The sequence below is a fragment of the Streptomyces sp. NBC_00104 genome (assembly GCF_045160825.1).
Classification (GTDB): Bacteria; Actinomycetota; Actinomycetes; order Streptomycetales; family Streptomycetaceae; genus Streptomyces.
Genome location: NZ_CP108215.1, coordinates 2,936,641 through 3,164,100 on the forward strand (window position 1 = coordinate 2,936,641; position 227,460 = coordinate 3,164,100).

At 71.2% G+C, this 227,460-nt stretch carries 200 protein-coding genes, 9 pseudogenes and 2 riboswitches (2 of these 211 cut by a window edge); of the genes and pseudogenes, 103 read left to right on the top strand and 106 right to left on the bottom strand.

Annotated elements, in window-relative coordinates; all coding sequences use genetic code 11:
- Positions 1-15: the beginning of a methyltransferase gene (locus OG272_RS12685; protein WP_326583431.1), read on the bottom strand. 756 nt of this gene lie to the left of the window's left edge; the window shows 15 of its 771 coding nt (coding positions 1-15); the start codon lies at positions 13-15; the stop codon falls past the left edge of the window.
- A 131-nt stretch (positions 16-146) separates the two neighbouring features.
- Positions 147-686, bottom strand: a complete 540-nt coding sequence (locus OG272_RS12690; RefSeq protein WP_326583430.1) for an SAV_6107 family HEPN domain-containing protein — start codon at positions 684-686, stop codon at positions 147-149.
- A 176-nt stretch (positions 687-862) separates the two neighbouring features.
- Between OG272_RS12690 and OG272_RS12695 the strand changes: the two genes are divergently transcribed.
- The 4 genes from OG272_RS12695 to OG272_RS12710 all read left to right on the top strand — a co-directional run bounded on the left by OG272_RS12695 (position 863) and on the right by OG272_RS12710 (position 6,434).
- Entirely contained in the window at positions 863-1,768 is a 906-nt protein-coding gene (locus tag OG272_RS12695; RefSeq protein WP_405893307.1) for an ATP-binding cassette domain-containing protein, read from the top strand.
- Positions 1,740-3,824, top strand: a complete 2,085-nt coding sequence (locus OG272_RS12700) for a YhgE/Pip family protein (protein WP_405893309.1) — start codon at positions 1,740-1,742, stop codon at positions 3,822-3,824. Before OG272_RS12695 ends, OG272_RS12700 begins: the two co-directional genes overlap by 29 nt.
- A 35-nt stretch (positions 3,825-3,859) precedes the next feature.
- Entirely contained in the window at positions 3,860-4,492 is a 633-nt protein-coding gene (locus OG272_RS12705; protein WP_326583427.1) for a TetR/AcrR family transcriptional regulator, read from the top strand.
- Positions 4,493-4,919: 427 nt separating this feature from the next.
- Complete coding sequence (locus OG272_RS12710; RefSeq protein WP_405893311.1) at positions 4,920-6,434, top strand: phytoene desaturase family protein; 1,515 nt, start codon at positions 4,920-4,922, stop codon at positions 6,432-6,434.
- Between the two features lie 25 nt (positions 6,435-6,459).
- Here the strand turns inward: OG272_RS12710 and OG272_RS12715 are convergent, their stop codons facing one another.
- The 6 genes from OG272_RS12715 to OG272_RS12740 all read right to left on the bottom strand — a co-directional run bounded on the left by OG272_RS12715 (position 6,460) and on the right by OG272_RS12740 (position 11,387).
- Positions 6,460-7,422 carry a hypothetical protein gene (locus tag OG272_RS12715; protein WP_405893313.1) on the bottom strand — a complete coding sequence of 321 codons (963 nt, stop codon included), beginning with the start codon at positions 7,420-7,422 and terminating at the stop codon, positions 6,460-6,462.
- A 56-nt stretch (positions 7,423-7,478) separates the two neighbouring features.
- Positions 7,479-8,402: a methylenetetrahydrofolate reductase [NAD(P)H] gene (gene metF / locus OG272_RS12720; RefSeq protein ID WP_326583424.1), complete on the bottom strand. Its 924-nt coding sequence runs from the start codon at positions 8,400-8,402 to the stop codon at positions 7,479-7,481.
- Positions 8,403-8,502: 100 nt separating this feature from the next.
- Complete coding sequence (thiE, locus tag OG272_RS12725; RefSeq protein WP_405893316.1) at positions 8,503-9,147, bottom strand: thiamine phosphate synthase; 645 nt, start codon at positions 9,145-9,147, stop codon at positions 8,503-8,505.
- Between the two features lie 125 nt (positions 9,148-9,272).
- Complete coding sequence (locus tag OG272_RS12730; RefSeq protein ID WP_149822629.1) at positions 9,273-9,638, bottom strand: helix-turn-helix domain-containing protein; 366 nt, start codon at positions 9,636-9,638, stop codon at positions 9,273-9,275.
- 106 nt (positions 9,639-9,744) lie between these two features.
- Positions 9,745-10,971 (bottom strand): FAD-dependent oxidoreductase, encoded by a 1,227-nt coding sequence (locus OG272_RS12735; RefSeq protein ID WP_327730148.1) that lies wholly within the window; start codon positions 10,969-10,971, stop codon positions 9,745-9,747.
- A 32-nt stretch (positions 10,972-11,003) separates the two neighbouring features.
- Positions 11,004-11,387, bottom strand: coding sequence for a hypothetical protein (locus tag OG272_RS12740; RefSeq protein WP_326583421.1), 384 nt, complete (start codon positions 11,385-11,387; stop codon positions 11,004-11,006).
- Between the two features lie 52 nt (positions 11,388-11,439).
- Positions 11,440-11,551: riboswitch (TPP riboswitch) on the top strand.
- Here OG272_RS12740 and thiO point away from each other — a divergent pair.
- The 5 genes from thiO (at position 11,549) to OG272_RS12765 (ending at position 16,983) form a co-directional block, all read left to right on the top strand.
- On the top strand, positions 11,549-12,724 hold the full coding sequence (gene thiO, locus OG272_RS12745) for a glycine oxidase ThiO (RefSeq protein WP_327730147.1): 1,176 nt from the start codon (positions 11,549-11,551) through the stop codon (positions 12,722-12,724). It overlaps the preceding riboswitch by 3 nt.
- Complete coding sequence (gene thiS / locus OG272_RS12750) at positions 12,721-12,939, top strand: sulfur carrier protein ThiS (RefSeq protein ID WP_327730146.1); 219 nt, start codon at positions 12,721-12,723, stop codon at positions 12,937-12,939. The genes thiO and thiS overlap by 4 nt, the downstream gene beginning before the upstream one ends.
- 4 nt (positions 12,940-12,943) lie before the next feature.
- The gene (locus tag OG272_RS12755; RefSeq protein WP_326583418.1) at positions 12,944-13,738 is read left to right on the top strand and encodes a thiazole synthase; all 795 of its coding nucleotides are present in this window, start codon (positions 12,944-12,946) and stop codon (positions 13,736-13,738) included.
- Between the two features lie 163 nt (positions 13,739-13,901).
- Positions 13,902-15,818 (top strand): Stk1 family PASTA domain-containing Ser/Thr kinase, encoded by a 1,917-nt coding sequence (gene pknB / locus OG272_RS12760; protein WP_327730145.1) that lies wholly within the window; start codon positions 13,902-13,904, stop codon positions 15,816-15,818.
- Between the two features lie 274 nt (positions 15,819-16,092).
- Complete coding sequence (locus tag OG272_RS12765) at positions 16,093-16,983, top strand: deoxyribonuclease IV (protein WP_326583416.1); 891 nt, start codon at positions 16,093-16,095, stop codon at positions 16,981-16,983.
- A 42-nt stretch (positions 16,984-17,025) separates the two neighbouring features.
- Here OG272_RS12765 and OG272_RS12770 read toward each other — a convergent pair whose 3' ends face one another.
- Positions 17,026-17,673: a sulfite oxidase-like oxidoreductase gene (locus OG272_RS12770; protein ID WP_326583415.1), complete on the bottom strand. Its 648-nt coding sequence runs from the start codon at positions 17,671-17,673 to the stop codon at positions 17,026-17,028.
- Between the two features lie 175 nt (positions 17,674-17,848).
- Between OG272_RS12770 and bfr the strand changes: the two genes are divergently transcribed.
- The gene (gene bfr / locus OG272_RS12775; protein ID WP_326583414.1) at positions 17,849-18,328 is read left to right on the top strand and encodes a bacterioferritin; all 480 of its coding nucleotides are present in this window, start codon (positions 17,849-17,851) and stop codon (positions 18,326-18,328) included.
- Between the two features lie 46 nt (positions 18,329-18,374).
- On the opposite strand, the gene OG272_RS12780 is transcribed toward bfr, so the two are convergent.
- The 4 genes from OG272_RS12780 to OG272_RS12795 form a co-directional block, all read right to left on the bottom strand.
- Positions 18,375-18,617 carry a (2Fe-2S)-binding protein gene (locus OG272_RS12780; RefSeq protein ID WP_326583413.1) on the bottom strand — a complete coding sequence of 81 codons (243 nt, stop codon included), beginning with the start codon at positions 18,615-18,617 and terminating at the stop codon, positions 18,375-18,377.
- Positions 18,618-18,766: 149 nt separating this feature from the next.
- On the bottom strand, positions 18,767-20,116 hold the full coding sequence (locus OG272_RS12785; protein WP_326583412.1) for a class II 3-deoxy-7-phosphoheptulonate synthase: 1,350 nt from the start codon (positions 20,114-20,116) through the stop codon (positions 18,767-18,769).
- A 123-nt stretch (positions 20,117-20,239) separates the two neighbouring features.
- Positions 20,240-20,797, bottom strand: a complete 558-nt coding sequence (locus OG272_RS12790; RefSeq protein WP_327730143.1) for a hypothetical protein — start codon at positions 20,795-20,797, stop codon at positions 20,240-20,242.
- A 141-nt stretch (positions 20,798-20,938) separates the two neighbouring features.
- Entirely contained in the window at positions 20,939-21,709 is a 771-nt protein-coding gene (locus tag OG272_RS12795) for a hypothetical protein (RefSeq protein WP_405893322.1), read from the bottom strand.
- Positions 21,710-21,938: 229 nt separating this feature from the next.
- Here OG272_RS12795 and OG272_RS12800 point away from each other — a divergent pair, with 229 nt between their 5' ends.
- Together OG272_RS12800 and OG272_RS12805 are read left to right on the top strand one after the other, a co-directional pair.
- Positions 21,939-21,995 (top strand): trp operon leader peptide, encoded by a 57-nt coding sequence (locus OG272_RS12800; RefSeq protein WP_076973970.1) that lies wholly within the window; start codon positions 21,939-21,941, stop codon positions 21,993-21,995.
- Between the two features lie 118 nt (positions 21,996-22,113).
- A complete protein-coding gene (locus OG272_RS12805) occupies positions 22,114-24,030 on the top strand; it encodes an anthranilate synthase family protein (protein ID WP_327730141.1) in 1,917 nt (638 codons plus the stop codon).
- Between the two features lie 149 nt (positions 24,031-24,179).
- Here OG272_RS12805 and OG272_RS12810 read toward each other — a convergent pair whose 3' ends face one another.
- The 4 genes from OG272_RS12810 to OG272_RS12825 form a co-directional block, all read right to left on the bottom strand.
- Entirely contained in the window at positions 24,180-25,208 is a 1,029-nt protein-coding gene (locus OG272_RS12810; protein ID WP_326583408.1) for a 6-phosphofructokinase, read from the bottom strand.
- A 164-nt stretch (positions 25,209-25,372) separates the two neighbouring features.
- Positions 25,373-26,020: a response regulator transcription factor gene (locus tag OG272_RS12815; RefSeq protein WP_326585864.1), complete on the bottom strand. Its 648-nt coding sequence runs from the start codon at positions 26,018-26,020 to the stop codon at positions 25,373-25,375.
- An 80-nt stretch (positions 26,021-26,100) separates the two neighbouring features.
- A complete protein-coding gene (gene macS, locus OG272_RS12820) occupies positions 26,101-27,342 on the bottom strand; it encodes a MacS family sensor histidine kinase (RefSeq protein ID WP_326583407.1) in 1,242 nt (413 codons plus the stop codon).
- A gap of 188 nt (positions 27,343-27,530) precedes the next feature.
- Positions 27,531-28,376 carry a lysophospholipid acyltransferase family protein gene (locus tag OG272_RS12825; RefSeq protein ID WP_405893325.1) on the bottom strand — a complete coding sequence of 282 codons (846 nt, stop codon included), beginning with the start codon at positions 28,374-28,376 and terminating at the stop codon, positions 27,531-27,533.
- A 244-nt stretch (positions 28,377-28,620) separates the two neighbouring features.
- Between OG272_RS12825 and OG272_RS12830 the strand changes: the two genes are divergently transcribed.
- The 4 genes from OG272_RS12830 to OG272_RS12845 all read left to right on the top strand — a co-directional run bounded on the left by OG272_RS12830 (position 28,621) and on the right by OG272_RS12845 (position 32,166).
- Entirely contained in the window at positions 28,621-29,514 is an 894-nt protein-coding gene (locus OG272_RS12830; protein ID WP_326583405.1) for an alpha/beta fold hydrolase, read from the top strand.
- On the top strand, positions 29,507-30,226 hold the full coding sequence (locus tag OG272_RS12835) for a hypothetical protein (RefSeq protein ID WP_405893327.1): 720 nt from the start codon (positions 29,507-29,509) through the stop codon (positions 30,224-30,226). The genes OG272_RS12830 and OG272_RS12835 overlap by 8 nt, the downstream gene beginning before the upstream one ends.
- 247 nt (positions 30,227-30,473) lie before the next feature.
- Positions 30,474-31,097 carry an RNA polymerase sigma factor gene (locus OG272_RS12840; RefSeq protein WP_327730139.1) on the top strand — a complete coding sequence of 208 codons (624 nt, stop codon included), beginning with the start codon at positions 30,474-30,476 and terminating at the stop codon, positions 31,095-31,097.
- On the top strand, positions 31,090-32,166 hold the full coding sequence (locus tag OG272_RS12845) for a CU044_5270 family protein (protein WP_327730138.1): 1,077 nt from the start codon (positions 31,090-31,092) through the stop codon (positions 32,164-32,166). The genes OG272_RS12840 and OG272_RS12845 overlap by 8 nt, the downstream gene beginning before the upstream one ends.
- Here the strand turns inward: OG272_RS12845 and OG272_RS12850 are convergent.
- From OG272_RS12850 to OG272_RS12875, 6 genes are all read right to left on the bottom strand, one after another.
- A complete protein-coding gene (locus OG272_RS12850; RefSeq protein ID WP_326583404.1) occupies positions 32,163-32,918 on the bottom strand; it encodes an endonuclease/exonuclease/phosphatase family protein in 756 nt (251 codons plus the stop codon). The genes OG272_RS12845 and OG272_RS12850 overlap by 4 nt on opposite strands.
- A gap of 147 nt (positions 32,919-33,065) precedes the next feature.
- Positions 33,066-34,019 (bottom strand): ROK family glucokinase, encoded by a 954-nt coding sequence (locus tag OG272_RS12855; protein ID WP_326583403.1) that lies wholly within the window; start codon positions 34,017-34,019, stop codon positions 33,066-33,068.
- A gap of 95 nt (positions 34,020-34,114) precedes the next feature.
- Positions 34,115-34,654: a DUF5304 domain-containing protein gene (locus tag OG272_RS12860; RefSeq protein ID WP_327730136.1), complete on the bottom strand. Its 540-nt coding sequence runs from the start codon at positions 34,652-34,654 to the stop codon at positions 34,115-34,117.
- Between the two features lie 57 nt (positions 34,655-34,711).
- Positions 34,712-35,899, bottom strand: coding sequence for an ArsA-related P-loop ATPase (locus tag OG272_RS12865; RefSeq protein ID WP_327730135.1), 1,188 nt, complete (start codon positions 35,897-35,899; stop codon positions 34,712-34,714).
- A 117-nt stretch (positions 35,900-36,016) separates the two neighbouring features.
- On the bottom strand, positions 36,017-36,457 hold the full coding sequence (locus tag OG272_RS12870; RefSeq protein ID WP_326583400.1) for an SRPBCC family protein: 441 nt from the start codon (positions 36,455-36,457) through the stop codon (positions 36,017-36,019).
- 159 nt (positions 36,458-36,616) lie between these two features.
- Entirely contained in the window at positions 36,617-37,372 is a 756-nt protein-coding gene (locus OG272_RS12875; protein ID WP_326585862.1) for a metallophosphoesterase, read from the bottom strand.
- A 356-nt stretch (positions 37,373-37,728) separates the two neighbouring features.
- On the opposite strand from OG272_RS12875, the gene OG272_RS12880 reads away from it, so the two are divergent.
- Positions 37,729-39,525, top strand: coding sequence for an AMP-dependent synthetase/ligase (locus tag OG272_RS12880; protein WP_326583398.1), 1,797 nt, complete (start codon positions 37,729-37,731; stop codon positions 39,523-39,525).
- Between the two features lie 34 nt (positions 39,526-39,559).
- Here OG272_RS12880 and OG272_RS12885 read toward each other — a convergent pair whose 3' ends face one another.
- Together OG272_RS12885 and OG272_RS12890 are read right to left on the bottom strand one after the other, a co-directional pair.
- The gene (locus OG272_RS12885; protein ID WP_326583397.1) at positions 39,560-41,146 is read right to left on the bottom strand and encodes a GMC oxidoreductase; all 1,587 of its coding nucleotides are present in this window, start codon (positions 41,144-41,146) and stop codon (positions 39,560-39,562) included.
- A gap of 191 nt (positions 41,147-41,337) precedes the next feature.
- A complete protein-coding gene (locus tag OG272_RS12890; protein ID WP_327730134.1) occupies positions 41,338-42,480 on the bottom strand; it encodes a glycosyltransferase family 4 protein in 1,143 nt (380 codons plus the stop codon).
- A gap of 182 nt (positions 42,481-42,662) precedes the next feature.
- On the opposite strand from OG272_RS12890, the gene OG272_RS12895 reads away from it, so the two are divergent.
- Positions 42,663-43,895: a glycosyltransferase family 87 protein gene (locus tag OG272_RS12895; protein ID WP_327732276.1), complete on the top strand. Its 1,233-nt coding sequence runs from the start codon at positions 42,663-42,665 to the stop codon at positions 43,893-43,895.
- Here OG272_RS12895 and OG272_RS12900 read toward each other — a convergent pair.
- Positions 43,859-44,287 (bottom strand): annotated as a pseudogene (locus OG272_RS12900) (MATE family efflux transporter); the annotation flags it as partial. The gene OG272_RS12895 and the pseudogene OG272_RS12900 sit on opposite strands and share 37 nt — an antisense overlap.
- Positions 44,288-44,291: 4 nt before the next feature.
- Between OG272_RS12900 and OG272_RS12905 the strand changes: the two are divergent.
- Positions 44,292-44,663, top strand: a pseudogene (locus OG272_RS12905) (PadR family transcriptional regulator); the annotation flags it as partial.
- 21 nt (positions 44,664-44,684) lie between these two features.
- Here the strand turns inward: OG272_RS12905 and OG272_RS12910 are convergent.
- The 5 genes from OG272_RS12910 to OG272_RS12930 all read right to left on the bottom strand — a co-directional run bounded on the left by OG272_RS12910 (position 44,685) and on the right by OG272_RS12930 (position 50,283).
- Complete coding sequence (locus OG272_RS12910) at positions 44,685-45,956, bottom strand: hypothetical protein (protein ID WP_327730133.1); 1,272 nt, start codon at positions 45,954-45,956, stop codon at positions 44,685-44,687.
- 84 nt (positions 45,957-46,040) lie between these two features.
- On the bottom strand, positions 46,041-47,063 hold the full coding sequence (locus OG272_RS12915) for an NlpC/P60 family protein (RefSeq protein WP_326583394.1): 1,023 nt from the start codon (positions 47,061-47,063) through the stop codon (positions 46,041-46,043).
- Between the two features lie 311 nt (positions 47,064-47,374).
- The gene (locus OG272_RS12920) at positions 47,375-48,406 is read right to left on the bottom strand and encodes an NlpC/P60 family protein (RefSeq protein ID WP_326583393.1); all 1,032 of its coding nucleotides are present in this window, start codon (positions 48,404-48,406) and stop codon (positions 47,375-47,377) included.
- A 259-nt stretch (positions 48,407-48,665) separates the two neighbouring features.
- The gene (locus OG272_RS12925; RefSeq protein WP_326583392.1) at positions 48,666-50,009 is read right to left on the bottom strand and encodes an NYN domain-containing protein; all 1,344 of its coding nucleotides are present in this window, start codon (positions 50,007-50,009) and stop codon (positions 48,666-48,668) included.
- A gap of 34 nt (positions 50,010-50,043) precedes the next feature.
- Positions 50,044-50,283: a hypothetical protein gene (locus OG272_RS12930; protein ID WP_326583391.1), complete on the bottom strand. Its 240-nt coding sequence runs from the start codon at positions 50,281-50,283 to the stop codon at positions 50,044-50,046.
- Between the two features lie 198 nt (positions 50,284-50,481).
- On the opposite strand from OG272_RS12930, the gene OG272_RS12935 reads away from it, so the two are divergent.
- Together OG272_RS12935 and OG272_RS12940 are read left to right on the top strand one after the other, a co-directional pair.
- On the top strand, positions 50,482-51,219 hold the full coding sequence (locus tag OG272_RS12935) for a rhomboid family intramembrane serine protease (protein WP_405893335.1): 738 nt from the start codon (positions 50,482-50,484) through the stop codon (positions 51,217-51,219).
- The gene (locus tag OG272_RS12940) at positions 51,216-51,497 is read left to right on the top strand and encodes an Lrp/AsnC ligand binding domain-containing protein (RefSeq protein WP_326583389.1); all 282 of its coding nucleotides are present in this window, start codon (positions 51,216-51,218) and stop codon (positions 51,495-51,497) included. The genes OG272_RS12935 and OG272_RS12940 overlap by 4 nt, the downstream gene beginning before the upstream one ends.
- A gap of 64 nt (positions 51,498-51,561) precedes the next feature.
- On the opposite strand, the gene OG272_RS12945 is transcribed toward OG272_RS12940, so the two are convergent.
- The 6 genes from OG272_RS12945 to OG272_RS12970 all read right to left on the bottom strand — a co-directional run bounded on the left by OG272_RS12945 (position 51,562) and on the right by OG272_RS12970 (position 58,913).
- Positions 51,562-52,923 (bottom strand): aminotransferase class V-fold PLP-dependent enzyme, encoded by a 1,362-nt coding sequence (locus OG272_RS12945; RefSeq protein ID WP_327730132.1) that lies wholly within the window; start codon positions 52,921-52,923, stop codon positions 51,562-51,564.
- A gap of 163 nt (positions 52,924-53,086) precedes the next feature.
- A riboswitch (SAM riboswitch) is annotated at positions 53,087-53,203 on the bottom strand.
- Positions 53,204-53,460: 257 nt separating this feature from the next.
- Complete coding sequence (gene trpD / locus OG272_RS12950; protein ID WP_405893338.1) at positions 53,461-54,525, bottom strand: anthranilate phosphoribosyltransferase; 1,065 nt, start codon at positions 54,523-54,525, stop codon at positions 53,461-53,463.
- Between the two features lie 155 nt (positions 54,526-54,680).
- Positions 54,681-56,321, bottom strand: coding sequence for a cytochrome bc complex cytochrome b subunit (locus OG272_RS12955; RefSeq protein WP_326583386.1), 1,641 nt, complete (start codon positions 56,319-56,321; stop codon positions 54,681-54,683).
- Positions 56,318-57,388, bottom strand: a complete 1,071-nt coding sequence (locus tag OG272_RS12960) for a Rieske 2Fe-2S domain-containing protein (protein ID WP_326583385.1) — start codon at positions 57,386-57,388, stop codon at positions 56,318-56,320. Before OG272_RS12960 ends, OG272_RS12955 begins: the two co-directional genes overlap by 4 nt.
- Entirely contained in the window at positions 57,385-58,194 is an 810-nt protein-coding gene (locus OG272_RS12965) for a c-type cytochrome (RefSeq protein ID WP_326583384.1), read from the bottom strand. Before OG272_RS12965 ends, OG272_RS12960 begins: the two co-directional genes overlap by 4 nt.
- Positions 58,195-58,292: 98 nt before the next feature.
- On the bottom strand, positions 58,293-58,913 hold the full coding sequence (locus OG272_RS12970) for a heme-copper oxidase subunit III (protein WP_257546342.1): 621 nt from the start codon (positions 58,911-58,913) through the stop codon (positions 58,293-58,295).
- Between the two features lie 165 nt (positions 58,914-59,078).
- Here OG272_RS12970 and OG272_RS12975 point away from each other — a divergent pair, with 165 nt between their 5' ends.
- Positions 59,079-59,480 carry a hypothetical protein gene (locus OG272_RS12975; protein ID WP_327730131.1) on the top strand — a complete coding sequence of 134 codons (402 nt, stop codon included), beginning with the start codon at positions 59,079-59,081 and terminating at the stop codon, positions 59,478-59,480.
- Between the two features lie 108 nt (positions 59,481-59,588).
- Here the strand turns inward: OG272_RS12975 and OG272_RS12980 are convergent, their stop codons facing one another.
- The 4 genes from OG272_RS12980 to coxB all read right to left on the bottom strand — a co-directional run bounded on the left by OG272_RS12980 (position 59,589) and on the right by coxB (position 64,070).
- Positions 59,589-60,836: an Ig-like domain-containing protein gene (locus OG272_RS12980; protein WP_405893342.1), complete on the bottom strand. Its 1,248-nt coding sequence runs from the start codon at positions 60,834-60,836 to the stop codon at positions 59,589-59,591.
- 143 nt (positions 60,837-60,979) lie between these two features.
- A complete protein-coding gene (locus tag OG272_RS12985) occupies positions 60,980-61,378 on the bottom strand; it encodes a cytochrome c oxidase subunit 4 (protein WP_326583380.1) in 399 nt (132 codons plus the stop codon).
- On the bottom strand, positions 61,375-63,114 hold the full coding sequence (gene ctaD, locus OG272_RS12990; RefSeq protein WP_326583379.1) for a cytochrome c oxidase subunit I: 1,740 nt from the start codon (positions 63,112-63,114) through the stop codon (positions 61,375-61,377). The genes OG272_RS12985 and ctaD overlap by 4 nt, the downstream gene beginning before the upstream one ends.
- Entirely contained in the window at positions 63,111-64,070 is a 960-nt protein-coding gene (gene coxB, locus OG272_RS12995; RefSeq protein ID WP_326583378.1) for a cytochrome c oxidase subunit II, read from the bottom strand. Before coxB ends, ctaD begins: the two co-directional genes overlap by 4 nt.
- 313 nt (positions 64,071-64,383) lie before the next feature.
- Between coxB and OG272_RS13000 the strand changes: the two genes are divergently transcribed.
- The gene (locus OG272_RS13000; RefSeq protein ID WP_327730129.1) at positions 64,384-65,760 is read left to right on the top strand and encodes an aminotransferase class V-fold PLP-dependent enzyme; all 1,377 of its coding nucleotides are present in this window, start codon (positions 64,384-64,386) and stop codon (positions 65,758-65,760) included.
- 132 nt (positions 65,761-65,892) lie between these two features.
- On the opposite strand, the gene OG272_RS13005 is transcribed toward OG272_RS13000, so the two are convergent.
- On the bottom strand, positions 65,893-66,867 hold the full coding sequence (locus OG272_RS13005) for a carbohydrate kinase family protein (protein WP_326583376.1): 975 nt from the start codon (positions 66,865-66,867) through the stop codon (positions 65,893-65,895).
- Between the two features lie 135 nt (positions 66,868-67,002).
- On the opposite strand from OG272_RS13005, the gene OG272_RS13010 reads away from it, so the two are divergent.
- Positions 67,003-67,212, top strand: coding sequence for a hypothetical protein (locus OG272_RS13010; RefSeq protein ID WP_326583375.1), 210 nt, complete (start codon positions 67,003-67,005; stop codon positions 67,210-67,212).
- A gap of 84 nt (positions 67,213-67,296) precedes the next feature.
- Positions 67,297-69,147: a hypothetical protein gene (locus OG272_RS13015; protein ID WP_328222816.1), complete on the top strand. Its 1,851-nt coding sequence runs from the start codon at positions 67,297-67,299 to the stop codon at positions 69,145-69,147.
- 216 nt (positions 69,148-69,363) lie between these two features.
- Here OG272_RS13015 and OG272_RS13020 read toward each other — a convergent pair whose 3' ends face one another.
- On the bottom strand, positions 69,364-69,720 hold the full coding sequence (locus OG272_RS13020) for an iron-sulfur cluster assembly accessory protein (protein ID WP_005478347.1): 357 nt from the start codon (positions 69,718-69,720) through the stop codon (positions 69,364-69,366).
- Positions 69,721-70,034: 314 nt separating this feature from the next.
- Here OG272_RS13020 and nadA point away from each other — a divergent pair, with 314 nt between their 5' ends.
- Positions 70,035-71,219 carry a quinolinate synthase NadA gene (nadA, locus tag OG272_RS13025; protein WP_327730127.1) on the top strand — a complete coding sequence of 395 codons (1,185 nt, stop codon included), beginning with the start codon at positions 70,035-70,037 and terminating at the stop codon, positions 71,217-71,219.
- A 31-nt stretch (positions 71,220-71,250) separates the two neighbouring features.
- Here nadA and OG272_RS13030 read toward each other — a convergent pair whose 3' ends face one another.
- The 6 genes from OG272_RS13030 to OG272_RS13055 all read right to left on the bottom strand — a co-directional run bounded on the left by OG272_RS13030 (position 71,251) and on the right by OG272_RS13055 (position 80,289).
- A complete protein-coding gene (locus OG272_RS13030; RefSeq protein ID WP_405893346.1) occupies positions 71,251-73,506 on the bottom strand; it encodes a protein kinase domain-containing protein in 2,256 nt (751 codons plus the stop codon).
- Between the two features lie 121 nt (positions 73,507-73,627).
- Positions 73,628-76,762 (bottom strand): efflux RND transporter permease subunit, encoded by a 3,135-nt coding sequence (locus tag OG272_RS13035; protein ID WP_405893348.1) that lies wholly within the window; start codon positions 76,760-76,762, stop codon positions 73,628-73,630.
- Positions 76,763-76,967: 205 nt separating this feature from the next.
- Positions 76,968-77,657 (bottom strand): response regulator transcription factor, encoded by a 690-nt coding sequence (locus OG272_RS13040; protein ID WP_326583370.1) that lies wholly within the window; start codon positions 77,655-77,657, stop codon positions 76,968-76,970.
- A gap of 97 nt (positions 77,658-77,754) precedes the next feature.
- Positions 77,755-78,990, bottom strand: coding sequence for a histidine kinase (locus tag OG272_RS13045; protein WP_326583369.1), 1,236 nt, complete (start codon positions 78,988-78,990; stop codon positions 77,755-77,757).
- 133 nt (positions 78,991-79,123) lie between these two features.
- On the bottom strand, positions 79,124-79,402 hold the full coding sequence (locus OG272_RS13050; RefSeq protein WP_326583368.1) for a PspA-associated protein PspAA: 279 nt from the start codon (positions 79,400-79,402) through the stop codon (positions 79,124-79,126).
- An 83-nt stretch (positions 79,403-79,485) separates the two neighbouring features.
- Positions 79,486-80,289, bottom strand: coding sequence for a PspA/IM30 family protein (locus OG272_RS13055; RefSeq protein WP_326583367.1), 804 nt, complete (start codon positions 80,287-80,289; stop codon positions 79,486-79,488).
- A gap of 333 nt (positions 80,290-80,622) precedes the next feature.
- On the opposite strand from OG272_RS13055, the gene OG272_RS13060 reads away from it, so the two are divergent.
- Both OG272_RS13060 and OG272_RS13065 read left to right on the top strand, forming a co-directional pair.
- The gene (locus OG272_RS13060) at positions 80,623-81,252 is read left to right on the top strand and encodes a DUF3043 domain-containing protein (RefSeq protein WP_326583366.1); all 630 of its coding nucleotides are present in this window, start codon (positions 80,623-80,625) and stop codon (positions 81,250-81,252) included.
- An 80-nt stretch (positions 81,253-81,332) separates the two neighbouring features.
- Positions 81,333-82,046 (top strand): methyltransferase domain-containing protein, encoded by a 714-nt coding sequence (locus tag OG272_RS13065; RefSeq protein WP_326585860.1) that lies wholly within the window; start codon positions 81,333-81,335, stop codon positions 82,044-82,046.
- A gap of 293 nt (positions 82,047-82,339) precedes the next feature.
- Here OG272_RS13065 and OG272_RS13070 read toward each other — a convergent pair whose 3' ends face one another.
- The gene (locus tag OG272_RS13070; RefSeq protein ID WP_326583365.1) at positions 82,340-82,543 is read right to left on the bottom strand and encodes a hypothetical protein; all 204 of its coding nucleotides are present in this window, start codon (positions 82,541-82,543) and stop codon (positions 82,340-82,342) included.
- Between the two features lie 126 nt (positions 82,544-82,669).
- On the opposite strand from OG272_RS13070, the gene OG272_RS13075 reads away from it, so the two are divergent.
- Entirely contained in the window at positions 82,670-83,875 is a 1,206-nt protein-coding gene (locus OG272_RS13075; RefSeq protein WP_328222819.1) for a bifunctional adenosylcobinamide kinase/adenosylcobinamide-phosphate guanylyltransferase, read from the top strand.
- Here the strand turns inward: OG272_RS13075 and OG272_RS13080 are convergent.
- The gene (locus tag OG272_RS13080; RefSeq protein WP_405893353.1) at positions 83,872-84,858 is read right to left on the bottom strand and encodes a class I SAM-dependent methyltransferase; all 987 of its coding nucleotides are present in this window, start codon (positions 84,856-84,858) and stop codon (positions 83,872-83,874) included. The genes OG272_RS13075 and OG272_RS13080 overlap by 4 nt on opposite strands.
- Before the next feature lie 190 nt (positions 84,859-85,048).
- On the opposite strand from OG272_RS13080, the gene cobT reads away from it, so the two are divergent.
- Genes cobT through OG272_RS13095 form a run of 3 tightly spaced genes read left to right on the top strand, consistent with a single transcriptional unit; the run spans position 85,049 to position 87,612 of the window.
- A complete protein-coding gene (gene cobT / locus OG272_RS13085) occupies positions 85,049-86,158 on the top strand; it encodes a nicotinate-nucleotide--dimethylbenzimidazole phosphoribosyltransferase (protein WP_326583362.1) in 1,110 nt (369 codons plus the stop codon).
- Positions 86,159-86,209: 51 nt separating this feature from the next.
- Entirely contained in the window at positions 86,210-86,773 is a 564-nt protein-coding gene (locus OG272_RS13090; protein ID WP_405896014.1) for a phosphatidylglycerol lysyltransferase domain-containing protein, read from the top strand.
- Positions 86,770-87,612 carry a hypothetical protein gene (locus OG272_RS13095; RefSeq protein ID WP_328222820.1) on the top strand — a complete coding sequence of 281 codons (843 nt, stop codon included), beginning with the start codon at positions 86,770-86,772 and terminating at the stop codon, positions 87,610-87,612. The genes OG272_RS13090 and OG272_RS13095 overlap by 4 nt, the downstream gene beginning before the upstream one ends.
- Here OG272_RS13095 and OG272_RS13100 read toward each other — a convergent pair.
- Positions 87,567-88,319, bottom strand: a pseudogene (locus OG272_RS13100) (hypothetical protein); the annotation flags it as partial. The gene OG272_RS13095 and the pseudogene OG272_RS13100 sit on opposite strands and share 46 nt — an antisense overlap.
- Before the next feature lie 70 nt (positions 88,320-88,389).
- On the opposite strand from OG272_RS13100, the gene OG272_RS13105 reads away from it, so the two are divergent.
- On the top strand, positions 88,390-89,223 hold the full coding sequence (locus OG272_RS13105) for an adenosylcobinamide-GDP ribazoletransferase (RefSeq protein ID WP_405893356.1): 834 nt from the start codon (positions 88,390-88,392) through the stop codon (positions 89,221-89,223).
- A gap of 24 nt (positions 89,224-89,247) precedes the next feature.
- On the opposite strand, the gene OG272_RS13110 is transcribed toward OG272_RS13105, so the two are convergent.
- The 4 genes and pseudogenes from OG272_RS13110 to OG272_RS13125 all read right to left on the bottom strand — a co-directional run bounded on the left by OG272_RS13110 (position 89,248) and on the right by OG272_RS13125 (position 92,556).
- Positions 89,248-90,057, bottom strand: a complete 810-nt coding sequence (locus OG272_RS13110; protein WP_405893358.1) for an endo alpha-1,4 polygalactosaminidase — start codon at positions 90,055-90,057, stop codon at positions 89,248-89,250.
- A gap of 36 nt (positions 90,058-90,093) precedes the next feature.
- Positions 90,094-91,707, bottom strand: a pseudogene (locus tag OG272_RS13115) (IS200/IS605 family accessory protein TnpB-related protein).
- A gap of 144 nt (positions 91,708-91,851) precedes the next feature.
- Positions 91,852-92,365, bottom strand: a pseudogene (locus OG272_RS13120) (spherulation-specific family 4 protein).
- A 134-nt stretch (positions 92,366-92,499) separates the two neighbouring features.
- Positions 92,500-92,556 carry a DUF3492 domain-containing protein gene (locus tag OG272_RS13125; RefSeq protein WP_405896015.1) on the bottom strand — a complete coding sequence of 19 codons (57 nt, stop codon included), beginning with the start codon at positions 92,554-92,556 and terminating at the stop codon, positions 92,500-92,502.
- A 391-nt stretch (positions 92,557-92,947) separates the two neighbouring features.
- Between OG272_RS13125 and OG272_RS13130 the strand changes: the two genes are divergently transcribed.
- From OG272_RS13130 to OG272_RS13160, 7 genes are all read left to right on the top strand, one after another.
- A complete protein-coding gene (locus OG272_RS13130) occupies positions 92,948-94,495 on the top strand; it encodes a leucyl aminopeptidase (RefSeq protein WP_327730119.1) in 1,548 nt (515 codons plus the stop codon).
- A gap of 290 nt (positions 94,496-94,785) precedes the next feature.
- Positions 94,786-96,174 (top strand): dihydrolipoyl dehydrogenase, encoded by a 1,389-nt coding sequence (lpdA, locus tag OG272_RS13135; RefSeq protein ID WP_327730118.1) that lies wholly within the window; start codon positions 94,786-94,788, stop codon positions 96,172-96,174.
- Between the two features lie 60 nt (positions 96,175-96,234).
- Entirely contained in the window at positions 96,235-98,034 is a 1,800-nt protein-coding gene (sucB, locus tag OG272_RS13140) for a 2-oxoglutarate dehydrogenase, E2 component, dihydrolipoamide succinyltransferase (protein WP_327730117.1), read from the top strand.
- 291 nt (positions 98,035-98,325) lie between these two features.
- Positions 98,326-98,967, top strand: a complete 642-nt coding sequence (locus OG272_RS13145) for a GntR family transcriptional regulator (protein ID WP_326583356.1) — start codon at positions 98,326-98,328, stop codon at positions 98,965-98,967.
- A 468-nt stretch (positions 98,968-99,435) separates the two neighbouring features.
- Complete coding sequence (aceE, locus tag OG272_RS13150; RefSeq protein WP_405893361.1) at positions 99,436-102,138, top strand: pyruvate dehydrogenase (acetyl-transferring), homodimeric type; 2,703 nt, start codon at positions 99,436-99,438, stop codon at positions 102,136-102,138.
- Positions 102,139-102,292: 154 nt separating this feature from the next.
- Positions 102,293-103,315 carry a helix-turn-helix transcriptional regulator gene (locus OG272_RS13155; RefSeq protein ID WP_405893363.1) on the top strand — a complete coding sequence of 341 codons (1,023 nt, stop codon included), beginning with the start codon at positions 102,293-102,295 and terminating at the stop codon, positions 103,313-103,315.
- A gap of 82 nt (positions 103,316-103,397) precedes the next feature.
- The gene (locus tag OG272_RS13160) at positions 103,398-103,919 is read left to right on the top strand and encodes a DUF4240 domain-containing protein (protein ID WP_326583353.1); all 522 of its coding nucleotides are present in this window, start codon (positions 103,398-103,400) and stop codon (positions 103,917-103,919) included.
- A gap of 6 nt (positions 103,920-103,925) precedes the next feature.
- Here OG272_RS13160 and OG272_RS13165 read toward each other — a convergent pair whose 3' ends face one another.
- Positions 103,926-104,213: a hypothetical protein gene (locus tag OG272_RS13165; RefSeq protein WP_326583352.1), complete on the bottom strand. Its 288-nt coding sequence runs from the start codon at positions 104,211-104,213 to the stop codon at positions 103,926-103,928.
- 124 nt (positions 104,214-104,337) lie between these two features.
- Positions 104,338-105,075, bottom strand: coding sequence for a peptidoglycan recognition protein (locus tag OG272_RS13170; RefSeq protein WP_327732274.1), 738 nt, complete (start codon positions 105,073-105,075; stop codon positions 104,338-104,340).
- A gap of 389 nt (positions 105,076-105,464) precedes the next feature.
- On the opposite strand from OG272_RS13170, the gene OG272_RS13175 reads away from it, so the two are divergent.
- The gene (locus OG272_RS13175; protein WP_327730114.1) at positions 105,465-106,649 is read left to right on the top strand and encodes a MarP family serine protease; all 1,185 of its coding nucleotides are present in this window, start codon (positions 105,465-105,467) and stop codon (positions 106,647-106,649) included.
- 70 nt (positions 106,650-106,719) lie between these two features.
- On the opposite strand, the gene OG272_RS13180 is transcribed toward OG272_RS13175, so the two are convergent.
- Positions 106,720-107,208: a GNAT family N-acetyltransferase gene (locus OG272_RS13180; RefSeq protein ID WP_327730113.1), complete on the bottom strand. Its 489-nt coding sequence runs from the start codon at positions 107,206-107,208 to the stop codon at positions 106,720-106,722.
- 94 nt (positions 107,209-107,302) lie between these two features.
- On the opposite strand from OG272_RS13180, the gene OG272_RS13185 reads away from it, so the two are divergent.
- Together OG272_RS13185 and OG272_RS13190 are read left to right on the top strand one after the other, a co-directional pair.
- Positions 107,303-108,226, top strand: a complete 924-nt coding sequence (locus OG272_RS13185; RefSeq protein WP_327730112.1) for a TIGR01777 family oxidoreductase — start codon at positions 107,303-107,305, stop codon at positions 108,224-108,226.
- Positions 108,227-108,663: 437 nt separating this feature from the next.
- Positions 108,664-110,061, top strand: a complete 1,398-nt coding sequence (locus tag OG272_RS13190; protein ID WP_327730111.1) for an NAD(P)/FAD-dependent oxidoreductase — start codon at positions 108,664-108,666, stop codon at positions 110,059-110,061.
- Between the two features lie 59 nt (positions 110,062-110,120).
- Here the strand turns inward: OG272_RS13190 and OG272_RS13195 are convergent, their stop codons facing one another.
- The gene (locus OG272_RS13195; RefSeq protein ID WP_326583347.1) at positions 110,121-111,560 is read right to left on the bottom strand and encodes a regulator; all 1,440 of its coding nucleotides are present in this window, start codon (positions 111,558-111,560) and stop codon (positions 110,121-110,123) included.
- A 442-nt stretch (positions 111,561-112,002) separates the two neighbouring features.
- On the opposite strand from OG272_RS13195, the gene lipB reads away from it, so the two are divergent.
- The 4 genes from lipB to OG272_RS13215 all read left to right on the top strand — a co-directional run bounded on the left by lipB (position 112,003) and on the right by OG272_RS13215 (position 115,477).
- On the top strand, positions 112,003-112,794 hold the full coding sequence (gene lipB, locus OG272_RS13200) for a lipoyl(octanoyl) transferase LipB (RefSeq protein ID WP_326583346.1): 792 nt from the start codon (positions 112,003-112,005) through the stop codon (positions 112,792-112,794).
- A 355-nt stretch (positions 112,795-113,149) separates the two neighbouring features.
- The gene (gene lipA, locus OG272_RS13205; protein ID WP_327730110.1) at positions 113,150-114,115 is read left to right on the top strand and encodes a lipoyl synthase; all 966 of its coding nucleotides are present in this window, start codon (positions 113,150-113,152) and stop codon (positions 114,113-114,115) included.
- Positions 114,116-114,382: 267 nt separating this feature from the next.
- Entirely contained in the window at positions 114,383-114,586 is a 204-nt protein-coding gene (locus OG272_RS13210) for a hypothetical protein (protein ID WP_405893368.1), read from the top strand.
- 189 nt (positions 114,587-114,775) lie between these two features.
- On the top strand, positions 114,776-115,477 hold the full coding sequence (locus OG272_RS13215) for a DUF4191 domain-containing protein (protein ID WP_326583343.1): 702 nt from the start codon (positions 114,776-114,778) through the stop codon (positions 115,475-115,477).
- A 153-nt stretch (positions 115,478-115,630) separates the two neighbouring features.
- On the opposite strand, the gene OG272_RS13220 is transcribed toward OG272_RS13215, so the two are convergent.
- Positions 115,631-116,098: an RDD family protein gene (locus OG272_RS13220; protein WP_326583342.1), complete on the bottom strand. Its 468-nt coding sequence runs from the start codon at positions 116,096-116,098 to the stop codon at positions 115,631-115,633.
- Between the two features lie 196 nt (positions 116,099-116,294).
- Between OG272_RS13220 and glnA the strand changes: the two genes are divergently transcribed.
- The 3 genes and pseudogenes from glnA to OG272_RS13235 form a co-directional block, all read left to right on the top strand.
- Positions 116,295-117,704: a type I glutamate--ammonia ligase gene (gene glnA, locus OG272_RS13225; RefSeq protein ID WP_326583341.1), complete on the top strand. Its 1,410-nt coding sequence runs from the start codon at positions 116,295-116,297 to the stop codon at positions 117,702-117,704.
- 137 nt (positions 117,705-117,841) lie between these two features.
- Positions 117,842-118,099, top strand: coding sequence for a hypothetical protein (locus tag OG272_RS13230; protein ID WP_326583319.1), 258 nt, complete (start codon positions 117,842-117,844; stop codon positions 118,097-118,099).
- Positions 118,100-118,133: 34 nt separating this feature from the next.
- Positions 118,134-118,283: pseudogene (locus OG272_RS13235) on the top strand (hypothetical protein); the annotation flags it as partial.
- Between the two features lie 52 nt (positions 118,284-118,335).
- Here the strand turns inward: OG272_RS13235 and OG272_RS13240 are convergent.
- The gene (locus OG272_RS13240; protein WP_326583318.1) at positions 118,336-118,629 is read right to left on the bottom strand and encodes a hypothetical protein; all 294 of its coding nucleotides are present in this window, start codon (positions 118,627-118,629) and stop codon (positions 118,336-118,338) included.
- 175 nt (positions 118,630-118,804) lie between these two features.
- Between OG272_RS13240 and OG272_RS13245 the strand changes: the two genes are divergently transcribed.
- Together OG272_RS13245 and OG272_RS13250 are read left to right on the top strand one after the other, a co-directional pair.
- On the top strand, positions 118,805-119,788 hold the full coding sequence (locus tag OG272_RS13245) for an aminoglycoside phosphotransferase family protein (RefSeq protein ID WP_327730108.1): 984 nt from the start codon (positions 118,805-118,807) through the stop codon (positions 119,786-119,788).
- 186 nt (positions 119,789-119,974) lie between these two features.
- Positions 119,975-120,514: pseudogene (locus OG272_RS13250) on the top strand (DNA glycosylase AlkZ-like family protein).
- Positions 120,515-120,831: 317 nt separating this feature from the next.
- On the opposite strand, the gene OG272_RS13255 reads toward OG272_RS13250, so the two are convergent.
- Entirely contained in the window at positions 120,832-121,479 is a 648-nt protein-coding gene (locus OG272_RS13255; RefSeq protein WP_326583316.1) for a DUF4360 domain-containing protein, read from the bottom strand.
- A 288-nt stretch (positions 121,480-121,767) separates the two neighbouring features.
- A complete protein-coding gene (locus tag OG272_RS13260) occupies positions 121,768-122,082 on the bottom strand; it encodes a hypothetical protein (protein ID WP_045555419.1) in 315 nt (104 codons plus the stop codon).
- Positions 122,083-122,258: 176 nt separating this feature from the next.
- Here OG272_RS13260 and OG272_RS13265 point away from each other — a divergent pair, with 176 nt between their 5' ends.
- The 7 genes from OG272_RS13265 to OG272_RS13295 all read left to right on the top strand — a co-directional run bounded on the left by OG272_RS13265 (position 122,259) and on the right by OG272_RS13295 (position 129,915).
- On the top strand, positions 122,259-122,618 hold the full coding sequence (locus OG272_RS13265; protein ID WP_326583315.1) for an arsenate reductase family protein: 360 nt from the start codon (positions 122,259-122,261) through the stop codon (positions 122,616-122,618).
- Positions 122,619-122,781: 163 nt separating this feature from the next.
- Positions 122,782-123,492 (top strand): hypothetical protein, encoded by a 711-nt coding sequence (locus OG272_RS13270; protein WP_327730107.1) that lies wholly within the window; start codon positions 122,782-122,784, stop codon positions 123,490-123,492.
- Positions 123,493-123,801: 309 nt separating this feature from the next.
- The gene (gene glnII / locus OG272_RS13275; protein ID WP_326583313.1) at positions 123,802-124,830 is read left to right on the top strand and encodes a glutamine synthetase; all 1,029 of its coding nucleotides are present in this window, start codon (positions 123,802-123,804) and stop codon (positions 124,828-124,830) included.
- Between the two features lie 97 nt (positions 124,831-124,927).
- Positions 124,928-125,908 carry a DUF6891 domain-containing protein gene (locus OG272_RS13280; RefSeq protein ID WP_327730106.1) on the top strand — a complete coding sequence of 327 codons (981 nt, stop codon included), beginning with the start codon at positions 124,928-124,930 and terminating at the stop codon, positions 125,906-125,908.
- 332 nt (positions 125,909-126,240) lie between these two features.
- Positions 126,241-126,879 carry a winged helix-turn-helix domain-containing protein gene (locus tag OG272_RS13285; protein WP_327730105.1) on the top strand — a complete coding sequence of 213 codons (639 nt, stop codon included), beginning with the start codon at positions 126,241-126,243 and terminating at the stop codon, positions 126,877-126,879.
- Positions 126,880-127,036: 157 nt separating this feature from the next.
- A complete protein-coding gene (locus tag OG272_RS13290) occupies positions 127,037-128,059 on the top strand; it encodes an NAD-dependent epimerase/dehydratase family protein (protein ID WP_405893374.1) in 1,023 nt (340 codons plus the stop codon).
- 278 nt (positions 128,060-128,337) lie between these two features.
- A complete protein-coding gene (locus OG272_RS13295) occupies positions 128,338-129,915 on the top strand; it encodes a DUF1996 domain-containing protein (protein ID WP_405893376.1) in 1,578 nt (525 codons plus the stop codon).
- Positions 129,916-130,005: 90 nt separating this feature from the next.
- On the opposite strand, the gene OG272_RS13300 is transcribed toward OG272_RS13295, so the two are convergent.
- The gene (locus tag OG272_RS13300; protein WP_327730103.1) at positions 130,006-130,458 is read right to left on the bottom strand and encodes a hypothetical protein; all 453 of its coding nucleotides are present in this window, start codon (positions 130,456-130,458) and stop codon (positions 130,006-130,008) included.
- Positions 130,459-130,573: 115 nt separating this feature from the next.
- Between OG272_RS13300 and OG272_RS13305 the strand changes: the two genes are divergently transcribed.
- The 3 genes from OG272_RS13305 to OG272_RS13315 all read left to right on the top strand — a co-directional run bounded on the left by OG272_RS13305 (position 130,574) and on the right by OG272_RS13315 (position 136,680).
- A complete protein-coding gene (locus OG272_RS13305) occupies positions 130,574-133,702 on the top strand; it encodes an alpha-N-acetylglucosaminidase (protein ID WP_405893379.1) in 3,129 nt (1,042 codons plus the stop codon).
- Positions 133,703-133,966: 264 nt separating this feature from the next.
- Positions 133,967-135,913, top strand: a complete 1,947-nt coding sequence (locus OG272_RS13310; RefSeq protein WP_405893381.1) for a hypothetical protein — start codon at positions 133,967-133,969, stop codon at positions 135,911-135,913.
- A 71-nt stretch (positions 135,914-135,984) separates the two neighbouring features.
- Positions 135,985-136,680, top strand: a complete 696-nt coding sequence (locus OG272_RS13315) for a TetR/AcrR family transcriptional regulator (RefSeq protein ID WP_328222826.1) — start codon at positions 135,985-135,987, stop codon at positions 136,678-136,680.
- Here OG272_RS13315 and OG272_RS13320 read toward each other — a convergent pair.
- The 4 genes from OG272_RS13320 to OG272_RS13335 form a co-directional block, all read right to left on the bottom strand.
- Positions 136,677-137,033, bottom strand: a complete 357-nt coding sequence (locus tag OG272_RS13320) for an isomerase (RefSeq protein WP_326583305.1) — start codon at positions 137,031-137,033, stop codon at positions 136,677-136,679. The two genes, OG272_RS13315 and OG272_RS13320, sit on opposite strands and share 4 nt — an antisense overlap.
- A gap of 45 nt (positions 137,034-137,078) precedes the next feature.
- Positions 137,079-138,686 (bottom strand): fused response regulator/phosphatase, encoded by a 1,608-nt coding sequence (locus OG272_RS13325; protein WP_326583304.1) that lies wholly within the window; start codon positions 138,684-138,686, stop codon positions 137,079-137,081.
- Positions 138,687-138,757: 71 nt separating this feature from the next.
- Positions 138,758-144,193 carry a pullulanase-type alpha-1,6-glucosidase gene (gene pulA, locus OG272_RS13330; protein ID WP_405893384.1) on the bottom strand — a complete coding sequence of 1,812 codons (5,436 nt, stop codon included), beginning with the start codon at positions 144,191-144,193 and terminating at the stop codon, positions 138,758-138,760.
- 162 nt (positions 144,194-144,355) lie between these two features.
- Positions 144,356-145,738, bottom strand: a complete 1,383-nt coding sequence (locus tag OG272_RS13335) for an alpha-amylase family protein (RefSeq protein ID WP_328222828.1) — start codon at positions 145,736-145,738, stop codon at positions 144,356-144,358.
- 404 nt (positions 145,739-146,142) lie between these two features.
- Here OG272_RS13335 and OG272_RS13340 point away from each other — a divergent pair.
- Positions 146,143-146,283: pseudogene (locus OG272_RS13340) on the top strand (DNA-binding response regulator); the annotation flags it as partial.
- Here the strand turns inward: OG272_RS13340 and OG272_RS13345 are convergent.
- The 10 genes from OG272_RS13345 to OG272_RS13390 form a co-directional block, all read right to left on the bottom strand.
- Positions 146,280-147,173, bottom strand: coding sequence for a S8 family serine peptidase (locus tag OG272_RS13345; protein WP_327730097.1), 894 nt, complete (start codon positions 147,171-147,173; stop codon positions 146,280-146,282). The pseudogene OG272_RS13340 and the gene OG272_RS13345 sit on opposite strands and share 4 nt — an antisense overlap.
- 76 nt (positions 147,174-147,249) lie before the next feature.
- A complete protein-coding gene (locus OG272_RS13350; protein WP_326583299.1) occupies positions 147,250-147,477 on the bottom strand; it encodes a hypothetical protein in 228 nt (75 codons plus the stop codon).
- Entirely contained in the window at positions 147,474-147,722 is a 249-nt protein-coding gene (locus OG272_RS13355) for a hypothetical protein (RefSeq protein WP_327730095.1), read from the bottom strand. Before OG272_RS13355 ends, OG272_RS13350 begins: the two co-directional genes overlap by 4 nt.
- Before the next feature lie 64 nt (positions 147,723-147,786).
- Positions 147,787-147,975 carry a hypothetical protein gene (locus OG272_RS13360; protein ID WP_326583298.1) on the bottom strand — a complete coding sequence of 63 codons (189 nt, stop codon included), beginning with the start codon at positions 147,973-147,975 and terminating at the stop codon, positions 147,787-147,789.
- 39 nt (positions 147,976-148,014) lie between these two features.
- On the bottom strand, positions 148,015-148,989 hold the full coding sequence (locus OG272_RS13365; protein ID WP_405893387.1) for a hypothetical protein: 975 nt from the start codon (positions 148,987-148,989) through the stop codon (positions 148,015-148,017).
- A gap of 152 nt (positions 148,990-149,141) precedes the next feature.
- Positions 149,142-149,408, bottom strand: coding sequence for a hypothetical protein (locus tag OG272_RS13370; RefSeq protein WP_326583296.1), 267 nt, complete (start codon positions 149,406-149,408; stop codon positions 149,142-149,144).
- A gap of 218 nt (positions 149,409-149,626) precedes the next feature.
- The gene (locus OG272_RS13375; RefSeq protein WP_328507399.1) at positions 149,627-151,309 is read right to left on the bottom strand and encodes a glycoside hydrolase family 13 protein; all 1,683 of its coding nucleotides are present in this window, start codon (positions 151,307-151,309) and stop codon (positions 149,627-149,629) included.
- Positions 151,310-151,503: 194 nt separating this feature from the next.
- The gene (locus tag OG272_RS13380; protein WP_326583294.1) at positions 151,504-152,418 is read right to left on the bottom strand and encodes an ABC transporter permease subunit; all 915 of its coding nucleotides are present in this window, start codon (positions 152,416-152,418) and stop codon (positions 151,504-151,506) included.
- Positions 152,419-152,431: 13 nt separating this feature from the next.
- Positions 152,432-153,436 (bottom strand): carbohydrate ABC transporter permease, encoded by a 1,005-nt coding sequence (locus OG272_RS13385; RefSeq protein WP_405893390.1) that lies wholly within the window; start codon positions 153,434-153,436, stop codon positions 152,432-152,434.
- A gap of 111 nt (positions 153,437-153,547) precedes the next feature.
- On the bottom strand, positions 153,548-154,819 hold the full coding sequence (locus OG272_RS13390; protein ID WP_326583292.1) for an extracellular solute-binding protein: 1,272 nt from the start codon (positions 154,817-154,819) through the stop codon (positions 153,548-153,550).
- Positions 154,820-155,292: 473 nt separating this feature from the next.
- On the opposite strand from OG272_RS13390, the gene OG272_RS13395 reads away from it, so the two are divergent.
- On the top strand, positions 155,293-156,327 hold the full coding sequence (locus tag OG272_RS13395) for a LacI family DNA-binding transcriptional regulator (protein WP_326583291.1): 1,035 nt from the start codon (positions 155,293-155,295) through the stop codon (positions 156,325-156,327).
- A 132-nt stretch (positions 156,328-156,459) separates the two neighbouring features.
- A complete protein-coding gene (locus tag OG272_RS13400) occupies positions 156,460-157,323 on the top strand; it encodes a phosphatase PAP2 family protein (protein WP_327730090.1) in 864 nt (287 codons plus the stop codon).
- On the opposite strand, the gene OG272_RS13405 is transcribed toward OG272_RS13400, so the two are convergent.
- A complete protein-coding gene (locus OG272_RS13405; protein WP_405893393.1) occupies positions 157,313-158,245 on the bottom strand; it encodes a LysR family transcriptional regulator in 933 nt (310 codons plus the stop codon). The genes OG272_RS13400 and OG272_RS13405 overlap by 11 nt on opposite strands.
- A 73-nt stretch (positions 158,246-158,318) precedes the next feature.
- On the opposite strand from OG272_RS13405, the gene OG272_RS13410 reads away from it, so the two are divergent.
- The gene (locus OG272_RS13410; RefSeq protein ID WP_405893395.1) at positions 158,319-159,245 is read left to right on the top strand and encodes a DMT family transporter; all 927 of its coding nucleotides are present in this window, start codon (positions 158,319-158,321) and stop codon (positions 159,243-159,245) included.
- Here the strand turns inward: OG272_RS13410 and OG272_RS13415 are convergent.
- The gene (locus OG272_RS13415) at positions 159,196-162,207 is read right to left on the bottom strand and encodes a bifunctional [glutamine synthetase] adenylyltransferase/[glutamine synthetase]-adenylyl-L-tyrosine phosphorylase (protein WP_326583287.1); all 3,012 of its coding nucleotides are present in this window, start codon (positions 162,205-162,207) and stop codon (positions 159,196-159,198) included. The genes OG272_RS13410 and OG272_RS13415 overlap by 50 nt on opposite strands.
- 294 nt (positions 162,208-162,501) lie before the next feature.
- On the opposite strand from OG272_RS13415, the gene OG272_RS13420 reads away from it, so the two are divergent.
- The 4 genes from OG272_RS13420 to OG272_RS13435 all read left to right on the top strand — a co-directional run bounded on the left by OG272_RS13420 (position 162,502) and on the right by OG272_RS13435 (position 164,729).
- Complete coding sequence (locus tag OG272_RS13420) at positions 162,502-162,855, top strand: hypothetical protein (protein ID WP_405893397.1); 354 nt, start codon at positions 162,502-162,504, stop codon at positions 162,853-162,855.
- A 129-nt stretch (positions 162,856-162,984) separates the two neighbouring features.
- On the top strand, positions 162,985-163,500 hold the full coding sequence (locus tag OG272_RS13425) for a pyridoxamine 5'-phosphate oxidase family protein (RefSeq protein WP_327730085.1): 516 nt from the start codon (positions 162,985-162,987) through the stop codon (positions 163,498-163,500).
- Positions 163,501-163,564: 64 nt separating this feature from the next.
- Positions 163,565-164,008 carry a VOC family protein gene (locus tag OG272_RS13430; RefSeq protein ID WP_326583284.1) on the top strand — a complete coding sequence of 148 codons (444 nt, stop codon included), beginning with the start codon at positions 163,565-163,567 and terminating at the stop codon, positions 164,006-164,008.
- Positions 164,009-164,165: 157 nt separating this feature from the next.
- Positions 164,166-164,729 carry a DUF4291 domain-containing protein gene (locus tag OG272_RS13435; RefSeq protein WP_327730084.1) on the top strand — a complete coding sequence of 188 codons (564 nt, stop codon included), beginning with the start codon at positions 164,166-164,168 and terminating at the stop codon, positions 164,727-164,729.
- A 132-nt stretch (positions 164,730-164,861) separates the two neighbouring features.
- Here OG272_RS13435 and OG272_RS13440 read toward each other — a convergent pair whose 3' ends face one another.
- Positions 164,862-165,437: a hypothetical protein gene (locus tag OG272_RS13440; RefSeq protein WP_327730083.1), complete on the bottom strand. Its 576-nt coding sequence runs from the start codon at positions 165,435-165,437 to the stop codon at positions 164,862-164,864.
- A 297-nt stretch (positions 165,438-165,734) separates the two neighbouring features.
- Positions 165,735-167,096, bottom strand: coding sequence for a glutamine synthetase family protein (locus OG272_RS13445; protein ID WP_326583281.1), 1,362 nt, complete (start codon positions 167,094-167,096; stop codon positions 165,735-165,737).
- A gap of 459 nt (positions 167,097-167,555) precedes the next feature.
- Between OG272_RS13445 and OG272_RS13450 the strand changes: the two genes are divergently transcribed.
- The 3 genes from OG272_RS13450 (at position 167,556) to OG272_RS13460 (ending at position 170,811) form a co-directional block, all read left to right on the top strand.
- Positions 167,556-168,221 carry a DUF3105 domain-containing protein gene (locus OG272_RS13450; protein ID WP_328222832.1) on the top strand — a complete coding sequence of 222 codons (666 nt, stop codon included), beginning with the start codon at positions 167,556-167,558 and terminating at the stop codon, positions 168,219-168,221.
- Positions 168,222-168,249: 28 nt separating this feature from the next.
- Positions 168,250-168,870, top strand: coding sequence for a DUF305 domain-containing protein (locus tag OG272_RS13455; RefSeq protein WP_326583279.1), 621 nt, complete (start codon positions 168,250-168,252; stop codon positions 168,868-168,870).
- Positions 168,871-169,056: 186 nt separating this feature from the next.
- The gene (locus OG272_RS13460; RefSeq protein ID WP_326583278.1) at positions 169,057-170,811 is read left to right on the top strand and encodes an NAD+ synthase; all 1,755 of its coding nucleotides are present in this window, start codon (positions 169,057-169,059) and stop codon (positions 170,809-170,811) included.
- A 131-nt stretch (positions 170,812-170,942) separates the two neighbouring features.
- Here the strand turns inward: OG272_RS13460 and OG272_RS13465 are convergent, their stop codons facing one another.
- From OG272_RS13465 to OG272_RS13490, 6 genes are all read right to left on the bottom strand, one after another.
- Complete coding sequence (locus tag OG272_RS13465) at positions 170,943-172,289, bottom strand: MFS transporter (protein WP_405893401.1); 1,347 nt, start codon at positions 172,287-172,289, stop codon at positions 170,943-170,945.
- Complete coding sequence (locus OG272_RS13470) at positions 172,286-172,774, bottom strand: MarR family transcriptional regulator (protein ID WP_327730080.1); 489 nt, start codon at positions 172,772-172,774, stop codon at positions 172,286-172,288. The genes OG272_RS13465 and OG272_RS13470 overlap by 4 nt, the downstream gene beginning before the upstream one ends.
- A 347-nt stretch (positions 172,775-173,121) precedes the next feature.
- Positions 173,122-174,357, bottom strand: coding sequence for an MFS transporter (locus OG272_RS13475; protein WP_328222834.1), 1,236 nt, complete (start codon positions 174,355-174,357; stop codon positions 173,122-173,124).
- Positions 174,358-174,494: 137 nt separating this feature from the next.
- Entirely contained in the window at positions 174,495-175,544 is a 1,050-nt protein-coding gene (locus OG272_RS13480) for an endonuclease/exonuclease/phosphatase family protein (RefSeq protein WP_405893404.1), read from the bottom strand.
- Between the two features lie 183 nt (positions 175,545-175,727).
- The gene (locus OG272_RS13485; protein WP_326583275.1) at positions 175,728-176,363 is read right to left on the bottom strand and encodes a TetR/AcrR family transcriptional regulator; all 636 of its coding nucleotides are present in this window, start codon (positions 176,361-176,363) and stop codon (positions 175,728-175,730) included.
- Between the two features lie 107 nt (positions 176,364-176,470).
- A complete protein-coding gene (locus OG272_RS13490; RefSeq protein ID WP_405893406.1) occupies positions 176,471-178,048 on the bottom strand; it encodes an MFS transporter in 1,578 nt (525 codons plus the stop codon).
- A 206-nt stretch (positions 178,049-178,254) separates the two neighbouring features.
- Between OG272_RS13490 and panB the strand changes: the two genes are divergently transcribed.
- From panB to OG272_RS13520, 6 genes are all read left to right on the top strand, one after another.
- Entirely contained in the window at positions 178,255-179,121 is an 867-nt protein-coding gene (panB, locus tag OG272_RS13495) for a 3-methyl-2-oxobutanoate hydroxymethyltransferase (RefSeq protein WP_326583273.1), read from the top strand.
- Between the two features lie 306 nt (positions 179,122-179,427).
- Positions 179,428-180,195 carry an IS607 family transposase gene (locus OG272_RS13500; protein ID WP_405893408.1) on the top strand — a complete coding sequence of 256 codons (768 nt, stop codon included), beginning with the start codon at positions 179,428-179,430 and terminating at the stop codon, positions 180,193-180,195.
- Complete coding sequence (locus OG272_RS13505) at positions 180,188-182,320, top strand: zinc ribbon domain-containing protein (protein WP_405893410.1); 2,133 nt, start codon at positions 180,188-180,190, stop codon at positions 182,318-182,320. The genes OG272_RS13500 and OG272_RS13505 overlap by 8 nt, the downstream gene beginning before the upstream one ends.
- Positions 182,321-182,441: 121 nt before the next feature.
- Positions 182,442-182,852, top strand: a complete 411-nt coding sequence (locus OG272_RS13510; protein ID WP_326583272.1) for a hypothetical protein — start codon at positions 182,442-182,444, stop codon at positions 182,850-182,852.
- Between the two features lie 167 nt (positions 182,853-183,019).
- A complete protein-coding gene (locus tag OG272_RS13515) occupies positions 183,020-184,045 on the top strand; it encodes an ATP-binding cassette domain-containing protein (protein WP_405893412.1) in 1,026 nt (341 codons plus the stop codon).
- On the top strand, positions 184,042-184,869 hold the full coding sequence (locus OG272_RS13520) for an ABC transporter permease (RefSeq protein ID WP_327730076.1): 828 nt from the start codon (positions 184,042-184,044) through the stop codon (positions 184,867-184,869). The genes OG272_RS13515 and OG272_RS13520 overlap by 4 nt, the downstream gene beginning before the upstream one ends.
- Before the next feature lie 98 nt (positions 184,870-184,967).
- On the opposite strand, the gene OG272_RS13525 is transcribed toward OG272_RS13520, so the two are convergent.
- On the bottom strand, positions 184,968-188,411 hold the full coding sequence (locus OG272_RS13525) for an AfsR/SARP family transcriptional regulator (protein WP_405893415.1): 3,444 nt from the start codon (positions 188,409-188,411) through the stop codon (positions 184,968-184,970).
- A gap of 205 nt (positions 188,412-188,616) precedes the next feature.
- Here OG272_RS13525 and OG272_RS13530 point away from each other — a divergent pair, with 205 nt between their 5' ends.
- Complete coding sequence (locus OG272_RS13530) at positions 188,617-189,417, top strand: site-2 protease family protein (RefSeq protein ID WP_326583267.1); 801 nt, start codon at positions 188,617-188,619, stop codon at positions 189,415-189,417.
- Positions 189,418-189,433: 16 nt separating this feature from the next.
- On the opposite strand, the gene OG272_RS13535 is transcribed toward OG272_RS13530, so the two are convergent.
- The 3 genes from OG272_RS13535 to OG272_RS13545 all read right to left on the bottom strand — a co-directional run bounded on the left by OG272_RS13535 (position 189,434) and on the right by OG272_RS13545 (position 191,726).
- Positions 189,434-189,643, bottom strand: a complete 210-nt coding sequence (locus OG272_RS13535; RefSeq protein WP_328222838.1) for a hypothetical protein — start codon at positions 189,641-189,643, stop codon at positions 189,434-189,436.
- Positions 189,644-189,736: 93 nt separating this feature from the next.
- Positions 189,737-190,465 carry an NADPH-dependent F420 reductase gene (npdG, locus tag OG272_RS13540; protein WP_327730073.1) on the bottom strand — a complete coding sequence of 243 codons (729 nt, stop codon included), beginning with the start codon at positions 190,463-190,465 and terminating at the stop codon, positions 189,737-189,739.
- Positions 190,466-190,532: 67 nt separating this feature from the next.
- Positions 190,533-191,726 carry an exo-alpha-sialidase gene (locus tag OG272_RS13545; RefSeq protein WP_405893418.1) on the bottom strand — a complete coding sequence of 398 codons (1,194 nt, stop codon included), beginning with the start codon at positions 191,724-191,726 and terminating at the stop codon, positions 190,533-190,535.
- 271 nt (positions 191,727-191,997) lie between these two features.
- Between OG272_RS13545 and OG272_RS13550 the strand changes: the two genes are divergently transcribed.
- Both OG272_RS13550 and OG272_RS13555 read left to right on the top strand, forming a co-directional pair.
- A complete protein-coding gene (locus OG272_RS13550; protein ID WP_327732399.1) occupies positions 191,998-192,129 on the top strand; it encodes a hypothetical protein in 132 nt (43 codons plus the stop codon).
- A 169-nt stretch (positions 192,130-192,298) separates the two neighbouring features.
- Positions 192,299-193,141 (top strand): MHYT domain-containing protein, encoded by an 843-nt coding sequence (locus OG272_RS13555; RefSeq protein ID WP_326583264.1) that lies wholly within the window; start codon positions 192,299-192,301, stop codon positions 193,139-193,141.
- Positions 193,142-193,156: 15 nt separating this feature from the next.
- On the opposite strand, the gene OG272_RS13560 is transcribed toward OG272_RS13555, so the two are convergent.
- Entirely contained in the window at positions 193,157-193,384 is a 228-nt protein-coding gene (locus tag OG272_RS13560; RefSeq protein ID WP_327730071.1) for a hypothetical protein, read from the bottom strand.
- Between the two features lie 67 nt (positions 193,385-193,451).
- Here OG272_RS13560 and map point away from each other — a divergent pair, with 67 nt between their 5' ends.
- Both map and OG272_RS13570 read left to right on the top strand, forming a co-directional pair.
- The gene (map, locus tag OG272_RS13565; protein WP_327730070.1) at positions 193,452-194,309 is read left to right on the top strand and encodes a type I methionyl aminopeptidase; all 858 of its coding nucleotides are present in this window, start codon (positions 193,452-193,454) and stop codon (positions 194,307-194,309) included.
- Positions 194,310-194,579: 270 nt separating this feature from the next.
- Complete coding sequence (locus OG272_RS13570; protein WP_326583261.1) at positions 194,580-195,248, top strand: biliverdin-producing heme oxygenase; 669 nt, start codon at positions 194,580-194,582, stop codon at positions 195,246-195,248.
- 107 nt (positions 195,249-195,355) lie between these two features.
- Here the strand turns inward: OG272_RS13570 and OG272_RS13575 are convergent, their stop codons facing one another.
- Positions 195,356-196,000 carry a PhzF family phenazine biosynthesis protein gene (locus tag OG272_RS13575; protein WP_405893421.1) on the bottom strand — a complete coding sequence of 215 codons (645 nt, stop codon included), beginning with the start codon at positions 195,998-196,000 and terminating at the stop codon, positions 195,356-195,358.
- Positions 196,001-196,251: 251 nt separating this feature from the next.
- On the opposite strand from OG272_RS13575, the gene OG272_RS13580 reads away from it, so the two are divergent.
- From OG272_RS13580 to OG272_RS13605, 6 genes are all read left to right on the top strand, one after another.
- Positions 196,252-197,232: a FecCD family ABC transporter permease gene (locus OG272_RS13580; RefSeq protein WP_405896016.1), complete on the top strand. Its 981-nt coding sequence runs from the start codon at positions 196,252-196,254 to the stop codon at positions 197,230-197,232.
- Positions 197,229-198,128: a heme ABC transporter ATP-binding protein gene (locus tag OG272_RS13585; RefSeq protein WP_326583258.1), complete on the top strand. Its 900-nt coding sequence runs from the start codon at positions 197,229-197,231 to the stop codon at positions 198,126-198,128. Before OG272_RS13580 ends, OG272_RS13585 begins: the two co-directional genes overlap by 4 nt.
- A gap of 195 nt (positions 198,129-198,323) precedes the next feature.
- Positions 198,324-199,484, top strand: a complete 1,161-nt coding sequence (gene efeO, locus OG272_RS13590; protein ID WP_327730066.1) for an iron uptake system protein EfeO — start codon at positions 198,324-198,326, stop codon at positions 199,482-199,484.
- Positions 199,485-199,486: 2 nt separating this feature from the next.
- A complete protein-coding gene (gene efeB / locus OG272_RS13595; RefSeq protein ID WP_327730065.1) occupies positions 199,487-200,773 on the top strand; it encodes an iron uptake transporter deferrochelatase/peroxidase subunit in 1,287 nt (428 codons plus the stop codon).
- Positions 200,774-200,776: 3 nt separating this feature from the next.
- Complete coding sequence (efeU, locus tag OG272_RS13600) at positions 200,777-201,652, top strand: iron uptake transporter permease EfeU (RefSeq protein WP_326583255.1); 876 nt, start codon at positions 200,777-200,779, stop codon at positions 201,650-201,652.
- A complete protein-coding gene (locus tag OG272_RS13605; protein WP_327730063.1) occupies positions 201,609-202,667 on the top strand; it encodes a hypothetical protein in 1,059 nt (352 codons plus the stop codon). Before efeU ends, OG272_RS13605 begins: the two co-directional genes overlap by 44 nt.
- Before the next feature lie 54 nt (positions 202,668-202,721).
- Here the strand turns inward: OG272_RS13605 and OG272_RS13610 are convergent, their stop codons facing one another.
- Both OG272_RS13610 and OG272_RS13615 read right to left on the bottom strand, forming a co-directional pair.
- Positions 202,722-203,474: a bifunctional DNA primase/polymerase gene (locus OG272_RS13610; protein WP_327730062.1), complete on the bottom strand. Its 753-nt coding sequence runs from the start codon at positions 203,472-203,474 to the stop codon at positions 202,722-202,724.
- A gap of 224 nt (positions 203,475-203,698) precedes the next feature.
- On the bottom strand, positions 203,699-204,328 hold the full coding sequence (locus OG272_RS13615; protein ID WP_326583252.1) for a TetR/AcrR family transcriptional regulator: 630 nt from the start codon (positions 204,326-204,328) through the stop codon (positions 203,699-203,701).
- A gap of 96 nt (positions 204,329-204,424) precedes the next feature.
- Here OG272_RS13615 and OG272_RS13620 point away from each other — a divergent pair, with 96 nt between their 5' ends.
- Positions 204,425-204,700, top strand: a complete 276-nt coding sequence (locus OG272_RS13620) for a DUF6243 family protein (protein WP_405893426.1) — start codon at positions 204,425-204,427, stop codon at positions 204,698-204,700.
- Between the two features lie 117 nt (positions 204,701-204,817).
- On the opposite strand, the gene OG272_RS13625 is transcribed toward OG272_RS13620, so the two are convergent.
- The gene (locus OG272_RS13625) at positions 204,818-205,291 is read right to left on the bottom strand and encodes a GNAT family N-acetyltransferase (RefSeq protein WP_326583250.1); all 474 of its coding nucleotides are present in this window, start codon (positions 205,289-205,291) and stop codon (positions 204,818-204,820) included.
- A 147-nt stretch (positions 205,292-205,438) separates the two neighbouring features.
- Between OG272_RS13625 and OG272_RS13630 the strand changes: the two genes are divergently transcribed.
- Positions 205,439-206,116 carry a hypothetical protein gene (locus OG272_RS13630; RefSeq protein WP_327730059.1) on the top strand — a complete coding sequence of 226 codons (678 nt, stop codon included), beginning with the start codon at positions 205,439-205,441 and terminating at the stop codon, positions 206,114-206,116.
- A gap of 112 nt (positions 206,117-206,228) precedes the next feature.
- Here the strand turns inward: OG272_RS13630 and OG272_RS13635 are convergent, their stop codons facing one another.
- The 3 genes from OG272_RS13635 to OG272_RS13645 form a co-directional block, all read right to left on the bottom strand.
- A complete protein-coding gene (locus OG272_RS13635; RefSeq protein WP_328222847.1) occupies positions 206,229-207,266 on the bottom strand; it encodes a small ribosomal subunit Rsm22 family protein in 1,038 nt (345 codons plus the stop codon).
- Between the two features lie 75 nt (positions 207,267-207,341).
- On the bottom strand, positions 207,342-208,394 hold the full coding sequence (locus OG272_RS13640; protein ID WP_326583246.1) for a serine hydrolase domain-containing protein: 1,053 nt from the start codon (positions 208,392-208,394) through the stop codon (positions 207,342-207,344).
- A gap of 77 nt (positions 208,395-208,471) precedes the next feature.
- Positions 208,472-209,947, bottom strand: coding sequence for a multidrug effflux MFS transporter (locus tag OG272_RS13645; RefSeq protein WP_405893429.1), 1,476 nt, complete (start codon positions 209,945-209,947; stop codon positions 208,472-208,474).
- A 99-nt stretch (positions 209,948-210,046) separates the two neighbouring features.
- On the opposite strand from OG272_RS13645, the gene OG272_RS13650 reads away from it, so the two are divergent.
- A complete protein-coding gene (locus OG272_RS13650; protein WP_327730055.1) occupies positions 210,047-211,072 on the top strand; it encodes a Gfo/Idh/MocA family oxidoreductase in 1,026 nt (341 codons plus the stop codon).
- Positions 211,073-211,164: 92 nt separating this feature from the next.
- Here OG272_RS13650 and OG272_RS13655 read toward each other — a convergent pair whose 3' ends face one another.
- Entirely contained in the window at positions 211,165-212,826 is a 1,662-nt protein-coding gene (locus OG272_RS13655) for an alkaline phosphatase D family protein (protein WP_405893431.1), read from the bottom strand.
- A 158-nt stretch (positions 212,827-212,984) separates the two neighbouring features.
- Between OG272_RS13655 and OG272_RS13660 the strand changes: the two genes are divergently transcribed.
- Positions 212,985-213,782: an SDR family oxidoreductase gene (locus OG272_RS13660; protein ID WP_327730053.1), complete on the top strand. Its 798-nt coding sequence runs from the start codon at positions 212,985-212,987 to the stop codon at positions 213,780-213,782.
- A 444-nt stretch (positions 213,783-214,226) separates the two neighbouring features.
- Positions 214,227-214,766, top strand: a pseudogene (locus OG272_RS13665) (ABC transporter ATP-binding protein); the annotation flags it as partial.
- Positions 214,767-214,800: 34 nt separating this feature from the next.
- Here OG272_RS13665 and OG272_RS13670 read toward each other — a convergent pair.
- Both OG272_RS13670 and OG272_RS13675 read right to left on the bottom strand, forming a co-directional pair.
- Complete coding sequence (locus OG272_RS13670; RefSeq protein WP_405893434.1) at positions 214,801-215,841, bottom strand: aldo/keto reductase; 1,041 nt, start codon at positions 215,839-215,841, stop codon at positions 214,801-214,803.
- A 90-nt stretch (positions 215,842-215,931) separates the two neighbouring features.
- Entirely contained in the window at positions 215,932-216,258 is a 327-nt protein-coding gene (locus OG272_RS13675) for a nuclear transport factor 2 family protein (RefSeq protein WP_326583240.1), read from the bottom strand.
- 158 nt (positions 216,259-216,416) lie between these two features.
- Here OG272_RS13675 and OG272_RS13680 point away from each other — a divergent pair, with 158 nt between their 5' ends.
- The 6 genes from OG272_RS13680 to OG272_RS13705 all read left to right on the top strand — a co-directional run bounded on the left by OG272_RS13680 (position 216,417) and on the right by OG272_RS13705 (position 222,473).
- A complete protein-coding gene (locus OG272_RS13680) occupies positions 216,417-216,962 on the top strand; it encodes a DoxX family membrane protein (protein ID WP_327730047.1) in 546 nt (181 codons plus the stop codon).
- A gap of 146 nt (positions 216,963-217,108) precedes the next feature.
- A complete protein-coding gene (locus OG272_RS13685; protein WP_326583238.1) occupies positions 217,109-217,471 on the top strand; it encodes a MazG-like family protein in 363 nt (120 codons plus the stop codon).
- Positions 217,464-217,997: a hypothetical protein gene (locus OG272_RS13690; protein ID WP_327730045.1), complete on the top strand. Its 534-nt coding sequence runs from the start codon at positions 217,464-217,466 to the stop codon at positions 217,995-217,997. The genes OG272_RS13685 and OG272_RS13690 overlap by 8 nt, the downstream gene beginning before the upstream one ends.
- A gap of 193 nt (positions 217,998-218,190) precedes the next feature.
- A complete protein-coding gene (locus OG272_RS13695; protein ID WP_328222854.1) occupies positions 218,191-220,404 on the top strand; it encodes an MMPL family transporter in 2,214 nt (737 codons plus the stop codon).
- Between the two features lie 116 nt (positions 220,405-220,520).
- On the top strand, positions 220,521-221,786 hold the full coding sequence (locus tag OG272_RS13700) for a sensor histidine kinase (RefSeq protein ID WP_326583235.1): 1,266 nt from the start codon (positions 220,521-220,523) through the stop codon (positions 221,784-221,786).
- A gap of 9 nt (positions 221,787-221,795) precedes the next feature.
- A complete protein-coding gene (locus OG272_RS13705; protein ID WP_328222855.1) occupies positions 221,796-222,473 on the top strand; it encodes a response regulator transcription factor in 678 nt (225 codons plus the stop codon).
- A 104-nt stretch (positions 222,474-222,577) separates the two neighbouring features.
- Here the strand turns inward: OG272_RS13705 and OG272_RS13710 are convergent, their stop codons facing one another.
- The gene (locus OG272_RS13710) at positions 222,578-224,026 is read right to left on the bottom strand and encodes a family 43 glycosylhydrolase (protein WP_326583233.1); all 1,449 of its coding nucleotides are present in this window, start codon (positions 224,024-224,026) and stop codon (positions 222,578-222,580) included.
- Between the two features lie 22 nt (positions 224,027-224,048).
- Complete coding sequence (locus OG272_RS13715) at positions 224,049-225,551, bottom strand: family 43 glycosylhydrolase (protein ID WP_327730041.1); 1,503 nt, start codon at positions 225,549-225,551, stop codon at positions 224,049-224,051.
- A gap of 241 nt (positions 225,552-225,792) precedes the next feature.
- Between OG272_RS13715 and OG272_RS13720 the strand changes: the two genes are divergently transcribed.
- Positions 225,793-226,653: an LLM class F420-dependent oxidoreductase gene (locus OG272_RS13720; RefSeq protein ID WP_326583231.1), complete on the top strand. Its 861-nt coding sequence runs from the start codon at positions 225,793-225,795 to the stop codon at positions 226,651-226,653.
- 387 nt (positions 226,654-227,040) lie between these two features.
- Positions 227,041-227,460, top strand: partial view of a class III lanthionine synthetase LanKC gene (lanKC, locus tag OG272_RS13725; protein WP_405896017.1) — the beginning only. 2,199 nt of this gene lie beyond the right edge of the window; only the first 420 of its 2,619 coding nucleotides appear in the window; the start codon lies at positions 227,041-227,043; the stop codon falls past the right edge of the window.

Sequence of the window (227,460 nt, forward strand, 5' to 3'; positions counted from 1 at the left end):
CATCGGGTCCGACACGGCAGTTGACTCCTCGGCGCGGCACCGCCTGGTGTGCGGCGGAGCGATGGGCTTGCGCCTCCGCCGGGACCGATGGCCGCGGCGGAGGGTGCGGATGCCCCAACCCTAATGGGCGGCGCAGGGACGGTCGGTCAGCCCGCGTCCGGGACCCCCGGGGCGGCGTCCTGCCGGGGCTGCGGCAGCACCGGCTGGAGCACCAGCATCCGTTCGACCAGGCGCAGGAACATCGCCACGTCGCGTATGAGGTCGTCGGCGTCACGCGCGCTCGCAGCGCCCTGGATGCCCGCCTCGGCACGCGCGCGGCGGGCGGCGCCGGAGGCGAACAGCGCGCTCCACTCGGCGAGTTCGGGCGTTATCTCGGGGAGTACTTCCCAGGCGCTCCGGATCTTGGCGCGGCGCTTGGGGGTGGGTTCGGGGCGGCCCCGGGCGGCGAGGACCGCGGCGGCGGTGCGCAGGGCGGCCAGGTGGGCGGTGGCGTACCGCTCGTTGGGCGTCTGGAGTCCGGACGCCTCGTCGAGTCCGGAGCGGGCCTGGGCGAGCAGGTCGAGGGCGGCGGGTGGGGCCGTGGCCCGGCGCAGCACGGGGTGCACGTCGCTCGCCGGGCCGGTCAGTGAGGGGGCAGGGCCGGTCGCGCGGCGCCGGTTGGCGGCGGCTGCGTGGTAGCTGGCCATGACGAACCTCCTGTCGTCTTCGGACGACACGCTCTGACACGAGGTGCCGTATGTGCTCATCGTGCGGTATGCCACTGACAATCCGTTCTGACCTGCACTTTTGCTTCGATCAGAGGTTCGGAGTAGTTTTTGCACTGACCAGTCAGTTCAAAAACAGGCAGAGGGGCTTGGGGGACATGGCAGAGCCAGGGGAGGCGGACGCGGGGCAGGGGACGGCCCACGGTGTCGCCGTCGGCGCGGAAGGGTTCGGGCTCAAGGGGCCGCGCGGCTGGGCGTTCCGGGGTGTCGGGTTCGAGGCGGAGGCCGGCTCGCTGGTCGCGGTCGAGGGGCCGTCCGGATCGGGCCGGACCTGTCTGCTGCTCGCGCTCACCGGACGGATGAAGCCGAGCGAGGGCGAGGCCACGGTCGGCTCCCTGCGGCTGCCGAAGCGGATGGCGGCCGTGCGGCGGATGAGCGCCCTCGCCCACGTCCCCGGTGTGACCGACCTCGACCCGGCTCTGACCGTCGGGGAGCACCTGCGCGAACGGGCGCTGCTGCAGCGGCGGTTCGACGGCTCCCTGCGGTGGCTGCTGCTGCCCCGGGCCGAGCGTGCCGCCGAGGCGAAGCTCCGTGTCGACACCGCGCTGGCCGCCGCCGGGCTCGACCGCGAGGCCCTGCCCAAGGGCTCCAGGACCGCCGTACGCGACCTCGACCGGATGGAGGCCCTGCGGCTGTCCGTCGCCCTCGCCCTCGTCGGCCGGCCCCGGCTGCTCGGCGTCGACGACACCGACCTGAAGCTCTCCGACGCCGAACGGGCCGAGACATGGGCCCTGTTGAGGTCCCTCACCGAGTCCGGGATCACGGTCGTGGCGGTGTGCAGCGAGGCCCCGCAGGGGGCGGTCGTCGTGTCGTCGGCACCGGGGAAGGACGCACGCGCGCGTGCGGACGTACGCGAAGCCCCCTCCCCCGATGCCGACCCCGCCCCCGACCCCGCCCCCGCCCCCGCCCCCGACGGCAGCGACGGAACCGACGGAACCGACAACGACGACCACGACCACGACAAGGAGACGGCCGATGCGTTCGCCGAGACTCGCCGCGCTTGAGCTCAGGCGGTTCGGCCGGGGGAAGCTGCCGCGCGCCGCGCTGGTCGCGCTCCTGCTGCTGCCGTTGCTGTACGGCGCCCTGTACCTGTGGTCCTTCTGGGACCCGTACGGCCGTCTGGACCGCATTCCCGTGGCGTTGGTGAACGACGACGAGGGGGCGTCGGTGGGCAGGCAGAGGCTGACTGCGGGCGACGACATCGCGAAGGGGCTGCGGGACAGCGACACCTTCGAGTGGCACCGGGTGAGCGCCGCCGAGGCCCGTGAGGGCGTCGAGGACGGCACGTACTACCTGTCGCTGACGATGCCGAAGGACTTCAGCGCGAGGATCGCGTCCAGCTCGGGGGACGTGCCGGAGACGGGCGCCCTCCAGGTGCGGACCAACGACGCGAACAACTACATCGTCGGGCAGATCTCGCGGACGGTGTTCTCGGAGGTGCGCACGGCGGCGTCGACGAAGGCCTCGCGGTCGTTCCTGGACCGGATCTTCATCTCGTTCTCTGACATCCACGGGGAGACCGAGAAGGCGGCGGACGGCGCCGACGATCTCAAGGGCGGGATCGACAAGGCGGAGAAGGGCTCCAGGGACCTCGCGGACGGGCTGAAGACGGCCAAGGAGGGCAGCGGGGAGCTGTCCGGCGGGCTGAAGGACCTGGACGAGGGCGCGGGCGATCTGGAGGACGGCGCCCAGCAGGTCGCGGACGGCACCGGGAAGCTCGCCGACAAGGTCGGCGCCGCGGCGGACCAGGTACGGCCCTTCCTGAAGGAGAACGGCGACACGATCGCCGACACCGCGACCCTGGTCGCCGACTCGGCCGCCACGATCCGGGATCACCTCGGCGCGTTCGTCAGGACGGCGCCGGCCGCCGAGACCGGCACCCGTGCCGCCTCCGAGACCCTGGACGACGTCCACAAGCGCCGTTGCGAGGAGGCGGTCCTGCCCGACGCGGCCTGCGCGGACCTCAAGAAGGCCAAGGACGCGGCGGCGGAGGCGGCCGTGCTCGCCGAGGACGTCAACACCGTGGTGAAGAACTACGACGGTGACATGAAGGCCTTCGACAAGGACCTGGAGACCCTGGAGAAGCAGGCCCGCGCCCTCGCGAAGGCGGCGCCCACCCTCTCCACGGACCTCGACGACGCCGTCGCCAAGGTGAACGCGCTCGACAAGGGCGCCACGAAGGTCGCCAAGGGGGCCAAGACGCTGCACACCGGCCTCGGCACCGCGAAGACCGGCGCGGAGGACCTGGACACGGGCGTCGGCGACCTCAAGACGGGCGCGGTCGACCTCAAGGGCGGCATGTACAAGCTGGCCGACGGCTCCGGGAAGCTCGCGGGCGGTCTGCACGACGGAGCCGAGCAGATCCCGGACTACGACGAGCGGGACCGCGACCGGCGTACCGAAGTGATGGCAGACCCTGTGCAGTTGGCCAGCAGGGACCTGCACAAGGCGCCCAACTACGGCACCGGCTTCGCCCCGTACTTCATCCCGCTGTCCCTCTGGGTGGGCGCGATGGTGGCGTACATGCTGATCCAGCCGCTCAACCGGCGGGCCCTCGCGGCGGGTGCCTCGGCGTGGCGGATCGCGCTGGCGGGCTGGCTGCCGGTGGCCGCCCTGGGCGTGCTGCAGACGGTCGCGCTGATGGCGGTACTGCACTGGGCGGTCGGCCTGGAGATGGCACGGGCGGCCGGGACGGTGGGCTTCCTGTTCCTGGTGACGGCGTGCTTCGCGGCGATCGTGCAGTGGCTCAATGCGCGCTTCGGGGCGGCGGGCCGGATCCTCGTCCTCGCCTTCCTGATGCTCCAGTTGACGTCGGCGGGCGGCACGTATCCCGTGCAGACCAGCCCGGACTTCTTCAACGCGGTCCACCCCTTCCTGCCGATGAGCCATGTCGTCGACGCCCTCAGGAGGCTCATCACGGGCGGCGGTCTGGGCCCCGTCTGGCAGGCGTGCGCGGTGCTGGCGGCCTTCACCGTCGGCGCCCTCGCCCTCACGGCCCTGTCCGCCCGCCGCAAGCAGGTGTGGACGCTGGACCGACTGCACCCGGAGTTGAGTCTGTGACCGCGCACGGCACGGTTCCTGTGACAATCAGGGCCATGGAAAGCAGCAACGCCCCCGGCGGCGCAGGCGGGGGCCGCCGCGAGGCGACCCGGCAGAAACTCTACGAAGCGGCCGTCACCCTCATCGCGGAGCAGGGGTTCTCCGCCACGACGGTGGACGAGATCGCCGAGCGCGCCGGCGTCGCCAAGGGCACGGTCTACTACAACTTCGCGAGCAAGTCGGTCCTCTTCGAGGAGCTGCTGCGGCACGGCGTGGGTCTCCTCACGGCCTCCCTCCGGGAGGCGGCCGAGCGGACGGCGGAGGAGAGCGGCAGCAGCGTCGACGCCCTGGACGCGATGATCCGGGCCGGCCTCCTGTTCATCGACCGCTACCCGTCCTTCACCCAGCTCTACGTGGCCGAGCTGTGGCGCACCAACCGCGCCTGGCAGTCCACGCTGATGGTCGTCCGGCAGCAGGCGGTCGCGGTCGTCGAGGGAGTGCTGCGCGAGGGCGTCGAGAGGGGCGAGCTGAGCGACGAGATCGACGTCGGCCTGACGGCGGCCGCCCTGGTCGGTATGGTCCTGGTGGCCGCCCTGGACTGGAAGGCGTTCCAGCCGGAGCGCTCCCTGGACGACGTCCACGCGGCGCTGTCCCGGCTGCTCCAGGGCCGGGTGAGCGGGCACCGCTGACCGGACCGGGGCACAGACGAGAGCGCCGGTCCGACCTGGCCGCGTCCCCCGCGGGCCACCTCGAACCGGCGCTTCCCCGTTCCCCCGTCTCCCCCGTGCCTCGCTCCCGCCGACTCACGTCGACGGAAGGAGCGGTAAGAGCGCGAGAGCCGTTCCGCCGCCCCGTGCCGGCGGTACCGGAGCCGCGCCCCTTCCCGTGCCTCCACCTTCTCGTTCGCGCAGGTCGGAGGCCATCCGCGCGCCTACTCATCTCACCGGCTGAGTACGGGTACTCAGCCCTGGGCACTCACCCTCAGACCCCCTTGCCGCCAACTGGTGACGATCACGTCCGCGCTCGTACTCCCCCGCGCCCCGAGCTGTCCCGCAAGCTGTCCCCCGAGCTGTCCCGCGAGATCGAACTGTCAGCGGCGGCCGATAAGGTCCTGGCATGGCAAAAATCGCGGTGATCGGCGCCGGCCTGGGCGCCATGGCAGCCGCCGCCCGGCTGGCCGTCGCGGGCCACCGAGTGGTGGTGCACGAGAGCACGGCCACCTACGGCGGAGCCGTGGGTCGTCACGAGCGCGACGGCTTCGCGTTCGACACGGGCCCGGGGCTGCTGACCCTGCCCGCCGTCTACCGCGATCTGTTCCTCAAGACCGGCAAGGAAGCGCTGGAGAAGTGCGTCGACCTGGTCCAGGTGGACCCGGCGGCCCGGCACGTCTTCGCGGACGGCACGGACCTCCTGCTTCCCAACGCCTCGCGCGCCGGCGTGGTCACCGCCCTGAACTCCGCCCTCGGCTCGGACGCCGGCGACCGCTGGGGCGACTTCCTGGTGCGGGCCCGCGAGGCCTGGGACCGCACCCGGCGGCCCCTCCTGGAGGAGCCGCTGTGGCCCGACTGGCAGGTCCTCGCCGAGCGCGAGCCGTACCCTGCCGTGCCCCACAAGCGGCTCCTGCGCACCCGCCGCGCCGGCACCCTCGCCGAGATCGGCGCGTGGGAGCTGCGCGACCCCCGGCTGACGGCCCTGCTGGAGAGCCACGCCCTCGCGTACGGCCTGGACCCGAGGACCGTCCCGGCGAGCGCGGCGGTCCTGCCGTACATGGAGCACGCCTTCGGGACCTGGTACGTCCGGGGCGGCATACGGGAGTTGGCGCGGGCCCTGTACGAGCGGTGCCTGGCCCGCAGGGTCGAGTTCGTCTTCGGCGGCGAGGTCACGGGGATCGTCGAGAAGGACGGCCGGGCGGCCGGGGTGGAGCTGTCGGACGGCACGGTGGCCGAGGCCGACTTCGTGGTCGCCGGCGTCGCGCCCGAGGTGTTGGGCCGATGGGTGCGGCCGTCGGCCGTGCGGAGTGCGGGCGGGGTACCCGCCCAGCGGGGGACGACGAGCCGTCTGACCGTGCTGCTGGCGCTGCGCGGTGCCCGGCCGGACGGCGCGGCGCACCGGACGGTGGTGCACACGGACGACCGCGACGGTGAGCTGGACCTCCTGTTCGGCCCTTCCCACGGGATGGTCGCGCGGCCGACGGTGACGGTGCTGCGCCCCGACGATCCGGGACTGGTGCCGGACTCCGGGCATGAGGCGGTCACGGTCACGTGCCCGGTCCCCGCCGAACCCGACTTCGGTTGGGCCGAGTCGGATGTCTTCGATCATCAGGCGGAGTGGTTGATCAGCGCCGCCGAGCGCGCCGTACCCGACCTGCGCGAGCGCCTCCTGTGGCACGAGGTCCGCACCCCGGCCGACATCGCGCGGACGACCGGTGCGGTGGGCGGCGCGGTCCCCGCCCCGGCGCTCGCCGCGGCCGACGGCCGCCTGCTGCATCCGTCCAACAGCACCGCGACACCGGGCCTGTTCACCGTCGGCGGCTGGTCCCACCCGGGCGGCGGCCTCCCGCACGCCGGGATGTCGGGCGCGCTGGTGTCCGGACTGATCGTGGAGGGGCCGGACTTCCGCGGCTCCCAGTGAGGCTCACCCCGACCCGGGTGGCCCTTCAGAAACGGTACTGCTGCTCGTCGTAGCCGTTCTGGCCATTCCCGTTGCCGTTGCCGTTGCCGTTGCCGTTGCCCTGGTACGGGTACTGCTGGTCCGACGGGAGGTCCGAGCCGAAGGAGTCGTCGGTGTTGCGCTGCTGCGGAACCCAGACACCACCGGGCGGGGTCTCGCCGCCGTAGCCGCCGTTGCCGTACTGGTCCTGGCCGTAGCCCTGTTGGCCGTATCCCTGCTGGCCGTAGGACTGGTCGTACGAGGCCGTGGCGTCGTACGTCTGCGTGCCGATGTAGGGGTCGGAGTAGGCGGCGTACTGCTGCTGGGACGGGTCATAGCCGTACCCCTGCTGGTCGTAGCCGTAGTAGGCGAAGGCCTCGTCCTGGGCGGACTGGTCGGCGGTCGCGTAGGGCTGGCCGGCGGCGCCCGCGTAGGCGTTGTCGTCGCGGTAGACGCCGTACGTGCTGGTGTCGTCCGGCAGGGGCTCCGGGGAGTAGACGGTGTTCGTCCCGGCCGCGGAGGGCAGGGACCCCGGGCGGACGAACACGTCGTCGTCGCGGTCGTCGTCGAGCCGACCGTCGTCCTGGCGGTACGTTCCGGCGGCCGTGGCCTCCAGGTCCGTGACCTCCAGGGTCGGGTCCTGGCGGTCCGGTTCGCCGCGCCGCCGCTTCTTGCCGACCTTGGGGAGCCTGCCGCCCTCCTCGCCCTCACCGGGGCGCGGGCGGACCGCCCAGCCGGCCTCGAAGCCGCGGCGGAACGACAGCGTCACATAGGTCTGCCCGATCGCGAACCCGATCGCGCCCAGCGCGATGACGATCACGTTGGGGATCAGCACACCGAGGACGACTCCGAGGAAACCGGCGAAGGCGAGCAGTCGCCAGCGCAGGCGCGCCTTGTACTGCAGCAGCACCTCACCCAGCAGCCACAACGCGACGACACCGAACGCGATGTAGAGGACCGTCCAGCCCATGTACGCCCCTCTCCCTGTAGCCGCTACGCAGTGTGTCGTACGCGAGTGCGACCGGTCTAGGCCCGTGGTGAATGGTGCAGGCCCAGGTTCTCGTAGATTTCCAGAGTCGCGGTGGAGTTGTTCAGGGTGATGAAGTGAAGTCCGGGGACTCCTTCGTCCAGCAGCCTCGCGCAGAACTCCGTGGCGAACTCGATGCCAATGGAGCGTACAGCGGCCGGATCGTCTTTGGCTGTGACGATCCGCTCTTTCAGGGCGTTCGGGATGGCGGCGTTGCTGAGTTGTGGCAACCGTTCCAGCATCTTCACGCTGGTGACGGGCATGACCTCCGGAATGACAGGGGTTTCACAGCCGGCCGTCGCGACGGCGTCCCTCAGACGCAGGTACGAGTCCGGGTGGAAGAACATCTGGGTGATCGCGTAGTCGGCGCCGGCCCGGCACTTGTCGACGAAGCGCGCCACGTCGCTGTCCCAGTCCGGGGAACGCGGGTGCATCTCCGGGAAGGCCGCGACGCCTACGCAGAAGTCGCCCGATTCCTTGATGAGCTGGACGAGTTCGGCGGCGTAGGTCAGGCCCTGCGGATGCGCGACCCACTCGGCCGTGGGGTCGCCGGGCGGGTCGCCGCGGACCGCGAGGATGTTGCGGATCCCGGCGTCCGCGAACTGGCCGATGATGTTGCGCAGCTCGGCGATGGAGTGGCTGACCGCGGTGAGGTGGGCGACCGGGGTGAGGGTGGTGTCGGCGGCGATCTGCTCGGTCGCCTTCACCGTGCCGGCCCGGGTGGAGCCGCCCGCGCCGTACGTCACGGAGACGAAGCTGGGGGCGACCGCCTCGATCCTGCGGAGGGCGTTCCACAGGTTCCGCTCGCCCTTCGCCGTCTTGGGCGCCCAGAACTCGAAGGAGTACGTGGTCTTGCCCGTGGCGAGCATGTCACGCACGGTGCGTGCGTGGTCAGTCCGGGTAGAAGCGGTTCCTAGGGCCATACCGGCAGGTTAGTCAGGTCGGGGTCGTCCCCCAACCAGAGGCGGGGGTTTTGTCCGTTTTGCCGACCTGTTGTCCACGCCTTGGACAGCCGTGGACCCACTACAGGGCGCGCAGACGCTTGGCGAACTCCGCCGCGGCGGAGGCGGGGTCGTCGGCCTCCGTGATCGCCCGGACGACGACGGCCCGGCGGGCGCCCGCCTCGACGACCTCGTCGAGGTTGCCGAGGTCGATGCCGCCGATGGCGAACCAGGGGCGGTCGGTGCCGAGGGCGGCGGTGTACCGCACGAGGTCCAGGCCGGGGGCGTGACGGCCGGGCTTGGTGGGGGTGGGCCAGCAGGGGCCGGTGCAGAAGTAGTCCACGCCCTCCTGGACGGCCGCGGCGGCGGCCTCCTCCTCGGCGTGGGTGGAGCGGCCCATCAGGACACCCGCACCGAGGATGGCGCGGGCGGCGGGGACGGGAAGGTCGCCCTGGCCGAGGTGCAGCATGTCCGCGCCGATGGCGTGCGCCACGTCCGCGCGGTCGTTGACGGCCAGCAGCTTGCCGTGCCGGCGGCACGCGTCCGCGAAGACCTGGAGGTGCTCCAGCTCCTCGGCGGCCTCCATGCCCTTGTCGCGCAGCTGCACGATGTCCACGCCGCCGCTCAGGACCGCGTCCAGGAACTGGGGCAGATCGCCCTGTCGCCTGCGGGCGTCCGTGCAGAGGTAGAGCCGGGCGTCGGCGAGCTGTGCGGCGGCGTCGGGCATGCGTGTGTCCCCCGTTGGCGGTGCGTTGTCGGTGCGGCGTGCGGGAGCCAGGGCCCTCGCGGGCCCGGCTCCCGTACGCCGTACAGGCGGCTGCGTCAGATTTTCGGGTGTTTCCGGTGTTCGGGTCAGACGGCGAGCGCCTGGGCGCGGCGCTTCACCTCCGTGCCGCGATTCTCGCTCAGGGCCTGGGCCGGGGTTCCGGGCAGGCTCGGGTCCGGAGTGAAGAGCCACTCCAGCATCTCTTCGTCGGTGAAGCCGTCGTCCCTCAGCAGGGTCAGGGTGCCGGACAGGCCCTTGACCACCTTGTCCCCGTCGATGAAGGCGGCGGGGACGTGCAGCGCGCGGTTCTCACCACGGCGTACGGCGATGAGCTGGCCTTCCTTCACCAGCTGCCGCACGCGGGTCACCTCGACGTCCAGCATCTCTGCGATGTCGGGGAGGGTCAGCCACGCGGGGACGAGAGCATCGATCTTTGCGTCAATCTCGGTCACGTCTCCAAGACTGCCATCTGGGACTGACAGTGGGTAGCCGAGCCCCTCCGACGGGGGCCGACAGGGGGGTGGGGAGTACGCCGGGCGGCGGTGAAAAACGCCTGCGCTACGCCGTCGCCGCCTTCAGGGGCCTGGCCGGGTCCTCCAGCAGCTCCGGGTCCATCGGGGTGCCCGCCTCGATCAGGCGGCGGCCCTGAGCCAGGTCGCGGGGCCGGCCCACGGCGAGCAGGCCGACCAGCCGGCGCTCGCGGAGCCAGCACACCGACCAGGCGGTGCCGGTGGGGTCGCCGCGCCGGACCATGGTGTCGGCGGAGGCGTGGTCGCCCGCGTACTGGACGAAGCGGCCGAACTGTTCGGACCAGAAGTAGGGGACGGGGTCGTAGGGCTCGGGGGTCTCGCCGACGATGTTCGCGGCGACCGTGCGAGGGCCCTGGAGGGCGTTGTCCCAATGGTGGACGAGGAGGCGACGGCCGTACCTGGCCGAGGGGAAGGAGGCGCAGTCGCCGACCGCGTAGACGTCCGGCGCGGAGGTGCGCAGGTGGTCGTCGGCCACCACCTCGCCGTGTGCGCCGAGCTCGATGCCCGAGCCCTTCAGCCAGACCGTCGCCGGGCGGGCGCCGATCCCCACGACGACCGCGCCGGCCGGCACCCGGGTGCCGTCGTCCAGGACGACCGTCCCGGGCTCGACGCGCTCCACGCGCGCGTGGGTGCGCAGCGTGGTCCCGCTGTCGGCGTACCAGGCGGCCATCGGCGCGGCCACCTCCGCCGGCAGGGCGCCCGCGAGCGGGCGGTCGGCCGCCTCGACGACCGTCACCGCGCAGCCCGCCTCGCGCGCGGCCGTGGCGAACTCGGCGCCGATCCAGCCCGCGCCCACGACCACGATGTCGTGCTGCCGGGCCAGTACGGGCCGCAGCCGCTCGGCGTCGTCCAGGGTCCGCAGGAGATGCACCCCGGGCACTCCCTCGGCGCCCGGCAGCCGGATCGGTTCCGCGCCGGTCGCGAGGACGAGGAGGTCGTACGGGACGGGCCCGGCGGCCGTGTCGAGTTCGTGGTCGGCGGGGCGCAGGCCCGACACCTCGCGGCCCAGCCGGAGTTCGATGCCGAGCGCCTCGAAGTCGACGTCGAAGGCGGAGCCCTCGGCCTTGCCGAGCAGCACGGCCTTGGAGAGCGGCGGCCGGTCGTACGGCTGGTGCGGCTCGGCGCCGATCAGTGTCACGTCGCCGGTGAAGCCCTGTTCGCGCAGGGCGACCGCGGTCTGCACCCCGGCCATGCCCGCGCCCACGACGACCACGCGCCGCGCCGACCCGCCCCTTTGCTGCGTCTGCTCGCTCACCTGATCACCATAGACAACTGACGTTCGGTCAGTCAGCGGGTGGGTCGGCGGTCGCTTTCCGTGAGCCGCCCCACGGTCTCGTCGACCTGCTCCACCACGCTCGTCCCGCTGCCCGGTCGCGACTCCCACTCCCAGGTCTCCTCCAGGCGGACCCGCCCGTCGGGGAGCTCGGAGACCTGGGACACACAGTGCCCGGACGCGGTGGTCCCGTCGGTCTTCAGCTGCACGTACCGGAAGTCCAGCCGGTCCCCCGCGCGCGTGCCCACGAGGTGACCGCGTACGACGTCGCCGCCCGCGTACTCGGCCCAGATCTCGCCGTCCTTCTCGTGGTACGCGAACCGGGTGCGGGTGCCCACCTGACCTGGGGCTTGGTCCGCGACGGGGGCGAGGACGAGACCGTCGAGCGAGCGGGGCATGAGCGGAGGCTCCCTTACTGGGACGATCGGCGAGGGCTAGGGTGGGCCACCGTAGAGCACTCGCGGGAGCCCGGACGCACCGGGCTGAGAGGGAGGCTGGCGGCCTCCGACCGTACGAACCTGATCCGGGTCATGCCGGCGAAGGGAGGGGCTGGACGCCCATGTCGCGTACGCACACGTCAGACGTCCTCGTCGTGGGGGGCGGAATCATCGGGCTCGTCACGGCGTGGCGGGCCGCGCAGCGCGGGTTCGCCACGGCCGTGGTCGATCCCGAGCCCGGCGGCGGGGCGGCCCGGGTGGCGGCCGGGATGCTCGCCGCGGTCACCGAACTGCACTACGGCGAGCAGACACTGCTGGGGCTCAACCTGGAGTCCGCGCGCCGCTACCCGGACTTCGCGGCCGAGCTGACGGAGGAGACCGGTCTCGACCTCGGTTACCGCCGCTCCGGCACGCTCGCGGTCGCGCTCGACGCCGACGACCGCGCCCATCTGCGCGAACTGCACGCCCTGCAGCGCCGGTCGGGCCTGGAGTCGGAGTGGCTGAGCGGACGTGAGTGCCGCCGTCTGGAGCCGATGCTCGCGCCGGGCGTGCGCGGCGGACTGCGGGTCGACGGGGACCACCAGATCGACCCGAGGCGGCTCTCCGGGGCCCTCGTCGCGGCCTGCGTGCGCGCCGGGGTGGTGTTCCACCGGGCCTGGGCCGACGAGCTGTCGGTGGTGCGGGAGCGGGCCGCCGGGGTCCGGACCGGCGACGGTGACCAGGTGGCGGCCGGGCAGGTCGTCCTCGCCGCGGGCAGCCTCAGCGGGCGGCTCGCCGGGGTCCCGGAGGAGGTGCTGCCGCCGGTGCGGCCGGTGAAGGGGCAGGTGCTGCGGCTGACCGTGCCGAAGCCGTACGCGCCCTTCCTGAGCCGTACCGTGCGGGCCGTGGTGCGTGGCAGTCACGTCTACCTGGTGCCCCGCGAGAACGGCGAACTCGTCGTCGGCGCGACCAGCGAGGAGCAGGGCTGGGACACCACGGTGACCGCCGGCGGGGTGTACGAACTGCTGCGGGACGCCCATGAACTCGTCCCCGGGATCACCGAACTCCCGCTCACCGAGACCCGCGCGGGCCTGCGCCCCGCCTCCCCCGACAACGCGCCCCTCCTCGGCCCGACCGGGCTCGACGGCCTGCTCCTCGCCACCGGCCACTACCGCAACGGGGTGCTCCTCACCCCGGTGACCGGCGACGTCCTGGCCCATGTGCTGACCACCGGTGAACTGCCGGAGGAGGCCCGTGACTTCACGCCGCTGCGGTTCCGCGCCGGCGCGGCCCGCGAACTCCTGGAGCAGCCCGTATGAACACCACCGGGACGCTGACCGTCCTCGTCAACGGGGAGCGGCGGCAGATCGCTCCCGGCACGGCCCTCGACGCGCTCGTGCGGACGCTGACCGCGTCCCCCGCCGGTGTCGCCGCCGCGCTCAACGAAACCGTCGTCCCGCGCGCGCGGTGGACGACCACCGCCCTCTGCGAGGGGGACCGTGTCGAGGTCCTCACCGCCGTCCAAGGAGGCTGATCCCATGGCAGACGACCCCTTCGTCCTCGGCGGCACGACCTACTCGTCCCGCCTGATCATGGGCACGGGCGGCGCGTCCAGCCTGGACGTCCTGGAGCGCGCTCTGGTGGCCTCCGGCACGGAACTGACGACGGTGGCGATGCGTCGCGTGAACGCGTCCGTGCACGGCTCGGTCCTGTCGGTGCTCGACAGGCTCGGCATCCGGGTCCTGCCCAACACGGCCGGCTGCTTCACCGCGGGCGAGGCCGTGCTGACGGCCCGCCTCGCACGCGAGGCGCTGGGTACGTCCCTGGTCAAGCTGGAGGTCATCGCCGACGAGCGCACGCTGCTGCCCGATCCGATCGAACTGCTCGACGCCGCCGAGACGCTCGTCGACGACGGTTTCACCGTGCTGCCGTACACGAACGACGATCCCGTCCTCGCGCGGAAACTGGAGGACGTGGGCTGCGCCGCGATCATGCCGCTCGGGTCGCCCATCGGGTCCGGGCTCGGCATCCGCAACCCGCACAACTTCCAGCTGATCGTCGAGCACGCGCGGGTGCCGGTGATCCTCGACGCGGGCGCCGGTACGGCGTCGGACGTCGCGCTCGCGATGGAGCTGGGGTGCGCCGGTGTCATGCTCGCCTCCGCCGTGACCCGGGCCCAGGAACCGGTCCTCATGGCCGAGGGCATGCGGCACGCGGTGGAGGCGGGTCGGCTGGCCCACCGCGCGGGCCGCATCCCCCGCCGCCACTTCGCGGAGGCGTCGTCACCGGGCGAGGGACTGGCGCGGCTGGATCCGGAGCGCCCGGCGTTCTGAGTCGAACCTCACGCCACTCCACTCTCACTCGAACAACCGAACGAGCTCGGCCGAACACCCGCCTGTCACAGCCCTCCGATCTCGGTCACAGCTCTGCTGCAGTACGTCTCGCGTGCCACGGAACCTTAGGGGCCCGTCAGCGGCGGCTCGTACACTCACCTGCGTGGACACGACCCTTCAGGACCCGCTTGTCGGCCATGTGCTCGACGGCCGGTATCGAGTCGAGGCGCGGATCGCGGTCGGCGGGATGGCCACGGTCTACAGGACCGTGGACACCCGCCTCGACCGCGTGCTCGCGCTCAAGGTGATGCATCCGACGCTGGCCGCGGACCGGACGTTCGTCGAGCGGTTCATCCGTGAGGCCAAGTCGGTGGCACGGCTGTCCCACCCGAACGTGGTGGGGGTCTACGACCAGGGCACCGACGGCTCGTACGTCTACCTCGCGATGGAGTACGTCGCCGGCTGCACCCTCCGTGACGTGCTGCGCGAGCGCGGGGCGCTGCAGCCCCGGGCGGCGCTGGACATCCTGGAGCCGGTGCTCGCCGCGCTGGGCGCCGCGCACCGCGCCGGGTTCGTGCACCGGGACATGAAGCCGGAGAACGTGCTGATAGGGGACGACGGCCGGGTCAAGGTCGCCGACTTCGGGCTCGTACGGGCCGTGGACACCGTCACCAGCACCACCGGCACCGTCCTCGGCACCGTCTCCTACCTCGCCCCCGAGCAGCTGGAGCACGGCACGACCGACACCCGCGTCGACGTGTACGCGTGCGGCGTGATGCTCTACGAGATGCTCACCGGCGGCAAGCCGCACTCCGGGGACTCCCCCGCGCAGGTGCTCTACCACGCGCTGCACGACGACGTGCCGCCGCCGTCGGCCCTCGTACCGGGGCTGGCGTACCAGCTGGACGAGCTGGTCGCGTCGGCGACCGCCCGCAATCCGGAGCTGCGGCCGTACGACGCCGTAGCGCTGCTCGCGCAGACACTGGAGGCTCGGGCCGGGCTGAGCGGCGAGCAGCTGGACGCGGTGCCGCCGCAGGCGACGGCCGACGGCCACGACAGCGCCGAGGACCGGACCAGCGTGATCCCGCGCTCGCTGTCCGTGTCGCGGTCGGTGGCCACGGACCCCGACCAGCTGAACCGTACGAGCCGGTTCGCGTCGCCTCCGCCGCCGCCCCGGCGCACCCGCAACTCCCCCGCGCCCCGGCGTGGACTGTGGGCGGTCGTCGTGGCCGTGCTGCTCGTCCTCGGTGTGGGCGGGGGTGTCTGGTACATCAACTCCGGCCAGTTCACGCAGGTCCCGGCCGTGCTGCAGCAGAGCCGGGCGGACGCGACGAAGCGGCTCGAAGGCGCCGGCCTGGAGGTCGAGGTCAAGCAGGCGTTCAGTGACACCGTCAAGCGCGGCAGAGTGATCAGCACCGACCCGGCGCCCGGGGAGCGGATCCGGGACAACGAGACGGTGACGGTGACGCTCTCCAAGGGCCCGGAGACCGTGAAGGTGCCCGATCTGAAGGGCTACCGGCTGGACCTCGCGAAGACCCGGCTGAACGGCGCCGGGCTCGAACCGGGCCTGGTGACGCGGGAGTTCAGCGACGAGGTCATCCGGGGCCAGGTGATCAGCACCCAGCCGGGCTCCGGCACCGAGGTCTCCTCGGGCTCGGCCGTCAGGATCGTGGTCAGCCGGGGCGCCCCGGTGGAGGTGCCCGAGCTGTCCGGTGCCTCGGTCGAGGACGCCAGGGCCGAGCTGGAGGAGGCGGGCCTCAAGGTGAAGATCGCCTCGAAGCAGGTCAACTCCGAGTTCGAGAAGGGGCTCGTGGCCGAGCAGTCGCCGGGCGCGGGCAAGCAGGTCGGCACGGGCGACACCGTCACCCTCACGATCTCCAAGGGGCCCGTCATGGTCGAGGTCCCGGACGTCGTGGGCGACAGCGTCGACGAGGCGACCCGGAAACTGCGGGCCGCCGGCTTCGAGGTCGAGGAGGACCGGGGCCTGCTCGGGCTCTTCGGCGACGAGGTCAGGAGCCAGTCGGTGGACGGCGGCGACACCGCGGCCAAGGGCTCGAAGATCACGATCGAGATCCGCTGACGGAAGCCGGCCGTTCGGGACCGGCGGACCGGCGGACCGGCGGACCGGCGGACCGGGGCAGGCTGTCGGCCCGGCCGACCACGGTCGGCCGGGCGGGAGTTGCAGAGGTGTGAGTCGTCAGGGGCGGGAGTCGTCAGAGGCGTGAGCCGTCAAGGGCGGGAGTCGTCAGAGGCGGGAGTCGTCAGAGGCGGGAGTCGTCAGAGGCGGGGGTGCCGGGCGGCGGCTGTCGAAGCCGCCGGTCGAATGCCCCCGGCCGCATGACACCCTTGGTGCCGTGAGCACTCAGCAGTCGCCCGACCTCCCCGGACCGTCCCGCAACCCCGTCGGCGGTCATGTCCCCGTCGCCGGTGGTCTGAACTCCGTCGGGCTGACGTACGCCCGTGATCTGAAGGCCGAGACGGTTCAGGTCTTCGTCGCCAATCCGCGCGGCTGGGCGACGCCTGCCGGGAATCCCCGGCAGGACGAGGAGTTCCGGGCCGCCTGTGCCGAGGAGTCGATCCCCGCGTACGTGCACGCGCCGTACCTGATCAACTTCGGGTCGCACACCGAGGCGACGGCGGAGAAGTCCGTGGAGTCGATGCGGCACTCGCTGCGCCGGGGCCGGGAGATCGGCGCGCTCGGGGTGGTCGTGCACACGGGGAGCGCGACCGGCGGACGGGACCGGTCGGTGGCGCTGAAGCAGGTGCGCGAGTATCTGCTGCCGCTGCTGGACGAGTTGACCCACGACGACGACCCGTATCTGCTCCTGGAGTCCACGGCGGGCCAGGGGGCCTCCCTCTGTTCACGCACCTGGGACTTCGGGCCGTACTTCGAGGCGCTGGACGCCCACCCGAAGCTCGGCGTCTGCCTGGACACCTGCCACATCTTCGCGGCGGGGCACGACCTGACCGGGCCCAGCGGGATGCACCGGACGCTGGACCTGCTGGTGGACACCGTCGGCGAGGGCCGGCTGAAGCTGATCCACGCCAACGACTCCAAGGACGTGGTCGGCGCCCACAAGGACCGCCACGAGAACATCGGGTCCGGTCACATCGGCGAGGACCCGTTCCGCGCCCTGATGACCCACCCCGCGACCGCGGGCGTTCCCCTGATCATCGAGACACCGGGCGGCAAGGAGGGCCACGCCGCGGACGTGGAACGCCTGAAGAAGCTCAGGGACGGCTGACGCCGCCGACGCCGGATCAGCGGGTGGGCCGACCGAGCGGGATCAGAGCTCGGGCCCGTCGCCCGGCTCCTCCTGGTAGGAGTAGCGCTGTTCCTGCCAGGGGTCGCCGATGTTGTGGTAGCCGCGTTCCTCCCAGAAGCCGCGGCGGTCGGCGGTCATGTACTCGATGCCGCGGACCCATTTCGGGCCCTTCCAGGCGTACAGGTGGGGGACGACGAGGCGGAGGGGGAAGCCGTGTTCGGCGGTGAGGAGTTCGCCGTCCTTGTGCGTGGCGAAGATCGCGCGGTCGTCCGCGAAGTCGGCGAGGCGGAGATTGGAGCTGAAGCCGTACTCCGCCCACACCATCACATGGGTGACCTCGGCGGCGGGCGGCGCGGCTTCCAGGATCGTACGGGCCGGAATGCCACCCCATTCCGCGCCGACCATGCTGAACTTCGTCACGCAGTGCAGATCGGCCACGACCGAGGCGTACGGCAGAGCGGTGAACTCGTCGTGGGTCCAGGAGTACTTCTCGCCGTCGGCGGTGGCGCCGAAGACCCGGAAGTCCCAGCGCTCGGGACGGAACTTGGGGACGGGCCCGTAATGCGTGACCGGCCAGCCGCGCTGGAGCCGCTGTCCCGGCGGAAGCTGCGACGGCGCCGCGTTCTCAGATGCGCGATCTCCTGATTCGCGTCCCACCGGCTGACCCATGACTCCATCCTGACAGACCTCGGGTGGTGCACATGACCAGGGTCCACCCGACTCGGACATTTGGAACTAAGGCTGCACTTACTTACTAAGCTTGCACTTACTGGACGATCTTCGGCAGCGGTGCAATCATCGCGGCGCAACCTCCTCATTCCCCGCTTGGTAAGGAGCTTCCGCGATGCAGGGCGACCCCGAGGTCATCGAATTCCTCAACGAGCAGCTGACCGCGGAGCTCACCGCGATCAACCAGTACTTCCTGCACGCGAAGATGCAGGAGAACTTCGGCTGGACGAAGCTCGCGAAGTACACGCGTCACGAGTCGTTCGACGAGATGAAGCACGCGGAGGTGCTCACCGACCGGATCCTGTTCCTGGACGGGCTGCCGAACTACCAGCGGCTGTTCCACGTCCGGGTGGGCCAGACGGTCAAGGAGATGTTCGAGGCCGACCGGCAGGTCGAGGTCGAGGCGATCGACCGCCTCAAGCGCGGCATCGAGGTGATGCGCGCCAAGGGTGACGTGACCTCCGCGAACATCTTCGAGTCGATCCTCGCGGACGAGGAGCACCACATCGACTACCTCGACACCCAGCTGGAACTGCTGGAGAAGCTCGGCGAGGCGCTCTACATCGCGCAGCTGATCGAGCAGCCGGAGAGCTGAGCCCCGGAGAACCGGGTACGGTCGGTTACGGCCGGGTCGCCGAGGGCTACGCGGCTTCCTCGAGTTCGTCGAAGTCGGAGAGCACCGACTGTCCCTGGTCGACCGGCTCACGGCGCGGGCACGCGCCCCTGCCGAGGATCGCCTGGATCCGGCGGACGCATGAGCCGCAGTCCGTGCCCGCCTTGCAGGCGGAGGCGATCTGGCGAGGAGTGCAGGCACCGTCCGCCGCGTGCTTCTTGACCTGCTGCTCGGTGACGCCGAAGCAACTACAGACGAACACGCGGTTCACCTCCCGCCGGGATCGATAACGTGGCGTCGCCATCCCGATGATCGGTGAGGCTAACCTAACCTTACCCGGCGGGCCGGAACCGCAACAGTGGAGTGGGGCCCGGATCGTATGTGATCCGGGCCCCACTCCACTGCGCTGTCACGGCGTCGCTAGTCCCGGTACAGCTCCGCCACCAGGAACGCCAGGTCCAGGGACTGGCTGCGGTTGAGCCGGGGGTCGCAGGCGGTCTCGTAACGCTGGTGCAGGTCGTCGACGAAGATCTCGTCGCCGCCGCCCACGCACTCGGTGACGTCGTCACCGGTGAGCTCCACGTGGATGCCGCCCGGGTGGGTGCCGAGGCCCTTGTGGACCTCGAAGAAGCCCTTGACCTCGTCGAGCACGTCGTCGAAGCGGCGGGTCTTGTGGCCGGAGGCCGCCTCGTAGGTGTTGCCGTGCATCGGGTCGGTGATCCACGCGACGGTCGCACCCGAGGCGGTGACCTTCTCGACCAGCTCGGGCAGCTTGTCGCGGACCTTGTCCGCGCCCATGCGCACGATGAAGGTGAGGCGGCCCGGCTCGCGGTCCGGGTCGAGGCGCTCGATGTACTGCAGCGCCTCCTCGGCCGTGGTCGTCGGGCCGAGCTTGATCCCGATCGGGTTGCGGATCTTCGACGCGAACTCGATGTGCGCGTGGTCCAGCTGGCGGGTGCGCTCACCGATCCACACCATGTGCGCGGAGACGTCGTACAGCCGGCCCGTGCGCGAGTCCACGCGGGTCAGCGCCGACTCGTAGTCGAGCAGCAGCGCCTCGTGCGAGGAGAAGAACTCGACGGTGCGGAACTCCTCCGGGTCGGCCCCGCAGGCGTGCATGAAGTTCAGCGCGTTGTCGATCTCGCGGGCGAGCTGCTCGTAGCGCTGGCCGGACGGGGACGACTTCACGAAGTCCTGGTTCCAGGCGTGCACCTGGCGCAGGTCGGCGTAACCGCCGGTGGTGAAGGCGCGGACCAGGTTGAGCGTGGAGGCGGAGGCGTTGTACATCCGCTTCAGGCGCTCGGGGTCCGGGATCCGGGCGGCCTCGTTGAAGTCGAAGCCGTTGACCGAGTCGCCGCGGTACGTCGGCAGGGTCACGCCGTCGCGGGTCTCGGTGCCCTTGGAGCGGGGCTTGGAGTACTGCCCGGCGATACGGCCGACCTTCACGACCGGCACGGAGGCCGCGTACGTGAGGACCGCGCCCATCTGGAGCAGCGTCTTCAGCTTGTTGCGGATGTGGTCGGCCGACACGGCGTCGAAGGCCTCGGCGCAGTCGCCGCCCTGGAGGAGGAACGCCTCTCCCTTGGCGACGGACGCCATCCGGGCGCGCAGCTGGTCGCACTCGCCCGCGAAGACGAGCGGCGGATACGACTCGAGCTCCGCAACGACTGCGCGCAGAGCCTCGGTGTCGGGGTACTCGGGCTGCTGCGCCGCGGGCAGGTCTCGCCAGGTGTTGCCAGCGCTCGCGCTGGACTTAGCGTTCACGGTCACGACGTCCACATTACGGGGTCATGTCGGGCGTCCATCCCCCTGCTCATCAAGTGAGACGAACCCCGCTCGATCGGAGCGGGGTTCGTGGGCGGCCGGCGTGCGCCGGTCACGTGGTGGCCCACGTCAGTGCAGATCCATCACCGCCGGGTCGGTGAAGCCGACGGCGAAGACCGTGCGCAGGGAGAGACCGGCCTCGCCCGCGTAGCCGTCGCAGGCGTTTCTGCGCTGGTCGGCCTCCTCCACGGCCTCGAACTCGTACGGGAAGCTCGCCCGCAGGGCCGTGCCGGCGCAGAGGTGTTCCGTGAGCCCCCACAGCTCGTCCACCCGCGCCGTGCCGAGCCTGGGCCAGTGGCTCAGGGCCTGCGGGGTGCCGACCGCCCAGTTGCCGTCGGCGTGGAGGGCACCGCCGACGGTGACGTTGCAGGCCGTCGGGGCGCGCGTGTCGCCCACCCAGGTGCGGGAGAACACGGCGGGCTGAAGGGCGCAGCCCTTGTGGAAGGCGAAGTTCAGCAGTCCGCTGTCGTCGGTCCAGGTCATGCCGCCCTGGAGGCCGACATAGCGGGTCGCCGCGTAGGCGTCCTGGATCACGGTCCTGCCGCCGGACATGTTCAGCAGGCCCGGATAGGTCGAGGCGCTGGTCGGCGACGAGTGGTACGGCGGTGCTCCGGGCGCCCGGAGCACCGCCGTACCACTCGTCGCCGACCAGCTTGTCCTGGCTGCCGCCGGCCTTGTCGAGGGAGAGCCAGGATTGACATCCTCGCCTGCGTGAACGTAGGCGATTCGGGTCAGCACCGCTGCGCGGTGCTCCCTCGGGTTCCTGCTTCATCGGCCCCTGCCACCCGAGGGTGGTCTGACAAGGTCTCCACAGGCTTGACGTCCCGCCAGTCCGGCGGTAGGTCCGCCAACTACGTTGTCGGACAAGGCGACTTTAGCAATGCCGCTGCGGCCCTCCGGCCCGCTGGGCTCAGGATGCCCTACACCTCCACCCTGAAGGGTGGAGCCTTGAACAAGTGTTCGGTAGTAGAGGTGGTTGGCGTACCAGACGACGCCGCCGCCGTGACCGGTGACGTACTTGAAGTTCTGGCCGCCCGACGTCGGCTCGGCGAGCAGGACGTGGCGGTACTTGAGGGTGTCGCGGTCGATGAAGGAGAGCCTGAGCAGGTTGTTGGTCCGGCACTTGTCGTTGGCCTCGAGCGTGCCGGCCGCGTCGGTCCTGAACGTCTTGTAGTGCCAGGCGACCGCCGTGACACTTTTGCCCTGGATGGCCCCGTCGGCTCCGTCGGCGACGCCGGTGCTGCTCATGCCCTGGGGCCACCAGCGGGGTGTGGTGTCGTCACCGAGCTCCGACGACCAGCACCAGGAGATCTTCCGGTCCACCGGCGGCAGCGCCTTGGTCTCGTCGCCGGCGCAGGCGCGCATGGAGCCCAGGCGCATGCCGGGGTCGGCCGCCCCGGTCGAGTCCGTCGGGTACTCGGTGGTGACGACGTCGGTGAGGTCGGCGTCCGCCAGTCTGCCGGCGAGGGTGGTCGCGGCCGTCACGGAGTTCGTGTCCGTCATCCTGAACAGGTCGCCGTCGAGCGTCAGCCGGGTCATGGTCGGCTCGTCGGCGGCCGCGGCGGCTGTCCGGTCAGCCCGGCGAGGAGGGCGGCCGTCGCCGCGAAGAGGGCCAGGGGCCGCGTTCTCGAGAGGAGTGACACACTCACCCTTCAGTGATCCACAAATGGACTAGAACATGTCAAAAACGAAAGCAGATGTGATCATAGGCCGACCGTGGGGTGTCGATCACGTGAGTTCCCGGAGCTTGTCCGGTAGGGTGCGGCGCATGTTCGCGCACTCGATCCAGAACTGGTGGTGGACCGCTCATCCGGCGGCCCACTGACTGCGCGTACGCAAGACTTCGCGAAGGCCGCCCGAGGGGCGGCCTTCGGTGTTTCCAGGGCCCGGCCGTTCCTCCCCGATCACCGCGATGACCGTGATCCCCCAGGGAAGAGGAACCCATGGACCTGACCCGGCTCCTGTCCGACGACCGCCCGTTCGCCCTGCTGCGCCGCCGCACGCCCGGTCTCCACGACCACGACACGGTGGAGCTGCTGATCGGCCCGGTGACCACGTACGAGCGGCTCGCCGACATCCCCGACGAGGGGCTGGCGCTCATCCCCTTCCGCCAGATCCGCGAACGCGGCTTCGACGTCCGCGACGACGGGACGCCCCTGTCGGTGCTGGTGCCGGAGGAGTCGTACGCACTGCCGCTGGACCGGGTCCTCGCCGAGCTGCCCGCGCATGACGTCCGGGTCGAGGGCGGCGGCTTCGACGTGGACGACGAGGAGTACGCGGAGATCGTCGGCCGGGTGCTGCGCGAGGAGATCGGGCGGGGCGAGGGCGCGAACTTCGTGATCCGGCGGACCTACGAGGGCACGGTCCCGGGCTTCGGCCGCGCCGACGCGCTCGCGCTGTTCCGGCGGCTGCTGGAGGGCGAGCGGGGCGCGTACTGGACGTTCGTCGTGCACACCGGAAATGAGAAAGGGCCCGAAGGGCCTTCCTTGGAAGGGCGGCGGCGGGAGACGGGCGGGCGCACGCTCGTCGGCGCCAGCCCCGAGGTGCACGTCCGGATGTCCGGCGGGACGGTCGTGATGAACCCGATCAGCGGGACGTACCGCTACCCGGCCGGGGGACCGACGCCGGAGGACCTGCTGGCCTTCCTCGCCGACGGGAAGGAGATCGAGGAGCTCTCGATGGTCGTCGACGAGGAGCTCAAGATGATGTGCACGGTCGGCGACATGGGCGGGGTCGTGGTCGGGCCCCGGCTGAAGGAGATGGCGCACCTCGCGCACACCGAGTACGAACTGCGCGGGCGGTCCTCGCTGGATGTGCGGGAGGTGCTGAAGGAGACGATGTTCGCCGCGACGGTCACCGGGTCGCCGGTGCAGAACGCGTGCCGCGTGATCGAGCGGCACGAGGTGGGTGGGCGCGGGTATTACGCCGGGGCGTTGGCGCTGGTGGGACGGGATTCCGGCGGCGCGCAGACCCTGGACTCGCCGATTCTGATCCGCACCGCCGACATCACGGCGGACGGGCGGCTGAAGGTGCCGGTGGGCGCCACGCTCGTCCGGGGGTCGGATCCGGCGAACGAGGTCGCCGAGACGCACGCCAAGGCGGCGGGGGTGCTGGCCGCGCTGGGGGTACGGCCCGGACGGCCGGGGCGGGAGCGGGTGCGGCCGGGGCTGGCGGAGGACCCCCGGGTGCGGGCCGCGCTGGACGGGCGGCGGGGGTCGTTGGCACCGTTCTGGCTCCGGATGCAGGAGCGGACGGCCGAGTTGGCGGGACATGCGCTCGTCGTGGACGCCGAGGACACGTTCACCGCGATGCTCGCGCATCTGCTGCGGTCGTCGGGGCTGGAGGTGACGGTGCGGCGGTACGACGAGCCGGGGCTGCGGGACGCTGCGCTCGCTCACGCCGGGGTGGTGGTGCTGGGGCCCGGTCCCGGGGATCCGGGGGATGCCGGGGATCCCAAGATGCGCTTCCTGCGGTCGCTGACCGCCGAGCTCTTGCGGGGGCATCGGTACGGGGTGCTCGGGGTGTGTCTCGGGCATGAGCTGATCGCGGCGGAGCTGGGGCTGCGGATCGTGCGGAAGGAGGTGCCGTACCAGGGGGCGCAGACCGGGATCGATCTGTTCGGGCGGGTGGAGACCGTGGGGTTCTACAACAGCTTCGTGGCGTACTGCGACGACGAGGCGGCCGTGGGGTTGGCGGCGCAGGGGGTGGAGGTCAGTCGTAGTGGGGGCGGGGAGGTGCACGCGCTGCGCGGGCCCGGGATCGCGGGGGTGCAGTTCCATCCGGAGTCCGTGCTGACGTTGGACGGGGTGTCCGTGGTGCGTGAGTTGGTGGCGGGGGTTCAGTCCCTGCGCGCGCTCTAGGGTTCCTCGCCCCCGCCGCCCCTGCCCGTCCCATCCCCAGGGGCTGCCGCCCCTTCGACCCCGCTCGGGTGGGTTGTTCGGGTGCGGGTGGGTGGGGCTTCTCGCGCAGTTCCCCGCGCCCCCACCCCCCTCCCGCGTCAGCCTCAGCCTCAGCCGAAGAAGACGCCGACCTCCTCGTAGAGCTTGGGATCCACCGTCTTCAGCCTCGCCGTCGCGTCGGCGATGGGGACGCGGATGATGTCGGTGCCGCGCAGGGCGACCATCTTGCCGAAGTCGCGGTCGTGGACGGCGTCGATGGCGTGGAGGCCGAAGCGGGTGGCTAGCCAGCGGTCGAACGCGGAGGGGGTGCCGCCGCGCTGAACGTGACCGAGGACGGTCGTGCGGGCTTCCTTGCCCGTCCGCCTCTCGATCTCCTTGGCCAGCCACTCGCCCACGCCGGAGAGGCGGACGTGCCCGAAGGAGTCGAGTGAGCCGTCCTTGAGGACCATCTCGCCGTCCTTCGGCATGGCGCCCTCCGCGACGACCACGATCGGCGCGTACGAGGCCTTGAAGCGGGACGTCACCCAGGCGCACACCTTGTCGACGTCGAAGCGCTGCTCGGGGATGAGGATGACGTTGGCGCCGCCGGCCAGGCCGGAGTGGATGGCGATCCAGCCGGCGTGACGTCCCATCACCTCCACCACCAGGACGCGCATGTGGGACTCGGCGGTGGTGTGCAGGCGGTCGATGGCCTCCGTGGCGATGCCCACCGCCGTGTCGAAGCCGAAGGTGTAGTCCGTGGCGGAGAGGTCGTTGTCGATGGTCTTCGGGACGCCCACGCACGGCACGCCGTACTCGTCCGACAGGCGCGCTGCCACACCGAGCGTGTCCTCGCCGCCGATGGCGATGAGCGCCTCGACCTCCTGCTTGGCGAGGTTGTCCTTGATACGGCGGATGCCGTTCTCCTGCTTGAGCGGGTTGGTGCGCGAGGAGCCGAGGATGGTGCCGCCGCGGGGCAGGATGCCGCGCACGGCGGGGATGTCGAGGCGGACGGTGTCGTTCTCGAGCGGACCCCGCCAGCCGTCCCGGAAGCCGACGAAGTCGTAGCCGTACTCCTGCACGCCCTTGCGGACGACGCCCCGGATGACGGCGTTGAGCCCGGGGCAGTCGCCGCCTCCGGTCAGTACTCCGACGCGCATGGAAATGTCCCTTCGCCGAGGTTGCCTGGTGAGGGCCACGCTAATAGTGATCCAGGTCACGTCGGCATGCACGGGAGGTCAATTCCGGCGAATTGCGGCCGATTGAGGGGGAGTTGACCGGAGTTGATCAAACTCCCTTCACTCTATGGGGTGGTTCATCACGTTTACTCGTCGTCGAGACCGCGCTCTATGGCATAGCGGACCAGTTCCACCCGGTTGTGCAGCTGGAGCTTGCCGAGGGTGTTCTGGACGTGGTTCTGGACCGTGCGGTGCGAGATGACGAGGCGTTCGGCGATCTGCTTGTAGCTCAGGCCCTTGGCGACGAGCCGGAGCACCTCGGTCTCGCGGTCGGTGAGTTGCGGCGCCTTGGGCTCGTCGACGCCCGGCGCGGGGACGGGCTCGGAGGCGAGACGGCGGTACTCGCCGAGGACCAGGCCGGCGAGGCCGGGGGTGAAGACGGGGTCGCCGACCGCCGTGCGGCGTACGGCGTCGATCAGCTCCTCGGTCGAGGCGGACTTCAGCAGATAGCCGGTCGCGCCGGACTTCACCGCCTCCAGGACGTCCGCGTGCTCACCGCTCGCCGACAGGACCAGCACCCGCAACGCCGGGTTCGCGCCGACCAGTTCCTTGCAGACCTGCACCCCCGGCTTCGCGGGCAGGTTCAGGTCCAGTACGAGGACGTCCGGTGCGGCGGCGTGGGCGCGCCGCACCGCCTGCTCGCCGTCGCCCGCCGTGGCGACCACGTCGAAGCCGGACTCGGCCAGGTCGCGGGCGACGGCATCGCGCCACATGGGGTGGTCGTCGACCACCATGACCTTGATCGGTCCGCTTCCGCCGGGCTGCGCCCGTCCGTCCGCCGGTCCGCCGTTCTCCACACTCTCCACGCTCTCCGTCACCGCTTCTCCGCCTTCCCCCGTACGCCCTTCGGCCCTTCCGCGGCCCTGGGTACCTTCAGTTCGACTTCCGTGCCCTGTCCCGGCACCGAGATCAGTTCGGCCGTGCCGCCGATGTCGCGCAGCCGTCCCCGGATGGAGAGGGCCACCCCGAGCCGGCCCTCGCCCTCGGCCTGGGCGAGCCGGCCCTCGGGGATGCCGGGGCCGTCGTCCCGTACGGTCACGATGATCTCGTCCGGCCAGTCCTCGACCAGGATCCAGGCCCGGGCCCCGTCTCCCGCGTGCTCGCGCACATTGTCCAGGGCGGCGCCCACGGCCGCCGCCAGCTCGCGGGCGGCCTGCGGGACGAGCGGGACCGGGCCGCCGGGCTCGGAGAAGGTGACCAGCGCGCCGGCGTACGGGGCGAGGAGGGCGCGCAGGTCCACGGGGCCCCCGTCGTCCGCCGCGTCCGGTTCGTCCACCGCCCGTACGAGCGCTCCCTGGGCCGCGTCCTCCGAGACGCGGGAGACGGGAACCAGGCCACCGGAGACCAGGGTGCGCAGGGCGACCTCCTGCTCGCCCGCCATCCGGCCCAGCTCGGCGGCCTCGCCGCCCAGGGCGGTGCCGCGCCGCTGGACCATGGCGAGGACCTGGAGGACGCCGTCGTGGATGTCCCGGGCGAGGCGTTCCCGTTCGCGGGTGGCGGCCTCGATCTCCAGGGCGCGGGCGAGGGTGCGCTCGGAGGCGCGGGCGACCTCGACGACGTAACCGATGGCGATGGAGGCGACCCAGACCAGCAGCACGTTGTGGATGGTGTCGCGGGTGGGGGCGCCCCGGTGGATCAGGTTGGCGACGGCGACGAGCGTGGAGGCGAACGCGGCCCAGCGCCAGCCGCCCTTGATGGCGAAGGCGAGGACGGCGCCGGCGGTCCATATCGACGGCAGCGTGGGGCCTCCGGCCTCCACCCGCGCGGTCGAGTCGGCGAGCCGGGTGAGCAGGATGCCGACGATCGCGATGGTGAGGTCGGCGGCGAGGAACCGCTTGGTGCAGCTGGCCGCGCCCGCGACCTTGGGCAGGGTCACCAGCGTCCAGCCGGCCAGCACCGCGAAGTAGGCGACGGCCAACCAGGGGCGCTCGAACTTGTCGTACGCGCTGACGAAGAGGCCGACCGCGTAGATCATCGTCAGAACCCGGTAGCCGGTGAGGGCACGCCACAACGGCTGCTCGACCGACATCGTCATGACCCGCTCAAGCTTCGGCATGTCCCCCCCCTGTTTTTCGGCCCAGGCCGCCTCCGGGGCGCCGAAGCCTGTGTCGTGCGGTGATCCTGCTCGACCCGCGGGCCCGCGCGCCCCTTCGGCGCACTCGCCACCAGGCACCCCCGACAGACACCTCCGACAGCCCCCGGCAGACGCCTCCGGGAACGTGACCGTACCCGGGAAAGCGGCCGTTACGAAGCCGGGCGGTCCCTGTCCGCTCGGGTCTCCTCCGCCTGCTCCTTGGCCGCCTGTTCCTTGGCCGCCTGTTCCTTCTGTTCCCTGACCGTCTGCTCCTTGGCCGTCCGTTCCTTCTCGGCCTTGGCGAGGGCGGCCTTGGCGGCCTTGTCGGCCTCCTTCTCGGCCTTGGCCGCGTCCGTGATCTGCCGCTTGGCGGCGGTCGCGTAGATGTCGACGTACTCCTGGCCGGAGAGCTTCATGATCTCGTACATGACCTCGTCGGTCAGCGCCCGCAGGACGAAGCGGTCGTGCTCCATGCCCTGGTAGCGGCTGAAGTCGAGGGGCTTGCCGATCCGGATGCCGGGGCGCATGACCTTGGGCAGGACCTTGCCCGGAGGCTGGATCTTCTCCGTGTCGATCATGGCGACGGGGATGACGGGCGCGCCGGTGGCGAGGGCCACGCGGGCGAGGCCGCCGGGTTTGCCGCGGTAGAGCTGGCCGTCGGGCGAGCGGGTGCCCTCGGGGTAGATGCCGAAGAGCTCACCGCTCTCGATGACCTGTATGCCGCTCCTGATGGCGGCCTCTCCCGCTCCCCGCGCGCCTGAACGGTCCACGGGGAGCTGGCCGACGCCCTTGAAGAAGGCGGCCGTCAGCTTGCCCTTGAGGCCGGGGGTGGTGAAGTACTCGGCCTTCGCGATGAACGTGACCTTGCGGTCGAGGACCGCGGGCAGGAAGAACGAGTCCGAGAAGGAGAGGTGGTTGCTCGCGAGGATCGCGGCGCCCTCGGCCGGAATGTTCTCCAGGCCCTCCACCCAGGGCCTGAAGGTGACCTTGAGCGGTCCCCCGATAGCGACCTTCATCGCGCCGTACAACAACCGAGTGCCTCTCTGTGATCCGTGGATGAGACCTTAACCCGGATGCCCGAGGGAGAGTCCGACAGGTCCGACCGGTGTCGGGCGCCCCGCACGGTCCGCACCCGTCCCCCCACCGGCTTCTTCACCCGCCCTCCACCGCGCGAAGCCCCTGGTCGGTGTCAGTGCGGTCGCGTACGGTGAAGTACATCCAGACTCATTCACACCTTCCTCATGAACAGGAGACCGAACCGTGCCGGTCCTTCCTGGAGCCGAGCCGTATCACCACGAGGGCGGGGAGGTCGGAGTCCTCCTCTGCCACGGTTTCACCGGGTCCCCGCAGTCGCTGCGCCCCTGGGCGGAGTATCTCGCCGCGCGCGGACTGACCGTCGCGCTGCCCCTGCTGCCGGGACACGGCACCCGCTGGGAGGACCTGCGCCCGACGGGCTGGCAGGACTGGTACGCGGAGGTGGACCGCGAGCTGCGGACCCTGCGCGAGCGCTGTGCGCACGTCTTCGTGGCGGGGCTGTCCATGGGCGGCGCGCTGGCGCTGCGGCTGGCCGCGAAGCACGGGGACGCGGTCGCCGGCGTGATGGTCGTCAACCCGGCGAACAAGGTGCACGGCCCGGCCGCGCACGCCCTCCCCCTGCTCCGGCACTTCGTCCCCACCACCAAGGGGATCACCAGCGACATCGCGAAGGAGGGAGTCGAGGAGCTGGGGTACAGCCATGTGCCGCTGCACGCGGCGCACTCGCTGCGTAACTTCCTCCGTCTCGTCGACGGTGAACTGCCCCAGGTCACCCAGCCGTTGCTGCTGCTGCACAGTCCGCGGGACCATGTGGTGCCGCCCGTCGACTCCGAGCGCGTCCTCGGCCGGGTGTCGTCGACGGACGTCACGGAGATCCTGCTGGAACAGAGCCACCATGTCGCGACGTTGGACCACGACGCGGACCGGATCTTCGAGGAGAGCCACGCGTTCGTCACCCGGCTCGTGACGGGGCCCGGTGCGGAACACGTGACGGAGTCCGGGGCGGCACACGTGAAGGAGTCCGACGCGGAATCCGTACAGCAGTCTGATTCGGGGTCCGCGGAGCAGATCGGTCCGGGATCCTTGGGGCAGAGGGAAGGGACGGCCACTGGTGGCTGAGCACGACTCCGAGCGTGAGCCGGAGGAGAAGGGAGCGCCCCTCGGCGAGCGCCACGGCGACTCGCGGGGCGACTCCCCGGGCGGCTCCTCGGGCAGCTCCACAGGCTCCTCGTCCGGCGAGTCCGCGGGCGAGGAGCAGCACGTGGGCGAGGAGCAGCACGTGCCGTTCGACGAGGACGCCGCGTGGCGGGCCATCGTCGCCGGGTTCGGCACGGAGCCGCCGGACCCGCCGGGCGCCAAGCCGTTCAAGTCGGTGGAGGACCTGGCTCTGCTGGAGGCCGAGCCGGAGGACTCCGCGGACAAGGCCCCCGATGCCGCCGCCGGCCCCGCGGCCCCCAGGCCGCTGGGCAGCTCGGTCGCGTTCGCACCCGGCATCGGCTCGGGTCCCCGCGACTACAGCGTGCCCGATCCGGTCGGCGAGGACCCGGACAAGGAGGACGGGGACTCCGACGACGAGGACGACGAGGGCCACTTCGTGCCACCCGAGCCGCCCCCGCTGCCGGAGGCGGACACGACCGCCAAGTTCGCCTGGCTGGGAGTGGTCGGCGGTCCCGTCCTGCTGCTGCTCGCCGTCCTGCTCCGGTGGGAGATGACCTGGTGGCTCACCACCCTCGGCATCGGCGGCTTCCTCGGCGGCTTCGCCACGCTGGTGATGCGGATGAACGGCGACGACGACGAGGACGACGACCCGGGCCGCGGCGCGGTCGTCTGACCCCACCACCGCAGCCGTACGAGGGCCCGCCCGGGAACGTTCCGGGCGGGCCCTCGCCCTTGCGTCGCGCCGAGCCGAGTCGAGTCGAGTGGCGTGGCGTGGCGTGGCGTGGCGTCACGCCGGCCGCGTACGGCGGAATGGAACTCGATTCCGGTGAACGGCGAAGTACGGGTGCACGAGAAGTACGGGTGCACGACCCGAACGTGCCCAAGCCTTCGAGGCGTTCAGACGAACGAGAGGAGCCCCGATGACCGTCGGACCACCGGGCGTCGGCACCCGCGACAGGGATCGCGAGGAGAGTGATGCCCGCGTGATCGAGCGGTCCCGGGACGAGCCCGAACTGTTCGCCGTCCTCTACGACCGGCATGCCGACGCCGTGCACCGTTACGCGGCACGGCGGCTGGGTCCCGAGGCGGCGGAGGATCTGATGGCGGAGACCTTCGTCACCGCCTTCCAGCGGCGGCACACCTACGAGCCGGGGCGGCCCGACGCCCGCCCCTGGCTGTTCGGTATCGCCACCAACCTCGTGGGCCGGCACCGCCGGGCCGAGGCGCGCCGCTTCAAGGCGCTGGCCCGGCTGCCGGAGCCGGTGGAGCACGAGGAGCCGGTCGCTGACCGGGCGGTCGCCAGGGCCGGTGCCACGGGGGTGCGCCGGGAGCTGGCGGCCGCGCTGGCCGGGCTGTCCGCCCGGCACCGCGACGTGGTGCTGCTGGTGGCCTGGGCCGGCCTCGACTACGAGGAGGCGGCCCAGGCCCTCGACGTGCCCGTCGGCACGATCAGATCCCGGCTGAACCGGGCTCGCGGCAGATTGCGCGAAGCACTGGGCGGATCCGATCCGACCGCTTTCCGAGAGGCAGACGCCCATGCGTGACATCGACGAGCTGCGGGACCTGCGGGACCTGGCCGACTTCGACGCGGGCGCTCCCCCGCTGGACGACGAGACCCGACGGCGGGGGCGCGCCCGCCTGCTCGCCACGATCACCGCACCCGGTGCGGACCGGGCGGCTCGCAGGACGATCGGGCCCGATCGTCCGGTCCGCCGTCGCCCGGTCCTGCGTATCGCCCTGGCCGGTGTGGTCGCCGCCGCGGTCACGGCCGGTGTCCTGGTCACCGTGCAGCACGACGACGGCCGGGACGGGACCGCTACGCCGCCGGTGAAGAACCTGCCGCACATGCGGAACGTCAGCGCGCGGACCGTGCTCAACGGAGCGGCCTCGTACGCGCGGAAGAACGACAAGGTCGTCAGTCCTCGGGACGACCAGTTCATCTACACCAAGGAGATCATCAAGGAGACCAACCAGAAGACGGGGAAGACGAAGACCCACGTCGACGAGATCTGGCGCTCCGTGGACGGCTCCCAGCGGTCCTGGATCATGGAGATCGGCAAGGGGTGGTGGGCGCCACCGAACGAGGAGAACCAGACCAGCTGGCCACCGAAGGACTGGGGCACGCTGCAGAAGCTCCCGACCGACCCGGATCAGCTGATTCTCGCGCTCCAGAACGTGGGTTTCGCGCCCGATGCGAAGAACACCTCGCTGGACAAGATCACCGACCAGGAGTGGTCGCACATCCACTTCAGCCTCGCCGGGCTGCTCAAGCTGGTCCCGGTGATGCCCGAGGGGCTGCGCCCCGCGGCCTACGAGGCGCTCGGGATGGTGCCGGGTGTCAAGGCGCTGCCGAACCAGAAGGACGCGAAGGGCCGGGTCGGCGTGGCCATCACGTACGACGACCCCACCCGTCCCGAGGGGGCGCCGGGCTACGACAGCTACTTCATCTTCGACCCGGTGACGTACGCGTTCCTCGGCTTCCGTGACGAGCGCACCTCGGGCGACGGTAAGGGCATCAAGCGGTACACCCAGCTCTCGTACCTGGACAGCTGGGCGATCGTCGACAAGGTCAAGCAGCACCCGTCCGCGGCGGGCCAGGACTCGGCGGGCTAGGACTCCGCGGGCACTCTGAGGGCGGCCAGGACCGGCAGGTGGTCCGTGGCCGCCCTCAGGTCGTCCTCGGTGATGCCGGGGTGGTCGAGGGGGACACCGCAGCCGAGTACCTCGATGCCGGGGGTGGCCAGGATCGCGTCGATCCGCTGGTGGGGGTCGGTGGGGGTGGAGCTGTACTCGCCGCCCCAGGGGGTGGTGGTCCAGCAGTCCTGGAGTTCACCGGCCAGGCGGCGGAACGTGCGGCCGTCCGGGCGTTCGTTGAGGTCGCCGCCCGCGACCGCGTGCGTCACGCCCAGGCCGGCCAGGTGGTCGAGGAGCAGGCCACCCTGTTCGTACCGCTCGTCCTTGTGCAGGGAGAGGTGGCAGGACAGGACACCGAGCCGGGCGCGGCCGAAGCGGACCACCGCGGTGGCGAAGCCGCGTCGGTGCAGGCCGGGGGTGAGCGGCAGGAGCACGTCCTCGGTGTGCTCGACCGTGGCGCGCAGGCCGCACAGCAGGGCCGGGCCGGAGGCGGTGGCGCCGCCGGAGAGGGTGACCAGGTGGGAGGCCGCGGCGAGCCTGGCGAGTTTCTTGCGCCAGCGGAAGAAGCGGGGGGCTTCCTGGATGAGGACCAGGTCGGGGGCGCAGGCGGTGATCACTCGGGCGAGGGCGTCCGTGTCGTCCCGCATGGAGCGGATGTTGTAGCTGAGGACGCGGATCGTTGCCGAACCGTCGGGGTTCGTGCGGGAGTTGGGCAGCGGGTTCATCGCCATACGGATCAAGATACGCCTAAGAACCCGGGTGCATTTGTCCGTTTGCGACTGCCGGTGCGTCGTGGTTGTCCGCGCCCACGCGGCGGAGCCGCATGTCGACGCAGCCCCGCGCCCCTGAGAACGGGGCGCGGGGACGTCGACCGGTGTCTACATGATCGGGTCGGGTTCTCTCGCCAGGTCCGCCGCGCCCACCAGGCCCGCCTCGTTGCCCAGTTGGGCGGCGATGACCTCGGCCACCGGGCGCCAGTTGCCGCCTACGAGCCAGCGCTTGTAGGACTTGCGGATGGGGTCGAGGACCAGTTCGCCCTCGTCCGACAGGCCGCCGCCCACGATGAACGCCGACGGGTCGAAGAGGGAGGCGAGGTCGGCGAGGCCCGCGCCGGCCCAGCGGGCGAGTTCGCGGTAGGAGTCGACGGCGACGGGATCGCCCTGGCGGGCGGCCATGGAGATGTGCTTGCCCTCGATGCCGTCGGGCGTGCCGTCGCCGAGACCGAGGAGGAGCTCGGCGTTCTCGGGGGTGGCGTTGGCGCGCTGCTTGGCGTAGCGGACGAGCGCCCGGCCCGACGCGTACTGCTCCCAGCAGCCCTGCGAGCCGCAGCCGCAGAGCAGGCCGTCCGGAACCATGCGGATGTGGCCGAACTCGGCGGCGACGCCGTAGTGGCCGCGGCGCAGCTTGTTGCCGATGATGATGCCGCCGCCGAGGCCGGTGCCGAGAGTGATGCAGATGACGTTGCGGTGGCCCTTGCCGGCGCCGAACTTGTACTCGCCCCAGGCGGCCGCGTTGGCGTCGTTCTCCACGACGACCGGCAGGCCCACGCGGGCCTCGACCTTCTCCTTGAGCGGCTCGTTGCGCCAGTCGATGTTGGGGGCGAAGTAGACCGTCGACCGCTGACGGTTGACGTAACCGGCCGCGCCGATGCCGACACCGACGATCTCGTGTCCGGCTCGCGCGCCCTCGACGGCGGCGGCGATGGCGTCCACGATCCCCTCGGGCGTGCCCGGGGTCGGCACCTTGTGGGTCGAGAGGATGTTGCCTTCCTCGTCGACCACACCGGCCGCGATCTTGGTTCCGCCGATGTCGACGCCGATGGTGAGTCCCATGAATCCCTCAGTTTCGGTCGAGCCCCGCTACGGCCAACCGTACCCGAGGCCCCGCCCCGGGACTCCCGACGTCCGCCGGGCGGACGGACCCGGTGTCAGTCCAGGTCGATGCGCTCTCCGGGGCCCGGATCGTCGCCCTGGTCGCGACCTTCCCGGTGAGCGGTGTCCCGGTTCGTCCAGCGTCGCTCCTGGGCCTCGACCGCGGAGCGGTACGCGGCGAGCAGTTCGCCGCCCGCGGCGGCGAGATGGTCGAAGACGTCCGGGTTGCGTTCGATGACGGGTTCGACGGCGGCCTTGGCCTGCCGGACCACCTGGTTGACCATCTGCTGGGCCGCACCCCCGGCGACTGCGCCGAGCAGCGGCGACTGGAGCCCGGAGAGCTTGTCCGCGACGGTGTCGACCAGCTTGCGCAGTTCCTCGGCGGCCGAGCCCGGCGGCGGACCGTACCGCGCCCGGCGGCGGGCCTTCTCCGCGACGAGGTCCTCCTCGCACGCCGTCGCCCAGGCGTCGGCGTCGGTGGCGCGCACCCGGTCGCTGGTGCGCTGCCGATCACTCGTGCGCACCTCGTCGGCCGTCCGCGCCTCTTCGGCCGCGTCCTCCCCAGCGGCGTCGGACGTGGGGCGCTCTTCGCTCATGGCGGGCTCCTGCCTACGGTTCGTACCTTCGACGTTACCCGAACGGGCGTATACGGTTCACCGCGTCCGGGGCCACAACCGCGGGTCCGGCGCGAAACGGATCCTCAGGGAGCCGTCGCGCAGGGCCGCGCCGTCGACCGTGCAGCGGCGCAGCGCCGACGGCAGCGGCACGATACGGCGGAACTGCCCCGCCGTGACGACCAACTCGTCGCCGCGCCGGACGAGATCCAGCTCGTCCCGTACCGCGCCGGGCAGCGGGACGTGCCACACGAGCACGCCTTCGTCCCCGAGGTTGTCGGTGACGGGCCACGCGACGCGGGCGGGAGCGTCACCCGCACCGGGGACGCCGAGGGCGGCGAGGTCGTCGACGCCGCGGGGGTCGTGCCCGAGGTGGGCGACGGCCCGTACGGGACGGGCCTCTCGTGTCGAGGGGCCCTCCTCCCACTCCTCCAGCGCCTTGCGCTGCTGGGCGACGAGACCGGCGAGCCAGGTGTCGTGCGTGCCCTCGGGCAGGACGCGGTTGGCGATCAGCATGTCGACGGGGAGGGCTCGCAGGGCGAGTCCGACGCTCGCGAGGCGCACGTGGTCGGCGCCGGCCGGGCCCGGCTCCACGACCAGCCGCACACTCGTCCGCGGGTCCTCGACGACCGCGGCGACTGCGGCCAGCTCGACGTCCCAGCGGGCGGCCGTCTCGTACAGCCACTCGGCGGGCATCGGCACTCCGGCGAGCCGCCCGAGGACCGGCCGCAGCGCACGGGCCGCCTGCCGCTCGGGCGGGAGCAGCCGTCGCAGATACCGTCGCAGTTCCTCCGGGAGACCGAGCAGCGCGAGTGCCTGCGGCACGGGCGGCAGATCGACGACGAGCAGGTCGTACGCCTCCGACAGCGCGGCGTCGCGCAACGCCCGCAGCAGGGCAAGCTCCTCGGCGCCGGGGAGGGGCGTGAGCTCCTCGGCGTCCAGCCGTCCCGCCCCCAGCAGATCGAGCACGGACGTGGCCCGCTCCTGGAAGGCGACGAGATCCTCCCGGAAGCCCGCCGCGGCATCGGGCCGCCAGGCGGTGAGATGCGACGTGACCCGGACGGGCTCCGCCCCGGTCGCCACCCCGAGCACCGCCCCCAGGCTGTCGACCCGGTCGGCGCTCAGCACGAGCGTCCGCGAGCCCTCGCGGGCTGCCTCGAGCCCCATGGCCGCCGCGACCGTCGTACGGCCGCTGCCGCCTTGCCCGGTGATCAGGATGGTGCGCATGAGGGTGAACGGTAACCCAGCGACGCCCACCCCGACGCCGCGTGAGCGCCCGGCGGCGGCACCGGCCGGGGGCGGGAGGCCCTCACCGGTGCTGACGGGGCGCCGCCGCGCCGACCGCTACGCGCCGGACTCGACGCGCTTCTTCAGACCTGCCAGCGCCCGGTCGATGATGACCTTCTCCGCCTTGCGCTTGATCATCCCGAGCATGGGGATCTTGACGTCGACGGTCAGCTGGTAGGTCACCTCGGTCACCGAGTCGCCGACCGGCTTCAGGATGTAGGACCCGTCGAGGGAACGGAGCATCTGGGACTTGACCAGCGTCCAGGACACCTCGTTCGCCCCGGACCAGGTGTACGCCAGCGTCTGGTCGTCCTTGATCGCGCCCGCGTCCATGACGAGCCGGACCTGCTCGGCGCGGCCCTGACCGTCGGTCTCCAGCACCTCCGCCTCCTTCACCTCTCCCGTCCAGTCCGGGTAGCGGGCGAAGTCGGCGATCACTCCCATGACGTCGGCCGCCGCAGCCTCGATCGTGATGCTCGAACTGGTGAATTCCGCCATCGCCGTGGCTCCTCCAGAGACTGTCCGGTGAGGGAGGTGGGTGCGCACGTATGTGCAGCGTGAAGGCTACCGCGCGCCGGCCGAACCCTCGTCACCCCGTCCGAGGTTCACCCCCATCAGAGGTTCACCCACATCCGAGGTTCACCCCCGCCCGTGCGCTCACCACTCCAACGCCCACGGCCTCCCGGTCCCGGCGAAGTGCCCCACGTTCACGCACTCCGTCGCCCCGATCCGCATCCGCCGCGCCAACGGCTGGTGGACGTGCCCGAACAGCGAGTACCGGGGCCGGGTCCGGCGGATCGCGTCCAGCAGTGCCCGGCTCCCCCGCTCGAAACGGCGCGCCACCGTGTCGTACACCAGCTCGGGAACCTCCGGCGGGATGTGCGTGCAGAGCACGTCCACCTCCCCCACCGCCTCGATCTTGGCGGCGTACTCCTCGTCACTGATCTCGTACGGCGTCCGCATGGGGGTGCGCAGTCCGCCGCCGACGAAGCCGAAGACCCACCCGCCGATCTCCACCCGCTCGCCGTCCAGCACGGTCGTCCCCGGACCCGCGTACTCGGGCCACAGCCGCGGCATATCGACATTGCCGTACGTGGCGTACGTCGGCGCGGGGAAGGCCGCGAACATCTCGGCGTACTGCTTGCGGACGGCCTTCTCGATCACGGCGGAGCGCTCCTCGCCCACGCCCGCCCACAGCCGGGCCCCGAGTTCGCGCGCCTCCTCGAACCGCCGGGCGGTGCGCAGTTCGACGAGCCGGGTGGCGTTCCCGGCACCGAAGAGGTCGGGGAAGATGCCGCGGGAGTGGTCGGCGTAGTCGAGGAAGAGGACCAGGTCGCCCAGGCACACCAGGGCGTCGGCGCCCTCACCCGCTCGGGCCAGGTCGCGCGCGTTGCCGTGCACGTCGCTGACCACATGAATGCGCGTTCTGCCGTTACCGCCCGGTGTGCGTGCCATGACGATCAAGCGTAGGCGTGTGCGGCATACGTGAACAGAGCCGATCGGACGTGCGGTTACTGGCCAGTCAGCAAGTGGGGGGATTACTCTTCCCGGGAGAACCCCGCATGTGTGACGCGGAGAACATCTCGCCGGACCCCCCTCGCGGAGAAGCCATACCGGCGGGTAACGTCCGGGCAGTCCAGTTGTGCTCAGGTTTTCAACCAGTAAGACCCAAGGAACCACGTGGGACCTGAGCGCTCGCCCGACCTTGGACCGCACCGTCGCAGCACACACAGAGTCGTGGCGCCGGCGCCCTATGAGGAGCAGCAGTCTTGCGCGAGTTCAGCCTTCCGGCTTTGTACGAGGTCCCCACGGACGGCAATCTGACGGACATCGTCCGTAGAAACGCCGCGCAGCATCCCGATGTCGCCGTGATCGCCCGCAAGGTGGGCGGCGTCTGGCAGGACGTCGACGCCGTCCAGTTCCTCGCCGAGGTGCGGACCGCCGCGAAGGGCCTCATCGCCGCCGGGATCCAGCCGGGCGACCGGGTCGCACTGATGTCCCGTACCCGGTACGAGTGGACCCTGCTGGACTTCGCGATCTGGTCGGCCGGCGCGGTCACCGTGCCGGTGTACGAGACCAGCTCGCCGGAGCAGGTGCAGTGGATCCTCGCCGACTCGGGCGCGACCGCCGTGGTCGTGGAGCTGGACGTACACACGGCCGCCGTCGAGTCGGTGCGCGACCGGCTGCCGGCGCTGAAGCACGTCTGGCAGATCGAGGGCGGCGGTGTGGAGGAGCTGGGCCGCCTCGGCCAGGGCGTCACCGACCAGGCCGTCGAGGAGCGCAGCTCGATGGCCAAGGCCGACGACCCGGCGACCATCGTCTACACCTCTGGCACCACCGGCCGCCCGAAGGGGTGCGTCCTCACCCACCGCAGCTTCTTCGCCGAGTGCGGGAACGTGGTGGAGCGGCTGCGGCCGCTGTTCCGTACCGGCGAGTGCAGTGTGCTGCTCTTCCTCCCGCTCGCACACGTCTTCGGACGGCTCGTGCAGGTCGCGCCGATGATGGCGCCGATCAAGCTGGGCACCGTACCGGACATCAAGAACCTCACCGACGAGCTGGCCTCCTTCCGGCCGACGCTGATCCTCGGTGTGCCACGGGTGTTCGAGAAGGTCTACAACTCGGCCCGGGCCAAGGCGCAGGCGGACGGGAAGGGCAAGATCTTCGACAAGGCCGCGGACACGGCGATCGCGTACAGCAAGGCGCTGGACAGCGCGTCGGGTCCGGCGCTGGGCCTGAAGATCAAGCACAAGGTGTTCGACAGGCTCGTCTACAGCAAGCTGCGGGCGGTGCTCGGCGGCAAGGGCGAGTACGCGATCTCGGGCGGCGCTCCGCTGGGCGAGCGTCTGGGCCACTTCTTCCGGGGCATCGGTTTCACGGTCCTGGAGGGCTACGGCCTGACGGAGTCCTGTGCGGCCACCGCGTTCAACCCCTGGGACCGGCAGAAGATCGGTACGGTCGGACAGCCGCTGCCGGGTTCCGTCATCCGTATAGCGGACGACGGGGAGGTGCTGCTGCACGGCGAGCACCTGTTCAAGGAGTACTGGAACAACCCGGGTGCGACCGAGGAGGCGCTGGCCGACGGCTGGTTCCACACCGGTGACATCGGCACCCTCGACGAGGACGGCTATCTCCGGATCACGGGCCGCAAGAAGGAGATCATCGTCACCGCGGGCGGCAAGAACGTCGCCCCGGCCGTGATCGAGGACCGTATCCGGGCGCACGCCCTGGTCGCGGAGTGCATGGTGGTGGGCGACGGGCGGCCCTTCGTGGGCGCGCTGATCACCATCGACGAGGAGTTCCTGGGCCGTTGGGCCGCCGAGCACGGCAAGCCGGCGGGGTCCACCGCGGCGTCACTGAGCGCGGACGCCGATCTGAACGCGGCCGTCCAGGCCGCGATCGACGACGGCAACGCCGCGGTGTCGAAGGCGGAATCGGTGCGGAAGTTCCGCATTCTGTCCTCCCAGTTCACGGAGGAGTCGGGCCACCTGACGCCGTCCCTGAAGCTCAAGCGCAACGTGGTGGCGAAGGACTACGCGGACGAGGTCGAGGCGATCTACCAGAAGTAACCAGCTGTCACGGGGCGACCGGCGGTCGCACGGCTCATGGCGCGGTGTCCTCCACGAGGACCCGCGCCATCGTGCGTTCGGCGAGCGCGGTGATCGTGACGAACGGGTTCACCCCGATCGAGCCGGGCACCAGCGAGCCGTCGGTGACGTACAGCTTCGAATACCCCTTCACCCTGCCGTAGTTGTCGGTCGCCTTCCCCAGCACGCAGCCGCCCAGCGGGTGGTAGGTGAAGTCGTCGGCGAACACCTTGTTGGACGAGCCGAACAGGTCGTACCGGTAGATCGTGCTGTTGGCCGAGTTGATCCGGTCGAAGAGCTTCTTGGCCATGGAGGAGGAGACCGCGCTCTGGGCGGCGCTCCAGCCGAGCTTCGCCGAGTCGCTCGCCGCGTCGTAGGTGAAGGAAGCGCGCTCCGGGTTCTTGGTGATCGCCAGATAGAGGCTGACCCAGTGTTCGAGGCCCGTGGGCAGCGGGGCGATCTCGGCGAAGACGGGGTTGGAGGTGTTGGCCCAGTCGTCGATGCCCATGACCGGCATGGTCGACTGGTTCGCCCCGACCGTGTCCCACATGTGGTTGGCCCGGCCGAGCATCACGTTGCCGTTCGAGCCCCAGCCCGCGCCGACGCCGGCGTCCAGTGCGGGGAGGGTGCCCTTCGCCCGCGCCCGGACGAGGAGTTCGGTGGTGCCGACGCTGCCGGCGCCGAGGAACAGGTAGGTGCAGCCGTACTCCTTGGTCTCGACGACCGTGCCCGTGCCGTCGACGCGGTCGACGGTGACGACGTACGTCCCGTCGCTCAGCCGGCGGATGCCCCTGGCCCGTTCCATGGTGTGGATGGTGACGTTGCCGGTGCCGAGGGCGGCGGCGAGGTACGTCTTGTCGAGGCTCTTCTTGCCGTGGTTGTTGCCGTAGATGACCTCTCCGGCAAGAGCCGATCTGGTCGCGGTGCCGGCCGCCTCGCGCTGCATGTGACCGAAGTCGTAGACGCTCGGCACGAAGGTGGTCCGCAGGCCCGCCTTCTCGGCGTGGGCCCGGGAGATCCGGCTGAAGCGGTACCACTCCGTGGACTCGAACCACGCGGGGTCGATGGTGTTGACGCCGAGCATGGCGCGGGCGCGCGGGAAGTACGTGGCGTACATCTCGGCGGTGTCGACGGTCGGGAACTGCTCGGCGAAGTACGACTGGAGGGGGGTGACGGCCATGCTGCCGTTGACCAGTGAGCCGCCGCCGACGCCGCGGCCCAGGAAGACCGACATGTTGGCGTAGCGGACGCGGTCCAGTACGCCGGGGTAGGGGCTGATGTCCTGGTTGACGACGTCCAGCCAGAGGAAGGTGGCGAGCGGGGCCTCGGTCCGGGTCTTGAACCACATGGACCGCTCGTCCGGTTCCCTGGTGGAGCAGAAGATCTTGCCGTCGGAGCCGGGCGCGTTCCAGGCCCGGCCCATCTCCAGGACGAGGGTGCGGATGCCGGCCTGGCCGAGGCGGAGGGCGGCCACGGCGGCGCCGTAGCCGGAGCCGATGACGATCGCCGGGGCGGATTCGACCGCGTCGGGCTCGGCCGCGTGGGCGGACCGGAGGTCGATGCGGGTGAGGCCGAGGGTGGCCGCCGTCTGCAGGGCGGCCATTCCAAGTATGTGACGTCTCGTCAGCTGACGCTGCATCAGTTTTGCTGTCATGTGCGCAGCATGTGCGGATTTTTGGGCTCCGGCTAGGGGTTGGGCCGGTTTTGGGACGCCATCCGGCGTGTCACCCGCGCGACGCGGGCGGCCGCGGGTTTCTTGTGGCTGGTCGCGCACTCCCCGTGCCCCTCACGGGGCTACAGCAGGGTTTTCAAAGTTTCCGCCAACAGGTCCCAGCGCCATTTCTCCTCGACCCACTCCCGGCCCCGCTGCCCCATGCGTGCCCGCAGCTCCGGGTCGCCGAGGAGGGCCACGACGCGTTCGGCGGCGTCCTCCGGGGAGCCGCCTCGTACGACCCAGCCCGTCTCGCCGTCGAGTACGGCGTCGGGGGCGCCGCCGGAGTCGCCTGCCACGACCGGGAGACCCGTCGCGGAGGCCTCCAGGTAGACGATCCCCAGTCCCTCGACGTCCAGGCCGCCCCGGCGGGTGCGGCACGGCATGGCGAAGACGTCGCCGGCGCCGTAGTGGGCGGGCAGCTCGGACCAGGGGACGGCGCCGGTGAAACGGACGGACCCGGCGACCCCCCTCTCGTGGGCGAGCCGGCGCAGCTCCTTCTCGTACGGTCCGCCGCCGACGATCAGCAGCACCGCGTCCGGCTCCTTGGCCAGGATTCCGGGCATCGCCCGGATCAGCGTGTCCTGCCCCTTGCGCGGCACGAGCCGGGAGACGCAGACGACGACCGGCCGGTCGGTGAGCCCGAGCCGGGCCCGGACCTCGTCGCCGCCGGAGCCCGGGTGGAAGGTCTTCTCGTCGACGCCGGGCGGCAGCTGGACCATCCGCCCGGCGGCCTCGGGTGTGAGGGCCGTGGCGATCCGGGAGCGCGTGTACTCGCCCAGGTAGGTGATCGTGTCCGTGCCCTCGCCGATCCGCCGCAGCAGCTGCCGGGCGGCGGGCAGCTGCGCCCAGCCCGCCTCGTGGCCGTGCGTGGTGGCCACCAGCCGCTGCGCGCCCGCCCGGCGCAGCGCGGGTGCCATCAGACCGAGCGGGGCCGCCGCGCCGAACCACACCGACGTACAGCCGTGCTCCCGCAGCAGGGAGACCGCGCGGCGGGTCACGGCGGGCGTCGGCAGCAGCATGGTCGTCCGGTCGCGTACGACGGTGAAGGGCTGCTCGGCGTCGAAGGTGGCGGTCGCCTCGACTCCCTCCCGGCTCCGCTTCCATGTCGACGCGTAGACGACGATCCGCTCGGGGTCCAGCCGCAGCGCCATGTTGTGCAGAAACGCCTGGATACCGCCGGGCCGGGGCGGGAAGTCGTTGGTCACGATCAGGGTCTTGTGCATCGCCGCCGACCCTACCGAACGGGCGTCGGCCTCCTTCCCCGGGCGTACGCACACCAAGCCCGGCCACGCTTCACGACCGCTTCACAGGCGGACGGGGGATCATGTCCCCCACAGGCGCGCGGCGCGGCGCGGTGCGGACAGACGCCGGCGGACAGGGACGGACAGGGACTCACGTGGCTCAGATGGACATGACGGGCTCTCGACGGCTCCCGTTCGGACTGCTGACGCTCTGGGGCGCCACCCGGCTGCTCCTGCTGCTGTTCGTCTTCAAGGTGTACGTGTTCCCGGGCCCGGACGTCACCAGCGACGTCTCGGTGATCTACCGGGGCTGGTACGAGACCCTGCGCACAGGAACGTATCCCCTGGACGACGTCACCTGGCAGTACCCGCCCGCCGCCGCCCTCGCGATCCTCTCCCCCGCCCTGCTGCCCTTCCTGGACTACGCGTCGGCGTTCTTCGTCCTCGCCTTCCTCGCCGACCTGGCGGTGCTCGCGCTGCTCCTGTACGCGGGTGCCCGGCCCGGCAAGTCGTGGCGCGGCGCATGGGTGTGGGCGGCGGGCCTGCCCCTGCTCGGCCCGACCGTGTACGCCCGCTACGACGTGATGGTGACGGCGGTGGCGGTCGCGGCCCTCCTCGCCGGCAGCCGCCATCCGCGCGCGATGGGGGCGCTGACGGCCTTCGCGGCCCTGCTGAAGGTGTGGCCGGCACTGCTGCTCCTGGGCGCCCGCGGGCGCGCGGCCTGGGCGTGGGCGGCGGGCACCGGTCTCGCGGTGGCCGCCGCCTTCGCCGTCTCCATGCCCGGCGCCTTCGCCTTCCTGACCTTCCAGCGGGACCGGGGAACCGAGGTGGAGTCGCTGGGCGCCCTCGTCTTCCATGTGGCCCGGCAGTTCGGCTGGGACGGCGAGGTGCTCCTCAACTACGGCTCGGTGGAGTTCCTCGGCGACCACGTCGACACCGTCAGCGGCGGGGCCCTGCTGCTCAGCGGGGCGGCCTTCGCCTGGCTGCTGCTGTGGCGGGTGCGGGCCCGGCGGTTCGCGCCGCACACCCTCGCGGACGCCGCGTTGGTGGCGGTGCTGATGTTCACGGCCACCAGCCGGGTGATCAGCCCCCAGTACATGGTGTGGCTGGTCGGCCTCGCCGCCGTGTGCCTCTGCTTCCGGGGCAGCCGCATGGGCCGGCCGGCGGTCATGATCCTGGTGGCCTCCTTCGTGACCGTCCTGGAGTTCCCCGTCTGGTTCTCCCACGTCGTGGTCAGCGACTGGCTGGGCATCACCCTCCTCTTCGTCCGCAACGGCCTCCTCGTCCTCGCCGCCCTCCTCGCCGCGTTCGAGCTGTGGCACGACACGGCCCCTGGGCCCGCCCCGGAACCCCTGCCGGATCAGCCGACCCGCGCCAAGGAGCCGCTGGGCTCCTGAGCCGGCCCGCGCGACAGCGACGGCCCGAGCACCACGCACTGCGCCGCCATGGACACCGCGAGCGCCAGACAGATCCCGGGCAGCCCGAACCCCGACAGACCGTGGGCGAGCGGCAGTTGGACCGCCGTGCCGAGCACGGTCACCCGCAGCAGCGCCGACGCGCGCCCACTCCCTTCGAACACCCCGCCGAGCGCGATGCAGCACCCCATCAGCACCAGATACGGCCCGACGCAGCGCAGGAAGAGCACACCCTCGGCCGCGACGCCGGGCCCGGCCCCGAAGGCCTTCATCACCACCGGCGCGAGCACAGCCGCCGTGAGGCCCACAGCCCCCGAGACCACGACCGCCTGCCGGACGGCGTAGAAGGCCATCGTGGCGACGTACAGGACCCTGTTCACGGAACCCGGCAGCGGCGCGGCCCCACGCCGGGTGCTGTCGCTGACGGAGGAGGGACGCGCGGCGCTGCTGGAGCACCTGCGGCATCCCCAGCAGGCGGAGATCACCGACCAGGTGCGCTTCAACACACTCCTCGCCTTCCTGCGCCATCTGCCCGACCCTGTGGAGCAGGCCGCCGTCCTGCGTCGCCGCCTGGACTTCCTGACGACACCGGCGAGCTTCTTCTACGAGGACGGCGAACCCGTACGCGCCGAGGAGGCCGGTGATCTGTTCCGCCAGGGCCTGCTGCGGGTGGCACGGGCCACGGGGAAGGCGGAGCGGGCGTGGCTCAGGGAGGCGATCGCCGAGCTGGATCCCGAGCGGGCGGGCTGAGCGGGCACGGGGTGGCGGCGCTCAGCCGAGCTGCCCGCGCACATACTCCCGCCACCGCTCGGTGAACTTCTCGGGAGTCGTGTTCAGGACCTCCTTCATGGCCCCCTCCACCGCTCCCTCCCGCTTCCCGTGCACGCCGACGGCCCGGTAGAACTCGTCGAGGCGGACCTCGCCCCAGTGGTCGGCGATCAGACGGCAGGCCAGCCAGCCGCCCTCGTAGGCCCGGGCGAGCCGGCCGGCGTCGTCGGAGAAGCCGAAGTCGGAGTCTGCGGGCAGTGCGGCCGGGGCCCGGCCCTCCGCGACCGCGCGGTGCAGTTCGGGGGCTACCTCGGGGGCCGTGCGGCCGGTCGTGCGGTAGCCGACCCAGTCGGCGTAGCCCTCGGAGAGCCAGAGGGGGGTGGCGGCGTTGGTGTCGGCGCGGGTGGCGACATGGGTCGTCTCGTGGGTGAGGACGACCTGCTTGCCGAAGTCGCCGAGGACGGCGTACGCGTCGGGGTTGACGACGATCCGGTCCGCGGGCGCCTCGGCCGATCTGTCGGCCTCTCCGGTGGTGACCGCCGCGATCCCCCGGTACCCGGACGCGGGCGCCCCCAGCAGCCCCGCCATCCCCTCCAGCGACTCCGGCACGACGACCACGACCCGCCGCGCCCAGTCCTCGCCCCAAGCCTCCGTGACGGCGGGCACGGCCCGGTCCGCCAGCCCCGCGTACGCCCGCAGGGTCTTCGCCGACCGCCCGACCCCCAGCACGAGGCTCCGCTCCCCGCGGACGGCGACGATCCGCCCCTGCTCCCACAGCTGTTCGGTGCCCTTCTTCGAGGGCTCGTCGGCGGCGACCCGCCACCCCCTGTCGTCGTCCCGGACGAGGGTGAGGGTCCGTACGGCGGTGACGGGCGCCTGGTCGTAGCCGCGTATCCGGTAGCGCAGGGCCGCCTCGGCCGTGGCCCGGTCGCCGGAGCGGTGGAAGGCGGTGAGGTCGTACGACCAGGAAGACAGCGGCAGGCCACGCAGGTTGACGAACTCGGCCGCGCCGGTGGCCAGTTGGCCGGCGACGGAGGACGTCGGCGCCTCGGTCGCGCGGTACGCCGCCCCGTTCCGCTCCACCACCGCCGCGGCCCTCCGCTCCAGCATCCGCTGGACGTCGGCGCGGGCGGCGTCGGGCGGTGCGTTGCCGCCGCAGCCGACGAGGAGGGCGAGCGCGAGCGCGACCGCCGAGGGGACGCCTGTGCGCCCCGGGAGCCCGCGCCGGACACCCGACCCGCACCGGAAACGCGTCGTGCGCCTTCGACCAGCCACGTTCCGATCGTACGGGGGTCCGGTGGCCGTAGGGCAGGGCTGCGGCTCCCGGCCGCCGTACGACAGCCGGGAGCCCTGCGACGGTCAGGGGCGGGTGACCGAGGCGATCGGCATCATGCCGACGGGGTCGTAGCGGACCGGGGCACCCGGGTAGGGGGCGTGGATGACCTGGCCGTTGCCGACGTACATGCCGACATGGCTGGCGTCGGGCCGGTAGGTGACGAGGTCGCCGGGCCGGGCCTGGGAGAGCGGAACCTGGGTGCCGGCGTACCTCTGGGCCTGCGAGGTGCGCGGCAGTCCGACTCCGGCCTGTCCGTACGACCAGACCATGAGACCGGAGCAGTCGAAGCCGTGGGGGCCGGTGGAACCCCACACGTACGGCTTGCCGAGGGCGGAGCGGGCGGCGGCGACGGCTGCGGCCGCACGGCCGCTGGGGGCGACGGCGCCGGAGAGGTCGGGCACGTCGGTCCGGCCGGAGCGGGAGGCACGGTCGTACGCCGCGCGCTCCTCGTCCGGGAGCGAGTCGAGCAGCCGCCGGGCCGCCGCGAGCTTCCCCTCGACGGCTCGCTTGTGCTGGGCGACGGCCTTGCGGCTCTTCTCCAGCTCGGCGAGCTTGCCACTGGCCTCCGCACGGTTCTGGGAGAGTTCGCGCATGGCCTGCTGGAGGTCGTGGAGTTCGCCCGCCTGGTGGGCGTTGATGCGGTCCAGGGCGGCGGCCGTGTCGAGGTAGTCGTCCGGGTCGTCGGAGAACAGCAGGGCGACCGACGGGTCGACGGCGCCGGAGCGGTACTGCGCGCCGGCGAGCGAACCCAGCGAATCCCGCATGGCGTTGATGCGGTCCTGCTGGCGGGCGATCGAGTCCTGCGCGGTGCCGACCTGGTCGCGCAGTTCGTCGGCGCGCTCGTCGGCCTTGTTGTAGGCCTCGGTGGCCTTCTCGGCCTCCTCGTACAGCCGGTCCACCTCGGCTCGGGTGTCGTCGTGCGGCGCGGCGGCGGCCTGCTGGGCGGGGATGGCGCCGAGGGCGGCGGCCGCGGCGGACAGCACACCGAGGGCGGCGGCCGCGCCCCGGTCGAACCCGGACGGTACAAGGCGACTGTGGGACACCACGGGAAGCCGCACTCCCTTCGACGGTGGACAGGACCCTCCCCCGGGCCGGAGGGCGCCCCCGGGAGGGGTGCGCTCACGGCGGGTGAGGGAAGCGCGGCCGACAGTAGCCGCGCGACCGTGTCCCAGCCAAAGACCTCGGCGACGACACAGCGTGACGTCCGGCCTGGTGCCCAGGTCACCAGCGGGGGAAGGGGTCAGCGTGAGATGCGGGAATTCGCCCATTCGGGCGGCGCTGTGTCCTGATCTTGAAGAGAAACAGGGCCGATCGTCACACGCTGTGACGATCGGCCCTGTTCACGCCGGTGCGGGTGTCAGATGCGGACACCGAACTGGAAGGTCCCGATGGTGCTCATGGACTCGTAGCGGACGTTCTTGCCCGGGTACGGGGCGTGCAGGACCATGCCATTGCCCGCGTAGAGGCCGACGTGTCCCAGGTCGTTGAAGAAGACCAGGTCGCCCGGCATGAGTTCGCCGCGGCCGATCCTCGTGCCGTCGTTCGCCTGCGTGTACGTGGTCCGGGTGATCCCCACACCGGCCTGGGCGTAGGCCCACTGGGTCAGCCCGGAGCAGTCGTAGGAGTTGGGGCCGCTGCCACCGGAGACGTACGGCTTGCCTTCCTGGGTGGCGGCGGCGGCGAGGGCGGCGGCGCCGCGGTCGGAGGCCGGTGCTTCGTTGCCCAGGTCGACGCGTTCCCCGGCATCGCGGCTGGCGCGGGTCTCCTGCTCGTCCAGAGCGGCCTTCTCCTCGGCCGTCAGGGTGTTGAGGAGCTTCTGCGCCGCGGCCAGCTTGCTCTGGACTTCCTTCTTCTTCTCGGCCAGGGTCTCGCGGGTGTCGGCGAGGTCCTCCAGCTTCTCGGTGGCCTCCTGGCGCTGCTGCGCGAGCGTGCGCTGCTTCTCCTGGATCTTCTTCAGCGACTCGACCTGCTGGCTGGTCAGCTGGTCGAGCGTGGCGGCCTTGTCCAGGTAGTCGTCCGGGTCGGCGGAGAGGAAGAGCTGGATCGAGGAGTCGATGCCGCCCGAGCGGTACTGGGCGCTGGCCGCCAGGCCTATGCCCTCACGCAGCTCGTTGAGGTCTTCCTGACCCTTGGCGACGTTGTCCTGGATCGTGGAGATCTCCTTCTCGAGCTTCTCCTGCTTCTCCTCGGCCCCGTTCAGCTTGTCCGTGGCCCGCCCGGCGTCCTCGTAGAGCTTGTGGACCTTGGCCTTGACCTCGTCCTTGGTCGGCTTCTCGGAGGGCGCGGCGTTGGCGGCCTGAGAGCTCAGGGCCACGGCAGCGGCGGCGGCTGTGGTGAGCACGGTCACACGCGCACGGCTCGGCTGCTTCGGTCGACGGTGGGACGCCACGGTAGGTGAACTCCTTCATGTGAGCGACCGGCCGGCGGGGACCCCGGCGACGATCACCCGTTCAGAGGTTTGAGTCCAGACCCTAGTGACCCAACGGTGATCACTTCAAATCCCCCACAGGAAAAATCCCGCCCCACGGCGCACAATTTACACTCAACGCACATGCAGTAGCGCTCGGTTGACGCTACGTGGCGCAACAGCCCGATCAATTCGGGCATAGCGCACGTAAGTTGCTGTTGGGACGGACGGCATCGAAAGGTCAGGAAAGGCGCTTGAGGAGCACCGCGGACGCCACCGGGCGCGCGCCCGCCTTGGCGATCCCGTCGGCCACCTCGCGGTCGGTGGAGGCGACGATGACCGGCCGGCCGGGCGGCTCGGCGCGCACCAGCTGACGGATCAACTCGTCGGCGGTGACACCGGGCTTGGAGAACAGCACCCGCACCCCGCGCGGCGGCGCGAGCAGCACCGGCGCGGCGAGCTCGGCCCCGTCGAAGACGCAGGTCACCTCGGCGCCGGTCTGCGCGGCGAGCTGGGAGAGCTGCCCGAGGAGCCGCAGGCGCTGCTTCTCCAGCGGCATCTGCGGGTAGCCGGTCTTGGTGACGTTGTAGCCGTCGACGACGAGATGCGCCTGCGGCAGCGCCAGCAACTGGTCCAGGATCGCCGGGTCGTTCTCCGACAGCGCGCGGGCGGCGATGTCCTTCGGGGTCATCCGCCCCGGCTCGACCGCGTCGACGGTCTCGGCGGGCCGTACGGAGACCGGCGGCAGCGCCAGCTCCCGCCGCAGCCCCTGGGCCGCTTCCAGCACGGTGTCCAGCAGCAGCCGTACGCGCATGTCCTCGACGCTGCGGCCCTCGCGGGCGGCGCGCCGGGCGGCCTCCAGGGCGGCCTCCGCCTCGCCGAGCCGGGCCTTCAGCCGCCGGGTCTCGCTCTCGGCGGCGGACACCTGGGCATGGCTCTCGGTGCGTACGGTCTCCATCTCGGCGTGCAGCTTGCGCAGGGCGGCCTCGCCGCGCTTGACGTCGCTGAGGGCCGCCCGGAGCTTGCGGTGCAGCGAGTCGGCCTCCTTCTTGGCCGACTCCAGCTCCGCCCGCAGCCGTTCCGTCTCGGCCTTCGTCTGGCCGCGGGCCTCGGCGAGCTGCTCGCGCAGCCGCTCCAGCTCGGCCCGGCTCTCCTCGTCGGCCCGCTCGGCGTCCGCCCGCAGGGCCTCCTCACCGGCGGCCGCGACCAGCTTCACCCAGCCCGTGGGGCGCAGTACGTAGGCCGCGGCCGCCACGTCCAGCGGATCCGCGGCCGGGGGCGGCGCGCCCGTGTCCAGGGCGCCGGCCAGCTCCGGGTGAGCCTCCCGGAACCGCTCCCCGATCCGCTGTCTGAAAAGCGTGTCCGTCTCCACGGCCGCGGCCATCGCGTTGCCCGCGAACTTCACTCGGCGATTCGGGGTGAACCGGGCGTACTGTCTGAGCTGTGCGGGCAGTTCGGCGACGGTCAGTCCGCCGAAGCCGTCGGAGACGATCTGCACGACCCGTTTGCGCACGCCCTCGGGCAGCGGACGGTCGAGCACCTCAGCGGCGCCGTCGCCCGGCCCCCCGCCCCCGGTCTCCACCATCCGTCACCCCAATGTCTGTGCGGGGCCCGCTCCCTCAGGAGCCGGCACCCGGCCTGTCCACGAGTTCCACCTGGTCCACGGCGTTGCACCAGCGGCAGCGGACCGACTCGATGGTCTCACTGACCACGTCGCGCTCCTCGACCCTGGGCTCCCCGGCGAGGTCGAGGTGAACGTACTCGACGACCTTCGACGAGCGGGTCACGTCGAACCGCGTGAGGTTGCCACAGAGCGTGCAGCGCCAGCGGGTGGTGTCCGTCGGCAGGGGAACCGTCATCGTGGCTGCTCTTCCTTCTTCCAGTCTCCGTGAAGCGCCGGCGTCCCGGTGCGTGTGGCTCGTAACCCTACGGCCTGACCGGTACTCGCCGCCCGTTCGCCCGGGGCGGTGGCGCCGATTGCCTCCGGCGGCGAGGCCGACCGGCATCGGCGGCGAGGCGGTCTGTGACGGTGGGTCCTGTTACGTCATGCTCTGTTCATGATCGGCAAGTGGAGCACCAGGGCCGCCCGGGCCGTACGAAACGAGTCGGCGCCGGTGACGTACGGGCTGATCGCCGTCTGCTGTGCGATCTTCCTGATCGGGCCGGCGGCGGGCCTCAACCCCGTGTACGGCACCGGGGACGAACTGCTCGTCGCGCAGCGGGCGTACTTCCGCCGCTGGGGCGTCGTGCCCGTCGAACTCTTCCACGCCACCCCGCGCGCGGCGCTCACCCCCGTCACCGCGCTCTTCGTGCACGGCAGCTGGCTGCACCTCCTCGGCAACATGCTCTTCCTCTTCGTCTTCGGGGCGATGGCCGAGGAACGCATGGGTCATGTGGAGTTCGCCCTCTTCTACGTGGGCTGCGGCTATCTCGCGCTGGTGGCGTACGCGGCGGCGCACGCCGGGTCGCCGCAGTCGCTGGTCGGCGCGTCGGGGGCGATCTCCGCGGTCCTCGGCGCGTTTCTCTTCCTGTTCCCCAGGGCGCGGGTGACGAGCCTCCTGCCCTTCCTCTTCTTTCTTCCGCTGCGGTTTCCGGCGTGGGTGACCCTGCCGTTCTGGGTGAGCCTGCAGTGGCTGGCCGCGGGGCGGCAGACCTCGGGGCCGGGGGTGGCCTATCTGGCGCATCTGGTGGGGTTCGGACTGGGGTTCGTCTACGCGTGGGGGCGTTATGGGCGTAGGGCTAGAGTGAAACCGAATGCCTCAGCTCCGGCCCCCGAGGGAGAACACCAGCCGTGATCACCGCGATCGTGCTCATCAAGACCAGCGTGGACCGGATTCCGGAGATCGCGGAGTCCATCGCCGCGATCGAATCCGTGACCGAGGTGTTCTCCGTGACCGGTACGTACGATCTGGTCGCCATGGTCCGGGTGAAGGAGCACGAGAATCTGGCCGACGTGATTCCCGGGCAGATCAGCAAGATCCCGGGGGTTCTGGGGACGGATACGCACGTCGCGTTCCGGGCCTACTCCCAGCATGACCTCGAGACCGCGTTCTCCATCGGACTGGACGGCTGAGAGCCGCGAGGCTCCCCCGGGGCGAGGAGATCCTCGCCCCGCACTCGTCCTCAGGACGGACGGGTCAGACGGCCGGAACGCAACGACCGTCCTCCGTACGGTAGTTCCACTGCGCACCGTTGCGTACGAGGTCCCGCACCGCGCCCACGAACCGCTCCACGTGCTCGTCGGGGGTGCCCGCGCCGAAGCTCACCCGGATCGCGTTGAGTGACCGCTCGCCGGGCGCGGCCTCGGGGGCGCCGCACTCGCCCTGGGTCTGCGGGTCGCTGCCGAGGAGGGTACGGACCAGGGGGTGGGCGCAGAAGAGGCCGTCGCGTACGCCGATGCCGTACTCGGCGGAGAGCGCGGCGGCGAAGTGGGAGCTGTTCCAGCCCTCGACGACGAAGGAGAGGACGCCGACGCGCGGGGCGTCGTCCCCGAAGAGGGACAGGATCCGGACCTCGGGCACCTCGGCGAGCCCGGCCCGTACGGCGTCGATCAGATACCGCTCACGGGCGACCAGCGTGTCGAACCCGGCCTCGGTGAGGGCCTTGCAGGCGGAGGCGATGGAGTAGGCGCCGATGACGTTGGGCGAGCCGGCCTCGTGCCGGGCGGCGGTCTCGTGCCACTCGACGTCCACGCCGCCGTCCGTACGCCGGGTCACCTTGCGGGAGGCGCCGCCCCCGGCGAGGTACGGCTCGGCCGCGCCGAGCCAGTCGGCACGGCCGGCGAGGACGCCCGACCCGAAGGGCGCGTACAGCTTGTGCCCCGAGAAGACGACCCAGTCCACGTCCAACTCCTGTACGGAGACGGGGTGGTGGGGTGCGAGCTGGGCCGCGTCGAGCACGATCCGCGCGCCGTGCGCATGCGCGGCGTCGGCCAGCTCGCGCACCGGCCAGATCTCCCCGGTGACGTTGGAGGCACCGGTGACGCACACCAGCGCCGGGCCGTACGGGTCGCGGCCGGCGAGCGCGGCGTCCAGGGTGGCCACGGCCTCCTGCGGCGTACGCGGCGCGTCCAGGTAGGTCACCCGCGCGTTCCGCCAGGGCAGCAGCGAGGCGTGGTGCTCGGTCTCGAAGACGAAGACCTGGCAGTCGGCGGGGAGGGCCCGGGCCAGGAGGTTCAGGGAGTCCGTCGTCGAGCGGGTGAAGATCAGCTGGTCGTCGGCCCGGCAGTCGAGGAACTCCGCGACGGTCCTGCGGGCGTTCTCGAAGAGGTCGGTCGACAGCTGGGAGAGGTAGCCGGCGCCGCGGTGGACACTGCCGTAGTAGGGCGCGTACGCCGCCACGTCGTCCCACACCCGCTGCAGGGCCGGGGCGCTGGCCGCGTAGTCGAGCGCGGCGTAGGTGACCTCGCCACCGGTGACGAGCGGGACGGTGACATCCCGGCCCAGAACGGGCAGCGGGGCACAAACGGACCGGTCGGCGGCAAGGGTGGAGACAGACATGGCGGAACTCCCGTGAAAGCAGGCGGCATCACCGTGCCGGACAGCATGTCGACGGCACAGGAAAGGTGAAGGGGAAATGCGGAAGCGGGGCTCTGCGGCCCTATCGCATTCGCTTGCTCACGGAAGGCTCCCTCGAACGACCAGGACCCCTGGTTTCGCGAGGGGTCCGCGCTTGCCGTAGACCTCTCTGCCTACGACCTGGTCTTCACCCGGGGCACCCCGCCACGGACGGAGGGTTGCCGGACAGTCGGCCGGGGCCTTGTGACTGTCACTCATGACCTGCCGAAAAACGTACGCGAAGTGATCGTCGCGCCGCAACTTCTGTCCGGATGGCGGGATGGGGGCGCCTAATGGCTCGGGGGTGCGGGTGCATTGGCGGGTGCGGGTGGTGGGTGGTTGCTCACGCAGTTCCCCGCGCCCCTGAAAAAGCGGGGAACTGCGCGACCAGCCCTCACCGGACCCGCACCCGAAGAACACACCTCGGGGTCGAAGGGGCGAAGCCCCTGGGGGATGGGACGGGTAGGGGCGGCGGGGGCGCTACACCTTGGTGGCCGCGACCCAGCGCTCGAGAACCCGCCGAGCCGCCCCCGAGTCGATCGACTCCGAGGCCCGCTCCATCCCGGCCCTCAACTGCTCCGCCAGCGACGCGGACGTCGGCTCCAGGGCCACCAACGCCGCCGCCGAGTTCAGCAGCACCGCGTCCCGAACCGGCCCCGTCTCCCCACCCAGCAACCGCCGCGCGACATCCGCGTTGTACGACGCGTCAGCCCCCCGCAGCGCCTCCACCGGCACCAGCTCCAGCCCCACGTCACGCGGATCGAAGGCCTCCTCGGTGACCTTGCCGTCCCGGACGACCCACACCCGCGAGGTGGCCGTCGTCGTCAACTCGTCGAGCCCGTCGTCACCCCGGAAGACCAGCGACGAGTTGCCGCGCTCGGCGAAGACGCCCGCCATGATGGGCGCCATCCGCGGATCGGCGACGCCGACCGCCTGGGCGCGCACCTTCGCCGGATTGGCCAGCGGCCCGAGCGCGTTGAAGACGGTCCGGATACCCAACTGCCCGCGCGCGGCGGCCACATGACGCAGCGCCGGATGGAACTTCACCGCGAAGCAGAAGGTGATCCCGGCCTCCTCGGCGACCTCGGCCACCCGCTTCGGCGTCAGCTCCAGATTGACGCCCAGTTTCTCCAGCACGTCGGACGCACCGGACGCCGACGACGCGGCCCGGTTGCCGTGCTTGACGACCTTCGCGCCCGTACCGGCGACGACGATCGACGACATCGTGGAGATGTTGACCGTCTTGGCGCCGTCCCCGCCCGTACCGACGATGTCGACGGTCTTCCCGGACACCTCGATCACGTTGGCGTGCTCGTACAGCGCCTCGACGAGACCGGTGATCTCCTCGACGGTCTCCCCCTTGGCCCGCAGCGCCACCACGAACCCGGCGATCTGCGCGTCCGTCGCCTCGCCGCGCATGATCTGGTCCATCGCCCAGAAGGTGGCGCCGGCGTCCTGGTCGTGCCCGGACAGCAGCGCGTTCAGCACCGCGGGCCAGGAACGGCCCGCCGCGGTGTCGCCTCCAGCGGGGGTCACAGCGCTCATAGCCGCTCCTGGGTGTCATGGCCGCGAGCAGGGGGTGCCACGCGGACCGTGAAATCACTGATGCGCCCACCCTATCCAGGTCGGAGCACGGCGAAGGGCCCCCGTCCGAAGATCGGACGGGGGCCCTTCGACCGCGGTGTGGCGAAGCGAAGCGATCAGTGGTGGCCGTGGCCGCTCGTGATCTCCTTGTACTCCTCGACGGTCGGCTTGGCGATCTGGCTGTCCTCGCCGTAGTAGCCCTTGCTCAGCTTGGCGCGGAGCTTCTGCCGCCGCGTGATCTTGCGGGCGACACCGTTCTCGTCGACCGCGGGACCGATCTCGGCCGGCGCGTACTGCTCGTGCGCCGTGAGCGTGTGCAGCTGCTCCTGGCTGAGCGGCTCGTGGACCTCGATGAACTCACCGTGCGGCAGGCGCTTGATGATGCCGGTCTCGCGACCGTGCAGGATCTTGTCCCTGTCCCGGCGCTGCAGGCCGAGGCAGATGCGCTTGGTGACGATGAACGCGAGGACCGGGGCCACGAAGAACGCGATCCGGACGAACCAGGTGATGGCGTTGATCGACAGGTGGAAGTGGGTCGCCCAGAGGTCGTTTCCACCACCGATCAGCAGGACCATGTACCAGGTGATCCACGCGACGCCGAAGGCCGTACGGGTCGGGGCGTTGCGCGGGCGGTCCAGGATGTGGTGCTCGCGCTTGTCGCCGGTGACCCAGGACTCGATGAACGGGTAGACCGCGATCGCGACCAGGACCAGCGGGAAGATCACCAGCGGGATGAACACGCCCAGGACGAGCGTGTGACCCCAGAAGTTGATCTCCCAGCCCGGCATGACACGGATCAGACCCTCGGAGAAGCCCATGTACCAGTCGGGCTGGGCGCCGGTCGACACCTGGTCCGGCCGGTAGGGGCCCATGGTCCAGATCGGGTTGATCGTGGCGATCGCCGAGATGATCGCGATGACACCGAAGACCAGGAAGAAGAAGCCGCCGGCCTTCGCCATGTACACCGGGAGCAGAGGCATGCCGACGACGTTGTTGTTCGTCTTGCCGGGGCCCGCGTACTGCGTGTGCTTGTGGTAGAAGACCAGGATCAGGTGCGCCACCACCAGGCCGAGCATGATGCCCGGCAGCAGCAGGACGTGGACCGAGTAGAAGCGGGCCACGAAGTCGCCGCCCGGGAACTCTCCGCCGAAGAGGAAGAACGACAGGTACGTGCCGACGATCGGCACGGACAGGACCGCGCCTTCCATGAAGCGGACACCGGTGCCGGAGAGCAGGTCGTCCGGGAGCGAGTAACCGGTGAAGCCGGTGAACATGCCGAGGACGAACAGCAGGAAGCCGAACAGCCAGTTGACCTCACGCGGCTTGCGGAACGCGCCGGTGAAGAACACGCGCATCATGTGCACGAACATGCCGGCGAGGAAGACCAACGCGGCCCAGTGGTGGATCTGCCGGATCAGCAGACCACCGCGCACCTCGAACGAGATGTGCATGGTCGAGTTGAACGCCTCGGACATCAGCTGACCCTGCAGCGGGACGTAGCTGCCGTGGTACTCCACCTCGTTCATCGACGGGTGGAAGAACAACGTCAGGTACACACCCGTGAGGATGATGATGATGAAGCTGTACAGGCAGATCTCGCCCAGCATGAACGACCAGTGGTCGGGGAAGATCTTGCGCATGTTGGCCTTGGCCAGGGAGTAGATCCCGAGCCGGCCGTCGGCCCAGTCGGCGACGCGCTCGCCGGCCGGTGCCTTCTCGCGCTTGTCGCGCGCGTCGGTGGTGGTTGCAGTACTCATCCGCGCTCCCAGAAGGCAGGACCGACGGGCTCTTCGAAGTCGCTGACCGCTTCGAGGTAGCCGTCTTCACCGACGGTGATCCTCAGCTGCGGAAGGGCGTGACCCGCGGGGCCGAAGATGACCCGGCCGCCGTCGGCGAGGTCGAAGGTGGACTGGTGGCAGGGGCAGAGCACGTGGTGCGTCTGCTGCTCGTACAGGGAGATCGGGCAACCCACGTGGGTGCAGATCTTCGAGAACGCCACGATGCCCTCGTGCGACCACTCCAGCTCGCGCTTGTCCTTGATGTCGTCCGGCTGGATCCGGACGATCATCAGGGCGTCCTTGGCGATGTTCTTCTGGAAGTCGTGGTCGTGCTCGTCCAGGCCGTCCGGCATGGCGAAGGTCAGCGACCCGACCGCGACGTCCGAGGGACGCAGCGGCTCGTTGGTGTTCATGTTGACGAGCTTCTTGCCCTTGGCCCAGGTGGTGTGCCGCAGCTTGGTGCCGGGCGCCGGACCGAGGCCGCCCAGCAGCATGACACCGGAGAGCGGGAACAGGGCCAGCGCACCGAACATCGTGTTGCGGATCAGCTTGCGACGGCCGAGCGCGGACTCCTTGGCGCCCTCCTTGAAGTCGGCCAGCACCTTGGCCTTGACCTCGGGCGAGGCCTCGATCGCGTGGCGCTCGTCGGCGACCTCCACGTCCGACATCAGCGTGCGGGCCCAGTGGACCGCGCCCGCGCCGATGCAGAACAGCGACAGGCCCAAGGTCATGCCCAGCGCGAAGTTCAGCGCGCTGATGTGACCGATCGGCCAGACGTAGATCGACTTGTCCACGTCGATCACCAGGTACGAGGCGATGAAGGCGACGGTGGCCAGCATCGACACCGTGAACAGCAGGGCGACCGTGCGCTCGGACCGCTTCGCGGCCCGCTCGTCGATGTCCTGGACACGGTGCTGGTGGGGCGGGAGGCCGGGGTCCGCGAAGGGGTTCTTCTCGTCCGCGACCGCGACCGCGCCGTGTTCTTGCTCGTGTCCTGCCGACTGCTTGGTGGGCAGGTTCTCTTCTGGAATCTCTTGGCTACTCATGACTTCTTGGCCTTTGCGGTCCGAGCGGCGACCCAGACGGCGACGGCGATCAGCGCGCCGAGCCCGAACACCCAGCCGAAGAGGCCTTCGCTGACCGGGCCGAGCCCGCCGAGGCTGAGGCCACCGGGCTCCACGGTGTCGTCGCTGTTGACCGCTTCGAGGTACGCGATGATGTCCTTCTTGTTCTCCTCCGACAGCGTGGTGTCGGGGAAGGACGGCATGTTCTGCGGGCCGGTCTCCATGGCCTCGTAGATGTGCTTCGGGTCGACACCCTCAAGAGACGGTGCGTACTTGCCCTCGGACAGCGCACCACCCTTGCCGGTGAAGTTGTGGCACTGAGCGCAGTTGGTCCGGAAGAGCTCACCGCCCTCGGCGATGTCCGCGCCCTCGGGGTTGTACTCGTTCTCGGTCGGGACCTCCGGGCCCGCGCCCAGGGAAGCGACGTACGCCGCGAGCTGGTCGATCTCGGCCTGCGAGTAGACGACCGGCTTCTTCGGGACCTGCGCGCCCGGCTGCTGGGCCGGCATACGGCCGGTGCCGACCTGGAAGTCGACGGCTGCCGCACCCACACCCACCAGAGGCGGACCGTCGGTGGTGCCCTGACCGCCGGTGCCGTGGCAGCTTGCGCAGCCTACGGCGTAGAGCTTCTTGCCCTCCTCGATGGTGAGGGTCTGAGCGGTCTCATCGGCCACGGCCCGGGGCGCGGGCGCGAAGGCGGTGTACAGCCCCCCGGTGGCCGCCAGCGCGATGAGTAGGACGACGAGCGCCGCCAGCGGATGGCGTCGTCGTGCGGAGAGCTTTTTCACGGATTACCCCGGTGTCAGGATCTTCTGCGTCGGTGCTTCTGGAAGGGTCGTTCTCGGTGCGAGGCAGGCGTACGGTCCGCCCGGCCCGGTCGCCCGATCTACTTGATCATGTAGATCGTGGCGAAGAGGCCGATCCAGACGACATCGACGAAGTGCCAGTAGTAGGACACGACGATGGCCGCGGTCGCCTGCTCGTGGGTGAACCTCTTGGCCGCGTAGGTGCGTCCGAGGACCAGCAGGAAGGCGATGAGACCGCCCGTCACGTGCAGGCCGTGGAAGCCGGTGGTCAGGTAGAAGACCGAGCCGTACGGGTCGGACGAGAGCGACAGGCCCTCGTGCTTGACCAGCTCGGTGTACTCGAAGACCTGACCGCCGATGAAGATCGCACCCATCACGAACGTGACGATGAACCACATCCGGAGCTTCTTCACGTCCCCGCGCTCGGCGGCGAACACGCCGAGCTGGCAGGTGAGCGAGGAGAGCACCAGGATCGTGGTGTTGGTCGCCGAGAACGGGAAGTTCAGGGTGTCGGCCTTCTCCGCCCAGAACTCGGGGCCGGTCACCGATCGCAGGGTGAAGTACATCGCGAAGAGGGCCGCGAAGAACATCAGCTCGGAACTCAACCAGATGATGGTTCCGACGCTGGTGAGGTTCGGCCGGTTGACCGACGGGTGCGCGTGCCCGGTTTCTACTGTCGTTGCTGTCGCCACGACCGACATTATGTCGGTCGCTTATCCCGCCCTCACCCCGGGGGGTGCCGTTCGGAGTGTTGCTCCCTTCCGTACCGGTGCTGACGTGGTGTTCGAGGGAGTAGCATCCGCGCATCGGGCCCTGTCCGTCTTGTTGTCCGTACGACGTCTGATCTTCTGCGTACCGGAGGAACAATGCAGCCGACCGCCACGGTGCTGGTCTACAGCGACGACTCCAACACCCGGGAGCAGGTGCGGTTGGCCTCCGGCCGACGACCGGCTACCGATGTACCGCCGGTCGAGTTCCTGGAGTGCGCCACTCCGGCCGCCGTGATCAAGGAGCTGGACAAGGGCGGGATCGATGTCTGCGTCTTCGATGGTGAGGCCGTGCCCATGGGGGGCATGGGGCTGTGCCGGCAGATCAAGGACGAGATCTTCGAGTGCCCGCCGGTGCTGGTGCTGATCGGGCGGCCGCAGGACGCGTGGCTGGCCACGTGGAGCCGGGCCGACGCGGCCGTGACCCTGCCGGTGGAGCCGGTGGAGTTCGCGTCGGCGTTGGCTTCCTTGCTCCGTAACAAGCAGGCACTGAGCGCCTGAGAGCACGGGGTGTCCTGACGGACGGCGGGTGCGGGTTGATTGTGGCTGATCGCGCCCACGCGGCGGAGCCGCCGATGTCACCGCCCCGCGCCCCTTCGGGGCGCCCCCTCACACCGACTCCGGCCTCAAGCGGGCCTGGACCTGGGGGCCGGGTACCTCGTTGGTGCCGCCGACCAGGGCGCTGCCCTCGCGCCACTTCGTCCAGTCGAGGTTCCAGTCGCCGTAGCCGTTGCCGAAGGGGGCCATGGTGTCGCCGGCCGAGTTGACGACCTCGACGATGTCGCCCTCGTTGATGGTGTCGTAGAACCACTGGGCGTTGCCCGAGCTCATTCCGGTGCAGCCGTGGCTGACGTTGGCGTAACCCTGGGAGCCGGTGGACCAGGGGGCGGCGTGGACGTACTCGCCGCTGTTGGTGACCCTGACGGAGTGGTGGACGGTCAGGTCGTAGAAGTCCGACGCACCTATGCTGGCGCTGGTCATGCGAACGGTACCTTCCTTGGCCAGTACCACTTTGACGCCGTTGCGGGTGTCGTAGCCGGGCCTGCCCGTGGTGACCGGGATCTGCTTGATGACCTGGTCGTTCTTGTAGACGGTCATCTGGTGCGACGAGGCGTCCGTGACGGCGACTATCTTGGCGCCGGTGGTCAGCTCGATGGGCTCGGCCTTTCCGCCCCAGAGCCGGTCGCCTATCTTGATGCCCTCCAGGTTGCTGTGCACCCGGATGGTGGCGTCGGCGGGCCAGTACTCCTTGGGGCGGTAGTGGAGCTTCCTGTCGTCCACCCAGTGCCAGGCGCCTTCCGCGGCGGGGGTGGAGTCCACCTTCAGGGCGCGTTCGACGACGGACCGGGCGGCCTTGTCCTTCACGGGTCTGCTGAGTTCGGCGGTGACCGGCTGGCCGACGCCGTACCTGCCCTCCTCGGGGCCGAAGGTGACGCCGAGGCGCTTCTTGGTGAGGGGGCGGCCGGTGTCGAAGGCGTGGGTCTCGCGGCCGGGGGCGCCGTCCTCGTCCTCGGTGCTCACCCGGACCGTGTAGCGGGCGTTGGCGGCCAGCGGCGAGGTGGAGTGCCAGTGACCGCCGTCGGCGGAGAGTTCGCCCGCCACATACCGTCCTGCGGCGTCCATGGCGGTGACGTCGGTGATCCGGCTGTCGTCCTCGGCGGAGACTTCCAGCGGCTTGTCGGGGTCGGCCTTCTCGTCTCCCCCGGTGGGGGTGTTGAAGGAGATCTGGTCGGACGCGTCGTAGGGCTTGCCCGAGAGCGGGTGGCCACCGGAACCGCAGGCGGTGACGCCCGCTCCCAGGGAGACCACCAGCAGGACGCAGCTGACGACCGTGCGGTTACGGGGTGATGTGCTCATGGGTTCAACCTAGGAACGCCCGTCGGGCGGGGCGCGCCGGGTGACCCGACCGAGCTACGTACGGCGTGGCAAACGGGGGAAGCCCGGACCTCCTGTCGGAGTGTCCGGGCTTCCGTGCGCGCTGTGCGTGCTATCGGCGCGTGCTACTGGTTCTGGTTCTCGCCGCGGTAGTACTCGAAGACCCAGCCCCAGAGGCCGATCAGCAGGATCGGGGCGGAGAAGTACAGCAGCCACCAGCCGAAGACGACGCCCATGAAGGCGAGTGCGCCGCCCACGCCCAGGGCGAGGGGCTGCCAGCTGTGCGGGCTGAAGAAGCCCAGCTCACCGGCGTCGTCCGCGACGTCGGCCTCCTTGTCGTCCTGCGCGCCCACGTCGACCCGCCGGGCCGTGAAGGCCAGGTAGTAGCCGACCATGATGCACAGGCCGAAGGCCAGGAACAGCGCCGTGGTTCCGGCCGGCTCCTTCGACCACACGCCATAGACGATCGCCATGGCGAGGACGAAGACGCTCAGCCAGATGAACATCTTGCCTTGGACCTTCACTTGCCGGCCTCCTTGCCGCTGGTCGCGAGCTCGTTGGCCGCCGGGCCGCCGTGCGCGAGCTGCTCGAGCGCGGCGATCTCCGGGTGGTGCAGGTCGAACGCCGGGGATTCACTGCGGATCCGCGGCAGGGTGAGGAAGTTGTGCCGCGGCGGCGGGCAGGAGGTCGCCCACTCCAGCGAGCGGCCGTAGCCCCACGGGTCGTCGACCTCGACCTTCTTGCCGTACTTGGCCGTCTTCCACACGTTGTAGAGGAACGGCAGGATCGACAGACCCAGCACGAACGAGGCGATCGTGGAGACCGTGTTCAGGGCGGTGAAGCCGTCGGCCGCGAGATAGTCCGCGTAACGACGCGGCATGCCCTCCGCGCCCAGCCAGTGCTGGACGAGGAACGTGCCGTGGAAGCCGATGAACAGCGTCCAGAAGGTGATCTTGCCGAGGCGCTCGTCGAGCATCTTGCCCGTCATCTTCGGCCACCAGAAGTGGAAGCCGGAGAACATGGCGAAGACGACGGTGCCGAACACCACGTAGTGGAAGTGCGCCACCACGAAGTACGAGTCCGAGACGTGGAAGTCCATCGGCGGCGAGGCCAGGATGACACCGGTCAGACCACCGAAGGTGAAGGTGATCAGGAAGCCGGTGGCCCAGAGCATCGGTGTCTCGAAGGACAGCGAGCCCTTCCACATCGTTCCGATCCAGTTGAAGAACTTCACGCCGGTCGGTACGGCGATGAGGAACGTCATGAAGGAGAAGAACGGTAGGAGCACGCCACCGGTGACGTACATGTGGTGCGCCCACACCGTGACGGAGAGGCCGGCGATCGCGATGGTCGCGCCGATCAGACCCATGTAGCCGAACATCGGCTTACGGGAGAAGACCGGGATGACCTCGGAGATGATGCCGAAGAACGGCAGGGCGATGATGTACACCTCTGGATGGCCGAAGAACCAGAAGAGGTGTTGCCACAGCAACGCGCCGCCGTTGGCCGCGTCGAAGACATGGGCACCGAACTTGCGGTCCGCCTCCAGGGCGAACAGCGCGGCCGCGAGGACCGGGAAGGCGAGCAGGACCAGGACACCGGTCAGCAGCACGTTCCAGGTGAAGATCGGCATGCGGAACATGGTCATGCCGGGCGCGCGCATGCAGATGATCGTGGTGATGAAGTTGACCGAGCCGAGGATCGTGCCGAAGCCGGAGAAGGCCAGACCCATGATCCACATGTCGGCGCCGATACCCGGGCTGCGGACCGCGTCCGACAGCGGGCTGTAGGCGAACCAGCCGAAGTCGGCCGCGCCCTGCGGGGTGAGGAAGCCACCGACCGCGATGAGCGAGCCGAAGAGGTACAGCCAGTACGCGAACATGTTCAGCCGCGGGAACGCCACGTCGGGCGCGCCGATCTGCAGCGGCATGATCCAGTTGGCGAATCCGGCGAACAGCGGCGTCGCGAACATCAGCAGCATGATCGTGCCGTGCATCGTGAACGCCTGGTTGAACTGCTCGTTCGTCATGATCTGCGTGCCCGGGCGGGCGAGCTCGGCGCGCATGAGGAGCGCCATGACGCCGCCGATCATGAAGAACACGAACGACGTGACCAGGTACAGCGTGCCGATCGTCTTGTGGTCGGTGGTCGTCAACCACTTCACCAGGACGTTGCCGGGCTGCTTGCGCCGTACCGGCAGCTCGTCTTCGTACGAGCCTTCGGCGGCGGCAGCACCCTGAGGTTCGTTGATGATGCTCACAGCTGGTTCACCTCCCGGTCCTTCTCGTGCTGCGTCTGCTCGATGCCCGCCGGGACGTAACCCGTCTGACCCTTCTCGGCCAGCTCCTTGAGGTGCTGCTCGTACCGCTCCTGGGAGACGACCTTCACGTTGAAGAGCATCCGGGAGTGGTCGACGCCGCACAGCTCGGCGCACTTGCCGAGGAAGGTGCCCTCCTGGTTGGGCGTCACCTGGAACACGTTGGTGTGGCCCGGGATGACGTCCTGCTTCATCAGGAACGGCACCACCCAGAAGGAGTGGATGACGTCACGCGAGGTGAGGACGAAGCGGACCGTCTTGCCTTCCGGCAGCCAGAGGGTCGGGCCGGGGTTGCCGGTCTGCGGGTTCTTGTCACCGGGGGTGCCGCAGGTGTACACGCCGCCCGCATTGTCCGGGAACTGCTTCTTCCACTTGCTCGGAATCGCGTCCAGGTTCTCGTCGGTCTTCGCGTCACCGGTCGAGCCGTCGACGTTCTCGATGTAGTTGAAGCACCAGCTCCACTGGAAGCCGACCACGTTGACCGTGAGGTCGGGCTTCTTCGACGTGTCGAGGAGCTTCGACTCGTCGCGGGCGGTGAAGTAGAAGAGCACCGAGACGATGATCAGCGGGACGACCGTGTACAGCGCCTCGATGGGCATGTTGTACCGGGTCTGTGGGGGAACTTCGACCTTGGTGCGGCTGCGCCGGTGGAAGAAAGCACTCCACAGGATCAGGCCCCACACCAGCACGCCCGTGGCGAGCGCGGCCGCCCACGACCCCTGCCACAGGGAGAGGATCCGCGGAGCCTCTTCCGTGGTCGGGGTGGGCATACCCAGGCGGGGGAAGTCCTCCCATGTGCAACCGGTGGCGGTCGCCAGGACCAGGCCTGCGGTCATTGCCTGCAGCAGCTTCCGCCGCATCGGGCGCCGCGGCGAGCGGTCGGAGCCGTTGGGACTCACGTAGCGCCTTCCCGAGAGTCTCGCCCGCGCGGTATGGCTGCGGCCTTCTCGCTGGTCGGTCGCCGCCCTGCGACGGGCAGGGGTTTGGATGTTTATGCGGACCAAACCCTACTGGACGCGATTTGGGGTCGCGCGGGGAGGGGGTACCAACTCGCCGGGGCTCACTTGGAGCGGCTACGCGGGCCGCCGGGTGTGCCTCATAGCTCGGGAGTTCGGGTGTTTTGACGGGTGCGGGCGTGTTGTGGTCGTTCGCGCGGTTCCCCCGCGACTCTGAAGGAGCGCTGTCCACGGCCCCTGCTTATAGCGTTGGCCCGTGGCCTACTTCGACTCCGCTTCCTCCGCTCCCCTTCATCCCGTCGCCCGGCAGGCGCTGATGGCTTCGCTGGACGAAGGGTGGGCCGATCCCGCGCGGTTGTACCGAGAGGGGCGGCGGGCCCGGTTGTTGCTGGACGCCGCTCGGGAGGCCGCCGCGGAGGCCGTGGGATGCCGGGCGGACGAACTGGTCTTCACCTCCTCCGGGACGCGGGCGGTGCACTCCGGGATCGCGGGGGTGCTGGCGGGGCGGCGGCGGGTGGGGCGCCACCTGATCGTGTCGGCCGTCGAACACTCTTCGGTGCTGCACGCGGCTCAGGTGCACGAGGCCGACGGGGGGACGGTCACCCAGGTGGCGGTGGGACGTACGGGGTCGGTCTCCGCGTCCTCGTACGCCGAGGCCCTGCGGGAGGACACCGCGCTCGCCTGTCTGCAGTCGGCCAACCACGAGGTGGGGACGGAACAGCCGGTGGCCGAGGTCGCTGAGGTGTGCCGGGCGGCGGGGGTGCCGCTGCTGGTGGACGCGGCGCAGTCGCTCGGATGGGGGCGGGTGAACGGGGACTGGTCGGTGTTGACCGCCAGCGCCCACAAATGGGGCGGTCCGTCGGGGGTCGGACTGCTCGCCGTACGCAAGGGTGTGCGCTTCGCGGCCCAAGGGCCCGCCGACGAACGGGAGTCGGGGCGGGCGGCCGGGTTCGAGAACATCCCGGCGATCGTGGCGGCCGCCGCCTCGCTGCGGGCCGTACGGGCGGAGGGCGACGCGGAGGCCGTACGACTAAGGGAGTTGACGGAGCGGATCCGGGCGCGGGTGCCCTCGCTGGTGCCCGATGTGGAGGTGGTGGGCGACCCGGAGCGCCGGCTGCCCGGAGTGGTCACCTTCTCCTGTCTCTATGTCGACGGAGAGACATTGCTCCACGAACTGGACCGCGAGGGCTTCTCCGTCTCCTCCGGGTCCTCCTGCACGAGCAGCACGCTGACGCCCAGCCATGTGCTGCGGGCCATGGGGGTGCTCAGCGAGGGGAACGTCCGGGTGTCGCTGCCGCCGGGGGCGCCCGCGGAGGACGTCGAGCGGTTCCTGTCGGTGCTGCCGGGGGCGGTCGCGGCGGTCCGGGAGAAGCTGGGGGCTCCGGCCCCCGCGACCGTCGTACGTGAGGACGTCCTCGTCGTGGACGCCCTCGGCAAGCGCTGCCCGATCCCCGTCATCGAGCTGGCGAAGGTCATCGGCGACGTCCCGGTCGGCGGCACGGTCCGCGTCCTCTCCGACGACGAGGCGGCCCGCCTGGACATCCCGGCGTGGTGCGAGATGCGGAACCAGGAGTACGTGGGAGAGGAGCCGGCGGAACGGGGTGCGGCATATGTGGTGCGAAGGCTGAGCTGAGGGGACACGGAAAACCCCGCGCCCTGAGGGGCCGAAGGCCCCAGGGGCGCGGGGAACCGCGCGACCGGCCACGACGAACCAGCGGCCGACAAGCACCGGCCCCGGCAACCCGGAAGTCGCCGAGGGCCGGCCTCAGCCGAGGTGAGCCCGTACCTCTTCAGCGGCCTCGTCCCCGTACGCCTTCATGAACCGGTCCATGAAGTGCGCCCGCCGCAGCTGGTACTCCTGGGTCCCCACCGTCTCGATCACCAGCGTGGCGAGCATGCAGCCGACCTGCGCGGCCCGCTCCAGCGATACGCCCCACGCCAGCCCCGAGAGGAACCCGGCACGGAACGCGTCGCCGACACCCGTGGGCTCGACCTTGCGCTCCTCCTCCGGGCAGCCGACCTCGATCGGGTCCTCACCGGCCCGCTCGACGCGGACGCCGCGCGCACCGAGCGTGGTCACCCGGTGGCCGACCTTGGCGAGGATCTCCGTGTCGGACCAGCCGGTCTTGGACTCGATGAGGCCCTTCTCGTACTCGTTGGAGAAGAGGTACGTGGCGCCGTCCAGCAGTATCCGGATCTCGTCGCCGTTCATGCGGGCGATCTGCTGGGAGAAGTCGGCGGCGAACGGGATGTTCCGGGAGCGGCACTCCTCCGTGTGGCGGAGCATCGCCTCCGGGTCGTCCGCGCCGATGAGGACCAGGTCGAGGCCGCCGACGCGGTCGGCGACGGTCTTCAGCTCGATGAGGCGGGCCTCGCTCATCGCGCCGGTGTAGAAGGAGCCGATCTGGTTGTGGTCGGCGTCCGTGGTGCACACGAAGCGGGCCGTGTGCAGCGTCTCGGAGATGCGCACGGAGGCGGTGTCCACCCCGTGCCGGTCGAGCCACGCGCGGTACTCGTCGAAGTCGGAGCCCGCCGCGCCGACCAGGATCGGTCGCGTGCCGAGCTGTCCCATGCCGAACGCGATGTTCGCGCCGACACCGCCCCGGCGTACGTCGAGCTGGTCGACGAGGAAGGAGAGGGAGACCGTGTGCAGCTGGTCCGCGACGAGTTGGTCGGCGAAGCGGCCCGGGAAGGTCATCAGGTGGTCGGTGGCGATGGAGCCGGAGACTGCGATACGCACGGCGAGGACACGCTCCTGCGAAGGAAGAGGGGATTGACGGTTCACGCTATCGGGTTGCCCGCCTGCTCTGAAGCAGGCAAAACTACCCGATAGTAGGTCTTTCTTCGTGGGGTTCGCGGTGCATACGGTGCCGGTATGACGAACCCCAAGATCCACGGCACCGCCCCGTTCGACCCGGACGCCGGACTCGCGGCGCTGCGCGGCGACTGCGCCAGGATGGCTCCGCACTGGCTGGCCCCCGCGAAGGTCATTACGGCTCCGGTGTCCCCTTCACTCATTCACGGGGTGACGGTGCCGGCGACGTCCGCGCGGCTGGTGGACGCGATGCCGGAGTACGGCGACTGAGGGAACCGTCGGCTCCTCCGCCGCGTCCCATCGCTGTCCCCCGTATAGGGGATGCGGTGTACGACCTGCCGAAGGAGCGATGCGGTGAACCCCGAGCGACCCGACAACCCCGAGAACCCGGACCAGGGCCCCGAGCCCGACGCCGCCGAGGAGCTCAGGGCTGCCGGGGACGACGTCACCGAGGCCGACGCGGCCGACCGGGCCGAGGAGCCTGCGGCCGCGGAGAGTGACGCGGATGACCGGGCCGAAGAGCCTCCGGCCGCGAAGAACGACGCCGACGACCGGGCCGAAGAGCCTCCGGCCGCGGAGAGTGACGCGGATGACCGGGCGGAAGAGCCTCCGGCCGCGAAGAGTGACGTCAACGACCGGGCCGAGGAGCCTGCGGCCGCGGAGAGTGACGTCGATGGGGGTGCCGTGGTCGCCGACGGTGACGGCGGCGGGGCCGAGCGGCCGCGTCGGCGGCGTTCCCGGGTGGCCGTCGCTTCCGTGGTCGCCGCGGTGCTGCTGGTCGGAGGCGGCGGCGCCTTCCTCGCCACCACCGCTTCCGGTGGATCCGGGGGTGAGGGCGGGGGGTCGGCTTCTCCCGGTGGTGACGGCACTCCCCCGCCGCTCTCGCTGGACGGATACACCGACGGCGGTTCGAACGGCATCGCGCCCGGTGAACCCAACCCCAACGGGGTGACCTATCGCGCGGACGGCGAGCTGCCCGACGGCCCCCGCTCCGCTCCCGTCTACTCGGTCGAGGGCGAGGTGACGACCGCCGAGGTGGCGCGGCTCGCGAAGGCCCTCGGGGTGGAGGGCAAGCCGACGGCCGAGGGCGAGGCCTGGCAGGTGGGGGCGGCCGGGGACGGTTCGGGGCCGGTGCTCCACGTCGGCAGGCAGTCGCCGGGGACCTGGTCCTTCGACCGGTACACGCCGGGCACCGACAACTGCCAGAAGGCCGACGTCTGCGCCTCCGGCGCGGCCGAGGGCGGCGACCCGGTGAGCGAGGCGGCGGCCGAGAAGGCGGCGGCACCTGTCCTCAAGGCCGTCGGTCAGGACGACGCCAAGCTCGACGCCACCCAACTCATGGGCGCCGTACGGGTGGTGAACGCCGACCCCGAGGTCGGCGGACTGCCCACGTACGGCTGGTCGACCGGCGTCCGGATCGGGGCCGACGGCCAGGTGGTCGGCGGCAGCGGCAACCTGAAGTCGCCGGTGAAGAGCGACACGTATCCCGTCGTCGACGCGGAGCGGGCGCTGGAGCTGATGAACGGCTCCGGTCAGGGCGTCGGCACCGAACGCGGCGGCATCGGCGGCTGCACCGGTCCCGTACCGCTGGAGGGCGAGAGCGGGACGGTCGCCGAGAGCGGGACGGCCGCGGCGGACGAGACGCCGTGCGAGCGGGATACCGCGCTGCCGAAGCCGGAGGCGGTCACCGTGGAGAACGCGGTGTTCGGGCTCGCCTCGCACCAGGTGGACGGCCGCCCGGCGCTGGTGCCGTCGTGGATGTTCGAGGTGCGACCGACGGGGGCCGGGGACACCTACACGGTGACGCATCCGGCGATCGACCCGACGTACCTGGCCGGCCCCGAGTCCCGGTCCGAGCCGACCGCGAAGCCGACCGACAAGCCGGGCGGACCGGGTGACACGCCGTCCACCGCTCCGTCCTCGCGCGAGGTGAAGGTGCAGGGCTACACGGTCGACGGCAACGAGCTCACCGTGGCCTTCTGGGGCGGGGTGTGCAGCGACTACTCGGCCTCGGTGAGCGAGGAGTCGGGCGAGGTGACGGTCACCGTGACCGACACCCCGTGGGAGGGCAAGGTCTGCATCATGATCGCCAAGGTGGTGGAGCGGACGATGCGGCTGGACGAGCCGCTGGGTGACCGGAAGGTGGTCGGGTCGGACGGGAAGGCGATCCCGGAGGGCGGGATCGCGGAGCTGGAACCGCGGTAGGCACCGCCGCGCCGGGCGACCGCGGTAGGCACCGCCGCGCCGGGCGGCGGCCGAGCGGACATACGAAGGCGGCGTCCCCGTCGGAGGGGGACGCCGCCTTCGTCGTACCTGTTCGTCGCCCGCACGCGGACCGCTGCCGCCCGCACGCCGACCGCTGCCGCCCGTACGCGGACCGCTGTCGCCCGTACGCGGACCGCTGTCGCGCGGGCGGGGACTCTAGCTGAAGGAGTCGCCGCAGGCGCAGGAGCCCGTCGCGTTGGGGTTGTCGATGGTGAAGCCCTGCTTCTCGATGGTGTCGACGAAGTCGATCGTGGCGCCGCCCAGGTACGGGGCGCTCATGCGGTCGGTGATGACCTTCACGCCGTCGAAGTCCTTCACGACGTCGCCGTCGAGCGAGCGCTCGTCGAAGAAGAGCTGGTACCGCAGGCCGGAGCAGCCGCCGGGCTGAACGGCGACGCGCAGCGCCAGGTCGTCACGGCCTTCCTGGTCGAGCAGGGCCTTGACCTTGGCCGCGGCGGCGTCGGTCACGATGATGCCGTCGGTGACGGTGCCGGTCTCGTCCGATACGGACATCTACATCTCTCCCGGGTTGTACGGAGACTGCTTGCCGACGAGTCCAACCGCCGGAGCGCCGGATTCATTCCGGGCCGCGCGGATTCGTTCGCGCCTGTCTTCATGCTCGCACATGGCCCGTGAAGCGGGCACCGTGTCGCCGCGGGCTGTGGACAACCCCACGTCGGGATTCATGTCACATCGACGCTATGGGCATCGTCAAAGTGACGTGAAGCGGTTATGATAGATAGCGTCAATTCGACGAAAAGGATAGCCCGAATGTCCCGCCGACCCTCCCCCGGGCGGCGAGCCGCAGAACAGAAAGGGTGCGTGTCGTGACCACCGCCCAGACCCAGGAGCTCGACGTACAGCCGACGCCCCTCGCCCTGCTGCTGCTCGGCCGCGAGGCCGACCCGAGGAGCGAGCGGGGTGTCGAGTGTCCGGGTGACCTCCCCTCCCCGTCCGACCCCGATCTGGTGGAGCGCGCCCGCGCGGCCAAGGAGAAGCTCGGAAACAAGGTCTTCGTCCTCGGCCACCACTACCAGCGCGACGAGGTCATCCAGTTCGCGGACGTCACGGGCGACTCCTTCAAGCTGGCCCGGGACGCGGCGGCGCGGCCCGAGGCCGAGTACATCGTGTTCTGCGGTGTGCACTTCATGGCCGAGTCGGCGGACATCCTCACCGGCGACGAGCAGAAGGTCGTCCTGCCGGACCTGGCCGCCGGGTGCTCCATGGCCGACATGGCCACCGCCGAGCAGGTAGCCGAGTGCTGGGACGTGCTGACCGAGGCGGGCATAGCCGAGCAGGTCGTGCCTGTCTCGTACATGAACTCCTCCGCCGACATCAAGGCCTTCACCGGCAAGCACGGCGGCACGATCTGCACCTCGTCGAACGCGAAGCGGGCCCTGGACTGGGCCTTCGAGCAGGGTGAGAAGGTCCTGTTCCTGCCGGACCAGCACCTGGGGCGCAACACCGCCGTGCGGGACATGGGGATGTCGCTCGACGACTGTGTCCTCTACAACCCGCACAAGCCGAACGGCGGTCTCACCGTCGAGCAGCTGCGGGCCGCGAAGATGATCCTGTGGCGGGGGCACTGCTCGGTGCACGGCCGCTTCAGTGTGCAGTCCGTGAACGACGTACGGGAGCGGATCCCGGGCGTCAACGTGCTGGTCCACCCCGAGTGCAAGCACGAGGTCGTGGCGGCGGCGGACTACGTCGGGTCGACCGAGTACATCATCAAGGCGCTGGAGGCCGCGCCCGCCGGTTCCAAGTGGGCCATCGGCACCGAGCTGAACCTCGTGCGGCGGCTGGCGAACCGTTTCGCGCCCGAGGGCAAGGAGATCGTGTTCCTCGACCGCACGGTCTGCTTCTGCTCGACGATGAACCGCATCGACCTGCCCCACCTGGTGTGGACCCTGGAGTCCCTCGCCGAGGGCACCCTCGTCAACCGCATCGAGGTGGACAAGGAGACCGAGGCATTCGCGAAGCTGGCGCTGGAGCGGATGCTGGCGCTGCCGTAGCCCCCGGCCCGCGCAGCAGCGCGGCGCGCGCTCACCCCGACACGGGCTCCCGGTCGGGGTGAGCGGGGTCGAGGGAGAAGAGCGTGCCGTCGGAGACGGCCACGACCAGCGCTCCCGCCTGGGGAATCGCCCAGGGAGCGCCCTGGACGGACCAGGTCGGTGTGGCTCGGGGCAGCGTCTCCCACAGCAGGGTGCCCTTGACCCTGTCGAGCGCCGCGACCCTGCCGGTGGCGCTGGCCAGGTAGAGGGTGCCCGTCACGGCGTCGTACCCGGGCTCGCCCGGCCGTTCCAGACTGGTCCTGGTCCGCCACAGCAGCTCGCCCGTGTGCGGTGACACGGCGGTCACCTGGCCGCCGGACCGGGTGAACACCAGCACGCCGCCCGTCAGAGCCGCCCGGCCCCGCCCGTTCCCGCCCGGCTTCGTCATCACCCGGGCCCCGGTCTCCAGGTCCAGGAGCAGGACGGTGTCGTACGTCGGGTCGCTGCCCGGGGTCGCGTCGGTGTCCTCGGTGCCGTCCGCGACCAGGACCAGGTCTCCCTGCTTCGCGCCGAGGAGGACGCTGTCCAGCGGCACCTTCACGGTCCTGGCCGAGCCGTCGGCGCGGTCCACGACCAGGACCCGTGATTCCGCGTTGGCCGCCTTCGCGTCCCGGGTCACCGGGCGGCAGTGCGCGTACGTGCCCGCTCCGGCCGTGGTGAACACGCAGTGGTGGCCGGCGGGCATCTGCAGGGACCAGCGCTCGACGCCCGTGCGCGGTGAACGGGCCGTGACCGTCTCGCCGTCGGATTCGGGGGTGAGGACGAAGTCGCCGATCAGGGCCGGGTCGATGTCGGCGCTGCCCACCCGACGGGTCCACAGCCGCTCCCCGGTGTCCGCGTCGAGGGCGACGAGATCGACCGGGTCCACCACGGGTTCGCCGCTGAAGACGGTCTGCTGCACGAGGACGGTGCCGTCCCGGACACCGAGGACCCCGGCGTAGTACCGGTCCCGCTCGGTGGTCGTCGGCGCGATGCTCGCGCGCCAGACCGTCCTGCCGGTACGGCCGTCGACGCGGACCGGGAGGGCTCCCGCGCCCCCGCAGTAGACGTCCTCCCCGTGCACCTGGCAGGAGGGAGCGCCGCCGTTGTTGCCGTCCTTCGCGGGCAGCGACCGGCGTGCGCCCGCCGCCGCCGTCGCGAACACCGTCGTCTGCCAGGGCTTCCAGCCGCTGGGCGGTGCCGTCCAGCGGGAGGTCGAGGACGGCGCGGGCGTCGCCTTGTCGCCGGTGCGCGCCTGACCGGGCCCCAGCAGGTAGGCGGTCAGCCCGAGGACCAGCGCGCCGACGGTGCCGGTCGCGGCGAGCAGGGGGCGCAGACGGCGGCGGGCGGGGCGCGGGTCCGGCTCCGCGTCCGCGCCGGGCCCGGTCCCCACGTGGATCTCCGTGGCGGCGGCCGCGACGTCCTCGCGCCGCGTCACCGCGGGCAGGGCCCCCGGCTCCGGCTCCGGCAGGGCCGCCTCGAACTCCCGCGCCAGTTCGTCGAGTCCGGGCCGACCGGCGGCCTCCTTGGCCAGGCAGCGCGCCAGTACGGTGCTCAGCCGCGGGTCCACCCCGTCCAGCACGGGTTCGTCGTGGATCACCCGGTAGGCCGTCAGATAGGGGCTGTCCGCGTCGAAGGGGCCTCGCCCGGTGACGGCGTACACCAGCAGCGTCCCCAGCGAGAACACGTCCGAGGCGGGGCCCGCCGTACGGGCGTCGGTGAGCTGTTCCGGGGACATGAACGGCGGGGTGCCGATCATCTGGCCGGTCTCGGTCAGGGCAAGGTTCTCCGCCGCGCGGGAGATGCCGAAGTCGATGACGCGGGGACCGTCGTCCGCCATCAGGACGTTGGCCGGCTTCAGGTCCCGGTGCACCACACCGGCCCGGTGGATCTCCCGCAGCGCCTCCACGAGCCCCAGGGCCAGGGGGCGCAGTTCGGTGTCGTGGAGCGGGCCCCGGTCGCGGATCCGCTGGGCGAGCGAGCGTCCGGGCACGTACTGGGTCGCCATCCAGGGGCGCTCCGCCTCCGGGTCGGCGTCCACCACCGCCGCGGTGAAGGCGCCGCTGACCTTGCGGACGGCCTCGATCTCCTGGCGGAACCGGCTGCGGAAGACGGCGTCCTGCGCGTACTGGGCGTGCACCACCTTCACGGCGACCTCGCGGCCGGAGCGGGATCTCGCCCGGTAGACGACGCCCATGCCACCGTTGCCGAGCCGGTCGACCACCTTGTAACCGCCGACCGATCTGGGGTCGTCGCTGCGCAGCGGCACGCCCTGGTCCCTCCCCCCGACAAGCAGTTCGAGGCACAGGATACGTAAGGGCGACGCACGGTCGGCCGGGTCGCGGACCCTCACGGTTCCGCGACCCGGCCGACCTGGACCTCCGGGGGTGTCAGACCCCGGCGGGCTCCGGCTTCTCCGCCTCCGAGCCGGACTCCGGCTTCGTCGGCTCGGACGCGGTGCCCGCCCGCTTCAGGGCCTTCTTCTTCGCCCGGCGCTCCTTGCGGATCTCGATCATCGTGTAGAGGGTCGGGACCAGGAGGAGGGTCAGGAGCGTCGACGTGATCAGGCCGCCGATGACGACCACGGCCAGGGGCTGGGCGATGAAGCCGCCCTCGCCCGTGACGCCGAGGGCCATGGGCAGCAGCGCGAAGATCGTCGCCAGGGCCGTCATCAGGATGGGACGCAGCCGGTGGCGGCCGCCCTCGATGACCGCCTCGACGGTGCCGTAGCCCTGTCGGCGGTACTGGTTGATCAGGTCGATCAGGACGATCGCGTTCGTCACCACGATGCCGATGAGCATCAGCATGCCGATCATCGCGGGGACACCCATGGGCGTACCGGTGATGATCAGCAGACCGATCGCGCCGGTGGCCGCGAACGGGATCGAGACCAGCAGGATCAGCGGCTGGATCAGGGACCGGAAGGTCGCGACCAGCAGCATGAAGACGATCGCGATCGCCGCGAGCATCGCGAGGCCGAGGGAGGCGAAGGCCTCGTCCTGGTCCTCGGAGACACCGCCGATGTCGGCGGTGGCGCCCTCGGGGAGCTTGAGGGCGTTCAGCTTGGCGGTGAGGTCGGTGCTGACCGCGCCGGTGTTGTCGCCCTTCGGCTTCGCCGTGATCGTCGCGGCCCGCTGGCCGTCGATCCGGGTCATGGAGACCGGGCCGTCCACCAGCTCGACGTCCGCGATGTCGCCGAGCTGCACGGCACCCAGCGGCAGGTCCCGCAGCTCCTTGAGCGTCTCGGCGGGGTTCGCCGACTTGATGACGACGTCCCGCTCGGTGTCGTCGAGGATGGCCCGGCCGCTGGTCGTGCCGCGGACGGCCTGGGCGACGGCCGCGCCGAGGGTCTGGTCGTCGAAGCCGGCCGCGGCCGCCCTGTCGGTGGCCCTGACCGAGATGCGGGGCACGCTCTGGGAGAGGTCGCTCGTGACGTCCGTGACGTTGTCCATGGTCGAGACCGCGTCGCGGACCTGCTCGGCGGCCTTGCGCAGGACATCGGCGTCGGCGGCCTTCACGACCACGCTGAGGTCCTGGCTGCCGAAGGCGTCACCGACCGCGACGGTCGTCGTACCGATGCCGGAGAGGCCGGTGAGGCCCTTCTCGATCGTGTCCTGGACGTCCGCGGCCGTGGCCGAGTCGTCCAGCATGACGCTGTACGAGGCCTGGTTGGAGTCGGTGCCACCGCCGAACGCGGCCAGGAAGCCGGAGGAGCCGATGGTGACCTGGTAGTCCTTGACGCCCTTGGTGTCGGCGAGCAGCTTCTCGACCTTCCTGGTCTGCTCGTCCGTCGCCGCGAGGCTCGTGCCGGGCTTCAGCTCCTGCTTGAGGCTGAGGACTTCCTGGTCGCCCGGGTCGAAGAAGTTCGTCTTCAGCAGCGGGGCCATGCCGAACGTGCCGATCAGGACGACGGCCGCGAGGGCCACACTGGTCAGCCGACGGCGCGTGGCGAAGCGCAGGACGGGGACGTAGAAACGCTGGAGGCGGCTCTTCGCCTCCTTCTCCTCCGCCTTCCGGCGCGCCTCCTCGGCGTCCTCGGGTGTGCCCTTCGGAGCGCGCAGGAACCAGTACGACAGCACCGGGACCACGGTCAGCGAGACCACGAGGGAGGCCAGCAGGGCCGCCGTCACGGTCAGCGAGAAGCTGCCGAACAGCTGGCCGACCATGCCGCCGGTCAGGCCGATCGGGAGGAAGACCGCGACCGTCGTCAGGGTGGACGCGGTGACCGCGCCGGCGACCTCGCGGACCGCCTTGAGGATCGCCTCCTCGCGCTCCTCGCCGTAGCCGAGGTGCCGCTTGATGTTCTCCAGGACGACGATCGAGTCGTCGACGACACGGCCGATGGCGATCGTCAGCGCGCCGAGCGTCAGCATGTTGAGGGAGAGGTCCCGGGTCCACAGCACGATCAGCGCCAGGACCACCGACAGCGGGATGGACACCGCGGTGACGAGGGTCGAGCGGATCGACGCCAGGAAGACCAGGATGACCAGGACCGCGAAGAGCAGGCCGAGGGCGCCCTCGGTGGTCAGGCCGTCGATGGACTTGGAGACCGCCGGACCCTGGTCGCTGACCACGGTGACGGTGGCGCCGGAGCCCAAATCCCGGCGCATGGTGGACAGTTCGTCCTCGACGGCCTCGGAGATGGCGACCGCGCTGCCGCCCCGGTCCATGGTGACCATGACCGCGAGGCTCGGCTCGCCGTTCGTGCGGGTGAGGGAGTCGGCCTTCGCCTGCTCCTCCTTGACGGCGGCGACGTCGGCGAGGCGGACGGGCTTCTTGGCGCCCTCGCCGCGGACCATCAGGTTCTCGATCTGCTCCAGCGAGGTGTAGCCGCCGCCGACCTGGACGGTGCGGTTGGCGCCGTCCTCGTCGAAGGAGCCCGCGGGGACGGTGACGCCGCCGGCCTGGAGGGCCTGGGAGAGGGCCATCGTGGTCAGGCCCGCCTTCGCGAGCTTCGCGTCGTCGGGGGTGACGGTGACCTGGAGGTCCCGTACACCGTCGACGGTGACCTGACCGACGCCGTCGATGCCCTCCAGCGTCGGGACGACGGTCCGGTCGAGCTGGTCGGCGAGGGCCTGCTGGTCCTGGTCGGAGGTGACGGCGAGGACGACGGTGGGCATGTCGTCGGTCGAGCCCGCGATCACCTGCGGGTCCACGTCGTCCGGGAGCTGCGCCCGGACCCGGTTGACGGCCTGCTGGACGTCGGCGACGAGCTGGTCGGTGCCGGGTCCGTAGTCGAAGGACGCCATGATCAGGGCGTTGCCCTCGCTGGCGGTGGAGGTGACGCCCGTGATGCCGTCGACGGCTTCGAGGCTGTCCTCGATGGGCTCGACGACCTGCTTCTCGACCACGTCCGGGGACGCGCCCTGGTAGGGCGCCAGCACGGACACCACGGGCAGTTCGATGGTGGGCAGCAGCTGCTGCTTGAGTTTGGGTATCGCGATCGCCCCGAAGGCGAGCGCGATGATCGACATCAGACCGACGAGGGCCCGTTGTGCGAGGCTGAACCGAGACAGCCAGGACATGGGTCAGGGTCTCTCTTCTGTGGCGTGAGCGGAGGACGAACGCCCATGTGCCACATGCGGCTTGGGTGCCTCATGTGTCGCCGGTGTGACGCAGATGTGAGCGCTCACCTCATACCCTGGGGCATGGGGGACCCCTGTTCCCTCGCTCCCCAGGGCCATTTCCTTATGCCGCGCATACTCCGGGTGGAGTAGTCCCGGACGGCTCTCAGTCAACCCTCGGGCGTACCAGGCCCGACTCGTACGCGAAGACCACCAGTTGGGCCCGGTCGCGGGCGCCGAGCTTCGCCATGGCCCGGTTGACGTGGGTTTTCACGGTCAGCGGACTGACCTCCAGAAGCTCGGCGATCTCGTCGTTGGAGAGCCCCCCGGCGACCTGCCCGAGCACCTCGCGCTCGCGGCTGGTCAGCGCGGAGAGCCGCTCGGAGCGGGCGGCGGCACCGCCCTCGCCGTCGGCCGAGTCGTCCGGCTGGGCGAGGAAGCGGGCGATGAGGCCCTTGGTCGCGGTGGGCGACAGCAGTGCCTCGCCACCGGCGGCCACCCGGATCGCGTTCAGCAGCTCGTCCGGCTCGGAGCCCTTGCCGAGGAAGCCGGAGGCGCCGGCGCGCAGCGACTGCACGACGTAGTCGTCGACCTCGAAGGTGGTGAGGATGACGACGCGGACCTGGGCGAGCGTCGGATCGGCGCTGATCATGCGGGTGGCGGCCAGGCCGTCCGTGCCCGGCATCCGGATGTCCATCAGCACGACGTCCGCCCGCTCCTCCTTCGCGAGCCGCACCGCCTCCGCCCCGTCCGAGGCCTCCCCCACGACCTCCATGTCCGGCTCCGAGTCGACGAGCACCCGGAAGGCACTGCGCAACAGGGCCTGGTCGTCGGCGAGCAGGACACGGATCGTCATACGGGGCCCCCGGGGCGCTGGTCACGGTCGTACGGCTGGTGCCACGACCGCACGGTTCAGCGTTGTAGTGGTACGGCTGGTGCCGCGACCTTACGGTTCACGGTCGTACGGCATCCGCGGCGGTCGTTCGGGTCTTGAGCGGCAGGATCGCATGGACGCGGAAGCCGCCGCCGTAGCGGGGGCCGGTGGTGAGGGTGCCGCCGAGCGCGGCGACGCGTTCGCGCATGCCGAGGAGGCCGTGCCCGCCACCGGCCTCGTCGCCCTCTCCGTCCGTGCCCGTGTGCCCGGCGCCGTTGTCGAGGACGGTGACCTCCATGTTCGGGCCGACGCGTACGACGCTGACCTCGGCCTTCGCCTCCTGGCCCGCGTGCTTGCGCACATTGGTGAGGGCTTCCTGGATGACGCGGTACGCGGCGAGGTCGACGGCGGCCGGGAGGGTCACGCCCTCGTCGGCGCGGGCCACCTCGACCGAGAGGCCCGCGCTGTGGAAGGTGCCGACGAGTTCGTCGAGCCGGATCAGGCCGGGGGCGGGTTCGGTGGGGGCCTCGGGGTCGCCGGACTGGCGGAGCAGACCGACCGTGGCGCGGAGTTCGTTGAGGGCGGAGCGGCTGGCCTCCCGGACGTGGGCCAGGGCCTCCTTGGCCTGGTCGGGCCGCTTGTCCATGACGTGGGCGGCGACCCCGGCCTGGACGTTGACGAGGGCGATGTGGTGGGCGACGACGTCGTGCAGGTCGCGGGCGATCCGGAGGCGTTCCTCGGCGACCCGGCGGCGGGCCTCCTCCTCACGGGTGCGCTCCGCTCGTTCCGCGCGTTCCCTTATCGCCGCCACGAAGGCCCGGCGGCTGCGGACCGCGTCTCCGGCCGTGGCGGCCATGCCGGTCCAGGCGAAGATGCCGAGGTTCTCCTGGGCGTACCAGGGGAGGGGGCCGGCGAGCATGGCCGTGCCGGTCAGCACGGTCATCGTGAGCAGGCCGACGCGCCAGGTGGTGGGGCGGTCGGTGGTCGAGGCGACCGTGTAGAGGGCGATGACGGCGGCCATCGCGACCGGGGCGCGGGGGTCACCGGTCACCAGTTCGGCGAGGGTGAGGGCGCAGGTCGCGGCCAGCACGGCCATCGGGGCGCGGCGGCGGGCGATCAGGACGGCGGCGGCCGGCACCATCAGCGCGATGCTGAGGGCGTCGGGGGTGCGGGCGCCCCACTTGTCGCCGTGAGCGGCGTGGGGGTCGACGAAGGCGCCCGCCACCATGGCGACGAGGACGCCGAGGGCGAGGGCCGCGTCCAGCGCGGTGGGGTGTGCCGTCAGCCAGGACCTGGCACGCTGGAAGGTGCTCACGGACGTTTACCGTACGGGGTTCCCGCAGGTGGGGGAACGGGGGCCGGTCTTTCGGCCGCGGGTTGTGCGTGGTTGCTCGCGCGGTTCCCCGCGCCCCTGGAGGACATGGCCCTTCGGGCCTGTCGGCCGGTGGTCACCCCGGGATCAGGCCGTCGTCGCTGAGCATCTCCCTGACCTCCTCCAGCGTCGCGTCCGGCGCCGGGAGGATGAGTTCCGACGGCTCCAAGGAGTCGTCCGGGAGAGGCGTGCCCAGTTCTCGGACCTTGTCCAGGAGGGCGTGGAGGGTGTGGCGGAAGCCCGGGCCGTCGCCGACCTCCATTTCCGCCAGGAGTACGTCGTCCAGCTTGTTCAACTCGGTGAAGTGGACGTCGTCCAGCCTCACCTGCCCCTCCCCCATGATCCGTACGATCATGTCGCCCTCCTCAGGCGTGGGACCCGATCCGCGTACCCGATGGCACGTGTCTCCTGCTCGACCGCCGCTCTCCCGCCTCCTGCCTACTGCTTGTCGAAGCGCGGCGTGTCCTGCTGCTGGGACTGCTGCTGCGGGGCCGACTGGCCCGAGCCGCCCTCGATGGCCTGCTGCTGCGCGGACGGGCCGCCCGCCAGCTCCGCCTTCATGCGCTGGAGTTCCAGCTCGACGTCCGTACCGCCGGAGAGGCGGTCCAGCTCGGCCTGGATGTCGTCCTTGTGCATGCCGGACGGGTCGTCGAGGGCACCGGAGGCGAGCAGCTCGTCGATGGCGCCGGCGCGGGCCTGGAGCTGGGCCGTCTTGTCCTCGGCACGCTGGATGGCGAGGCCGACGTCGCCCATCTCCTCGGAGATGCCGGAGAACGCCTCGCCGATCCGGGTCTGGGCCTGGGCGGCGGTGTACGTGGCCTTGATCGTCTCCTTCTTCGTGCGGAAGGCGTCGACCTTGGCCTGCAGGCGCTGCGCGGCGAGGGTGAGCTTCTCCTCCTCGCCCTGGAGAGTGGAGTGCTGCGTCTCCAGGTCCGTCACCTGCTGCTGGAGCGCGGCACGGCGCGAGAGCGCCTCGCGGGCCAGGTCCTCGCGGCCGAGCGCGAGCGCCTTGCGGCCCTGGTCCTCCAGCTTCGAGGACTGGGACTGGAGCTGGTTGAGCTGGAGCTCCAGGCGTTTGCGGGACGTGGCGACGTCGGCCACGCCCCGGCGCACCTTCTGGAGCAGCTCCAGCTGCTTCTGGTACGAGTAATCGAGGGTTTCGCGCGGGTCCTCGGCCCGGTCAAGGGCCTTGTTCGCCTTCGCGCGGAAGATCATCCCCATACGCTTCATGACACCGCTCATGGGCTTCGCGCGCCCCCTTCTGACGGACTCCAGCTCACAGGTCTGCGACAGAACCCACAGTACGGGCCCTGCATCTATTACTGCACTGTTCGGGGACGGATGCGCTCATCCCCAAGGACGACTGTGGACGGCGCCGCTCCGGCGTAGGGAGTAGGTGTCTCCCGGGGTCACCTACGGGCCGACCCCCGGAATACCTCGGACCCCCTACGGACGAACCGTCACCGCGCTCCCCCTTTTCCGGCTTTCCGGGTTTCCCCGTCCACTTCCGCCCCGGCTCTGTCTCCAGCACAGACGCAGGGTGTTGCCGGATCGTTCCCCACTCGGCTGGGGTCCATGCCCCGGCACCCCGTACCCTTGGGTTTTGTGTTCCGAAGCCGCGACAAGAGCGAGAAGGGGCCGGTGGCCGACAAGGCGCCGGTGACCGACTCCAAGCAGACCCGTGACCCGCAGGCCCCCAAGGGGCGGCCCACTCCCAAGCGGAGTGAGGCCCAGACCCAGCGCCGCAGCGTGGCCAACACGCCCACGACGCGCAAGGAGGCCGCCAAGCGCTCCCGCGACGAGCGCCGCTCCGCGATGGAGAAGCAGCGCCAGGCGCTGGCCACCGGCGACGAGCGCTATCTGCCCGCGCGGGACAAGGGCCCCGTGCGCAAGTTCGCCCGTGACTTCGTGGACTCGCGGTTCCACATCGCGGAGTTCTTCCTGCCGCTGGCCGTGATCATCCTCGTGCTGAGCATGGTGCAGGTGGCGTCGCTGCAGAACATCGCGCTGCTGCTGTGGCTCTTCGTGATCGTCCTGATCGTGGTCGACTCGATCAGCCTCGGGTTCCGTCTGAAGAAGCAGCTGAATGCCCGCTTCCCCGACGCGAACAAGAAGGGCGCCGTGGCCTACGCCCTGATGCGCACGCTCCAGATGCGTCGCCTCCGGCTGCCGAAGCCGCAGGTCAAGCGCGGAGAGCGGCCCTGAGCACGACCGCATTCTCCGGAGGTGCCGCGGATGCCTGGCTGAACCGGCTGGGCACACTGCGTGAGGTCGTACGACAGGAACTGGTCTCCCGGCAGCTCGACGAGCAGATCGCGGGCCGCTTCCCGGTCGGGCAGCGGCTCCGGGTGCTCGACGTGGGCATGGGGCAGGGGACGCAGGCGCTGCGGCTCGCCCGGGCCGGACACGCGGTGACCGGGATCGAGCGGGAGGCGAAGCTGATCGCCGTGGCCCGGGAGGCGCTCGCCGCCGAGCCCGAGGGCATCCGGGGCCGGGTGCGGATCGTCGAGGGCGACGGCCGGGACACGGGTGTGCACTTCCTGCCGGGCAGCTTCGACGTGGTGCTCTGTCATGGGGTCCTGATGTACGTCGAGGAGCCCGATGCCCTGCTGGCCGGGCTGGCGCGGATGCTGGCGCCCGGGGGGCTGCTGTCGCTGCTCGTACGGAACGGCGACGCGCTCGCGATGCGGGCGGGGCTGGCCGGGGACTGGGCGGGGGCGCTGGCCGCCTTCGACACCACCGCGTACCGGAATCGGCTCGGGCTGGATGTGCGGGCGGATCGGCTGGGGGTGCTGACGGACGCGCTCGCGGGGATCGGGGCGCCGTTGCACGCGTGGTACGGGGTGCGGGTGTTCACGGATCTGGCCGCGGACGACGCGGGGCTGCCCGAGGGGCAGGGGGACCTGGACGTGCTGCTCGCCGCGGAGGAGCGGGCCGGGCGGACGGATCCCTATCGGCAGGTGGCGGCGTTGCTGCACCTGTGCGGCGTGCGCGGCTGAGCCTTTCCTCGCCCCCGCCGCCCCTACCCGTCCCTTCCCCAGGGGCTGCGCCCCTTCGACCCCCACGTGCGGGTGCGGTGGGGGCTGGTCGCGCAGTTCCCCGCGCCCCTGAAAAGCAGGGGCTGCGCCCCGTGCTTTTTCGGCCCGAAAGGGCCGTAGGCCCTTCAGGGGCGCGGGGAACTGCGCGAGAAGCCCCACCGGACCCGCACCCGCCAACGAACCCCATCCCCGGAGCTCTCCCGCGGGATTCGGGGCGGAGCCCCGTCCAGGAGCCCCGCCCACCGCGCGGAGCGCTACGCGTGCAGGCTCATCGGCCCGTAGATCTCCGTCGTGTCCTCGAAGAGGCGGACCTGGTCGGCGCCGCCCTCCAGGAGCGCCTTCCACTGTTCCCCGATCCACGACTCGGCATCCCCCTGGGTCGTGAACTCCTCGGGCTGGACCGCGGGCTGGACCTCCGCCCCGTCGGCCTTCTCGAACCGCCACGTCCATGCCGCCATGTGAGCCTCCGTAAGTACCGGCCCGGCACCGCACACGCAGCACCGAGCAAGATCCGGTTCCCCCCTGAGCCTAGTCGGACGCACAAGATCTGCGGGTGTTCATCCGGACGCGGGAAAATCGGGGGTGTGGAACTGACATTGCTCGGCACAGGTGCCCCCGCGGGACTCCCCCGCCCCGACTGCCCGTGCGCGGCGTGCGCGACCGCGCTCGGTGATGCCGCGCGCGGGGCGACCGCGCTGCTCGTGGACGGCGCGCTGCTGCTCGACCTCACTCCGGGCGCCGCCCTCGCGGCCGCGCGCGCCGGACACACGCTGACCGGCGTACGGCAGGTGCTGCTGTCGCACCCGCACAACGGGCCCGCCGTGGAGGTGCCGGCGGGGATGCCGCAGCCGGGACGGGTGCCGGACGGCCGGGAACTGGCGCTGCTGACCGGGCACCGGGTGCGGGCGCAGGCCATGGACGCGCCCGGGACGGGGTACGCGGTGACCGGGCCGGGCGGGCAGCGGCTGCTGTATCTGCCGCCGGGGGGCGCGCCCGCCGGGGTGGAGGAGCAGTCGGCGCAGCCGTACGACATGGTGCTCGTCGACGCGCTGGGGCGCCCGGACGCGCTGGCGCGGCTGCGGGCGGCGGGGGCCGTCGGGCCGACGACCGATGTCATCGCCGTGCACATCGACCACGACGTGCCGCCGGACGGCGAGTTGCCGCGCCGGCTCGCGGCGGCGGGCGCGCGCGCCGTGCCGGACGGGACCACGCTGGCGGTGGGCGCCTACGAGGACGTGCCCGACGTGCCGCGCCGCACGCTGGTGCTGGGCGGGGCGCGGTCCGGGAAGTCGGTGGAGGCCGAGCGGCGCCTGGAGGCGTTCCCGGACGTGCTGTACGTGGCGACCGGCGGGACGCGGGGCGGCGACGGGGAGTGGGCCGCGCGGGTCGCCGCCCACCGTGAACGGCGGCCCGGTTCCTGGCGGACGGTCGAGACCTGCGACCTCGTCCCGCTGCTGAAGGACGACGACGGGGCGCCGCTGCTCGTCGACTGTCTCTCGCTGTGGCTGACCGACGTGATGGACTCGGTGGGGGCGTGGGACGACGCGGAGTGGGCCGGGGGCGGGGAGCGCGCGCTCCGGGCGCGGGTCGCCGAGCTGACCGACGCCGTACGGCACACGCGCCGCACGGTGGTCGCCGTCTCCAACGAGGTCGGCTCCGGCATCGTCCCCGCCACCGCCTCCGGGCGCCGCTACCGCGACGAACTCGGACGGCTCAACGCGGCGTTCGCGAGTGAATGCGAGCACGTGCTGCTGGTGGTGGCGGGGCAGGCGCTGTCCCTTCGGGGTTAGGGGGCTTCTGACGGATCGGACGAGGGCTCCGGCGGGGCGGCCGGGGCTGAAGGGTCGGCCGGGGCTGAAGGGTCGGCCGTCGTGACCCGGGGTCCTGCGGGGGCGGCCGGTCGTGTCGTGCGGCGCGCGAGGATGCGGTGCGCGCGGGGCGGGAGAGGGGTGCACGGGCGGGTGGTGAGGATCTCGTAGCCCAGGGACCGCAGTTCGGTGAGCAGGTTGCGCAGGGGCATGAGGTGGAGGGGGCGCGGGCGGTCCTGCGGCTTCCAGAAGCGGCGGTTTCCGGTGGGCAGCGTGCCGAACGGGCGGACCGGGTCCGGGACTTCGAGGAGGAGGTGCCCGCCGGGGCGCAGGACCGTGCGGGCGGCGCGGAGTTCCTCACGGGGGTCGGCGGTGTGTTCGAGGTGGTGGAACATGCTGACCACGTCGTAGCGGGCGCGCAGCCGCGCGGTGATCTCCGGGTCGGTGAGCAGGCCCTGGTACGCCTCCTCCACGCGCCCGGCCTCCCACGCCCGTTCGACGCGCGGGGTCGGGTCGAGCCCGTCGAAGGAGGTGTACGGGTGGATCCCGCGCGCGGCCTCCGGGAAGTCGCCGTGGCCGGTGCCGACGTCGAGCCAGCTCTCCGGTTCGGGGTACGGCAGCAGTGCGCGGGCGGCCCCCCGGTGGTGCCGACGGCGTCGTCGGCACGCGCGGTTCGAGGGGATGTGGTCCTCGACGGGGTGCTGGTGGTGCCACAGCAGCAGCCCGTCCGTCGTGGGCCGGGGGTTCTGGAAGGCGTGCGAGCAGTCCCGGCACTCGTCCACCACGAACGTGCCCGGCGTGCGCCGCCTCCCCTCCGGCGCACGCACCCGCGTACGCAACTGCCGCGAACCGCACCACGGGCAGTCGTCCCGGCGCGGTTCGTGGAAGGGGTCGGCTCCGGGTTCGTGGAAGGGGTCGGCTCCGGGGGCGAGTGGGCCCGGCTCCGGCCGCGGGGTGGGGGGCATGGCGGCTCCTGGGAACGACGGGATCGAGCACGACAGGGACGTTGATCCACGGACATACGCCACAAAAAGGTACGTACGCGAGCGTGATCCCGGGTGCAATGACGTGCCGGTGGCGCGGTGCGACGTTCGTGCGGATCGGGGTCACGGTGTGGCGCGGTCGTGTTCGATCGCTGCCGGTACTGTTCGGCGAATGAGCTCGCTTAATCTCGACGACTTCACCGATCTGATCGAGCGCCCCGACGGCGGGGTGCGCCGCGACGCCGAGGCGCGGCGGGAGAGGCAGATCGTGCCCCCCGGGGCGCTGGGCCGCCTCGATGAACTGGGTGAGTGGCTGGCGGCGGCGCAGTCGGCCGTGCCGGTGCGGCCGATCGGCCAGGCTCGCGTGCTGCTGTTCGCGGGCGACCACGGGATCGCCGAACTCGGTGTCTCCGCGCGGGCCGCGGGCACCGCGGACCAACTGGTGCGGGGCGTCCTCGACGGCAGCGGCCCGGTGGCGGTGCTGGCGCGGCAGCTCGACGTCCCCGTACGCGTGGTGGATCTGGCGCTCGACTGCGACCCGGAGACGCTGCCCGCGGAGGTCGTACGGCACCGGGTGCGGCGCGGGTCGGGTCGGATCGACATCGAGGACGCGCTGACGGCGGAGGAGGCGGAGGCCGCGTTCCGGGTGGGCGTCGCCCTCGCGGACGAGGAGGCGGACTCCGGAACCGACCTCGTCGTCCTCGGCGATCTGAGCGTCGGCGGGACCACGGCGGCGGCCGTCCTCGTCGCCGGGCTGTGCGGGACCGACGCCTCCGTCGTGACCGGGCGTGGTGGCCGGGCGATCGACGATCTGGCGTGGATGCGCAAGTGCGCCGCCGTACGGGACGCCCTGCGGCGGGCCCGGCCGGTGCTCGGGGACCAGTTGCAGTTGCTCGCGACCGTGGGCGGGGCAGATCTCGCGGCCATGACCGGGTTCCTGCTGCAGAGCGCGGTGCGGAAGATGCCGGTGATTCTCGACGGGGTCGTGTCCGCGGCCTGTGCGCTGGTCGCCCAGCGGGTGGCCTTCCGGGCGCCGGACTGGTGGCTGGCGGGGCAGAGCAGTGGGGAGCCGGCGCAGGCCAAGGCGCTGGACCGGATGGCCATCGAGCCGCTGCTCGACCATGGGGTGAAGGTCGGCGAAGGGGCGGGGGCGCTGCTGGCCCTGCCGCTGGTGCGGGCCGCGGCGGCCCTGGCCGCCGAGTTGCCGGAGCGGGAGCCGGCGGAGCCGGAGAAGGCCGACACCGAGGAGAAGACGCTCGCCGAGGAGTACGACGCGACCTAGCTAGGAGGCGTGTGGGTGCGCCACGTACGGTCGGTTCGGCACCGCCGGGCCGTGCCGTCCCGGTGGCGCGCCCGTCGCGGCTGTCGCGGTTGCCCGCCGTCCCGGTTGCGCGCCGTCCCGGTTGCGCGCCGTCCCGGTTGCGCGCCGTCCCGGTTGCCCGCCGCCCCCGTCGCGCGCCCTCCCCGTCGCGCGCCGTCGCGGTGGACAGGGATCGAGCGGCGGATCACCCAACGGACCGGGGACCGGGGACCAGAAGAAAGCGCGCGAGTCCACCGAGCGCGGGTGCAGCAGGGGCCTCGGGCGAGGCTGAGGGTGCTGCTGTCCCTCGCTCCCCGGCCGCGCGGGCTCTCGCCCGGCCTCGTGCGGCGGGACGGTGACGCCGACGACGGGCCGATGGAGTTCCTGGTGATCGAACTCCTCCCACGGTCCGGAGAGATCGGGATCACGCAGGTCTCGCTCAACTTCGCGGTGTTCCGGTCGGTCTTCAGTACCGGCCCGCGCGGAGGGGTTCCCGAAGACGCCGGGGACCGCCGAAGCGGCCGCATCGCGGGCACCTGGAACCGCGCGGGCAGGGATCGTACGGATGAGGGCATACGCATGAGGGCATACGGATGAACAAGGCCGTCCGCCGGGCCCGCGCCGAATGGGGACCGCTGTACGAGACCGTGCGTCCGGCCCTCGCGCGGCGGCGTCTGCGGGCGATCCCCCTGACGATCACCGCCGTCTGTCTCGCGACTGTCGTCCACCTCGTGCACCACCAGTCCTGGGGCTACCGGTTCGTCGAGAACACCGGTGCCGTGCGGGCCGAGGACCCGCTCTGGACGGCGTTGCTGCGGACGCCGCTCTCCCTCTTCGTACCGGCCCTGGATCTGCCCGTGTGGGGCGCGCTGGCGCAGATCCTGATCGTGTTCGGGCTCGCGGAGATCTGTCTGGGCCGGTGGCGCACGCTGGCGATCGCGTACGTCGCCACCGTGGCCGGCACGCTGTACGCGCGCCTGGGCATCGCGCTCGGTCCGGACGTCTTCTTCCTGGGGCTGCCCGCGTCGGACGCGGCGGTCGTGGACACCGGGCCGTCGGCGGCCGTGGTCGGGCTCGCCGTGTACGTGGGGTGGCGCCACCGGGCGTACGGCACGGCGGGCGCGGTCGTCGTGGCGATGGTGGTCGAGGTGCTGGTGAAGGAGAACCTCGCGGGCAAGGAGCATCTGGCGGCGATCGCTGCGGTGTTGGTGGTGTGCGGGGTGGTGGCCCTACGTCAGCGGCGCTCCGCCCGGTCGGACGGGCCGGCGGGGCCGGTGGAACCGGACGGGCCCGTGGAGTCACGCGGGCCGGTGGAGCCGCGCAGGTCGGTGGAGCCGGTCGGGTCGGTGGAGCTGCGCGGGTCGGTGGGGAGCGCGGGGCGGGTCGCCGGTTCCAGTTCCGGCGCCGCGTCCGGGGTGCCGCCGATCCAGTCCTGAAGGCGGCGGCTGGGGCCCGCCCAGCGGCGGTCGTGGTGGTAGGCACGCTTCCAGGACCGGGCGCGGGCGCGCGGGCGGCGGCGGTAGAAGCGGCGGGCCCAGGCGGAGGTGGGGCGGGCCAGGCGGACGGCGCCGACGACGGCGATGAACGGGATGACCACGCCGAAGATCGCCGTGCGGGCCTTGCCCTTGCTGAGGGCGATCAGGGAGATGAGGAAGTTCGTCCCCATGCTGACCATGACGGCGCCCCGGTTCTGGAGATCGTCCTCGTCGAGGTCGTTGACGCCGAAGGGCAGGAAGCCGACCAGCATCAGGCCCACCAGGGCGGCCGTCAGCACGACCACCTCGACGCTCTTGCGGCCCTCCTCGCTCCAGTAGACGTCGTCGAGGTGCAGGATCAGCGCGAACTCGTCCAGCACCAGGCCCACGCCCATGCCGAACAGCACGGCCGAGATCAGGGCGCCGAAGCCGTCCCCGTCGCCGGCCACCGAGCCGAAGCCGCCGGCGACGGTGAGGACGACACCGGGCACGACGTGGTGGATGTGTACGCCGCCACTGCCGCTGATGTTGCGGAACGGGCCCTTGCCCGCGCGGATGAGGCGGGTGATGACCCGGGTGATCAGGAACGTCAGTACGAACGCGGTGAGCGCGAGCAGCAGCGGAAGTTTGCCCGGCTCGATGATGTTCCGCTCCCACCAGTGACCCATATGCGAACTTTATCCACCACCGCCCCCGGCCGCCGCCGAGCCCGTCGGCCCCGCCGGGTAGCCTGCGCCGGTGTCCACGACCCCCGAGCCCGAGCCCCCGGCCGACGCACCCACGCCCACGGCGTCCGGGCCCACGCTCTCCGACGGCCTGCGTTTCGCCTTCGGCACCCTGACGGTGCTGCCGGTGACCGTGCACCGCTGGGACCGTGCGGCCGGGCGCGTCGGAATGCTGTGCGCGCCCGTCGCCGGGCTGGTCGTCGGCCTGGGCGCGGCCTCGCTCGGCGGTCTCCTGCTGCTCCTGGGCGCCGGCCCCCTGCTCGCCGCCGTGGCCTCCGTCGCCGTACCGGCCGTCCTCACCCGGGGCCTCCACCTGGACGGGCTCGCCGACACCGCCGACGGGCTCGGCAGCGGCAAGCCCGCCGAGGACGCCCTGCGGATCATGAAGCAGTCGGACATCGGGCCGTTCGGGGTCATCACCCTCGTCCTCGTCCTGCTGACCCAGGTCGCGGCGCTCACCGAGGCGTACGGCGAGTCCTGGGCGTTGGGCGCGCTCGCGGCGGCCGTCTCGGCGACCACCGCCAGGCTGGCCCTGACCCTGGCCGCGCGCGCCGGTGTGCCCGCCGCCCGGCCCGAGGGGCTGGGGGCGGCGGTGGCGGGGGTGGTACCGGTCCGGGGCGCGCTGCTCGTGGCCGGCCTGGTCGGGTGCGCCGCGGCGGGCGCGGGGGCACTCTTCGGGCCGTACGACATCGGCCGTACGGTGTTCGCGGTCGTCCTCACCTGTGGTGCCGCCGAAGTCCTTCTCCGCCATGCCGTACGGCGGTTCGGCGGCGTCACCGGCGATGTGTTCGGCGGCCTTGCGGAGACCGCGGCGACGGCGGCGCTGGTGGTGTTCGCCCTCGGGTGATCCGGGTGCCGATCTGCCGACGACTCAGCAGGCCTTCCGCCACACCCCCAGCTCCCACTTCTTCAGCAGCGAGCTGAGCTCCAGGCGGCGGGCCTCCGGGCAGAAGTCGCCCGTCCTCATCTCGTACTCGACGTGGAAGACCGCCTTGCCCGCCTCGATGAAGGGGGTGAGGTCGTCGCACTCCTCGTACTGGGCGCACTGTTCGTTGACCGCGAAGTCGAAGTCGTCCACGAGTTCCGGGATCTGGTCGAGGTCGTTCTTCAGGCCGACCGCGAGGCCTCGTTCGTGGGCGAGGCGGGCGATGAGGCGGTTGTAGCGGAGCTGGTCGGCGGCCTTCAGGGGGAAGCCGGTCGGGTTGCGGTAACCGTCCATGTTGTCGGGCTCGACGGCGTCGAAGCCCTTCTCCGCGCACATGTCGATCCGGGCGGCCATCAGGGGTTCGAGGACGTCGGTCTCGCGGATGTCGAGCCAGCGCTCGCCCTCCCAGCCGTTGCCCTTCCCCAGGACCGACTCGGGGAACTCGTCGGCGTCCGGGCGCCAGTCCTCCCAGGCGCCGGTGGACAGGTAGCAGATGACCTTGCGGCCGTCGTCGTGCAGGCCGGCGACCGTGTCCGCGGAGTGGTCGAAGCCGTCGATGTCGTACACGGGGACGTCGACGGAGGTGTCCAGGCGCCCGCTGAGCTGCCACTGCCACTGCGTGCCGGGCTCCGGCCGCCAGCGGGCGCCCCCGCCGCTCTCGCGTCCGGCGCCCGGCTCGTCGTCGGCGTCGGTCGTGCACCCCGCTGTCAGCAGGAGCAGGGACAACAGGGCGCTGCGGGCGAGGACTCGGCTCATCGGGTGGGCTCCAGGGAATGCGGCGACGTACCGTTCCTAAAGACTGAGCTGTGAGTCCTGTTGCCAGGTCTCGTGCTCGGCCGAACGCCCCGGACGGTGTTGGGCGTTCTGGTTGCCCGCGTTCGCTCCGCGTCCGGGCGGCACGGATCGTGTCCGTGGTCCGGGGATGCGGGGGCGGGGTTCCTCACGCCCAGGAACCTCCGGTCGGGCCTGGACGGTCCGATGCCCCACCGCATCACTCCGGTGCTGTGGGGGCGGTGTCGTCCGTCGCCGGATCGGGTGTCCCTGGGCGCGCCTTCCGATCGCCACGGCGGCAGCGTCGTGGCGGGTGGTGGTGCGGGGTTTCTGCCAGTGCTGGGCGCCCCAGCGGCTGGTGCAGGCCGGGTCGACGGCGATGACCGCGATACCCGTGGCATCGGCCATCGAGGCCAGCCGGGCGCGGAGCTTGCCGGTGGGCATGCCGGAGACCAGCCGGCGGAAGCGTGTGCGGCGGCCGTGCTTCTCGCGGGTCTTCTCTGCGGCGAAGTCCAGGTCCTCCACCGCGATCGCCTTCACCCCACAGGTACGGGCCCAGTGCAGAAGGCGGGTGAGCGCGTGGCGGACCTGGGCGTCACGGTGTCCGGCGGTGCCGGTCAGGTCGTAGAAGAAGCGGCGCGGGCTGCCCGTCGGGTTTCCGTGGGTGTCCAGGTGCCAGGCGGCGAGGTGATCGGCATTCATGTCGACGCCGATCACGCCGCGGGCGAGCGCGGCCTCGATCGGGAGGGCGGGGGTGAGCGGGACCTGCCAGGACGCGGTCACATACCAGCGGTCCCTGCAGGTATCGAGGTGGATGCGGTAGGCGATCGCCCGGTCGGCCGCGACGCGGTCCGCCCACTCGCCGCCCCGGTGCGCGAACGCGACCCGGCCCGCCAGGACGTACCGTCCGTGCGGGGCGTTGGCCAGATGCGTCAGCGGTGTGGGGAGCTTGAGGCTCACCTCACCGTCGGGGCTGATACGGATGGTCTCGTTGCCGTAGCGCTTGCCGGACTCACCGTCCGCCTGACAGAACCAGCGCTCCGCCTCCCACCGCCCACGCCACTGCGACTTGGTGAGCTGGGCCGTCTCCAGGTGATGCCGGGTACGGGCCAGACGTTTGCCGCCGCGCACCACGTGCACGACGCCCGCCTCACGGTCCGCCCGCGCGGCGGTCAGCCGGTCCTGCAGCACCCGCAGACGACGCGACTTCGCATGCCATTCCCGCGCGGACCGGTAACCCCCGGGCGCCTTCCCCGTGCCCTTCTGCCCGACCGGCCGGGACAGCCGGTCCTCGATGGTGCGAACGCCGGCTTCCAGGTTCTGAATGTGCGTCAACTGGCAGCGGCGGGCCAGCGCCCACTGCTCGTGCGAGGCCTTGGTGATACTGCCCGCCCACCGCGACGACGACAGCGCCGTCAGCTCCCGCTTACGCACCGCCCACGCCTGACCGGAATGCTCCAGGCCGACCCGGCAGCGCGCCTTGAGGTCCTTCGAGGCCAGCGACCCCAGATGTCCGCCGACCTGGCGCAACACCTTCTCATCGTCCGGCGTCAGCTGCTTGAGGCGGGTTCGGACGGCCACACCACTCGGACCGGACGCGACGAACGGCGCGGCGATGCTCCTCAGTCCACCCACTCTGTCACCCCCACCCGAAGAACCCTGTCGCCATGGAAAACGAGCGCCACCCAGGAAGGTCACGCATTCGATGAGAGAACGTCAGTTCCCCGCTGAAACCGACACCACCACCGGGGCGCGTGACACCACACAGACCAGCAGCACTCACCCCCGCTCACCAAAACGCTCCTGAACCCACTCCAGCGGCAGCAGCTCCACACCCCACGGATGATCCCCCACGCCGGGCACCGCGCAGTGCACGGAGGCACCCCGGGTCCGGGCGAGGCCGCCGACGTCGGTGTCCGGCGGCACCCCGTACACCAGATGGCACACCCGCGCCCCAGACGGCCGCCGCGAGCCGCCGGTAGTAGTCGAACTCGCCCAGTTCCGCGGCCGCTTGGTCGAGGAACATGCCGTGGGTGCCGTACCAGGCGTGGTACCGGGTCAGCTCCCGTACGACGTCCCTGACGGGTCTGCGCCCGTAGCCGGTGTCGGTGTAGCCAAGGAGTCGTACGCCTGCCGCCCGCAGCCGACCCGCGACCTGGATGAACGCCGGGTCGGGGGGCACCCGGGCCGTCGGCCGGGTTGAGGACGACACCGTAGAGGCGGGGCGCGGCCGCGACGAGCGCCTGCCATTCGGCGGGGCGGTCGGAGGGGGCTCGTAGTAGGGAACCAACAAGGAGGGGTGGGAGGTGGGGGCGGCGGTGTCGGCCGACCCGGGGCCCCCACCGCCAGGGGTCACGGGTTCGCGGCCGGTGCCGGTGAGCGACAGGAGGTGGTACTCGACGTGGGCATGCCCTGGACGAGCTGGTCTCACCAGGTGCTGACCCCGCCGTGGACATGCGGATAGGTGCCTTCGGTGAGCAGCACTCACCGGCGGGACGAGTGTGACCAAGGTCAGGGCACAGGTGGGTGCGGAAATGACCATGAAGTCACATAGGGGTGAATGCCCGCAGGAGTGATCGAGATCGGCCGCCGACGCCGGCGCGGAGCGCCTCGGCGCTACGCGCGAAGACGATGGGCCGTGCGACACCCGCCCGGCGATAAGGGATCCCCCTATGCCGAAGTCATGGGGATCTCCCTGCACGGCCGGAGGCGAAAGTCGGGGAGGCTGGTCGCAGCGGACGCCGTACGGACGGCGAGTGCGCAACCGGCCCACGCTCCAGGTCCGATGGGCCGAACAAGGGCCTAGGCTCGTTCTCGGCACGTCGACCCATCCGTTCGGCCACCGAAACTCAATCGGAAGCGAGATTTCACCACCGTGACTGCTCTCACTCTCAGCACCGCCGCCGCGTCGGGCCTCCGCGCCGACGCGATCGTGGTCGGTGTCGCGAAGGGCACTGCATCCCGGTCCGGGGACCTGGTCATCGCGCCGGGTGCCGAGGCCGTGGACACCGCGTACGACGGCAAGCTGGCCGGCCTCCTGGAGACCCTCGGCGCCTCGGGCGCGGAGGGCGAGGTGACGAAGCTGCCCGCGCCGTCCGGCTTCAAGGCGCCGCTCGTGGTGGCGGTGGGCCTGGGTGCGGTGCCCGAGAAGGACGGCTCGTTCGGCGCGGAGGCGCTGCGCCGCGCGGCCGGTGCCGCGGCCCGTGCCCTGACGGGTGCGAAGAAGGCCGCGTTCGCGCTGCCCGTCGCGGACGCCGACGCCGTGGCCGCCGTCGCCGAGGGCGCGCTGCTCGGCGCGTACTCCTTCGACGCCTACAAGGAGACCGCGCCTTCGAAGAACGCCACGAAGGCGAAGAACGCCAAGGCCCCGCTCGCCGAGGTCACCCTGCTCGGCGCGAAGCCCCGGGACAAGGCCCACAAGGCGGCCGCCGAGCGCGCGATCGCGGTGACCGAGGAGCTGAACCGCGCCCGCGACCTCATCAACACCCCGCCGAACGACCTCGACCCGGAGGCCTTCGCCGCCGTCGCGCAGACCGCGGCCAAGGAGCACGGCATCAAGGTGACCGTGCTCGACGAGAAGGCGCTCGCCAAGGGCGGCTACGGCGGCATCCTCGGCGTCGGCGCGGGCTCCGCGGCCACGCCCCGCCTGGTGCAGCTGACGTACACCAGCTCCAAGGCGACGAAGCACCTGGCGTTCGTCGGCAAGGGCATCACCTACGACTCGGGCGGCATCTCGCTCAAGCCCGCCGGGCACAACGAGACGATGAAGTGCGACATGAGCGGTGCGGCCGCCGTGTTCGCCGCGGTCGTCGCCGCCGCGCGCCTCGGTCTTGAGGTCAACATCACCGGCTGGCTCGCCCTCGCCGAGAACATGCCCTCCGGCTCCGCCACCCGCCCGGGTGACGTGCTGCGCATGTACAGCGGCAAGACGGTGGAGGTGCTGAACACCGACGCGGAGGGGCGGCTCGTCCTGGCCGACGCGCTCGCCAAGGCGTCCGAGGACAAGCCGGACGCGATCGTCGACGTGGCGACGCTGACCGGGGCGATGATGCTGGCGCTGGGCAACCGGACGTTCGGGATCATGGCGAACGACGACGCGTTCCGCTCCGCGGTGCACGAGGCCGCGGAGGAGTCGGGCGAGCCGGCGTGGCCCATGCCGCTGCCGGACCACCTGCGCAAGGGGATGGACTCCCCGACCGCCGACATCGCGAACATGGGGGAGCGGTACGGCGGCGGGCTCGTCGCCGGGCTGTTCCTGAAGGAGTTCGTGGGCGAGGGGATCACCTGGGCGCACCTGGACATCGCGGGGCCGGCGTTCAACGAGGGCGGGCCCTTCGGGTACACGCCGAAGGGGGGCACCGGGACCGCGGTGCGGACCCTGGTACGGCTCGCCGAGCGTGCGGCCTCGGGTGACCTGGGGTGATGTCCGCCTAGCAGCTCGGTCCGATCCTTTGTACGACGACTGCGGGGGTGTGGGGGCTGGTCGCGCAGTTCCCCGCGCCCCTTCAGGGCGCGCTGCCCGGCCGTCTCGTCACATCTGAGCGTGTGGTGTCTCACACCCCGGCCCGGCGTCTCGTTCCCTCCCGACAAGTGCGAAGATGGGGCTCGGCAGGACAGGGCCCCCACCACAGGGCCGAAGAAGAGCGGCCGGACACCAGCCGCCGCCCGGTCATGGACGACCGGCGTACGGCGCACATGCATGGAGGACGTGACGTGGCGAACGACGCCAGCACCGTTTTCGACCTAGTGATCCTCGGCGGTGGTAGCGGTGGTTACGCCGCGGCCCTGCGCGGGGCGCAGCTGGGCCTGGACGTCGCCCTGATCGAGAAGGACAAGGTCGGCGGTACCTGCCTGCACCGGGGATGCATTCCCACGAAGGCCCTGCTCCACGCGGGCGAGATCGCCGACCAGGCCCGCGAGAGCGAGCAGTTCGGTGTGAAGGCCACCTTCGAGGGCATCGACGTCCCCGCCGTGCACAAGTACAAGGACGGCGTGATCTCCGGCCTGTACAAGGGTCTGCAGGGGCTCATCGCCTCCCGCAAGGTCACCTACATCGAGGGTGAGGGCCGTCTGTCCTCCCCGACCTCCGTCGATGTGAACGGTCAGCGCATCCAGGGCCGTCACGTCCTGCTGGCGACCGGCTCCGTGCCGAAGTCGCTGCCGGGCCTGGAGATCGACGGCAACCGCATCATCTCCTCCGACCACGCCCTCGTCCTGGACCGTGTGCCGAAGTCGGCGATCGTCCTCGGCGGCGGTGTCATCGGCGTCGAGTTCGCCTCCGCCTGGAAGTCCTTCGGCACCGACATCACGATCATCGAGGGGCTGAAGCACCTCGCCCCGCTCGAGGACGAGAACTCCTCCAAGCTTCTTGAGCGCGCGTTCCGCAAGCGCGGCATCAAGTTCAACCTGGGCACCTTCTTCTCGAAGGCCGAGTACACCCAGGACGGTGTCAAGGTCACCCTCGCCGACGGCAAGGAGTTCGAGGCCGAGCTCCTGCTCGTCGCCGTCGGCCGCGGCCCCGTGTCCCAGGGTCTGGGTTACGAGGAGCAGGGCGTCGCCATGGACCGCGGCTACGTCCTCGTCGACGAGTACATGCGGACGAACGTCCCGACCATCTCCGCCGTCGGTGACCTGGTCCCGACGCTCCAGCTCGCGCACGTCGGCTTCGCCGAGGGCATCCTGGTGGCGGAGCGTCTGGCCGGCCTCAAGGCCGTGCCGATCGACTACGACGGCGTCCCCCGGGTGACGTACTGCCACCCCGAGGTCGCCTCCGTGGGTATCACCGAGGCCAAGGCCAAGGAGATCTACGGCGCGGACAAGGTCGTCGCTCTGAAGTACAACCTCGCGGGCAACGGCAAGAGCAAGATCCTGAACACCTCGGGCGAGATCAAGCTCGTCCAGGTCAAGGACGGTGCCGTGGTCGGCGTCCACATGGTCGGCGACCGCATGGGCGAGCAGGTGGGCGAGGCCCAGCTGATCTACAACTGGGAAGCCCTCCCCGCCGAGGTCGCCCAGCTCATCCACGCCCACCCGACGCAGAACGAGGCGCTCGGCGAGGCCCACCTGGCCCTCGCGGGCAAGCCGCTGCACTCGCACGACTGACCCCTCGGTCGACGAAGCGACGATCCAGACTTCCGCAATCGTTAAGGAGCAACAGAAACCATGGCGGTTTCCGTAACCCTTCCGGCGCTCGGCGAGAGCGTCACCGAGGGCACTGTCACCCGCTGGCTGAAGGCCGAGGGTGAGCGCGTAGAGGCCGACGAGCCGCTGCTCGAGGTCTCGACCGACAAGGTCGACACCGAGATCCCCTCCCCCGCCGCCGGCATCCTGGCGTCCATCAAGGTCGCCGAGGACGAGACCGTCGAGGTCGGCGCCGAGCTGGCGCTGATCGACGACGGCACGGGCGCGCCCGCCGCCGCCCCGGCCCCCGCCGCCGAGGAGGCTCCGGCTCCGGCCCCCGAGCCCGCCGCGGCCGCGCCCTCCACCGAGCAGGCCGCGCCCGCGCCGGCCCCGACCGCCGAGGCGGCCACCGGCGCCGGCTCCGCCGAGGGCACCGACGTGGTCCTCCCGGCGCTCGGCGAGTCCGTCACCGAGGGCACCGTCACCCGCTGGCTCAAGGAGGTCGGCGACTCCGTCGAGGCCGACGAGCCGCTGCTCGAGGTCTCCACGGACAAGGTCGACACCGAGATCCCGGCGCCCACCTCCGGTGTGCTCCTGGAGATCACGGTCGCCGAGGACGAGACCGCCGAGGTCGGCGCCAAGCTGGCCGTCATCGGCGCCCCGGGTGCCGCTCCGGCGGCTGCCCCGGCCCCTGCCGCCCCGGCTCCGGCGCCTGCCGCCGCTGCCCCGGCCGCCCCCGCGGCTCCGGCTCCGGCCCCCGCGCCGGCGGCCCCCGCCGCCCCGGCTCCGGCCCCCGCCGCCGCCGCTCCGGCCGCGCCGGCTCCCGCGCCCGCCCCGGTCACCCCGGCTCCGGCTCCCGCCGCTCCGGCGGCGTCCGCTGCCACCAAGGCGACCGACGAAGGCGCGTACGTCACCCCGCTGGTGCGCAAGCTCGCCGCCGAGAACGGTGTCGACCTGGGCGCCGTCAAGGGCACCGGCGTCGGCGGCCGTATCCGCAAGCAGGACGTCGTCGCCGCCGCCGAGGCCGCGAAGGCCGCCGCTGCCGCCCCGGCTCCGGCCGCGGCTGCTGTGACTGCCGGAGGCCATGCCGCCAAGAAGGCGCCGTCCCTGGAGGCCTCGCCCCTGCGTGGCCAGACCGTCAAGATGCCGCGCATCCGCAAGGTCATCGGCGACAACATGGTCAAGGCGCTGCACGAGCAGGCCCAGCTGTCGTCGGTCGTCGAGGTCGACGTCACCCGCCTGATGAAGCTGCGCGGCCGGGCCAAGGACTCGTTCGCGGCCCGCGAGGGCGTCAAGCTCTCCCCGATGCCGTTCTTCGTCAAGGCCGCGGCCCAGGCGCTGAAGGCGCACGCGCCCGTCAACGCCAGGATCAACGAGGCCGAGGGCACGATCACCTACTTCGACACCGAGAGCATCGGTATCGCGGTGGACTCCGAGAAGGGCCTGATGACCCCGGTCATCAAGCACGCCGGTGACCTCAACATCGCCGGTATCGCCAAGGCCACGGCGGAGCTCGCGGGCAAGGTCCGGGCCAACAAGATCACGCCCGACGAGCTGTCCGGCGCGACCTTCACGATCTCCAACACCGGTTCGCGCGGTGCGCTCTTCGACACGATCATCGTGCCGCCGGGCCAGGTCGCGATCCTCGGCATCGGTGCCACGGTCAAGCGCCCGGCGGTCATCGAGACCGAGGAGGGCACGGTCATCGGCATCCGCGACATGACCTACCTGACCCTCTCCTACGACCACCGTCTGGTCGACGGCGCCGACGCGGCCCGTTACCTGACGGCCGTCAAGGCGATCCTGGAGGCGGGCGAGTTCGAGGTCGAGCTCGGCCTGTGACGCCTCTGACCAGGGGCTTCTGAACAGAGGCCCCTGAGCGTGGTACGACGGTGCCCCGTCCGGAATCCTCCGGACGGGGCACCGGTGCGTTCCCGCGCCCCCGAGGAGTGCGCGGAATCTCCGCCGAGCCTGGCCGGTACGGGTCTTTACAAACCGGCCCTCCATGGGAACGTGTAAGTCTCGTCTCACCTGCGCGAAAGCGCCCCCGTGCGCCTCTCACCGCCGGGGTCGCGGCTTTATTGTCTAGAGGTCAACGCCCCTGGGGCTCTGTCCCCCGCCGAAGGAGCCCGCATGACCACCGCGCCCGTCGTCCACTCGCTGCGCGAACAGATCCGCGAGCACATCGTGGAGGGGATCGTGAGCGGGCGGTGGCAGCCGGGCGAGCGGATCGTGGAGCGGCGGATCGCGACGGAGCTGGAGGTCAGCCAGACGCCGGTGCGGGAGGCGCTGCGCGAGCTGGAGTCACTGCGGTTGATCGAATCCGCGCCGAACAAGGGCGTGCGGGTGCGGAATCTGACCGCCGCCGATCTGGAGGAGAGCTACCCGGTACGGGCGGGCCTGGAGGCGATCGCGGCGGAGCTGGCGGCGGAGCGGCTGGCCGAGGACTGCTCGGCACTGGAGCCGCATGTGGCCGCCCTGTACGAGGCGGACCGCAACGCCGACGGCACGTCCCAGGTGCGGCACACGGTGGCGTTCCACCGCGAGCTGGTGCGGGCGGCGGGCAACTCGGTGCTGCTGCACACCTGGGAGGGCCTGGGCATCGAGGTCTTCACCGCGCTGAGCATCCGCTGGCTGGGTACGGTCCAGCAGTCGTACGCCGAGGAGCACGAGGAGTTGGTGGCGGCGTTCCGTCGCCGCGACCCGCGGATCGCCGACCTGGTCAAGGCCCACGTCCTGGGCTGCGCCCCGCACACGGACGACGAGCCGGCGTAGCCGTCGGGCGTAGCCATCGGGGGTGCGTTTTTCGGCTGCCGGTGAGTGGGGGCTGGTCGCGCAGTTCCCCGCGCCCCTTGGCGGCATGGGTCGCGCCCGGGGCTTTCAAGGGGCGCGGGGAACTGCGCGAGCAACCCCCACAACCCGCACCCGCCAACGCGCCCGCACACCCGAGCTCTTGGGCGAACCCTCACTCAAACGCCGCCCCACCTGCACAAACCCCGGCCCGCACGGCACCCGGTGTCGTCGCCGAAGGCACCCCGTGCCGACTTTCTCGAGATCAAGAGATTTTGCCCGCGACCCTTTGATCGATCATCGATCAGCGGGTTACAGTCGCCGACGGGCCGCGCGACGGCGTCGCACATCGACACCGCACCGAAGCCCATCGCCCTGTCCTGCCAAAGACCAAGGGCAACCCCCGAACCCTTACCGATGAGGGAACCCCCTTCGACTGAGGAAGGCGGCGCAATGACCGACTCCCACGCCATCCAGCCGAGCGCGCTCGACCAGCTCCCCGACCGGGATCCGGAAGAGACCGCCGAATGGCAGGCCTCGCTGGACGCCGTCACCAAGGCGGCCGGGCCGCATCGCGCGGCGTACCTGATGCGCCGCACCCTGGAGCGCGCGGAGGGCAACGGCATCGCGCTGCCCAAGCTGCTCGAGACGGACTACGTCAACACCATCCCCACCGCCGCCGAGCCGGGCGTGCCCGGTGACGAGGCGCTGGAGCGCCGTATCACCGCGTGGAACCGCTGGAACGCGGCCGCGATGGTCACCCGTGGCTCCAAATACGGCGTCGGCGGCCACATCGCCACCTTCGCCTCCGCGGCCTGGCTCTACGAGACGGGCTTCAACCACTTCTTCAAGGGCAAGGAGGCCGACGGCTCGGGCGACCAGCTCTACATCCAGGGCCACGCCTCCCCCGGCATCTACGCCCGCGCCTTCCTCGACGGTCGGCTGAACGAGCAGCAGCTCGACAACTTCCGCCGGGAGTCCGGCGGCGACGGCCTCCCGTCGTACCCGCACCCCCGCCGCCTCCCCTGGCTGTGGGAGTTCCCGACGGTGTCGATGGGTCTCGGCCCGCTGTCGGCGATCTACCAGGCGCGCTTCAACCGCTATCTCACCAGCCGTGGCATCAAGGACGTCTCGAACTCCCACGTCTGGGCGTTCCTCGGCGACGGCGAGATGGACGAGCCGGAGTCGACGGCGGCACTCGCCCTGGCCTCCCGTGAGGGTCTGGACAACCTCACCTTCGTCATCAACTGCAACCTGCAGCGCCTCGACGGCCCGGTCCGCGCGAACTTCAAGATCGTGCAGGAACTGGAGGCCCAGTTCCGCGGCGCCGGCTGGAACGTCGTCAAGTCGCTGTGGGGTTCCGCCTGGGACGAGCTGTTCCAGCTCGACACCACGGGCGCGCTCGTCCGCCGCCTGCGCGAGGTACCCGATGCGCAGGTGCAGACGTACCAGACCCGCGACGCCGCCTACATCCGCCAGGACTTCTTCGGCGCCGACCCGGCGCTCGTCGAGATGGCGAAGCTGCTGAGCGACGACAAGATCCTGGAGTGCTTCCACCTCTCCCGCGGTGGTCACGAGGCGCGCAAGGTCTACGCCGCCTACAAGGCCGCCGTCGAGTTCAAGGGCGCCCCGACCGTCATCCTGGCCCAGACCGTCAAGGGCTTCACGCTCGGCGAGGGCTTCGCGTCGAAGAACGCCAACCACCAGATGAAGAAGCTGTCGGTGGACGAGTTCAAGCAGATGCGTGACCTGCTCGAACTCCCCATCAAGGACAGCGACTTCGTCGACGGGGTCGTGCCCTACGGCCACCCGGGCGCCGACTCCGCCGAGGTCCGCTACCTCCAGGAGCGCCGCGCCGCCCTCGGCGGTCCCGCCCCGGCCCGCCGTACGCACGCGCTGGCCCCGCTGCCGGCCGCCGCCGACAAGACCTTCGCCGCCTTCGACAAGGGTTCCGGTTCGCAGAACGTGGCGACGACCATGGCCTTCGTCCGGCTGGTCAAGGACCTGGTCCGCGACAAGCAGACGGGCCGGCGCTGGGTGCCGATCGTCCCCGACGAGGCGCGCACCTTCGGCATGGAGTCGCTCTTCCCGTCCCTCGGGATCTACTCCCCCAAGGGGCAGACGTACGAGCCGGTCGACCGTGACCAGCTGATGTACTACAAGGAGGCCAAGGACGGCCAGATCCTCAACGAGGGGATCACCGAGGCCGGTTCCATGGCGGACTTCATCGCCGCGTCCACCGCGTACTCCACGCACGGTGAGGCGATGATCCCGTTCTACATCTTCTACTCGATGTTCGGCTGGCAGCGCACGGCCGACCAGATGTGGCAGCTCGGCGACCAGCTCGGCCGCGGCTTCCTGGTCGGCGCGACGGCCGGCCGTACGACCCTGACGGGCGAGGGCCTCCAGCACGCCGACGGCCACTCCCCGGTCATCGCGGCGACGAACCCGGCGGCGATGACGTACGACCCGGCGTTCGCGTACGAGGTCGCGGCGATCGTCAAGGACGGTCTGCGCCGGATGTACGGCGAGGCGGCCCCGGGCGAGGACCCGAACGTCTTCTACTACCTGACCGTCTACAACGAGCCGCTGCCGCAGCCCGCGAAGCCGGCGGTCGCGGGGGTGGACGAGGGCATCGTCAAGGGTCTGTACCGCTTCAACACGGCCGAGTCGGCGGGGCTGTCCCCGGTGGCGAACGCCCCGCGCATCCAGCTGCTCGGCTCCGGCACGGCGATCCACTGGGCCCTTCAGGCGCAGAAACTGCTCGCCGAGGAGTGGGGGGTGGCGGCGGACGTCTGGTCCGCGACCTCCTGGAGCGAGCTGCGCCGGGACGCGCTGGAGTCCGACGCCGCGCTGCTGCGCGGCGAGGAGCGGGTGCCCTTCGTCCGTCAGGCGCTCCAGGGCGCCGAGGGCCCGGTCCTGGCGGTCTCCGACTACATGCGCCAGGTCCCCGACCAGATCGCCCAGTGGGTCGAGCAGGACTACTCCTCCCTCGGTGCGGACGGCTTCGGCCTCTCCGACACCCGCGAGGCCGCCCGCCGCCACTTCGGCGTGGACGCCCAGTCCCTCGTCGTGGCCGCCCTGGCCCAGCTCGCCCGGCGCGGCGAGGTCAAGGCGACGGCGGTGAAGGAGGCCCGGGAGCAGTACGGGCTGTGACACCGGTGGGGCGGTGGGGCGATGGGGACCTTTCCTCGCCCCGCCGCCCCTACCCGTTCCCCTCCCCAGGGGCTGTGCCCCTTCGCCCCCTCTGTGGGCAGGCCCCACCCACCCGCGGGCCAAATGCCACCGCACGGCCCGGCATCATGGCCGTATGCGTGCTGCTCGGCTGATCAAGATGGTCCTTCTCCTCCAGTCCCGGCCCTCCATGACCGCCGCCGAACTGGCCCGGGAGCTGGAGGTGTCGGAGCGGACGGTGACGCGGGACGCCCAGGCACTGTCGGAGGCGGGGGTGCCGGTGTACGCGGATCGGGGGCGGGCCGGGGGATATCGGCTGATCGGCGGGTACCGGACCCGGCTGACGGGGCTGGCCCGGAGCGAGGCCGAGGCGTTGTTCCTCAGCGGCGTGCCCGGGGCCCTGCGGGAGATGGGGTTGGAGGACGCGGCCTCCGCCGCCCGGCTGAAGGTCTCGGCCGCCCTGTTGCCCTCCTTGCGCGACGCCTCCCGTACGGCCTCGCAGCGGTTCCACCTCGACGCGCCGAGCTGGTTCGACGAGCCGAAGACTCCTGAGCTGCTGCCCGCCGTGGCGGACGCCGTGTGGGATGACCGCCGGATCGTCGCGCGCTACCGCAGGAGGGACACCGAGGTCGAGCGCGAGCTGGAGCCGTACGGTCTCGTCCTCAAGGCCGGCGTCTGGTACCTGTGCGCCCATGTCCCCTCCTCCTCCTCCGACGGCGGCGGCAGCAGCAGTGGCGGTGGCGGCGGCGGCTCCTTCCGGACCTACCGCATCGACCGTTTCCTCGCCGTCGACGCCGACGGCGACCGCTTCACCCGCGACGAGGAGTTCGACCTGCCGGCCTACTGGGACGAGCAGACAGAACGATTCGCCCGGTCGATCCTGCATGCCGAGGTCGTCGTACGGCTCTCGGCGGAGGGAGTGCGGAGACTGCCGCACGTCGTGGATCCCGTCTCCGCCCGGGACGCCCTGACGGCGGCGGTCGGCGCCCCCGACGGACACGGCCGGACCACCGTCACGCTCCGCGTCGAGTCGGAGGAGGTGGCGCACACCCAGCTCACGGCGCTGGGGGCGGAGGCCGAGGTGCTGGCCCCCGAAGGGCTGCGGGAGCGCTTCGCGGCCGACGCACGCCGGCTCGCCGGGCTGTACGAGACCCCGTGAGGCGCCGCGAAGTGCCGAACCCGACATAACAATCCACCGTTCTCCGCGTGCGTCCGGCCCGCCCAGGCCCGATGCTGGACCAGTGATGGACGAGACGGAGTTCTGGGAGTTGGTGGACACCGCCCGGGAGGACGCCGAGGGCGACCCCGAGGACCAGGCCGACCTGCTCGTGGAACGGCTCGGCCGGCTGGACCCGGAGGCCGTGCTGGACTTCGCCCGGCACTTCGAGTCCCGTTACAACCGCGCGTACACCTGGGACCTTTGGGGCGCCGCCTGGGTGCTGCTCGACGGTGCCAGCGACGACGCGTTCGACTACTTCCGGTGCTGGCTGATCGGCCAGGGCCGGGAGGTCTTCGAGGGCGCGGTGCACGAACCCGACTCGCTCGCCGAGCTGCTGGGCGACTTCGACGAGGAGATCGACGGGGACGGCGAGGAGCTGGGCTATGCCGCCGACGAGGCGTACGAACAGCTCACCGGTGTGGTCGCCCCGGACCTCGGCATCCCGCCCGCGCCCGGCGAACCCGAGGGCGCCCCGCTCGACTTCGAGAACGAGTCCGCGCTCGCCGAGCGCTGCCCGAAACTCTGGGAGCGTTTCAGGGCGTAGCGCTGTTCAGACGCCGTGGACGCCGCGGCTCGTCGTGCGCGGCAGGTAGGCGTACTGCTCGGCGGTGTACGGCTGGGCGTGGTGGCGGCCTTCCCCGCCCGGGGCCGGGTGCTCGGGGGCCGAGGCTCCGTGCAGGGGCGCGGAGTTGGCGCGCTCCAGGGCGGTCGCGGTGACGGCGGACGGGCCGAGCACGACGACGGCGGTCGCGCAGGCCACCGTCCAGGGGCTCCGCAGGGCCGAGGACCAGGACCTCTTCGGGTCGCGGGACGTGTTCTTCGTACGACTGCTGATCATTTTCCCCACCTCCGGTCGGCGTGACGACTACGAAGCTAGGGCGCGGATCTTGGAGAAGTCTGTGAGGCCGCGGCGCGCTGTCTGTGAACCTCATGAGATCCGTCTCGACGCGATGAGATCCGGCTCAACGCCGGCCCTGGAGGCGGGCCGCCAGCTCTCTGATCGCGGGCAGGCGTTCCGCGAGGGCCGCGCCCGGGCAGCTGGTCATGAAGCCGTCGCTGTGGCCCGCGAGGGTCGGCAGCAGGGCGGTGGTGCCGGAGGCGTAGCGGCTGAGGCTGTTGCTGGAGGTGAGCTTGACGCTGCCGCGGGGGTCGGTGTCGGAGAGGCCGAGTTTCCAGGCGGCGAGGGCGGCGATCGCGTCGGTCATGGCCTGCGGCACGGGGACGCCGGCGGTGAAGGTGCCGAGGGCGGCGATGCCGGTGGTGCGGTGGTTGAAGCCCTGGGTGTGGGCGCCGGTGACGGGGCGGTCGATGCCGCCCGCGCGGCCCTCGTAGATGGTGCCGCAGCGGTCGACGAGGAAGTTGTAGCCGATGTCGTCCCAGTCCTTGGCGCCGGTCTGGCCGGCGTACAGGTGGCGGATGATGCGGGGCGCGTCTGCGCAGTCATAGCCGTTCGGCGAGTCCGTGTGGTGGACGAAGACGGCGGCGACCTCGTCGTCGTAGCGGGCGGGCGGCTGGCTGGGCACGTCCTTCTCCAGCTCCAGCCAGCGGGCCCTGGGCACGATGGGCGGCCGGGGCGCCTGGTGCGGCGCGGGCCGGGCCGCGACCGGTCGGCCCGCGCGCTGCGCCGTACGGTCCACGCCGATCGCGCACAGCACCAGCGCGAGCACGGCCGCCAGCCCGGGCAGACAGGCCAGCAGCAGGAGGACGGGGCGCGGCGGGTCCACCCGTTCCCGGGCCCGACGCGCCCGCTCGCGGAACCGGCGCAGGTGCCCGCGGACCGGGTCCGGGGCGCGCGGGGTCCGTGTGCGGCGGCGCCACAGGCGCAGCCGCCGTATTCGCGCCCCCCGTGACGTCCGGAACACACGCATGGCCCCAGAGTCACCCGGATGCGTACCGGCCGCGATGTGGGCTGGGCCACCCGAGGGAAGCGGAAGGAACCAACGCCGTGGTCCGGGACGTTTTTACGGTTCCAGGCGGATGTGGCGCGGTGGTGGCCGGTTTCGCGCGCCATCGGCGTGCGGTGCGGGCGTAACTGATCACTGCGCCCGCCGCACGCGTACTACAGGGTCCCTGGAGAGAGGCGGCTGGAGTGGACGTGCTCGACATCCTGCTGATGCTGGTGATCCTGGCCTACGCGGCGTCGGGTTACCGGCGCGGCCTGGTCGCGGGATGTGTGTCCCTCGCCGGTTTCGTGGGCGGTGCGGCGACAGGTGTCTGGGTGCTGCCCTGGATGATGGAGCTGGTGGAGGCGGGCACCCCGGGGGCGACGGTCACGGCGGTGCTGACGGTGCTGGTGCCGGGAGTGATCGGGCATGAGCTGGCGGGCCGGCTGGCGCTGCGGCTGCGCCGGGAGATCGACCGCAGCCCGCTGCGGGTGGCCGACGGCATAGGCGGGGCGGCGGCCAACACGGTCGCCGTGCTGATCGTGGCGTGGGTGGCCGCGAGCGTCCTCGGGGCGTCCTCGTCCCCGGTGGTGACCAACTCGATCCGTAACTCCGCGCTGCTCGGCGCCGTGCAGAACACCATGCCGGACACCACCCCGGCCTGGTTCTCCGACGCCACCTCCGCGCTCACCGAGGCGGGTTTCCCGCAGGTCTTCAACCCGTTCGAGAACGAGGCGACGGCGGAGGTGGCCAAGCCGTCCGGCGACAGCGTCACCGCTGCGGCGACCGGCGCCGCCAAGCGCAGCACGGTGAAGATCGAGGGCGTCGCGGGCACCCAGGGCCGCGAGGGCAGCGGCTTCGTGTACGCCACCGAGCATGTGATGACCAACGCCCATGTGGTGGCGGGCATCGACGACCCGAGCGTGCGCGTGGGCGGCGTGGGCAAGGCGTACGAGGCGAAGGTCGTGCTCTTCGACCCCGACAAGGACGTGGCGGTCCTGTACGTCCCGGGTCTCGAGGCCCCGCTGCTGCGCCTCGACGACGGCGCCGAGCGCGGTGACGCGGCGGTCGTGGCCGGCTATCCGGAGGACGGCGGCCTGGACCTCCAGGCGGCCACGGTCGCCAGCCGTATCGACGCGACCGGCCGGAACATCTACAACACCGACTCGGTGACCCGCGACATCTACTCCATCCGCTCCACCGTCCGCCCCGGCAACTCCGGCGGCCCTCTCCTCACCACCGAGGGCCAGGTCTTCGGCGTCGTCTTCGCCCGCTCGACCTCGGACGCGGAGACGGGTTACGTCCTCACCGTGGACGAGGTGGCCTCCGACGCGGAGCGCGCGGCGAACGCGACGGCCGCGGTGGACACGGGCGAGCTCGTGACCTCGTAACCTCGCAGCTTCATGACCTTGTGGCCTTGTGGCCTTGTGAGCTACCCGGAGCCGTCGTCCTTCCTGGTCGTCAGAGCCGACGGCCCATCAACACGTCGTCCACGTACGCCCCGTCCAGCAGGAACTCCTCCGGGAGGATCCCCTCCACCACGAAGCCCTCGGACTCGTACAGCTTCCTGGCCGGGGTGTTGTGGCCGAGGACCCGCAGGGTGAGGCGGCGGGCGCCGCGGCGGCGTGCCTCGTCCTGCGCGGCGCGCAGCAGCGCCCGTGCGACGCCCGCCCCGCGCGCCCGGTCGGAGACGGCGAGGCCCTGGATCTGGCGGACGTGCGTGTGACAGGCGAGGGCGGAGGGCCGGGCGAGGCGCACGTACCCGACGACGGTGCCGCCGAGTTCGGCGACCAGGTGGTCGTGGGGGCCGTAACGCTCGTTGAAGAACGGCTCGTACGGCTGGGTGGGGCGTGCCTGGACGGAGTGCAGCGTGGACCAGGTGTCGCGGTCGAGACGGCCGAGCACGTCCTCGTCGTCCGAGGTCGCGACGCGTATGTACGGAACCGGCATGGCGGCCACTGTACGGCGGCGGCACGACGATCGGGGGGCGGGTCGCGGGCCCCCCGGGCCCGCTTTCCCGCCGTCCGCCGGGCAGGATGGGGGCATGACCGTTGAATCGCCCGTTGCGCCCGGTTCTCGTATCGCGATCGCCGGGGCGTCCGGCCTGATCGGTTCGGCGCTGGCCCGCTCCCTCACCGACGACGGCTACGAGGTGCTCCGGCTCGTGCGGCGGGCGCCCCGGGCGCGGGGCGAGGTGCGCTGGGACCCGGACGCGGGACGGGTCGACGTGGCGGGGCTCGCGGGGTGCGCGGCCGTCGTCAACCTCGCCGGCGCGGGGGTCGCGTCCCGCCGCTGGACGGAGGCGTACAAGGCGACGATCCGCGACAGCCGGGTGCTCGGCACCAGGACGCTCGCCGAGGCCGCCGCCTCCCTCGACACCCCGCCGAGCGTGTTCGTCAACGGCAGCGCGATCGGCTTCTACGGCTACACGGGCGACCGGGTCGTGGACGAGTCGGCGGAGCCGGGGTCGGAGTTCCTGTCCTCGTTGTGCGTGGAGTGGGAGGGGGCGACCGAGGCCGCGCGGGAGGCCGGGATCCGCACGGCGTTCGCCCGTACGGGGCTGGTGGTGGCGCGGGGCGGGGGTGCCTGGGGTCCGCTGTTCCCGCTGTTCAAGGCCGGGTTGGGCGGGCGGATGGGGAACGGCCGCCAGTACTGGAGCTTCATCTCCCTCCACGACGAGGTCGCGGCCCTGCGCCACCTTCTGTTCACGCCGTCGTTGTCCGGGCCGTTCAACCTTACGGCGCCCGCCCCGCTCACCAACCGCGAGATCACCGCGGCCATGGGCCGGGTGCTGCGCAGGCCCACCCTGTTCACCGTGCCCGCGCCCGCGCTGCGGCTCGCTCTCGGCGGGGTCGCGGGAGACGTCCTCGGCAGCACGCGGGCCGTCCCGACGCGCTTGCTGGAGTCGGGCTTCACGTTCACGTATCCGGAGATCGACGACGCGATCCGGGCGGCGGCGGGGCGTTGAGGGGGCGGCGGGACGTTGAGGGGGCGGCGGGACGTTGAGGGGGCGGCGGGAGGGTGCGTTGTCGGGTGCGGGTGAGTGGGGGCTGGTCGCGCAGTTCCCCGCGCCCCTGAAAAGCAGGGGCTGCGCCCCGTGCTTTTCACCCCGCGGCCCGGTCGCCTTTCCAGGCCCCCGGGGCCGTGGTCCTTCAGGCGGCGAGGGCCTGAATCTTCAGGGGCGCGGGGAACTGCGCGACCAGCCCTCACCGGACCCGCACCCGCCCGACAACCTCAGTCCCCCGAACGCCCGGCGCACACGCACCCCGCCCATGCCTCCGTGCGAGGTCACACGCTCCTTCCCCGGAACCGGCCCCCGCCTTCACTCTCATGCCGAACTCAGGTATTTCAGATGGGTGTTGGGGGCATAAAGCCCCCGCAGCCGCGCGACCTCGGGAGGGGCACGTGCTTGAGTCGGTGCACCAGTCGGCGTACCAGGCGGACACGGAGGACGTGGACGTCATCGTCGTAGGAGCCGGCGTGGCCGGCCTCGCTGCGGCCGGACATCTGACCAGGGCGGGGCTGAGGGCCACCGTCCTGGAGGCCGCACCCGCCGTCGGCGGCCGTATGTCCACCGAGAAGATCGACGGCTTTCGCCTCGACCGGACGACGCATCCGCTCTCCACGTCGTACCCGGAACTGCGCCGTACACCGGGCCTGGACATCCTGCCCCTGCGTCCGTTCGCCCCCGGCGTCCTGCTGCACGCCGACGGCCGTCATCAGCGTGCCGGCGCCACCCCTGTCCTGCGAAGCGCGAGGGGCGCACTTACGGCCGCGCGCGCCCTCGCAAGCGCCCCCAGGCTCCCCCGGAACCAGGGCCGCCCCCAAGGCCGTTCCACGGGCACCCGGCCCGGTCGGCTGGGTGCCCCCGCGGACCAGTCCCGGCTGGCCATGGCCCTGGCCCGGCTCGCCGCGACCGCGCCCGAGCGGCTCCTCGCGCGGGCGGAGGTCCCGGCCGCCCAGGCACTGGCGACCCGGGGGTTCCCGCCCCGGACGATCGACGGTTTCGTCCGTCCCCTGCTGGCCGCGCTGCTCGCGGACCCGGCGCTGGGGACCTCCAGCCGCTGTGCCGACCTGGCCCTGCACACGTTCGCGACGGGCCGGCTGTGCATCCCGGAGGGGGGCGCCGACACGCTTCCGGAACTCCTCACGGCCGCGCTGCCGCCGGGCTCGGTCCGTACGGGAGTCCAGGTCACCGGGATCAGCACGACCTCGGTGACGACGGCGCACCACGGTGAACTCACCTGCCGCGCGGTGGTGCTGGCCACCGACGCCCGCTCGGCCGCCGAACTGCTGCCGGGGCTGCGGGTACCGGACTTCCACCCGGTGACGGTGCTGCACCACGCCACGGACGAGCCCCCGTTGACCGAACCGGCACTGCTCCTCGACGCCGACCGCAGCGGGCCCGTCTCGCACACGGCGGTCATCAGCCAGGTCGATCCGAGCCGGGCACCGGCCGGCCGCGCCCTGATCACCTCCACGGTCCTCGGCACTCCCCCGGACCCCGCGCACCTCGACGCCACGGTCCGGGCCCAACTGGCCCGCCTCTACCGCACGTCCACGACCCGGTGGGAACTCCTCGCCGCGCACCACGTCCCCGAGGCCGTCCCCGCGATGCCCGCCCCCCACGACCTGCGGCGCCCGGTACGCCTCCTGGCCGGCCTCTACGTGTGCGGCGACCACCGCGACACCAGCACCGTCCAGGGTGCCCTCCACTCCGCCCGCCGAGCCGCCCACGCCGTCCTGACCGACCTGGACGCCCACCCGACGTTCCTGGAGGAGCCGCTGGAGACGGCCGCGTGAGAGCTCGTCAGCAGTGAGGGGCACCCGGCGGAACCGGGCGCCCCTCACCGGCCGTTCGACTACCCCAGCGCCGCCACCTTGTCCCGGTAGCCCCGCACCGGGGCCGCGTCCCGATACGGCTCCAGGCGGCGTTCGAAGTCGCGGACGTACTCCACGGCCCGTACGGACCGCATCTCCGCGGCCTGCCCGGCGGCTTCCGCGCCGAGCTGGCAGGCCTGGTCCAGCTCCCCGAGCCCGAGCCGGGCCGAGGCGAGGACGACGCGGCAGAAGAGACGGCTGCGGGCATAGGCGGGCGCCCTCAACTGCAGGGAGCGTTCGGCGTGCTGGGCCGCGGCCCGGTACTGCTGGAGGTCGCGGTGGCTGTGGCCGAACTCGTCGGCGAGCTGTGCCTCGTCGAAGAACCGCGCCCAGTACGGGACCTCGTCCCCGGGGCGGGCCGTCTCCAGGGCACGCTCGGCGCGTACCAGCGCGGCCGTGGAGGCCCGCACCTCGCCGAGCACCGCGTGCCCGCGCGCCTCGACGGAGTGCAGCAGCGACTGCACCACCGGCGGCACGGCCGACCCGACACCCTGCTGGGCGACGCGCGCGAGCTGCACGGCCTCCCGCCCGTGCCCCAGATAGACCGCCTGCCGGCTCATCGTGACGAGCACGTACGCCCCGTACGCCCGGTCCCCCGCCGCCTGCGCCAGCCTGAGCGCCTGCACGAAGTACCGCTGGGCGAGCCCGTGCGCGCCGATGTCGTACGAGGTCCAGCCGGCCAGCCGGGTCAGGTCGGCCGCGGCCGCGAACAGCCGTCTGCCGATCTGCTCGCCGTAGGCGCCGCGCAGCATGGGCTCGGCCTCGTGTTCGAGGTAGCGCACGAGGGCCTGGCGGGCGTGGCCGCCGCCGTACGCGTCGTCGAGGGCGCGGAAGAGCTCCCCGACCGAGCGGAGGGCGGCGATGTCCCCGCCGGTGACCTTCTGGCCGGGGCCGCGCTCGGTCTGACTGCGCTGCCGGGGGACGACCGGGCGGCCCTGCGGGGGAACCCGGGTCGCGCCCGGATCACCCCGGCCCACCCGGTCGTCGGCACGGCCGATCAGCCAGTCGCGGCTGGGGACGACCAGTCCGGCGGGCGTGAAGGCGATCTTGCGGAGTTCGGCATGGCTGCCGGAGTCCTTGCGCCACAGGCCGCCGACGATGTCGATGGCCTCCTCGGGGGTGGCGGCGAACTCCAGGCCCGCGTAGACGGGTGCGCAGGCGTCCAGGCCGAGATCCTGGGCGGTGAGCCGGCGGCCGAGGCGGCGGGTGAACACCTCGGCGATGAGTGCGGGTGTCGTCCCCCGGGGCTGCTGGCCTCGCAGCCAGCGGGTGACCGACGTCTTGTCGTATCTGAGGTCGAGGCCGTGTTCGAGACCGAGCTGGTCCACACGGCGCGCTAGTCCCGCGTTCGAGAACCCCGCTTCTGCGATGAGGGCGGCGAGCTGGCGGTTGGGGGTGCGCTGCGCGGGTCGTTCCGTCATCTGCGGTGCGGTCTCCTGCCTTCCGGGTGTCGGCGGGGTTTCCCGGATTGCCTGGTGAGAAGCCTTTTGCGGCCTGGTGAACGGCGCGAATGTAGCGGAGAGTAAGCGCCCGATCGCACACTTCCGCATCCATTCATCCGATCGTGTGAGGATTTGCCGCACGGCTGACGCGGTCGGCCTCCGACATGCGCCGGCGTGGCCCCTCGTACGCCGGGCGGCCGTGCCATACGACGGGCGGCGGGCCTCACCCCCGCGCCGCGTACGACCCGTCGCCGGGCCGCCGTACGGACGGGGGCGCGGACGGCGGGGCGGGGCATCGGCGCCGGACACCACTCGAACACCGCTCGACCGTACGGTCGTACAGTGGCTTGGGCGCGTCACGCGCCTGACCGGGCTATCGCGGTGCCGCCGCCCGGCGGTGCCGCCGAGGGAGGCGCTTGCCGTGAGTGGGTTGCGGTTCGTCCGCATGGGGTTCGACACGGAGGCCGTCGAGTACCAGGAGGCCTGGGACGAGCAGCGCCGGGTGCACGCGGCGCGCTTCGTCGACGAGGTCCCCGACACCGTGCTGCTCCTTGAGCACCCGCCGGTCTACACCGCCGGGCGGCGCACCGCGGACAACGAGCGCCCCCTCGACGGCACCCCCGTCATCGACGTCGACCGCGGCGGCAAGATCACCTGGCACGGTCCGGGCCAGCTGGTGGGCTACCCGATCCAGAAGCTCCCCCGCCCGGTGGACGTGGTGGCCCACGTACGGCGTCTCGAAGAGGCCCTGATCCGTACGTGCGCGGAGTTCGGCGTGGAGACCACCCGGGTGGAGGGCCGCAGCGGGGTGTGGGTGCTCGGCGATCCGGTCGAGCAGCGGCTCGGCGGGCTCGCGCTGGACCTCGACCCCCGGATGACCGACGACGAGTTCGACCCGCGGCTGAACGGGCCCGAGTACGCGCCCTCCAACGCCGGGCAGCGGCGCGAGGACCGCAAGATCGCCGCGATCGGCATCCGCGTCGCCAAGGGCGTCACCATGCACGGCTTCGCGCTCAACGTGAACCCCGACAACAAGTGGTTCGACCGGATCATCCCCTGCGGAATCCGCGACGCCGGCGTCGCGTCCCTCGCGGGCGAACTGGGCCGTGACGTCACCATCGCCGAGGTGTTGCCAGTGGCCGAGCGGCACCTGCGGGAGGTCCTGGAGAACGCGGACCTGAAGCCGCGGGAGATCGAACGGGCATCGGCGTAGTCCGCGCCAGGGCTCGGGAGGTTCGGTTCGTTGTCGGGTGCGGGTTCGGTGGGGCTGGTCGCGCAGTTCCCCGCGCCCCTAAAGGATTTCAGGCCCCTGCGGGCCTGAAAAGCACGGGGCGCAGCCCCTGCTTTTCAGGGGCGCGGGGAACTGCGCGAGAAGCCCTCACCCACCCGCGCCTTGGGGGTCGAAGGGGCGCAGCCCCTGGGATGGGACGGGTAAGGGCGGCGGGGGCGAAGGGAATACGCCCCACAACCGCAAGGTTGCCCACCCCGGGGACCGAGAACCGTAGGGGCGTACCCTGGTGGACGCCGAAGAATCGAAGACCGCCCGAAGCAATCAGCAGGGAGCCGATGTGTCCGCAGTCGCACCCGACGGACGCAAGATGCTGCGCCTGGAGGTCCGGAACAGCCAGACCCCCATCGAGCGCAAGCCCGAGTGGATCAAGACCCGGGCGAAAATGGGCCCTGAGTACACCAAGATGCAGGGCCTCGTGAAGAGCGAGGGCCTGCACACGGTCTGCCAGGAGGCGGGCTGCCCCAACATCTACGAGTGCTGGGAAGACCGCGAGGCGACGTTCCTCATCGGCGGCGACCAGTGCACCCGGCGCTGCGACTTCTGCCAGATCGACACCGGCAAGCCCGAGGCGCTCGACCGCGACGAGCCCCGCCGCGTCGGCGAGTCCGTCGTCACCATGGACCTGAACTACGCCACCATCACCGGCGTCGCCCGCGACGACCTCCCGGACGGCGGCGCCTGGCTGTACGCCGAGACGGTCCGCCAGATCCACGAGCAGACGGCGCGGCGCGAGGACGGCCAGACCAAGGTCGAACTGCTGGCACCCGACTTCAACGCCGTCCCGGAGCTGCTGGAGGAAGTCTTCTCCTCCCGCCCCGAAGTCTTCGCGCACAACGTCGAGACGGTCCCCCGGATCTTCAAGCGCATCCGTCCCGGCTTCCGCTACGAGCGGTCCCTGAAGGTCATCACCGAGGCCCGCGACTACGGTCTGGTCACGAAATCGAACCTCATCCTCGGCATGGGCGAGACCCGTGAAGAGGTCAGCGAGGCGCTCCGGCAGCTGCACGACGCCGGCTGCGAGCTCGTCACCATCACCCAGTACCTGCGCCCGAGCGTCCGCCACCACCCCGTGGAGCGCTGGGTCAAGCCGCAGGAGTTCGTCGAGCTGAAGCAGGAGGCCGACGAGATCGGCTTCTCCGGCGTGATGTCGGGCCCGCTGGTCCGCTCCTCGTACCGCGCCGGCCGCCTCTACCAGATGGCCATCGAGAAGCGTGGTTCGTACGTCGCTTCGCAGGCCGTCTGAGCGCGGGCCAAATGGCACGGAGTGCCAGCAGATCGTGTGAATCTGAGCACAAGTAGCTACTCGCCAGTAATGGCCGATTGACCGCGGTCCTGACCGTCCTCGCAGATGAGGGCACCGTCAGGGCCGCGTCGGGGTTTGCGGGCCGCGCATCAAGGCTTCATGGGCGTTTGACCGGTCGGTCACGCCCTGGTAACACCAATCAGTGACCCTGGTTTCACACCCGGTACAGGGTCCTAGCCAGAGCAGCCATCCCGAGGGGACCTCATCATGCAGGCCGCACCCGTCCGTGCCACAGCGATCCCGTCGTTCACCGATGCACTGCGTGCCGTCGAGTCGGTGCTCATGAGCAGCGGTCAGCGCACCGCCCGTCGTAACGCCTGGACCTCCGTCCTGGAGGACCGCCGCCGCGCCAAGGACCGTGTCGAGACCGAGCGCGTCCTCGATTCCGTCGTCACGTCGCGCACCTCGTAGTCAGAGCAGCCGTTCCCCGCACGACCCCGCACGACCCTGCGCGACCTCGTTCGCGCACGACCCGCACGACCGCCGCTCCACGCCGGCACCGCCGCCGCCCGGCGCCGCTTCCCCAGCGCTGCCGCCGGTCTCCGGTCCCCACCGGCACCGCCGTCGTCCTCGCTTCCCCGGACACGTAGACTTCGTGCCATGGCGAGGAAGGAACCCGCAGCGGACGCTGCGAACCCCGGGCGACTCAAGCAGATCGCTCTTACGTACAAGATGACCCGCAGGGCCGACAAGAAGATCGGTCTTGTACTCGCGGCTGTCGGAATCATCACCTTCGGTGTCTTCCTCGCGATCGGTTTCTTGATCGGTCACCCCATCTATCTGGGCATTCTCGGCCTCCTGCTCGCTTTCCTCGCGACGGCGATCATCTTCGGACGGCGAGCCGAGCGGGCCGCGTTCGGGCAGATGGAGGGCCAGCCGGGCGCCGCCGCGGCGGTGCTCGACAACGTGGGCCGCGGCTGGACCACGACGCCCGCGGTGGCGATGAACCGCAGCCAGGACGTGGTGCACCGGGCCGTCGGCAAGGCCGGCATCGTCCTGGTCGCCGAGGGCAACCCGAACCGGGTGAAGAGCCTGCTGGCCGCCGAGAAGCGGAAGATGGCCCGCATCGTGGCGGACGTGCCGGTGCACGACCTGGTCGTGGGCACCGGCGAGGGCCAGATCGAGCTGAAGAAGCTCCGCACGACGATGCTCAAGCTGCCGCGCGTCCTCTCCGGCCCCCAGGTGACCGCCACCAACGACCGGCTGCGGGCGATGGGCGACCTGATGAGCAACATGCCGCTCCCCAAGGGCCCGATGCCCAAGGGCATGCGCATGCCCAGGGGTGGCCCGAAGGCCCGCTGACCCACCTGAGTACGACGATGGGGCGCCCGGAGTATTCCGGGCGCCCCATCGTCGTACCAGCTCGTCGTACCAGCTCGTCGTACCAGTTCGTCGTACCAGTTCGTCGTGCCGATTCGTCGTACCAGCTCGTCGTACCGGTACGACGCTCCAGCGCTAGATCCGCACCTCCACGGTGCGCGCCAGCCGGTCGTGCAGGCCCCGGCCGTCGCGGTCCCAGACCAGGGCGGGGATGGCGAGGCACAGCAGGGCCGTGCGGAGGAGGGCGCGCCAGGGGTTCACGGTGCCGGTGCCCTGGGCGACGACACGCAGGCCGAAGAGGCGCTTGCCCGGGGTGAAGCCGACCGTACCCAGGGTGAGGGCGTGGAGCAGGAAGAAGATGAGCAGGGCCCAGTTGCTGGTGGCCTGGTCGTAGCCGTCGGTGATCAGGCCGTATGCGATCAAGAGGCAGAGGCCCCAGTCGACGGCGAGGGCGCCGAGGCGGCGGCCCGGGCGGGCGATGGAGCCGGGCCCCTCCTCCGGCAGACCGAGCTGCTCTCCCCTGTATCCGAAGTCGACTCCGGCGTCTTCCGCCGCCGCGCGGGGTCCGGAGAGCCACGATCCGAGTGCTTGCCTCTTGTCCACCCGCCCACCGTACTGCGACCGTTTTGCCATACGGACAGGTGGGGTGCATGGCGGGATGTCCGGTTAACTTGTGCGAAACAAATGGGTCACGTACGAGAAATCACCCGTCCCTAGTGTCGACGACAGCGTGTGCCACCGCACTGGCAGCACGAACGAACTACCACCCCGGCAGGACGTCGGGAGTAGGAGGAGCTGGATGTTCCAGAACGCCGACGAGGCCAAGAAGTACATCGCGGACGAGGACGTCAAGTTCGTCGACGTCCGCTTCTGCGACCTGCCGGGTGTGATGCAGCACTTCACGATCCCGGCCACGGCCTTCGACCCGGCCGAGGAGCTCGCGTTCGACGGCTCCTCGATCCGCGGCTTCCAGGCGATCCACGAGTCCGACATGGCGCTCCGCGCCGACCTGTCCACCGCGCGCGTCGACCCCTTCCGCCGCGACAAGACGGTCAACATCAACTTCTTCATCCACGACCCGATCACGGGCGAGCAGTACTCCCGTGACCCGCGGAACGTGGCGAAGAAGGCCGAGGCGTACCTCGCCTCCACGGGTATCGCGGACACCGCGTACTTCGGCCCCGAGGCCGAGTTCTACGTCTTCGACAGCGTGCGCTTCAAGACCTCGGAGAACGAGTCCTTCTACCACATCGACTCCGAGGCGGGCGCCTGGAACACCGGTGCGCTGGAGGACAACCGCGGTTACAAGGTCCGCTACAAGGGCGGTTACTTCCCGACCCCGCCGGTCGACCACTTCGCCGACCTGCGTGCCGAGATCTCCCTGGAGCTGGCCAAGTCCGGCCTCCAGGTCGAGCGCCAGCACCACGAGGTGGGCACCGCCGGCCAGGCCGAGATCAACTACAAGTTCAACACGCTGCTCGCCGCGGCCGACGACCTCCAGCTCTTCAAGTACATCGTGAAGAACGTGGCCTGGCGCAACGGCAAGACCGCGACCTTCATGCCGAAGCCGATCTTCGGCGACAACGGCTCGGGCATGCACGTCCACCAGTCGCTGTGGACGGGCGGCTCCCCGCTCTTCTACGACGAGGCCGGGTACGCGGGCCTGTCGGACACCGCCCGCTTCTACATCGGCGGCATCCTCAAGCACGCCCCGTCGCTGCTCGCCTTCACCAACCCGACGGTGAACTCGTACCACCGTCTGGTCCCGGGCTTCGAGGCCCCGGTGAACCTGGTGTACTCGCAGCGCAACCGCTCCGCCGCCATGCGTATCCCGATCACGGGTTCGAACCCGAAGGCCAAGCGCGTCGAGTTCCGCGCGCCCGACTCCTCCGGCAACCCGTACCTCGCCTTCTCGGCCCTCCTCCTCGCGGGCCTCGACGGCATCAAGAACAAGATCGAGCCGGCCGAGCCGATCGACAAGGACCTCTACGAGCTCGCCCCCGAGGAGCACGCGGGCGTCCCGCAGGTCCCGACCTCCCTCCCGGCCGTCCTCGACTCCCTCGAGCGCGACCACGAGTTCCTCCTCCAGGGCGACGTCTTCACGCCGGACCTGATCGAGACGTGGATCGACTACAAGCGCACCAACGAGATCGCCCCGCTGCAGCTGCGCCCGCACCCGCACGAGTTCGAGCTCTATTTCGACGTGTGATCGAGCCCGCGCCCCGCGCGTGAGGTCCCGATCGGCCGCCGGTCGTTCGACTCCGCCCCCGTTCCCGTTTTTCGGGACGGGGGCGCCGTCGTATGGTTCTGGCACGACTGTTCGAGAGACGACGGGGAGACACGGGGATGCCCGAACAGGACGACGACGAGCGCGAGTTCGACATCAAGTGGGCGGACGACGCAGAGCACAAGGAGCCCTCCGCACGGGCCCGGATGCTGGCCGCGCGCTGGAAGGAGAACCCGCCCGAACCCCAGCCCTTCCGCGCCGACCCCGGCCCGGTCGCTCCGCGCCGGTCGTCGTGGGTGTCGACGGTGATCGTCTTCGGCTGCGTGGCAGGGTTGATCGCGCTGATCGGCTACATCAACTATCGGTCGTCGTACTGAGCCCCCCGCCCCCCGTCGGCCGGCACCCGGGCGCACGTTCCATCCGTTCGCGCCGCTGCCGGGCGCGGGGCGGCGGCGGGACAACGCGCCGGCGCCGCGGGTCCGGGCGGCGCTCGGGGACGAGCCGCGGGTCGAGCCCGAGCTGAGCCGGTGGTTCCCGATCCGGGGTGCCCCGGGGCTGTGACCGGCCCCGGGGCCCCGCCTGCTCGCTCGTCGCTCCGGTTCCCCCGCTCTACCTACTTGCCGCTCTTGTCGCGGTCCTGCCGACGGGTCGAGACAGGCCGTTCGCGGCGATAGCGGCGCTCCCACTTCGCCTGCTGGTCACGGCGATCGCGGTACGCGCGGTAGGAAGCGGGCTGGGCCGAGCCGCCGCTCGTCGGGGAACCCGACGAGGACGTCGCCGAGCCTCCCCCCGTGCGGCCGTAGCGGACGTACAGGTAGAGCAGGGCGACTGCGGCCAGCCAGAGGACTTGGTTGGAGAAACCCATGACGACCAGAACCGCGGTCGCCGAAAGGATCAAGGTGCCCATGACGGGACTCCTCGGGGCGTGGCGTGGGTGATGACTGTGCGTGGAAGAGTAGCCCCGGGGCCGGAAAGTGGCCCCCGTCCTGCGTGGGTCCGGTGTCCGAGGACTCCCCTGCGCCTGTCCAGGATGCTCGTGTGACGGGTGCGGGGGCATCCCATTTATCGGAGATGCTGGGCCCATGGGATTCGATGGTCAGGAATGGGCGGCTACTCGTACGTGGGTGGACAAGCAGCTTCCGGAGGGCCGCCGCCTGCGGAACTGGACGGATCTGCGCGGCGGTTGGACCTCCCGGATGCGCCGGCTGACGCTCGACGACGGGACGGGGCTCGTCCTGCGGTCGTTCGTGAAACCGTTCTTCCGGCTGCACGCCCCAGGGCTGTTGAACCGTGAAGCCGCGATACTCACCCTGCTCGCACCGTACGACGACATCCCCACGCCACGCCTGTACGCCGTCGACCCGGCCGCCGAACTCACCGACCATCCCTCGCTGTTGATGTCCCTGCTGCCGGGGTCGGTGCGGGTGGACGAGGACGCGGACCTGGAGGCGCGGCTGGATCTGCTCGCCGGGCAACTCGCCCGGATCCACGCGGTCGTGCCGGCGGAACGGCCTCGTACGTATCAGGCCTGGACCTCGCCCGAGCGCGTCACCACGCCCGACGGCCCGTTGTGGGAGCGGGCCGTGGACGTGATCCGGCGGGAGGCACCGGCGTACGAAGGGTGCTTCCTGCACCGGGACTTCCATCCGGGGAACGTCCTGTTCACGGGCACGGAAGCGGGCACGGACACGGGCACGGACACGGGCAGGGACACGGACGCGGGCACGGACGGGGCTCTGCGGATCAGCGGCGTCGTGGACTGGGTGGAGACCTCGTGGGGACCCGCGGATCTCGATGTCGCCCACTGCTCGACCGCGTCGACCCTGCTGTACGGGGCCGAGTACGGGCTCGGGTTCCGTGAGCGGTACGAGGCTCGGGGCGGGCGTCGACTGGCCCAGGACCAGGACCACCTGTACTGGCGGCTGCTGGACGCGCTCGCCTACGCGCCCGACGCGGAGAAGGTCGCGGTGCCCTGGCGGGAGCTGGGGCGGACGGATCTGACGCCGGAGGTGCTGGGGGCGCGGCTGGAGGCGTATGTGGGCGGGGTGTGGGAGCGGTACGCGTGACGGGGCGGGGCGGCGGCCGGCTGGTGCCCGAGTCACGGGGCCGCCCGATTGTCAGTGGCGTCCGGGAGGATGCGGTCGAGGACTCCGGTCTTCGGAGGCGTTCGGGACTTCAGAGGACGTGAGGGCTCGGGGCTGGGAGCCGGGGGCTCAGGGGTGGACGCGGGCATACGGGTGGAGGCGGCGGGCATGGGTGACGGGCAGCGGCATGTCGGAGTGGCCGAGCGGCGGGTGCGGCTGGGCCTGCGGCAGCGGTTGGCCGGATCGGTACGGGTGACGGGCCCGGAGGAGGTGGCCGATTCACTGGTCGCGCTGCACGGCTCGGATCCCGCGACGGTGTTTCTGGCGGTGGGCGCGCGGCTCGCCGACCCGGGGCAGGCGGTGGCCTAGACCGAACGTGCGCTGTACGCGGACCGGACGCTCGTCCGGATGCACGGCATGCGGCACACCGTGTTCGTGTTTCCGACGGAGCTGACCGCCGTGGTGCACGCCTCGACCGGCATCACGGTCGCCGCCAGGGAACGGGCCTCGCTGCTGAAGGACATGGCGGCGGGGGCCCCGGACGCGGCCTGGCTGAAGGAGGTCGAGGAGTCGGTGTGCTGGACCCGGACGGGGTGCGGCGGGAGGCCGAGGAGGCAATCCGCGCGGAGGCTGCGGCTGCGGGGGTGGGTGGGGGCGACGAGGGTCACGCCGCGCTTCCGGACGCCGTTGGAGAGGGAGTTGGCGTGAGGTTCGCGAGAGAGCGGGAGAGCGGGAGAGGTCCGGGGGACGGTTGTGTGGCGGGGGCGGCTCCGTCGTGGTTGCTCGCGCAGGTCCCCGCGCCCCTGGAAGACACGGCCCCTGCGGGCCTGAAAAGCACGGGGCGCAGCCCCTGCTTTTCAGGCCCGCGGGGAACTGCGCGAGCAGCCCCCACCGGCCCGCGGACGAACAACCCGCCGCCCCGGCCGCCGCCGAGCGCGAGGGGGCCCGGGGGGCGCAGCCCCCGGTGGCTGGGGCTCACACCAGCGCCGGGTGCCCGAGACGCAGAAGGGCACCCGGCAACCGGCTCACTCGGAGGGACACTCCTTCCAGGCCAAGTGATAGATCGTGCTGATGTCGCCGTCGGTGGAGTCCATGGTCATGAAGCTCGTGCTGCTCGCCGGCGACGAGCCCCGGTTGACGCGCAACTCGGTGTTGATGTTGAAGTTGCGTTCGACTCCACAGGGGGCCCACACCAGTTGGGCCCAGTCGGTCTCGTCCGTGGCCTGCCAGTTGTCCTCGTAGGGGCCGTTGAACGCGTGGGTTCTGGAGGCGGTGTCCGGGGAGCCCTGGAAGTAGTACGAAGCCTTTTCCGTGCCGGTCGCGCCGCGTTGGAGCGAGGCGAAGCCTCGGTAGTCGACGCTGGCGATGGCGTAGGTGAAGCCGCCGGGCACATGGACGATCAGGTTGAGCTGGCAGTTCTTGCGGAACGCGGTGGACGGGGCGCCGCCGCCGACCTGGGCGAGGTAGTCGCTGTAGGTCACCGTGAACGCGGTGTTGTCCGGCGAGACGGCGACCGCGGCCGTGCCCTGGGGGCAGCCGGAGCCGTTCACCGTGGCGACCTTGATGACGATCTTGTCCGGGGGCGGGTCCTCGAACGGGGACTCGGCCTGCGCGGGCAGCGCACTGGCGAAGAGGGCGGCGACGGCGCCGCCCAGGAGGAGACCACGAACCATGGGGGGTTCTCCGATCAGAGTCATGCACATGTCAATAGGCATGCGCCAGAACCCCACGGCCAGCGAGAGCGCAGCCTGTGAAAGAGCTGTGAAGACCGAGGGGCGACCGCATCGTATGGACCCCGGGAGGGCAGGGCTAGGGCGATCTCCGGCCAACCCTGGCGGCCGGAGATCGCCCTTTTCCCTCCCCCAGCCCGCCGAGCCCCCGCGAACGCCGGCATCCGCTCGACGCAGCGGTGCCGCCCACCCCCTCGGAGTGGACGGCACCGGAGAATCCGGCGGGCGGCGTCAGCGGCTGTAGCGCATCAGGGCCCGCACCATGTGGCACGTGGTGTCCGACGGCGGATGCACACCGATGACCTCCGCCGTGCTCCGGATCGTCTCGTTGCGCGCCTGGTTCGGCATGTGGACACCGGAGTCGAGCAGGGCGATCGCGAGGCGCATGGCCTTCAGGCGCCGGTTGTGGGTGATGTACCACTCACGCGGACGGCCCGGCGGCAGCGTGTGCTTCACCACCGGCGCGTAGGGCAGGTCGAGCAGGACGGGATGCTGAACGGTGGACTGGGTGGGCAGCGGCTTGGACTTCAGTGCGGCAGCGGGCACGGACATCCTCCTGTCGCGGTCTGGGCACCGCCGGAATCCCCCGTCGGCAACCCTCGAACACTGCTTCTATTTTACTACCCCCCACTGACAATCGCCCCTGGCCAGAAGGCTTCTGACGGGTCCTGTGACAGGGGTGGAACACGGGTTTTCGCGCCCGGTTGGCTACGGTGGGCGGCATGGAGATCTGGATCAATCCGGCCTGTTCCAAGTGCCGCAGCGCGATCGGCCTGCTCGACGCCGAGGGGGCCGACTACACCGTCCGCCGCTACCTGGAGGACGTCCCCAGCGAGGACGAGATCCGCGCCGTACTGGACCGCCTCGGGCTCGAACCGTGGGACATCACCCGCACCCAGGAGGCCGCCGCCAAGGAACTCGGCCTCAAGGAGTGGGCCCGGGAGGCCGGCGCGCGCGACCGGTGGATCAAGGCGCTCGCCGAGCACCCGAAGCTCATCCAGCGGCCGATCATCACCGCGGACGACGGTACGGCGGTGGTGGCCCGCACGGACGAGGCGGTACGGGACGCCCTGTCCAGGTAGCGGGCGGCGGTTCGGCGGGCCGGGTCCTCAACCTTGGTGTGACGTGGGTTACTTGAGAGTTCGCTGTGACCGTTGAGCAGTTTCGTTCGATATCTCGTACATAGCGGCGTACTCGTCCGATCCGGCGGCCGATCCGAAGGCCCACCGGGAACAGGAGGCGCGCATGTCGCGTAGGAGAACGCTCAGCACGAAGAAGAAGGTCGCACTGTTCGTGACCGCGGCGGCGGTGGCGGGAGGCGGGGCCTTCGCCATGGCGGCCACGTCGAACGCGGCGCAGAGCGCGGCGGATTCCAGTGTCTGCCAGGGCCTGGCCACCGCGCTCGGCAACAACGAGCGGTTCATCGCCGACCAGAAGGCGAACCCCGACGCCCAGTCGGCGGCCCGGATCGCCAACCGCGAGGCGGTCATCGCCCAGATCAAGGTCCAGCAGGGGGCGTCGGACTGCGTCGTCGGGGAGTCGGCTCAGGGCTCCCAGGCCGCACAGCCCGCGCAGCCCTCCGCGCCGGCCACGGAGACCGGGGGGTCGGCTCAGGACCCCCAGGGCGACGAGGCCGCCGGGAACGCAGGCGGCGCCGGGAACGCCGGTGACACGGGCGGCGCCGGGGGCACGGGGAACGCCGGGGCCGGCGAGCAGGTCTGCGACGGCTCCACCGTCACCCTCTCCGGTGAGGGCGGCGCCCCGGCCGCGTCCAGCAACGAGTTCCCCGCCGGTACGAAGCTGCGGGTGACCAACCTGGACAACAACAAGTCCACGACCGTGGAGGTCACTTCGGTCTCGGGCAGTTGTGTCCTGCTGAACAACTCCGCCTTCGAGGAGGTCCGGGAGCCCGGCAAGTTCCTGATCCGCCGCGCACTGATCGAGAAGGTGGGGTGACGCCGTCCTGGACGACGGGGCGGGCCCGCTCGTAACGGTGAGGTGAAGAGCAGGCGACCGTCGTCCAGGGAGGCCGGCCCCGCACGGAGCGGCGGCCGGCCTCACGCGCCCGGCGCAGGCGCCCGACCAGCGCGTCCGTCGTGACGTGAGTCGCGCCACAGAGGCCCCAGGTAACACGGGGTTCACATTCGAGCAATGACCGGGAAATCGCGTGTTGACAGGCTGCCCGGCATCAGCGCGGCGTTTCAGTGCCGCAGCGCCGCAGCACCCGCACATGCGCCTAGTGACACACCCCGAAGGATGTGGCCCGTGACCTTCAAGGCTGAGTACATCTGGATCGACGGCACCGAGCCGACGGCCAAGCTCCGTTCCAAGACGAAGATTCTGGCCGACGACGCCAAGGGTGCCGAGCTTCCGATCTGGGGCTTCGACGGGTCCTCCACGAACCAGGCCGAGGGGCACTCCTCGGACCGTGTGCTCCAGCCGGTCTTCTCCTGCCCGGACCCGATCCGTGGCGGCGACGACGTCCTCGTGCTCTGCGAGGTCCTCAACATCGACATGACGCCGCACGAGTCCAACACCCGTGCCGCGCTGCGCGAGGTCGCCGAGAAGTTCGCCGCGCAGGAGCCGATCTTCGGCATCGAGCAGGAGTACACGTTCTTCCAGGACGGCACGCCGCTCGGCTTCCCCAAGGGCGGCTTCCCGGCCCCCCAGGGCGGCTACTACTGCGGTGTCGGCGCCGACGAGATCTTCGGCCGTGACATCGTCGAGGCCCACCTGGAGAACTGCCTGGCGGCCGGTCTCGCCATCTCCGGCATCAACGCCGAGGTCATGCCCGGCCAGTGGGAGTTCCAGGTCGGCCCGGTCTCCCCGCTGGAGGTCTCCGACCACCTGTGGGTGGCCCGCTGGCTGCTCTACCGCACCGCCGAGGACTTCGACGTCGCCGCCACCCTGGACCCCAAGCCGGCCAAGGGTGACTGGAACGGCGCCGGTGCGCACACCAACTTCTCCACGAAGGCGATGCGCGAGGGCTACGACGCGATCATCACCGCGTGCGAGTCGCTGGGCGAGGGCTCGAAGCCGCTCGACCACGTCAAGAACTACGGCGCCGGCATCGACGACCGCCTGACCGGTCTGCACGAGACCGCCCCGTGGAACGAGTACTCCTACGGTGTCTCCAACCGTGGCGCCTCGGTCCGTATCCCGTGGCAGGTCGAGAAGGACGGCAAGGGCTACATCGAGGACCGCCGCCCGAACGCCAACGTCGACCCGTACGTCGTGACGCGGCTGATCGTCGACACCTGCTGCACCGCGCTCGACAAGGCCGGCCAGGTCTGATCCACCGGGCTCTTCGAGCCCGAGGTTCCGAGAGGGCGTCCACCGATTCCGGTGGGCGCCCTCCGGCGTTGTCAGTGGGGCGTGCCATGGTGGGGGCATGAAGATCCACGGGGGCGATCCGGCCCGTACGAACGAGCCCTCCGGCACCGCCCGGCTGGCCGTCAAGGTCGACACGGAGACCGGGGAGAAGCACGCCCGGATCTCGGCGGAGCGGCTGCGCGAGCTGGTGTGCCGGATCGGGGACCGGGGCGACCGTTTCCTGGTCGTGCAGCGGATACCGGACATCCCGGACGTCTTCGTCCAGGTCTGGCACGAGCGGGCCGACGACGGCGCGGACGGCGAGTACCAGCTGGAGTACCGGGAGGACCGCGACCGGTTCTTCGGGGCCGTCCTCACCGACCCGGAGCGGGTGGCCGAGGCCATGACCGGCTGGGCGCGGCGGACGCCGGGCTGGGAGACCGGGATCGAGTGGACCCCCGTCGAGCACGACGCCCCGGAGGAGGTGCCGGAACTCCCGGACGACGTACGGGAGCAGGTCGAGGAGCGGGTGCGGGAGCTGTTGCGCTGCGGTTACGACGACCGGGCCCGGTTGAGCGAGGCCGCCGAGGAGTATCTCGTGGACGGCGACGCCCGGCCCGTTTCCCGTGCACAGGCCCGGCAGCTCGTCGACCGGCTCTGGGTGGAGCGGCTCGCCGAGCAGGAGACCTGGGACGGGGTCACCGACCCCGAGCGGCTCACCCGCGCCTTCGAGGCGCTCCAGTCGGCGCACGGCATCACCGCCCGGGAGAACTTCACCTGCTGCCGCAACTGCGGTACGACCGAGATAGGCGCCGAAGGCTCGCCGGACGCCCGGGGATTCGTGTTCTTCCACTCGCAGTGCACCGAGGGCGCCGCCGCCGGGTACGGACTGATGCTGCTGTACGGCGGGTTCGACGACGCCGCCGAGACCACCACGGCGGTCGGGCGGCAGGTCGTGGCGGCCCTCGCGGCGGAGGGTCTGTCCGCGGAGTGGGACGGAGATCCCACCAAGGCCATCACCGTCACCCCGCTCCATTGGCACAAACGCCTGGTCGGCTGAGGCCACGACACACTCCGGTCATGCCGGAGAAGCGTCCAAGCAGTGAGAGGAGGCTCCTGCGGCAGGCGTGTTTCTGCTTCAATGGGGCCATGGCCAGCCTCCAGAACCGACGCGCGACGGGTCGCCATGACCTCGAGCCCTTCTGGCCTTCCCGTCAGCACCACGACTTCGACCGGGTGTGTTGCCGCGCGATGAACGCGCCGGCCCTCTAAAGCCGTACACCCCGGCCTTCGGTCGGCGCGGAACGACGTACGTCCCTCGGCGGAACCGACCACGAACTCGGTCGCCGAGGTTTCCCGGACGAACCTCTCGCGCGAAAGAGCTGACCTCTCATGGCGAACACCCGTTCTCTGTCGACCGCCACCCCGCTGACCGCCGCGTCGGGCTCCGCCCCCGTCGCCGTCCCCGCGCCCGGCGCCCCCCGGCACCGACTGCGTGCCGTGGGGCGGGACGAGGTCGTGGACATCGCGGACTTCCTGCCGCCGGGCGCCACCTGGTTGCCCGCTCCCCCGCACACCCTGCCCACGCTGCCGGGCCGGCCGCCGATGGTCGGCTACCTGGTGCTTGTCCCGGCCGACCAGCAGCCGCCGGTGCTGCCGTTCGTGGTCGCGGAGGAGAAGCCGGCCGACCACGCCGGTTCCGGTGCGGCTTCCGCTTCCGGGTCCGTCGAGGGCAAGGACGGGCTGGTCCGCGTGGACACCGTGCAGCGCACCGCCGAGGTCGGCGGGCGGCCGCTCGACCTCACCTATCTGGAGTTCGAACTCCTCGCCCATCTCGTCGCGCATCCGAACCGGGTGCACACCCGCGACCAGTTGGTCACCACGGTGTGGGGCTACGGGCATGTGGGCGACGGGCGGACCGTCGACGTCCACATCGCCCGGCTGCGCCGCAAGCTCGGCGCGGAGTTCCGCCAGGCGATCCAGACGGTGCGGCGGGTCGGGTACAAGTACACGCCGCCGCTGAGCCGTTGACGTCCGACCCGTTGGCGTCGGAGCCACTCATCGTCCCGTAACGGGACGTCGTCGCCTCCAGCTCGACGGCTCTCCTGAGAGTGGATCTTCTGAGAGCGGATCTCCTGAGAGCAGATTCCCGTTCCGTGCCGACAGCCCGGCGGGCAGAGTCGGCGGCATGAGACTTCTGATGCTGGGTGGTACGGAGTTCGTGGGTCGCGCCGTCGTGGAGTCGGCGCTGGCCCGCGGCTGGGAGGTGACCGTCTTCCACCGGGGACGGCACGAACCTCCGGCCGGGGTGCGGTCGTTGCTGGGCGACCGCACCGCACCGGACGGGCTCGCGGCGCTCGTCGACGCCTCCACCGCCGGCTCCGCTTCCGGCGGGGACGGGTGGGATGTCGTCGTCGACACCTGGTCGGCGGCGCCGCGGGCCGTCCGGGACACCGCGCGGCTGCTGTCCGGCGTGGCCGAGCGGTATGTGTACGTGTCGAGTTGCTCGGTGTACGCCTGGCCCCCCGCCGCCGGGTACGACGAGCGGGCACCGCTGGTGGACGGCGCGTCGGCCGACGCGGAGCAGACCGACTACGCCCGCGACAAGCGGGGCGGGGAACTCGCCGCGGTCGAGGCGTTCGGCCCCGACCGCTCGCTCCTCGTGCGCTGCGGGCTGATCCTCGGGCCGTACGAGAACATCGGCCGGCTGCCCTGGTGGCTCACCCGTGCCGCCCGGGGCGGACCGGTCCTGGCGCCCGGCCCCCGGGACCTCCCCCTCCAGTACGTCGACGTCCGCGATCTCGCCGCCTGGATTCTCGGCGCGGCGGAACGAGGGTCGAGGGGCGCCTACAACCTGGTCGGCCCCTCGGGCATGTCGACCATGGGCGAACTGCTCGACGCCTGTGTGCGGGTGACCGGCGGGGCCGCCGAACTCCGCTGGACGGCATCGGAGTTGATCCTCGATGCGGGGATCGAGCCGTGGACGCAGCTGCCGGTGTGGGTGCCCGAAGGGAGCGATCTGCACGACGCGCTGCACCGGGCGGACGTGTCGCGGGCCGTACGGGACGGACTCCGCTGCCGGGGTGTCGAGGAGACCGTACGGGACACCTGGGAGTGGCTGACGGGGCTGGGCGGGGTCGCGCCGCTGCGACCGGACCGTCCGGCGGTGGGGCTGGACGCGTCGGTGGAGGCTAAGGTGCTGGGCTCTTAGCCGACAAATGGGCGTGCGGTCGGCGGTTCTCGCTTATCTTGGCCAGGGCCGCCCAAACATCCCCTTCACGGACCCCACCAGGGACCTTCACCGCACACACGCCGTAGGGGACCGGCAACTCCCGGTGTTTCGTGGGGCGTTGAAACCAGTTTGTCCCACGAATCTCTCATCAATTTCTGAGTCGCCTGAACACTCCTGGGACTCCCCGCGTATTTGATGGAGCCGCTTCACTCCTGTCGGGCGCCTCGATAGCCCCGCAAGGAAGTCAGAGGAGTTCCATGGGACGCAACACACGCAAACGACGTTCGCCGCTGGCCGTTCGGGCCATTGCCGCATCCGCGGCGCTCGCGGTCGCGGGCGGCGGCCTGGTCTGGGCGAACTTCTACGCCTCAGCGGGCGAGTCGAAGTCCAAGCAGAACAGCACACTGGCCTCCGCGCAGGTCGCCACCATCGCCTGCCCGGACGTCGGCCAGAAGCTGACGAACGTGCCCAAGAAGGCGCGCGCGGGAGTAGCCAAGGAGCTGGCGCTGCTGGACCGGCAGATCACCGAGGCGTACAAGCGCCTCGCTGACACGCGCCAGGCTCAGGCGGGCGACGCCAACTTCGTCAACAACGCCATTCTCGGCCCGCTGAAGTCCAAGCGGACGGCCACCATCGACCGGATCGGCATCAACATCCGGCGCGTGGGCGGCCAGGCTCCGCAGGGCATGGCCCAGCTCGCGACCTGCCAGGGCAAGGCCGACCAGGCTCAGACCAACGCCGGCGGGGGCCAGGGTCAGAACCAGGGCGGCGGCGGCCAGAACCAGGGCGGCCAGGGTCAGAACCAGGGCGGCCAGAACCAGGGCGGCCAGGGTCAGAACCAGGGCGGCCAGGGTCAGAACCAGGGCGGTAACCAGGGTCAGGCCGGTGGCGGGCAGGGCGGTAACGGCCCGGTCGCGGGCGACTTCCAGGACATCACCCAGGTCCAGCCGAACGGCGGCCCGAAGGGCGTGAACGGCAACGGTCTCGCCGCCAACGGCAACGGCGGTTCGAAGGGCACGTTCACCACGAGCTGCGGCGTCAACCAGAACCAGCTCCGCAACTCGGACAACGTGATCGTCGCTCCCGGTGTCAGCAACGGTGCCCAGCACCAGCACGACTACGTGGGCAACCAGAGCAACAACGCCTTCGCGAGCGACCAGGACCTGGCCAACGCGCAGACCTCCTGCCAGAACCAGGGCGACAAGTCGTCGTACTTCTGGCCGGTGATCCGTATCCAGGACGGTTCGAACGACATCGACGCCAACGCCCCCGGCGGTGGCGTGGACAAGAACGTCGGCAAGATCGTCGAGCCGAGCCAGGCCCAGCTGAAGTTCGTCGGCAACAAGAAGGGCAATGTCGTCGCGATGCCGACGGCCCTGCGCATCATCACCGGTGACGCGAAGGCCTTCGTGAACGGCCTGAACAACGCCAACACGAACTGGAGCTGCACCGGCTTCGAGGACCGTCAGCTGACGGACAAGTACCCGATCTGCCCGCAGGGCAGCTCCGTGGTGCGGACGTCCTTCTTCCAGTCCTGCTGGGACGGCCAGAACATCGACAGCGCCAACCACCGCACGCACGTGGACTTCGTCGAGGCGGACGGCAGCTGCTCCAACGGCTTCCAGGCCATCCCGCAGCTCCAGGTCCGACTGGTCTACAACGTCCCGGCCCCGCAGATCCAGAACGGACAGGTCGTGAACCCCTTCGCGGTCGACTCCTTCCCGGAGAACCTGCACAAGCCGATCACCGACCACAACGACTTCATCAACTTCTTCAACCAGGAGACGATGAACAAGATGGTCCAGTGCATCAACGGCGGCCAGAAGTGCAAGTAGTACCGAAGCGCTTCTGAGTCACTGAGGAAGCCGGCGGTGGGATCTCCCACCGCCGGCTTTCGTCTGTCCCCGGGACCGCGACCGGCGCGGTCAGCCGCTGTGGCTGCCGTCGTTGTGGCTGCCACCGGGGTTCATGTGCGCGGACCCCTCCTGCATCTCCCCGCCGAGCGTGCCCTGCAGCCCGCCCACCGTCTTCTTCTCGCCGACGGCGACCCACTTGCGGCCGACGAGGTAGTAGCCGCCGTAGTCCTTGGCGCCGGAGAGCCATTCCGCCTGGCCCCGGTCGGTGGCGAAGGTCGCGAGGACGAACTTGCCGTCGAAGTCGCCGTCCTTGTTGGTACAGAGGGCCTGGCGGATCGTGTCCGCGTCCGTCTGCATGTCCGGCTTGCAGCCCACCTCGCCCGCGATGTGCTCCAGTGTCCCGGTCGCCGTCTTGGGGACGGCGGCCTCGGCGTCGTCGGCCGAGCCGCAGCCGGTCAGCACCAGCAGGGCGGCGGCCGCGCAGGCCGCGCTCCCCGCAAGCCTCTTCCTCGTCAAACTCATCCGTACCTCCGGGTCCGTTCAGGCGACGTGAACTCGCCAGCTCCGTGCGCACCGTTGTTCACGGACGGTCGCCCCGTTAGCGTGCCGCCACTGTCGACACAGGGGGCACACAGACATGAACAGTCCGTCGCGACGCACGGTGCTGGGCTCGGCCGCTGTCATCGGCCTCGGAACCCACCTGCAGTGGTCGGTCCCGGCCCACGCCGCAGAGAGCCCCGGCGAGGGCCCCGTCTTCGATACGGCTCCCGCGCGCTCCGCGCTCAATCGGCTGCTGCCCGGTCATGCCGGACAGTTCCGGCTCAGTCTGCTCGACCGGAGCGGCACCGTCGACCGCTTCCGTGTCACGGGCACCACCGGACGCATCCAGGTCCAGGCCACGACACCGGCCACCCTGCTCATGGGCGTCCACTGGTACCTCAAGTACGTCTGCGGGGCCCACCTCGCCTGGAACGGCAGCCAGCTGGACCTGCCGAGCCGCCTCCCCGCCCCCGCCCGGCCCCTGGAGAGATCCACCGCCCTCCCCCACCGCTTCGCCCTCAACGACACCAACGACGGCTACACCGCCCCGTACGCGGACTGGCCGTACTGGGAACACCAGATCGACCTCCTGGCGGCGCACGGCTGCAACGAGGTCCTGGTCGTCGCGGGCATGGAGGCCGTCTACCACCGGCTGCTGAAGGACTTCGGCTACTCCGACGAGGAGTCACGGGCCTGGCTCCCCGCCCCCTCCCACCAGCCCTGGTGGCTGCTGCAGAACCTCTCCGGGTACGGCGGTCCCCTCTCCCCCGAGCTGATCGCCCGCCGGGCCGCGCTGGGCCGGCGGATCACCGACCGGCTGCGCGAGCTGGGCATGTCCCCCGTACTGCCCGGCTACTACGGGCACGTCCCCAAGGAGTTCGTGGAGCGCAACGGCGGTGACGCGCACGTCGTCCCGCAGGGCATCTGGCACGGCTTCGAACGCCCCGACTGGCTCGATCCGCGCACCGACTCCTTCGCCCGCGTCGCCGCCTCTTTCTACGGCCACGTCAGGGACGTGTTCGGCGAGGCGGCCCACTTCAAGATGGACCTCCTGCACGAGGGCGGCACGGCGGGTGACGTGCCGGTGCCGGACGCGGCGCAGGGCGTGGAGAAGGCCCTCCAGAAGGCGCGTCCCGGCGCCACCTGGGTGATCCTCGGCTGGCAGGAGAACCCGCTGCCTGAGCTGCTGGACGCCATCGACCGGTCGAAGATGCTGATCGTGGACGGCGTCTCCGACCGCTACGCCAGTGTCACCGACCGCGAACGCGACTGGGGCGGCACCCCGTACTGCTTCGGCACGATCCCCAACTTCGGCGGCCGTACGACGATCGGGGCCCGCGCGCACCTGTGGAACGACAAGTTCTTCGCCTGGCGGGACAAGGCGGGCAGCGCGCTCGCCGGTACGGCGTTCCTGCCCGAGGCCACCGACCGCGACCCGGCCGCCTTCGAGCTCTTCTCCGAACTGGCCTGGACCCCGAGGAAGCTCGACCGGGCCGCCTGGTTCTCCTCGTACGCCGACTTCCGGTACGGCGGCCGCGACGACTCCGCCCGCAGGGCCTGGCGGGCGCTGCACGACACCGCGTACCAGCAGCAGGCCGTGGAGCGCAGCGACCCGCACGACTCCCTCTTCTGCGCCCGCCCCGATCTCGCCGCGAACCGCGCCGCCGAGTACGCGCCGAGGGCACTGACGTACGACCCCGGCCGCTTCGACGCGGCCCTCGCCGGGCTGCTGGGCGTGGCGGGCGGGCTGCGCCGCAACCCGGCGTACCGGTACGACGTGGTGGACGTGGCGCGGCAGGCGCTCGCGCACCGCAGCCGCCAGTACCTGCCGCAGCTGCGCGAGGCCTACCGGCGCAAGGACCTCGCCACCTTCCGTGCGCTGTCCACGCTCTGGCTGCGGCTGATGCGGCTGTCCGACGAGGTGACGGGCACGAACGGGGCGTTCCTGCTGGGCCCGTGGGTGAACGACGCCCGGCTGCTGGCGACGAACGACGCCGAGCGGGCCGAGTTCGAGCGGACGGCGAAGGTGCTGATCACGGTGTGGGGCGGGCGGGCCACCTCCGACACGGGCGATCTGCACGAGTACGGCAACCGGGAGTGGAACGGCCTCATGGCCGACTTCTACGTCCCGCGCTGGCAGAAGTGGCTCGACACCCTGGAGGACGCGCTCGCCACGGGGACCGCTCCGGCGGCCGTGGACTGGTTCGCGTTCGAGGAGCCGTGGACCCGGGAGCGCAAGGACTATCCGCTGCGGCCGGTGGGGGACGCGTACAGGGCGGCGGCGCGGGTGCGTGAGGTGCTGGCGCGGGCGCCGTACCAGGGGACGCTGGCCGTCACCGCGGAGCCGCCGGTGCTGCCGCCCGGCGGGAGTGCGCGGGTCTCGGCGGTCTTCCGCAATGTCAACGGGCTGAGGGCGACGGGGCGGGTGGACTTCGCGCTCAGCGGCTTCGACGGGACGGCCGAGCCGGAGGGGCCGACATCGTTGCCGAGCGTTCCGGCGGCCGGCTCGGGGACGGTGCGCTGGCGCGCGGACGCGCCGGATGTGCCGCTGGACCGTCCGCTGCGGCCGCTCCCCCACACGATCACCGTCCAGTACGGTCCGCGTGGGGAGGACCGGGTCGAGGGGCGCTTCGACGGAACGCTGTTCGAGGCGGGGCCGGTGGATTCGGGGTGGCGCACCTACACCAACAACGGGGCCGTCTTCGGGCAGTTGGAGGACCGGTTCGCGATCGATGGTGGCGGGGCGGATCTGTGGCGGGGTACGGCGGAGTTCGGCACGCTCTATCGGGCGGGGGCGCTTGGGGACGGTACGTCCGTCACTCTCCGGGTCGATTCCCAGGCGTCGACCGGGAACTGGGCGCGGGCGGGGATCGTGGTGCGGAACAGCCTCGGTACGGCCGGGTCTGCGGGGTTCCTGAATCTGGCGGTCACTCCGGCGAACGGGGTGGTGTTGTCGTACGACAGTACGGGGGACGGGACGCTCGACACGTATCGGCGGATCACGGGGGTGAAGGCGCCGGTGGTGTTGCGGTTGAGCCGGGCGGGGGCGGGGGCGTACGTGGGTGAGTGCTCCGTCGACGAGGGGGCGAGCTGGCGGGTGGTGGGGACGGTGTCCGTGCCCGGGGCGGTGGGGGGTGGTCAGGACGTGGGGCTCTTCATGAGTGCGACGAACGGGGGGAGCGGGGCGCGGGGGCTGGTCGAGTTCAGCGGGTGGTCGCTCACCTAGGTTTCCTCGCCCCCGCCGCCCCTACCCGTCCCATCCCCCAGGGGCTGCCGCCCCTTCGACCCCGCTCGGGTGGGTTGTTCGGGTGCGGGTGGGTGGGGCTTCTCGCGCAGTTCCCCGCGCCCCTTTGGGGGCGCGGGGAACTGCGCGAGCGACCACGAACCGTCCGCACCCGCCGACGAAAAGGCACCCCCACCCCCTAGGCGCCCCACCCAACCCAGCGGAGCGCTCTGGTGACCATCCGACCATTCGCTCGTTCTGTTGAACGTGCAGTCACAGGATGTCGCCCCGCGCCCCGCGTCTTCCCGCGCTCAGGAGTCGGTCGTGGACGTCGAGCAGGCGGAGGCCGCGCTCGTCGAGCACTACCCCCGTCTGGTGCGGCTCGCCTACCTGACGTTGCCGCCCGGCCTCGGCCGTAATCGTCGCGTGCTGACGGCACACGCGTTGACCCAGCGGGCGCTGCCGAGGCGGCGCAGGTCGGCATCGCTGATCCCGGCGCAGGCGACGGGGACGGTGGCGGGACGGGAGCGCAACCCGGGGTACGCCTACGTACGGCTCCAAGTCGTCCGTACCGCCCTGGAGGCGGGCCTCCCGCTGCGGCGCAGGGCGTGGCCGAAGCGGTCCCAGTTGCCGCCGCTGCTTCCGCGGGTGTGGGGTCTGCGGCTCTTCCCCCGCTCGGGCGGCGCCGACGAACTGGCCCTGGACCAGCGGTTGTCGGCCCTCAGCTCCCCGGCCCGCGCGGCCTACGTCCTGCGCGGCCTGGAGAAGCTCCCCGACCCGGTGATCCGGACGCTCCTCGACGAGGCCGGGGTCGGCAGTCCGGCCGCGGCGCTGACGGAGGCCGACTCCGTGTCGGCGCGGCAGTACCCGCTGCTGTCCTCCCCCGAGTACGACCCCTGTTCCCTGCACGCCCGCCCCACCGATCTGATGCGGCGCCGCCAGCACCTGAAGGCCGCGCTGGCCGCCACGGCGGCCGTGGTCGTGTGCGGGGCGCTCCTCGGGCTGCCCGGGCAGGGGTGGGGCCCCGACAGCGCGGCGGCACCCCCGTACGCGCGGAACCCGGCGGCCCAGGCCGCCCTCGATCCGGGCAGGTTGACGACGGCGGCGGCCACGGCGTGGCAGGCGACGGGGCGGACCGACTTCACCACCTGGCCCGCGCGCGGCGATCTCGTCGAGGACAAGGCCCTGCTGCGGCGCGCCCTCGCGGTCTGGGCCCGCCCCGGTGAGTCCGCCCAGGTCGCGGTCACCCTCGGCACCCAGGCGGGTCCCCCGCCCGGCCCGCCGCAACTGCTGTACGCGGGCGAGGTCGACAACCTCCGGGTCGTCATGCTGCACGACGGTCTGCGCATCGCCCGTTACGCCGAGCCCCTCGACGACCCGGGCACGGCCGCCCTCGACCTGACCCGGGCCGACGGGGCGACCGGCGCCGGCGCGAGCGCCCTGGTGCTGGGCCGGGCCGACGGCAACGTCCGCTATCTGACGGCGCCCTGGGTGCGCGAGGCGGCCGTACGGGATCTGGCGAAGGCCGACGCCGAGGTGCGGAAGCTGGAACTGACGAAGGACGGGACGACGGCGCCGTTCGCGAGTCCGGCGGTGCGTACCGGGGAGTGCCGGTCGTGGGACGTGCTGCAACTGACCGATGCCCGGGGCGGTACGCGGTTGCTGACCGATCTGTCCGAGGTGACCCCCGCGCAGCTCACGGTCGGCCGCCCGACGGCCGGGCCCGCGCGTGACGCTTCCGCCGCCCCCGCGACCTGGGCGCCCTTCGCCTGTTCCCTGGCCGCCGTCCGGTCGCAGGGGGTGCGGACCGTGAACGCCTGGCGGTTCGCCCGTCAGCCGCTGCCCGACGGAAGCGGCACGGCCGACTGGGTGTGCACCCGGACCGAGACCTGGCGGGGCGCGGGAACCCGGGCACTGACCCAGTTCACCACCTCGGCCGGCGCGTACATCACGGCCGCCGCCGACGAGGTCCCCGCCTGTGGCCCGGCCGACCCGCACGTCCTGGCCGCCGGTCCCTGGAAGTCCGCGACCGGCGACTCGTACCTGCTCGCCGCCGGTGGCAAGGACACGGTCTCCGTCGAACTGAGCGGCGGGGCGAGCGGTTCGGCCCCGGGCAACCTCCTGGCCGTACCGGTCGAGGAAGGCGTACAGGCCGAGTTGAAGGGCACGCTGGCGAACGGCCGGGAGATCCACGGACTTCAGTCGGCCCGGTGACCGCTCGCGCATCGAACACCTCCACGCGATCCAGCCCATGGCAGGCTGGAATCAATCGGTAAGGTGTTCGTATGCGAACCGGTGCGCGCCGCAGGATGGGTGTGGAGGAGCGGCGGCAGCAGTTGATCGGGGTGGCCCTCGACCTGTTCAGCCGGCGCTCGCCCGACGAGGTCTCCATCGACGAGATAGCGTCGGCGGCGGGCATCTCACGCCCGCTCGTCTACCACTACTTCCCGGGCAAACTCAGCCTGTATGAGGCCGCGTTGACGCGGGCCGCCGATGATCTCGCGAGCCGTTTCGCGGAATCCCGCGAGGGTCCGTTCGGCGCCCGGCTGCTCCGCATCACGCACCGCTTCTTCGACTTCGTCGACGCGCACGGCCCCGGTTTCTCCGCCCTGATGCGTGGCGGCCCGGCCGTCGGTTCGTCCCGCACCAACGCCCTCATCGACGGCGTGCGCCAGGCCGCCTATGTCCAGATCCTTTCGCACCTCGACGTCGACGACGCCCCACCGGCCCGCCTCGAACTCGTCGTCCGTTCCTGGATCTCCCTCGCCGAGTCCACGGCCCTCGTCTGGCTGGACGGCCGCCGCATCCCGAGGCGCGAGCTGGAGATCCAGCTCGTCCACGACTTCGCGGCCCTGGCGGCGGTGAGCGCGGCCCAGGACGAGGAGATGGCGGACCTGCTCCGCGGCATGCTGGCCGAGGAGCCGGCGAACGGCCCGTTCAGCGATCTGGCGGGACTCCTGGTGACCTTGGGGCGCGGCTAGATCTCGAACTTCCGGTACGAGGGATCAAGGTCCCGCACTTCCGCCGACGCGTGGAACGCCAGCCCCTCCGAAGGCTTCACGTACTCCCGGAGCAGCTCCAGCACGTTCTCCGTCAACGCCACCTTCGTCTCGTCGGTCCGCCCCGCGAGCAAGCCCAACGTGACATGCACGATGGCGTGCCCGCTCAGGTCGGGACCGACCACCGTGTCCTCGGTCGCCCGGAACTGCGTCTTGCATGCCTCCGGCTTCGCGGCGGCGGTCCGCACGACCTCCTCGTGCAGGGCCGTGGCGAAGGCGGGCCGGTCGAATTTCTCGGAGAGCACGGCGGAGTAGTCCACGGTGATCTGCGGCATGGGGCGCCCCTCTACAAAAAGGTCGACGACGACAAGGCAACCCGGTCAGCCTAGCCGCAGGCGCAACGCCAGCATCGCGATGTCGTCCTCCCGGTCCCGCCCGAAACAGTGCAGCAACGTGTCGCACAGCGCGACCGTGCCGGGCGGAGCGTCCGCCGCGGCGGCCCGCAGCTGTTCCATGGAGAGCGACAGATCGATTCCCCTGGTCTCCACCAGCCCGTCCGTGACCATGAGCAGCCGGTCCGTCGGCCACAGCACCGTCTCCGTGGGCTCGGGCCGTTCCAGGCCGAGCCCGAGGAGCGGCCCGGCGGCCTTCACGTACTCGGCCTCACCGCGGTCGCGGACGATCAGCGGCGGGATGTGGCCCGCGTTGGCGATCCGTACGCGTCCGCTGCCCGGATCGACGAGGGCGAGACAGACCGTGGCGGTGACGTCGGGGTGGTGGTGCTGGAGCATCCGGTCGAGCCGCTGGGCGAGCGCCGCGGGGTCGGACTGTTCCACGCAGTAGGCGCGCAGGGCGTGCCGGATCTCGACCATCACGGTGGCCGCGTCCAGCGAGTGCCCGACGACGTCGCCGACGGCGGTGAGGACACCGCCGGAGGTGGACAGGGCCGCGTAGAAGTCGCCGCCGATCTCGGTCTGGCGGGACGCGGGGACGTACCGGACGACCACGTCGAGGCCGGGGAACTCGGGCACCCGCTTGGGCAGGAAGCTGTGCTGGAGGGTGAGCGCGACATGGCGCTCGACCTGGTACATCAGGAGGGGCTGCGCGGCCAGCGCGGTGGCCTGGGCGAGGCGGGCGACCAGGCCCGTGGTGTCGGATGCCGCACCGCGGGTGCCGCGCACGGGGGTCGCGACGCAGACGGGCGTACCGCTCTCGGTGCGGGCCAGGACCAGCCGGGCGTCCTCGGTGACGCCGGGCCGGAAGAAGCCCGGGGGCCACAGGGGCGCGGGGACGACGGTGTCGTGCGGTCCGGGGTCGCCGTCGGTGACGCGGCGGATGAGCCGGGCCACGGCGTCGTGCGCGCCGGCGTCGGGGAGGGTGGTGCGGGCCCGGGCCCGGGAGGTGCCGCGGTAGAGGTGGCCGTCCTCGCCGAGCACGAACACGGCGGCGGGCGACCGGGTGAGCCGGGCGGCTCCTTCGGCGGCGGCTCCGGCCAGCTCCTCCAGGGTGCGGGCGGCCTGGACGTCGACGATGGTCTCGGACAGCAGGGTGAGCCGTCGTACGAGGGCCTCGGCGCCGTTGCGCATGCGGGCGCCGCGGACGGCGGCGCGGACGACCGCCTGGATCTCCTCCGGCTCGGCGGGGACCGTCAGATAGGCCTCGCCGCCGGCGTCCAGTCCCCGGCAGCGGTCGCTGGGGGCGACGGAGGCGGCGGAGAAGTGGACGACGGGAAGGGCCGCCATCGGGGGCTGGGCCTTGAGCCGGCGGCAGAGTTCGAAGCCGCTCATGTCGGGGAGGCCGACGTCGACGAGGGCCACGTCGGGCAGGGCTCCCGAGCGGAGCCGCAGGTCGAGTTCGGCGAGCGCCTCGCCGGCGCTGGCGACGGGGAGCACGCTGTGCCCGGCCCGGCGCAGCACCGCGCCCATCGCGTACCTGCTGGCGGCCGCGTCGTCGACCACCAGCACCGTGCTGTTTGCTTCGTCGGCCATCAGGCTCATGAGGCTCTCGTCCGGGTGGTGCAGGCCGTCCCCTCTCCACCTGCACCACCCAAACTAGCGCTCTATCGGGCGGATCGTGCGAATACCGCCACGGTCCGCCCCGGAACGACGAACGTCCCCGATTCCGCTTCGTACGACGAGGTCCGAACGGTAGAGTCCGCACCCGCCGCCTGTACCCGGTGCAGTGCGTATCCCGTCCCGGCCAGGTCGTCCACGGTCTGCTTCCGCTTCTCCGGGGTGGCGTTGAAGACGACGACGAGGTCGCCGAGTTCCATGGTGATCACGCCCGGTGTCTCGTCCTTCCCCGACAGCGGGAAGGACAGCTTCGACTGCACCTGCCCCGCCGTGCCGAGGGAGAACACGTCCTCCGTCGTACGGATCCTCAGCAGGTCCCGGTACGCGGCCGAGGCCCCCTCGATCTGCTCGCAGCCGACCCCGACGGAGGTCAACAGGGGCTTGGCGTAAGGCCACTTGGACTGGTTGTCGGCCGCGAGGGGCAGTCCGCGCCCGAAGCCGTTGCCGCCGTCCCCGCAGTCCCAGTGGATCGCGTTGAACCAGTCGCCGCTGTCGTAGGAGTTCCGGTCGAGCGACTTGGAACGCAGCAGGTCGGTGCCCGCCTGCGAGAGCGCCGGGCCCTGTGAGAGGGCCGCGGTCGCCATGGCGAGGACCTGCATGCGGGCCCGGTCGGAAGCGCTCGTCGCCTTCGGCAGTTTGAAGGCCAGCGCGTCGAACAGGGATTCGTTGTCGTGCGCGTCCACGTAGGCGAGGGCGTCGCCGGGGGCGTCCGCGTATCCGGCGGCGACTCCGTTGTAGTCGACCTCCGAGCCCTTGACCTCCTTGCCGTCGGTGTCGGTGAACCGGTAGTTCGCGAGGTTGCCGCTCAGCCCCACCTTGACGAGGTCCTGGTAGTGCAGCAGCCGTGCCTTCTGCTCGGCCGACGTCCCGTTGCCCTCCGATGAGTTGGGGTCGGTGTAGAGACCGGAGGCGAAGCCCTGGACGCCCGGGTCCTCGTCGAAGGGGCCGCCGCCGCGCACCGCGTCACGGGCCCGGTCCGAGAAGGTCGCGATGCCCGTCCCTGCCATGTTCTTCTGCGTGGCCTGGGTGAAGCGCGCGTCGTCGGCGACCTCGCCGAAGTTCCAGCCCTCCCCGTAGAGGATGATCCTCTTCCCGTCGACGCCGTCCTTCTTGAGGGTCAGCGCGTCGAGGGCCTTCCTGACCACCAGGATGTTGGCCTTCGGGTGGTGCCCCATGAGGTCGAAGCGGAACCCGTCGACCTTGTACTCCCTGGCCCAGGTGACGATCGAGTCGACGACGAGCTTGCCCATCATCGTGTTCTCGGGCGCGGTGTTGGCGCAGCAGGTGGAGGTGGCGACCGAACCGTCGGCGAGGAGCCGGTGGTAGTAGCCGGGGACCACCTTGTCGAGGACGCTCTTGTCGGCCTGTCCGCTCGCGGGGGTGTGGTTGTAGACCACGTCCAGCACCACGCCGAGGCCGTCGCCGTTGAGCGCCTTCACCATCTTCCGGAACTCGACCGTGCGCCGGGGCCCGTCCGGGTCGGTCGCGTACGAGCCCTCCGGGACGGTGTAGTGGTACGGGTCGTAGCCCCAGTTGAACCCGTCCTTCGCCGCGGCCTTCGCCACGCACTCCTGCTGCTGGTCGGAGTCGGCGGCGTACGAGCCGAGGTCGCAGTCGACGCTCGTCTGGTCCGCCTTCCTCTCGGGGATGGTGGCGATGTCGGCGACGGGGAGGAGGTGCACGTACGACGTGCCCGCCTTCGCCAGCTCCCGCAGGTGCTTCGAGCCGTCGCCGCCCTTGTCGGTGAAGGCGAGGTAGGTGCCCTTGTCCTGCACGGGCACCGTCCGGTCGTCGATGGAGAAGTCCCGGACGTGCAGCTCCTGGATCTGCGCGTCCTTCAGCGGTACGGCCTCGGGCTTGGTGTACGACGACCAGCCGGCCGGGGCGAGCGCCTTGTCCTCCAGGTCGACGACGAGGCTGCGCTCGGAGTCGGCGGTGAGGGCGACGGAGTACGGGTCGGTGACCTTGTTGGTGACGACCTCGCGGACGCTGGGCGCCCACACCTTCACCACGTACCGGTAGGGCTTGTTCTTCCAGGACTTCGGTCCGGTGACGGACCAGACGCCGGTGGCGTCGTCCCGCTTCATGGGGAGCGTCCTGCCGTCGAGGTCGAGGGAGACCTTCTGCGCGGTGGGCGCCCAGACGGCGAGCGTCGTACGGCCCTTGCCGAAGGTCGGGCCGAGGTCGGCGTCCGCCGCGCTCGCGCCGTACAGGTCGTCGAGCACCCCGGCGATCTGCACGCCCGTCGCCGCGAGCACGGCCCCGTTGGCAGCCCGCTGGGAGGCGACGAGCTGGCCGCGCAGGGCCTCACGGACCCGGTCGCGGTCACGCGGGTCGACGGTCCAGGCCGTGTACGCCTTCAGATGCGGGAACTTCGCCTTCTGGGCGTCGGTGAGCGCCGACTTGGTCAGCCGCAGCCACCGCTCGTCGGTGCTGGTCAGCGCGCCGTCCTTCGCCGTGATGGAGCCGGTGCGCGAGTACAGCAGCTGGGTGGAGGCGGCGGTGTCGTTTCCGTTCCAGGCGAGGGTGTTCCGGTCGATCCAGACGGCCTTGGAGGTGGTCAGGTCGAAGGCGGCCGCGCTGCCCGCGGGCTGCGGGAGCAGGTACTTCTCCTGCCCGTTCAGCAGCCACACCTCATGGCCGGCGGCCTTGAGGTCGAGCGCCTGGTCGGTGGAGAGGTCCTTCTCGTCGCCCTTGTGGATGATGTAACTGAGGCTGGTGGCCCCGTCGGTGAGGGGCACCTCGAAGACGGCGCCGTAGGCGTCGGTCCGCACCGGTTCCAGGGGCTTCGACCAGTCCGTGGGGTTCGCGGCGCCGGACCAGACGTGCAGGCCCCAGCCGTCGTGGTTCCCGTCGGCGCGGTGGTAGTGCAGGACGGCCTTGGACGTGTCCTGCTGCGGATAGTCGGCCGTGGGCCTCTCCGTGAGTACGGCCTCCTTGCCCTGCTCGACCCAGATCTCGCCCGTCTTCGTGACGTCGATCGAGCGGTCGGCGGAGACGTCCTTGGTGCCGTCCTTGTCGATGACGAGATAACTGACGTTCGAGGCACCGGGCTTGAGCTTGACGTAGGCGAAGGCGCCGTACGCGTCCCGCCCGACGAAGTCGTGGCCGTCCGGCCAGGTGGTCCCCTCGCCGTCGGCGATGTCACCCCAGGCGTACAGCCGCCAGTCGGTGTAGTCGCCGTCGGCGCGCTTGTAGTGGACGATCGCGTAGTCGCGCGAGGAGGCGGTGGGGACCTCGGGGGCGGGCGGGGTGCCCGTGGTGGAGGCGGCGGTGGCGCTCGCCGTTCGTCCGGTCCGGTCGATCACCACTGCCTTGTACCGCAGTGCGGTTCCCGCCGGAACCTCCTCCCCGATGGTCTGGGTGACCTGGTACGGGGCATGGTCCGCGGAACCCAGCGTCTTCCACGTGCCGTTGCCGACCTGCGCGGCGAAGACGACGCGGTTGAGCTGTCCCCCGTCGACATCGGCGCTGATCTCCACCGTGCCGGTGGCGCCTGCGGCCGGGGCCCTGAGGGTGAGGGACGGCGCGGTGGCGGGCTTCGCGAGCGGGCCGGCGGCCTTGAGGACGATCGCCGACCCGGCCGGAACGGTGACGGTGACCTTGCGGTCGGCGTCGCTCGTCACCTTGGCGTCGGTCCCGTGGATGCCCTTGAAGGCCATGCGGGCCGAGCCGGTCGCGAAGTTCGCCGTCTTGGCCTCGCCCGCGTTGTTGAAGGCGACGACGTACTCGGTACCCGTCTCGGTGTCCGTGCGGGAGAAGGCGTAGACGCCCGCCCCGTCGGCCGCGTAGCGCTCGGTCTGGACGCCGTCGGCGAGGGCCGGGTTGGCCTTGCGGAGCTTGGCGAGAGCACTGATCTGCTTGTAGAGCGGTGCTCTCGTGTCGTACGCGTCCGAGGCGTGGGTGCGGTCCGTGCCGAGCTGGTCGTCGTCCAGGTAGTCGGCGGTCTTCGAGGCGAACATGGTCTGGCGGGAGTCCTTGTCACCGCCCGCGCCGGTGAAGCCCTGCTCGTCGCCGTAGTAGACGACCGGGTTGCCACGGCTGAGGAACATCAGCTCGTTGGCGAGCCTGTCCTTGGCGAGCAGTTCGGCGTCGTCCGCCTTCGGGTTGTCCTGTTCGAGGAAGGTCCCGATGCGGCCCATGTCATGGTTGCCGAGGAAGGTGACCTGCTCGTACGCATTGGCCTTGTCGGTCGTGTACTTGTAGTCGTCCCCGAAGACCGAGGCCAGCTTCCGCGCACTGCCGCCCTGGGAGGCGTACGAGCGTGCCGCGTCCTGGAAGGGGAAGTCGAGCGTGGAGTCGAGGCGGCCCTGGGTGACGTACGGGGAGGTCACCGACGTGTCGGCGGAGTAGACCTCGCCGAACATGAAGAAGTCGTCGCGCCCCTTCTTCGCCGCGTACGCGTCGAGCGCGGTCGCCCACTGGGTCCAGAACTCCGTGTTGACGTGCTTCACGGTGTCGATCCGGAAGCCGTCGATGTCGAAGTCCTTCACCCACTTCTCGTAGATCTTCTCCATGCCGGAGACGACCTCGGGACGTTCGGTCCACAGATCGTCCAGCCCGACGAAGTCGCCGTAGGTCGCGGACTCGCCGGCCCAGGTGGAGTCGCCCCGGTTGTGGTACATCGTCGGGTCGTTGAGCCAGGAGGGAACCTTGGCGTTCTTCTTGGCGGCCGGGACGACGGGGGTCCGGGGGAAGGAGTCCCGGTCGACGGACGGAAAGTCCTTCTTCCCGTCCTCGTAGTCGGCGTCGTCGAAGGGCTCGCCGTCCTTCGTCAGATAGGGGAAGGCACCCTTGGAGAGGTAGTCGTACGACTTCTGCTCGTAGTCGACGACATCGGCGGTGTGGTTGGTGATGACGTCGAAGAAGACCTTCATGCCCTTGGCGTGGGCCTTGGAGATCAGCGTCTCCAGGTCCTTGTTGGTGCCGAAGTGCGGGTCGACCTGGGTGAAGTCGGTGATCCAGTACCCGTGGTAGCCGGCGGAGGCGTTCTCGCCGGTGCCCTGGACGGGCTGGTTCTTGAAGATGGGCGCCATCCAGATGGAGGTCGTGCCCAGGCCCTTGATGTAGTCGAGCCGCTCGGTCAGGCCCTTGAGGTCGCCGCCCTGGTAGAAGCCCTTGTCGGTGGGGTCGTAGCCGGTGGCGAGGCGTGAACCGGTCAGACCGCCCTCGTCGTTCGCCTTGTCACCGTTGGCGAAACGATCCGGCAGGACGAAGTAGAACTGCTCGCGGGTGAGGTCGTGACGGGCGGCGCTCTTCGCCAGCTTCGCGTCGGACGGCGGTGCGGGCGGGGTCGCGGCCCCGGCCGCGAGGGGCTGGACGAGCGCTGCGGTCAGCGCGGTCACGGTGACCGCGCCGACCACTGCGGCCCGTTGGGCGTGGGCGGTACGGCGCCTCGACGGCGTCGGCCATCTCGGTATCACGGATGGACTCCTTGCGATGACGGCTCTGGTGGGTCCGACTCCGCGCGACCGTATCGCCGCCGAAAGCTTTTCAGCAAGAGGCTTGAAAGTAACGGAAACTGCTTTCAGGTAGCGCGGGTCGAGGCGAGGTGCCCGGCGCGCGACCACGCGCCGGGCGGTGGCTCAGCAGCTGGTCTTGCCGGCGTAGATCGCCAGGGCGGTGTTGGAGCCGAGGGTCGCGGTGAACTGGCCGGAGCCGTTGACGGTCACCGTCGTGTTGTTCTGCACGTTGCAGTACGTGCCGGCCGCGAGGGAGGTCTGGTACGTGCGGCTCAGGCTGCCCGACTCGTGGTTGATGGCGACGAAGCCCTTGGTGCCCCGGCCGAAGGCGATCGCGTCGCCCCCGTTGTCCCACCAGTTGGTGACGGCCTCACCGCGGGTGGCGTTGCGGAAGGGCACCATGCGCATGATCTCCGGCCAGGCGTGCTGGCACTTCCAGCCGTCCTGCCAACAGGCGTTGACCGTACCGCCGTTGGGCGGCCCGGCGTCGGTGGAGGAGAACTCGTAGCCGGAGTTGATGTCGGGCGCCCCGTACGGGTAGGCCAGCATGAAGACGTTGGCCATCGTGTAGGTGGCGTTGTCCTTGTAGCTGAGCGTGGAGCCGTTGCGCTCGGTGTCGTGGTTGTCGACGAAGACCCCGGCGACCGAGCTGCTCATGTACCCCCAGCCCTCGCCGTAGTTCTTGAGGTAGGCGAGGTTCTCGTTGTTGAAGACCCGCTTGAGGTCGAAGGCGTACCGGAACTCCTGGACATCCCCGTTCCCCGTGTACTCGCTCGGCTGGACGGCCTCCCCGGAGCCGTAGATGGCCTCCTGCTTCCAGTACACGGACGTGTTGCTCAGCCGGGACCTGATGTTGGCGAGGTCGGCGGCGGGGATGTGCTTGGCTGCGTCGATCCGGAACCCGTCGACGCCGTACCCGAGCAGGCTGTTCATGTATCCGGCGACGGCTGACCGGACGTAGTCCTCACCGGTGTCCAGGTCGGCGAGGGTGACGAGCTCGCAGTTCTGGACGTTGGCGCGGTTGGTGTAGTCGCTGATGGTGGCGGTGCAGTCGTCGAAGTCGAAGGAGGAGTAGAGGCCGGGGTAGTTGTACTTCGTGTACGACGAACCGCCGGTTCCCGTGCCGCTCCCCGCCGACATGTGGTTGACGACCGTGTCGACGACGACCTTGACGCCGGCCGCGTGGCAGGTGTCGACCATGCTCTTGAACGCGGTGGCATCACCGAGCCGCCCCGCGATCCGGTAACTCACCGGCTGGTACGACGTCCACCACTGCGAGCCCTGTATGTGCTCGGCGGGCGGCGAGACCTGGACGTATCCGTACCCGTTCGGCCCGAGGGTGCTGGCGCACTCCTTGGCGACGGAGGCGAAGCTCCACTCGAACAGGACGGCGGTCACGTCCTTGGTCCCGGGCGGCGACGCGTACGCGTTCCCGGCGGGCACCGCGAGCGCGATCGACGCGCCCGCCGCGAGAGCGAGCGCACCGGAGAGGGTTCTGCTGGCCATGTGTGGGGTCCTTCTCCGTTGAAGGGGTCCGAAGGATCAGTCGAAGGGCCTGGGGACCCGACGCGATCCACGCAAGATCCTTTGCTGTTTCTTGCTGCAAGATGGCTGAAAACTTTCAGCAGACAGGAAGGTACGAGTCCACTTGACGCATGGTCAACCCTCCGGACACACCTTCTTCACGCACCCGAAATCTCTTCACGGGGTGGGCTGTTGGGGCGGGACGACGTCAGGAGAGGTCGGCGAGATCCTCTCGGGTGAGGGTGACCGACCCGGCGGCGACTCGCCGACGCGGGCGCGCGGGCGCGCGGGCGCGCGGGCGCGCGGGCGCGCGGGCGCGCGGGCGCGCGGGCGCGCGGGCGCGCGGGCGCGCGGGCGCGCGGGCGCGGATCGCCGCCACCGCCCTCCCCGCCGCCGCACGGGAACTCGGCATGTCCCTGCGCACCCACCGCCGCAGGGTCGCCGAACTGCTCGACGCCCTCGACGCCGGGTCGCGGTTCCAGGCCGGGGTGCGCGCGGGTGAGCTGGGCCTGGGAAGGCACCCCTAGGACCGGCGACTTCCCAGCGCCCTTTTCCGAACGCCACCCGAGTCACGGAGTGCGGTGTACGCGGCCCACGCGTCCAGCAACGGAGGGGTCACCGAACTCCGTCGGCCGGGGCCGTGGGTGACCGCGTAGCGCACGGCCGCCGGGGTGGCGTGCGGGAAGGCCGAGAGGAGGAGGGCAACCGTACCTGTGACGAAGGGCGCCGCGGCGCTCGTACCGCTCAGGAGGAAAGGGCGGGCGTCGGGTCCGGGGCCGGGGACGCGGTCGCCGGGGGCGCCCACTCCGTGGCGGCCGATGGACGTACCCAGGTTCGACTGGGGCATGGGCCGCCCGGCGCGGTCGTAGGCGGTCACCGGGATGGCCCACGGGTGGTCGGTGAGGACGGAGGAGCCCATCCGGCCCTGGTTCCCGGCGGCGACCACGAGGATCACACCCCGGTCGACGGCGTGGTCGAGGGCCGCCTCCAGGGCGTGGTCGCGGACGCCGGAGGGCGCGGGCTGGGCCATGCTCAGGTTCACGACGTGGGCACCCGCGTCGACGATCTCCGTGAGCGCCCTGGCCAGTTCCCCGGTCCGTACGCCGGAGAGACAGGTCGCGGGACCGCCGTCGGCCGGGCGGTCCGTGAAGAGGGGCCGGGACAGCAGGGTGCAACGGGGGCAGACGCCCCCGGCCGCGACGATGATCCCGGCCACCGCCGTGCCGTGGGCGCAGCAGACGTCGGTGCGGCGGCAGCCTCCCGTACCGGCGGGCGGGCTCAGTTCCCGGACCGCCCGGCCCGCGAAGGCGGGGTGGTCCACGGCGACACGGCCGTCGATCACGCCGACGACGACCGAGGGCCGGCCGGAGGTGTGCGCCCTCAGCTGTGTGAGGCCGACCAGGTCGAACGGGTCCATGGGCACGCCCCTCCTTCCCGGCCGTGAGGTGGAGCGGCCCGGCTCCCCGCCCTGCGGGGCGGACCCGTGGACCGGACTACTGCGACAGGTACTCGGGCGGACGGCAGTCGATGAGACAGCTCTCCGTGCAGCGGTTCAGGCAGTCACCGGCTTCGTAGGAGGGCACGTCCTGGCACACGTCGGCACACGCGTGTGAGCACGCCGTCTCGCAGTGCATGTCCAGCTGCGGGTGCAACCGGTCACCGGCCTCGTCCCGCCGGGCGGGCGGGACCGGGGCTGTCGGCGCGAATCCCGGGAGAGTCATGGTGTGCCTCCCCACCAGGCGGGGTCCCGGCATCGGTCCGCCAGACAGGAGGCGTAGCACTCGTCGAACTGGTCGAGCCCTTCGCAGCGCGAGTGGCAGAGCGGTCCTTCGACCCTCTCGCAGGTGATCTCCTGGAGGTGGACGAGATCACCGGGATGCTCTTCCTCGCGGGCGAACCGCTGGGGGATCGGTCGGTCACCGGCCGCGGCGGGCGGGGGCCTCCGGGTGAATCCTGGCAGGTTCATCTCGCATCACCTGGCCCATGGTCGGATGTGGCGGAACGACGCGTGGTGGGCGGCTGTCGCGAGGTCACCACTTCTCCGAGCAGAGCTTCGTCAGGCACTTCTGCACGCACGCACGCGGGTCGTAGGCCCTCCGGCACTGGTGACGGCAGACCGGAGCCAGTTCCTCCTCGCACGTGAAGTGCTGAGGAAGGATCAGATCACCGGCGTTCGCTCCGCGTGCCGCCGGCTCGACGGCGAATCCGGGGATACGCATGTCCGTTCGCCTCTTTTCCTCTCTCGTGTCTCCCGTCGGTCACCGGGAGTAGTAGAGCTGGATCGGAGTCACTCTGAAGGGGAAGAGCCCGGCGAGACCGACCCGGACGAACCACTTCTCGGTGACATTGGTCTGGCGGTGGGTGTAGGAGAGGACGACCGTGATGACCGTCTGGGAGCCGCTGCCGAGCCGGGAGGGCCCGGCCTCCACCCCGGAGAGGGTGTAGCCCCCGTCACGCATCTCGCTGGTCTTGCGGTAGATCTCCTGCTCCCGCACCGTCAGGAAGTTCAGGGCCCGGTGGGTCGGGTCGAGGCCCGCGTTGTTGTTGAGCTGGAGCACCCGGTCGAGCACGTCTCTGGCGGTCTTCTCGAACTCCTTGCGGGACGTGTCCCTGGGCCGGTCGATCGCCTCGATCAGCTCCCTGCTGTCGAAGGACCAGATCTTCTCGACGCGGACGAGCGGGACGGACAGTCCCTGGCAGGCGCCGGGCGGCACGATCGGGCCGAGGGTGCCGACGACCACGGCGAGGTCGCGCTTGTCCCTGACCGGGCGCAGGGCCTCCACGAGGTCGTCCAGTTCGGCGGCGTCGGCGGGCTCCAGGATGTAGGTGTCGATGCCCTGGACGGACAGGACGTAGCACATCTGCCGGGCGATGTAGCGGTTCTCCGGTGCGGACAGGACGCGGTGGAACGCGTCGGCGTCGGTGGCGTCGCGGCTCCCGTCGGCGTCCGCCACCTGGAAGAACTCGTGCTGGACGGAGAGATCGGGGAACACGGCGTGCACCCGGCCCAGGACGTAGACGTAGCCGGGGGCGGTGTCGCCGCCGGTTCCCCCGCCGCCGTGGGAGCCGGCCTCGGCACAGCCGCAACAGGCCTGCGTGACGGTGGACTCGACGGGCGCGGGGAGGGAGGTCTCGGGATCGAGCGTCGGCGTGGCCGCGGGCGGTGCGGGTCGCGTCTCGGCCTCCGCCGGAGAACCCATGACGGTGACGGGGTCGGTGATCTCGGGGTCCATAGGTCACTCCTCACGCACGCTCTGTCGGGCTCTCGGCCCGGAGCGGGTCGCGCACCGGGCGCTCTGTCGGACTCTCGGCCCGGAGCCGGCGGCGCGGCGGGGCCGCCTGGTCGTGCACGCGCCGTACGCGTGCACGCGCCGTGCGCGGTGCCTCAGCGGTCCCGTCCGCCGCCGATCGTCGCCCACCGGTTCAGTGCCTCGGCCCTGCGTCCGCAGCCGCCGCAGGGCCGGATCCCCACCGCCGTGGTCACCCGGGCGACGGCGTCGCCCAGCCCGACCTCCGTACCCTCGCGACCTTCGCGCGCGAAGCCGGGGAGACGGACCCGGTGGCGCGGCCCGTCCTGACGGCGGGAGTCGCGGGAGTCGTCCGCCGCCGGTTCCCCGGCCGTACTCCGGCTGCTCGTTGCACCGTCAACCATGTCGCTCACATCCCGGTGTTGACGCTCTCGCTGCGGCGCCCCCGACGCGTCCCGCTCCTTTCCACTGTCCTCCTGAGGCGCCTCGGTCGCACGCTGACCGGACAGGGGTGCGGCGAGGCGTACAGGAGGTCGACCGGCAGGGCCCGCCGCCCCGAACCGGGCGGCGGGCCCTGCCAGTCGACGGCGGACGCACCGCGGTCGGCGTCCCTACGGGTTCCTCAGGCGGTCGTCCACCACACGGTCGTGTCCCCCGGCAGCTTCGCCTCGTCCTCGGCCACGGTCACCTCTGCGCTGGCGACCAGGACACGGCCGTACGCGGGGATCGTGACGGCCTCGCCGGTCGTGTTCGCCACGCACACGAACTCCCCTCGGCGGAAGGCGAGGACACCCGTGGGGGCCTTCAGCCACTCGACCGAGTCGCCCGCGCCGAGGCCGGGCTCCTCGCGGCGGACGGACAGGGCGGTGCGGTAGAGCTCCAGGGTCGAGTCCGCCGCCCCCGTCTGGGCCTCGATGCTCAGGTCGCCCCACTCGGAGGGCTGCGGCAGCCAGGAGCCGCCCCCGCCGAAGCCGTACGACGATCCTGTGCGGGTCCACGGGATCGGGACCCGGCAGCCGTCGCGGAAGCCGTCCTGGCCGGCGCCTCGGAAGTAGGCCGGGTCCTGGCGGACCTCGTCCGGAAGGTCGACGACGTCCGGGAGGCCCAGTTCCTCGCCCTGGTAGACGTACGCCGAGCCCGGGAGCGCCAGCATCAGCAGGGAGGCCGCACGGGCACGACGCAGCCCCAGTTCGCGGTCGCCCGCCAGCCGGATCTGCGTGCCCAGGCCGGGTTCGTTCGCGAAGCGGGTCGCGTGTCGGGTCACGTCGTGGTTCGACAGGACCCAGGTGGCGGGGGCGTTCACCGGGCGCATCGCGTCCAGGGTGCGGTCGATGACGGCCTTCAGCTCCGCCGCGTCCCAGTCCGTGCCCAGGTACTGGAAGTTGAAGGCCTGGTGGAGCTCGTCCGGGCGGACGTAGTTCGCGGTGCGCTCGACGGTCGGGGTCCAGGCCTCCGCCACGAAGATGCGGTCACCCGCGTACTCGTCCAGGACCCGGCGCCACTCGCGGTAGATCGCGTGCACGCCGTCCTGGTCGAAGAACGGCATGACATCGTTGCCCAGCAGCTTCACCTGGTCGTGGGCGCCCAGGTCCGGGAGGCCGTCCGCCTTCACCAGGCCGTGGGCGACGTCGATACGGAAGCCGTCCACGCCCATGTCGAGCCAGAAGCGGAGGACGGAGCGGAACTCGTCGCCGACCGCCGGGTGGTCCCAGTTGAAGTCGGGCTGCTCCGGGGCGAAGAGGTGCAGATACCACTCGCCCGGGGTGCCGTCCGGTTCCGTGACCCGTGTCCACGCCGGGCCACCGAAGATGGACTCCCAGTCGTTGGGCGGGAGTTCGCCGGTCGCGCCCTTCCCGGGGCGGAAGTGGTAGCGCTCCCGCAGGGGCGAGCCCGCGCCTTCGGCCACCGCCCGCCTGAACCACTCGTGCTGGTCGGAGGAGTGGTTGGGGACCAGGTCGACGATGATCCGCAGGCCCAGCTCGTGCGCGTCGCGGATCAGCGCGTCGGCGTCGAGGAGATTGCCGAACATGGGGTCGACGGCGCGGTAGTCGGCGACGTCGTAACCGGCGTCGGCCTGGGGGGAGGCGTAGAAGGGGCTGAGCCATACGGCGTCGATGCCGAGGTCGCGCAGGTACGGGAGTCGGGAACGTACGCCCTCCAGGTCGCCCATGCCGTCGCCGTTGCTGTCGGCGAAGCTGCGCGGATAGACCTGGTAGATCACCGCGTCGCGCCACCAGTCGCTGCGCTGGGCGACGGTGGCGACGGCGGAGGTCGGGGCCGTGTCGGCGGAGTGCTGCTGGCTCATGGCGTCCTTGGTGCGTAAGGGAGTCATCGGGTCAGAGGTAGATACGGGACGGGTGACAGAGGCGGCCGCGGTGTCAGCGGGGTCGGATGGGCACCGCGGCCGCCACCCGCGCCCCGAGGGGGCGCGGGGAACTGTGCGACCGGCCACGACGGGAGCCGCGGACAAGCGACGGCCCATCGCGGCTCAACCGGCGGTCAGCCCTTCGTGCCGCCCGCGGTCAGGCCGGTCACCAGGTTCTTCTGCACGAGGTAGAAGAACGCGGAGACGGGGATCGCGACCAGGACCGCGGTGGCGGCCATCAGGTTGCGCTGGGCGTCGTGTTCGCTGACGAAGCTCTGCAGACCGACGGCGAAGGTGTACTTCGTGTCGGACAGCATGAACGTCGAGGCGAAGGCGACCTCCCCGAACGCGGTGATGAAGCTGTAGAACGCGGCGACCGCGAGGCCCGGCTTGGCGAGCGGCAGGATCAGCCGTGCGAACGTGCCGAAGGGGGTCAGCCCGTCGACGCGTCCCGCCTCGTCGATCTCGAACGGGATCGTGTCGAAATAGCCCTTGAGCAGCCAGGCGCAGTACGGCACGGCCGTCGAGCAGTAGACGAGGATGAGTCCAAGGTAGCTGTCGATGAGCTTCAGTTCCGACAAAATCTCGTACATCGGCACCATCAGTACGGCTACCGGGAACATCTGCGTGACCAGGAGCACCCACATGAACTTCCGATAGCCCGGGAAGCGCATGCGGGAGACCGCGTAGCCGGTGGTCGCCGCGATCAGCACCCCTATGACGGTGGTGCCGAGCGAGACGACGAGGGTGCTGACCAGCCAGTCGAAGAACGGTGTCTCCTGGAGCACGTACGAGTAGTTGGCAAATGTCATCTTGCCGAAGATGCGCTCGGGATGCAGGTAATCGTCCTTGTCCGGGCCGAGGGACAGGAACAGCAGCCAGGCGATCGGGAACAGCGCCACCAGGCTCGCCACGGCGAGGATCGCGTGGGAGGCGAGGGAGCCGGCGAGGCTGTTCTCGCCCCGTCGCCGGGTCCTGGGCGCCGACGGGGTCCGCGCGAGGGGCCCGCCGTCCTCGGGAGCCGTGGTCTTGACGGTCGTGGTGCTCATGGGGGCTCCTGCCTCAGATCGCGAGCTGCTGCTCATCGCGGTTCAGCCAGCGGCGGTAGAAGGAGGTGAAGACGATCAGGATGGCCAGCAGCAGGATGCCGTAGGCCGCCGACTGCGCGAAGTCACGCGGTTGCTGCCCGAAGCCGAGGTAGTACGCCCAGGTCACGAGGATCTGCGCCTCGGGCGCGGTGTCGCCGAACAGCAGGAAGATGACGGCGAACTGGTTGAAGGTCCAGATGACGCCGAGGAGTACGACGGTGGAGCTGACGGACCTCAGGCCCGGCAGGGTGACGTAGCGGAAACGCTGCCAGGCGCTCGCGCCGTCCATCTCGGCCGCCTCGTAGAGAGAGGAGTCGATGGACTGGAGTCCGCCGAGCAGCGAGACCATCATGAACGGCACACCGCACCAGGTGTTGACCATGATCGCGGCGAACCGCTGCCAGAAGGTGTCCTCCAGCCACAGCGGGGCCGGCAGGTGCAGCGCTTCGAGGGAGGCGTTGATGACACCGCCGTCGGCGAGCATGAAGCGCCAGCCGAAGACGGTGACGAAGGTGGGCACGGCCCACGGCAGGACCAGGATCAGCCGGTAGAAGGTGCGGCCGCGCAGCTTCTGGTTGAGCAGCAGCGCGAGGCCGAGGCCGATGACGTAGTGCAGGGCGACGCAGAGGGCGGTCCAGACGATCGTCCAGACGAAGTGCGACCAGAAGCGGTCGTACGCGGTCGGGCCCCACAGGATGTCGGCGTAGTTGTCGAAGCCGATGAACTCGTAGGTGGCCTCGATGCGGTTGACGCCGATCGTGCGCGCCGAGTTGAGGCTGTTGGCGTTGGTGAGGGTGAGATAGAAGCCGCGCGCCAGCGGATACAGCACCAGGACGCCGAGCACGACGACCACCGGGGCGATCATCGCGTACGCGTACCAGTACCGCTGGTACGACTGCCTCAGACGCGTCAGCCTGCCCGGGCGCCCGCCCGGTTCACCTCGGCGCTTGCCGGTCGCTCGGTCGATGGCGACTGTCATCGTTCGACACCTTCTGGAAGATCAGGGGCTGGGCTGGGCTGGGGACAGGCCGGTGACCGCCGCGTCCGTCACCCGGTGGAACGCGGGTGGGGACGCGGCGGCCACTCGGGGTCACTTGCTGTAGTCCGGGACCAGCTTGGCGATCGCGGTCTCCGCGTCGCCGAGGCCCTTGTCGAGGGACTTCTTGCCGCCGGCGATCGCGAGCAGCTCGGTGTCGAGCGGGCCCCACAGGGAGCTGTACTCGGGCAGCTCGGGGCGCGGCTGGGCGGCGGCGAGCACGGTCTGGTAGCCGGCGATGCCCGGGTCGGCCTTGACCTCGGTGGTGTAGGCGTCGTCGCGGGTGGGCAGCGTGGAGTTCTTCAGGGCGATGGTCTCCTGGGACTTCGCCGAGGTCATGAAGTTGACGAACTTCAGCGACGCCTCCTGCTTCGCCTTGTCCGAGCCGGCGTAGACGGAGAGGTTGTGGCCGCCGGTCGGGGCGCCCGCCGTGCCGGTGGAGCCGGCCGGGACGGTGGCGATGCCCAGGTTGGCCTTGTCCTTGAACGCCGAGCCCTTGTAGAAGTTCGTGATCTCCCACGGGCCCTGGACGATCGAGGCGACCTTGCCGTTGACGAAGGCGTCCTGGATGTGGGCGTAGGCGTCGGCGGTGGTGTCCGCCTTGTGCAGGCCCTTGCCGTCGAAGAGGTCCAGCCAGGTGCCGTACGCCTTCTTGGCCTCGGCGGAGCCGACGGTGATCTTCTTGGCGGCGACGTCGACGGTGTCGCTGCCCTCGCCGTACAGGAAGGACTGGGCGTAGTAGGCCTGGGTGGAGCCCCAGTAGCCGTCGACGCCGGTCTCGTCCTTGACGGTGGCGGCGGCCTTCTTCAGGTCGTCCCAGCTCTTGGGGGCCTCGGTGATGCCGGCCTTCTCGAAGAGGTCCTTGTTGTAGACCAGCGCGAGGGTGTCGGTGACGAACGGGACGCCGTAGGTCTTGCCGTCGTACTGGGCCTGCTTGATCAGGTTGGGCTGGAACGCGTCCTGGTCCTTGAGGGCCTCGGTGCCGTCCAGCGGCAGGAAGAAGCCCTTCTTGGCGAAGGCGGGCGTCCAGCCGACCTCGGAGCGCAGGATGTCCGGGGCGCCCGTGGCACCGGCGGCGGTGTCGAACTTGTTCTGCGCCTGGTCGAAGGGCACGTTGACGTACTTGACCTTGATGTCCTCGTGGGCGGCCTCGAACTCCTTGACCAAGGCCTTGTACGTCGGCGCCTCATTGGTGGCGTTGGAGGTGTCCCACCAGGTGATGGTGACCGGACCGTCGGCCGAGTCGCCGCTGTCGCTTCCGCCGCAGGCCGTCGCCGTGAGGGCGATCGACGCCACCAGCGCGGTGGCCGCTATGCCACGCCGCATGAGATCTCCTTGAGGGTGAAAGCCCGTGTGCTGGGAGGGAAGGCCCCGTCTGCCGTCCCTGCCGAGTGCCGGCGCGCCGTTGCCGCCGCCGGGCGTGGCCGAACGTAACAGCGATGTAAGCCGGACGAAAGACCTTGCTGCAAAAAAATGCAAGAACCGGTGATGGTTACTCCGCCGTGACCCGCTCTCGACCACCCCGAAACCCGGTATCCGGGCCGCTCAACGAGGTGCGGGGCGACCATGAAAGACTCTGCAAGCTCTTGCCACGACGCGCGCGTACGGCAATCATCACTCCGTCAGCCTCTTGCGGATTGCGGAAGCCACCCCTTTCCGCGCAGGGGCGCCCCCACGGACACCGACGAGAATCACGAGGGACCGCGATGACGCAGCAGCCCGCAGCGGGCCGCACCCCCGCCCGCCCCCGGCGCCGGGCCGGTGGGCAAGCGCAGGCCCGGCCGGTACAGTCCAGTGCTGTGACCACACGGCTTGCCGACATCGCAGCCCAGGCGGGGGTCAGCGAGGCGACTGTCAGCCGCGTCCTGAACGGGAAGCCGGGCGTCGCCGCCACCACTCGCCAGTCCGTTCTGGCCGCCCTCGACGTCCTGGGCTACGAGCGGCCCGTACGGCTGCGCCAGCGCAGCGCCGGCCTGGTGGGCCTCATAACCCCGGAGCTGGAGAACCCCATATTCCCGGCCCTGGCCCAGGTCATCGGCCAGGCGCTGACCCGGCAGGGCTACACCCCGGTCCTCGCCACCCAGACCCCCGGCGGATCGACGGAGGACGAGCTGACGGAGATGCTCGTCGACCGGGGCGTCGCCGGCATCATCTTCGTCTCCGGTCTGCACGCCGACACCTCGGCCGACATGCAGCGCTACGAGCAACTGCGCGCCCAGGGCGTGCCGTTCGTCCTCGTCGACGGGTTCTCTCCGAAGGTGCAGGCCCCCTTCATCTCGCCGGACGACCGGGCGGCGATGGCCCTCGCGGTGACGCACCTGGTGTCACTGGGGCACACGCGGATAGGTCTGGCCCTGGGCCCCAAGCGCTTCGTGCCGGTCCAGCGCAAGATCGAGGGCTTCGTCCGGACGATGCAGGACCAGTTGGGCCTGGCGGCCGCGGCCGTGGAGTCCGAGTTCGTCCAGCACTCCCTGTACACCCTGGAGGGCGGCCAGGCGGCGGCCCTGGCGCTCATCGACCGGGACTGTACGGCGGTGGTGTGCGCGAGCGACATGATGGCGCTGGGCGCGATCCGGGCGGCCCGGCAGCGGGGCCTTCAGGTGCCGCAGGACGTCTCGGTCGTCGGCTTCGACGACTCCCCCCTGATCGCCTTCACCGATCCCCCGCTGACGACGGTCCGCAAGCCGGTGCCGGCGATGGGGCAGGCGGCGGTGCGTACGCTGCTGGAGGAGATCGGCGGGACTCCGGCGCCGCACAGTGAGTTCGTGTTCATGCCGGAGCTGGTGGTGCGGGGGTCGACCGCTTCGGCTCCTGGGGACCGGTCTCGTACCTGAGACGGAGAGAACGGGGAACGATGCCATACGTGCGTAGGAGATGTCCCTCCGTGGTACCCCGACGAACGTGCGTGATGAACCCGACCAGAGGATGATCGGTGGGGAACGGCTTATCTGGCAGACTCTGTGCCCATGGGTGACTCAACCGTGACGACACTGGAGGAAGGCCGGGAGCAGGCCGCTCCGCGCTCCGTCACGGACGGGCCGGAGCCGGGGGCGCTGCACCGGCTGAGGGCTCCGCGACGCCCGCGCTTCTGGTTCGAGATCCTTCTGATCGCGGTGAGTTACTGGACGTACTCCCTGATCCGCAACGCGGTCCCCGAGCAGAGGACGCAGGCGCTCAGCAACGCCGACTGGATCTGGAAGGTGGAGCACCACCTCGGGATCGCGGTCGAGGAGACGATCAACCACTCCGTGAACTCGGTGACATGGCTGATCGTCGGCATGAACTACTACTACGCGACCCTGCACTTCATCGTCACGCTCAGTGTCCTCGTGTGGCTCTACCGTAGTCACCCGGGTCGTTACGCGGCGACGCGTCTGGTGCTCTTCGCCACCACCGCCGTGGCCCTCGTCGGCTACTACTTCTACCCGCTGGCCCCGCCCCGCCTGATGACGGGCGAGCACTTCATCGACACGGTCGTCGTCCACCAGACCTGGGGCTCCATGGCCTCCGGCGACCTGAAGAACATGTCGAACCAGTACGCCGCGATGCCGTCCATGCACATCGGCTGGTCGCTGTGGTGCGGCCTGACGATCTTCGCGCTGGCGTCGGTGCCGTGGGTCCGGGTGCTGGGCCTGCTCTACCCCGCGCTGACGCTCGTCGTGATCGTCGCCACCGCCAACCACTTCTGGCTGGACGCGGTGGGCGGCATGATGTGCCTCGCCTTCGGCTTCGGGGTGGCCCGGCTCTGGTACGGGACCCTGCCGTACGCGCTGCCGCGCCAGGTGGCGGGGAGTGCCGGGCCGACGGAGCCGGCGCCGGTCAAGGTGTAGCGCCGCGGTCGGGTGCCGCCTGCCGCGGACCCGTGGCGTGGGCGGCGTCCCGCAGCGCCCTGACGAAGGTCCCCAGGGCCGGCTGCGGTGGAGCCGTCTCCCGTACGGCCACGTGGATGGAGCGCCGGGGTTCCGGGTCGGCGAGGCGTCGTACGACGAGGTCCGGATGGCGGCTGCCCAGGCCGAGCCCGGGGATCAGGCCGACGCCCAGCCCGGCGGCGACGAAGCCCTGTGCGGTGGTGTAGTCCTCGCTCTCCACCACGAACCTGGGCCGGAAGCCGGCCTCGGCGCACGCCTCCAGCTGGGCGTCCAGGCAGGGCCCCGGCCACTCGCTGCCGACCCATGGCTCGTCGGCGAGGTCGGACAGGTGCAGGGCGGGCCGGTCGGCGAGGGGGTGCGTGGCGGGCAGTACGGCGAAGTAGGTGTCGTCGAGCAGGTGCAGCAGCCGTACGCCCTCGGGGTCGGCCCCGCGCGGCCGTACGACGAGCGCGAGGTCCGCGCGACCCTCCTTGACGGCCGGGAGCGGGTCGTCGGGGTCGATGAGCCCCAGCTCGATCCGGACGCCGGGGTGCTCGGCGCGCAGCCGGGCGACGGCGGGAGCCACCAGGGAGGCACCGGCCGTGGCGAAGTACCGCACGGCGAGCCGTCCCGTGCGTCCCGCCCGCAGGTCGGCCAGCGCGGTCTCCGCCTCCGCGACCTGCCGGCCGATCGTGCCGGCGTACTCGGTGAGCAGCAGCCCGGCCGCCGTGGGCCGCACCCCGCGCCCGACGCGCTCCAGCAGCGCGATCCCGGCCTCCTTCTCCAGCGCCGCGACCTGCTGACTGATCGCGGACGGGGTGTAGCCGAGGGCGGTCGCGGCCGCCGTCACCGAGCCACTGGTCACCACGGTCCTGAGCACCTGCATCCGCCGCCCATCGAGCATGTAGACCAGCTTAAAGGTATGTGCACAATTCTTCGCTTGTCCTTATGTGTCCTGGTGCCGGACCGTGGAGCGCATGCCTCTCGCGTCCACCCTTCGCATGGCCGTCCTCGCCCTCCTCTGGGGCTCCGGCTTCCTCTGGATCAAGCTCGCCCTCAACCACGGCCTGTCGCCGCTCCAGATCACGGTCGCCCGGTGCGCTCTGGGCGCCGGGGTGCTGCTGGCCCTGGCCCTCGCCGCGCGTCAGCGCCTGCCACGCGACCGGCGGACCTGGGGCCATCTGCTGGTGGCGGCCTTCTTCTGCAACGCCCTGCCCTTCGCGCTCTTCAGCATCGGCGAGCAGACCGTCGACTCGGGCACGGCGGGTGTCCTCAACGCGACGACCCCCCTGTGGGCCCTCCTCCTCGGCCTCCTCCTCGGCACCGACCGCCCCCTCTCCCCCGCGCGCCTCACCGGCCTGCTGCTCGGCTTCACCGGAGTCCTGCTGATCTTCGCGCCCTGGCAGCGGGCGGGACTGATGACCGGGGGTGCGCTCGCCCTGCTCGGGGCCGCCGTCAGCTATGCGGTGGCCTTCGCGTACATGGGCCGGCATCTGACGGGGCGCGACGCTCCGCTCGCGGTCTCCGCCGCGCAGCTTCTCACGGCGACGGGGTGGGCGGGCCTGGCGCTGCCCGCCGGGGACTCCGGCGGGACCGGAGCGGACCTGACCGCGCTGATCGCGGTGACCGTCCTGGGGATCTTCGGAACAGGGGTGACCTTCTACCTCAACTACCGCCTGATCGCGGACGAGGGGGCGACGAGCGCGGCGACGGTCGGCTATCTGCTGCCGGTCGTGTCGGTCGCCCTGGGTTCGCTGTTCCTCGACGAACGGGTCGGGCCCCGGGTGATCGCGGGGATGGTCGTGGTCCTGGCGGGCGTGGCGCTGACCCGCCCCCGGCGGGCGGCGAAGTGCCTCACGCCCCGTAGAACAACTCCTCCACCACACCCCGAGCCCGCCGGGTGATCCGGCGGTAGTCGTCGAGCATGTCGCCCACATGTCCGGGGCCGTACCCCAAGTACCGGCCCACGGCGGCGAGTTCGCGGCCGTCGGAGGGGAACGTGTCGCCGGCCCGGCCTCGTACGAGCATCACGGCGTTGCGTACGCGGGTGGCCAGGACCCAGGCCTCGTCCAGTATGGCCGCGTTCTCCGCGCTCACCAGGTCGGCCGCGTGCGCCGCGGCCAGGGCCTCGCGGGTGCGGGTCGTGCGGAGGCCCGACTCGCGCCAGCCGTGCCGGAGTTGGAAGAGCTGGACGGTCCATTCGACATCGGACAGCCCGCCGCGTCCGAGCTTGGTGTGGAGGGTCGGGTCGGCGCCGCGTGGCATGCGCTCCGACTCCATACGGGCCTTCAGGCGCCGGATCTCGCGTACGGCGTCGTCGCCGAGTCCGTCCGCCGGATAGCGGAGCGGATCGATGAGGTCGATGAAACGGCGGCCCAACTCATCGTCCCCGGCGACGGGTTCGGCGCGCAGCAGGGCCTGCGACTCCCATCCCAGGGACCAGCGGCGGTAGTAGGCCTCGTACGACTTCAGCGTCCGTACGAGGGGCCCGGACTTGCCCTCGGGCCGGAGGTCCGCGTCGATGAGGAGGGGCGGGTCGGCGCTCGGGATCTGGAGCAGGCGGCGCATCTCGGAGACGACCGCGTTCGCGGCGCGGGCCGACTCCTGTTCGTCGGCGCCCTCCCTCGGCTCGTGCACGAACAGGACGTCGGCGTCGGAGCCGTAGCCCAGTTCGTGGCCGCCGAAGCGGCCCATGCCGATGACGGCGAAGCGGGTGGGGAGGGTGTCGCCCCACCGGTCGCGGACCACGGCCCGCAGGGTGCCCGCGAGGGTCGCGGCCGTGAGGTCGGAGACCGCGCCGCCCACCAGGTCGACGAGGGCGCCCTGGTCGGCGGTCACCGGGGACGCCTCGGTGCCGTACGAACCGACGATGTCCATGGCGGCCGTACGGAAGAGTTCGCGGCGGCGGACGCCACGCGCGGCCGTGACGGCCTGCTGGGCGCCGTCGGCGCGGCCCACGGCGGCGAGGATCTCCTGTTCCAGGTGGGCGCGTTCGCGGGGTTCGAGCCCTCCGGCGCCACCGGCGACACCGTCCCCGTCGCCGAGGAGGGAGACGGCCTCGGGGGCGCGCATGAGGAGGTCGGGGGCCAGGCGCCCGGCGGAGAGCACGCGCGCCAGGTTCTCCGCGGCGGCGCCTTCGTCACGCAACAGCCGTAGGTACCAAGGGGTTTTGCCGAGGGCGTCCGAGACCTTGCGGAAGTTGAGGAGTCCGGCGTCGGGGTTGGCGGAGTCCGCGAACCAGCCCAACAGGACGGGCAGAAGGGTGCGTTGGATGGCCGCCTTGCGCGAGACACCGGAGGCCAGGGCCTCCAGGTGACGGAGGGCGGCGGCCGGATCCGCGTAGCCGAGGGCGACGAGGCGCTCGCGGGCCGCGTCGGCGCTCAACCTGGTTTCACCGGGGGCGAGTTGGGCGGCCGCGTCGAGGAGCGGGCGGTAGAAGAGCTTCTCGTGCAGACGCCGTACGACCGCCGCGTGGCGGCGCCACTCGCGGTTCAGCTCGGCGACCGGATCGGTGCGCAGCCCGAGTGAACGGCCGATGCGCCGCAGGTCGTTGTCGTCCTCGGGCACGAGGTGGGTGCGGCGCAGGCGGTAGAGCTGGATGCGGTGTTCCATGGACCGCAGGAAGCGGTACGCGGCGTCGAGTTGGGCCGCGTCCGTCCGTCCCACGTACCCGCCGGCGGCGAGCGCGCCCAGCGCGTCGAGCGTGGTCCCGCTGCGCAGCGAGGTGTCGCCGCGCCCGTGCACCAGCTGAAGCAGTTGCACGGCGAACTCGACGTCCCTCAACCCACCCGGCCCGAGCTTGAGTTGACGGTCGACCTCGGAGGCCGGGATGTTCTCCACGACCCGGCGCCGCATGCGCTGCACGTCGGGGACGAAGTTCTCCCGCTCGGCCGCCTTCCAGACGAGCGGTTCGAGCGCGGCGACGTACTCCTCGCCGAGATCGAGGTCCCCCGCGACCGGCCGGGCCTTGAGCAGCGCCTGGAACTCCCAGGTCTTCGCCCACCGCTGGTAGTACGCGAGGTGACTGCTGAGCGTGCGGACGAGCGGGCCGTTGCGCCCCTCCGGCCGCAGATTCGCGTCGACGGGCCAGATGCTGCCCTCGACCGTCGTCTCGGAGCAGATCCGCATCATGTGCGAGGCGAGACGGGTGGCGGCCCGGATCGCCTTCTGCTCGTCGGCGCCGTCCGCGGTCTCCCCGACGAAGATGACGTCGACGTCGGAGACGTAGTTCAGCTCGTGGCCGCCGCACTTGCCCATCGCGATCACCGAGAGCCGGCACAGCGCCGCGTCCTCCGGCGCGGCGGCACGAGCGATCGCGAGGGCGGCGCGGAGCGTGGCGGTGGCGAGGTCGGCGAGTTCTGCCGCGGCCTGGGCGACGTCGGTCGTCCCGCAGACGTCACGGGCGGCGATGGAGAGCAGACAGCGGCGGTACGCGACGCGCAGCGAGACGGGGTCGGTGGCCTCCGCGAGCCCCCGCTCGAACTCCTCGACGCCCGGATGCAGGTCCTGCGCCTCGTACGTCACGAGCGCCTGCCAGTCCTGCGCGTGCCGGGCCAGATGGTCGCCGAGCGCGGCGGACGCGCCGAGCACCCCCAGCAGCCGGTCCCGCAGCGGCTTGGCCGCTATCAACGTGTCCAGCACCGCCTGCCGGGCCGTACGGTCCGGCTGCGCCTCCAGCAGCCGTACGAGGCCCAGCAGGGCGAGGTTCGGATCGGCGGTCGCCCCCAGCGCGTCCAGCAGCACCGGATCGTTCCGCACGCCCGACAGCTCGGCACTGTCCAGCAGCCGCTCGGCGGCGCTGGGATCGGTGAAACCGTGCCGCAGCAGTCGCGAAAAGGTGCTGCTCCTGCGCCCCGGCGCCGTCATCCCAGGCCTCCCGTCGGATCGAGCCCGCTCATCCACTCACCCGATCGCCCGACTCCACCGGTCGAGGCCGCACGGGCGATCAAGGTCGTACGGGCATGAGCCTAGCCGGAGTGCCTGGGAGAAGCGCCGGTCAGCCGGGGCGGGTTCCGTGCCGGGGCCGGTGGTGGGCGTACCAGTGCCGCCGTCCGACGGGACCGCACTTGCCGTGTCCACGACCACTCCGCCGAGGAGGACAACGGGACCGACCCGATACGACGCCGCACCTGGGCGGAGGCGGTGTCGGCGGAGCCGGTGGTGACCACCGTTCAGCTGGAACTCGTCGGGCTCGCCTTCTCCGGGCTCGTCGCCCTGGCGGGATGGCCGTTCGGGTGGCTGCCCGATCCCGGTCTGGTCGCGCTCATGACGGGCATCACCGCGTCGGGGCCCGCGGCCGAGCTGTATCGCGCGGGGCGCCCACCGCGGCGGCGCGCCGTCGTCTCCGCCCTCCTGGCGCCGGCAGCGGTGACCCCGCTCGTGGCCGCGGCGACGAACTGGGCCCTGCCCGCAGCGGCCGACCCGGGCATCGGTCTCGTCGTCGGCTATGTCGTGGCGCTGCCTGTGGGCGTGGCCGTGCTGGATCGGCTTCTCGGCGGCGCGAAGACCGGATGACCTCGGCGTGCGGAGCTCACCGAGGAACGGTGGGATGAGTTTCCGGGCCCTGCGGAGTCTGCCCTGTGACGACAGGTGAGACGTGACGCACAACAGGTACCGATAACCGCTGACAGGAAGTGACACCCCATGGCGAACACCAGTTCCCCGCAGACCCGGCTCGACCCCCGCTACAGCGATCCGGCCGCCGACGCGATCCCCTGGCCGGAGGCCGAGGCGCGGCTGTCCGACGCCGAGCTGTTCTGGATCTCGACGGTGCGGCCGGACGGGCGGCCGCATGTGACGCCGTTGCCCGCGGTGTGGTCGGAGGGGGCGCTGCACTTCTGTACGGGACCTGATGAGCGGAAGGCGAAGAACCTCGCGGCGAACCCGCAGGTCGTGCTGACGACCGGCACGAACACCTGGGACAGGGGCTACGACCTGGTGGTGGAGGGAGAGGCCGTACGCGTGTCGGATGACGGTCGGCTACGGGAACTGGCCGCCGCGTGGGAGGCGAAGTACGGCAGTTTCTGGCACTTCGAGGTGCGGGACGGGTGTTTTCAGCACGGTGCGGGGCGGGCTTTCGTGTTCTCGGTGGCGCCAGGCACGGTTTTCGGCTTCGGTAAGGGGGAGCCGTTCAGCCAGACGCGGTGGCGGTTCGGCTGATCCGGACAAGCGATACGACGTGGTGCACAGGCACTCCCGTCAACGGCGACCTGGAGGACCAGGGATGCAGTACACGCTCGAAGTGATTCCGCTGCCCGTGAGCGACATCGACCGGGCCCGGGACTTCTACCGGGACAAGGTCGGCTTCCATGTCGACATCGACCAGGAGGTCATGCCGGGCATGCGGATCGTCCAGCTGACTCCCCCGGGCTCCGGCTGTTCGGTCGCCCTGGGTGACGCCATCTGGGACATGGCCCAGGGCCCCAAGCCGGCCCCCGGCTCGTACCAGGGCCTCCAGCTCTGCGTCGCCGACATCAAGGCCGCCCACGCCGAACTCCTCGAACGCGGCCTCGACGTCTCCGAACCCGTCCAGTACGCCCCCGACGACGGCGCCACCTTCATGTACTTCAAGGACCCGGACGGCAACGGCTGGGCGATCCAGGAGTACCGGCGCAGGGTCGCGGAGCCGCTGCACCAGGTCCTGGCGGACCTGGCGAAGCAGCGGTAGGCGGTAGCAGGCAGCAGTGGCAAGCAGCAGCACGTAGTACCCGTAGTCCGGAGTACCCGTAGTCCGTCCGGACTACGGGTAGGAGCGGGCCGGTCTGGGGCCGTCGGCGAGATAATCGGCTCGCGACCCCCGCGCAGCGGCTGGCAGGGTGCCGTGCATGGCGCCCCAGTACGAGATCCGTGCCGACTACGACGCTCGCACGATCGTGGTCTATCAGGCGTACCCGCCTGCCATCGCCGACTCGGCGCTGCGGGCCGGCCGCTTCGTCGAGCCGTTCTCGTTCCGTCGGATGACGTGGATCAAGCCGTCGTTCCTGTGGTTGATGCACCGCAGCAACTGGGCCCGCAAGCCCGGCCAGGAGCGGGTGCTGGCGGTGCGGATCACTCGGGAGGGCTGGGAGGAGGCGCTGTCGCAGGCCGTGCTGACGACGGCGGACCCGGCGGCCGTGGCCCGGGCCGCCGTCCACGTCCAGTGGGACCCGGAGCGCTCGGCGCGCGGGGCCGCGCTGAACCACTACAGCATCCAGGTCGGCATCGGCCGCCACCTGATCCGGACCTTCACCGACGACTGGACCGTCGGCCTCACCGACCTCACCCCCCACGTCCGCAAGGCCGCGGAACTGATGCGGACCGGCCGGACCGACAGGGCCCAGCGCCTGTTCCCCGCCGAGCGCGTCTACCCATTGCCCCCGGCACTGGACTGCCTACGCACTGCGCGATGAGCCACCCGCCCGGGACCGGTGACACCCGCAGTCGTCCAGGAACGGAGGAACGGATAGCGCGGTCGACGCCCGGGGCGGCCCCGCGAACCGCCGGCAAACGGAAGGGGAGCCCCAGGTGGGGCTCCCCATCTCTCATCGCCCGGCTGCGGGCGCCGGTCGTACGCATTGCAGATCGCGCTCATAGACGTCCCCCAGGACGTCGACGACCTGTATACGAACGTCGAGCCTGGACAGGCGTCCCGCGGCGTCGGGCCCCAAGGCCAGCACTTCCATGCCGTTTCGCGCATCAGTGGCCATGGGTAAGGACGCACCCGAGCCGATGTGCTGAAGGAAATAGTCCTGGTTCCAGGTGAGGCCGATTCCGTTCAGGACGTCGACGGCCTCATGCCAGGAAATCCAGTCGGCGGGGACGTTCCTCGCGCTCGGCTGCACTTGGTTAACCTCGATGCGGTAGAGCACGCTCCGCACCACAGAGCGGCCACCACCCCCATTGACGACCCGGACGGTTCGCTGCGATTCCGTGAGCGCGTCGCTCCCCCCTTTTCCGGCTGCCCAACTGAGCACGGGATGCATGGTGAGGGACAGCTGGGTGCGCGTCACCATGACGCCGACGAGCAGGGCGACGACGGCCGCACAGGTCGAGGATTCGAGCAGGGTGAAGCGCCACGGCCACTCGGCGCGCACACCCTTGTCCAGATTGGACTTCACCGTCTCCCAGACAAGGTCGACGCATACGACGCCCAGAAGCAGCCGTGGCAGAAGAAAGGTGCCGCGACTCGTGGAGACTCTTCGCTGATCCCACGGTGACACGTCCACTCATCCCCCAAGCTCCGCCCTCACTCGGGACCAATGATCCAGCGCGTCACGCCCGGTGAACAGGGAGCGGACGGACCGGCGGACGGCGGACCCACAGACGGCCCAGAGCCCGTGACACGCCGTGGGGCCGACGGCTCACAGCCGTCGGCCCCACGTGTCGTTCTGGCGGCACAGCGCTCTGACCTGCCCCTACAGCACCGGCAGGTTCTTCCGCAGCTCGAAGGCGGTCACCTCGGAGCGGTACTCCTCCCACTCCTGGCGCTTGTTGCGCAGGAAGAAGTCGAAGACGTGCTCGCCGAGGGTTTCGGCGACGAGGTCGCTGCGCTCCATGAGGGTCAGGGCCTCGCCGAGGTTCTGCGGGAGGGGCTCGATGCCCATCGCGCGGCGTTCCGCGTCAGAGAGGGCCCAGACGTCGTCCTCGGCGCCCGGCGGGAGTTCGTAGCCCTCCTCGATGCCCTTGAGGCCGGCGGCCAGGAGCATCGCGTAGGCCAGGTAGGGGTTCGCGCCGGAGTCCAGGGAGCGGACCTCGACCCGTGCCGAGCCCGTCTTGCCGGGCTTGTACATGGGGACGCGGACCAGGGCGGAGCGGTTGTTGTGGCCCCAGCAGATGTACGAGGGGGCCTCGCCGCCGGCGCCGGCGGTGCGCTCGGAGCCGCCCCAGATGCGCTTGTAGGAGTTGACCCACTGGTTGGTCACGGCGGCGATCTCCGCGGCGTGCTTCAGCAGGCCCGCGATGAAGGAACGGCCGACCTTCGAGAGCTGGTACTCCGCGCCCGACTCGTAGAACGCGTTCCGGTCGCCCTCGAAGAGGGAGAGGTGCGTGTGCATGCCCGAGCCGGGGTGCTCGCTGAACGGCTTCGGCATGAACGTCGCCTGGACGCCCTGCTCCAGCGCCACCTGCTTCATGACCAGGCGGAACGTCATGATGTTGTCCGCCGTGGAGAGCGCGTCGGCGTAGCGGAGGTCGATCTCCTGCTGGCCCGGGGCGCCCTCGTGGTGGGAGAACTCGACCGAGATGCCCATGGACTCCAGCATGGTGATCGCCTGGCGGCGGAAGTCCATGCCGACGTTCTGGGGGGTGTGGTCGAAGTAGCCGGAGTTGTCCGCCGGGGTCGGGCGGGAGCCGTCCGTCGGCTTGTCCTTCAGGAGGAAGAACTCGATCTCGGGGTGGGTGTAGAAGGTGAAGCCCAGGTCGGAGGTCTTGGCCAGGGCACGCTTGAGGACGTAGCGCGGGTCCGCGAAGGACGGGGAGCCGTCCGGCATGAGGATGTCGCAGAACATCCGGGCGGTGCCGGGGGCCTCGGCGCGCCAGGGCAGGACCTGGAAGGTCGACGGGTCCGGCTTGGCGATCATGTCGGATTCGTACACCCGGGCGAAGCCCTCGATGGCCGAGCCGTCGAAGCCGATGCCCTCGTCAAACGCCTGTTCCAGCTCGGCGGGGGCCACGGCGACGGACTTCAGGAAGCCCAGCACGTCCGTGAACCACAGGCGTACGAAACGGATGTCGCGCTCCTCCAACGTACGGAGCACGAACTCCTGCTGCTTGTCCATCTTCCGCTTCCACCCATTCCTTGCTGGTCAGGCCGCCTTGCTCCCGGGCTGCGGGAGGCGGTCGGGCACCTGAGCATCCCACCACAACACCATTTCATGCGCGTTGCGCACCTTGATCGGCAAACCGACCTCCAGTCGAACGCCCGGCATACGGCAGATGGACCACCCGCTCCGCAGGTGGACCGCTCGCTCCGCCGCTCAACCGCTCTGCCGCCCATCTTGCCTGCTCGCGCCGACATCCGTAACGCCGGAGTCGACCGACTTCCGTCACTCCGCGTGGTCCGACGGCCGTCGGCGTCCGTCGGGGTCCGTCACACCGGCCCCGAAACCGGGGCGGCGCCCGTGGCCGGGGGGCAGCATGGGAGGCGGGATCCCTCGTTTACGAGAGGGAGCGGATCAACTTACGATCAGCTGATCCGACCGTCCCATCCGACCCATCCCCCACTAAGGACACATCCCATGGCCGCCAAGACCAACAGCAGCGGGGACCGCAAGGCGCGCATCGAGGCGATGCGCCGTGCCGAGCGCTCCCGCGAGCGCCGGACCCGGATCCTCACGATCGGCGCCAGCGTGCTGATAGTCGCCGGCCTCGTCGTGGGCGGGACGGTCCTGATCCGCTCGCAGTCCGACGACAGCGACAGCAGCAGCACCGCGAGCGACTCCAAGTCCACGGGCAAGTGGAAGACCGGGTCGGACGGGGTCAAGACCTGGAGCACCAAGCTCACCCAGAACCACGTCACCAAGTCCGTGACGTACCCGATGGAGCCGCCGGTGGGCGGCGACCACAACCCGGTCTGGCAGAACTGCAACGGCGACGTCTACGACAACGCGATCAAGAACGAGAACGCCGTGCACTCGCTGGAGCACGGCGCGGTGTGGGTGACGTACAACAGCAAGGCCTCCGACGCCGACGTAAAGGCCCTCGCGGAGAAGGTCAAGAAGACCCCGTACACGCTGATGAGCCCGGTCGACGACCAGAAGGACCCGATCATGCTCAGCGCGTGGGGCCACCAGCGCACGGTGACGAGCGCGACCGACCCGAACGTCGGCAAGTTCTTGGAGACGTACGTCCAGGGCGAGCAGACGCCCGAGCCGGGTGCAGCGTGCACCAACGGCGTCTCCTGACGACGGCGGCACTGGCACAGTGGGACGTATGAAGCACATCGGTTGGATCGCCTCCGGGGCCGCGGTGGTACTCGTCGCGGCCGGGGCGATCACGTACGCGGTCGCCGACGGCGACGAGCCCGGACTGAAGGCCCCCGCCGCCGACTCCGCCGACGCGGGGTTCGCCCGGGACATGGCCGTCCATCACCAGCAGGCCGTCGAGATGTCGTACATCGTGCGCGACCGGACGGACGACGAGGAGGTCCGGCGGCTCGCGTACGACATCGCGCAGACGCAGGCCAACCAGCGCGGCATGATGATCGGCTGGCTCGATCTGTGGGGCCTGCCGAAGGTGTCGTCGCAGGAGCCGATGGCTTGGATGGGCATGGGCGACATGGCCTCCGGCGAGGACGGTTCGCTGATGCCGGGCATGGCCACCAACGCCGAGATGGAGAAGCTCGGCAAGCTCAACGGCAAGCAGGCCGAGATCTTCTTCCTCCAGTTGATGACCGACCATCACAAGGGCGGCGTCCACATGGCGGAGGGCTGTGTCTCCCAGTGCACGGTCGGCGTGGAGAAGAAGCTCGCCCAGGGCATGGTCAACGCCCAGGAGTCCGAGATCTCGTTGATGACGGGGATGCTCAAGGAACGTGGGGCCGCGCCGCGGTAGTCCACCTCCCGGCGTGATCCGTCACCTCTGAGGCCCGCCCAGGGGCGTGTGCCGCGATTCCCTCGCGCATGCGGCCCTGGGGCTTCCCGCGTTCGCCGGTGGGCCTCTCGGCCCAGCCATGCCCCTCGCTCCAAACGTGGGGCGCCCCACACCCCATTGCGTCGCTCTGACGATTACACTGGCCCCGTGCCTCAACTTCGTCTCGCTTTGAATCAGATCGACTCGACGGTCGGCGATCTCGCCGGGAACGCCGAGGCGGTGGTCCGCTGGACCCGGCACTCCGCCGAGCAGGGAGCGCATCTGGTGGCGTTCCCGGAGATGGTGCTGACCGGGTACCCCGTCGAGGACCTGGCGCTGCGCCAGTCCTTCGTGGAGGCCTCCCGCTCCGCGCTGAAGGCGCTCGCCGCGCGGCTCGCCGACGAGGGCTTCGGGGAGCTGCCGGTGATCCTCGGCTACCTCGACCGCACCGAGTCCGCCGCGCCGAAGTACGGCCAGCCGGCGGGGGCCCCGCGGAACGCGGGCGCGGTGCTGTACCGGGGCGAGGTGGCGCTCACCTACGCCAAGCACCACCTCCCCAACTACGGCGTGTTCGACGAGTTCCGCTACTTCGTGCCCGGCGACACCATGCCGGTCGTGCGGCTGCACGGCGTCGACATCGCCCTCGCCATCTGCGAGGACCTCTGGCAGGACGGCGGCCGCGTCCCGGCGGCCCGGTCCGCCGGGGCGGGGCTGCTGCTCTCCATCAACGCCTCGCCGTACGAGCGCGACAAGGACGACACCCGCCTGGAACTGGTCCGCAAGCGCGCCCAGGAGGCCGGCTGCACGACCGCGTATCTGGCGATGATCGGCGGGCAGGACGAGCTGGTCTTCGACGGCGACTCGATCGTCGTCGACAAGCACGGCGAAGTGGTCGCGCGGGCGCCGCAGTTCGCGGAGGGGTGCGTGGTCCTCGACCTCGACCTCCCGACGGCGGCCGCCGCCCCCGTGACCGGTGTCGTCGACGACGGGCTGCGCGTCGACCGGCTCGTGATCTCCGAGGAGCCACTGCCCGCGTACGAGCCCGAGCTGACCGGCGGGTACGCGGAGCGCCTCGACGACGACGAGGAGGTCTACTCGGCGCTGGTCGTCGGCCTGCGGGCGTACGCGGCGAAGAACGGCTTCCAGTCCGTCCTGATCGGCCTCTCCGGCGGTATCGACTCGGCGCTCGTCGCGGCCATCGCGTGCGACGCGCTGGGCGCGCAGAACGTGTACGGCGTGTCCATGCCGTCGAAGTACTCGTCGGACCACTCCAAGGGCGACGCGGCGGAGCTGGCACGCCGGACGGGCCTCAACTTCCGCACGATCTCGATCGCGCCGATGTTCGACGCGTACATGGCGTCGACGGAGCTGACGGGCCTGGCCGAGGAGAACCTCCAGTCACGTCTGCGCGGCACGCTGCTGATGGCGATCTCCAACCAGGAGGGCCACATCGTGCTGGCGCCCGGCAACAAGTCGGAGCTGGCGGTGGGGTATTCGACGCTGTACGGCGACTCGGTGGGCGCGTACGGCCCCATCAAGGACGTGTACAAGACGTCGATCTTCCGGCTCGCCGAGTGGCGCAACCGGGCGGCGGAGGAGCGGGGCCAGACCCCGCCGATCCCGGAGAACTCCATCTCCAAGCCGCCGAGCGCGGAACTCCGCCCCGGCCAGGTCGACACCGACTCCCTCCCGGACTACCCGGTCCTGGACGCGATCCTGGAGCTCTACGTCGACCGCGACCAGGGTGCCGACGCGATCGTCGCCGCCGGGTTCGACCGGGAGCTGGTGAGCAGGACCCTGCGGATGGTCGACACCGCGGAGTACAAGCGGCGCCAGTACCCGCCGGGGACGAAGATCTCGCCGAAGGGCTTCGGCAAGGACCGCCGACTGCCGATCACGAATCGGTGGCGGGAGCAGGCGTAGCGGCAGCGCGGGTCACGGCTCGGTGGGGTGCCGTCCCGCCGAGCCGACCTTGCCGCGCGCAGGGCTGCCGGCGAAACGTGCCTGGCTGCCCGGACGAACGCGCAGGGCTGGCCGAGCACATGCGCGAAGTCTCAGTGCCCAGCGCCCGACGCAACCTCGACAGCGCCGGGCGGGGTTGACCCGGGGACGGGCGCCTCGGACGCCGCCTGCTCGACGGCTGGCGGCTCGGGCGCGGTGAGCGGTGTGGGGGACGGAGTTCGGTAGGCGCGGAGAGGGGTGTTGGTCGCAGCCACGGCGGCGATGACCAGAGTGGCGGTGAGGCCCCCGGCGACCAGGGCGAAGGGGGCCGAGGTAGCCGACGCCAGGAGGCCGCCGCGAAAGTTGCCGATTTCGGGGCCCGCTACGCCGATGACGTGGTCCACGGAGGAGACCCGTCCCCTGTAGGCATCCGGGGTCTCGAACTGGACCAGGGCACTGCGGGTGATCACGGACACGGTGTCGGCGGCGCCGGCCACGGCCAGGCAGCCGAGTGCCGACCACAGCGACCCGGCCAGGCCGAAGCCGGCCAGCGCCAGGCCCCAGACGCCGGCCGCGGCCAGCTGGACAAGGCCGCTGCGGCGCAGGCGGGTGACCGTGCCGGAGAGCAGGCCTGCCGTGAGCCCTCCGACCGCGACGGCCGAGAGGAACAGGCCGAGGGTCTGCGGGTCACCGCCGAAGCGAATCTCGTTGACCAGCGGGAAGAGTGCGATGGGCATCGCGAGCAGCGTCGCGGCCAGGTCGGTGGCCATCGAGCCCCACAGCGTCGGGCGGCGCAGGACGATTCGCCAGCCTCCGCGCTCCGGCCGGCGCCCGGCACTCTTCGCGTCGGTGCGCTCAGGTGTCATGGCCGGGAGTCGGAGCACCCCGAGCAGCGAGACCGCGACGGCCACGGCCTGTGCGGCGTAGGCGGCGGAGAAGTCCCAGCGGGCGATGATCAGCCCGGCCAACGCGGGCCCGGCCAGCATCGCCATCTGGAATGAGACGTTGGTCAGCGCGAGACCGGCCGCAACCTGGTCGGCCGGGAGCAGCCGGACCGGGAAGGTTCGGCGGGCGGGGGCGCCGAGCGCGTTGCAGGCGGCCCCTACGGCGACTAGGCCGAGTAGCAGCAGTACATTCCGGTTGTCGGCCAGAGCCTGGGCACACAGTCCTACGGCGGCCAGCAGTTGACCCACGGTGGTGGCCCACACCACTGCACGGCGATCCACGGCGTCAGCCAACGTGCCGCCCAGTAACCCGAACAGCACGATCGGCAAGCCAGTGGCGAACCCGATGGCTCCGGTGCCCACGGGACTGCCGGTCAGGTCCCAGACCTGAGCCAGCACCGCCACGGCTGCCATCTGGCCTCCGAGTTGGGCGGCCGACGTGCCGATCCACAGATTGCGGAACGGAAGGCTGCCGCGCAGCGGGCGGGTGTCGAGAAGCCGGACCCGTAACCTCATCGCGGCGGCTCGACGAGATGGTGGAGGATGCGCTGCGTCATCGACCGGTGCTCCAGGGCCCGCCGCACCTCGTCGACGACGGTGGTCAGGGCGTACGGAATCTCCGCGTCCAGTTCGGCGACCGTCGCGTGGGTGGCGCGCCACTCGGCCTCGAGAAACGGCACCAGCGACCGGCCGCGCTCGGTCAGTTCGATCCGCCGGGTGCGGGCGTCGGGCCCCGGCTCGGAGGTGACCAGGCCCTCCTTGCGCATGGCGGTGACGGTCTGGCTGATCGCGGAGTGCGAGCGGCCCAGGGACTCCGCGAGCTCACGGATGGTCAGTGGCCCGGTATGGGCGAGCCGGATCAGCGGATAGGCGAATCTCGGCCGCACCCCTTCGATGCCGCGTTCGACGTAGACCTGCTCGATCTCGGCGTCCATGGTGGCCAGCAGTTCGTGCAGCGATTGCCAGGGATCGGGCACCGCCGTGGGGTCAGAGAATGTCACAGCGCTAATATAACAGCGCTGTGACAAATGGCTACGGCCGACGCCGTTCCAGCCAGCCGTGCATAACGGCCCTCGGCGTTCGCCGCAGTGGGTGGGCAATCGTGGGAGTGCGAGCACTTGTTCCCATAACCGGGACCACGAATCGCTACAGACGGCGGGCTCCGCCGGCCGGACCCTGCCGCGACGCGAGGAACGAGTGACTCTCCCCGTCGAGCGGGACCACCCGAGGGTGCGGGCGCTGCACGAGTCCTGGGGCTACGAGTGGTTCGGCGAGGTACTGCCGTTCCCGGACTCCCCGCTGTTACGACGCCATGGTGTCGGAGCTGCACTGAAGGGCGTCGCTCGCCTCAGACCCGTACCGTCTCCGACTCCCCCGGTACATGCGACGCCACCACACGCCCACGGCTCTGGCCGGTCCGCGGCGGAGCGGTGGTGGCGCGGCGGGTGTCGACCGTGTAGGCCACGCCCGCGACCGCCAGGCCGACGACCGCGAGGCCCGCGCCGACGACCGCCGGGGCGGTGGCGCCGAGGCCGGCTGCCAGGGCGAGGCCGCCGATCCAGGCGCCGCCGGCGTTGGCGAGGTTGAAGGCGGCCTGGTTGGCGGAGGAGGCGAGGGAGGGGGCGGTGGCGGCCTTCTCCATGACCATCAGCTGGAGGGGGGAGCCGGTGGCGAAGGCGGCGGTGCCGAGGAGGAGGACGGCCAGGGCCGCGCTCCACTGGGCGGACATGAGGACCGGGAAGAGCGCGAGCACCACGATCAGCGATGCCAGGCCGCCGAAGAGGGTGCCCCGCAGGGAGTGGTCGGCAAGGCGGCCGCCGGCCAGGTTTCCGATGGTCGCGCCCACGCCGAACAGCGCGAGCAGCAGGGTGACGCTGGTCCCGGCGAACCCGGCGGAGTGCGTGAGCATCGGCGTGATGTAGCTGTAGGCGGAGAAGAGCGCGCCGAAGCCGGCGACGGTCGTGCCGAGGGCGAGCCAGACGGGCAGTGAGCGCAGGGCGCCCAGTTCGCCGCGCAGACCGGCCGTCGGCGCGGCCGCGCGGTCGTGCGGCAGCAGCAGCGCCAGGGAGGCGATCGCCGCCAGTCCGATCGCGCTCACGCCGAGGAAGGTGATCCTCCAGCCGAAGTGCTGGCCCACGAGGGTCGCGACGGGCACGCCGGCGACGTTGGCGATCGTCAGCCCCAGGAACATCAGCGAGACCGAGCGGGCCTTGCGCTCCGGCGCCACGAGGCCGGTCGCGACGACCGCGCCGACGCCGAAGAAGGCGCCGTGCGGCAGACCGCTGAGGAAGCGGGCGGCGAGCAGCCAGTGCTCGTCGGGGGCGAGGGCGGACAGCGCGTTGCCGGCGACGAAGAGGGCCATCAGCCCGATCAGAACCTTGCGGCGGGGCAGGCGGGAGGTGACCGCGGCGAGCAGCGGGGCGCCGATGACGACGCCCAGCGCGTACGCGGAGACCAGGTGACCGGCGGCGGGGATCGAGATGCCGAGGTCGTCGGCGACCTCGGGGAGGAGGCCCATGATGACGAACTCGGTCGTGCCGATTCCGAAGGCGCCTACGGCGAGAGCGAGCAGGGCCAAGGGCATGGCGGAGAGACCTTTCAAAGACTGCAGGAGGGCAGGGGGAGGGGAATCCGATTCGGTTCCATCGTATGTTCACTGACGGAACAAACTCGAACCCGGGCCCTATTCCCTCCGCGCCCCCGACCGTCCCACCAGCTCCGTCAGCCCCCGGACGTGTCGATCGTCACCCGCGCCGCCACCGGAAGATGGTCGCTGCCCGTCTCCGGCAGGGTCCACGAGGCCGTCGGCTCCATGCCCCGGACCATGATCTGGTCGATCCGTGCCAACGGGAACGTCGCGGGCCAGCTGAAGCCGAAGCCGCTGCCCGCGGCGCCCTGGGTGGAGCGCATCTGGGCGGTGACGGCGTTCAGGGCGCGGTCGTTCATCGTGCCGTTGAGGTCGCCGAGGAGGGCGACCTGCTCGATCGGCTCGTCGGCGATGGCCTCGCCGAGGGCGTTGGCGCTCTTGTCGCGCTGGCGGGCGGTGAACCCGGCCTCCAGCTTCACCCGCACCGAGGGCAGATGGGCGACGTACACGGCGACCGGCCCGTCCGGCGAGGCCACCGTCGAGCGCATCGCGCGCTCCCAGCCGAGCTTGATGTCGACGGGCTTGGTGTCGCTCATCCGGTACTTGCTCCACAGCCCGACGGTGCCGACGACCTCGTGGTACGGGTACGTCGCGGCCAGGGCCTTCTCGTACACCGGCATCGCGCTCTCGGTCAGTTCCTCCAGCGCCACCACGTCCGCGCCGGACGCGGCGACCTCGCCGGCCGTGCCGGACGGGTCGGCGTTGTCCGCGTTCACGTTGTGGGTGACGACGGTGAAGTCACCGCCGCCGCCGGTCTTGCTGGTGACCAGTCCGCCGAAGATGTTCAGCCAGACGACCGTGGGCACCAGCAGCGCGATGAGCGCGGTCGCCGACCTGCGGACCAGCGCGAGGACGAGCAGCAGCGGGATGGCGACGCCCAGCCAGGGCAGGAACGTCTCGGTCAGGCTGCCGAGGTTGCCGACGGCGTTCGGGACTTGGGCGTGCAGCACCATCAACAGGGCGACGAGGACCGCGAGGACGGCGAGGACGATGCCGCGCCGCCAGATCCGCCGGTCCCCTCTCCAGCCGCCGAAGAGACGGCTCAGCAGGCGCCGAAGCCGGGATTGTTCGCGGCCCTGACCCATGCCGCCGCCGCCCGTCTCCGTCATGTACGCCTGCGCCATACCGTCCTCACAAACTGCCGTGCGCTTCGTCCCCCGCGCCTAAAGACCCTAGGGGATGATCGCCGTCGATCCTGCCGCCACATGGCGGCCGTACGGGCACGAGGACGAACAACCCGCTGTTCGGAGTTCCGAACCGGCGGACAGGTCCCGACGTCTGTAACGAAACGCGCACATCGCTGTGACTCACTTCGCAGGAGGACGAAGACCTTCGAGCACGGTGTCGACGATGGTCTCCGCGAGATCCTCGGGGAGGGAGGCGTCCGGGCGCATGACGGTGCGGACGAGCATGGGGCCGAAGACCAGGTCGCCGGCGAGGTCGATGTCCACGTCGGCGCGGAGTTCGCCGTTGTCCCGGCCTCGGCGCAGGACTTCGGCGAGGGCCCGGCGGCGGGGGGCGACGACGTCCGCGTGGTAGGCGTCCCAGATCTTGGGGCTGCTCTTCATCTGGGCGATGACGTTGTGCAGGATCGCCGACGGCCGGTTGAGCAGCCCGCGTCGGCGTGCCGCCTCCATGAGGACGACCAGGTCGTCGCGCATCGAGGTGCCGGGCAGTTCGGGGTCCGGGGGCTCCGCGGCGCGCAGTACGTCGACGAAGAGCGCCTCCTTGCCGCTCCAGCGGCGGTAGATGGTCGCCTTGCCGACGCCGGCGGTGCGGGCCACCCGTTCGATCGACAACTCCGAGAGCGGCACGCCCTCTTCGAGGAGTTTCATCACGCCCTCGACGATGGACCGCTCCACGGCCTCGCTGCGGGGCCGTCCGCGCACGGGACTCCCGTCCCGTACCCGCCCGTCTCCGGCGTGGCTCTCGGCGAGGCTCAAGGTCGACTCCGTCTCTGTCGTTCTCCGGTGTCCGGCGCTGTCGTGCTCCGGTGTCCGGGGTGATTCTCTCCCGCGTACGGCAGTGGGGTGCCGTACGCGGGCGCCGGTCAGTGGTCGGCGACCGCCAACTCCGTTTCCTCCTTGCCCTCGTGACCGCCCTTCTGCCGTCCCGGCAGGAACACCGCCATGGCCACCGCGCCGATCAGGGCGATGCCGGCCCCGCACAGGGCGGTCACGTGCATGGCGTGCAGGAAGGCGTCGTGGGCCGGGCCGACCAGGGCCTCGCCCCGTTCGCCGAGGCGGGCGGCGAGGCCGAGGGTGGCCTCGATGGACTCGGCGGCGGCGTGCGGGGCGCCGGCGGGCAACTTGTCCTCGATGCCGCTCCGGTAGGCGGTGGAGAGCACCGAGCCGAGGACGGCGATACCGAGGGCGCCGCCGACCTGGCGGAAGGTGTTGCTGAGGGCGGACGCGGAGCCGGCCTTCTCGCGGGGCAGCGCCTGCATGATGACGACGCTCAGCGGGGTCATCACGTGCGCCATGCCCATGCCCATGAAGAAGAAGATCACTTCGAGGATCCAGATCGGCGTGTCCGCGTCCAGTACGGCGAACGCGGCCAGCATTCCGGCGATCAGCACCATGCCCGCCGTGCACACCGCGCTGTTGCCGAAGCGGTCGACGACGAGGCGGGCGCGCGGCGCGAAGACGATTTGCGCGACGGCCAGCGGCAGCATCAACAGGCCGGTCTGGAGCGGGGAGTAGCCGCGTACGGTCTGGGTGTAGAAGACGGAGAAGAAGGTCACGCCCATCAGTGCGAAGAAGACCAGACCGATGACGCCGATGGCGGTCGAGAAGACCTTGTTCTTGAAGAACGTCATGTCGATGGAGGGGTGGTCGCTGCGCTTCTCGAAGACCACGAAGGCGGCGAGGACCGCGAGCCCGGCCGCGATGGTCCCGAGGACGGTGACGTCGGTGAAGTCGGCGAGCTGGCCGCCGCGGATGATGCCGTAGACGAGGAGCACGAGGCCGACGACGGAGAGCACGACGCCGACGGGGTCGATGCGGCCGGGGTGGGGGTCGCGCGAGTCGGGCACCAGCCACATCATCAGGCCGAGCGCGAGGACGACGATCGGGACGTTGATCAGGAAGACCGAGCCCCACCAGAAGTGGTCGAGGAGGAGGCCGCCGGTGATCGGGCCGATGGCGATGGCGAGGCCGACGCCGCCCGCCCAGATGCCGATGGCCTTCGGCTGTTCGTCGCGCTCGAAGACGTTCATGAGGACGGCGAGGGTGGCGGGCATCACGAAGGCGGCACCGAGGCCCATCACCGCGCGGAAGACGATCAGCTCGGCCGGGGAGCCCGACATGGCGGCGAGGGCCGAGCCGACACCGAACACGACGAGCCCGCCGAGCAGGACCTTCTTGCGGCCGAGGCGGTCGCCGAGGAGGCCCGCGGAGAACAGCAGCCCCGCGAAGACGAGCGTGTAGGCGTTGATCGCCCACTCCAGCTCGCTCTGGGTGGCGCCGAGGCCGGTGGGCGCCGGGGTGGAGATGGTCTTGATGGCGACGTTGAGGATCGAGTTGTCGAGCACCACGATCAGCAGGCTCAGCATCAGCACACCGAGGATCGCCCAGCGGCGCCGATGCACCGCCGCCGGTATTCGGGAGTCAGGGACTGCGGTAGTCATGTCGTGAGCCTAGACCTATTTCGATACGGGACCGTCTCGTATCGTAAATCTTTTACCCGGCTCTTACGCAGCGCAAGTCGGCACGCACCGCATGCCGGAACGGTCACATCGACCTCCCCTAGCCCTCTCTGGACCGAGGTGCCACCATGGGAGTGGTCCGGGGACACCGTCAGGGTGCCTCGAGATGACATGAAGGAGCTGTAGCGATGACGCAGCTTTCGGCTGCCCAGACGAAGCCCTCCGACGGCAGCAAGGCGCTGTACGGGGGCAAGGGCACGCGCCGTATCACCGTCCGGGACATCGCCCTCGCCAAGGAGCGCGGCGAGAAGTGGCCCATGCTCACCGCGTACGACGCGATGACCGCGTCCGTCTTCGACGAGGCCGGCATCCCGGTCATGCTCGTCGGCGACTCCGCGGGCAACTGCCACCTCGGGTACGAGTCGACCGTGCCCGTCACCCTCGACGAGATGACCATGCTGTCCGCGGCCGTCGTACGGGGCACCAGCCGCGCCCTGATCGTCGGCGACCTGCCCTTCGGCTCCTACCAGGAGGGCCCGGTGCAGGCGCTGCGCTCGGCGACCCGGCTGGTCAAGGAGGCCGGGGTCGGCGCGGTCAAGCTGGAGGGCGGCGAGCGGTCGCACCGCCAGATCGAGCTGCTGGTCGAGTCCGGCATCCCGGTCATGGCCCACATCGGCCTCACCCCGCAGTCCGTCAACGCGATGGGCTACCGCGTACAGGGCCGGGGCGAGGAGGCCGCGCAGCAGCTGCTGCGCGACGCCAAGGCCGTCCAGGACGCGGGCGCGTTCGCGGTCGTCCTGGAGCTGGTTCCGGCGGAGCTGGCGGCGGAGGTCACGCGGGTGCTCCACATCCCGACCGTGGGCATCGGTGCGGGCGCGGAGACCGACGCGCAGGTCCTCGTGTGGACCGACATGCTGGGGCTGACCGGCGGGCGGATGCCGAAGTTCGTGAAGCAGTACGCCGATCTGCGTACGGTCATGGGTGACGCGGCGAAGGCGTTCGCGGAGGACGTCGTGGGCGGGACGTTCCCGACGGAGGAGCACTCCGTTCACTGATGCCCGCCGGCCCAGGAAGGGCCCGACGGCCACAGAGCCACTGCGGTACCACAGCAGCCCGCCGATCTTCCCCCGTCGGCGGGCTGCTTCGTGCCGGTCGCGCGCCTCGGGGCCGGGCGAGCACGGAAGTCAACCTCAAGAGTCGCAGGGTCTTCAACTGTCGGGGTTTTTGCTTAGGGATCCTTGTGGATGCTGCATAGCAGAGCGTGTATGGATCTGTGGGTGATTCCCCCCTGCTTCCAGCGATGGTGCGATGTCGTGCCGGTTTGGGGTGGTGGGTGTGTGTGGGGCCGTAGGTTCCTCGGCATGGAACTTCTTCGGTTGGCGGTGGCTGCGCGGCGGGTGGGTGTGCATCCGGGCACGCTGCGGCTATGGGCCAACGAGGGCAGGGTTGCGGTGGTGTGGGTGGGGCGTGAACGGCGCTTCTCCAGTGAGGCGTTGGACGCTCTGACCGGCTGCCCGGATACGGCCGGGCGGCGTGAGGCTCTGTATGTGCGGGTTTCGGGCAGCAGCGGGCAGGAGTCTTCGCTGGCCGCGCAGGAGGCCGAACTGCGGGCAACCGCTTCGGGGGTGGTGGTCGCGGTCTTCAAAGACCGTGCTTCGGGGCTGCGGGAGTCACGGCCGGGGCTTGACCGGCTGGTGAAACGGGCCGCGAAGGGGGAGTTCACCCATGTGCGGGTCACGCACGGGGACCGGTTGGCCCGGTTCGGTGCGGGCTGGTTGATCCAGGTTCTGGCTCATCACCGCGTTACGGTCGAGGTGTTGCATTCCAAGGGAGCGGCCGGGGGGATGGAGGAACTGCTGGACGATTTCATGTCGCTGGTGGCCACCTTCGCCGGCCGCATGTACGGGATGCGCTCGCGTGAGGCGCGTCGACGGCTTCTGGACGAAGCCGGGCGCCGCATGAAGCAGCCTGTCCTCGGAGCCGGAGCCGGAGCCGGAGCCGGAGCCGGAGCCGGAGCCGGAGCCGGAGCCGGAGCCGGAGCGGGAGCCGGAGCCGGAGCCGGAGCGGGAGCCGGAGCGGGAGCGGGAGCGGGAGCGGGAGCCGGTGTTGCGGGTGAGGTGCGTGGCTAGGTTGATGGCGACGGCGACATGTACCGCCTTCTCGGGGGTGCTGGAGGCCACGGGTGAGCGGGTCGGGCAGCGGGTGCTGCTGGAACGGGTGGGTTTTCTGGCCGAGTTGAGCCGGGAGCTGACGGGTGCTCTGGTGGCCGCGCGGTGGGACGAGGATTCCTTTGACGTGCTGGCTGCGGGGGTGGACGGGCAGGGTCAGGCGTTGCCGTCCAAGGGCTGGATGGCGCTGCGTCGCTTGAACTGGCCGCAGGATGTTGTGCTCCCGGCGGGGGTGTATGTCCCGGACCGGGTGCGGCGGGGCGCTCAGGAGTACGCCGCGCGCACCCTGCGTCTGGCCCTGCACCGGCGCAGCATCGTGGCCGCCGTCCTGGCCGCCTGGCCCGCCGATCCCCGGCGGCGCACCGTGGCGGAGTGGACGGCCCTGAGGGCGGTACTGCCCGCCGGGGTGACGGGTGCCGAAATCCGCAACCGCACCCGCCAGATCCGCGCCCACGTGGCCGAGCACGGGCAGCTGCCCGCCGGGCTGTGCGCCCTGGAGGGCCCGCCACAGGTGGCCGGCCAGGTACTCCTGGCCGCGATGGACCGCCAGCAGGTCACCCTGACCCGGGTGGATGCGGCCACCGCCCGGCTGCGGGTCAAACTCCCCCTGCGGGCCGCCCCCGCCACGGGGCGTGACTGGGCCTGGCACATGCTCGACATCCGGCTGCCCGGTACCGTCGCGCCTGATGCGGTGCTGCACACCCCGACCCTGCGCCCCACCCCGGCCGGGAGGATCGCCGTCGACCTGCCGCACTCACGGCCCACCCCGGCCACCAAGCCGACCGGGCATCGGGGGGCGGTCGGTTTCGACTGGGGTGTCAACACCCTCCTCACCGGCACACTCGGCCGCCTGGCCGGGAAAGGGCAGACCTCCCGGGTCGTCACCGACGGCCGTCCCCTGGTCTTTGACGCCACGGTGATCAGCACCGCTCTGCACCGGCTGCGCGGTGTGCGCGAGCGTCTCGCGGCCAAGCGCGACCACTACCGGGCGCTGGCCGACGGGCTCGGCTCCCCGCACCTGGCCTGGGGCGGACACCTGGAGCGGGCCCGGGCACTTCAGGCGGAACATGTCCGGGTGTGTGCCCGGATCCGGCAGCTGAACGCCGCGCTGGCCCGGGCGGCGGCCCGCTGGGCCGTCGACCAGGCCGCCGCGCTCGGCGCGAGCGTCATCTACCTGGAGGATCTCGCCACCCTGGAAGCCCGCGGCCACCGCAAGGGCAACGCCCGCCTGTCCGGGCAGGTCCGCGGCGCTGTCGCCCAGGCAATCCGGCACCTGGGCGCGAAGGCCGGGATCGCGGTGGTCACCGTTCCCGCCCGGGGCACCTCCAAACTCTGCCCCGGCTGCCTGACCACACTCACCCACCACCCGGCCCCCGACCGACTCGGTGAGCGGGGCTGGAAGTGGGCGCACTGCACCGGGTGCGGGCTGTCCATGGACCGCGACCACGCCGCCGCCCGACGCATCGTCTCCCGCGGCCTGCTCGCCCAAACCCACACCACCACCGACCGCACCACAGGCACCCGGACCATCCGCACCACCATCGAGGGCACCGTGACCATGGTCCGGCGTCCGAAGAAGACCACCCGCCGCCTGCACCGACAGCGCCACGCGCAAACGGCCCCGCCCCGCCCCCGCGGGCCGAAAACCACCCCGGGCAAGGGACGCCCCACCCCTGCCAGGCCGAGCCCTCGCCACGCTGCCACAGGCCCCGGCCCCGCCCACACGACTTCCCGCCGTACGCCCGATGTGCGTACGGTCCCCGCCACCACCCCCACCCCGGGGGCAGTCCAGCGTCCGGCGGGGCATGACACCACGACACCAGCCGCCACACCCGGGCCGGTGCCAGGTCATGGAGTACCCGCACCCCACCGAACCGAGGAAGACCTTCCACGATCCGGCCGGGTGCGGCTCTCACGCAGAACCTGTCGACGACGCACCCGCGCCGCCCAGCGGACCGGCTTCCACCACCTGCACGCCACCGAAGTCCACCCCCTCACCCCGAGGTTCGGACCACCGGACGGCAACCGCACACGGCCACGCCGCGCCCGAAAAGCCTGGAAACCACAGGCACACACAGAGTTCTAGAGACGCTCCCTCACACCTCGGTCCCTGCCAGGCTTGAGCCGCGCCCCGTACCCGCCGCCCGCGGCACGGCACGGGTCCGCGCGGTTCACGTCGACGACGACATCCACAGGGGGACCCATCCATGAAGCGATCCATCGCCACCCGCGCCAAAGCCGGTGCCTTCGCCGCCGCACTGCTCGTCTCCGGCGTCGGCCTCGGCCTCGCCACCGGCAGTCCGGCGAGCGCGGCGACCTGCTACGGCGGGGCGGTGCAGTTCACCAAGCTCATCGACCACACGGTGAGCCAGATGTTCACGACCTCGTCGGCCTGCCAGGACATCAACCTGAAGATCACCAACAGCCCCAGTGACTCCACTCGCGAAGTCAAGGTGTGCTTCTACCGCAGCGACAACACCCTCAACTACTGCCAGGCCAGCTTCAGGCTGGCCACCCTCGACCGATGGGCGGTCATCGCGACCGACGTGAACGACAACGTGAAGTACAGGTACGCGTTCGAGAGCAGCCGCTCCGTCACGGCCTACACGGCCGACTGACACGCCGCCCGCGCCGGTCCGGCGTGCCGCCTAGGCGGCACGCCGGGCACCGGTTTCGCGTTCTCGTGCGGTGCGTCGAGCGGCACGTCGGTGGGATGTCGGTGCGATGTCGGCCGTGCAGGTGGGCTGTCGGTGGTTTGTCGGTGGGCCCTGACACCGTCATCCGCATGACACGAATCGACAAGGAAGCCAGCGGCACGAAGGGCGCTGTCACCGTGCGGGGGCTGGTCAAGCACTACGGCGAGACCAGGGCGCTGGACGGTGTCGACCTCGATGTGCGTGAGGGCACGGTGATGGGCGTGCTCGGCCCGAACGGGGCGGGCAAGACGACCCTCGTACGGTGCCTGTCCACGCTGATCACGCCGGACGCGGGGCACGCGACCGTGGCCGGCTATGACGTCGTACGGCAGCCGCGGCAGCTCCGCCGGGTGATCGGGCTGACGGGACAGTACGCGTCCGTGGACGAGAAGCTGTCCGGCTTCGAGAACCTGTACATGATCGGCCGGCTGCTCGACCTGCCCCGGAAGGAGGCGAAGAACCGGGCCACCGGTCTGCTGGAGCGGTTCTCGCTGACCGAGGCCGCCCGGCGCCCGGCGGCGACGTACTCCGGCGGTATGCGGCGGCGGCTCGACCTGGCCGCGTCCATGATCGGAAGCCCGGCCGTGCTGTACCTGGACGAGCCGACGACCGGCCTCGACCCGCGGACGCGCAACGAGGTGTGGACCGAGGTGAAGCGCCTGGTCGGCGACGGCGTGACCGTGCTGCTGACCACGCAGTACATGGAGGAGGCCGAGCAGCTGGCCTCGGAGCTGACCGTGATCGACCGGGGGAAGGTCATCGCGGGCGGCCGTATCGAGGAGCTGAAGGCCCAGGTCGGCGGGCGTACGCTCCGGGTCCGGCCGGCCGACCCGGCGCATCTGCGGCCGCTGGCCGAGGATCTCGACGGCCTGGGCATCACCGGGCTCGCCACGACCACCGTGGACCCCGAAACCGGCACCCTGCTCGTGCCGATCCTCAGCGACGAGCAGCTGACCGCGGTCGTCGGCGTGCTCACCGCGCGCGGGGTCACCATCGCCTCGATCAGCACCGAACTGCCCAGCCTGGACGAGGTGTTCCTGTCCCTCACCGGTCACAAGGCCGGCGCGCCGCAGGGCACGACCTCGGCCCCCGCCCACGAGGAGGTCGCCGTATGAGCGCCGCAACCCTTCCCACGACCGGCGAGACCGGTCGGCCCGACGGCCGGATCGGGCTGCGGGCCCATGCCCGGCACACCGGCGCGCTCGTCCGGCGCAACCTGCTGTGGATCCGGCAGGACCCCGAGTCGATGTTCGACGCGGTCCTCATGCCGATCGTGTTCACCCTCCTCTTCGTGTACGTCTTCGGCGGCTCCATCGGGCAGGCGCTGGGCGGCGGCCAGGAGGAGTACGTGCAGTACGTGGTGCCGGGACTGATGGCGATGACGTGCATGAACATGGCCATGGGCGTCGGCACGGGGTTCAACGAGGACTTCCAGAAGGGCATCATGGACCGCTTCCGGTCCCTGCCCATCGGCCGGTCCTCGGTGCTGCTCGCGAAGATCTCCGTCGAGCTGCTGCGCATGCTGGTCGCCACGACCATCCTGCTGACCGTCGGTGTCCTCATCGGATTCGACATCACCAACTGGCCGGGGCTGCTCGGCGCGGTGGGCCTGGCCACCGTCTTCGGCTCGTCCCTGATGTGGATCTTCCTGGTGCTGGGCGTGACGTTGAAGAACGCGCAGTCCGTGCAGGCGATGGGCTTCCTGGTGCTGTTCCCGCTACAGTTCGGCTCGTCGATCTTCGCGCCGACCCAGTCCATGCCGGGCTGGCTGCAGGCCTTCACCGACTACAACCCGCTGTCGGCCCTCGCGGACACCGCGCGCGGGCTGATGACGGGCGGACCGATCGCCCACGACCTGTTCGTCACGCTCGGCTGGTCGGTGGCGCTGACGGCGGTGATGGCACCGATCGCGATCCACAAGTTCAAGACGAAGAGCTGACCTCGGACGACGTCGCAATTCGTACGTCGTAACTCGTACGTCGTACGAGTCACGCGTAACTCGTACGCCGACGTCGTCGGAGGTCAGGTCAGGTCAGGTCAGACGAGGGCGACGGCCTCCTCCAGGGTGAGGGCGCCGCCCTCGGCGTACGCGGTGGCGTAGGCCGCGTCGTCCAGCCGGGCCCGGGTCACCGCCTCGGCCTTGGCGCGGGCCTCGACCTCCATCGGGCTGGAGAAGTGACCGGGCGGCAGCAGCGCGTCGGCGGCGCCGAGGAGTTGGGCCGCCTCCCGGGCGCGTGAGCCGCCGTCGACACCCGCGACGGAGATGACGGCGGTCACGAGATGGATGGCGGTCATGTGGGGCGCGACCATCCGGGACAGCCGGTCCAGGCTCCGTTTCAGCGCCCGGCGCATCAGCCGCAGCGCCTTCTCGTGGTGTCCGTCGATCCCCTCCAGCCAGCCCTCGACACCGATGACGAACCCGGCGAAGAGCACGAAGTCGGCGGCGTGGAAGTCCTCGCGCAGCAGCGTCAGCTGCTCCCGGGCCTCGGCCTGGCGCCCGCTGCGGCCGAGCCGGACCGCGAGGAAGAGGCGGGCGGCGGGCACCGCCTCGCGGGCGGCGCGACGCCCGGCCTCCAACACGTCGAACAGCATCCTCTCGCCGCGCTCCGCGTCGCCGCCCTCGATGTACACACTGCCGAGCCGGACGCCGAGCATCCCCAACTGGGCATGGGCGCCGAGCCGTTCGGCGTACGCGATGGCCCGCTCGAAGTCCGCGGCGGCGAGCGCGAACTCGCCCCGGCGTTCCAGGGACTCGCCACGCGCCGAGAGCGCCTCGGCGGCGCCCCAGGCGTCCCCCAGCCGGTCGAAGAGCTCCAGCGACTCGTCGGCGTCCGTGGCGGCGTCGCCCGCCCAGTCGCTGCGGTTGGCGAGGATGTTGGCCCGCATCTGCAGGTTCTGCGCCAGCTCCCAGGTGTAACCGAGCTCGCGGCAGGTGCGGATGTTGGCGTCGAGGATGGCGCGCAGCCGGCCCATGTCGCCGGTCAGCAGGACGGCGTAGAACCACATGAAGCCGGGGAAGCGGCAGGTCTGCGGCTGGCCCGGGCGGTAGGTCGCGCTGATGATCCGCAGCTTCTCCTGGCCCTCGGGGGCCTCCCAGGCGGGCAACTCCATGTCCATGCAGGCCAGATGGACCAGGTGCACCCCGCGCCGGGCCTCGTCGAGGACGTCCGGACTCATCGGCGGCGGACTGTCGACGGCGCGTCCGCGCAGGTCCGGGACGGGGCGGGCGGGCGCGGTGAAGGGGTCCGGCCCGAGTTCCTTGACCTGGGCGGACCAGTGGCGGGCCTCGGTCTTCAGATCGCGCATCTGCCAGTACCAGCACAACGACATCGTCAGGCAGAGCGCCTCCTGCTCGTCCCGCTCGGCGACGGCGTGTCGGAGGGCGGTGCGGATGTTCTCGTACTCCAGCTCCAGCAGCTCGATCGCGGCACGCTGGCCGGAGCCGCGCAGCAACGGGTCGGTGGCGCGGACGAGTTCGCGGTAGTACGTGAGGTGCGCGCGTGCGGCGGCGGGGCGGGTGCCCGTCTCGTCGAGCCGTTCGCCGGCGTACTCGACGACGGTCTCCAGGAGCCGGTAACGCATCTCGCCGCCCGCACCCGCCGAAGGGGCCGCCACGACGAGGGACTTGTCGACGAGCGAGCCGATCGCCTCCAGCGCGGCGGGACCGCAGACGGCCTCGGCGGCGGCCAGGTCGCAGCCGCCGGCGAACACCGACAGCCGCCGCAGGACGTACCGTTCGTCCTCGTCGAGCAGCTCCCAGGACCAGTCGACGACCGCGCGCAGGGTCTGCTGCCGGGGCAGGACGGTACGGCTGCCGGAGGTGAGCAGCCGGAAGCGGTCGTCGAGGCGGTCGGCGATCTGACGGGGCGTCAACATGCGTAGCCGGGCCGCCGCCAGCTCGATGGCGAGCGGCAGTCCGTCGAGGCGGCGGCAGATCTCGGCGGCGGCCTCCGGGTCGGCGGCGACGGTGAACCCGGGCCGGGCGGCCGCTCCCCGGTCGGCGAGCAGGCGCAGGGCGTGGGGTTCCGTCAGCGGTTCCACCGGGCGCAGCAACTCCCCCGGTACGCCGAGGGGTTCGCGGCTGGTGGCCAGTACGGTCAGCGCGGGGCACCGCTGGAGGAGCTGGTCGGCGAGGTGGGCGGCGGCCTCGACGACGTGTTCGCAGTTGTCGAGGATCAGCAGCATGCGGCGTCCGGCGCAGTGTTCGGCCAGGCGGGCCAGCGGGTCGTCCTGGCGGTCCGCCGCGACGCGCATCTCGTCGGCGCCGGCGCCCCGCAGGACGGTCTCGCGGGCGCCGAGGGCGGTGAGGACGGCCTCCGGCACGTTCGCCGGGTCGTCCACGGGGGCGAGTTCGGCGAGCCAGACGCCGTCCGGCATGTCCTCGGCGACTGCCTCGCCGGCCTCCTGGGAGAGGCGGGTCTTGCCCGCGCCGCCCGGGCCCAGGAGCGTCACCAGGCGGGTGGTGGTGAGGTCGTCGCGGATGGTGTCGATGTCGGTGTCGCGGCCCACGAAGGAGGTGAGGCGGGCGCGGAGGTTGCCCGGGGGGCGGGTGGGGTGGGGGTTCGGGTCGGGTATCCCGCCCCCGCCGCCCCTCCCCGTCCCTCCCCCGGGGGCGCTGCCCCTTCGACCCCGTGGGGTGGATGGGGTGAGTGGTTGCGTGCGGGTGGGTGGGGGCTGGTCGCGCAGTTCCCCGCGCCCCTGACGGGGCTCGGCCCCGTCGGAGTTCAGCAGGTCTTCGTGGATGCTGCGCAGGGCCGGGCCCGGGGTCGTGCCCAGGCGGTCCGACAGGAGGGTGCGGACCTCTTCGTAGGCGGCGAGGGCCTCGGCGGAGCGGCCGGTGTCGCGGAGGGCGCGCAGGCGCAGGGACTGGAGGGGTTCGTCGAGGGGGTGGGTGTCGCAGAGGGCGATGAGGTCGGGGAGGGCGGAGTCGGGGCGGCCGAGGGCGAGCGCGGCGGTGAGGCGGGTGCGGTGGGCGTCGAGGCGGCGGGTCTCCCAACGGGCGGCCTCGGCGGCGCGGTCGGGGAGGTCGGCCAGCGGCGGGCCCTGCCAGAGGGCGAGCGCGTCGTCGAGGACGTCGGCGGCCTTGGCCGGGTCGCCGTCGGCGAGCGCGCGGGCGCCCTCGTCCGCGAGGCGTTCGAAGCGGTGCAGGTCGACGTCGTCCGGGGTGGCCGCGAGGCGATAGCCGCCGTTCACCGATTCGACCGCGTCCGGGCCCAGCGCCCTGCGCAGTCGGCCGACCAGCGCCTGCAGCGCGGCGAGCGCGTCGGCGGGCGGATCGTCGGCCCACACCTCGTCGACGAGCGCGGCCGCGGGCACCGTACGCCCCGGCCGCAGAGCGAGCACGGTCAGCAGGGCGCGCAGCCGGGCGCCCCCGACGGGGACGGGGCGGCCGTCGGCCTGCAGTGCCTGGGTGGTGCCGAGGATGCGGTAGCGCACGGGACCATTGTCTCTGTCGGGGTCGGCTTCGTGTGTCCGGTACATCGAGTCGAACGCTCCCGTACGACCGTCGACCGTTCGTCCCCACCTTCCTAGGAACCAGGAGGGGATCGCGAGACGTTTTCGGCATACGCCCGGTACCGTCGGGCAGTCCGATCAAGTGATCGACCCTGCGTCGGCACACCGTCGGCACACACCAGACGGGCCCCCGACACAGCGTCGGCGGTCCGCCCAGAGTCCTAGGAGCCCCATGACCACCGCCGCGTCCCGCCGGAGTGACCGGAGGATCAGCCCCGTCTTCCTGGGGATCGTGGCCGTGATGGCGGTCACCGGATGGGCCACGTGGACCGGGTTCGCCGAGCAGCCCGGCCTGGCCGTGTTCCTGTTCGTGACCTCGGCGTGGATCGTCTCGCTGTGTCTGCACGAGTACGCGCACGCCCGCACCGCCCTGCACAGCGGCGACATCTCCATCGGCGCCAAGGGCTATCTGACCCTCAACCCGCTGAAGTACACGCACGCCCTGCTCAGCATCGTGCTGCCCGTCGTGTTCGTGATCATGGGCGGTATCGGTCTGCCCGGTGGCGCGGTGTTCATCGAGCGCGGCCGTATCCAGGGCCGCTGGAAGCACAGCCTGATCTCGGCGGCGGGCCCGCTGACGAACGTCCTGTTCGCGGCCGTCTGCACCGCGCCGTTCTGGCTGGGCGTCACGGACGGCGTGCCGACGGCCTTCCTCTTCGCCCTCGCCTTCCTCGCGATGCTCCAGGTCACGGCGGCGATCCTGAACTTCCTGCCGGTGCCCGGCCTGGACGGCTACGGCGTCATCGAGCCCTGGCTGTCGTACAAGATCCGCCGTCAGGTGGAGCCGCTCGCGCCCTTCGGTCTGCTGCTCGTCTTCGCGGTGCTGTGGATCCCGGCGGTGAACGGCGTGTTCTGGGACGTGATCGACGCGTTCATGCGGGGCCTGGGGATCGAGGACCAGCTGTCCGACTGCGGCTACTGGCTCTACCGCTTCTGGCGCGCGGACAGCGACATCTGCCTCACCGGGATGTGAGGGACGGCCGCGTGGCTCAGCCGGTGGCGGACCGGCGCTCCAGCTTCGCCTTCCGCGCGTAGTACCAGGTCATGTTGGACGACAGACCGGCCATCAGCACCCACACCACGCCCAGCCAACTGCCCCGGCTGAAGGAGACCACGGCCGCGGCGATGGCGAGGAGACAGACGATGAGGGCGTAGAGGGCGAGTCGCCGGGCCGGGTCGGGTGGGAGCAAGGGGGGCATGGGGGTCGGCTCCTGGGAGGGCGTTCGGACGGGGTGGTACGGCGTCCAGTGTCCCCCATGCCCGGGGGCGTCCGTGCGTCGGCCGGGCGTGGGCTACACGTCCGTCAGGCGGATGCCCGCGTGTGCCTTGTAGCGGCGGTTGACGGAGATCAGGTTGGCGACCAGGGACTCGACCTGGTGGGCGTTGCGCAGCCGGCCGGCGAAGATGCCGCGCATACCGGGGATGCGGCCCGCCAGCGCCTGCACGATCTCGACGTCGGCCCGCTCCTCGCCGAGGACCATCACATCCGTGTCGATCTCCTCGATCTCCGGGTCTTCGAGGAGGACGGCGGAGAGGTGGTGGAAGGCGGCGGTGACGCGCGAGTCCGGCAGCAGGGCGGCGGCCTGCTCGGCGGCACTGCCCTCCTCCGGCTTCAGCGCGTACGCGCCCTTCTTGTCGAAGCCGAGCGGGTTGACGCAGTCGACGACGAGCTTGCCGGCCAGTTCTTCGCGCAGCGATTCGAGGGTCTTGCCGTGCCCGTCCCACGGCACCGCGACGATCACGATGTCGCTGCGGCGGGCGGTCTCGGCGTTGTCGGCGCCCTCGACGCCGTGTCCGAGTTCCTCGGCGACGCCCTGCGCACGGTCGGCGGCCCGCGACCCGATGATCACCTTCTGGCCGGCCTTGGCGAGTCGGTAGGCGAGGCCCTTGCCCTGCGGCCCGGTGCCGCCGAGCACGCCGACGACGAGCCCCGACACGTCCGGCAGGTCCCAGGGGTCCTTGGCCGGGGCCTTCGCGGCGGCCTTCACGGGGGGCTGCTGTGCACTGTCAGTAGAGGTCATGGGCCGACTTTACGTGCGCGCCCGTCGAGGGTGACGGTCAGGTGAGCCCGGTCACGGGGCGGCGCGGTCACGGCGATACGACGGCTCCGGCTGCGGATGCGGCGGTTCCGGCTCCGGCTCCGGCTCCGGCTCCGGCTCCGGCTGCGTCGGCGGCGGCGGCTCCGGCTGCGGTTCCGGCTCCGGTGAGGTCAGCGAGAGGGATCCGCCGGAACGTGATCGTCTCGTACGCGCTGAAGTCGCCCGTCTCGTAGAGCAGTCCGACGGTCTCCTCGTCGACCCGTACGAGGTCGGAGTACGCGGCGGGCAGGCCGTCGACGGTGTGGACGGGGCGCCAGGTGACGCCGTGGTCGGTGCTGGCGCGGACGGTCATCAGGGCGCGGAAGCCGGGGTCGGCCGGACCGGAGTAGAGGAGCAGGTCGGGGTCGCGGAGCTGGAGGACGCTGCCCTCGACGACCGGGCCGACGAGGCCCGCCTGCGGCCGGAACGGCTTGACCAGGCTCCGGCCGCCGTCGGCGGAGTGGGCGTCGGCGCGGGTGCCGGGGGCCGGGGAGTCGTTGCGGGTGTTGAAGTAGACGCGGCCGTCGGGGAGTTCGGTGGCGGTGGTCTCGTTGGCGTTGATGTAGCCGTCGGTGTTGTCGTCGACGTACCCGATGCGCCAGGTGGTGCCCTGGTCGTCGCTCAGCAGGCAGTGTCCGCCGTTGTACTTGCCCTCCGTGCCGTTGTCCGTGCCGGCGGGCGGGAGGGAGTGGTTGGCGGGGACGACGACGCGGCCGGTGGAGAGCTGGAGCGCGTGGCCGGGTGTGGTGGCGTACCACCGCCACTCGGGCTTCTTGGCCTGTTCGGTGATCTCCCTGGGGCTCGACCAGGTCGCCCCCTCGTCGTCGCTGTGCCGCACCCACACCCTGCGCCCGTCCGCCGCGGTCACGGCGCCGCGTCGGATGGCGTCCTCCGTGGCGAGGGCGGCGTTGCGGACGTGGACCAGCAGGATCCGGCCGGAGTCGAGGACGACGGGGGCGGGGTTCCCCGCGAGGGCGTCACCGTTCTTGGCGGCGACCTGGAGCGGGCCCCACGTCCGGCCTCCGTCCGTCGACCGCTTCACCACGATGTCGATGTTCCCGAAGTCCTCCCGCCCGCCGACCCTGCCCTCGCAGAAAGCGAGCAGGCCGCCGGTGGCGGTGGCGACGACCGCCGGGATCCGGAAACTGGCGTAGCCCTCGCGGCCGGCGTGGAAGGGGACGCTGGACTGGGGCGTGGGGGTCATGGGGGGCTCCTGGGGGTGGGGGCGGCTCGTGGGGGCGACGGTGCGGTGACGTGGGTGTGGCTGTTCGGCCTGCGTGCCCGGCCCGGGCCAATTCGGGGTGAACACCGGGTCACGAGTGTCCGGTTGCGGCAGGATGCGGGCGCATGGATGCCGTACGGGTCGCGTTGTTGTGTGAGGTGCTCGCCGGGACGGAGTGGCTGGGGACCTAGAAGGCCCATGAAGATCTTGGGCCTTCTAGCGACGGTTCGCGGGGGCGTCGCGGGGATCCGTGATGTCGTACGGCGGTGGGCTGCTGCTCGTCGGTACGGAGCGCGCTGCCGGCGCGGAGGGGCGACGCCGTTTCCGGGACCGCCTCTCCCGTCTGTCCGCCCAGTTGGCCTCCCCGCCGCCCATCCACTGGTGACCCTGGGTCCGCCACACCCCACAGTTGTCCGTGATTCAACTAATGATCATCCCTACGTGTGGGAAGTGTGCGCACAGTGTGATTGAATCGCGCCACCTCGGCCAGGTGGCTTGAATTGATCCCTAGGGCTGCCGGGCCGGATCTCATGTGCGCCAGGGGAGGGCCCCGCATGAACGCCACCGTCTCCAACTTCTATTACGGCGCCGCGACCCCGGTCGCGGCTTATCTGCTGGCCTGCCTCGGGGCCGCGCTCGGGCTGAGGTGCACGACCCGGTCACTGAGACGCCGGCACCGCAGAGCGGGGTGGCTGGCCCTGGGGGCCACATCGATCGGCTGCGGCATCTGGACCATGCACTTCATCGCCATGATCGGCTTCAACATCCAGGGCGCGCTGGTCGACTACGACACGACGAAGACGCTGCTCAGCCTCGCGGTCGCCATCGGCGTGGTCGCGGTCGGCTTGTTCCTCGTCGGCTACCGGGGCGCTTCCCCGCTGACACTGGCGACGGCCGGCGCGGTCACCGGGCTCGGCGTCGCGGCCATGCACTACCTCGGTATGGCCGCCATGCACACCAACGGCACACTCCACTACGACACCCCGACGGTGACCCTCTCCGTCGTCATCGCCGTCATCGCCGCCACGGCGGCCCTGTGGGCGGCCGTCTCCATCCACACGCTGTGGGCCAGCATCGGGGCGAGCATGATCATGGGCGTGGCCGTGACCGGTATGCACTACACCGGCATGGCCTCCGTCTCCGTCCACCTCACCGGCCGGTCCGCCGTCTCGCAGTCCTCCGCCGACCTGCTGTCGTTCCTGCTGGCCATGCTCGCGGGCCCGCTCGTCGCCCTCCTGATCTCCGCCGTCGTCGTCATGTTCGACCCCGACATGGTGCTCGGCGACGCCCAGTGGGAGCGCACGGCGGCACCCTCCTCTCGCAAGGACGGACTCGACGCTCCCACGCGGCAGCGGGCTTTGCACGACGGCCGCCCCTCCACTCCCGCGGAGTGGTGAAAGGCGACCGCCAGGTCAGGTGCCGGACTCCCCGGACGGGGTGTCGTGCCACCGGGGGTCCGTGTCCCATTCCGCGTTGCGTTCGCGGGCCGTTTCCATCGCCAGGGTGGCGTCCTTGCGGGAGGCGTAGGGTCCCATGCGGTCCTTGCCGGGGCAGTCGGGCCCCTCTTCGACCTTCTTGTGTTCCAGGCAGTAGAACCATTCGCCGGGCTTGCCGACGGTACGCCGCTTGAACAGGGGCATGACATGAGTTCCCTTCATCGGTCGTCACCGACATCGTCCCCCACCACCGCTGGTTAAACTCGCGGGCATGTCTGGCCAGTCGCTGCTCGCACCGGGGAAGCTCTCCCCCACCCGCCCCGTCCCGGGAAACATCCGCCGACCCGAGTACGTGGGCAAGCCCGCCCCGACTCCGTACACCGGGCCGGAGGTGCAGACGCCCGAGACCATCGAGGCGATGCGGATCGCCGGCCGGATCGCGGCGCGGGCGATGGCCGAGGCGGCCAAGCACATCGCTCCCGGGGTCACCACGGACGAACTGGACCGGGTCGCGCACGAGTACATGTGCGACCACGGGGCCTACCCCTCGACGCTCGGCTACCGGGGCTTCCCCAAGTCGCTGTGCACCTCGGTCAACGAGGTCATCTGCCACGGCATCCCCGACTCGACCGTGCTGCGCGACGGCGACATCGTCAACCTGGACGTGACGGCGTACATCGGCGGCGTCCACGGCGACAACAACGCCACCTACCTGGTGGGGGACGTGGACGAGGAGTCGTCGCTTCTCGTCGAGCGGACCCGGGAGTCCCTCGCCCGGGCCATCAAGGCGGTCAGGCCCGGCCGGCAGATCAACATCATCGGGCGGGTCATCGAGTCGTACGCGAAGCGGTTCGGGTACGGGGTCGTGCGCGACTTCACCGGGCACGGGATCAACTCGTCGTTCCACTCCGGGCTGATCGTCCCGCACTACGACTCCCCGCACGCCACCACCGTGATCCAGACCGGGATGACGTTCACGATCGAGCCGATGCTCACGCTCGGGTCGTACGACTACGACATGTGGGACGACGGCTGGACGGTCGTGACGAAGGACCGCCGGCGGACCGCCCAGTTCGAGCACACGCTGGTGGTGACGGAGACCGGCGCGGAGATCCTCACGCTGCCGTAGACCCACATCAGACGCCCTCAAGCGACAGCCCGCCTTCGGTTCCGGCCGCACGGCGGGCTTTTCGCTGCCCGGACGCATGCCCGGATGCGTTGCGCGGATTCGTGCCCGGACGCACGCCCGGATGCGTTGCACGGATTCCAGGGGGGGCCGGTGGGGATTCGGGGTACCTTTTTACCGACAGGGAGTCGGGAACCTGTTGACTTAGGTAAGCCTAACCATAGAAAATGACGTCAGCTTCTCGTCTTCCCCACTTCGGCACCGGAGGCCTCCATGAACGCGTCGGTCGCATCGGACACGGCGTTCTCCACGCTCATCCGCACCGCCTCGCACGAACAGCACACCGAGGTGGTGTCCACGACGTTCATGGACGACATGCTGGGCGGCAAACTCGGCATCGAGGCGTACACGCGGTACACCGAGCAGTTGTGGTTCGTGTACGAGGCGCTGGAGAGCGCCGCGCCGGGGCTGGCCGGGGACCCCGTCGCGGGGCCGTTCATCCAGCCCGAGCTGATGCGGCTGGCGGCGCTGGAGCGCGACCTGGAGTATCTGCGCGGCCCCGGCTGGCGCTCGACGCTCACGGCGCTGCCGGCGACCGAGGCGTACGCGGCGCGGGTCGCCGAGTGCGCGCGCACCTGGGCCGGCGGTTATGTGGCCCACCACTACACGCGGTACCTCGGTGACCTCTCCGGCGGGCAGATCGTCCGGGACCGGGCCGAGAAGACCTGGGGCCTCGCCAGGAAGGGCGACGGGGTCCGGTTCTACGTCTTCGAGGAGATCACCAACCCGGCCGCGTTCAAGCGCGGGTACCGGGAGCTGCTGGACCGGGTGCGGGCCGATGACCTGGAGAAGCAGCGGATCGTGAGTGAGTGCAAGCGGGCGTTCGCGCTGAACACCGCGGTCTTTCTCGCGCTGGGTGAGGAATTCCCCCTCAGCGCGTGAGCGCTCCGCTGCGGGGCCGATTGTTCACTGCGGGTGCGTGGGGGCTGGTCGCGCAGTTCCCCGCGCCCCTTGAAGGCACGGGGTGCGGCCCTTGTCGAAGGAGCGCCCTACCGCTCCAGGAACACCCGCCCCCCGACCTCCACCCACCCGTGCGGCTGCGGTGCCGTCAGGATCTGGGAGCCCGTGCCCTGGGTGATGTTCAGGGCTCGGCCCAGCTGGGCCGTCAGCTGTAGCGCCGCCGCGCCCGTGGCCTCGTCCTCGTCGATGCCGTCGCCGCGGCCGGGGAAGGCGCGGGCGCGGACGCGGCCGGCGGCCTCGTCCTCCCAGGCCCAGGCATAGATCCACTCGCCTGGCTCCGGGACGCGCAGGTCGTCGACCTCGGCGGCGGAGGCGTACTGGCGGAACGTGCGGGGCGGGGCCCACTCCGGCATGGCCTCGATCCAGCTGAACTCGCCGTCCAGCCGGGCCCCGACGACCCCGGCAGGGGTGACCAGTTCGGGTACGTCGAGCAGCCAGGCCGCGCCCACGCACGGGTATCCGGCGAAGGGCAGGCGCAGCGAGGGGGTGTAGATGTCGATGACACCGCGCTCGGGGTCGTCCACGAACACGGTCTCGCTGAAGCCGAGTTTGGCGGCGAACTCCTGGCGCTCGGCGCGGTCGGGCATCACGGAGCCCTCGCGGACGACGCCCAGTTCGTTGCCGTATCCGCCGCGGGGTCCGCAGAACACCCGCAGCACATCGAAGTCGGTCACCCCCGCATTCAAACATCAACCGGGCCCCGGGTCGTACCAGGTCACCGCACCGCCGGACAGCGATCGGGCAGGGCCGGCCCCATCCATGAGAGGACCAAGTGACCGTACTGGACAAGCCGGTCGAGCCGGAGAGGTCCGACGGGTCCGCCACGGCGAGCGACGCCGCGGAGACCAGCGGGTCACGGGCCTCCGCCCCCGCCCGCCGTCGCGCCCCCCTCCTCCTCACCGTCGGCCTCGTCGTCGCCCTCCTCGTGCTGGTCCCCGTCGCCGGCGGAGTCGGGGCCTACCCGATCCCCACCGGTGACGTGATCTCCTCGGTCGCCCATCGGATCGGGCTCGGCGGGGCGCGGCTCGAACGCGTCCCCGAGTCGGTGCTGTGGAACGTGCGGTTCCCGCGGATCGTGCTGGCGTCGCTGATCGGGGCATCGCTCGGGTGCGCGGGCGCGCTCATGCAGGGGATCTTCGGGAACCCGCTGGCGGAGCCGAGTGTCATCGGGGTCTCGCTGGGCGCGGCGGTGGGCGCGGTCGCGACGATCGCGTTCGGGATCACGTTCCTCGGCACCTGGACGGTGTCGGTGTTCGCGTTCGTCGCCGGTGTGATCACCGTGTTCGTGGTGTACGGGATGTCGCGGTCGGGCGGGCGCACGGAGGTCGTGACGCTCATCCTCACCGGTATCGCGGTGAACGCGTTCGCGGGCGCCACGATCGGGCTGTTCATCTTCCTGGCGCAGGACACGGCGGCCGTCAACCAGATCACCTTCTGGCAGTTGGGCTCGCTCGCACAGTCGACGTGGCCGAAGGTGCTGGCCGTCCTGCCGTGCGCGGTGATCGGGCTGACCGTGGCGCCCCTGTACGCGCGGAGGCTGGACCTGCTCGCGCTGGGTGAGCGGCCGACGCGGCACCTCGGGGTGGACGTGGAGCGGCTGAGGGTCGTGCTGATCCTGGTCGTCGCGCTGCTCACCGCCGCCGCCGTGAGCGTGTCCGGGGTGATCGGGTTCGTCGGGCTGGTCGTCCCGCATCTGCTGCGCATGGCGGCCGGGCCGGGGCACCGGTTCCTGATCCCGGGCAGCGCGCTCGCCGGGGCGGTCGTCCTGCTGGCGGCGGACCTGGCGGCCCGCACGATCGTCCAGCCCGCCGAACTCCCGCTCGGCGTCCTCACCGCCCTGATCGGCAGCCCGTTCTTCTTCTGGCTGCTCCGCAGGACCCGCCGCAAGCAGGGAGGCTGGGCATGACGTCCAGGACGAGAGGGACGAGAGGGACGAGAGGGCAGTCTCTGCGAGCGCTGCTCAGGGGGCGCCTGGGTCCGGGTGTCCCCGCTCCCCCTCCCCCGTGCCACCCCGGTGACGTCCTCGCCGAAGCCGAGGGCGTCACCGTCCGGCTCGGTGCCCGGGAGGTGCTGCACGGCGTCCGTGTCGCCGCCCGCGCGGGCGAGGTGCTCGCGCTCGTCGGACCCAACGGCGCGGGCAAGTCGACGCTGCTGGGCGCGCTGGCGGCGGATCTGCCGGTCGACGGCGGTGTCGTACGGGTGCACGGGCGGCCGGCGGGTGAGTGGTCGGCGCCCGAACTGGCGCTGCGACGGGCGGTGTTGCCCCAGTCGGCGGCGCTGTCGTTCCCGTTCACGGTGGAGGAGGTCGTACGGATGGGGCGGGCGCCCTGGGTGCGGCAGCCGGCCGTGGACGGCGAGGCGGACCCCGACGACGCGGCCGTGGCGGAGGCGATGGCGGTCACGGAGGTCACCGGGTTCGCGGCCCGGCCGTTCTCGGCACTGAGCGGCGGCGAGCGCGCCCGGGTGGCGCTGGCGCGGGTGCTCGCCCAGCGGGCGCCGCTGTTGCTGCTGGACGAGCCGACGGCCGCGCTGGACCTGCGGCATCAGGAGCTGGTGCTGCGGGTGTGCCGGGCACGGGCGCGGGCCGGGGACGCGGTCGTCGTCGTCCTGCACGATCTGGGGCTGGCGGCGGCGTACGCGGACCGGGTGGCCGTGCTGCGCGACGGGCGGATCGCGGCGGACGGACCGCCGGCCGGGGTCTTCGAGGAGGAGTTGCTGTCGGAGGTGTACGGGCAGCCGGTCGAGGTGTTCCCGCATCCGCGGACCGGTGATGCCCTGATCACACCGAAACGGGATTCTTGACCGCGGATTGGGTCTCTTGACCCGCTCTTGACCGGACTATGGGGGCTGTTTTTGGCCACCGTGATCGGACCGTGCTCGTACGGCTCCCGGGAGCGGGTTTCACTGGGGGCACAGCATTTGGTGAGGTAAGGCTCAGATAACTTTGGGCAGCCTCACCTTCTCTGTGTGTCCCCTGTGTACTGCCTTGGAGCCGAAATGCGCCCCCTCAGACTCTCCGTCGTCACCGCCGCCACGGCCGTGGCGGCCCTGACCGCCGTCACCGGCTGCACCGAGAAGAGCAGTGCGGGCGCGGACGGGGTCATCGCCGTGACCGCGACCGACACCGAGTGCGAGGTGTCGAAGAAGGAGTTCCCGGCGGGGCACATCGAGCTGGACATCGAGAACAAGGGCTCCAAGGTCACCGAGGTCTACGTCCTCTTCCCGGACGACCGGGTGGTCACCGAGCGCGAGAACATCGGCCCCGGCACCAAGCAGAAGGTCACCGCCGAGGTGAAGGAGGGCGAGTACCAGATCGCCTGCAAGCCCGGTATGAAGGGCGACGGCATCCGGCAGGACGTCACGGCCACGGGCAGCGGCAAGGTCGCCGAGCGCGATCCCCGGCTCGACAAGGCCGTCGCCTCGTACCGCAAGTACGCGCAGGCCCAGGCCGACGAGACCGTCCCGCTGACGAAGGTGTTCGCCGAGGCCGTCAAGGACGGGGACGTCGAGGCCGCGAAGAAGGCGTACGCGCCCTCCCGTATCGGCTGGGAGCGCACCGAGCCGGTCGCCGAGTCCTTCGGTGACATCGACCCGAAGGTCGACCTGCGCGAGGACGGTCTGGAGGGGGGTCGGGCCGATGAAAACACAGAGAAGGACTGGACCGGCTGGCACCGGCTGGAGCGTTCACTCTGGCGGGACGGCAAGCTCACCGACCGCGACTCCGAGCTGGCCGACCAACTGGTGACCGACCTGGAGGACTGGCAGAAGCGGGTCGGCAAGGCCGAGATCACCCCGACCTCCATGGCCAACGGCGCCAAGGAACTCCTCGACGAGGTCGCCACCGGCAAGGTCACCGGCGAGGAGGAGCGCTACTCGCACACCGACCTCGTCGACTTCAAGGCCAACGTCGAGGGCGCCGAGGAGTCGTACACGCTGCTGAAGGCCGTCGCCGCCGAGAACGACCCGGAGCTGACGAAGGAACTCGACCAGCAGTTCGCGGCGCTGAACACGCTGCTCGACAAGTACCGCGCGGACAAGACCGGTTACGACTTCGTCTCCTACGACAAGGTGGGCAAGGACGACCGCAAGGAGCTGTCGGACGCGGTCAACGCGCTCGCCGAGCCGCTCTCCCAGCTCGCGGCAGCCGTGGTGAAGTGACGATGACCACCGAGGAGACCCCCGAGCCCACCCCCCGTCCCGCGTCCGAGAACTCCCGTACTCCGTCGAGGCGTTCGCTGATCGGCTGGGGCGGTGCCGGGCTCGCGCTCGGTGCCGCCGCGGCCGGCGGCGCGGTGGCGGTGGCCCGCACCGGCGAGGACGGCGGTTCCTCGGGTGCGGGCGGCCCGATCGCCTTCCACGGCACCCACCAGGCCGGTATCGCCACGCCCGTGCAGGACCGGCTGCACTTCGCCGCGTTCGACGTGAAGACGGACGACCGCGCCGAGTTCGTGACGATGCTGAAGGACTGGACGGCCGCCGCGCGCCGGATGACGGCCGGGAAGGCGGTCGGCGACGGCGGGTACGGCGGTCTGGCCGAGGCCCCGCCGGACGACACCGGCGAGGCGCTGGGGCTGCAGCCGTCCCGGCTGACGCTGACGATCGGCTTCGGGCCGTCGCTGTTCGAGAGGTTCGATCTGGCGGGGCAGCGGCCCGAGGCTCTGGTGGACCTGCCGCAGTTCGCCGGCGACAACCTGGACCGGGCCCGCAGCGGCGGCGACCTGTGCGTCCAGGCCTGCGCGGACGATCCGCAGGTCGCGGTGCACGCCATCCGCAACCTCGCCCGCATCGGCTTCGGCAAGGTGTCGGTCCGCTGGTCGCAGCTCGGCTTCGGCAAGACCTCCTCGACCACGCCCGAGGCGCAGACCCCGCGCAACCTCATGGGGTTCAAGGACGGCACCCGCAACATCGCGGGCACGGAGACGGCCCGGCTGAAGAAGTTCGTGTGGGTGGGCGAGAAGGACGTCGACGAGAACTCGGCGTGGATGACCGGCGGCTCGTATCTCGTCGCCCGGCGCATCCGGATGCACATCGAGACCTGGGACCGGACCTCGCTGCGGGAGCAGGAGGACATCTTCGGCCGTGACAAGGGCGAGGGCGCCCCGGTGGGCAAGGCGAAGGAGCGGGACGAGCCGTTCCTGAAGGCGATGCTGCCGGACGCGCACGTACGGCTCGCGCACCCCGACTCCAACGACGGGGCGACGCTCCTGCGCCGCGGCTACTCCTTCACCGACGGCACGGACGGTCTGGGCCGCCTGGACGCGGGCCTGTTCTTCCTCGCCTACCAGCGCGATGTGCGGACGGGGTTCATCCCGGTCCAGCGCAACCTGGCCACGGACGCGCTCAACGAGTACATCCAGCACGTGGGTTCGGCGGTCTTCGCGGTGCCGCCGGGCGTCCGGGACGCGGACGACTGGTGGGGCCGGGCGCTGTTCTCGAAGGAGGCGTAGGCCGTGTTCGCGAACTATCTGATCGGTCTGCGGGAGGGCCTGGAGGCCAGTCTCGTCGTCTGCATCCTCATCGCCTATCTGGTGAAGACGGACCGCCGGGACGCGCTGAAGCCCATCTGGATCGGCATCGGGGTCGCCGTGGGGCTGGCCCTCGCCTTCGGCTGCGTCCTCGAATTCGGCTCCCAGGAGCTGACGTTCAAGGCACAGGAGGCGCTCGGCGGCTCCCTGTCGATCATCGCGGTGGTCCTGGTGACCTGGATGGTCTTCTGGATGCGGCGCACGGCCCGCCATCTGAAGGCCGACCTGCACGGCAAGCTGGACGCGGCCCTCCGGATGGGCACGGGCGCCCTGGTGGCGACCGCGTTCCTCGCGGTGGGCCGGGAGGGCCTGGAGACCTCGCTGTTCGTGTGGACGTCGGTGCGGGCGTCGAACGACGGCACCGAGGGCCCGCTGGTCGGCGTCCTGCTGGGCCTGGCGACGGCCGTCGTGCTCGGCTGGCTGTTCTACCGGGGCGCCCTGCGCATCAACCTCGCCAAGTTCTTCACCTGGACCGGCGGCATGCTCGTGGTCGTCGCGGCCGGTGTCCTCGCGTACGGCTTCCACGACCTCCAGGAGGCAGACTTCCTGCCCGGCCTGACGGACAAGGCGTTCGACATCACGGGGACGATCCCGCCGGACAGCTGGTACGGCACCCTCCTGAAGGGCGTCTTCAACTTCCAGCCCGACCCGACCGTCCTCCAAGTCACGGTCTGGGGCCTGTATCTGATCCCGACGTTCGCGCTGTTCCTCGCCCCGGTAGGGTTCGCCTCCGGGAAGGGGAAGGTGAAGATTCCTGATGAGCAGGGTGCGCGGGGTTCGGAGCCCACGAAGGCTTCGTGAGGTTCGTCCGGTTCGTACAGGCGGGAGGTTCCTCGGACTCCGCTCGTACGGCCGCGGCGCGCTGGTGACCACGGCGGTGACCGCGCTGTCGTTGACGGCGAGCGGGTGCGTGGTGGTCCGCGGCGACCTGGAGATCCTCCCTGCGGCGACGCGGGGGGAGGCGGCGCGGGCGCTGAAGGACTTCACCACCGCCTACAACAAGGCGGACAAGGCCAACGACCAGTCCCAGGACTCCTCCCGGGTCACCGGCGCGCTCGCCGACATCGACGGCGGCAAGCTCCGCTCGGGCGCGAAGCTCAACCCGAGCGGCAACCCGAACCATGTGGCGCTGAAGCTGGCCGACGTCAGGTACACGATCCCGGAGAAGGCGGCCTGGCCGCGCTGGTTCGTGGCCGACGCCACCGCCAACAAGGGCAACGCGACGGACCGTTGGCTGTTCGTCTTCACCCGCGACGGGCTGACCGATCTGTGGGAGGTCTCCTTCCTCACGATCGTGCCCGCCGAGGACATGCCGGAGTTCCAGAAGGACGAGGACGGCTACGCCCAGGCGGTCACGCCGGACGACCCCGAACTCTCCGTCACGCCCGCGCAGTTGCCCGACAGGTACGTGACGTACCTGAAGGAGGACAGCGCCCTCTTCGCGGACGGCCCGTACACCTCCGAGGAGCGCTCCCGGCGCCGGCTGAACGCGGAGAAGCCGGGCCTGGCGCGGCAGTACGTCGACGAGGCCCTCACCAACGGCGACTACGCGCCGGTCGGCCTGCGCACCACGGACGGCGGCGCGCTGGTCTTCTTCACCACCCGCCACTACCAGAAGCAGACGGCTGCGCAGGGCGTGAACATCCCCGTCAACGACGCGGCCGTGCGGGCGCTGATGACGGGCGAGCCCAAGCAGTCCCTGACCCTGGAGTTCGTGAACAACCAGGCCGTCCTCGATCCGGCGAAGACGAAGTCGGACCAGCAGGTGAGGATCCTGAGCCAGGTCGGCGGGCTCACGGGGGCGAAGGGCGAGTGACTCGGGCGGTCCCGGGAGAGGGGCCGCTCGGCCGCCGTCGGCCCGGGTGCGGTGTCAGCCCCTGGAGGGCCAGGCCGCGTCGGTGTGGTCCGGCTGCTCGCCCACATGGCGGGAGCAGGAGTCGGTGAGGATCTCCAGCAGGGTCAGCGGGTCCGGCAGCGGGTGCTCGGGGCCGCGTACCCAGCGGACGGAGAGGTCGCCGGGGAGCCGGGCCGGCGGGACCAGGACGTAGGACCCGCGGCAGTGCCAGCGCAGCCCCGGATGTTCGTCCATGGTCTCCGGGTGGCAGTCCAGCTCGCAGGGCCACCACTCGTCCTCGTCCTCGGGGGTGCCCCGGGTGAGGGTGAAGAAGAGGAGCCGTCCGTTTTCGGACTCGGACTCGAACTCCGCGACGGGCCCCACCTCGATCCCGGAGGCGAGCAGCCGCTCGACGGCCTCCTGCCCGGCGGCGAGCGGTACGTCCAGCACGTCGTGGACCATTCCGGTGGCGGTGATGAAGTTGGCCTGCGGCTGGTGCCGGGCCCAGCGCTCGATCTGGGTGCGGTCGGTGGTGGACTGCGTCTGCCAGGCGAACGACACCGGGTGCCGGGCGGGGGTGGGACAGCCGACGCGGTCACAGGAGCACCGGTAGCCCGAGGGGTACGCGGCGGGCGCGAGCGGGAGTCCGGCAGCGGCGGCGGCGAGCAGCAGCTCCTCACGGCCGGCGTCGTCGGCGGTCCCGTCGAGCGGGCCGCTGGTACGACGGGCGCGCAGCCACTCGGAGAACCTGCCCTGCCGACCGCTCCGGCCACCGAACGTCGCGCTCATCTATCCCCTCGCCTCGCTGTGGTGCGGACACCATGTGTCCATGGTCCCACCATCCTGCGCCGAGGGTGGCCGGAGCCCACATCCGGGGTAGGTGGGGCGATGCCGGAGTGCGGACAGGAATGGTGGGTCATCACGTGCTTTGACGGGATTTACGGTCCGCTCCCGGGCCCCGCCCGGTCGGCCCCTGGTCGTTTTGGTCACACTCGGGCGGGGAGTTGACGGGGTCAGCGGGGCGCGAGGCCGTGGAGGGCGTAGTCGACGAGTTTGTCCGTGTACTCGTAGGAGATGGGTCCCGTCCGCTGGAGCCAGCGCTGGGCGAGGGGTGAGACGAAGAGTTCGAGGGCGATGCGCGGGTCGAGATCCTGCCTGACCTGGCCCACGTCCTGCGCGGCCTTCAACCGCTGCACGTAGAACTGGAGTTGGGGTTCGAGGAGCTGGGCCACGAACTCCTTCGTGAGCTTTTCGTCGACGACGCCCGCGGCGGCGAGGGCACGGGAGGGCACCTCGAACTTCGGATCGAGGAGTTCGTCGACGGTGGCCCGCAGGACGTACTTGAGGTCGGCCGCGAGGTCGCCGGTGTCCGGGATGGCGTACTCCTCGGGCTCCTGTCCCGGCTCCGCCACCTGCTCGGCGGCCTGTTCCTGCAGATCGAGGAACGCCTCCAGCAGCACCTCCCCCTTCGAGGACCACCACCGGTAGATCGTCTGCTTCCCGACGCCGGCGCGGGCGGCGATGCCCTCGATGGTCGTCTTCTGGTAGCCGACCTCGCCCACGAGGGCGAGGGCGGCGTCGTAGATGGCGCGACGGGACTTCTCGCTGCGCCGGGCGGAATCAGGGGCGGTCTTTTTGGCCATGCCCCGAATTTATCAGGTTGACAAGACGATACGTCTCGCCTGATGGTGGTGAACGTAAGCGAGACGAACCGTATCGTCACATCGAAGGAGACTGTCATGAGCCGAGGCGGAGCGGGAAACATGCTGGGTGTGGGCGGTTCCCGCCGGAACCTGGGCCGCAAGGCCCTGCGCGGCGGCCCGGCGAACGGGCGCGTCGGCGGTGGCCTCGACCCCCAGGCCCAGAAGCGGGAGCTGCTGCGCAAGCTCCAGGAGAAACGCCAGGAAGCCGAGACGGAGACGGAGACGGAGACGGAGACGGGGACGGGGACGGGGACGGGGACGGGGACGGGGACGGGGACGGGGACGGAAGGCACGACCGACCGGACGTCGTGAACCGCGGTGGGGCCGCCCCGCCGGAAGCCCCTTGACGGCGTCCAGCGGGGCGGGCCCGCCCTTCGGACGGGCCGACGCGGGCGGGTGCGGCGACTGCGTCCGGGTAGAGGCGGGCCCTCATCCGGCCAGGTCCAGCGCCCCCACCGTCTGGCTCCCGCTGGTCTCCCCCGTTGTGCGGAAGCCGAGGCCGAGGTAGAAGGCCTCCGGGCCGTCCGGGCCGGGGTGCCAGGTGACGAAGAGCCGGCTGCCGCCACGGCGGCGGATCTCGGCGGCCACGGACTCGACGGCGAAACGGCCGTACCCCCGCCCCTGTTCGCCGGCGGCGATGTTGAGCCGCCAGAGCCCGGAACGGAGGTCGGTGCCCGAGCCGTCGCCCTTCCAGTCGATGTCGAGGAAGGCCATCAGGAAGCCGACCGCGCGATCACCGTCCAGGATGAGCCGGGGCCAGGCGACACCGGGGTGGACATACGCCTCGGCCAGCGACTTCGCGACCGGCTCCACCAGGTGTTCCTGATCGGGGCGGATGCGGACGTCGAGCGCGGCGTCGAGGTTGGCGGGGCTTATCTCGGCGAGGTGCGGGGTGGTGGACATGATCGATGAGATAGCCGGAGGCCACGCGGGTAACGCAAGTGAATTACGGGGCGGGCACGAGGACACCGGTCGGCTGCCCCGTCCACGAACCGGGCGCAGACACGGCGGAATGGGCGGTGATGACCGCCGAGCCTAGGCTGGGTTGCCATGACCGTCCTGATCACGGTGTGCGGAGCGTCTCCCGGAGTGGGCAAGTCGACGCTGTGCGTGGCGCTCTCCCGGTGGCTGTCCGGCACCGGGCTGCGGGTGGACCACTTCCGCGAGGAGGAGATCCTGACCCGGCCGCAGTTCGCCGCGGTCGCCGAGGAATTCCGGGCGACGGGCAGAGTCGGACGGGAGCCGTTGATCACGGCGACGGCACGGTTCGTCGACGCGGTTCGGGCGAACGGCGACGACGTCGTGGTCGCGGACGCCCTCATGCCGTATGTGCCGACATTGCTGGCCATGGGCCACGGCGAGGAGACGATCAACGCGTTCATGACCGAACTCGCGGAGGTGCTCGCACCGGTCTGCCCGGTCATGGTCTACCTCGACGGGAATCCCGAGACCGCCCTGTCCCGCGCCGCCCGGCGGGAAGGTGCGCGGTGGCTGGACCGGTACGTCGGGAAACTCGCCGAGTACGAGGTGAGCCCTCCGGTGACCGATGTCGCGTCGGCGGCGCGGTACCTGCTGCGCGAGCGTGCGGTGACACTCGGCACGGTCGGACGGACGCACTGGGACCTCGTCCTGGTCGAACGAGCCGATGAGCTGCCCCCGGACGAGGTGGCGCGGGTCACGCGACGCGGCTTGGGGCCGTGGCTGCGCAGGGCCGTCACCCACGGATAGGGCGGGTCGCGCGAAGCGGCTCCGGCGGGGAGACGCGCATCGGGCGGGGGCCGCGCCTGTCGTGCGGCATCCCGGCGGGGCGATCCCGGTGCCCGGCGCCCGGCGCCCGGCCTCAGAGCTGGTCGTCGTCCGCGGCCGGGGGCCAGGCGTCGCCCCACTCGGTGTCGCGCGCGGCCTTGTAGAGGAGGCCGTGGCGCTTGGTCACGGTGGTCCGGGTGAGGGCGGGGACGGCGCCACCCTCGGCCTCGCTTGCGGGCTCGGTTGCGGGCTCGCAGAGGTCCAGGAGGACCTGGCCCTTGCGGATCTGGGGCTTGCGGACGACGCGGGAGGGGGCCGGGGCCGGCGGGAAGCGGGTGGCGGCCACGTAGCTGAACTTCTCGTCCTCGTACGGCAGCGAGCCGCCCTTGACCTGGCGGTGCAGGGAGGAACGGCTGACGCGGGCGGAGAAGTGGCACCAGTCCTCGCCGGGGACGATGGGGCAGGCGGCGCTGTGCGGGCAGGGGGCGGCGATGTGGAAACCGGCGCCGACGAGACGGTCGCGGGCCTCGATGACGCGGGCGTAGCCGTCGGGCGTGCCGGGTTCGATGATCACGACCGCCTGGGCGGCGGTCGCGGCGGCCTCCACCACGGCCGCGCGGTCGGCGTCGGTCAGCTCCCCGAGGACGTAGGAGACGGTGACGAGATCAGTGCTCTCGATTTTGAGCGCCGATCCGATACGAGAGCGCTGCCACTGGGCGGCCTTCAGCTCCGGGTTCGCCGCGGCGATCTCCCGCCCGAGCGCCAACGCCGGCTCCGCCCAGTCGAGCACCGTCACCGGCCGCCCGCCCTCCCAGGTCGCGGTCACCGCCCACGTCGCCGCGCCCGTGCCCCCGCCGACATCCACGTGCCCGCCGGGCACCCACCCGGGCACCGCCACCGCGAACGCCTCCAACGCCGCGCACACGGCCTCGAACGTCGCCGGCATCCGGTACGCCGCGTACGCCACCACGTCCGACCGGTCCCTCAACACCGGCGCGTCCGTCGGCGTCTGCCCCCGGTAGTTCGCGATCAGCCGCTCCACCGCCTGCGTGGCCGACTTGGGCGGCAGACCGTCGAGGAGCCCGGCGAGAGCGGTCCGGAGGGTGTCGGCTGAGGAGGCGGGGGCGTTCACGTGCTGATTCTACGAGGGGGCCGGAGCGCGGTGACCGACTCGGCTCCGACCCGGTCCGGGCCGGCCTCACATCCGTCACATCCCCCGCACCGCCCGTGCCACCCGGGTTCCCGCCGTCGCTCGTGCCGGGTTGATCGGGTCGCGGCGGCGGGGATGGACCGCGTTGGTGAGGAGGACGAGGAAGGTGTCCGTCGCCTGGTCGAGGACCAGGGACGTGCCCGTGAAGCCGGTGTGGCCGGCCGCGCCCCGGCCCGCCAACTCCCCCATGAACCAAGGCTGGTCGAGGGCGAAGCCGAGGCCCGGCGGGGTCAGCATGAGTTCGATGAAGTCGGGGCCGAGGATGCGGGCGGGGCCGTAGGAGCCGCCGGCGAGCAGGGTGCGGCAGAAGATCGCCAGGTCCCGGGCGGTGGAGAAGAGGCCCGCGTGGCCGGCCACACCGCCGAGGGACCAGGCGTTCTCGTCGTGGACGTGGCCGCGGATCATGCCCCGGTCCGCCTTCGCCCAGGGCCGGCGTTGGTCCTCCGTCGCCGCCGCGGCCGGGCAGGGGCCGAAGCCCGTGGCCGTCATGCCGAGGGGGTAGGTGATGCCGTCGCGGACGAGGGTGTCCAGGCCACGGCCCGTCAGGCGTTCCAGGACGTGCTGGAGGAGCAGGAGGTTCAGGTCGGAGTAGACGTGCGCCGTGCCGGGAGGAGCCGTCGGGGCCTCCGCGCGGAGCATCGCCAGGCGGGCGGCCGGGGACGGGCAGTCGTACAGCGGGAGTTCGGGGCGGAGCCCGGAGGTGTGGGTGAGGAGGTGGCGGACGGTGAGGCCGTGTTCTGCGGCGCCGGTGAACTCGGGCAGGTACGCCGCCACTTTCGCGTCGATGCCGAGGGTGCCGCGTTCGATTTGCTGGACGGCGGCCACGGCGGTGAAGAGCTTGGTGAGGGAGGCCAGGTCGAAGGGGGTGCGGGGGGTCGCCGGGACGCGGGAGTCCGGCGGGAGTTCCAGGCCCCGGTCGGTGCGTTCGTCGTACGCCTCGTAGCGGACCGCCCAGCCCGCCGCCTCCTCGACGGCGATGACGGGGCCGCGGCCGACGAGGACCACGGCGGCCGGGGCACGGGGCCGGTCCCCTTCCGTCAGCGCGCGCACCTCTCGTACGAGATGGCGCAGTTCCTCGGGGTCGAGTCCGGCCCGTTCCGGAGTGTCCGTGCGCAGTCTCGGCGCGCTCAGCTGTCCTCCCCCATCCTGTCGGCTCCACTGGAGAGGGGGGTACTACCCCCATCCTCCACCGTCGTACGCCTGTTCCAAGGACGGCACAGTGCCACGAAGCAGGCCGCGGCCACCAGTGTCGAGGCCAGTTGGACCACGGCCATGGGGACCGCGGTGTCCTCGCCCGCGACGCCGACCAGGGGGGACGCTATCGCGCCGATGAGGAAGGACGAGGTACCCAGCAGGGCCGACGCGGAACCCGCCGCGTGGCGTACCCGCATCAGGGCGAGCGCCTGGGTGTTGGGGAGGGTGACGCCCATCGCGGACATCAGTACGAAGAGGGCGGCCGCCACCGGGGTCAGGCCGACCTCGCCGAAGACGCCGAGGGACATCAGCAGCAGCGCGGTCGCGGACAGGGCGACGATCGTGAGGCCCACCGCGAACACCTTGTCCAGGCTCACCCGGCCGACCAGGATCTTGCCGTTGATCTGGCCGACGATGACGAGGCCGACGGAGTTGACGCCGAAGAGCAGGCTGAACGTCTGCGGGGAGGCGCCGTAGATCTCCTGGATCACGAACGGGGAGGCGCTGATGTAGGCGAAGAGGGCGGCGAAGGCGAAGCCGCCGGCGAGCACGTAGCCCATGAAGATCCGGTCGGTGAGCAGGCCGCGCATCGCGCCCAGGGTCTCGCCGATGCCGCCGCCGTGGCGGTCGGCCGGGGTGAGCGTCTCGGGGAGCCTCGCCCAGACGACCGCCAGCAGGGCGATGCCGATGGCCGTGAGGACGACGAAGACCCCCCGCCAGTCGGTGACGCGGAGGATCTGGCCGCCGATCAGCGGCGCGACGATCGGGGCCACTCCGGAGATCAGCATCAGGTTCGAGAAGAAGCGGGCCATCGCGTCGCCGTCGTACAGGTCGCGGACCACGGCCCGGGCGATCACGATCCCGGCCGAGCCGGCGAGGCCCTGCACCAGGCGGAAGGCGACGAGGGTCTCGATGGTGGGGGCGAGGGCGCAGAGCGCGGTGGCGACGATGTAGACGGCGAGTCCGAGGAGCAGCGGGCGGCGGCGGCCGAAGCGGTCGCTCATCGGGCCGATCAGGAGCTGGCCGAGCGCCATGCCGGCGAGGCAGGCGGTGAGGGTGAGCTGGACCGTGGTGGCGGGGGTGTGGAGGGAGTTGGTGACCTCCGGCAGGGCCGGGAGGTACATGTCCATCGCGAGGGGCGGGGTGGCGGTGAGCCCGCCGAGGATGAGTGTGACGAGGAGGCCGGTGCGGCGGAGGGCGGTGGGGCTGAGGGTGGTGGGGCTGAGGGTGGTGGGGTTGGTCGGCGATGCTTTCGCCGTCGTCTCTCGCGCCGCTCGCGTCGCTCGCACCGCCTGTGCCGATCGCGTCGGCCGCGGTTCCGCCGCCGCGCCCGGCTTCGCGTGCTCCGGCTCCGCCGCCACCGTGTTCGACTCGGCCGCTGCCGAGCCCGGTATGTGCCCCTCGGGCATGTGCCCCTCCCTCTGCGTTCGGTCCGCCACCTATGCTCTCAGCTCGTACGACGTGGGCGGGGTCACAGTCCCGCCCCAGGGCCGAGGACAGGGGTGGCGATGTCGAACGACGGACGTGTGCGGTGGGGGATCCTGGCGACCGGAGGGATCGCCGCGGCCTTCACGGCCGACCTCGTCGACCTGCCGGACGCCGAGGTCGTGGCGGTGGCCTCGCGGAGCGAGGATTCGGCGAAGGCCTTCGCGGAACGGTTCGGGATACCGAGGGCCTACGGCGACTGGCGCGCGCTCGCCGAGGACGCGGACGTGGACGTGGTCTACGTCGCCACTCCGCACGCGGCGCACCGGGTCGCCGCCGGGATGTGTCTGGAGGCGGGGCGGAACGTGCTGTGCGAGAAGGCGTTCACGCTGAACGCGCGGGAGGCGGAGGAACTGGTCGCGCTGGCGCGGGAGCGCGGGCGGTTCCTGATGGAGGCCATGTGGATGTACTGCAATCCGCTGGTGCGACGGCTCGCCGAGCTGGTGCGGGACGGCGCGATCGGTGAAGTGCGGACCGTGCAGGCCGACTTCGGGCTCGCCGGGCCGTTCCCGCCCTCGCACCGGCTGCGGGATCCGGCGCAGGGCGGGGGCGCGCTGCTCGACCTCGGTGTGTACCCGGTGTCGTTCGCGCAGCTGCTGCTCGGGGAGCCGTCGGACGTCACGGGGAGAGCGGTGCTCTCCGACGAGGGCGTTGATCTCCAGACCGGAGCACTGCTCTCGTGGGAGAGCGGTGCTATCGCTTCGGTGCACTGCTCCATCGTGGGCGGCACGGGCACGTCCGCCTCGGTGACCGGCTCCGAGGGCCGCATCGACATCCCGTCCGGGTTCTTCTTCCCGGACCGGTTCGTCCTGCACCGCGACGGCCGCGACCCGCGGACCTTCAGCGCGGACCCGGCCGACGGCCCCCGCAACAGCATGCGTCACGAGGCCGCCGAGGTCATGCGGGCCCTGCGCGCCGGCGAGACGGAGTCCCCCCTCGTCCCCCTCGACGGCACCCTCGCCGTGATGCGCACCCTGGACGCGATACGGGACCGCGTCGGGGTGCGCTACCCCGGCGAAGAGCGCCTGAACGAAGGTTCGTTCGCGTAGGCGGGGACGCGATACGGGCAGGCCGCGGACAAAACGAAGGTTCGTTCGCGGCCCGCCCCGCCCCAACCCGCCCCGCCCCGCCCCGCCCTCGTCTACGCCGGCGTGAGCCCCGGCTTGCCCGCCTCCACCGCGAAGGACGCCACGGTCGAGATGCCCGCGCCCGTGGTCGTCACGTACGGCACGGCCTTGAAGTCGGCGCGGGCCACCCGGCGGTCGAGCGTGACGGTCGTGTAGCCCCGCCGGCCGTTGTAGAAGCGCATGTGGGGGTTGGCGGTCATGTAGGTGTCCCAGTTGGCCGGCTTGTCGGAGCCGTTGCCGCCGCTGCTGACGGAGGTGGCGACGAGTTCGGTGCCGACCGTGCGCGAGGCGCGGTCGTCGAAGTCGCGTTTGATGTCGAAGGCGTAGCCGACGTGGACGTCGCCGGTCAGGACCATCAGGTTCTCGATGCCGGCGGCCTCCGCGCCGGCGAGGAGGCGTTCGCGGGAGGCCGGGTAGCCGTCCCAGGAGTCCATCGACACCTTGTAGACGTCGCCGACGGCGTTGCGGCGCTGGGAGAAGGTGACCTGCTGCGGGACGACGTTCCAGACCGCGTCGGACCGGTCCCAGCCGTCGAGGAGCCAGCGCTCCTGTGTCGCGCCCGTCATCGTGCGCGCGGGGTCGGCCGACTCCGGGCCGGGGATCTGCCAGCCGTCTCCCTGTGCCTGGTTGGAGCGGTACTGGCGGGTGTCGAGTATGTCGAACTGGGCGAGGCGGCCCCACCGGAAGCGGCGGTAGAGCCTCATGTCGGGTCCGTCGGGGCGCTGCGGGCGGCGCAGCGGCTGGTTCTCCCAGTACGCGCGGTAGGCGGCGGCGCGGCGCAGCAGGAACTCCTCGGAGGGTTCGCCGCCGTCGGGGTTGTCGCCCGCGTAGTTGTTCTCGGTCTCGTGGTCGTCCCAGGTGACGACGAAGGGGTGCGCGGCGTGGGCGGCCCGCTGGTCGGGGTCGGTCTTGTGGAGGGCGTAGCGCAGGCGGTAGTCCTCCAGGGTGACCGTCTCGTGGTTGAAGAGGTCGGGCAGGACGCGGTCGGTGTAGTTGCGGGCGCCGCCGACGGAGTTCACGGCGTACTCGTAGAGGTAGTCCCCGAGGTGGAGGACGACGTCGAGGTCCTCGTCGGCGAGATGCCGGTAGGCGGTGTAGTAGCCCTGGTCGTACCGCTGGCAGGAGACGGCCGCGAAGGAGAGCGCGGTGGAGCCCGTCAGATGGCCGGGTCCGGGGGCGGTGCGGGTGCGGCCGGTCTCGCTGATCCAGGAGCCGGCGCGGAAGCGGTAGTAGTAGACGCGGCCGGGGGCGAGGTGGCCGACCTCGACGTGGACGGTGTGGTGGAACTCGGGGTGGGCGGTGACGGTGCCGCGTCTGACGATCCGTCGGAATCTCTCGTCGTGGGCCAGTTCCCAGTGGACGGCGACGCGTTCGGCGGGCAGCCCGCCGTCGGGCTGGTACGGGGCCGGGGCGAGGCGGGTCCACAGGAGCACGGAGGTGGACAGCGGGTCGCCGGAGGCCACGCCGAGGGTGAAGGGGTCGTCGGTGATCTGCCGCGCGTCGAGCGTGGCGGCGGCCGCGGCACCGGCCGCGGGCAGGTTGGTGGCGAAGGCGAGCGCGGCGGCGGCTCCCGTGCCGGTGAGGAAGCGGCGGCGGTCGAAGTGCCGGGCGGCGGCCCGGAGTTCGGGTGCGTGCGACGAACGGGGCTGCGGCGACTCATGGGCTGCGCGTGTCATCTGGCCTTCCCCTGAAGGTAGTTGTGCTTGGCATTGGAGTGGCCAGATTCAACGATCTTCTGTCACGTACACAACACCCAGATGGCGGACGGATGAGTTCCGGATGGTGGGCCCCACCTGCGCGACCGAGCGCGGACCCTCCCCTACGCTGCGAGCCCATGAAGGCCAAAGAAACCAAGATCGCGATCGTGACGGGCGCGGGCTCCGGCATCGGGCGGGCCGTGGCCGTGGAACTGCTGCGCACCGGCTGGTCCGTGGCGCTGGCGGGCCGCCGCGAGGACAAGCTCGCCGAGAGCGCGGCCGAGGCCGGCACCACGACCGAGGCGGGCCCGGCCCACGCCGACGCCGGGGCCCCGCAGGCGCTGTGCGTCCGTACGGACGTCTCGCGGCCCGGGGACGTGGACGCGCTCCTCGCCGCCGTGCGCGACCGGTTCGGGCGGCTGGACCTGCTGTTCAACAACGCGGGTACGTTCGGTCCGGGCGGGGTGCCGGTGGAGGAGCTGGACTACGCGGCCTGGCGGCACGTCGTGGACACCAACCTCAACGGAGCGTTCCTGTGCGCGCAGGCGGCGTACCGGCAGATGAAGGAGCAGGACCCGCAGGGCGGCCGGATCATCAACAACGGCTCCATCTCCGCGCACACGCCCCGCCCGCACTCCGTCGCCTACACGGCGACCAAGCACGCGCTGACCGGCCTCACCAAGTCACTCTCCCTGGACGGCCGGCCGTACGGCATCGCGGTCGGCCAGATCGACATCGGCAACGCGGCGACGGACATGACCGAGCGCATGGCGAACGGGGTCCTGCAGGCGAACGGGCAACTCGTGCCCGAACCGGTGATGGATGTGACCGATGTGGCGCGGACCGTGCGACACATGGCGGAGTTGCCGCTGGAGGCGAACGTGCAGTTCGCGACGGTGATGGCGACGACGATGCCGTACGTCGGGCGGGGCTGAGCCACTGGAGGGAGCGGCCGGGCCCGCCCGGCCCGCGCCCACCAGGCCCGGACGACACTCGTCCATGGCTCAACTTACACAAACGGAAAGTTCCACTCCGGTCCATTCGAGCACGTGGCAGGCATATGCTCAGGGCTCGCCTCCACGAGAGCTTCACACTTGGAGGCGGCGGCTTCCGTGGCCAACCCGAGGGGGGTGGTGGGCAGCCGTTCCGTGCTCCGGAAGGGGGCGGACCTCGCGTGGGACCGCGGGGTAAGCACCGGAGCGCGGAACGGCCGCCCACCGTACTTTTCTTCTCCGGGCGGTAGCCAAGCGGGATTTCCTGGCAATAGCCCATGAACGGCTCAGGAATACGCTGTCTCAGCGAAATCCGATGCCGGGCCCCGATTTCTCAGGCCGTGCACATTCCTTGCTCAGCACCCCTCAAAGGTTCCTCCCTAGCTTGTGACCGCGCCCGGCGTGGACCTCGCCGCCGTCAGCGAGGCCAGACTGACCCGGCTGCGCGCCGAGAAGATCGGCATCATCTTCCAGGCGTTCAACCTCATCCCGACGCTGACCGCGCAGGAGAACGTCGAGACCGCGCTCGTCCCGCTCGGCGTGAAGCCGGCCGAGCGGCGCGAGCGGGCCGCCGAGGCGCTGCGCTCGGTGGGCCTCGGCGAGCGCCTCACCCACGCCCCGTCCGAACTGTCCGGCGGTCAGCAGCAGCGCGTCGCCATCGCCCGCGCGCTGGTCAAGCGGCCGAAGGTGCTCCTCGCCGACGAACCCACCGGCAACCTCGACGAGGGCACCCGCGACGAGATCATGGCCCTGCTGGAGGGTCCGTGGCGCGAGCAGGGCCTCACCTTCGTCCTGGTCACGCACGACTCCTCGATCGCCCGGCGGGCGCCCCGACTCGCCACGATCAAGGCGGGCCGGCTGACGCTCACGGAGCAGAAGCAGGAACAGGAACCGCAGCCGCGAGAGCAGGAGGAGTACGCGAGCTGAGCCCCCCCCCCTCAGCGGCTGTCGTACGGGCCGTTCACCGCCCCAGGATCCGGTCAATCTCGGCCACCTGGTCCGCGGTGAGCGGCCCCTTCGCGAGGGCGCCCGCGTTCTCCTCGGCCTGGGCGACCGAGCGGAAGCCGGGGATGGGCACGGTCCGCGGGCTGCGGGCCCAGATCCAGGCGAGGGCGCCCTGCGCGAGCGTACGGCCCCCGCTGGTGAGGATCTCGCGCAGCGCCTCGACCCGGCCGAGCCACTCCGGGTCGGCACCGGAGTCGGCCGTGAAGCCCGGCAGCCAGGCGGGCGGGGTGCTGCGGATGTCCCCGGCCTCCAGGGCGCGCCCGGGGGTGTGCTTGCCGGTGAGCAGGCCCATGGCGAGGGGGCTGCGGTTGATGCTCGCCAGGCCGGACCCCTCGCACAGCGCGAGCAGTTCGGGCGCGTCCTGCAGGATGTTCAGCCGGTGCTGCACGGCCGCGCAGTGCGGCCCCTCGGCGAACACGGCGGCGCGGTCCGGGTCGTCGGTGCTCCACGCGTACGCCCGGATCAGGCCCTGCCGTACGAACTCCTCGCAGGTGTCGCGGAGTTCGGCCGCGCGCTCGGGGTCGGCGTCGGAGAGGTGCAGCTGGTACAGGTCGACGTGGTCGGTGCCGAGGCGGTCGAGGGAGGCGGTGAGGGCGCGGCGGGCGTGCGCCGGGGTGTCGTCCTGGCCGGTGAGGGTGCGGGTGGCCTCGTCGAAGACGTTGCCCCACTTGGTGGCCACGACGACGTCCGCGCGGCGCTTGCCGAGGGCGCGGCCGAGGACGCGCTCGCTGTGCCCGGTGCCGTACGCGTCGGCCGTGTCGAAGAAGGTGACACCGAGGTCGAGGGCGCGGTGGACCGCCCGTACGGACTCCTCGTCGTCCACCTTCCCCCAGCCGAGCGGCTGCCCGTCGGCGGCCTGCCACTCGCCGCCGATCGCCCAGCAGCCGAATCCGAGGGCGCTGACCTGGATACCGCTGCGGCCGAGGGGCCTGGTGTACGGGGTGTACGGGTGCGTGTCCGTGCCCGTGTGCGTGTGCGTGTGCGGGTGCGTCTCCATGACCCTGGACGGTAGGAGTTGGAGCGCACACGAAGGCAAGGGCCTGGGCCCGACGAGAGGTGACGAGGTGTGAACAGACGGGCGGAGGCGCTACGCCTGGCCCGTCTCGAACCGGCTGATCCTGCCGTCCTCCGACACCGTGAAGCGCCAGGCGGTGCGCATCTCGCCCCAGGTGTCGTTGCGGTAGTTGGCGACCAGCGCACGGCCGCCGGCGGTCTCGCGCTGGACCTCCAGGTGGCCGTGGGAGGAGAAGATCTCCCGGTCGGTCCAGTCCGCGAGGTCACGGTCGGAGCCGTCGTCCGACATGGTCGCGTCGTCCGTGAGGAGCGCGAAGAACGCGTCCTGGTCGTGGGAGTTCACCGCGGCGACGAAGGCCCTCACGGCCGGGTCGCTGAGCTTGGCGGGTGCGATCGTCATGGCGGCCAGCCTCACACCGTTCACGGAGGTACGCCACCGCAGACGCGCGGCGGATTCGGGGCCACCCGAACGGCGGCCGGGGCGGGCCGGGCAGGTGTGATCGGTGCGACGGTGGATACGCGGGAGGGGACCGACGCACGGGCTGCCCGGGAGTGATCATGACCTCATTCGACCGACGCGATCTGGGACTGCTGCTGCTCCGGCTGGGCGCGGGTGGTGTGCTCGCCGCGCACGGCACCCAGAAGCTGTTCGGCTGGTTCGGCGGAGGCGGACTGGAGGGGACCGGCGCGTTCATGGAATCCGTCGGGTACACGCCCGGCAGGGCGAGCGCCACCGCGGCCGGGCTGGCCGAGACGGGCGGCGGTGCCCTGCTCGCCCTCGGGCTCGCGACGCCCGCGGCCGGTGCCGCCGCGGCGGGCGCGATGGGCGGCGCGGCCGCGGTCCACGCGCCGAACGGCTTCTTCAACGCCGAGGGCGGCTACGAGTACGCCGCGACCCTGGGCCTGGCCGCCGCGGGCCTCGCGGTCACCGGTCCCGGCCGGCTCTCCCTCGACCACGCGTTCCGCCATGTCTTCGACCGGGGCTGGATGGTCCCGGTGGCGCTCGCCGGTACGGCCGCGGTCACCGCGGCGGTCGTGGGCACGCGGTACCAGCGGGTGCGCAAGGAGAAGGAGGGCGAGCAGGAGGCGTTGTTCGAGGAGTGACCGTCCCTCTCGTGCTCTTTCGTTGACTGACCGTCTCTCTCGTGCTCTTTCGTCGAGTGACCGTTTCTCTCGTGCTCTTTCGTCGAGTGACCGTCTCTTTCGAGGAGTGCCTGTCGCTGTCGTAGGGGCGTGGCAGGCTGCGCCTCATGAGTGATCAGCACGCCGAACCCGCCGCCTCCGACTCCCCCGACGGCCTCTGGCAGTCCGTCTCCCTGCTGCACGCCTGGCTGGAGGCGGACCAGCCGCACGGCGGCCGAGAGGGCCTGCTGCTGCGGATGTTGAAGCTCCAGGAGGAGGTCGGCGAGGTCGCGCAGGCGGTGATCGGCGCGACCGGCCAGAACCCGCGCAAGGGCACCACCCACACCTGGGACGACGTCCGGTCGGAGCTGTGCGACGTGGTCATCACGGCCCTGGTCGCCCTGCGCACCCTCACCCCGGACGCCCGCGCGGTCTTCGCGGCCCATCTGGACCGGGTCACCGAACGCTCGCTGGGCTCCCGCCGTGGCTGACAACGCGTTCTGGATCGCCGCGCTCACCGCCGGTACGGCCGTGGTCGCGAGCTGGGTGACGAGCAGGGGGACCGCGCGGGCCGCGCGGATACAGGCGGACACGACGGCGAGCGCGCAGCGGGTGGAACGGCTGCGGGAGGCCCGGCGGACGGCGTACGCGGAGTTCATGGAGCAGGCGCAGCGGCTGAACGACGTGCACTGGAAGGTGTCCGACGTGGTCCGGGGCGCCGCGGGCGGGCTCGGGCCGGAGCAGGTCGAGGAGCTGCGGCGGTTGCGCGAGCGGCAGCGGGACGAGTACGCCACGCTGCGGAACCTCACCTGGGTCGTCTCGCTGGAAGGACCCGACGAGGTCGCCGAACTCGCCAACACCGTCAGGCGGGCGACGAGCCCCTTCCACAAGGCGATCGAGGCGATGATCGAGGGCGACACCGGTGCCGTCGCTCGCTTCGACGCCTGCTACGCGCCGTTCTGGCAGGCGCTGAGGGAGTTCATCAAGGCCTCCCGAGACACCCTGCACTCCATGTAGACCGGCATCCGGGTAAAGCGACCTCCGGTCATACCCCGGCCCTACACCGGTCATCCCCCGGGGTGACCCGGCGGTCGTGTCGTACTGCGTTCCGAGTAGCCGCGATTGTCGGCAGCCGCACGACGACGGGAGGGGCCTCGGAAAGGGAGCCTGGGCAGGCATCCGAGACTTCTGACGTGGAGACCTGCGACCCATGGCAACCTTCCTTCATCGGCTGGGCCGGCTGGCCTTCCGCAAACGCTGGTACGTCATCCTGGTGTGGGTGGCGGTACTGGGCGCCGTCGGTATCGGCGCCCTCAAGGCCCCCGGAGCCTCCGACGAGGAGTTCTCCATGCCGGGCATCGAGTCCCAGAAGGCGTTCGACCTGCTGGAACAGCGCTTCCCCGGTGTGACGGCGGACGGCGCCACCGCCCGGGTCGTGTTCGTCGCGCCGAGCGGTGAGAAGGTCACCGCCACCGAGAACAAGAAGGCCGTCGAGGACACCGTGGCCGATCTGGCCGCCGGCTCGCAGGTCGCGAGCGCCGTCGACCCGTTCCAGGCCCGGGCGGTGAGCGAGGACGGCTCGACGGCGTACGCGACCGTCACCTACGAGGTCGCCGCGACCGACCTCACCGACGCCGCCAGGACCCACCTGGAGGACGCGCTCCACGCGGCCCGGGACGCCGGGCTGACCGTCGAGGCCGGCGGCGACGCGGTCGCCGGACAGTCCGGCGCGGGCGGGATGGCCGAGGTGATCGGCGTCGCCATCGCCGCCGTCGTCCTGCTCGTCACCTTCGGCTCGCTGGCCGCGGCCGGGCTGCCGCTGCTGACCGCGCTCGTCGGCGTCGGCTTCAGCATGGCCTCGATCCTCGCCCTGTCGGACGCCTTCGGCCTGTCCACCACGACCGGCACCCTCGCGATGATGCTGGGCCTCGCGGTCGGCATCGACTACGCCCTGTTCGTCGTCTCCCGCTATCGGGAGGAACGCGCCAACGGCCGTTCGCCCGAGGAGGCGACCGCCCTCGCCACCGGCACGGCCGGATCGGCGGTCGTCTTCGCCGGGCTCACCGTCGTCATCGCGCTGGCCGGACTGTCCGTGGTCGGCATCCCGATGCTGACGAAGATGGGGCTGGCCGCCGCGGGCGCGGTCGTCGTCGCCGTACTGATCGCGCTGACCCTGGTCCCGGCCGTCCTCGGCTGCTGGCCGAACGCCGTACTGACCCGGAAGGCGCGCAGGAGCGGCCGTGTGGAGGGGAGCGGCGAGAACAACGGGGGCACCCGCTGGTCCCGGTTCGTGCTGCGCCGCCCCGTACCCGTGCTGGTCCTCGGCGTCATCGGCCTGGGCGCGCTCGCGGTGCCGATGACCGGCCTCCAGCTGGGCATGCCCGGGGACGAGGCCAAGCCGACCTCCACCACCGAACGCCGCGCCTACGACGCGCTCGCCGAGGGCTTCGGGCCCGGCTTCAACGGGCCGCTGACGATCGTGGTGGACGCCAAGGGCGTCGACGACGCGAAGGGCGCCGCGGCGACGGTCGCGAAGGAGATCGGCGCCACCGAGGGGATCGTGTCCGTCTCTCCCGCCCGCTTCAACGAGGCCGGCGACACCGCCGTCTTCTCCGCCGTGCCCGCCACCGCGCCGACCGACGAGAAGACCAAGGACCTGGTGACCGTCATCCGGGACGAGCGTCCCGGCATCGAGTCCGGGACGGGGGCCACGTTCGAGGTCACCGGCTCCACCGCGCTGAACATCGACATCTCCGGCAAGGTGCAGTCCGCGCTGGTCCCCTATCTGCTGGTCGTGGTCGGCCTGGCCGTCATCCTCCTGATGGTCGTCTTCCGCTCCCTGCTCGTCCCGCTCAAGGCGGCCGCCGGCTTCCTGCTGTCGGTGCTCGCGTCGCTCGGCGTGGTCGTCCTGGTCTTCCAGCAGGGCCACGGCGCGGAACTCCTGGGCGTGGAACAGACCGGCCCGATCATGAGCCTGATGCCGATCTTCCTGGTGGGCATCGTCTTCGGCCTGGCCATGGACTACGAGGTGTTCCTCGTGTCCCGGATGCGGGAGGCGTACGTCCACGGCGACCGGGCCGACGAGGCCATCACCAGCGGATTCAGGCACAGCGCCCGAGTGGTCGTGGCCGCCGCCCTGATCATGATCGCGGTGTTCGCCGGGTTCATCGGCGAGAGCGACTCCATGATCAAGATGATCGGGTTCGGGCTGGCCTCGGCGGTCCTGTTCGACGCGTTCGTCGTCCGCATGGCGATCGTGCCCGCCGTCCTCGCCCTGCTCGGCGACAAGGCGTGGTGGCTGCCGAAGTGGCTGGACCGGATACTGCCCCACGTCGATGTGGAGGGTGAGGCGCTCACCCGCCGCGCCGACGACACGGAGCCGGCCCCGGCCGACACGGCGGAGCTGGAAGTGACGCGCATCTGATCCGCCCGCCCACCCCCACCGGGGGCCGTCCGTGGCCAAGGACACGGACGGCTCTCGGGGCGTTCGCACCCGAAGTCGACCACCATGGTCCCCAGCCCCACCGACCGGAGTCCCTGATGAGCGTCAGCCCGGATCGGCGTTACGCCGATCGCCTGGAGGATTTCTCGGACCGCCATCCGTTCCTCGTCGACCTGGTGCTGGCCATGACGCTGATGGGCTGCGCGACGCTCGGCAGCGTGCTCACCCTGCCCGGCGCCGAGCCGCCGGACCAGGACAAGGTCGGCGTCGCCCTCATGGGCGTGTCCTGTCTCGTCCTGCTCAAGCACCGCACGCACCCGCGCACCGCCCTCGTGGCGACCGCGATCTGCACGATCGTCGCGGTCGCGCTGGGCTATCTGCTCACCCCCCTGCTGCTGGCACCGATCATGGCGGCCCTGTACTGGCTGGCCACACTCACCGACCGGAAGACCAGCCGCGCCTACGGCCTCACCATCATCGCGGTGATGACGCTCGCGGCCGTGTTCGCCGAGTCCATGGACCACCTCTCGCTGCTCCTCAGGACGATCGGACCCGTCCTCTGGCTGCTCCTGCCCCTCGCCCTGGGCCGGGCCACCCGGATCCGGCGGGCCTACCTGAAGTCGGTGCAGGCCCGCGCCGAGCACGCGGAGCGCACCCGGGAGGAGGAGGCCCGCCTGCGGGTCACCGAGGAGCGGATGCGCATCGCCCGCGATCTGCACGACGTCGTCGCCCACCATCTGGCCCTCGCCAACGCCCAGGCGGGCACCGCCGCGCACCTCACCCGCACCGACCCCGAGCAGGCCCACCGGATCCTCACCGACCTGACCGCCACCACGTCGTCGGCGCTGCGCGAGCTGAAGTCCACCGTCGGTGTGCTGCGCCGGCCCGACGATCCCGAGGCACCGCTCGCTCCCACCCCCGGGCTCGACCGGCTCCCGGACCTGATGGCCGCGTGCGGGTCCGCCGGCCTCACCGTCAGCGTCACCACGGAGGGTCCCCCCGGCCACCTCGACCCCGGCGTGGACCTGACCGCGTACCGGATCGTGCAGGAAGCCCTCACCAACGTCAGCAAGCACGCCGCCGTGGACGCGGCGCGCATCCGCCTCGCGTACGCCGACGCCCACCTGACGATCACGGTCACCGACGACGGCGGCGACGCCCCGCCCCGTCGGGCCTGCGCCCCGGAATCCGGCCGGGGTTTCGGCCTCATCGGCATGCGCGAGCGCGCCCAGTCCGTCGGCGGCTCCCTGAGCGCCGGCCGGCGTCCCGAAGGCGGCTTCGAGGTCACCACCGACCTCCCGCTGCGCCCCCGCGCCCGCACCCCCGAACCGGACGCGGAACCGACCCCAGACCTGCGGAAGTAGAACAGCACCATGACCCTTCGTGTCCTGCTCGCCGACGACCAGGCCCTCCTGCGGGCCACCTTCCGGATCCTCATCGACTCCTGCGCGGACATGGAGGTCGTCGCCGAGGCCACCGACGGCCGGGAGGCGGTCGACCTCGTCCGCGTCCACCGCCCCGACGTGGTCCTCATGGACATCCGTATGCCCGGCACCGACGGGCTCACCGCCACGGCCGTGATCTGCGCCGACGAGGAGCTGGCCGATGTCCGCGTACTGATCCTCACGACGTTCGAGATCGACGAGTACGTGGCCCAGGCGCTGCGTTCCGGCGCCAGCGGCTTCCTCGGCAAGGACGTCACCGCCGACGTGCTCCTCGACGGCATCCGCACGGTGGCCGCCGGCGACACCCTCCTCTCCCCCGCCGCCACCCGTACCCTCATCACCCGTTTCCTCGCCACCCCCGCCCCGGGCAACCACCTCGCCGTCCCCGACCGGCTGAGCACCCTCACCACCCGCGAACGCGAGGTCATGTCCCTCGCCGCCGAGGGCCGTTCCAACGACGAGATCGCGGAGAAGCTGTACGTCAGCCCGCTGACGGTTCGGACCCATGTGCACCGGGCGATGACGAAGCTGGGGGCCAGGGACAGGGCTCAGCTGGTGGTGATGGCGTACCAGTCGGGGTTGGTCCAGGTCATGCCTCAGGAGTAGGGCACCGGAGAACGCACCTGCGCGCCGCCTCCAGGGCGACGCGCAGGTGACCTCGTGAACAGCCGGACTTCCTTGGAGCTACTCCTCGGACCTACTCCTTGGACCTACTCCTTGTAGAAGGTCGCGTCCTGCCGGTCGAGGGTCGTGCTGACCGGCTGGGTGTAGAGCAGGTTGTTGTAGTGGCGGATGTAGCGGCCGGGGAAGTTGTACGACTCGTACGAGACGCCGGCCGCGGTGTCGGCGAGGCCCGCCCGCTGGTGGAAGGAGGCGTCGGCGTCGAACAGGGCCGTGCCGTCGTCCTTCTCCACCCACAGTTCGTTGTTCTTGTGGCGGAGGTAGTAGCCGGGGAAGTTCGCCGACTCCAGCGAGACCGTGCCGCTGCCCGTCAGGCCGGTGACGACGCGGAACTGCGAGTCCGCGAGGTTGGTGACGTTGGCCTCCAGCTTCGCGCGGTACTCCCAGTGCCGGATGAACTTGTCCGGGTAGTTGTACGAGGAGAGACGGACCGGGGTCGCGCCGTCGGCGACGGGGATGCCGAAGTTGGGTGTGCCGTCGGCGTTCCAGTACAGCTTCTGGTAGCGGGTGCGGCGGTTGGGGTCGTTGAGCGGGTCGCCGTTGATGTCCTTGTAGTTGCGGTCGTGGTAGACGAGGATGTCGGACTTTCCGTCCTCGGAGGTGGTGAACGTGTTGTGGCCGGGGCCGTACTGGCCGGTGGCCGCGTTGCTGGTGAAGACCGGTGTGGGCGTCTTGGTCCAGGAGGCCGCGTTCATCAGGTCGGCGGAGGCGGAGGCGGTCAGCAGGCCGAGGCAGTAGTTGGCGTCGGTGGCGGCGGCCGAGAAGGTCATGAAGACCTTGCCGTTCCGCTGGATGACCGCCGGGCCCTCGTTGACGGTCTGGTTGACCTTCTCCCAGGCGTTGGTGGGCCGGGAGATCATGACCGGACTGCCGCTGATCGTCCAGGGGTTGGACATCTTGGCCAGGTAGATGTTGGTGCCGGCGCCGACCGCCGGGTCGTTCTGCGCCCAGCTCAGGTAGCGGGTGCTGCCGACGGTGAAGGTCGTCGCGTCCAGCGAGAAGGTGTCGAGCGGCAGGGAGATGCGGCCCTTCTCGGTCCAGGTGCCGGTGATCGGGTTGGCGGCGCTGGTCTCCAGGACGTACGGGCGGATCTTCCAGATGTCGTTGGAGGAGCCGGCCGTGAAGTAGATGTACCACTTGCCGTCGATGAAGTGGATCTCCGGCGCCCAGATGTGGGCGCCCATCTCACCGCTGGCGTGCTTGGTCCAGATGGTGGTCTCCGTGGCCGTGGCGAGGCCCTGGAGGGTGGTGGCCCGGCGCATCACGATCTTGTCGTACGCCGGGACGGTGGCCGTGAAGTAGTAGTAGCCGTCGGTGTGCTTGAAGATGTGCGGGTCGGCGCGCTGCTCGGCTATCGGGTTGGTGAAGGTGACGGCGGGGGACGCGGGGGCGGCGGCCTGGGCCGGGGTGGTCACCGTGGTGAGCACCGCGAGCGCGGCGGCTGCGGCCACCAGGGCCCGTCTGACGAGTCGTCTCATGTGTGGGTGCGGCCCTTCGGGATCAGGCGGTCGTGGGGACGAGGCGCCACTGCTGGCAGTTGTTGTTGAGCCAGGACCACTGGCGTACGTCGGTGCCGTTGGCGGTGCCGCAGTCGGCGACGTCCAGGACCTTGCCGGAGGAGGCGTTGGCGATCCGTACGTAGTCGCCGCCGAGGTAGATCATGCGGAACTTCTGGCAGTTGTTGTTCAGCCAGGACCACTGCCGGATGTCGGTGCCGTCGGCGCTCGCGCACTCGGCGAGGTCGGCGACCTTGCCGGTGGCGACGTTCACGAGGCGGCTGGTGTCGTCGGCGCGGTCCTCGATCCGCCACTTCTGGTTGGCCCCGCCGTTGCAGGTCCACTGGAAGATGTTGGCGCCGTCGGCCGTGCTGCCGCCGTTGACGTCCAGGCACTTGCCGCTGTTGCGGTTGACGATCGTGTACGCGGTCGGTGTCGTCGCCGTCTCACCGGAGGGGCCGGCGAGGGTCGTGCCGAGGGCGACCGGGGTGCCGAAGTTCGGGGTGCCGTCCGCGTTCCAGGTGAACTTCTGGGCGCGGGTCGTCCGGCCGTTGTCGCAGCCGTCGCTCGCCGAGTCGTTGGCGTGGTAGACGATCCAGTTCTCCGTGCCGTCGGGCGAGGTGAAGAACCCGTTGTGGCCGGGCGCGTACACGCTGTTGGCGTCGCTGCGCTGGAAGACCGGCGTCTGCTTCTTCGTCCAGGAGGAGGCGAGGAGCGGGTCGGAACCGGTGAGTTCGAGCTGCCCGAGCTTGTAGTCGGGGCCCCAGCAGGCGCTCGCGGAGTAGACGAGGAAGGTACGGCCGTTGCGGTACAGCGGCTCGGGGCCCTCGTTGACCTCACCGCTCTGCGTCTCCCAGCTCAGCGTCGGGCTGGAGATGACGGTGAAGGTGGAGCTGGCGAGGGTGTACGGGTTGCTGAGCGGCGCGATGACGAGGCTCTGCTTGCTGCCGCCCGCCGAACCGCTGCCGACCAGGTACAGCTTGTTGTCGTGCTTGAGCACGCTGGAGTCGATCAGCCAGCCGCCCGGGTTCAGGTTGGAGCCGGTGAGGGTGTTCTTGAAGGTGTACGGCCCCATCGGGTCGGACCCGGCGCTCTCCAGCACATGGGTGCGCTGGTCGTCGCAGCAGGCGGAGCTGCGCGGCCCGGCGGAGTAGTAGAGGTACCACTTGCCGTCCAGGAAGTGGATCTCCGGGGCCCACATGTTCCAGTTGCGGCTACTGGTGCTGTCCGACCACACCTGCACGCTGGGGGCGGTGCTCAGCCCGGCCAGCGTGGGCGACTTCCGCATGGTCAGCTCACCGGTGAACGAGGTCGTCACCAGGTAGTAGTTGCCGTTGTAGTACTCCAGCCACGGGTCGGCGCCCTTCTGGGACTTGACCGGGTTGGTGAACGGCTTGCCGTCGGCGGCGGCGGCGGGCGGCGCCGGCTGGACGGTGATGAGCGACGCGAAGAGGGCCAGTAGCGCGGCCCCCAACGTCACCCAGTGACGGACTTGGATGCGGAACACGGCAAGTCCCTTCGGGGAGCGGCTCGAGAGGGGAGATTGTTCGACATTGCGAACGTTGTGCGTAACTTCGGCCAGAAGGTAAAGCTGAGGCACGAGTGCCGTCAATGGATGCGACACGATTGGTTTCGACGGCTCGTCCGGAACGGGTCGACGGCTCGTCCGGAACGGATCGGCGGCTCATCCGGAACAGGTCGACGGCTCATCCGGAATAGATCGTGAAGGCGACCGGGTTGGCGTTTGCATGGCCAAAGACAACAGGGTGGGACGGTACGGCATCTGGAGCATCGGCCTGCGGGCCGAGGACCCGGCTCGTCACGGCGAACTCGCCGAGGCGGCGGCCGAGGTGGAGGAACTCGGCTTCGGGGCGATCTGGCTCGGCGGCAGCACCGCGGTACGGCACGCCGTCCCGCTCGTCGAGGCGACCGAGCGCATCACCGTGGCCACGGGCATCCAGAGCATCTGGCAGTACGAGGCCGCCGACACGGCCGTGGGCTTCGCCGACCTGGAGGCCGCCCACCCCGGCCGCTTCCTGCTCGGCCTCGGTGTGAGCCACGCGAAACTCGCGGAGCAGTACCGGCGCCCGTACGCCGCCATGGTCGACTACCTGGACGCCCTGGACACCGCCGGAGTCCCGGCCGGCCGGCGGGTCCTCGCCGCGCTCGGCCCGAAGATGCTCGGGCTCGCACGGGACCGGTCGGCCGGCTCGCACCCGTACCTGGTCACCCCCGAGCACACGTCCGAGGCCCGCGAGGCCCTGGGCGAAGACTCGCTGCTGGCACCGGAGTTGAAGGTGGTGCTGGACACCGACCCGGCCCGCGCCCGGACCCTCGCCCGCACCCACCTCGCCTTCTACCTGACCCTGCCGAACTACACCAACACCTTCCTCCGCCTCGGCTTCACCGAGGACGACCTCGCGGACGGCGGCAGCGACCGGCTCGTCGACGCGGTGTACGCCTGGGGCGACGACGACCGCGTCCGCACCCGTATCGACGCCTTCCACGCGGCGGGCGCCGACCACGTGGCACTCCAGGTACTCGACGACGGCCCCGCCGACGCGCTGCCGCGCGAGGCCTGGCGACACCTGGCCGACCTGCTGTCCTGACCCGGCCGCGGGGGCGGGGCGAGGACCGGGCGCCTGGTGGGGGCGGGGATCGGGCGAGTGCTCGGGGCGGGGAACGGGCGCCGCGCGGGGGCAGGAGCCCGGCCACCCGTCGTAGCGGCAGGAGCCCGGCCATCCGTCGTAGCGGCGGGTGCCGGGCCCCTGGCGTAGCGGCGGGATGTGAGATACGCACAGGCGGCCCATGTGAATCTCACGGACGGCCGATGACAGACGAACGATGCCCGTGTCCCGGCGCTCTGCCATCGTGGAAAGTTGGAGCGTCGGGAGAGCGCCCGGGACGACCGGCCCGCCCGTTCCCGTCGGCGCCTCGACCCCGCCACCCTCAGGCACCGCTCGGACCGGACGGAGCGGGCCCGTCAGGAGGCCGCCGTGGACAAGCGGTACGAGGTGTACTGCCTCATGGACCCGCACTTCTACGATGCGCCGTCCCACCACCGGACCCGGGGCCTCTTCCGCCGGGCCCGGCACCCCCTTCCCGCTTCCTGGGCGCGCGTGGAACTCGGCGAGTGGCTGGTCTGCCACCCCGTCGAAGCGGTCCTTCCGGCACAGGGCTGGAAGATCCACGTCTCGGCGTGTCCGGACAACGCGGAGCCGATCCTGGACGCGGTGTGGGACTACTGCGTGCCACGCCGCATCCCCTTCAAGTTCCTCCCCGGCCCGGACACCCTGTTCCTCGCCAACACGAAGTACGCGCACCGCGGCTCCAGCGGGAAGTTCGTGACCGTGTACCCCAGGGACGAGGCCCAGTGCGAGCGCGTGCTCACCGAACTGGGCACCGTCCTCGACGGC

Excerpts from the sequence above, each read along its gene's own strand:
- OG272_RS13475 (WP_328222834.1), bottom strand. The coding sequence starts at position 174,357 with ATGCCCTTGGCCCTGCTCGCTCTCGCCGTAGGCGCCTTCGGAATCGGC.
- OG272_RS13570 (WP_326583261.1), top strand. The coding sequence starts at position 194,580 with ATGAACGCGTCGGTCGCATCGGACACGGCGTTCTCCACGCTCATCCGC.
- OG272_RS13195 (WP_326583347.1), bottom strand. The coding sequence starts at position 111,560 with ATGACGGAACGACCCGCGCAGCGCACCCCCAACCGCCAGCTCGCCGCC.
- OG272_RS13465 (WP_405893401.1), bottom strand. The coding sequence starts at position 172,289 with ATGAGGTTACGGGTCCGGCTTCTCGACACCCGCCCGCTGCGCGGCAGC.
- OG272_RS13035 (WP_405893348.1), bottom strand. The coding sequence starts at position 76,762 with ATGTCCTGGCTGTCTCGGTTCAGCCTCGCACAACGGGCCCTCGTCGGT.
- OG272_RS13055 (WP_326583367.1), bottom strand. The coding sequence starts at position 80,289 with ATGAGCGGTGTCATGAAGCGTATGGGGATGATCTTCCGCGCGAAGGCG.
- OG272_RS13360 (WP_326583298.1), bottom strand. The coding sequence starts at position 147,975 with ATGCGTATCCCCGGATTCGCCGTCGAGCCGGCGGCACGCGGAGCGAAC.
- OG272_RS13450 (WP_328222832.1), top strand. The coding sequence starts at position 167,556 with ATGGCCGCCAAGACCAACAGCAGCGGGGACCGCAAGGCGCGCATCGAG.
- glnA (WP_326583341.1), top strand. The coding sequence starts at position 116,295 with ATGTTCCAGAACGCCGACGAGGCCAAGAAGTACATCGCGGACGAGGAC.
- OG272_RS12695 (WP_405893307.1), top strand. The coding sequence starts at position 863 with ATGGCAGAGCCAGGGGAGGCGGACGCGGGGCAGGGGACGGCCCACGGT.
- OG272_RS13490 (WP_405893406.1), bottom strand. The coding sequence starts at position 178,048 with ATGACTACCGCAGTCCCTGACTCCCGAATACCGGCGGCGGTGCATCGG.
- OG272_RS13080 (WP_405893353.1), bottom strand. The coding sequence starts at position 84,858 with ATGCCCCCCACCCCGCGGCCGGAGCCGGGCCCACTCGCCCCCGGAGCC.
- OG272_RS13535 (WP_328222838.1), bottom strand. The coding sequence starts at position 189,643 with ATGCCCCCCTTGCTCCCACCCGACCCGGCCCGGCGACTCGCCCTCTAC.
- OG272_RS13385 (WP_405893390.1), bottom strand. The coding sequence starts at position 153,436 with ATGACAGTCGCCATCGACCGAGCGACCGGCAAGCGCCGAGGTGAACCG.
- OG272_RS13605 (WP_327730063.1), top strand. The coding sequence starts at position 201,609 with ATGAGCAGGGTGCGCGGGGTTCGGAGCCCACGAAGGCTTCGTGAGGTT.
- OG272_RS13425 (WP_327730085.1), top strand. The coding sequence starts at position 162,985 with ATGGCGAACACCAGTTCCCCGCAGACCCGGCTCGACCCCCGCTACAGC.
- OG272_RS13585 (WP_326583258.1), top strand. The coding sequence starts at position 197,229 with ATGACGTCCAGGACGAGAGGGACGAGAGGGACGAGAGGGCAGTCTCTG.
- OG272_RS13245 (WP_327730108.1), top strand. The coding sequence starts at position 118,805 with ATGGGATTCGATGGTCAGGAATGGGCGGCTACTCGTACGTGGGTGGAC.
- OG272_RS13545 (WP_405893418.1), bottom strand. The coding sequence starts at position 191,726 with ATGACCCCCACGCCCCAGTCCAGCGTCCCCTTCCACGCCGGCCGCGAG.
- OG272_RS12925 (WP_326583392.1), bottom strand. The coding sequence starts at position 50,009 with ATGGTGGAGACCGGGGGCGGGGGGCCGGGCGACGGCGCCGCTGAGGTG.
- OG272_RS13555 (WP_326583264.1), top strand. The coding sequence starts at position 192,299 with ATGAACGCCACCGTCTCCAACTTCTATTACGGCGCCGCGACCCCGGTC.
- OG272_RS13500 (WP_405893408.1), top strand. The coding sequence starts at position 179,428 with ATGGAACTTCTTCGGTTGGCGGTGGCTGCGCGGCGGGTGGGTGTGCAT.
- OG272_RS13405 (WP_405893393.1), bottom strand. The coding sequence starts at position 158,245 with ATGCTCGATGGGCGGCGGATGCAGGTGCTCAGGACCGTGGTGACCAGT.
- OG272_RS13380 (WP_326583294.1), bottom strand. The coding sequence starts at position 152,418 with ATGAGCACCACGACCGTCAAGACCACGGCTCCCGAGGACGGCGGGCCC.
- OG272_RS12895 (WP_327732276.1), top strand. The coding sequence starts at position 42,663 with ATGGACATGACGGGCTCTCGACGGCTCCCGTTCGGACTGCTGACGCTC.
- npdG (WP_327730073.1), bottom strand. The coding sequence starts at position 190,465 with ATGACCTCTACTGACAGTGCACAGCAGCCCCCCGTGAAGGCCGCCGCG.
- OG272_RS12865 (WP_327730135.1), bottom strand. The coding sequence starts at position 35,899 with ATGCGCACCATCCTGATCACCGGGCAAGGCGGCAGCGGCCGTACGACG.
- OG272_RS12980 (WP_405893342.1), bottom strand. The coding sequence starts at position 60,836 with ATGAGCACATCACCCCGTAACCGCACGGTCGTCAGCTGCGTCCTGCTG.
- OG272_RS13480 (WP_405893404.1), bottom strand. The coding sequence starts at position 175,544 with ATGGCGCAGGCGTACATGACGGAGACGGGCGGCGGCGGCATGGGTCAG.
- thiS (WP_327730146.1), top strand. The coding sequence starts at position 12,721 with ATGAACACCACCGGGACGCTGACCGTCCTCGTCAACGGGGAGCGGCGG.
- OG272_RS13550 (WP_327732399.1), top strand. The coding sequence starts at position 191,998 with ATGTCGTACGGCGGTGGGCTGCTGCTCGTCGGTACGGAGCGCGCTGCC.
- OG272_RS13520 (WP_327730076.1), top strand. The coding sequence starts at position 184,042 with ATGAGCGCCGCAACCCTTCCCACGACCGGCGAGACCGGTCGGCCCGAC.
- OG272_RS13305 (WP_405893379.1), top strand. The coding sequence starts at position 130,574 with ATGAACAGTCCGTCGCGACGCACGGTGCTGGGCTCGGCCGCTGTCATC.
- OG272_RS12970 (WP_257546342.1), bottom strand. The coding sequence starts at position 58,913 with ATGTCGGTCGTGGCGACAGCAACGACAGTAGAAACCGGGCACGCGCAC.
- OG272_RS13530 (WP_326583267.1), top strand. The coding sequence starts at position 188,617 with ATGACCACCGCCGCGTCCCGCCGGAGTGACCGGAGGATCAGCCCCGTC.
- OG272_RS13215 (WP_326583343.1), top strand. The coding sequence starts at position 114,776 with ATGGCGAGGAAGGAACCCGCAGCGGACGCTGCGAACCCCGGGCGACTC.
- thiO (WP_327730147.1), top strand. The coding sequence starts at position 11,549 with ATGTCGCGTACGCACACGTCAGACGTCCTCGTCGTGGGGGGCGGAATC.
- cobT (WP_326583362.1), top strand. The coding sequence starts at position 85,049 with ATGAGCTCGCTTAATCTCGACGACTTCACCGATCTGATCGAGCGCCCC.
- OG272_RS12935 (WP_405893335.1), top strand. The coding sequence starts at position 50,482 with ATGATCGGCAAGTGGAGCACCAGGGCCGCCCGGGCCGTACGAAACGAG.
- OG272_RS13620 (WP_405893426.1), top strand. The coding sequence starts at position 204,425 with ATGAGCCGAGGCGGAGCGGGAAACATGCTGGGTGTGGGCGGTTCCCGC.
- OG272_RS13285 (WP_327730105.1), top strand. The coding sequence starts at position 126,241 with ATGGCGAACACCCGTTCTCTGTCGACCGCCACCCCGCTGACCGCCGCG.
- OG272_RS13675 (WP_326583240.1), bottom strand. The coding sequence starts at position 216,258 with ATGACGATCGCACCCGCCAAGCTCAGCGACCCGGCCGTGAGGGCCTTC.
- OG272_RS13255 (WP_326583316.1), bottom strand. The coding sequence starts at position 121,479 with ATGGTTCGTGGTCTCCTCCTGGGCGGCGCCGTCGCCGCCCTCTTCGCC.
- OG272_RS12930 (WP_326583391.1), bottom strand. The coding sequence starts at position 50,283 with ATGACGGTTCCCCTGCCGACGGACACCACCCGCTGGCGCTGCACGCTC.
- OG272_RS12960 (WP_326583385.1), bottom strand. The coding sequence starts at position 57,388 with ATGAGTAGCCAAGAGATTCCAGAAGAGAACCTGCCCACCAAGCAGTCG.
- OG272_RS13435 (WP_327730084.1), top strand. The coding sequence starts at position 164,166 with ATGGCGCCCCAGTACGAGATCCGTGCCGACTACGACGCTCGCACGATC.
- OG272_RS13210 (WP_405893368.1), top strand. The coding sequence starts at position 114,383 with ATGCAGGCCGCACCCGTCCGTGCCACAGCGATCCCGTCGTTCACCGAT.
- sucB (WP_327730117.1), top strand. The coding sequence starts at position 96,235 with ATGGCGGTTTCCGTAACCCTTCCGGCGCTCGGCGAGAGCGTCACCGAG.
- OG272_RS13375 (WP_328507399.1), bottom strand. The coding sequence starts at position 151,309 with ATGAGCCAGCAGCACTCCGCCGACACGGCCCCGACCTCCGCCGTCGCC.
- efeO (WP_327730066.1), top strand. The coding sequence starts at position 198,324 with ATGCGCCCCCTCAGACTCTCCGTCGTCACCGCCGCCACGGCCGTGGCG.
- OG272_RS13630 (WP_327730059.1), top strand. The coding sequence starts at position 205,439 with ATGACCGTCCTGATCACGGTGTGCGGAGCGTCTCCCGGAGTGGGCAAG.
- OG272_RS13300 (WP_327730103.1), bottom strand. The coding sequence starts at position 130,458 with ATGAGTTTGACGAGGAAGAGGCTTGCGGGGAGCGCGGCCTGCGCGGCC.
- OG272_RS13705 (WP_328222855.1), top strand. The coding sequence starts at position 221,796 with ATGACCCTTCGTGTCCTGCTCGCCGACGACCAGGCCCTCCTGCGGGCC.
- map (WP_327730070.1), top strand. The coding sequence starts at position 193,452 with ATGTCTGGCCAGTCGCTGCTCGCACCGGGGAAGCTCTCCCCCACCCGC.
- OG272_RS13230 (WP_326583319.1), top strand. The coding sequence starts at position 117,842 with ATGCCCGAACAGGACGACGACGAGCGCGAGTTCGACATCAAGTGGGCG.
- OG272_RS12955 (WP_326583386.1), bottom strand. The coding sequence starts at position 56,321 with ATGAGTACTGCAACCACCACCGACGCGCGCGACAAGCGCGAGAAGGCA.
- OG272_RS13155 (WP_405893363.1), top strand. The coding sequence starts at position 102,293 with ATGCGTGCTGCTCGGCTGATCAAGATGGTCCTTCTCCTCCAGTCCCGG.
- OG272_RS12870 (WP_326583400.1), bottom strand. The coding sequence starts at position 36,457 with ATGGCGGAATTCACCAGTTCGAGCATCACGATCGAGGCTGCGGCGGCC.
- OG272_RS13695 (WP_328222854.1), top strand. The coding sequence starts at position 218,191 with ATGGCAACCTTCCTTCATCGGCTGGGCCGGCTGGCCTTCCGCAAACGC.
- OG272_RS13095 (WP_328222820.1), top strand. The coding sequence starts at position 86,770 with ATGAACAAGGCCGTCCGCCGGGCCCGCGCCGAATGGGGACCGCTGTAC.
- OG272_RS13625 (WP_326583250.1), bottom strand. The coding sequence starts at position 205,291 with ATGTCCACCACCCCGCACCTCGCCGAGATAAGCCCCGCCAACCTCGAC.
- OG272_RS12770 (WP_326583415.1), bottom strand. The coding sequence starts at position 17,673 with ATGGGTCAGCCGGTGGGACGCGAATCAGGAGATCGCGCATCTGAGAAC.
- OG272_RS13390 (WP_326583292.1), bottom strand. The coding sequence starts at position 154,819 with ATGCGGCGTGGCATAGCGGCCACCGCGCTGGTGGCGTCGATCGCCCTC.
- OG272_RS12740 (WP_326583421.1), bottom strand. The coding sequence starts at position 11,387 with ATGCCCCGCTCGCTCGACGGTCTCGTCCTCGCCCCCGTCGCGGACCAA.
- OG272_RS12710 (WP_405893311.1), top strand. The coding sequence starts at position 4,920 with ATGGCAAAAATCGCGGTGATCGGCGCCGGCCTGGGCGCCATGGCAGCC.
- OG272_RS13060 (WP_326583366.1), top strand. The coding sequence starts at position 80,623 with ATGCCCCGGCACCCCGTACCCTTGGGTTTTGTGTTCCGAAGCCGCGAC.
- OG272_RS13020 (WP_005478347.1), bottom strand. The coding sequence starts at position 69,720 with ATGTCCGTATCGGACGAGACCGGCACCGTCACCGACGGCATCATCGTG.
- OG272_RS12810 (WP_326583408.1), bottom strand. The coding sequence starts at position 25,208 with ATGCGCGTCGGAGTACTGACCGGAGGCGGCGACTGCCCCGGGCTCAAC.
- OG272_RS13720 (WP_326583231.1), top strand. The coding sequence starts at position 225,793 with ATGGCCAAAGACAACAGGGTGGGACGGTACGGCATCTGGAGCATCGGC.
- efeB (WP_327730065.1), top strand. The coding sequence starts at position 199,487 with ATGACCACCGAGGAGACCCCCGAGCCCACCCCCCGTCCCGCGTCCGAG.
- OG272_RS13560 (WP_327730071.1), bottom strand. The coding sequence starts at position 193,384 with ATGCCCCTGTTCAAGCGGCGTACCGTCGGCAAGCCCGGCGAATGGTTC.
- OG272_RS13525 (WP_405893415.1), bottom strand. The coding sequence starts at position 188,411 with ATGTACCGGACACACGAAGCCGACCCCGACAGAGACAATGGTCCCGTG.
- OG272_RS12715 (WP_405893313.1), bottom strand. The coding sequence starts at position 7,422 with ATGGGCTGGACGGTCCTCTACATCGCGTTCGGTGTCGTCGCGTTGTGG.
- OG272_RS13410 (WP_405893395.1), top strand. The coding sequence starts at position 158,319 with ATGCCTCTCGCGTCCACCCTTCGCATGGCCGTCCTCGCCCTCCTCTGG.
- OG272_RS12825 (WP_405893325.1), bottom strand. The coding sequence starts at position 28,376 with ATGAAGGTCGCTATCGGGGGACCGCTCAAGGTCACCTTCAGGCCCTGG.
- thiE (WP_405893316.1), bottom strand. The coding sequence starts at position 9,147 with ATGCCCGACGCCGCCGCACAGCTCGCCGACGCCCGGCTCTACCTCTGC.
- OG272_RS12890 (WP_327730134.1), bottom strand. The coding sequence starts at position 42,480 with ATGCACAAGACCCTGATCGTGACCAACGACTTCCCGCCCCGGCCCGGC.
- macS (WP_326583407.1), bottom strand. The coding sequence starts at position 27,342 with ATGCCGAAGCTTGAGCGGGTCATGACGATGTCGGTCGAGCAGCCGTTG.
- OG272_RS13010 (WP_326583375.1), top strand. The coding sequence starts at position 67,003 with ATGACGAACCCCAAGATCCACGGCACCGCCCCGTTCGACCCGGACGCC.
- trpD (WP_405893338.1), bottom strand. The coding sequence starts at position 54,525 with ATGAGCGCTGTGACCCCCGCTGGAGGCGACACCGCGGCGGGCCGTTCC.
- OG272_RS12690 (WP_326583430.1), bottom strand. The coding sequence starts at position 686 with ATGGCCAGCTACCACGCAGCCGCCGCCAACCGGCGCCGCGCGACCGGC.
- OG272_RS13270 (WP_327730107.1), top strand. The coding sequence starts at position 122,782 with ATGTCGCGTAGGAGAACGCTCAGCACGAAGAAGAAGGTCGCACTGTTC.
- OG272_RS13070 (WP_326583365.1), bottom strand. The coding sequence starts at position 82,543 with ATGGCGGCATGGACGTGGCGGTTCGAGAAGGCCGACGGGGCGGAGGTC.
- OG272_RS13660 (WP_327730053.1), top strand. The coding sequence starts at position 212,985 with ATGAAGGCCAAAGAAACCAAGATCGCGATCGTGACGGGCGCGGGCTCC.
- OG272_RS12755 (WP_326583418.1), top strand. The coding sequence starts at position 12,944 with ATGGCAGACGACCCCTTCGTCCTCGGCGGCACGACCTACTCGTCCCGC.
- OG272_RS13280 (WP_327730106.1), top strand. The coding sequence starts at position 124,928 with ATGAAGATCCACGGGGGCGATCCGGCCCGTACGAACGAGCCCTCCGGC.
- OG272_RS12700 (WP_405893309.1), top strand. The coding sequence starts at position 1,740 with ATGCGTTCGCCGAGACTCGCCGCGCTTGAGCTCAGGCGGTTCGGCCGG.
- panB (WP_326583273.1), top strand. The coding sequence starts at position 178,255 with ATGACGCAGCTTTCGGCTGCCCAGACGAAGCCCTCCGACGGCAGCAAG.
- OG272_RS12945 (WP_327730132.1), bottom strand. The coding sequence starts at position 52,923 with ATGTCTGTCTCCACCCTTGCCGCCGACCGGTCCGTTTGTGCCCCGCTG.
- OG272_RS13050 (WP_326583368.1), bottom strand. The coding sequence starts at position 79,402 with ATGATCGTACGGATCATGGGGGAGGGGCAGGTGAGGCTGGACGACGTC.
- OG272_RS13365 (WP_405893387.1), bottom strand. The coding sequence starts at position 148,989 with ATGGACCCCGAGATCACCGACCCCGTCACCGTCATGGGTTCTCCGGCG.
- OG272_RS13710 (WP_326583233.1), bottom strand. The coding sequence starts at position 224,026 with ATGAGACGACTCGTCAGACGGGCCCTGGTGGCCGCAGCCGCCGCGCTC.
- OG272_RS13040 (WP_326583370.1), bottom strand. The coding sequence starts at position 77,657 with ATGACGATCCGTGTCCTGCTCGCCGACGACCAGGCCCTGTTGCGCAGT.
- OG272_RS13165 (WP_326583352.1), bottom strand. The coding sequence starts at position 104,213 with ATGATCAGCAGTCGTACGAAGAACACGTCCCGCGACCCGAAGAGGTCC.
- OG272_RS13180 (WP_327730113.1), bottom strand. The coding sequence starts at position 107,208 with ATGCCGGTTCCGTACATACGCGTCGCGACCTCGGACGACGAGGACGTG.
- OG272_RS12845 (WP_327730138.1), top strand. The coding sequence starts at position 31,090 with ATGCGTGACATCGACGAGCTGCGGGACCTGCGGGACCTGGCCGACTTC.
- OG272_RS13700 (WP_326583235.1), top strand. The coding sequence starts at position 220,521 with ATGAGCGTCAGCCCGGATCGGCGTTACGCCGATCGCCTGGAGGATTTC.
- OG272_RS13370 (WP_326583296.1), bottom strand. The coding sequence starts at position 149,408 with ATGGTTGACGGTGCAACGAGCAGCCGGAGTACGGCCGGGGAACCGGCG.
- OG272_RS13110 (WP_405893358.1), bottom strand. The coding sequence starts at position 90,057 with ATGAGCCGAGTCCTCGCCCGCAGCGCCCTGTTGTCCCTGCTCCTGCTG.
- metF (WP_326583424.1), bottom strand. The coding sequence starts at position 8,402 with ATGGCCCTAGGAACCGCTTCTACCCGGACTGACCACGCACGCACCGTG.
- OG272_RS13515 (WP_405893412.1), top strand. The coding sequence starts at position 183,020 with ATGACACGAATCGACAAGGAAGCCAGCGGCACGAAGGGCGCTGTCACC.
- OG272_RS13645 (WP_405893429.1), bottom strand. The coding sequence starts at position 209,947 with ATGCCCGAGGGGCACATACCGGGCTCGGCAGCGGCCGAGTCGAACACG.
- OG272_RS13185 (WP_327730112.1), top strand. The coding sequence starts at position 107,303 with ATGACCGTTGAATCGCCCGTTGCGCCCGGTTCTCGTATCGCGATCGCC.
- bfr (WP_326583414.1), top strand. The coding sequence starts at position 17,849 with ATGCAGGGCGACCCCGAGGTCATCGAATTCCTCAACGAGCAGCTGACC.
- OG272_RS13415 (WP_326583287.1), bottom strand. The coding sequence starts at position 162,207 with ATGACGGCGCCGGGGCGCAGGAGCAGCACCTTTTCGCGACTGCTGCGG.
- OG272_RS13685 (WP_326583238.1), top strand. The coding sequence starts at position 217,109 with ATGAGTGATCAGCACGCCGAACCCGCCGCCTCCGACTCCCCCGACGGC.
- OG272_RS13670 (WP_405893434.1), bottom strand. The coding sequence starts at position 215,841 with ATGGAGACGCACCCGCACACGCACACGCACACGGGCACGGACACGCAC.
- OG272_RS13445 (WP_326583281.1), bottom strand. The coding sequence starts at position 167,096 with ATGGACAAGCAGCAGGAGTTCGTGCTCCGTACGTTGGAGGAGCGCGAC.
- OG272_RS13350 (WP_326583299.1), bottom strand. The coding sequence starts at position 147,477 with ATGACTCTCCCGGGATTCGCGCCGACAGCCCCGGTCCCGCCCGCCCGG.
- OG272_RS13655 (WP_405893431.1), bottom strand. The coding sequence starts at position 212,826 with ATGACACGCGCAGCCCATGAGTCGCCGCAGCCCCGTTCGTCGCACGCA.
- aceE (WP_405893361.1), top strand. The coding sequence starts at position 99,436 with ATGACCGACTCCCACGCCATCCAGCCGAGCGCGCTCGACCAGCTCCCC.
- OG272_RS12805 (WP_327730141.1), top strand. The coding sequence starts at position 22,114 with ATGGACCTGACCCGGCTCCTGTCCGACGACCGCCCGTTCGCCCTGCTG.
- OG272_RS13290 (WP_405893374.1), top strand. The coding sequence starts at position 127,037 with ATGAGACTTCTGATGCTGGGTGGTACGGAGTTCGTGGGTCGCGCCGTC.
- OG272_RS13240 (WP_326583318.1), bottom strand. The coding sequence starts at position 118,629 with ATGGGCACCTTGATCCTTTCGGCGACCGCGGTTCTGGTCGTCATGGGT.
- OG272_RS13320 (WP_326583305.1), bottom strand. The coding sequence starts at position 137,033 with ATGCCGCAGATCACCGTGGACTACTCCGCCGTGCTCTCCGAGAAATTC.
- OG272_RS12705 (WP_326583427.1), top strand. The coding sequence starts at position 3,860 with ATGGAAAGCAGCAACGCCCCCGGCGGCGCAGGCGGGGGCCGCCGCGAG.
- OG272_RS13345 (WP_327730097.1), bottom strand. The coding sequence starts at position 147,173 with ATGGACCCGTTCGACCTGGTCGGCCTCACACAGCTGAGGGCGCACACC.
- OG272_RS13400 (WP_327730090.1), top strand. The coding sequence starts at position 156,460 with ATGGGTGACTCAACCGTGACGACACTGGAGGAAGGCCGGGAGCAGGCC.
- OG272_RS13335 (WP_328222828.1), bottom strand. The coding sequence starts at position 145,738 with ATGGCCAGCAGAACCCTCTCCGGTGCGCTCGCTCTCGCGGCGGGCGCG.
- OG272_RS13455 (WP_326583279.1), top strand. The coding sequence starts at position 168,250 with ATGAAGCACATCGGTTGGATCGCCTCCGGGGCCGCGGTGGTACTCGTC.
- OG272_RS13430 (WP_326583284.1), top strand. The coding sequence starts at position 163,565 with ATGCAGTACACGCTCGAAGTGATTCCGCTGCCCGTGAGCGACATCGAC.
- OG272_RS13615 (WP_326583252.1), bottom strand. The coding sequence starts at position 204,328 with ATGGCCAAAAAGACCGCCCCTGATTCCGCCCGGCGCAGCGAGAAGTCC.
- OG272_RS12795 (WP_405893322.1), bottom strand. The coding sequence starts at position 21,709 with ATGACCCGGCTGACGCTCGACGGCGACCTGTTCAGGATGACGGACACG.
- OG272_RS12855 (WP_326583403.1), bottom strand. The coding sequence starts at position 34,019 with ATGGGACTCACCATCGGCGTCGACATCGGCGGAACCAAGATCGCGGCC.
- OG272_RS12975 (WP_327730131.1), top strand. The coding sequence starts at position 59,079 with ATGCAGCCGACCGCCACGGTGCTGGTCTACAGCGACGACTCCAACACC.
- OG272_RS13510 (WP_326583272.1), top strand. The coding sequence starts at position 182,442 with ATGAAGCGATCCATCGCCACCCGCGCCAAAGCCGGTGCCTTCGCCGCC.
- OG272_RS12860 (WP_327730136.1), bottom strand. The coding sequence starts at position 34,654 with ATGAGCGAAGAGCGCCCCACGTCCGACGCCGCTGGGGAGGACGCGGCC.
- OG272_RS13610 (WP_327730062.1), bottom strand. The coding sequence starts at position 203,474 with ATGAGCGCGACGTTCGGTGGCCGGAGCGGTCGGCAGGGCAGGTTCTCC.
- OG272_RS13145 (WP_326583356.1), top strand. The coding sequence starts at position 98,326 with ATGACCACCGCGCCCGTCGTCCACTCGCTGCGCGAACAGATCCGCGAG.
- OG272_RS12815 (WP_326585864.1), bottom strand. The coding sequence starts at position 26,020 with ATGGTGGTCGACGACCACCCCATGTGGCGCGATGCCGTCGCCCGCGAC.
- OG272_RS13650 (WP_327730055.1), top strand. The coding sequence starts at position 210,047 with ATGTCGAACGACGGACGTGTGCGGTGGGGGATCCTGGCGACCGGAGGG.
- OG272_RS12885 (WP_326583397.1), bottom strand. The coding sequence starts at position 41,146 with ATGGCCGCCCTGCAGACGGCGGCCACCCTCGGCCTCACCCGCATCGAC.
- OG272_RS13325 (WP_326583304.1), bottom strand. The coding sequence starts at position 138,686 with ATGGCCGACGAAGCAAACAGCACGGTGCTGGTGGTCGACGACGCGGCC.
- OG272_RS13295 (WP_405893376.1), top strand. The coding sequence starts at position 128,338 with ATGGGACGCAACACACGCAAACGACGTTCGCCGCTGGCCGTTCGGGCC.
- OG272_RS13680 (WP_327730047.1), top strand. The coding sequence starts at position 216,417 with ATGACCTCATTCGACCGACGCGATCTGGGACTGCTGCTGCTCCGGCTG.
- OG272_RS12850 (WP_326583404.1), bottom strand. The coding sequence starts at position 32,918 with ATGGCGATGAACCCGCTGCCCAACTCCCGCACGAACCCCGACGGTTCG.
- OG272_RS13315 (WP_328222826.1), top strand. The coding sequence starts at position 135,985 with ATGCGAACCGGTGCGCGCCGCAGGATGGGTGTGGAGGAGCGGCGGCAG.
- OG272_RS13265 (WP_326583315.1), top strand. The coding sequence starts at position 122,259 with ATGGAGATCTGGATCAATCCGGCCTGTTCCAAGTGCCGCAGCGCGATC.
- OG272_RS13355 (WP_327730095.1), bottom strand. The coding sequence starts at position 147,722 with ATGAACCTGCCAGGATTCACCCGGAGGCCCCCGCCCGCCGCGGCCGGT.
- OG272_RS12840 (WP_327730139.1), top strand. The coding sequence starts at position 30,474 with ATGACCGTCGGACCACCGGGCGTCGGCACCCGCGACAGGGATCGCGAG.